Annotated in this window: 214 protein-coding genes and 1 pseudogene (2 of these 215 running past the window's edge); 94 read left to right on the top strand and 121 right to left on the bottom strand. The window is 60.7% G+C overall.

Annotated elements, in window-relative coordinates; genetic code table 11:
• Positions 1–203, bottom strand: partial view of a serine hydrolase domain-containing protein gene (locus C4J83_RS07205; RefSeq protein WP_124416658.1) — the 5' portion only. Its footprint begins 880 nt before the window's first position; only the first 203 of its 1083 coding nucleotides appear in the window; it begins with the start codon at positions 201–203; its stop codon lies off the left edge, out of view.
• 185 nt (positions 204–388) lie between these two features.
• On the opposite strand from C4J83_RS07205, the gene olsB reads away from it, so the two are divergent.
• The gene (olsB, locus tag C4J83_RS07200) at positions 389–1144 is read left to right on the top strand and encodes an L-ornithine N(alpha)-acyltransferase (protein ID WP_119738887.1); all 756 of its coding nucleotides are present in this window, start codon (positions 389–391) and stop codon (positions 1142–1144) included.
• Positions 1144–1935, top strand: coding sequence for a lysophospholipid acyltransferase family protein (locus C4J83_RS07195; RefSeq protein ID WP_124416657.1), 792 nt, complete (start codon positions 1144–1146; stop codon positions 1933–1935). Before olsB ends, C4J83_RS07195 begins: the two co-directional genes overlap by 1 nt.
• Before the next feature lie 116 nt (positions 1936–2051).
• Here C4J83_RS07195 and C4J83_RS07190 read toward each other — a convergent pair whose 3' ends face one another.
• Positions 2052–2636: an acyl carrier protein phosphodiesterase gene (locus C4J83_RS07190; RefSeq protein WP_119738883.1), complete on the bottom strand. Its 585-nt coding sequence runs from the start codon at positions 2634–2636 to the stop codon at positions 2052–2054.
• A gap of 154 nt (positions 2637–2790) precedes the next feature.
• Between C4J83_RS07190 and C4J83_RS07185 the strand changes: the two genes are divergently transcribed.
• Genes C4J83_RS07185 through C4J83_RS07175 form a run of 3 tightly spaced genes read left to right on the top strand, consistent with a single transcriptional unit; the run spans position 2791 to position 5375 of the window.
• Entirely contained in the window at positions 2791–3108 is a 318-nt protein-coding gene (locus C4J83_RS07185; RefSeq protein WP_106577070.1) for an ArsR/SmtB family transcription factor, read from the top strand.
• A gap of 13 nt (positions 3109–3121) precedes the next feature.
• Positions 3122–4288 (top strand): MFS transporter, encoded by a 1167-nt coding sequence (locus C4J83_RS07180; protein WP_124416656.1) that lies wholly within the window; start codon positions 3122–3124, stop codon positions 4286–4288.
• Between the two features lie 31 nt (positions 4289–4319).
• Complete coding sequence (locus C4J83_RS07175) at positions 4320–5375, top strand: alkene reductase (RefSeq protein WP_106577072.1); 1056 nt, start codon at positions 4320–4322, stop codon at positions 5373–5375.
• A 388-nt stretch (positions 5376–5763) separates the two neighbouring features.
• Here the strand turns inward: C4J83_RS07175 and C4J83_RS07165 are convergent, their stop codons facing one another.
• Positions 5764–6396, bottom strand: a complete 633-nt coding sequence (locus C4J83_RS07165) for a TetR family transcriptional regulator (protein ID WP_106577073.1) — start codon at positions 6394–6396, stop codon at positions 5764–5766.
• Positions 6397–6682: 286 nt separating this feature from the next.
• Between C4J83_RS07165 and C4J83_RS07160 the strand changes: the two genes are divergently transcribed.
• The 7 genes from C4J83_RS07160 to C4J83_RS07125 all read left to right on the top strand — a co-directional run bounded on the left by C4J83_RS07160 (position 6683) and on the right by C4J83_RS07125 (position 18929).
• On the top strand, positions 6683–7831 hold the full coding sequence (locus C4J83_RS07160; RefSeq protein ID WP_119738874.1) for an efflux RND transporter periplasmic adaptor subunit: 1149 nt from the start codon (positions 6683–6685) through the stop codon (positions 7829–7831).
• A 3-nt stretch (positions 7832–7834) separates the two neighbouring features.
• On the top strand, positions 7835–10999 hold the full coding sequence (locus C4J83_RS07155) for an efflux RND transporter permease subunit (RefSeq protein ID WP_119738872.1): 3165 nt from the start codon (positions 7835–7837) through the stop codon (positions 10997–10999).
• Positions 10996–12453 carry an AdeC/AdeK/OprM family multidrug efflux complex outer membrane factor gene (adeC, locus tag C4J83_RS07150; RefSeq protein ID WP_119738870.1) on the top strand — a complete coding sequence of 486 codons (1458 nt, stop codon included), beginning with the start codon at positions 10996–10998 and terminating at the stop codon, positions 12451–12453. Before C4J83_RS07155 ends, adeC begins: the two co-directional genes overlap by 4 nt.
• A 546-nt stretch (positions 12454–12999) precedes the next feature.
• Positions 13000–14697 carry a molecular chaperone HscC gene (locus C4J83_RS07145; RefSeq protein WP_124416654.1) on the top strand — a complete coding sequence of 566 codons (1698 nt, stop codon included), beginning with the start codon at positions 13000–13002 and terminating at the stop codon, positions 14695–14697.
• Between the two features lie 11 nt (positions 14698–14708).
• Positions 14709–16328: a J domain-containing protein gene (locus C4J83_RS07140; protein ID WP_124416653.1), complete on the top strand. Its 1620-nt coding sequence runs from the start codon at positions 14709–14711 to the stop codon at positions 16326–16328.
• 152 nt (positions 16329–16480) lie between these two features.
• Positions 16481–17731 (top strand): OprD family porin, encoded by a 1251-nt coding sequence (locus C4J83_RS07130; RefSeq protein ID WP_124416651.1) that lies wholly within the window; start codon positions 16481–16483, stop codon positions 17729–17731.
• Between the two features lie 313 nt (positions 17732–18044).
• Positions 18045–18929: a polysaccharide deacetylase family protein gene (locus C4J83_RS07125; RefSeq protein ID WP_124416650.1), complete on the top strand. Its 885-nt coding sequence runs from the start codon at positions 18045–18047 to the stop codon at positions 18927–18929.
• 114 nt (positions 18930–19043) lie between these two features.
• Here C4J83_RS07125 and pcaC read toward each other — a convergent pair whose 3' ends face one another.
• From pcaC to pcaR, 11 genes are all read right to left on the bottom strand, one after another.
• Positions 19044–19439, bottom strand: coding sequence for a 4-carboxymuconolactone decarboxylase (pcaC, locus tag C4J83_RS07120; RefSeq protein WP_106577081.1), 396 nt, complete (start codon positions 19437–19439; stop codon positions 19044–19046).
• A gap of 70 nt (positions 19440–19509) precedes the next feature.
• Positions 19510–20301 (bottom strand): 3-oxoadipate enol-lactonase, encoded by a 792-nt coding sequence (pcaD, locus tag C4J83_RS07115; RefSeq protein ID WP_124416649.1) that lies wholly within the window; start codon positions 20299–20301, stop codon positions 19510–19512.
• 10 nt (positions 20302–20311) lie between these two features.
• On the bottom strand, positions 20312–21676 hold the full coding sequence (locus C4J83_RS07110) for a 3-carboxy-cis,cis-muconate cycloisomerase (protein ID WP_124416648.1): 1365 nt from the start codon (positions 21674–21676) through the stop codon (positions 20312–20314).
• 9 nt (positions 21677–21685) lie between these two features.
• Positions 21686–22981 (bottom strand): MFS family transporter, encoded by a 1296-nt coding sequence (locus C4J83_RS07105; RefSeq protein ID WP_119738854.1) that lies wholly within the window; start codon positions 22979–22981, stop codon positions 21686–21688.
• Between the two features lie 185 nt (positions 22982–23166).
• Positions 23167–23733, bottom strand: coding sequence for a protocatechuate 3,4-dioxygenase subunit alpha (gene pcaG / locus C4J83_RS07100; protein WP_124416647.1), 567 nt, complete (start codon positions 23731–23733; stop codon positions 23167–23169).
• Between the two features lies 1 nt (position 23734).
• A complete protein-coding gene (gene pcaH, locus C4J83_RS07095; RefSeq protein ID WP_119738850.1) occupies positions 23735–24439 on the bottom strand; it encodes a protocatechuate 3,4-dioxygenase subunit beta in 705 nt (234 codons plus the stop codon).
• 17 nt (positions 24440–24456) lie between these two features.
• A complete protein-coding gene (gene pcaF / locus C4J83_RS07090; protein WP_177416169.1) occupies positions 24457–25659 on the bottom strand; it encodes a 3-oxoadipyl-CoA thiolase in 1203 nt (400 codons plus the stop codon).
• Positions 25656–26438, bottom strand: a complete 783-nt coding sequence (locus C4J83_RS07085; RefSeq protein ID WP_177410079.1) for a CoA-transferase subunit beta — start codon at positions 26436–26438, stop codon at positions 25656–25658. The genes pcaF and C4J83_RS07085 overlap by 4 nt, the downstream gene beginning before the upstream one ends.
• Complete coding sequence (locus C4J83_RS07080) at positions 26435–27292, bottom strand: CoA transferase subunit A (protein WP_106577089.1); 858 nt, start codon at positions 27290–27292, stop codon at positions 26435–26437. The genes C4J83_RS07085 and C4J83_RS07080 overlap by 4 nt, the downstream gene beginning before the upstream one ends.
• 300 nt (positions 27293–27592) lie before the next feature.
• Entirely contained in the window at positions 27593–28933 is a 1341-nt protein-coding gene (gene pcaK / locus C4J83_RS07075) for a 4-hydroxybenzoate transporter PcaK (protein ID WP_119738845.1), read from the bottom strand.
• A 146-nt stretch (positions 28934–29079) separates the two neighbouring features.
• Complete coding sequence (gene pcaR / locus C4J83_RS07070) at positions 29080–29922, bottom strand: pca regulon transcriptional regulator PcaR (protein ID WP_106577091.1); 843 nt, start codon at positions 29920–29922, stop codon at positions 29080–29082.
• On the opposite strand from pcaR, the gene C4J83_RS07065 reads away from it, so the two are divergent.
• Complete coding sequence (locus C4J83_RS07065) at positions 29911–30186, top strand: hypothetical protein (protein WP_124416645.1); 276 nt, start codon at positions 29911–29913, stop codon at positions 30184–30186. The two genes, pcaR and C4J83_RS07065, sit on opposite strands and share 12 nt — an antisense overlap.
• Positions 30187–30207: 21 nt before the next feature.
• Here the strand turns inward: C4J83_RS07065 and C4J83_RS07060 are convergent, their stop codons facing one another.
• Entirely contained in the window at positions 30208–30447 is a 240-nt protein-coding gene (locus C4J83_RS07060) for a hypothetical protein (RefSeq protein ID WP_124416644.1), read from the bottom strand.
• Positions 30448–30493: 46 nt separating this feature from the next.
• Between C4J83_RS07060 and C4J83_RS07055 the strand changes: the two genes are divergently transcribed.
• Both C4J83_RS07055 and C4J83_RS07050 read left to right on the top strand, forming a co-directional pair.
• Entirely contained in the window at positions 30494–30694 is a 201-nt protein-coding gene (locus tag C4J83_RS07055) for a hypothetical protein (protein WP_057701255.1), read from the top strand.
• A gap of 322 nt (positions 30695–31016) precedes the next feature.
• A complete protein-coding gene (locus tag C4J83_RS07050; RefSeq protein ID WP_124416643.1) occupies positions 31017–32492 on the top strand; it encodes an inorganic phosphate transporter in 1476 nt (491 codons plus the stop codon).
• 1162 nt (positions 32493–33654) lie between these two features.
• On the opposite strand, the gene ccoM is transcribed toward C4J83_RS07050, so the two are convergent.
• Together ccoM and C4J83_RS30425 are read right to left on the bottom strand one after the other, a co-directional pair.
• On the bottom strand, positions 33655–33771 hold the full coding sequence (gene ccoM / locus C4J83_RS30915) for a cytochrome c oxidase subunit CcoM (protein WP_017137226.1): 117 nt from the start codon (positions 33769–33771) through the stop codon (positions 33655–33657).
• Between the two features lie 143 nt (positions 33772–33914).
• On the bottom strand, positions 33915–34076 hold the full coding sequence (locus C4J83_RS30425) for a hypothetical protein (RefSeq protein ID WP_017844811.1): 162 nt from the start codon (positions 34074–34076) through the stop codon (positions 33915–33917).
• 133 nt (positions 34077–34209) lie between these two features.
• Here C4J83_RS30425 and C4J83_RS07040 point away from each other — a divergent pair, with 133 nt between their 5' ends.
• From C4J83_RS07040 to C4J83_RS07030, 3 genes are all read left to right on the top strand, one after another.
• Positions 34210–35082, top strand: coding sequence for a LysR substrate-binding domain-containing protein (locus tag C4J83_RS07040; protein ID WP_124416641.1), 873 nt, complete (start codon positions 34210–34212; stop codon positions 35080–35082).
• Positions 35083–35173: 91 nt separating this feature from the next.
• On the top strand, positions 35174–35644 hold the full coding sequence (locus C4J83_RS07035; RefSeq protein ID WP_119738841.1) for a RidA family protein: 471 nt from the start codon (positions 35174–35176) through the stop codon (positions 35642–35644).
• A complete protein-coding gene (locus tag C4J83_RS07030; protein WP_124416640.1) occupies positions 35641–36822 on the top strand; it encodes an aminotransferase class V-fold PLP-dependent enzyme in 1182 nt (393 codons plus the stop codon). Before C4J83_RS07035 ends, C4J83_RS07030 begins: the two co-directional genes overlap by 4 nt.
• Here the strand turns inward: C4J83_RS07030 and C4J83_RS07025 are convergent.
• Positions 36819–37160 carry an aspartate-semialdehyde dehydrogenase gene (locus C4J83_RS07025; RefSeq protein WP_106577096.1) on the bottom strand — a complete coding sequence of 114 codons (342 nt, stop codon included), beginning with the start codon at positions 37158–37160 and terminating at the stop codon, positions 36819–36821. The two genes, C4J83_RS07030 and C4J83_RS07025, sit on opposite strands and share 4 nt — an antisense overlap.
• 219 nt (positions 37161–37379) lie before the next feature.
• Here C4J83_RS07025 and rapA point away from each other — a divergent pair, with 219 nt between their 5' ends.
• Positions 37380–40226, top strand: a complete 2847-nt coding sequence (gene rapA, locus C4J83_RS07020; RefSeq protein ID WP_106577097.1) for an RNA polymerase-associated protein RapA — start codon at positions 37380–37382, stop codon at positions 40224–40226.
• Between the two features lie 157 nt (positions 40227–40383).
• Here rapA and C4J83_RS07015 read toward each other — a convergent pair whose 3' ends face one another.
• A complete protein-coding gene (locus C4J83_RS07015) occupies positions 40384–41730 on the bottom strand; it encodes a spinster family MFS transporter (RefSeq protein WP_124416639.1) in 1347 nt (448 codons plus the stop codon).
• A gap of 251 nt (positions 41731–41981) precedes the next feature.
• Here C4J83_RS07015 and C4J83_RS07005 point away from each other — a divergent pair, with 251 nt between their 5' ends.
• From C4J83_RS07005 to C4J83_RS06995, 3 genes are all read left to right on the top strand, one after another.
• Entirely contained in the window at positions 41982–42347 is a 366-nt protein-coding gene (locus C4J83_RS07005) for a YkgJ family cysteine cluster protein (RefSeq protein WP_106577100.1), read from the top strand.
• 139 nt (positions 42348–42486) lie between these two features.
• Complete coding sequence (locus C4J83_RS07000) at positions 42487–44751, top strand: putative bifunctional diguanylate cyclase/phosphodiesterase (RefSeq protein WP_124416638.1); 2265 nt, start codon at positions 42487–42489, stop codon at positions 44749–44751.
• A 190-nt stretch (positions 44752–44941) separates the two neighbouring features.
• Positions 44942–47119 carry a hypothetical protein gene (locus tag C4J83_RS06995; protein WP_119738835.1) on the top strand — a complete coding sequence of 726 codons (2178 nt, stop codon included), beginning with the start codon at positions 44942–44944 and terminating at the stop codon, positions 47117–47119.
• 292 nt (positions 47120–47411) lie between these two features.
• Here C4J83_RS06995 and C4J83_RS06990 read toward each other — a convergent pair whose 3' ends face one another.
• A complete protein-coding gene (locus C4J83_RS06990) occupies positions 47412–47714 on the bottom strand; it encodes a DUF2288 domain-containing protein (RefSeq protein WP_017530446.1) in 303 nt (100 codons plus the stop codon).
• A 341-nt stretch (positions 47715–48055) separates the two neighbouring features.
• Here C4J83_RS06990 and C4J83_RS06985 point away from each other — a divergent pair, with 341 nt between their 5' ends.
• The 5 genes from C4J83_RS06985 (at position 48056) to C4J83_RS06965 (ending at position 53052) form a co-directional block, all read left to right on the top strand.
• Positions 48056–49183 carry a branched-chain amino acid ABC transporter substrate-binding protein gene (locus C4J83_RS06985; protein ID WP_106577103.1) on the top strand — a complete coding sequence of 376 codons (1128 nt, stop codon included), beginning with the start codon at positions 48056–48058 and terminating at the stop codon, positions 49181–49183.
• Positions 49184–49411: 228 nt separating this feature from the next.
• Complete coding sequence (livH, locus tag C4J83_RS06980) at positions 49412–50335, top strand: high-affinity branched-chain amino acid ABC transporter permease LivH (protein ID WP_106577104.1); 924 nt, start codon at positions 49412–49414, stop codon at positions 50333–50335.
• Entirely contained in the window at positions 50332–51585 is a 1254-nt protein-coding gene (locus C4J83_RS06975; RefSeq protein ID WP_064451210.1) for a high-affinity branched-chain amino acid ABC transporter permease LivM, read from the top strand. The genes livH and C4J83_RS06975 overlap by 4 nt, the downstream gene beginning before the upstream one ends.
• The gene (gene livG, locus C4J83_RS06970) at positions 51582–52349 is read left to right on the top strand and encodes a high-affinity branched-chain amino acid ABC transporter ATP-binding protein LivG (protein ID WP_016975067.1); all 768 of its coding nucleotides are present in this window, start codon (positions 51582–51584) and stop codon (positions 52347–52349) included. Before C4J83_RS06975 ends, livG begins: the two co-directional genes overlap by 4 nt.
• Position 52350: 1 nt before the next feature.
• Positions 52351–53052: an ABC transporter ATP-binding protein gene (locus C4J83_RS06965; protein WP_010212366.1), complete on the top strand. Its 702-nt coding sequence runs from the start codon at positions 52351–52353 to the stop codon at positions 53050–53052.
• On the opposite strand, the gene C4J83_RS30575 is transcribed toward C4J83_RS06965, so the two are convergent.
• A complete protein-coding gene (locus C4J83_RS30575; protein WP_177416147.1) occupies positions 53012–53512 on the bottom strand; it encodes a hypothetical protein in 501 nt (166 codons plus the stop codon). The genes C4J83_RS06965 and C4J83_RS30575 overlap by 41 nt on opposite strands.
• 220 nt (positions 53513–53732) lie before the next feature.
• On the opposite strand from C4J83_RS30575, the gene C4J83_RS06955 reads away from it, so the two are divergent.
• Genes C4J83_RS06955 through C4J83_RS06940 form a run of 4 tightly spaced genes read left to right on the top strand, consistent with a single transcriptional unit; the run spans position 53733 to position 56189 of the window.
• Complete coding sequence (locus tag C4J83_RS06955; RefSeq protein ID WP_119738828.1) at positions 53733–54032, top strand: BufA1 family periplasmic bufferin-type metallophore; 300 nt, start codon at positions 53733–53735, stop codon at positions 54030–54032.
• A 23-nt stretch (positions 54033–54055) separates the two neighbouring features.
• Complete coding sequence (gene bufB, locus C4J83_RS06950; RefSeq protein ID WP_124416637.1) at positions 54056–54934, top strand: MNIO family bufferin maturase; 879 nt, start codon at positions 54056–54058, stop codon at positions 54932–54934.
• Positions 54931–55707 (top strand): HvfC/BufC N-terminal domain-containing protein, encoded by a 777-nt coding sequence (locus C4J83_RS06945; protein WP_124416636.1) that lies wholly within the window; start codon positions 54931–54933, stop codon positions 55705–55707. Before bufB ends, C4J83_RS06945 begins: the two co-directional genes overlap by 4 nt.
• A complete protein-coding gene (locus tag C4J83_RS06940; protein WP_124416635.1) occupies positions 55704–56189 on the top strand; it encodes a DoxX family protein in 486 nt (161 codons plus the stop codon). The genes C4J83_RS06945 and C4J83_RS06940 overlap by 4 nt, the downstream gene beginning before the upstream one ends.
• Here C4J83_RS06940 and C4J83_RS06935 read toward each other — a convergent pair.
• Positions 56180–57094 (bottom strand): LysR family transcriptional regulator, encoded by a 915-nt coding sequence (locus tag C4J83_RS06935; protein WP_124416634.1) that lies wholly within the window; start codon positions 57092–57094, stop codon positions 56180–56182. The genes C4J83_RS06940 and C4J83_RS06935 overlap by 10 nt on opposite strands.
• A gap of 103 nt (positions 57095–57197) precedes the next feature.
• Here C4J83_RS06935 and C4J83_RS06930 point away from each other — a divergent pair, with 103 nt between their 5' ends.
• From C4J83_RS06930 to C4J83_RS06920, 3 genes are all read left to right on the top strand, one after another.
• Entirely contained in the window at positions 57198–57797 is a 600-nt protein-coding gene (locus C4J83_RS06930) for a short chain dehydrogenase (RefSeq protein WP_124416633.1), read from the top strand.
• A 97-nt stretch (positions 57798–57894) separates the two neighbouring features.
• A complete protein-coding gene (locus C4J83_RS06925) occupies positions 57895–58566 on the top strand; it encodes a COG3650 family protein (protein ID WP_106577112.1) in 672 nt (223 codons plus the stop codon).
• A gap of 106 nt (positions 58567–58672) precedes the next feature.
• Positions 58673–60286 (top strand): NAD(P)/FAD-dependent oxidoreductase, encoded by a 1614-nt coding sequence (locus C4J83_RS06920; RefSeq protein WP_124416632.1) that lies wholly within the window; start codon positions 58673–58675, stop codon positions 60284–60286.
• 135 nt (positions 60287–60421) lie between these two features.
• On the opposite strand, the gene C4J83_RS06915 is transcribed toward C4J83_RS06920, so the two are convergent.
• Positions 60422–61516: a PLP-dependent cysteine synthase family protein gene (locus tag C4J83_RS06915; RefSeq protein WP_119738816.1), complete on the bottom strand. Its 1095-nt coding sequence runs from the start codon at positions 61514–61516 to the stop codon at positions 60422–60424.
• A 216-nt stretch (positions 61517–61732) separates the two neighbouring features.
• Here C4J83_RS06915 and nhaA point away from each other — a divergent pair, with 216 nt between their 5' ends.
• Entirely contained in the window at positions 61733–62908 is a 1176-nt protein-coding gene (gene nhaA / locus C4J83_RS06910) for a Na+/H+ antiporter NhaA (RefSeq protein ID WP_119738813.1), read from the top strand.
• A 196-nt stretch (positions 62909–63104) separates the two neighbouring features.
• A complete protein-coding gene (locus C4J83_RS06905) occupies positions 63105–64727 on the top strand; it encodes a methyl-accepting chemotaxis protein (protein ID WP_124416631.1) in 1623 nt (540 codons plus the stop codon).
• Positions 64728–64816: 89 nt separating this feature from the next.
• On the opposite strand, the gene C4J83_RS06900 is transcribed toward C4J83_RS06905, so the two are convergent.
• From C4J83_RS06900 to dinG, 6 genes are all read right to left on the bottom strand, one after another.
• The gene (locus tag C4J83_RS06900; RefSeq protein ID WP_003189251.1) at positions 64817–65281 is read right to left on the bottom strand and encodes an outer membrane lipoprotein; all 465 of its coding nucleotides are present in this window, start codon (positions 65279–65281) and stop codon (positions 64817–64819) included.
• A gap of 266 nt (positions 65282–65547) precedes the next feature.
• A complete protein-coding gene (pdxH, locus tag C4J83_RS06895) occupies positions 65548–66195 on the bottom strand; it encodes a pyridoxamine 5'-phosphate oxidase (RefSeq protein WP_106577117.1) in 648 nt (215 codons plus the stop codon).
• 27 nt (positions 66196–66222) lie between these two features.
• Positions 66223–67383 carry an OmpA family protein gene (locus C4J83_RS06890; protein WP_106577118.1) on the bottom strand — a complete coding sequence of 387 codons (1161 nt, stop codon included), beginning with the start codon at positions 67381–67383 and terminating at the stop codon, positions 66223–66225.
• Between the two features lie 143 nt (positions 67384–67526).
• On the bottom strand, positions 67527–68672 hold the full coding sequence (locus C4J83_RS06885; RefSeq protein WP_124416630.1) for a serine hydrolase domain-containing protein: 1146 nt from the start codon (positions 68670–68672) through the stop codon (positions 67527–67529).
• Positions 68673–68754: 82 nt separating this feature from the next.
• Positions 68755–71052, bottom strand: a complete 2298-nt coding sequence (locus C4J83_RS06880; protein ID WP_106577120.1) for a beta-galactosidase — start codon at positions 71050–71052, stop codon at positions 68755–68757.
• 98 nt (positions 71053–71150) lie between these two features.
• On the bottom strand, positions 71151–73295 hold the full coding sequence (dinG, locus tag C4J83_RS06875) for an ATP-dependent DNA helicase DinG (RefSeq protein ID WP_124416629.1): 2145 nt from the start codon (positions 73293–73295) through the stop codon (positions 71151–71153).
• Between the two features lie 99 nt (positions 73296–73394).
• Between dinG and C4J83_RS06870 the strand changes: the two genes are divergently transcribed.
• Entirely contained in the window at positions 73395–73859 is a 465-nt protein-coding gene (locus C4J83_RS06870) for a CopD family protein (protein ID WP_119738805.1), read from the top strand.
• 102 nt (positions 73860–73961) lie between these two features.
• On the opposite strand, the gene C4J83_RS06865 is transcribed toward C4J83_RS06870, so the two are convergent.
• The 3 genes from C4J83_RS06865 to C4J83_RS06855 form a co-directional block, all read right to left on the bottom strand.
• Entirely contained in the window at positions 73962–74720 is a 759-nt protein-coding gene (locus C4J83_RS06865) for a hypothetical protein (protein WP_106577123.1), read from the bottom strand.
• Positions 74713–75003 carry a DUF1145 domain-containing protein gene (locus tag C4J83_RS06860; protein WP_106577124.1) on the bottom strand — a complete coding sequence of 97 codons (291 nt, stop codon included), beginning with the start codon at positions 75001–75003 and terminating at the stop codon, positions 74713–74715. Before C4J83_RS06860 ends, C4J83_RS06865 begins: the two co-directional genes overlap by 8 nt.
• A 160-nt stretch (positions 75004–75163) precedes the next feature.
• Positions 75164–75859: a PA1041 family peptidoglycan-binding anchor lipoprotein gene (locus C4J83_RS06855; protein WP_119738803.1), complete on the bottom strand. Its 696-nt coding sequence runs from the start codon at positions 75857–75859 to the stop codon at positions 75164–75166.
• A 190-nt stretch (positions 75860–76049) separates the two neighbouring features.
• Here C4J83_RS06855 and C4J83_RS06850 point away from each other — a divergent pair, with 190 nt between their 5' ends.
• Genes C4J83_RS06850 through C4J83_RS06835 form a run of 4 tightly spaced genes read left to right on the top strand, consistent with a single transcriptional unit; the run spans position 76050 to position 77730 of the window.
• Positions 76050–76547: a DUF6231 family protein gene (locus C4J83_RS06850; RefSeq protein ID WP_106577126.1), complete on the top strand. Its 498-nt coding sequence runs from the start codon at positions 76050–76052 to the stop codon at positions 76545–76547.
• Between the two features lie 2 nt (positions 76548–76549).
• The gene (locus C4J83_RS06845) at positions 76550–77020 is read left to right on the top strand and encodes a YchJ family protein (protein ID WP_106577127.1); all 471 of its coding nucleotides are present in this window, start codon (positions 76550–76552) and stop codon (positions 77018–77020) included.
• A gap of 21 nt (positions 77021–77041) precedes the next feature.
• Entirely contained in the window at positions 77042–77524 is a 483-nt protein-coding gene (locus C4J83_RS06840) for an LEA/WHy family protein (RefSeq protein ID WP_106577128.1), read from the top strand.
• Positions 77521–77730, top strand: a complete 210-nt coding sequence (locus tag C4J83_RS06835) for an SEC-C metal-binding domain-containing protein (RefSeq protein ID WP_065890089.1) — start codon at positions 77521–77523, stop codon at positions 77728–77730. Before C4J83_RS06840 ends, C4J83_RS06835 begins: the two co-directional genes overlap by 4 nt.
• 127 nt (positions 77731–77857) lie before the next feature.
• Here the strand turns inward: C4J83_RS06835 and C4J83_RS06825 are convergent, their stop codons facing one another.
• Together C4J83_RS06825 and C4J83_RS06820 are read right to left on the bottom strand one after the other, a co-directional pair.
• Positions 77858–79279: an ATP-binding protein gene (locus C4J83_RS06825; RefSeq protein WP_124416628.1), complete on the bottom strand. Its 1422-nt coding sequence runs from the start codon at positions 79277–79279 to the stop codon at positions 77858–77860.
• Positions 79276–79986: a response regulator gene (locus C4J83_RS06820; RefSeq protein WP_124416627.1), complete on the bottom strand. Its 711-nt coding sequence runs from the start codon at positions 79984–79986 to the stop codon at positions 79276–79278. Before C4J83_RS06820 ends, C4J83_RS06825 begins: the two co-directional genes overlap by 4 nt.
• A gap of 197 nt (positions 79987–80183) precedes the next feature.
• Here C4J83_RS06820 and C4J83_RS06815 point away from each other — a divergent pair, with 197 nt between their 5' ends.
• From C4J83_RS06815 to pdeM, 15 genes are all read left to right on the top strand, one after another.
• Positions 80184–82568, top strand: a complete 2385-nt coding sequence (locus C4J83_RS06815) for a TonB-dependent receptor (protein WP_124416626.1) — start codon at positions 80184–80186, stop codon at positions 82566–82568.
• 25 nt (positions 82569–82593) lie between these two features.
• Positions 82594–83709 (top strand): ABC transporter substrate-binding protein, encoded by a 1116-nt coding sequence (locus C4J83_RS06810; RefSeq protein WP_119738793.1) that lies wholly within the window; start codon positions 82594–82596, stop codon positions 83707–83709.
• 157 nt (positions 83710–83866) lie between these two features.
• The gene (locus tag C4J83_RS06805; RefSeq protein ID WP_124416625.1) at positions 83867–84925 is read left to right on the top strand and encodes a FecCD family ABC transporter permease; all 1059 of its coding nucleotides are present in this window, start codon (positions 83867–83869) and stop codon (positions 84923–84925) included.
• Complete coding sequence (locus C4J83_RS06800) at positions 84922–85707, top strand: ABC transporter ATP-binding protein (RefSeq protein ID WP_124416624.1); 786 nt, start codon at positions 84922–84924, stop codon at positions 85705–85707. The genes C4J83_RS06805 and C4J83_RS06800 overlap by 4 nt, the downstream gene beginning before the upstream one ends.
• 93 nt (positions 85708–85800) lie before the next feature.
• The gene (locus C4J83_RS06795) at positions 85801–86445 is read left to right on the top strand and encodes a glutathione S-transferase N-terminal domain-containing protein (RefSeq protein ID WP_106577135.1); all 645 of its coding nucleotides are present in this window, start codon (positions 85801–85803) and stop codon (positions 86443–86445) included.
• Between the two features lie 207 nt (positions 86446–86652).
• Complete coding sequence (locus C4J83_RS06790) at positions 86653–89094, top strand: penicillin acylase family protein (protein ID WP_124416623.1); 2442 nt, start codon at positions 86653–86655, stop codon at positions 89092–89094.
• Positions 89095–89295: 201 nt separating this feature from the next.
• Positions 89296–90300, top strand: a complete 1005-nt coding sequence (locus C4J83_RS06785) for a ligase-associated DNA damage response exonuclease (RefSeq protein WP_106577137.1) — start codon at positions 89296–89298, stop codon at positions 90298–90300.
• Positions 90297–91931, top strand: coding sequence for an ATP-dependent DNA ligase (locus tag C4J83_RS06780; RefSeq protein WP_119738785.1), 1635 nt, complete (start codon positions 90297–90299; stop codon positions 91929–91931). The genes C4J83_RS06785 and C4J83_RS06780 overlap by 4 nt, the downstream gene beginning before the upstream one ends.
• Positions 91932–92243: 312 nt before the next feature.
• Positions 92244–93023 (top strand): transporter substrate-binding domain-containing protein, encoded by a 780-nt coding sequence (locus C4J83_RS06775; protein ID WP_106577139.1) that lies wholly within the window; start codon positions 92244–92246, stop codon positions 93021–93023.
• A 59-nt stretch (positions 93024–93082) separates the two neighbouring features.
• Complete coding sequence (locus tag C4J83_RS06770; RefSeq protein ID WP_106577140.1) at positions 93083–93811, top strand: ABC transporter permease; 729 nt, start codon at positions 93083–93085, stop codon at positions 93809–93811.
• Positions 93808–94518, top strand: coding sequence for an ABC transporter permease (locus tag C4J83_RS06765; protein WP_106577141.1), 711 nt, complete (start codon positions 93808–93810; stop codon positions 94516–94518). Before C4J83_RS06770 ends, C4J83_RS06765 begins: the two co-directional genes overlap by 4 nt.
• A 9-nt stretch (positions 94519–94527) precedes the next feature.
• Positions 94528–95646 carry a succinylglutamate desuccinylase/aspartoacylase family protein gene (locus C4J83_RS06760; RefSeq protein ID WP_106577142.1) on the top strand — a complete coding sequence of 373 codons (1119 nt, stop codon included), beginning with the start codon at positions 94528–94530 and terminating at the stop codon, positions 95644–95646.
• Positions 95647–95659: 13 nt separating this feature from the next.
• On the top strand, positions 95660–96424 hold the full coding sequence (locus C4J83_RS06755) for an ABC transporter ATP-binding protein (protein ID WP_106577143.1): 765 nt from the start codon (positions 95660–95662) through the stop codon (positions 96422–96424).
• 57 nt (positions 96425–96481) lie between these two features.
• Entirely contained in the window at positions 96482–98962 is a 2481-nt protein-coding gene (locus C4J83_RS06750; protein WP_124416622.1) for a ligase-associated DNA damage response DEXH box helicase, read from the top strand.
• Positions 98962–99612, top strand: coding sequence for a ligase-associated DNA damage response endonuclease PdeM (gene pdeM, locus C4J83_RS06745; protein WP_124416621.1), 651 nt, complete (start codon positions 98962–98964; stop codon positions 99610–99612). Before C4J83_RS06750 ends, pdeM begins: the two co-directional genes overlap by 1 nt.
• A 30-nt stretch (positions 99613–99642) precedes the next feature.
• Here pdeM and C4J83_RS06740 read toward each other — a convergent pair whose 3' ends face one another.
• Entirely contained in the window at positions 99643–99843 is a 201-nt protein-coding gene (locus C4J83_RS06740; protein ID WP_106577146.1) for a hypothetical protein, read from the bottom strand.
• A gap of 107 nt (positions 99844–99950) precedes the next feature.
• Positions 99951–100517, bottom strand: coding sequence for a dCTP deaminase (gene dcd, locus C4J83_RS06735; protein ID WP_106577147.1), 567 nt, complete (start codon positions 100515–100517; stop codon positions 99951–99953).
• A gap of 389 nt (positions 100518–100906) precedes the next feature.
• On the opposite strand from dcd, the gene C4J83_RS06730 reads away from it, so the two are divergent.
• Complete coding sequence (locus tag C4J83_RS06730; protein ID WP_002554837.1) at positions 100907–101116, top strand: cold-shock protein; 210 nt, start codon at positions 100907–100909, stop codon at positions 101114–101116.
• Between the two features lie 233 nt (positions 101117–101349).
• On the opposite strand, the gene rpoS is transcribed toward C4J83_RS06730, so the two are convergent.
• The 8 genes from rpoS to C4J83_RS06685 all read right to left on the bottom strand — a co-directional run bounded on the left by rpoS (position 101350) and on the right by C4J83_RS06685 (position 108557).
• Positions 101350–102360, bottom strand: coding sequence for an RNA polymerase sigma factor RpoS (gene rpoS / locus C4J83_RS06720; RefSeq protein ID WP_016974430.1), 1011 nt, complete (start codon positions 102358–102360; stop codon positions 101350–101352).
• A 106-nt stretch (positions 102361–102466) separates the two neighbouring features.
• Complete coding sequence (locus C4J83_RS06715; RefSeq protein WP_106577148.1) at positions 102467–103303, bottom strand: peptidoglycan DD-metalloendopeptidase family protein; 837 nt, start codon at positions 103301–103303, stop codon at positions 102467–102469.
• A gap of 209 nt (positions 103304–103512) precedes the next feature.
• Positions 103513–104148, bottom strand: a complete 636-nt coding sequence (locus tag C4J83_RS06710; RefSeq protein WP_169850588.1) for a protein-L-isoaspartate(D-aspartate) O-methyltransferase — start codon at positions 104146–104148, stop codon at positions 103513–103515.
• Positions 104149–104189: 41 nt separating this feature from the next.
• Positions 104190–104939: a 5'/3'-nucleotidase SurE gene (gene surE, locus C4J83_RS06705; protein ID WP_119738771.1), complete on the bottom strand. Its 750-nt coding sequence runs from the start codon at positions 104937–104939 to the stop codon at positions 104190–104192.
• Complete coding sequence (gene truD, locus C4J83_RS06700; RefSeq protein WP_106577150.1) at positions 104927–105985, bottom strand: tRNA pseudouridine(13) synthase TruD; 1059 nt, start codon at positions 105983–105985, stop codon at positions 104927–104929. The genes surE and truD overlap by 13 nt, the downstream gene beginning before the upstream one ends.
• Complete coding sequence (ispF, locus tag C4J83_RS06695; RefSeq protein ID WP_012722614.1) at positions 105982–106455, bottom strand: 2-C-methyl-D-erythritol 2,4-cyclodiphosphate synthase; 474 nt, start codon at positions 106453–106455, stop codon at positions 105982–105984. The genes truD and ispF overlap by 4 nt, the downstream gene beginning before the upstream one ends.
• Positions 106456–106509: 54 nt before the next feature.
• Positions 106510–107355, bottom strand: coding sequence for an S-formylglutathione hydrolase (gene fghA / locus C4J83_RS06690; protein WP_124416619.1), 846 nt, complete (start codon positions 107353–107355; stop codon positions 106510–106512).
• 89 nt (positions 107356–107444) lie between these two features.
• Positions 107445–108557 carry an S-(hydroxymethyl)glutathione dehydrogenase/class III alcohol dehydrogenase gene (locus tag C4J83_RS06685; RefSeq protein WP_119738769.1) on the bottom strand — a complete coding sequence of 371 codons (1113 nt, stop codon included), beginning with the start codon at positions 108555–108557 and terminating at the stop codon, positions 107445–107447.
• A 109-nt stretch (positions 108558–108666) separates the two neighbouring features.
• Between C4J83_RS06685 and C4J83_RS06680 the strand changes: the two genes are divergently transcribed.
• The gene (locus C4J83_RS06680; protein WP_106577154.1) at positions 108667–109563 is read left to right on the top strand and encodes a LysR substrate-binding domain-containing protein; all 897 of its coding nucleotides are present in this window, start codon (positions 108667–108669) and stop codon (positions 109561–109563) included.
• A 111-nt stretch (positions 109564–109674) separates the two neighbouring features.
• Here the strand turns inward: C4J83_RS06680 and ispD are convergent, their stop codons facing one another.
• The 23 genes from ispD to rpsB all read right to left on the bottom strand — a co-directional run bounded on the left by ispD (position 109675) and on the right by rpsB (position 135876).
• On the bottom strand, positions 109675–110382 hold the full coding sequence (ispD, locus tag C4J83_RS06675; RefSeq protein WP_106577155.1) for a 2-C-methyl-D-erythritol 4-phosphate cytidylyltransferase: 708 nt from the start codon (positions 110380–110382) through the stop codon (positions 109675–109677).
• Positions 110379–110657, bottom strand: coding sequence for a cell division protein FtsB (gene ftsB / locus C4J83_RS06670; protein ID WP_017137157.1), 279 nt, complete (start codon positions 110655–110657; stop codon positions 110379–110381). The genes ispD and ftsB overlap by 4 nt, the downstream gene beginning before the upstream one ends.
• Before the next feature lie 171 nt (positions 110658–110828).
• Positions 110829–112118, bottom strand: a complete 1290-nt coding sequence (gene eno / locus C4J83_RS06665; protein ID WP_106577156.1) for a phosphopyruvate hydratase — start codon at positions 112116–112118, stop codon at positions 110829–110831.
• Between the two features lie 157 nt (positions 112119–112275).
• Positions 112276–113121: a 3-deoxy-8-phosphooctulonate synthase gene (gene kdsA / locus C4J83_RS06660; protein ID WP_010212442.1), complete on the bottom strand. Its 846-nt coding sequence runs from the start codon at positions 113119–113121 to the stop codon at positions 112276–112278.
• Positions 113122–113126: 5 nt separating this feature from the next.
• Complete coding sequence (gene pyrG / locus C4J83_RS06655) at positions 113127–114758, bottom strand: CTP synthase (RefSeq protein WP_106577157.1); 1632 nt, start codon at positions 114756–114758, stop codon at positions 113127–113129.
• 273 nt (positions 114759–115031) lie between these two features.
• Complete coding sequence (gene tilS / locus C4J83_RS06650; protein WP_124416618.1) at positions 115032–116351, bottom strand: tRNA lysidine(34) synthetase TilS; 1320 nt, start codon at positions 116349–116351, stop codon at positions 115032–115034.
• 202 nt (positions 116352–116553) lie between these two features.
• A complete protein-coding gene (locus C4J83_RS06645; RefSeq protein WP_106577159.1) occupies positions 116554–117501 on the bottom strand; it encodes an acetyl-CoA carboxylase carboxyltransferase subunit alpha in 948 nt (315 codons plus the stop codon).
• Positions 117502–117630: 129 nt separating this feature from the next.
• A complete protein-coding gene (dnaE, locus tag C4J83_RS06640) occupies positions 117631–121152 on the bottom strand; it encodes a DNA polymerase III subunit alpha (RefSeq protein WP_124416617.1) in 3522 nt (1173 codons plus the stop codon).
• A gap of 76 nt (positions 121153–121228) precedes the next feature.
• On the bottom strand, positions 121229–121861 hold the full coding sequence (gene rnhB / locus C4J83_RS06635; RefSeq protein WP_124416616.1) for a ribonuclease HII: 633 nt from the start codon (positions 121859–121861) through the stop codon (positions 121229–121231).
• A complete protein-coding gene (gene lpxB / locus C4J83_RS06630) occupies positions 121858–122997 on the bottom strand; it encodes a lipid-A-disaccharide synthase (protein ID WP_106577162.1) in 1140 nt (379 codons plus the stop codon). The genes rnhB and lpxB overlap by 4 nt, the downstream gene beginning before the upstream one ends.
• A gap of 2 nt (positions 122998–122999) precedes the next feature.
• Entirely contained in the window at positions 123000–123776 is a 777-nt protein-coding gene (gene lpxA, locus C4J83_RS06625) for an acyl-ACP--UDP-N-acetylglucosamine O-acyltransferase (RefSeq protein WP_106577163.1), read from the bottom strand.
• Positions 123773–124213 (bottom strand): 3-hydroxyacyl-ACP dehydratase FabZ, encoded by a 441-nt coding sequence (fabZ, locus tag C4J83_RS06620; RefSeq protein ID WP_016976866.1) that lies wholly within the window; start codon positions 124211–124213, stop codon positions 123773–123775. Before fabZ ends, lpxA begins: the two co-directional genes overlap by 4 nt.
• A gap of 111 nt (positions 124214–124324) precedes the next feature.
• Positions 124325–125380 carry a UDP-3-O-(3-hydroxymyristoyl)glucosamine N-acyltransferase gene (gene lpxD, locus C4J83_RS06615; RefSeq protein ID WP_119738758.1) on the bottom strand — a complete coding sequence of 352 codons (1056 nt, stop codon included), beginning with the start codon at positions 125378–125380 and terminating at the stop codon, positions 124325–124327.
• Between the two features lie 3 nt (positions 125381–125383).
• Positions 125384–125887, bottom strand: coding sequence for an OmpH/Skp family outer membrane protein (locus C4J83_RS06610; RefSeq protein WP_003189173.1), 504 nt, complete (start codon positions 125885–125887; stop codon positions 125384–125386).
• A gap of 45 nt (positions 125888–125932) precedes the next feature.
• Entirely contained in the window at positions 125933–128323 is a 2391-nt protein-coding gene (gene bamA / locus C4J83_RS06605) for an outer membrane protein assembly factor BamA (protein WP_124416615.1), read from the bottom strand.
• A gap of 74 nt (positions 128324–128397) precedes the next feature.
• A complete protein-coding gene (rseP, locus tag C4J83_RS06600) occupies positions 128398–129750 on the bottom strand; it encodes a sigma E protease regulator RseP (RefSeq protein WP_119738754.1) in 1353 nt (450 codons plus the stop codon).
• 53 nt (positions 129751–129803) lie between these two features.
• On the bottom strand, positions 129804–130994 hold the full coding sequence (gene ispC / locus C4J83_RS06595; RefSeq protein WP_124416614.1) for a 1-deoxy-D-xylulose-5-phosphate reductoisomerase: 1191 nt from the start codon (positions 130992–130994) through the stop codon (positions 129804–129806).
• The gene (locus tag C4J83_RS06590; protein WP_124416613.1) at positions 130991–131800 is read right to left on the bottom strand and encodes a phosphatidate cytidylyltransferase; all 810 of its coding nucleotides are present in this window, start codon (positions 131798–131800) and stop codon (positions 130991–130993) included. Before C4J83_RS06590 ends, ispC begins: the two co-directional genes overlap by 4 nt.
• Positions 131801–132556 carry a polyprenyl diphosphate synthase gene (gene uppS, locus C4J83_RS06585; RefSeq protein ID WP_017137143.1) on the bottom strand — a complete coding sequence of 252 codons (756 nt, stop codon included), beginning with the start codon at positions 132554–132556 and terminating at the stop codon, positions 131801–131803.
• Positions 132557–132573: 17 nt separating this feature from the next.
• Complete coding sequence (frr, locus tag C4J83_RS06580) at positions 132574–133131, bottom strand: ribosome recycling factor (protein ID WP_106577169.1); 558 nt, start codon at positions 133129–133131, stop codon at positions 132574–132576.
• Complete coding sequence (pyrH, locus tag C4J83_RS06575; RefSeq protein WP_003172271.1) at positions 133128–133871, bottom strand: UMP kinase; 744 nt, start codon at positions 133869–133871, stop codon at positions 133128–133130. The genes frr and pyrH overlap by 4 nt, the downstream gene beginning before the upstream one ends.
• 212 nt (positions 133872–134083) lie before the next feature.
• Positions 134084–134947 (bottom strand): translation elongation factor Ts, encoded by an 864-nt coding sequence (gene tsf / locus C4J83_RS06570; RefSeq protein ID WP_083359812.1) that lies wholly within the window; start codon positions 134945–134947, stop codon positions 134084–134086.
• 191 nt (positions 134948–135138) lie between these two features.
• Positions 135139–135876 carry a 30S ribosomal protein S2 gene (gene rpsB, locus C4J83_RS06565; protein WP_003219330.1) on the bottom strand — a complete coding sequence of 246 codons (738 nt, stop codon included), beginning with the start codon at positions 135874–135876 and terminating at the stop codon, positions 135139–135141.
• A 385-nt stretch (positions 135877–136261) separates the two neighbouring features.
• Between rpsB and map the strand changes: the two genes are divergently transcribed.
• From map to dapC, 3 genes are all read left to right on the top strand, one after another.
• Positions 136262–137044 carry a type I methionyl aminopeptidase gene (gene map, locus C4J83_RS06560; RefSeq protein ID WP_073522657.1) on the top strand — a complete coding sequence of 261 codons (783 nt, stop codon included), beginning with the start codon at positions 136262–136264 and terminating at the stop codon, positions 137042–137044.
• Between the two features lie 65 nt (positions 137045–137109).
• Positions 137110–139812 carry a [protein-PII] uridylyltransferase gene (locus C4J83_RS06555; protein WP_106577171.1) on the top strand — a complete coding sequence of 901 codons (2703 nt, stop codon included), beginning with the start codon at positions 137110–137112 and terminating at the stop codon, positions 139810–139812.
• Between the two features lie 177 nt (positions 139813–139989).
• On the top strand, positions 139990–141189 hold the full coding sequence (gene dapC / locus C4J83_RS06550; protein WP_124416612.1) for a succinyldiaminopimelate transaminase: 1200 nt from the start codon (positions 139990–139992) through the stop codon (positions 141187–141189).
• A gap of 10 nt (positions 141190–141199) precedes the next feature.
• Here the strand turns inward: dapC and C4J83_RS06545 are convergent, their stop codons facing one another.
• Entirely contained in the window at positions 141200–142843 is a 1644-nt protein-coding gene (locus tag C4J83_RS06545) for a Na+/H+ antiporter (protein ID WP_106577173.1), read from the bottom strand.
• Positions 142844–143136: 293 nt separating this feature from the next.
• Here C4J83_RS06545 and C4J83_RS06540 point away from each other — a divergent pair, with 293 nt between their 5' ends.
• From C4J83_RS06540 to C4J83_RS06525, 4 genes are all read left to right on the top strand, one after another.
• Positions 143137–143445, top strand: coding sequence for an arsenate reductase (locus C4J83_RS06540; protein ID WP_241089020.1), 309 nt, complete (start codon positions 143137–143139; stop codon positions 143443–143445).
• A 31-nt stretch (positions 143446–143476) separates the two neighbouring features.
• Entirely contained in the window at positions 143477–144511 is a 1035-nt protein-coding gene (gene dapD / locus C4J83_RS06535; protein WP_106577174.1) for a 2,3,4,5-tetrahydropyridine-2,6-dicarboxylate N-succinyltransferase, read from the top strand.
• Between the two features lie 67 nt (positions 144512–144578).
• A complete protein-coding gene (locus C4J83_RS06530) occupies positions 144579–145784 on the top strand; it encodes an aminotransferase class V-fold PLP-dependent enzyme (RefSeq protein ID WP_124416611.1) in 1206 nt (401 codons plus the stop codon).
• Positions 145781–146194 carry a SufE family protein gene (locus C4J83_RS06525; RefSeq protein ID WP_124416610.1) on the top strand — a complete coding sequence of 138 codons (414 nt, stop codon included), beginning with the start codon at positions 145781–145783 and terminating at the stop codon, positions 146192–146194. The genes C4J83_RS06530 and C4J83_RS06525 overlap by 4 nt, the downstream gene beginning before the upstream one ends.
• Before the next feature lie 116 nt (positions 146195–146310).
• On the opposite strand, the gene tcdA is transcribed toward C4J83_RS06525, so the two are convergent.
• Positions 146311–147120 (bottom strand): tRNA cyclic N6-threonylcarbamoyladenosine(37) synthase TcdA, encoded by an 810-nt coding sequence (tcdA, locus tag C4J83_RS06520; RefSeq protein ID WP_372239289.1) that lies wholly within the window; start codon positions 147118–147120, stop codon positions 146311–146313.
• 217 nt (positions 147121–147337) lie between these two features.
• Between tcdA and C4J83_RS06515 the strand changes: the two genes are divergently transcribed.
• The 4 genes from C4J83_RS06515 to C4J83_RS06500 all read left to right on the top strand — a co-directional run bounded on the left by C4J83_RS06515 (position 147338) and on the right by C4J83_RS06500 (position 152574).
• A complete protein-coding gene (locus C4J83_RS06515) occupies positions 147338–149929 on the top strand; it encodes a glycosyltransferase (protein WP_119738737.1) in 2592 nt (863 codons plus the stop codon).
• Positions 149930–150181: 252 nt separating this feature from the next.
• Positions 150182–151333 carry a succinyl-diaminopimelate desuccinylase gene (gene dapE / locus C4J83_RS06510; protein WP_106577179.1) on the top strand — a complete coding sequence of 384 codons (1152 nt, stop codon included), beginning with the start codon at positions 150182–150184 and terminating at the stop codon, positions 151331–151333.
• Positions 151333–152142, top strand: coding sequence for a putative RNA methyltransferase (locus tag C4J83_RS06505; protein ID WP_124416609.1), 810 nt, complete (start codon positions 151333–151335; stop codon positions 152140–152142). Before dapE ends, C4J83_RS06505 begins: the two co-directional genes overlap by 1 nt.
• Positions 152143–152196: 54 nt before the next feature.
• Complete coding sequence (locus C4J83_RS06500; RefSeq protein ID WP_106577181.1) at positions 152197–152574, top strand: hypothetical protein; 378 nt, start codon at positions 152197–152199, stop codon at positions 152572–152574.
• A gap of 145 nt (positions 152575–152719) precedes the next feature.
• Here the strand turns inward: C4J83_RS06500 and C4J83_RS06495 are convergent, their stop codons facing one another.
• Positions 152720–152929 (bottom strand): cold-shock protein, encoded by a 210-nt coding sequence (locus C4J83_RS06495; RefSeq protein WP_032891681.1) that lies wholly within the window; start codon positions 152927–152929, stop codon positions 152720–152722.
• A gap of 181 nt (positions 152930–153110) precedes the next feature.
• Here C4J83_RS06495 and plsB point away from each other — a divergent pair, with 181 nt between their 5' ends.
• Genes plsB through C4J83_RS06480 form a run of 3 tightly spaced genes read left to right on the top strand, consistent with a single transcriptional unit; the run spans position 153111 to position 156796 of the window.
• Complete coding sequence (gene plsB / locus C4J83_RS06490) at positions 153111–155630, top strand: glycerol-3-phosphate 1-O-acyltransferase PlsB (protein WP_106577182.1); 2520 nt, start codon at positions 153111–153113, stop codon at positions 155628–155630.
• A 51-nt stretch (positions 155631–155681) separates the two neighbouring features.
• Positions 155682–156077 (top strand): YbaY family lipoprotein, encoded by a 396-nt coding sequence (locus tag C4J83_RS06485; protein WP_124416608.1) that lies wholly within the window; start codon positions 155682–155684, stop codon positions 156075–156077.
• Between the two features lie 29 nt (positions 156078–156106).
• Positions 156107–156796, top strand: coding sequence for a DUF4197 domain-containing protein (locus C4J83_RS06480; RefSeq protein WP_124416607.1), 690 nt, complete (start codon positions 156107–156109; stop codon positions 156794–156796).
• 65 nt (positions 156797–156861) lie between these two features.
• On the opposite strand, the gene C4J83_RS06475 is transcribed toward C4J83_RS06480, so the two are convergent.
• From C4J83_RS06475 to C4J83_RS06465, 3 genes are read right to left on the bottom strand one after another with little or no spacing between them, the layout of a single operon-like run.
• The gene (locus C4J83_RS06475; RefSeq protein WP_124416606.1) at positions 156862–157458 is read right to left on the bottom strand and encodes a LysE family translocator; all 597 of its coding nucleotides are present in this window, start codon (positions 157456–157458) and stop codon (positions 156862–156864) included.
• Positions 157459–157460: 2 nt separating this feature from the next.
• Entirely contained in the window at positions 157461–160526 is a 3066-nt protein-coding gene (locus C4J83_RS06470; RefSeq protein WP_124416605.1) for an efflux RND transporter permease subunit, read from the bottom strand.
• A gap of 6 nt (positions 160527–160532) precedes the next feature.
• Positions 160533–161636: an efflux RND transporter periplasmic adaptor subunit gene (locus C4J83_RS06465; RefSeq protein ID WP_124416604.1), complete on the bottom strand. Its 1104-nt coding sequence runs from the start codon at positions 161634–161636 to the stop codon at positions 160533–160535.
• Between the two features lie 93 nt (positions 161637–161729).
• Here C4J83_RS06465 and C4J83_RS06460 point away from each other — a divergent pair, with 93 nt between their 5' ends.
• Complete coding sequence (locus C4J83_RS06460) at positions 161730–162365, top strand: TetR/AcrR family transcriptional regulator (protein ID WP_124416603.1); 636 nt, start codon at positions 161730–161732, stop codon at positions 162363–162365.
• 114 nt (positions 162366–162479) lie between these two features.
• On the opposite strand, the gene C4J83_RS06455 is transcribed toward C4J83_RS06460, so the two are convergent.
• Complete coding sequence (locus C4J83_RS06455) at positions 162480–163262, bottom strand: class I SAM-dependent methyltransferase (protein ID WP_119738720.1); 783 nt, start codon at positions 163260–163262, stop codon at positions 162480–162482.
• 96 nt (positions 163263–163358) lie between these two features.
• Between C4J83_RS06455 and C4J83_RS06450 the strand changes: the two genes are divergently transcribed.
• Positions 163359–163979: an energy transducer TonB gene (locus tag C4J83_RS06450; protein WP_124416602.1), complete on the top strand. Its 621-nt coding sequence runs from the start codon at positions 163359–163361 to the stop codon at positions 163977–163979.
• Between the two features lie 3 nt (positions 163980–163982).
• Here C4J83_RS06450 and C4J83_RS06445 read toward each other — a convergent pair whose 3' ends face one another.
• From C4J83_RS06445 to ppc, 7 genes are all read right to left on the bottom strand, one after another.
• Complete coding sequence (locus C4J83_RS06445) at positions 163983–164681, bottom strand: extensin-like domain-containing protein (RefSeq protein ID WP_124416601.1); 699 nt, start codon at positions 164679–164681, stop codon at positions 163983–163985.
• Positions 164682–164684: 3 nt separating this feature from the next.
• Complete coding sequence (locus C4J83_RS06440) at positions 164685–165512, bottom strand: isocitrate lyase/PEP mutase family protein (protein ID WP_106577192.1); 828 nt, start codon at positions 165510–165512, stop codon at positions 164685–164687.
• A gap of 27 nt (positions 165513–165539) precedes the next feature.
• Positions 165540–166400, bottom strand: coding sequence for a DUF72 domain-containing protein (locus tag C4J83_RS06435; protein ID WP_124416600.1), 861 nt, complete (start codon positions 166398–166400; stop codon positions 165540–165542).
• Positions 166400–166714, bottom strand: coding sequence for a hypothetical protein (locus C4J83_RS06430; RefSeq protein WP_106577194.1), 315 nt, complete (start codon positions 166712–166714; stop codon positions 166400–166402). Before C4J83_RS06430 ends, C4J83_RS06435 begins: the two co-directional genes overlap by 1 nt.
• Positions 166715–166874: 160 nt before the next feature.
• Positions 166875–167561, bottom strand: coding sequence for a tRNA (adenosine(37)-N6)-threonylcarbamoyltransferase complex dimerization subunit type 1 TsaB (gene tsaB, locus C4J83_RS06425; protein ID WP_124416599.1), 687 nt, complete (start codon positions 167559–167561; stop codon positions 166875–166877).
• Between the two features lie 90 nt (positions 167562–167651).
• Positions 167652–168299 (bottom strand): adenylate kinase, encoded by a 648-nt coding sequence (gene adk / locus C4J83_RS06420; RefSeq protein WP_106577196.1) that lies wholly within the window; start codon positions 168297–168299, stop codon positions 167652–167654.
• A 280-nt stretch (positions 168300–168579) separates the two neighbouring features.
• Positions 168580–171225: a phosphoenolpyruvate carboxylase gene (ppc, locus tag C4J83_RS06415; RefSeq protein ID WP_119738706.1), complete on the bottom strand. Its 2646-nt coding sequence runs from the start codon at positions 171223–171225 to the stop codon at positions 168580–168582.
• A gap of 184 nt (positions 171226–171409) precedes the next feature.
• Here ppc and C4J83_RS06410 point away from each other — a divergent pair, with 184 nt between their 5' ends.
• From C4J83_RS06410 to lptF, 3 genes are all read left to right on the top strand, one after another.
• Entirely contained in the window at positions 171410–171754 is a 345-nt protein-coding gene (locus C4J83_RS06410) for a pilin assembly protein (RefSeq protein WP_124416598.1), read from the top strand.
• A gap of 283 nt (positions 171755–172037) precedes the next feature.
• Entirely contained in the window at positions 172038–172463 is a 426-nt protein-coding gene (locus tag C4J83_RS06405) for a DUF4398 domain-containing protein (protein WP_106577199.1), read from the top strand.
• 54 nt (positions 172464–172517) lie between these two features.
• A complete protein-coding gene (gene lptF / locus C4J83_RS06400) occupies positions 172518–173303 on the top strand; it encodes a lipotoxin F family OmpA-related lipoprotein LptF (protein ID WP_106577200.1) in 786 nt (261 codons plus the stop codon).
• A 50-nt stretch (positions 173304–173353) separates the two neighbouring features.
• On the opposite strand, the gene C4J83_RS06395 is transcribed toward lptF, so the two are convergent.
• The 16 genes from C4J83_RS06395 to C4J83_RS06320 form a co-directional block, all read right to left on the bottom strand.
• Entirely contained in the window at positions 173354–173647 is a 294-nt protein-coding gene (locus tag C4J83_RS06395; protein ID WP_106577201.1) for a hypothetical protein, read from the bottom strand.
• A 125-nt stretch (positions 173648–173772) separates the two neighbouring features.
• Positions 173773–174099, bottom strand: a complete 327-nt coding sequence (locus tag C4J83_RS06390) for a PA3694 family proteiin (RefSeq protein WP_106577202.1) — start codon at positions 174097–174099, stop codon at positions 173773–173775.
• A complete protein-coding gene (locus C4J83_RS06385; RefSeq protein ID WP_124416597.1) occupies positions 174096–175001 on the bottom strand; it encodes an alpha/beta hydrolase in 906 nt (301 codons plus the stop codon). Before C4J83_RS06385 ends, C4J83_RS06390 begins: the two co-directional genes overlap by 4 nt.
• 112 nt (positions 175002–175113) lie before the next feature.
• The gene (locus tag C4J83_RS06380) at positions 175114–176391 is read right to left on the bottom strand and encodes a flavohemoglobin expression-modulating QEGLA motif protein (protein WP_124416596.1); all 1278 of its coding nucleotides are present in this window, start codon (positions 176389–176391) and stop codon (positions 175114–175116) included.
• A 21-nt stretch (positions 176392–176412) separates the two neighbouring features.
• Positions 176413–176973, bottom strand: a complete 561-nt coding sequence (locus C4J83_RS06375) for a hypothetical protein (RefSeq protein ID WP_106577205.1) — start codon at positions 176971–176973, stop codon at positions 176413–176415.
• Between the two features lie 128 nt (positions 176974–177101).
• On the bottom strand, positions 177102–177818 hold the full coding sequence (locus C4J83_RS06370) for a TetR/AcrR family transcriptional regulator (RefSeq protein WP_106577206.1): 717 nt from the start codon (positions 177816–177818) through the stop codon (positions 177102–177104).
• A gap of 152 nt (positions 177819–177970) precedes the next feature.
• Positions 177971–179473: a lysine--tRNA ligase gene (lysS, locus tag C4J83_RS06365; RefSeq protein ID WP_124416595.1), complete on the bottom strand. Its 1503-nt coding sequence runs from the start codon at positions 179471–179473 to the stop codon at positions 177971–177973.
• Between the two features lie 95 nt (positions 179474–179568).
• Positions 179569–180664 (bottom strand): peptide chain release factor 2 gene (gene prfB / locus C4J83_RS06360; RefSeq protein WP_096236834.1). Its coding sequence is split into 2 segments (ribosomal slippage): positions 179569–180591 and positions 180593–180664, totalling 1095 coding nucleotides; the frame shifts between segments, so codons are not numbered across the junction.
• A gap of 236 nt (positions 180665–180900) precedes the next feature.
• Positions 180901–181902: a response regulator gene (locus C4J83_RS06355; protein WP_106577208.1), complete on the bottom strand. Its 1002-nt coding sequence runs from the start codon at positions 181900–181902 to the stop codon at positions 180901–180903.
• A gap of 51 nt (positions 181903–181953) precedes the next feature.
• Positions 181954–182964: a chemotaxis response regulator protein-glutamate methylesterase gene (locus C4J83_RS06350; RefSeq protein ID WP_106577209.1), complete on the bottom strand. Its 1011-nt coding sequence runs from the start codon at positions 182962–182964 to the stop codon at positions 181954–181956.
• Positions 182961–185240, bottom strand: a complete 2280-nt coding sequence (locus C4J83_RS06345) for a hybrid sensor histidine kinase/response regulator (protein WP_124416594.1) — start codon at positions 185238–185240, stop codon at positions 182961–182963. The genes C4J83_RS06350 and C4J83_RS06345 overlap by 4 nt, the downstream gene beginning before the upstream one ends.
• Entirely contained in the window at positions 185237–185938 is a 702-nt protein-coding gene (locus C4J83_RS06340; RefSeq protein WP_124416593.1) for a chemotaxis protein CheW, read from the bottom strand. The genes C4J83_RS06345 and C4J83_RS06340 overlap by 4 nt, the downstream gene beginning before the upstream one ends.
• On the bottom strand, positions 185935–187194 hold the full coding sequence (locus C4J83_RS06335) for a CheR family methyltransferase (protein ID WP_124416592.1): 1260 nt from the start codon (positions 187192–187194) through the stop codon (positions 185935–185937). Before C4J83_RS06335 ends, C4J83_RS06340 begins: the two co-directional genes overlap by 4 nt.
• Complete coding sequence (locus C4J83_RS06330; protein WP_106577213.1) at positions 187191–187703, bottom strand: chemotaxis protein CheW; 513 nt, start codon at positions 187701–187703, stop codon at positions 187191–187193. The genes C4J83_RS06335 and C4J83_RS06330 overlap by 4 nt, the downstream gene beginning before the upstream one ends.
• Positions 187703–189325, bottom strand: coding sequence for a methyl-accepting chemotaxis protein (locus C4J83_RS06325; RefSeq protein WP_119738691.1), 1623 nt, complete (start codon positions 189323–189325; stop codon positions 187703–187705). Before C4J83_RS06325 ends, C4J83_RS06330 begins: the two co-directional genes overlap by 1 nt.
• Before the next feature lie 217 nt (positions 189326–189542).
• Positions 189543–190250, bottom strand: a complete 708-nt coding sequence (locus C4J83_RS06320) for a tellurite resistance TerB family protein (protein ID WP_119738689.1) — start codon at positions 190248–190250, stop codon at positions 189543–189545.
• Between the two features lie 168 nt (positions 190251–190418).
• Here C4J83_RS06320 and C4J83_RS06315 point away from each other — a divergent pair, with 168 nt between their 5' ends.
• From C4J83_RS06315 to C4J83_RS06275, 9 genes are all read left to right on the top strand, one after another.
• Entirely contained in the window at positions 190419–191330 is a 912-nt protein-coding gene (locus tag C4J83_RS06315) for a LysR family transcriptional regulator (protein ID WP_003209548.1), read from the top strand.
• Between the two features lie 133 nt (positions 191331–191463).
• Positions 191464–192921 carry a gamma-aminobutyraldehyde dehydrogenase gene (locus tag C4J83_RS06310; protein ID WP_177416146.1) on the top strand — a complete coding sequence of 486 codons (1458 nt, stop codon included), beginning with the start codon at positions 191464–191466 and terminating at the stop codon, positions 192919–192921.
• Positions 192922–192993: 72 nt separating this feature from the next.
• Entirely contained in the window at positions 192994–194145 is a 1152-nt protein-coding gene (gene ydcS / locus C4J83_RS06305) for a putative ABC transporter substrate-binding protein YdcS (protein ID WP_124416590.1), read from the top strand.
• Positions 194146–194344: 199 nt separating this feature from the next.
• Positions 194345–195379, top strand: a complete 1035-nt coding sequence (locus tag C4J83_RS06300) for an ABC transporter ATP-binding protein (protein ID WP_124416589.1) — start codon at positions 194345–194347, stop codon at positions 195377–195379.
• Between the two features lies 1 nt (position 195380).
• A complete protein-coding gene (locus C4J83_RS06295) occupies positions 195381–196310 on the top strand; it encodes an ABC transporter permease (RefSeq protein ID WP_124416588.1) in 930 nt (309 codons plus the stop codon).
• Positions 196300–197109, top strand: coding sequence for an ABC transporter permease (locus tag C4J83_RS06290; protein WP_106577220.1), 810 nt, complete (start codon positions 196300–196302; stop codon positions 197107–197109). The genes C4J83_RS06295 and C4J83_RS06290 overlap by 11 nt, the downstream gene beginning before the upstream one ends.
• A 169-nt stretch (positions 197110–197278) precedes the next feature.
• Positions 197279–198703 (top strand): gamma-aminobutyraldehyde dehydrogenase, encoded by a 1425-nt coding sequence (locus tag C4J83_RS06285; protein WP_124416587.1) that lies wholly within the window; start codon positions 197279–197281, stop codon positions 198701–198703.
• A 140-nt stretch (positions 198704–198843) separates the two neighbouring features.
• Positions 198844–200706: an NAD(P)-binding protein gene (locus tag C4J83_RS06280; protein ID WP_124416586.1), complete on the top strand. Its 1863-nt coding sequence runs from the start codon at positions 198844–198846 to the stop codon at positions 200704–200706.
• Positions 200707–201062: 356 nt separating this feature from the next.
• Positions 201063–202688, top strand: a complete 1626-nt coding sequence (locus tag C4J83_RS06275) for a glucan biosynthesis protein D (RefSeq protein ID WP_124416585.1) — start codon at positions 201063–201065, stop codon at positions 202686–202688.
• A gap of 50 nt (positions 202689–202738) precedes the next feature.
• Here C4J83_RS06275 and C4J83_RS06270 read toward each other — a convergent pair whose 3' ends face one another.
• The 3 genes from C4J83_RS06270 to C4J83_RS06260 form a co-directional block, all read right to left on the bottom strand.
• Positions 202739–202924, bottom strand: coding sequence for a hypothetical protein (locus tag C4J83_RS06270; RefSeq protein ID WP_106577224.1), 186 nt, complete (start codon positions 202922–202924; stop codon positions 202739–202741).
• Between the two features lie 302 nt (positions 202925–203226).
• The gene (locus C4J83_RS06265; RefSeq protein ID WP_106577225.1) at positions 203227–204333 is read right to left on the bottom strand and encodes an NADH:flavin oxidoreductase/NADH oxidase; all 1107 of its coding nucleotides are present in this window, start codon (positions 204331–204333) and stop codon (positions 203227–203229) included.
• Positions 204334–204459: 126 nt separating this feature from the next.
• Complete coding sequence (locus C4J83_RS06260; RefSeq protein WP_106577226.1) at positions 204460–206361, bottom strand: potassium transporter Kup; 1902 nt, start codon at positions 206359–206361, stop codon at positions 204460–204462.
• A gap of 289 nt (positions 206362–206650) precedes the next feature.
• On the opposite strand from C4J83_RS06260, the gene rimO reads away from it, so the two are divergent.
• The 5 genes from rimO (at position 206651) to tsaA (ending at position 210774) form a co-directional block, all read left to right on the top strand.
• Positions 206651–207991, top strand: coding sequence for a 30S ribosomal protein S12 methylthiotransferase RimO (gene rimO / locus C4J83_RS06255; RefSeq protein ID WP_124416584.1), 1341 nt, complete (start codon positions 206651–206653; stop codon positions 207989–207991).
• 96 nt (positions 207992–208087) lie between these two features.
• Positions 208088–208555 (top strand): GNAT family N-acetyltransferase, encoded by a 468-nt coding sequence (locus tag C4J83_RS06250; protein ID WP_106577228.1) that lies wholly within the window; start codon positions 208088–208090, stop codon positions 208553–208555.
• A 212-nt stretch (positions 208556–208767) separates the two neighbouring features.
• Entirely contained in the window at positions 208768–209478 is a 711-nt protein-coding gene (locus C4J83_RS06245; RefSeq protein ID WP_106577229.1) for an rRNA pseudouridine synthase, read from the top strand.
• 69 nt (positions 209479–209547) lie between these two features.
• Entirely contained in the window at positions 209548–210009 is a 462-nt protein-coding gene (locus tag C4J83_RS06240) for a YehS family protein (protein WP_124416583.1), read from the top strand.
• Positions 210010–210078: 69 nt separating this feature from the next.
• Positions 210079–210774, top strand: coding sequence for a tRNA (N6-threonylcarbamoyladenosine(37)-N6)-methyltransferase TrmO (gene tsaA, locus C4J83_RS06235; RefSeq protein ID WP_119738670.1), 696 nt, complete (start codon positions 210079–210081; stop codon positions 210772–210774).
• Positions 210775–210905: 131 nt separating this feature from the next.
• Here the strand turns inward: tsaA and fpr are convergent, their stop codons facing one another.
• Positions 210906–211685 (bottom strand): ferredoxin-NADP reductase, encoded by a 780-nt coding sequence (fpr, locus tag C4J83_RS06230; protein WP_003189055.1) that lies wholly within the window; start codon positions 211683–211685, stop codon positions 210906–210908.
• A gap of 124 nt (positions 211686–211809) precedes the next feature.
• Here fpr and C4J83_RS06225 point away from each other — a divergent pair, with 124 nt between their 5' ends.
• On the top strand, positions 211810–212736 hold the full coding sequence (locus C4J83_RS06225; RefSeq protein WP_057012105.1) for a LysR family transcriptional regulator: 927 nt from the start codon (positions 211810–211812) through the stop codon (positions 212734–212736).
• Between the two features lie 4 nt (positions 212737–212740).
• Here C4J83_RS06225 and C4J83_RS06220 read toward each other — a convergent pair whose 3' ends face one another.
• The 3 genes from C4J83_RS06220 to C4J83_RS06210 all read right to left on the bottom strand — a co-directional run bounded on the left by C4J83_RS06220 (position 212741) and on the right by C4J83_RS06210 (position 214801).
• Complete coding sequence (locus C4J83_RS06220; protein ID WP_094949927.1) at positions 212741–213103, bottom strand: diacylglycerol kinase; 363 nt, start codon at positions 213101–213103, stop codon at positions 212741–212743.
• Between the two features lie 75 nt (positions 213104–213178).
• On the bottom strand, positions 213179–213829 hold the full coding sequence (gene erdR, locus C4J83_RS06215; RefSeq protein WP_106577231.1) for a response regulator transcription factor ErdR: 651 nt from the start codon (positions 213827–213829) through the stop codon (positions 213179–213181).
• 252 nt (positions 213830–214081) lie between these two features.
• Positions 214082–214801 (bottom strand): tRNA-uridine aminocarboxypropyltransferase, encoded by a 720-nt coding sequence (locus tag C4J83_RS06210; protein WP_124416582.1) that lies wholly within the window; start codon positions 214799–214801, stop codon positions 214082–214084.
• A gap of 198 nt (positions 214802–214999) precedes the next feature.
• Here C4J83_RS06210 and C4J83_RS06205 point away from each other — a divergent pair, with 198 nt between their 5' ends.
• Both C4J83_RS06205 and C4J83_RS06200 read left to right on the top strand, forming a co-directional pair.
• Entirely contained in the window at positions 215000–215440 is a 441-nt protein-coding gene (locus C4J83_RS06205) for a PA3611 family quorum-sensing-regulated virulence factor (protein WP_106577233.1), read from the top strand.
• 378 nt (positions 215441–215818) lie between these two features.
• The gene (locus tag C4J83_RS06200) at positions 215819–216931 is read left to right on the top strand and encodes an LOG family protein (protein ID WP_124416581.1); all 1113 of its coding nucleotides are present in this window, start codon (positions 215819–215821) and stop codon (positions 216929–216931) included.
• A 197-nt stretch (positions 216932–217128) separates the two neighbouring features.
• Here the strand turns inward: C4J83_RS06200 and recX are convergent, their stop codons facing one another.
• The 17 genes and pseudogenes from recX to C4J83_RS06115 all read right to left on the bottom strand — a co-directional run.
• Positions 217129–217596, bottom strand: coding sequence for a recombination regulator RecX (gene recX, locus C4J83_RS06195; protein WP_124416580.1), 468 nt, complete (start codon positions 217594–217596; stop codon positions 217129–217131).
• Between the two features lie 8 nt (positions 217597–217604).
• Positions 217605–218663, bottom strand: a complete 1059-nt coding sequence (recA, locus tag C4J83_RS06190) for a recombinase RecA (RefSeq protein WP_003189042.1) — start codon at positions 218661–218663, stop codon at positions 217605–217607.
• Positions 218664–218746: 83 nt separating this feature from the next.
• Positions 218747–219247: a CinA family protein gene (locus C4J83_RS06185; RefSeq protein ID WP_106577235.1), complete on the bottom strand. Its 501-nt coding sequence runs from the start codon at positions 219245–219247 to the stop codon at positions 218747–218749.
• An 81-nt stretch (positions 219248–219328) separates the two neighbouring features.
• A pseudogene (locus C4J83_RS06180) lies at positions 219329–219809 on the bottom strand (lysis system i-spanin subunit Rz).
• 32 nt (positions 219810–219841) lie between these two features.
• Complete coding sequence (locus C4J83_RS06175; protein ID WP_124416579.1) at positions 219842–220267, bottom strand: structural protein; 426 nt, start codon at positions 220265–220267, stop codon at positions 219842–219844.
• Between the two features lie 56 nt (positions 220268–220323).
• The gene (locus tag C4J83_RS06170; RefSeq protein WP_124416578.1) at positions 220324–220533 is read right to left on the bottom strand and encodes a hypothetical protein; all 210 of its coding nucleotides are present in this window, start codon (positions 220531–220533) and stop codon (positions 220324–220326) included.
• Positions 220520–220849, bottom strand: a complete 330-nt coding sequence (locus C4J83_RS06165) for a hypothetical protein (protein WP_124416577.1) — start codon at positions 220847–220849, stop codon at positions 220520–220522. The genes C4J83_RS06170 and C4J83_RS06165 overlap by 14 nt, the downstream gene beginning before the upstream one ends.
• Positions 220849–221934 (bottom strand): pyocin knob domain-containing protein, encoded by a 1086-nt coding sequence (locus C4J83_RS06160; protein WP_124416576.1) that lies wholly within the window; start codon positions 221932–221934, stop codon positions 220849–220851. Before C4J83_RS06160 ends, C4J83_RS06165 begins: the two co-directional genes overlap by 1 nt.
• Positions 221935–222003: 69 nt before the next feature.
• A complete protein-coding gene (locus tag C4J83_RS06155) occupies positions 222004–222276 on the bottom strand; it encodes a hypothetical protein (protein WP_124416575.1) in 273 nt (90 codons plus the stop codon).
• Positions 222266–222571 (bottom strand): hypothetical protein, encoded by a 306-nt coding sequence (locus C4J83_RS06150; protein ID WP_124416574.1) that lies wholly within the window; start codon positions 222569–222571, stop codon positions 222266–222268. The genes C4J83_RS06155 and C4J83_RS06150 overlap by 11 nt, the downstream gene beginning before the upstream one ends.
• Positions 222572–222585: 14 nt before the next feature.
• The gene (locus C4J83_RS06145) at positions 222586–223689 is read right to left on the bottom strand and encodes a pyocin knob domain-containing protein (RefSeq protein ID WP_124416573.1); all 1104 of its coding nucleotides are present in this window, start codon (positions 223687–223689) and stop codon (positions 222586–222588) included.
• 66 nt (positions 223690–223755) lie between these two features.
• Positions 223756–224034, bottom strand: coding sequence for a hypothetical protein (locus C4J83_RS06140; RefSeq protein WP_124416572.1), 279 nt, complete (start codon positions 224032–224034; stop codon positions 223756–223758).
• Between the two features lie 50 nt (positions 224035–224084).
• Complete coding sequence (locus C4J83_RS06135; RefSeq protein WP_124416571.1) at positions 224085–225113, bottom strand: pyocin knob domain-containing protein; 1029 nt, start codon at positions 225111–225113, stop codon at positions 224085–224087.
• A 106-nt stretch (positions 225114–225219) separates the two neighbouring features.
• Positions 225220–225903 carry a hypothetical protein gene (locus C4J83_RS06130; RefSeq protein WP_124416570.1) on the bottom strand — a complete coding sequence of 228 codons (684 nt, stop codon included), beginning with the start codon at positions 225901–225903 and terminating at the stop codon, positions 225220–225222.
• A complete protein-coding gene (locus C4J83_RS06125; protein ID WP_124416569.1) occupies positions 225900–226229 on the bottom strand; it encodes a hypothetical protein in 330 nt (109 codons plus the stop codon). The genes C4J83_RS06130 and C4J83_RS06125 overlap by 4 nt, the downstream gene beginning before the upstream one ends.
• Positions 226226–230185 carry a TipJ family phage tail tip protein gene (locus C4J83_RS06120; RefSeq protein ID WP_177416145.1) on the bottom strand — a complete coding sequence of 1320 codons (3960 nt, stop codon included), beginning with the start codon at positions 230183–230185 and terminating at the stop codon, positions 226226–226228. Before C4J83_RS06120 ends, C4J83_RS06125 begins: the two co-directional genes overlap by 4 nt.
• Before the next feature lie 59 nt (positions 230186–230244).
• Positions 230245–230686 carry the 3' portion of a tail assembly protein gene (locus tag C4J83_RS06115; RefSeq protein WP_124416568.1) on the bottom strand. 167 nt of this gene lie beyond the right edge of the window, so 442 of the gene's 609 nt are visible here — the last part of the coding sequence; the start codon falls outside the window, past its right edge; the stop codon is at positions 230245–230247.

The following is a 230686-nucleotide window of genomic DNA, read 5'->3' as shown; positions in this document are numbered from 1 at the left end:
CCGTCACGGATCACCAGCAGCGCGTCGGTGCGAATGCCTTGGCGGGTGGCGTCGTCACGGGTTGGGAACGCATAGGCAGTCAGCGCATCGACAGCGGGGCCGGTGAGTGCTGTGCCCTGGGCCCAGTCCTTGTCAGGCCAGGTGTCGGCGTGGGCGGCAACGGTGACGAACAGCAGGGCAACGCACAACAAGCCTCGGACCATGGACGCGAACTCAAGGGGGCATTCAAGCCCGCGAGCCTAGCCCAGGCGCATGACAGATTGGCGACATCAACGGCTGTCATCTAAGCGTCACCGTAACTTCATGGCGCTGACACCGAGCCTACATAGCCTGAGTTTGGACAAACAAGTCGACCGGCCGGAACGTGGCTGGCACTCGGAGATTCGCCATGACTCAGATCGCCCGCATCAGCGACACCGGCAATGAACGCCGCCTGCAAGCCGAACGCCTGATTGGCGCCAAGGCGTTGCAGGAAGCCCAGGCCCTGCGGTTCAACGTGTTCAGCGGCGAGTTCAACGCCAAGCTGAAAGGCGCGGAACTGGGTCTGGACATGGATGACTATGATGTTCACTGCAGCCACATCGGCGTGCGGGATTTGAACAGCGGTCGATTGGTCGCCACCACCCGTTTGCTCGACCACCAGGCCGCCAGCACCCTGGGTCGGTTCTACAGCGAAGAAGAATTCAGCCTGCACGGCTTGCTGCACCTGCAAGGCCCGATCCTGGAAATCGGTCGCACCTGCGTCGATCCGGCCTACCGCAACGGCGGCACCATTGCCGTGTTGTGGGGCGAGTTGGCGGAAGTCTTGAACCAGGGCGGCTACAGCTACTTGATGGGCTGCGCGAGCATCCCGATGCACGACGGCGGCATCCAGGCCCACGCGATCATGCAGCGCCTGCGCGAACGCTACCTGTGCAACGAACACCTGCGCGCCGAGCCGAAAAAGCCACTGCCGGCACTGGACCTGCCGTCCAACGTGATCGCCGAAATGCCGCCACTGCTCAAGGCCTACATGCGCCTGGGTGCGAAGATCTGCGGGGAGCCGTGCTGGGATGAAGATTTCCAGGTGGCCGACGTGTTCATCCTGCTCAAGCGTGACGAGCTGTGCCCACGTTACGCCCGCCACTTCAAGGCGGCCATGTAATGGCCCGCCTGCGCGTGTACGGGCGCATCGCCCGGGTGCTGCTGGTGGTCGCACTGGGGCTGAGCATGGCCAGTGTGTTTGGCGTGTTCGAGCGTTTGGGCGTGGCCAACTCGATGGTGCGCCGCCAGCGCTGGTCGCGATTCTTTATGGCGCGGCTGACCCATGCCCTGCCCTTTCGCGTGACGGTGCACGGTGAGTTGCCCAAAACGCCGATGCTGTGGGTGAGCAATCACGTGTCCTGGACCGATATCCCACTGCTGGGCGCTGTGGCGCCGATGTCCTTTCTGTCCAAGGCCGAAGTGCGCACCTGGCCGGTGGCCGGCTGGTTGGCGGCCAAAGCCGGCAGCTTGTTTATCCGCCGGGGTTCGGGCGACAGCCAATTGATCCGCAAGCAGATGACCCGTCACCTGGCGCAACAGCACCCGCTGCTGATGTTCCCCGAAGGCACTACGACCGACGGGCGCAGCCTGCGCACTTTCCACGGGCGGTTGCTGGCCAGTGCGATTGAAGCCGATGTGTCGCTGCAACCGGTGGCCATTCGTTATCTGCGTGATGGGCAAGTGGACCCGCTGGCACCGTTTATTGGTGACGACGATTTGCTCTCGCACCTGATGCGCCTGTTTTCCAACGACCAGGGCGATGTCGAGATTCATGTGCTGCAGCCGATTGCGTGTGCTGGGCAGGAACGCGCGGCGCTGGCGTTCCAGGCGCAGCAGGCGGTGCAGAAGGCGTTGTTTGGGCCGTTGCCGGAGGCTGAGCAAGTGGATGCTCGACCGGCGTTCGCAGCTTGAGATGAACTGAACACAGTTCAAAATGTGGGAGCTGGCTTGCCTGCGATTGCGATCTACCTGTGAATGCATCTGTTGCTGACACACCGCTATCGCAGGCAAGCCAGCTCCCACATGTTTTAGAGCTCAGTGGTCAGATGGGCTCGTGCAAATTCCTGCAACTCGGGATAGAACACCCGGAAGTCCTCACTCAACGGCTCATACAACACCCGCAACTCCTGCATGGCATGCCTCAATTCCTCGGGCTGGGTCAGACGCCGCGAGATCCCGCGCAACACCTGTTCCATCACCGCGAACTCGCGGTACGAACCCAGCCAATCATCCGCCGCCATATAGGGTGCGATCTGCGCCAGCCGTCCCGGCAACTGCGGCTCGGCCGCCAGCACGCGGTACACCTGCGCCGTGAAGCGCTCCAGCGGCTGGTCGGCATACCGCGCCCAGTCCCGCGCCAGGCAGTGATCGAAAAACACATCCAGGACAATCCCGGCGTAGCGCTTGCGGGTCAGGCTGAAGCGTGACAACGCCTCGCCTACCAAGGGGTGGCTGTCGGTGAAGCGATCGATGGAGCGATGCAACTGGATCGCCGCCTCGATTTGCGGGCTGAACTGGCCCTGCAGGCGGCCTTTGACGAAGTCGCCATAGAGGCTGCCCAGCAATTGCGCAGGAAGTTGGCCGCCCAGGTGCAGATGTGCGAGATAATTCATGGCGCGCAGTCTACCACTGCCCTCCATGTATCGTTATAACCCGATATACCGAAATAGCCGGTCTTAAGACCAAAAGCATATTGGTGTATCGGGATGTAACGATTTAAAGTTCGCCTCATCGCGATATAACGTTTTACGAAAACGAGCATCTGCCATGTCCATCGACCTCGACGAAATAATAAAAGCCCTGGCGCACCCAGTACGACGAGACATCCTCACCTGGCTGAAAGACCCGAAAGTGCAGTTCCCCGAGCAATTGCACAACCACGAATACGGCATCTGCGCCGGGCAGATCGACCAGCGCTGCGGCTTGTCCCAGTCGACCGTGTCGGCCCACCTGGCAACCTTGCAACGGGCGGGTTTGATCAGCAGCCAGAAGGCCGGGCAGTGGCACTTTTTCAGACGCAATGAGGAAGTGATCCAAGCCTTTCTCACGGCGCTTATTACAGAACTCAGCGCACCGGCGCTGTAACAAGGAAACGCAAATGCCCCTCTCGCTACTCATACTGGCCCTGAGCGCCTTCGCCATCGGCACCACCGAGTTCGTCATCATGGGCTTGCTGCCCGATGTGGCGGCGGACCTTGGCGTGTCGATTCCCGGCGCCGGCTGGCTGGTCACCGGCTACGCCTTAGGCGTGGCCATCGGCGCACCCTTCATGGCACTGGCCACCGCCAAGCTGCCGCGCAAGGCTGCCCTGGTCGCGTTGATGGGCATTTTTATCATTGGCAACCTGCTCTGCGCCCTGGCCAGTGACTACAACGTGCTGATGTTTGCCCGTGTGGTCACCGCGCTGTGCCACGGTGCGTTCTTTGGTATCGGTTCAGTGGTCGCCGCCAACCTGGTGCCGGCCAACAAGCGCGCTTCGGCAGTGGCCTTGATGTTCACCGGCTTGACCCTGGCCAATGTGCTCGGCGTGCCGCTGGGTACCGCTCTGGGCCAGGAAGCCGGCTGGCGCTCGACCTTCTGGGCCGTGACGGTGATCGGCGTTGTGGCGCTGATCGGCCTGATCCGCTTTCTGCCGGCCAAGCGTGACGAAGAAAAACTCGACATGCGCGCCGAGCTGGCCGCGCTCAAAGGCGCCGGCATCTGGTTGTCGCTGACCATGACCGCGCTGTTCGCCGCCTCCATGTTCACCCTCTTCACCTACGTCGCGCCGCTGCTGGGCGACGTCACCGGCGTGTCGCCCAAAGGCGTGACCTGGACCCTGCTGCTGATCGGCCTGGGCCTCACCGTGGGCAACATCATCGGCGGCAAGCTGGCGGACAAACGCCTGGCGGCCACCTTGATCGGTGTGTTCATCAGCATGGCGGTGGTGTCCACGGTACTGACCTGGACCAGCGTCGCGGTGATCCCGACCGAGATCACCCTGTTCCTGTGGGCCACCGCCTCGTTCGCCGCCGTACCGGCGCTGCAGATCAACGTGGTGACTTTCGGCAAGGCCGCACCGAACCTGGTGTCCACCCTGAATATCGGCGCCTTCAACATCGGCAACGCCCTCGGCGCCTGGGTCGGCGGCAGTGTGATTGCCCACGGTTTCGGCCTGACCATTGTGCCGTTGGCGGCTGCGGCCCTGGCGATCCTGGCCCTGCTGGTGACCTTGATTACTTTCCGTCAGAGCGGCGATGCCGACCTGGCCCCTGCGACCAACTGATCAATCCACTTAAAGAGAAGGGTGTTATCCCATGACGACTATTTTCGATCCGATCAAACTGGGCGACCTGCAATTGTCCAACCGTATCATCATGGCGCCGCTGACCCGCTGCCGTGCCGATGAAGGCCGCGTACCCAACGCGCTGATGGCCGAGTACTACGTGCAACGCGCGTCTGCCGGGCTGATCCTCAGCGAAGCCACCTCCGTGACGCCGCTGGGCGTGGGCTACCCGGACACCCCGGGCATCTGGTCCAACGACCAGGTACGCGGCTGGGCCAATGTGACCAAGGCCGTGCACGGCGCGGGCGGCAAGATCTTCCTGCAACTGTGGCACGTCGGCCGTATTTCCCACGAGTCGTACCTGAACGGCGAAACCCCGGTGGCACCGAGCGCGATCCAGCCCAAGGGCCACGTTAGCCTGGTGCGTCCGCTGGCCGACTACCCGACGCCACGCGCGCTGGAAACCGCTGAAATCGCCGATATCGTCGACGCTTACCGCGTCGGCGCCGAAAACGCCAAGGCCGCAGGCTTTGACGGCGTGGAAATCCACGGCGCCAACGGTTACCTGCTCGACCAATTCCTGCAGAGCAGCACCAACCAGCGCACCGACAACTACGGCGGCTCCCTGGAAAACCGTGCGCGCCTGCTGCTGGAAGTGACCGACGCCGCCATCGACGTCTGGGGCGCCGGCCGCGTAGGTGTGCACCTGGCACCGCGTGCCGACTCCCATGACATGGGCGACGACAACCTGGCCGAAACCTTCACCTACGTCGCCAGTGAACTGGGCAAGCGTGGCATCGCGTTCATCTGCTCGCGCGAAAAAGAAGCCGGCGACAGCCTCGGTCCACAACTGAAAAAAGCCTTCGGTGGCCCGTACATCGCCAACGAACGCTTCACCAAGGACAGCGCCAACGCCTGGCTGGCCTCTGGCAAGGCAGACGCGGTGGCCTTCGGCGTACCGTTTATTGCCAACCCGGACCTGCCGGCCCGCCTGAAGGCCGACGCGCCGCTGAACGAAGCGCACCCGGAAACCTTCTACGCCAAAGGCCCGGTCGGCTACATCGACTACCCAACCCTGGCGCTCTGATCGTCTGAAACGCAAAAAGCCCCGGTTCGCAGGAACCGGGGCTTTTTACTGCGCGCTGGAATACTCATCGATCTGAATGTGGGAGCAGGCTTGCGTGGGAGCTGGCTTGCCTGCGATAGCAGCGTTGTGATGCCTCTGGCGGACCGAGGTGTCTGCATTGCGGGCAAGCCCGGCTCCCACACAAGCCGCTACACCATCTTGATTTGCGCCAGCTTTGGAAACACTCCTTCACAGGCTTGCAACAATATTGCTACAAAATACTTAGGCGGCTACCTATCAACCGGCCGCCAGCCCGTATATAAAGTCACCCCACCCTTCAGGCGCAAGGACGATTGACTGTCTCTCGTCTTTACTGTTGACACAACTGGACGCAATTACGCATTTTGTCTTAATTGCGCAGGCTGGGGCTCAGGCGCAGCATGTCCAGCCCTGCATCAACCCAGCGCTCAGCCTCTTGATGCAATTGAAAGCTGTCGGGCACCAGAAGCCATTGGCCGATCAGCCCATTGATGTAGGCATGCATGCACACCGCACCACGGGTGGTGTCGAGATTTTCCGGAAGCTGCCCGCGATGGACCGCGTTACGCAATGTCAGGCCGATACGCAGGTTGCATTCCAGGCTATGGGTCTGGCGCTGGCGACGCATGTCACACATTTCATCGGTGAACTCGCACTTATGAAACAAAATCTCATTGATGCGCCGGGTTTTCGGGTCCAGGGCCACCTGATGAAACAAATGAATCAGCAGCTTGCGCATACAGCCAAGCGGGTCGACTTCATCCTCGCTTTCGCTCGCCCGGGCCAGTTCGTCCAGGGGTTCGTGCAGCGTGTCCAGCAATGCCTGGAGCAAATCGGACTTGTTGCTGAAATGCCAGTAGATGGCACCGCGCGTCACACCGGCCAGCGCCGCGATGTCCGCCAGCGTCGTGCGCGCAACGCCGCGCTCATAAAAGGCCTGTTCAGCGGCTTCGAGAATCTGGCTGCGCGTTTCCTGAGCTTCCTCTTTGGTGCGACGAACCATGGCAGTAAAACCTCAATCAGAACACTTGGGACTATCGGTAACGCAGCTTTAATAGGCGGTAACGATCATCTGAATAATTGTGGGACGACACCGTCATGGGTGCCGAACGTACTAAAATCGAGGCTTTTGGACATGCTTTGTCAACATTCCGCGAAGCCTGTCAAGAGTTTACAAACAACCATGAACGTAAGTATATTGCGTAGCAAGCTACTTATCTACTCACAGCTTGTTTTTTACCCTTCCACACTTCTTGTGCGCATTCTGCGCGCCTGACCCGAGGATCTTCATGCAACTTAAGCCAGCTGTTACCGCTCTGGTCACTGCCGTCGCCCTGGCATCGCTGCTCAGCGGATGTAAAAAGGAAGAAGCGGCTCCGCCCGCTCAAACCCCTCAGGTCGGCGTGGTCACCATTCAACCGCAAGCCTTTACCCTGACCTCCGAATTGCCGGGGCGTACCACCGCCTTCCGCATTGCGGAAGTTCGGCCTCAGGTCAACGGCATCATTCTCAAGCGCCTGTTCAAGGAAGGCGCCGACGTGAAGGAAGGGCAACAGCTCTACCAGATCGACCCGTCGGTGTATGACGCGACCCTGAAAAGCGCACAAGCCAGCCTGACCCAGACCAAGTCCATCACCGACCGCTACAAGCAGTTGGTCGATGAGCAAGCCGTCAGCCGCCAGGAATACGACACGGCCGTCGCCAACCGCATGACTGCCGAAGCAAACGTTCAAACCGCCCAGATCAACGTGCGCTACACCAAAGTGTTCGCGCCGATCTCCGGGCGAATTGGCCGTTCTTCGGTCACCGAAGGCGCACTGGTCAGCAATGGCCAGGCCGATGCCATGGCCGTCATCCAGCAACTGGACCCGATCTACGTCGACGTCACGCAGTCTTCGGCTGAAATGCTGAAACTGCGCCGTGACCTGGAAAGCGGCCAGCTGGAAAAAGCCGGCGAAAATGCCGCCAAGGTCAAGCTGACCCTGGAAGATGGCAGCGCCTATGGCCAGGACGGCAAGCTGGAATTCTCTGAAGTGTCGGTCGACCAGACTACCGGTTCCGTGACCCTGCGCGCCGTGTTCCCGAACCCTGATCACACCCTGCTGCCGGGCATGTTCGTCCACGCCCAGCTGCAAGCCGGTGTGAACAGCAAGGCCATTCTGGCCCCGCAGCAAGGCGTGACCCGTGACCTCAAGGGCATCCCGACTGCGCTGATCGTGAACAAGGACAACAAGGTCGAGCAACGTCAGCTGGTCGCCAACCGTACTGCCGGCGCCTACTGGCTGGTGGAAAAAGGCCTGGACGCCGGTGACCGCGTGATCACCGAAGGCCTGCAATTCATCAAGCCGGGCATCGAAGTCAAGGTCAAGGACGCAGACAACGCCAAACCCGCCGGCACTGCCGCAGCGCCTGCTGCCGATGCTGGTAAAGGGGAGTAATCCATGTCGAAATTTTTTATCGACCGTCCCATTTTCGCCTGGGTAATTGCCCTGGTGATCATGCTGGTCGGGGCACTGTCGATCCTGAAGTTGCCCATCAACCAATACCCGGCCATTGCGCCGACCGCCATCGACATCCAGGTGACCTACCCAGGCGCGTCCGCACAAACCGTGCAGGACACCGTGGTGCAGGTCATCGAGCAACAGCTCAACGGTATCGACAACCTGCGTTATGTCGCCTCGGACAGTAACTCCGACGGCAGCATGACCATCACCGCGACGTTCAACCAGGGTACCAACCCGGACATCGCCCAGGTTCAGGTGCAGAACAAGCTGAACCTGGCGACCCCACTGCTGCCGCAAGAAGTGCAGCAGCAGGGTATCCGCGTGACCAAGTCGGTGAAGAACTTCCTGATGGTGATCGGTCTGGTGTCCGAAGACGGCAGCATGACCAAGGACGACTTGTCCAACTACATCGTGTCGAACATCCAGGACCCGATCTCCCGTACCGCCGGTGTGGGTGACTTCCAGGTGTTCGGTTCGCAGTACGCCATGCGTATCTGGCTCGACCCGGCCAAGTTGAACAACTACCAGCTGACGCCGGTGGATGTCAGCAACGCCATTCAGGCGCAGAACGTCCAGGTGGCCACCGGTCAATTGGGCGGCCTGCCTGCCCTGCCCGGCACTCAGCTGAACGCCACCATCATCGGCAAGACACGTCTGCAATCGGCCGAAGAGTTCGGCAAGATCCTGATGAAGGTCAATGCCGACGGCTCGCAAGTTCGCCTGGGTGATGTTGCCCGTATCGAACTGGGCGGCCAGAACTACAGCATCAGCGCGCAGTTCAACGGCAAGCCGGCCTCGGGTATGGCGCTCAAACTGGCCGCCGGTGCCAACGCACTGGACACCGCCAAGGCGATCCGTGCCACGGTTGCGTCCCTGGAACCGTTCTTCCCGCCTGGCATGAAGGCGGTGGTGCCGTATGACACCACGCCGGTTGTGACCGAATCGATTTCCGGTGTGGTTCACACCCTGGTCGAAGCGATCGTGCTGGTGTTCCTGGTGATGTTCCTGTTCCTGCAGAATTTCCGCGCCACCATCATCACCACCATGACCGTACCGGTGGTATTGCTGGGCACCTTCGGGATCCTCGCGGCGTTCGGTTTTACCATCAACACCCTGACCATGTTCGGCATGATCCTGGCCATCGGCTTGCTGGTGGACGACGCCATCGTTGTGGTGGAAAACGTCGAGCGGGTAATGGCCGAGGAACACCTGTCGCCCAAGGAGGCGACGATCAAGTCCATGGGCCAGATCCAGGGCGCCCTGGTCGGTATCGCGCTGGTACTGTCGGCGGTACTGCTGCCAATGGCGTTCTTCGGGGGCTCCACCGGTGTGATCTACCGGCAGTTCTCCATCACGATTGTTTCGGCGATGGCGTTGTCGGTACTGGTTGCGCTGATCTTCACCCCGGCCTTGTGCGCCACCATGCTCAAGCCGATCGATCCGGAAAAGCACGGCCAACCCAAGCGTGGTTTCTTCGGCTGGTTCAACCGCACCTTCGACCGTGGCGTACTGAGCTACGAGCGCGGCGTGGGCAACATGATCAAGCACAAGCTCCCGGCATTCCTGGTGTATGCGCTGATCCTGGCCGGCATGATCTGGATGTTCACCCGCATTCCAAGCGCGTTCCTGCCCGACGAAGACCAGGGTGTGATCTTTGCCCAGGTGCAGACGCCGGTTGGCTCTTCGGCCGAACGCACGCAAAAAGTCATCGACGATATGCGCGCCTACTTGCTCAACAACAAGGAAGGCGAGCCAGGCGAAGGCAAAGGCGTTCAATCGGTGTTCACCGTGAACGGCTTCAACTTTGCCGGTCGTGGCCAGAGCTCTGGCCTGGCGTTCGTCATGCTCAAGTCGTGGGACGAGCGTGACTCATCCACCTCGGTGTTCGAGATTGCCAAGCGCGCCCAAGGCTACTTCTCGCAGACGTTCAAGGACGCCATGGTGTATGCCGTCGTTCCACCGTCTGTACTGGAGCTGGGTAACGCCACCGGTTTCGACGTGTTCCTGCAAGACCAGGGCGGCGTTGGCCACCAGAAGCTGATGGATGCGCGCAACCAGTTCCTGGGTGCGGCGGCACAAAGCAAGATCCTGGCGGGCGTGCGCCCCAACGGCGTGAACGACGAGCCGCAGTACGAGCTGTCGGTCGACGACGAAAAAGCCAGCGCCCAAGGCATCAGCCTGTCGGACATCCAGCAGACCCTGGCCATTGCCCTGGGGGGTAGCTACATCAACGACTTCATCGACCGTGGTCGTGTGAAGAAGGTGTATGTGCAGGGTGACGCGGCCAGCCGCATGTCTCCGGAAGACCTGGATAAGTGGTACGTGCGCAGCACCTCCGGGAAGATGGTGCCACTGTCGGCCATCTCGTCGGGCAAGTGGATCTACGGTTCGCCGAAGCTCTCGCGCTACAACGGTGTAGCGGCAATGGAAATCCTCGGGACTCCAGCGCCTGGCTACAGTACCGGTGACGCGATGGCGGAAGTCGAGCGCATCGCCAAGGATCTGCCGTCCGGTATTGGTTACTCGTGGACCGGCCTGTCGTATGAAGAACGTCTGTCCGGCTCCCAGGCACCTGCGCTGTACGCCCTGTCGCTGCTGGTGGTGTTCCTCTGCCTGGCAGCGCTGTACGAAAGCTGGTCGATTCCAATCGCGGTGATCCTGGTGGTGCCACTGGGTGTGATCGGTGCATTGATCGCCACCAGTCTGCGCGGCCTGTCCAACGACGTGTTCTTCCAGGTGGGCTTGCTGGTGACGGTGGGTCTGGCAGCGAAAAACGCCATCCTGATCGTGGAATTCGCCAAAGAGCTTCACGAGCAGGGCAAAGGTATTGTCGAGTCGGCCATCGAAGCCTCTCGTATGCGTCTGCGCCCGATCATCATGACGTCCATGGCGTTCATGCTCGGCGTATTGCCGCTGGCCATCTCCTCGGGCGCAGGCTCAGGCAGTCAGCACGCGATCGGTACCGGCGTAATTGGCGGTATGATCACCGCCACCGTCCTGGCGATCTTCTGGGTGCCACTGTTCTTTGCAACCGTGTCGTCTGCTGGCGAGCGCAACAAAAAGACGGACACTACTGAAACTCCTAAAGAGGCTGGCCAATGAGCAAGTCGCTACTTTCCCTAGCCGTCACGGCATTCGTGCTCAGTGGCTGCTCGCTGATACCTGACTACCAGCGCCCTGAAGCGCCGGTCGCAGCGCAGTACCCGCAGGGGCCGGCGTATTCGTCGGCCCAGGCGCCGGGCCAGGCCGCTGCCGAGCAGGGCTGGAAGCAGTTTTTCCATGACCCGGCCCTGCAGCAGCTGATCCAGACCGCGCTGGTCAACAACCGTGACCTGCGTGTCGCGGCCCTGAACATCGATGCCTATGCGGCGCAGTACCAGATCCAGCGCGCCGACCTGTTCCCGGCCATCTCGGCCACTGGCAGCGGCAGCCGCACACGCACCCCGGCCAAGTTGTCGCAGACTGGCGAAGCGGGCATCACCAGCCAGTACTCGGCCGGCCTCGGCATCAGCTCGTATGAACTGGACCTGTTCGGCCGCGTGCGCAGCCTCAGCGAAGAAGCACTGCAGAAGTACTTCGCCACTGAAGAAGCGCGGCGCAGCACCCAGATCAGCCTGGTGGCCAGTGTGGCCAACGCCTACCTGACCTGGCAGGCCGACAAGGAACTGCTCAAGCTGACCCAGGACACCCTCGGTGCCTTCGAGCAGAGCTACAAGCTGACCTCGCGCAGCAACGAAGTCGGCGTGGCCTCGGCCCTCGACCTCAGCCAGGCCCGCACCTCGGTGGAAAACGCGCGGGTGCAACTGGCGCGCTATACACGCCAGGTGGCCCAGGACGAAAACAGCCTGACCCTGCTGCTCGGCACCGGTCTGCCGGCCAATATCGCCAGCAAGCCGCTGTCGGATGACCTGCTCAGCGAAGTGCCAGCCGGGTTGCCATCGGACCTGCTGCAACGTCGTCCCGACATTGTGCAGGCCGAGTACAACCTCAAGGCCGCCAACGCCAACATCGGCGCGGCGCGTGCAGCGTTCTTCCCGAGCATCAGCCTCACCGCCAGTGCCGGTACTGCCAGCCCAACTTTGGGCGGCCTGTTCAAAGGCGGTTCGGGCACCTGGTCGTTTGCGCCGCAGATCAACATCCCGATCTTCAACGCCGGTAGCCTGCGCGCAAGCCTGGACTACTCGAAGATCCAGAAAGAGATCAACGTGGCCAACTACGAGAAGGCCATCCAGACCGGCTTCCAGGAAGTCTCCGACGGCCTCGCCGCGCGCGCGACTTACAAGCAGCAACTGGACGCCCAGCGTGGCTTCGTCGCGGCCAACCAGGATTACTACCGCCTGGCCGAGCGTCGCTACCGCATTGGTGTCGACAGCAACCTGACGTTCCTCGACGCCCAGCGCCAACTGTTCAGTGCCCAGCAATCGCTGATCACCGACCGTCTGGCGCAGCTCAACAGCGAGGTCAACCTGTACAAGGCCCTTGGTGGTGGCTGGAACGAGCAGACCGCGAAGAACGAGCCTGTGAAAGAAGAAGCACCGGCACTGAAGTTGTTCTGATCGTGCTGCTGTAAATAAAACCGCTTCCCTTACCGGAAGCGGTTTTTTTTGCCGCTTCATTAAGCACCGTGAATCAAAGGTGGGAGCTGGCTTGCCTGCGATAGCGGTGTGTCAGCCACACCTGTACTGACTGACCCGCCGCTATCGCAGGCAAGCCAGCTCCCACAGAAAAGCAAAACAGAAGCGGTGTGCCAGTCGACCTAAAGGGGGAGCTGAACTCGGTTAAATTGTGGGAGCGGGCTTGCTCGCGAAGGCGGTGGGTCAGTTAAAAATGAGCTGACTGACACACCGCATTCGCGAGCAAGCCCGCTCCCACATTTGGACCTCATCACCTCAGGAGGTCCTCTACTGCTTTGTTTTTGCTGTGCTTTTACCTCTGCCAACTCAAGCCCACTGTACTGTGCTTTTTATTTTGATCTGGCAGGCCCCGCGCATTCCCGACCCCACACGGCGACCCGTATCAAGTCTCGCACCTTGCTTTCTGCGGAACCTTTCAGGGTAAAATTGGTTACAGATTCTTACAGACCACAAAGGGAGCTTGTCGTAATGATCGTAGGAATCGACCTGGGCACAACCAACAGCCTGGCCGCTGTGTGGCGCGGTGACGCTGCCGAAATGGTGCCCAATGCCCTTGGCCAGTTGCTGACCCCGAGTGTGGTCGGCCTGGATGACCAAGGCCGTATCCTGGTGGGCCAAGCCGCCAAGGAACGCCTGCACACCCACCCGCACCTGACCACCTCGCTGTTCAAGCGCTACATGGGCAGTGCCACCGAAGTGCGCCTGGGCGACCGCTCGTTCCGCCCCGAAGAACTCTCGGCGCTGGTGCTCAAAAGCCTGAAAGAAGACATCGAGCGCACCTACGGCCAAAGCGTCACTGAAGCCGTGATCAGCGTGCCCGCCTACTTCAGCGACGGCCAGCGCAAGGCCACGCGCATCGCCGGTGAACTGGCCGGGCTCAACGTTGAAAAACTCATCAACGAACCCACCGCCGCGGCCCTGGCTTACGGCCTGCACCAGCGTGACAAGGAAACCTCGTTCCTGGTGTTCGACCTCGGCGGCGGCACCTTCGACGTGTCGATCATCGAGCTGTTCGACGGCGTGATGGAAGTGCGCGCCAGCGCCGGCGACAACTTCCTGGGCGGCGAAGATTTCGACACCTTATTGCTCGAACACTTTGTCGACAGCCAGCGCAACGCCCAGGGCTTCCCGCCCACCAGCACCGTGCTGCAAGCCCTGCGCCGCGAAGCCGAGCGCGTGCGCAAAGCCTTGGGCCAGGACGACAGCGCCGAGTTCGCCCTGCGCGTTGACGGCCAGCAATGGGTCACAACCATCACCCAGGCTGAACTCGCCAAGCTCTACACGCCCTTGCTGGAGCGCCTGCGCGCGCCGATTGAGCGCGCCCTGCGTGACGCACGGATTCGGGTCGGCGATCTGGATGAAATCCTGCTGGTCGGCGGCACCACGCGCATGCCGCTGGTGCGCAAACTGGCCGCCGGCTTGTTCGGACGCTTCCCGTCCATCAGCCTCGATCCGGACCAGGTGGTCGCTCACGGCGCGGCGATTCAGGCAGCGCTCAAGGCCCGTTCGGCAGCGCTGGAAGAGATCGTGCTGACCGACGTCTGCCCCTACACCCTGGGCATCGAAACCTCGAACCAATATGGCGGCCATATCGAAAGCGGGCATTACCTGCCGCTGATCGAGCGCAACAGCAGCGTGCCGGTCAGCCGGGTCAAGAGTGTGGTCACCCTCCACGACGACCAGAGCCGCGTGCTGTTGAAAATCTATCAGGGCGAAAGCCGTCTGGTGAAAGACAACATCGAACTGGGCCAGCTGGAAATTCCCGTGCCCAAGCGCAAGGCCGGCGAAGTCTCGCTGGATGTGCGCTTTACCTACGACAACAACGGCTTGCTTGAAGCCCAGGTGAACATCCCGCTGACCGGCGAGCAGCACTCACTGGTGATCGAGAACAACCCGGGCGTGCTCAGCCCGCAGGAAATCCAGCAACGCCTGCAAGCCCTGGCGCTGTTGAAGATTCACCCGCGCGACCAGCAGGTCAACACCGTGCTGACCGCCCGCCTCGAACGGCTCTACCAGGAAAACCTCGGCGAGTTGCGCGAACAGCTCGGGCACTGGGCCGCGCAGTTCCAGCAAGTGCTCGACACCCAGGACGAACGCCGCATCCGTGAGGCCCGCAGCGAACTCACCCGTCAACTAGAGCAACTCGACAACGGGTTCTGGCGCTGAGGGAGAACGACATGGACTGTTGGGCAGTGTTGCAACTGGCGGACGACGCCGACGAGCGCACCATCAAGCGCACTTACGCGCGGCTGCTCAAAAGCTGCCGCCCGGACGATGACGCCGAGGGTTTCCAGCGCCTGCGCGAAGCCTATGAACAAGCGCTGCATATCGCGCGCTGGCGGGCCGAGCATGAGGACGAAGAGGTCGAAGTCATCGACGCACCCGTGGCCGAACTGGCCGACGGCAACCCGCATGAATACGCGGAGTTTGACGATACTCGCCCCGTCAGCCCTGCCCTGTTCGACCTGCCGCCCGAGCAGACGCGCGCGCAAGCGCTGATCAACGGGCTGGGCGCTCACACCCTCGATGAGCGCTGGGAACAGGCACAGCATCAACTCTGCGCCGATGCGTTCCAGGCAGCTCTGCTGCGCCACTGTTTCGATGCCCCCGGTGAGCGTGCGGCAATTGCCGCCTGGGCGGTGCAGCACTTGGAATGGCTGACGCCCTGGCAGCGTGTGGCGATGAGCCCCTGGCAACATGAGGCGCTAAGCGGCGAACTGCTGCAGGCTTATCGCCAGGCGCTGCAGGAACAGCTGGAGCAAAAGGCCGAGCGCGAGTTCATCAACCAGCTCAAAACCTACAACCAGCAACCCTGGCTGCGCGTGTTCGACCTGCAACAACAATGGCAGCGCATCGTCCTGCAACTGCTCCACGACACCACGTGGAGCGTGCCGTTGTTTGAGCGCGTCTGCCAGGTCTTTGGCTGGGATGACCAGAAAGGCATACACCCCGAGCCCGAATGGATGTGGCGGGGCCTGGTTGAACGCTGCGAGCAGGAGAGTTTCTACGACACCCTGCTGGAAAAAGCCCAAAACGGCCCGCGCAACGCACCGGACACCTTGCCCGCACGCGTGCTGCTGACGCAGATGCCGACCGCCGAACAGCACCGTTTGATGTCCCAGTTTGGGGATGACCAGTGGAACGCGTGCCAGCAACTGTCGCAAAAGTTTGCCTGGCGCTACCCGTCGTTACTGGAACGCCTGCCGCAACCCGATGTATTTTTTTGGCGAAAATTTTTGCCGCGCCCGGTCTCCGAACAAACCTGGGGCAGAGTGTGGGGCGGGCTGGCCATTGCTACGTGCGTGGCCTCCATTCACCTGAAAAAAGGGCCGGTGCCGCTCGAACTCTTCATGTTCATGTTGATGACCTTCCTGCCGACCGTCGTCGCCATGCGCCTCACTCAAGGCTGGGCCGCCATCACCTCGCGTTTGCTCGTTGCCGACTTATGGCTGAGCGAGAGGCTGTTGCCCCAACGCTTCAACCCCCGCCAATACTGGTTGGTACTGCGCCACGGTATTCCGCAAGTGGGGATGCTGTTGATGTTCGGCTTTTTGCTCGGGCTGATGGGCATAGTGACGTACCTGGGCATGGTCCTGATCCACTTGTTCAGCCACCGGCGCATGGGCTCGGTCGACGAATCCTTCAATGCCAAATGGCCGTGGATCAGCGGCCTGCATTGGAGTTACTGGAGCCCCTGGCAACTGGTGTTCCTGGTGGTCATGGTGGTACTGACGCTCGCGTGCCAGCTATACCTGCCAGCCTTCCCTTTGACCCGCCTGGTTGAATCTCGACTGTAACCGTCACAAGGGCGGGCAGCCCATGCAGGGATGCCCGTCAACTTGCGTTCGATCATCGCCCACAACCCGCCCTGCCCCACTTTCATCGCGCCCACACCGCCCCGCACCATGGCCGGCACCTGCATAACCCCAATAACAACAGGTCCAACACCATGAGCACTTTGCACCCGCGCCAGCTGTGGCTGGCGACCGCTGTCGCCAGTCTTGCCCTCCCCGTCGTCGCTGAAGAACACGGCTTTCTCGAAGACGCCAGCGCCAACCTCAACCTGCGCAATTTCTTCTTCAACCGCAATTACACCAACCCGACCAAAGCCCAGGGCGGCGCGCAGGAATGGACGCAAAGTTTCATTCTCGACGCCCGCTCCGGCTTCACCCAGGGCACGTTGGGTTTCGGCGTGGATGTGCTGGGCCTGTACTCACAAAAGCTCGATGGCGGGCGCGGCACCGGTGGCACCCAGCTGTTGCCGCTGGACCACGACGGCCGCCCGGCCGATAACTTCGGGCGCCTGGGAGTGGCGTTCAAGGCGCGGCTTTCCAAGACCGAATTGAAGGTCGGCGAGTGGATGCCGGTGCTGCCGATCCTGCGCTCCGACGATGGCCGTTCACTGCCGCAAACCCTGCGCGGCGGTCAGATCACCTCCAGGGAAATCGACGGCCTCACGCTTTACGGCGGTCAGTTCCGCGCCAACAGCCCACGCGATGACAGCAGCATGACGGACATGTCGATGTTCGGTAAAACCGCCTTCACCTCCGACCGCTTCAACTTCCAGGGCGGCGAATATGCGTTCAACGACAAACGCACCCAGATCGGTGTGTGGAATGCCCAGCTCAAGGACATCTACCGCCAGCAGTACGTCAACCTGATCCACAGCCAGCCCGTGGGTGACTGGACCCTGGGCGCCAACCTCGGGTTCTTCTACGGCAAGGATGACGGCAGCGCCCGCGCCGGTAACCTGGACAACAAGACCTGGTCCGGCCTGTTTTCCGCGCGTTACGGCGGCAACACCTTCTACGTCGGCCTGCAAAAACTCACCGGCAACAGCGCGTGGATGCGCGTCAACGGTACCAGCGGCGGCACCCTGGCCAACGACAGCTATAACGCCAGCTACGACAACGCCCAGGAAAAGTCCTGGCAGGTGCGCCACGATTTCAACTTTGTCGTGCTCGGCCTTCCGGGCCTGACCCTGATGAACCGCTATATCAGCGGCAGCAACGTGCACACAGGCGCCATCACCGACGGCAAGGAGTGGGGCCGCGAGAGCGAACTGGGCTACACCGTGCAAAGCGGCGCCCTCAAGGATTTGAACGTGCGTTGGCGCAACTCCAGCATGCGCCGCGACTACAGCAACAATGAGTTCGACGAGAACCGCTTGATCGTCAGTTACCCGATCAGCCTGCTGTAAGCGTCTGTCAGGGCGAATGGCAGCCGCGCCTTGATTGATCGCGGCTGCTTTTCAGCAAGTTGCCTCAATGGGAGCGGGAACGTTCACCGCCACTGCCTCGACTGACGGCCACCGGCGCCTGCGCAACTCACGCGGGCGCGGCAATGGCGGCGAAAACCCGGCCCCCCTTACGCGTGAAGACAGCCCGCCCCTTCAAGACAAGCGGCACGATTTACCGCTGCTGGCAGCCGCGCTCATGCTGTATCGTGCACGCGCCCATCACCCGGCACAGGGACTCAACGACACGGATGACCAGCTCTGAACCCAGGCCGCCATGAAATACCTGATTGTCATTCTGTCGATTCTGCTCAGCGGCTGCATCGGCGCGCCTATCGCGCTGACGCCGCAGACCGAGCAGCGCCTGCAAGCCCAGGCGCCGATCCGTTTCCTGCTGACCTTTGATGACGGCCCCAGCGCCTCGGGCTACAACAACCCCAGCCGCTCGGTGGTGGCTGACCTGGCGAATAACCCGGTATTGCCGGGCATCAAGGCGGTGTTCTTCCTGCAGACCGAAGCCTCCCGCTCAGGCGGCAGCCCGCGGGGCCGCAAGACCATGGTGCGTGAGTACGCGGCGGGCCACGTGCTGGCCTTCCACACTGCCACCGGGTTTCACACCAACCACCGCTGGTTGAGTGACGCCGAGCTTGAAAGCACCCTCAGCCAGGGCGCGGCCGATATCGCCGCCATCACCGGCGCCTCACCCGCGCTGGTACGTCCGCCCTTCTGGAACTACGACAAGCGCACCTTCGCCGCCTACCAGCGCCACGGCATGCACGTATTGCTGACCGACCTGAGTGCCAATGACGGCAAGATCTGGGGCTTCAACGGCAGCCCACGGCGCCGAGCGAATTTGTATCGGCAGCTGTCGGTAGTGCGCGAGCGTATCGCGCTGGGCGAGTTACCGACAGTGGACGGCGTGATACCGGTGGTCGTGACCTTCCATGACATCAACCGCTACACCGCGCGGCACCTGCAGGAGTACTTGCAGATCCTGATGGACAGCGCTCGAATCAACGGCATCAAGACCGCGGCCGAGCCGTTCTACACCGACCGTGCCACGCTGGAACGCGCGGCACTGGCACGCACGGTCAAGGATGTGAATGAAGGGGTGCACCTGCCGGGAGTGTGGAACTGGATATGGGATGCGGATTCCCACTGAAACCAATGTGGGAGCGGGCTTGCTCGCGAAGGCGGTGGGTCAGTCAATTTATCTTTAACTGATCCAGCGCATTCGCGAGCAAGCCCGCTCCCACCTTTTTGACCGTGTTGCAAATCAGTCCTGGCGCGATTCCACGCCGAGTTCATCCCATACCGACTCGGCGAGATGGAAGGTCGCATTCGCCGCCGGAATCCCACAATAGATCGCGCTCTGCATCAGCACTTCCTTGATCTCGGCGCGGGTCACGCCGTTGCTGGCAGCGGCGCGCAGGTGCAGTTTCAATTCTTCACTGCGGTTCATGCCGATCAGCATGGCGATGGTGATCAGGCTGCGGGTGTGCCGCGGCAGGCCGGGGCGGGTCCAGATATCACCCCAGGCGTGGCGGGTGATCATTTCCTGGAACTCGCTGTTGAATTCGGTCAGGGCATTCAGGCTGCGGTCGACATGTGCGTCGCCCAACACTTCGCGGCGCACCTGCAGGCCGTCGGCGTAACGGTGTTTCTCGTCCACAAAAAAGCTCCTGGTTCAATTGGATCTCGGCTCGATCACCGGTGGCGGTGGCAAGCGCTCGTCACCCGGTTTATTCAGCCAGCAAGAACGTCAGCACCCGGTGACTGAAATCAGCCCCGGCCTGGACGTTGGACAGGTGGGCCGCATAGAACTCGGCGTACTCGGCGCCCTTCACGTGATGCTGGATAAAGTGGCCACCGGCAGGCGGTGTCACCGCATCCTCGGTCCCGGCAATCACCAGGGTCGGCACTTTGATCGATGCCAACTGTTCGCGAAAATCCGCATCGCGCACGGCGGCGCAATTGGCGGCGTAACCCTCGGGCGACGTGGCCGCGAGCATGTCGGTAATCTGCCTGGCCTGGTGCGGGTTGGCGGCGGCGAAATCGGCGGTGAACCAGCGGGCGATAGACGCGTCACGCAGCGCCACCATGGCGGCCGGGCCATCGCGCAGAACCATCTCGATACGTGGGTTCCACACATCCGGCGTGCCGATCTTGGCCGCGGTGTTACACACCACCAGCCGCTGCAAACGGTCCCCGGCATGGATGCCCAGCCATTGACCGATCAGGCCGCCCATGGACAGCCCGCAAAAATGCGCACGCTGGATCTGCAGCGCATCCAACAGCGCGATCACGTCGTGGCCCAGTTGCTCAATGGTGTACGGCCCCTCGGTGACCAAGGACTTGCCGTGGCCACGGGTGTCGAAACGCACCACGCGAAAATGCTCGGTGAAGGCCGGAATCTGGATGTCCCACATATGCAGGTCGGTGCCCAGGGAGTTGGACAGCACCAGCACCGGCGCGTCGAGCGGGCCGTCCAGTTGGTAATGCAGTTCGCCCTCGGCGAGTTGTACAAATGGCACAGCGGTCTCCTTACACGGTCAAGGCAAAATGATCGGTCACCGCGCGGGTGACCCACGTGTGCGCCTGGCCAAGGTAGTGGGCCGGGTCGAGCAGGCGGTCCAGTTCAGCGGCTGACAACTCGGCGGTAACCTGCGGTTCGTCCGCCAGCACTGCACGCAGATGGCGCCCGTCGGCAACGGCGCGTTTGCAGCATTGCTCCAACAGATGGTGCGCGGTTTCCCGGCCCAGGCGTTGGGCAAGCACGCTGCTGACGGCTTCGGCCAGCACCAGGCCCTGGGTCAACTCAAGATTGCGCGCCATGCGCTCAGGGTCGACCTCCAGCCCGTCGGCCACCAGCAGCGCCTGCTTCAGTGCGCCGGACACCAACCGGCAAATGTCCGGCAGGGTTTCCCATTCGGCATGCCACAGGCCAAGGCTGCGCTCGTGTTCCTGAGGCATGGCGCTCAACATCGTCGCCACCAGGCCCGGCACGCGGGTCGCGGTGCTGATGAGTACGGCGGCGCCCACCGGGTTGCGCTTGTGCGGCATGGTCGATGAACCACCTTTGCCGGGCGCCGAGGGCTCGAACACTTCCGCCGCTTCGGTCTGCATCAAGAGGCTGATATCACGCCCCATTTTGCCCAGGCTGCCGGCGATCAGGCCAAGCACACTGGCGAACTCCACCAGCCGGTCACGGTGGGTGTGCCAGGGTTGCTCGGGTAAATTCAATTGCAACTGCGCAGCCAAGGCTTCGGCCACCGGCATTGCCTGCTCACCCAGCGCCGCCAGCGTGCCGGACGCGCCGCCAAACTGCAGCACCAGCAGGCGCGGTTTGAGCTCGGCAAGACGCTGACGACTGCGCGTCACCGCCCCCAGCCAACCGGCGATTTTCATGCCCAGGGTCACCGGTGTCGCATGCTGCAACCAGGTGCGCCCGGCCAATGGCACGCGCGCATAACGCTGGGCCTGCACGGCAAGGGTCTCGCCCAATTGCGCCAGGTCAGTGTCGATCAACGCCAACGCGCGCCGCAGTTGCAGGACCAGGCCGGTGTCCATCACATCCTGGCTGGTCGCGCCCAGATGCACATAACGTTCGGCGCCGGCGTCTTCACTGGCGACCAATTTGCCCAGCGCTTTCACCAACGGAATCGCCGAATTGCCCGCCGTGGCAATCGCCACGCCGAGTGCATCCACATCGTACAAAGACGCCAGGCACGCCTGGGCAATCGGCGCGACGGCGGCCTGGGGAATCAACCCGACCTGGGCCTCGGCGCGCGCCAGCGCGGCTTCGAAGTCCAGCATGCCCTGCAAACGCCCCTGGTCGCAGAACACGTCGGCCATGCTGTCAGCGCTGAAGTAGGCGTCGAACAGTTGATTGCTCGTGCGCAGTGTCATAACTCTTCCTTACAGATCGTGGTGCAGATACGCCGCCTGCTTGGGCAGGCGCAGGCTGAACAGGAAAGCAATCGCCATCATCACGGTGACGTACCAATAGAAGCCGTTCTCCATGCCCATGGATTTCAGGCCCAGCGCGACCACTTCAGCCGAGCCGCCGAAAATCGCGTTGGCCACCGCGTACGCCAGACCCACACCCAATGCACGTACCTGGGGCGGGAACATTTCGGCTTTGACCAGGCCGCTGATGGAGGTATAGAAGCTGACAATCGCCAGGGCCAGGGTGATCAGCACAAAGGCCAGGAACGGGCTGCTGACGGTTTTCAGGGTCAGCAGGATCGGCACGGTACACAGCGTGCCCAGGGCGCCGAACCACAGCATGGAATTGCGTCGGCCGATCTTGTCCGCCAGCATCCCGAACAGCGGCTGCATGCACATGTAGAGGAACAGCGCGCCGGTCATGATGTAACTGGCGGTCTTGGCATGCATCCCGGCCGTGTTCACCAGGTACTTCTGCATGTACGTGGTGAACGTGTAGAAAATCAGCGAGCCGCCGGCGGTGTAGCCCAGCACCGTGATAAAGGCCGCGGTGTGATTGCGCAGCAGCGCGGTGATGCTGCCGGCGTCCTTGTGTTCGCGCATTTCCTTGGTGGTGGTCTCTTTCAAGGTACGGCGCAGCAGCAAAGAGATGAGCGCCGCGACGGCACCGACCACAAACGGAATCCGCCAGCCCCAGGCGCGCAGTTCGTCTTCACTGAGAAATTGCTGCAGGATCACCACCACCAGTACCGCGAGCAATTGCCCGCCGATCAAGGTCACGTACTGAAACGAGGCAAAGAACCCGCGCTGGCCCTTGAGGGCGACCTCACTCATGTAGGTGGCGGTGGTGCCGTACTCGCCGCCCACCGATAAGCCTTGAAACAGGCGGGCCACCAACAACAGGATCGGCGCCCAGATGCCGATGTCTTTGTAGGTCGGCAAAAACGCAATAACCAGCGAGCCGGCGCACATCATCAGCACCGCGATCATCATCGAATTCTTGCGGCCGTGCTTGTCGGCCAGACTGCCGAACACCCAGCTGCCAATAGGGCGCATCAAGAAGCCGGCAGCGAACACACCGGCGGTGCTGAGCAGTTGTACGGTGGGGCTCTCCGACGGAAAAAATGCCGGGGCGAAATAGATGGCGCAGAAGGCATAAACGTAGAAGTCGAACCATTCGACAAGGTTGCCGGACGAGGCCCCGACAATTGCAAAAATCCGTTTGCTGCGTTCTTCTCCGGTGTAGTGAATCGTTTTTGTTGTCATGTTTTTTTCACTCAGTGGGAACGGTTATAGCCTAGACATACTTTGCAACAACCATGTTCCGCAAGCAGACTTTTGGATACTTGTCGCCAGCAGGGCCTCATCGCGGGCAGGCCCGCTCCCACATTTTGATTGGGGACACCTTCAAATGTGGGGGCAGGCTTGCCTGCGACAGCTTTCAGGCCACCTCAGTAATCGAAGAACACCGTTTCCTTGTCTGTGCCCTGCAAAATCACATTCCACTGATACACACCGCCCGCATCCGCCTTGGCAATCAGGGTGCCGCGACGCTCAGCCGGCACGCACGCCAGCAACGGGTCATCGCCATTCAACGCTTCACCGTCAAAATAAATCCGTGTCAGCAAGTGCTTCACCAGCCCACGCGCAAATACCAGCACCACCAGGTGCGGCGCCTGGGTCGTACCCGCAAGCCCCGGCACGCTGCCCGGCTTGATCGTGGTAAAGCGAAAGCGCCCTTGGGCATCCACCGGCACTCGGCCAAAGCCTTCGAAGTTGGGATCGACGGCTTTGGCCTGTTCATCTTCCGGATGATCGTATTTGCCCGCAGCATTGGCCTGCCAGACTTCAAGCATGGCGTCGTTGACGACATCACCGTTGCCGTCCACCACTTGCCCACTGATCGCCACGCGTTCGCCAAGGGTGGCCGGCACGGTCAGGTCTTCGCGGTTCAGCCAGGTCAGGCCAATGTGGTAATACGGCCCGACGGTGTGGGACGTGGTCGCGTAAAGGCTCATCTCATTTCTCCATCGGCGTGGCGTCGCGGCCGCGCAGGACGATGTCCCAGCGGTAGCCGAGGGCATAGGAAGGAATGGTTTTTTCCAGGTCGAAGCTGGCGATCAAGCGCTGCTTGGCCGAGGTGTCCGGCACGCAGTTGTAGATCGGGTCGTATTCCAGCAGCGGGTCACCGGGGAAGTACATCTGCGTGACCAAGCGCGTCAGCACGCTGGGGCCAAACAGCGAAAAATGGATATGCGCCGGGCGCCACGCGTTGTGGTGGTTGCCCCACGGGTAGGCGCCGGGCTTGATGGTCTGGAACTGGTACCAGCCCTGCGCGTCAGTGACGGTGCGGCCGGTGCCGGTGAAGTTCGGGTCCAGTGGCGCGTCATGCAGGTCACGCTTGTGGTTGTAGCGACCGGCAGCGTTGGCTTGCCAGATCTCCACCAGAATGCCCGGCACCGGCAGGCCGTTTTCATCCAGCACGCGGCCATGAATGATGATGCGCTCGCCCTGAGGCTCGCCCTCGTGCTGGGCAGTCAGGTCGTTGTCCTTCTCATTGACGCGTTCGGCGCCGATGCTCGGGCCGGTGATCTCCGACAAGGAATGCGGCAGAAACACCAACGGCTGAGACGGCGAACGCAAGTTCGTCGACTGGTAGGCCGGGTGCAGATAATCGGGTTGAGTGCCCGCTTGCGGGCGCCGGTATCCGGGCTTGTCACTCATGGAGCCATCCTCTTTTATTAGACGCGTTCAATCGCCAGGGCCAAACCTTGGCCGACGCCCACACACATAGTGGCCAGGCCTTTGCGGCCGCCGGTTTTTTCCAATTGGTGCAACGCCGTCAACACCAACCGCGCGCCGCTCATGCCCAGCGGGTGGCCGAGGGCGATGGCGCCACCGTTCGGGTTCACTTGCGGGGCGTCGTCGGCGATGCCCAACTCACGCAGCACTGCCAGGCCCTGGCTGGCGAAGGCTTCGTTGAGCTCGATGACATCAAAGTCGGTAACCGCCAGACCAAGGCGCTCCACCAGTCTGCGCACCGCCGGCACCGGGCCGATGCCCATCACACGCGGTGCAACACCGGCACTGGCCATGCCCAACACACGGGCGCGGGCGGTGAGGCCATGTTTTTTCACGGCCTCGGCCGAGGCCAGAATCAGCGCCGCCGCACCGTCATTCACGCCCGAGGCGTTGCCGGCGGTGACGGTCTTGTCCGGGCCATTCACCGGTTTGAGTTTGGCCAGGGCTTCCAGGGTTGTGTCCCGTGGATGCTCATCCTGCTCGACCACGGTCTCGCCTTTTTTATGCGCGACGCGCACCGGCACGATTTCTTCGGCGAAAAACCCGGCGGCTTGCGCAGCGGCGGTACGTTGCTGGCTGCGCAGGGCAAAAGCGTCCTGGTCGGCGCGGGACACGTTGTAGTCGTCGGCGACGTTATCGGCGGTCTGCGGCATCGCGTCCACACCGTATTGGGCCTTCATCAACGGGTTGATAAAACGCCAGCCGATGGTGGTGTCTTCAAGCTTCATGTTGCGTGAAAACGCCGCATCAGCCTTGCCCATCACGAACGGTGCGCGGGACATCGACTCAACGCCGCCGGCAATCGCCAGCTCCATTTCGCCGCTGGCGATGGCACGGAATGCCGTGCCAATCGCGTCCATGCCCGAGGCGCACAAACGGTTGAGGGTCACGCCGGGAATGCTCTGCGGCAGGCCCGCCAACAGCAGGGCCATGCGCGCGACGTTGCGGTTGTCCTCGCCGGCTTGGTTGGCACAACCGAGGAACACTTCATCCACCGCCGCCCACTCCACCTGGGGGTTGCGTTCGATCAGGGCCTTGATCGGCAAGGCCGCCAGGTCATCGGCACGCACCGTGGACAAACCACCGCCAAAGCGGCCGATGGGCGTGCGAATGGCATCACAGATAAACACGTCACGCATCAGGCTTCTCCTGGCGCTTGGCCATGGGCGGCGGCAGTGCGGGCTTCGAGATCACGCAGAGCCTTGAGTTCGATGTCCGTCGGTGCGTCGGTGGTGCTCACCTGATCGGCAAACCGAATCGCCCAACCGGTGGCCGCGATCACTTGTTCGCGGGTGACGCCGGGGTGCAGCGCGGTGACCACAAATTCATGGCTGCCCTCTTCCGGCTCCATGATGCACAGGTCGGTAATAATCCCTACAGGGCCGGCGCCTGGCAGACCCAGGCGCTTGCGTGAGTCGCCGCCTTCGCCATGGCCGACGGAGGTGATGAAGTCCAGCTTGTCGACAAACGAACGCGCCGACTGCTTGAGGATGATCAGCACGCTCTTGGCCGAGCCGGCAATCTCCGGCGCGCCACCGGCACCCGGCAGGCGCACTTTGGGCTGGTGGTAGTCACCGACCACGGTGGTGTTGATATTGCCGAATCGGTCGACCTGGGCCGCGCCGAGAAAACCGACGTCGATGCGCCCGCCTTGCAGCCAGTAGCGGAAAATCTCGCCGGTCGGCACCACGGTGTCAGCGGTTTCTGCCAGTTCGCCGTCGCCGATGGACAGCGGCAAGACGCTGGGCTTGGCGCCAATCGGGCCCGATTCGTAGATCAGCACCACGTCGGGCGATGAGGTCAGGCGCGCCAGGTTGGCGGCCTTGGAAGGCAAGCCGATGCCGACGAAGCACACCGAGCCGTTCTTGAGGCGACGCGCAGCGGCGACGGTCATCATTTCATTGGTGGAGTAAGCCATCACTTGGCCTCCTGCGCGGTGGCCAGCTTGGCCTGGAATTCACGGAAGTCGGCAGTGCCGTGGATGTATTCGTCGATCCAGGCGGTAAAGGTCCCACGATCACGAGCGATCGGGTCCCACGCCTGATAGAAGCGGTTATCACGCTCGTTGTAGCCGTGGGCGTAGGACGGATGCGCGCCACCGGGTACATGACACACCGCCGTCAACGCCCAGGTCGGCAGCACGCAGCTGTTCATCGGCGCATTCAGGTCGTCAACGATCTCTTCGACGGTGACGATGCAGCGCTTGGCCGCCAGGGCCGCTTCTTTCTGCACACCGAGAATGCCCCAGAGCAACACGTTGCCCTTGCGGTCAGCCTTCTGTGCATGGATCACGGTGACGTCCGGGCGAACCGACGGCACCGCCGCCAGCACTTCGCCGGTGAACGGGCAGGTCACGGTTTTGATCAGCGGGTTGACCTTGGGCAAGTCAGAACCGGCGTAGGCGCGCAGCACCGCAAACGGCAGGCCGGATGCACCGGCAACGTAGGCATTGGCCAGGTCGGCGTGGCTGTGCTCTTCGATCTCCAGCGGTTGCGGCCATTGCTTCTCGACCGCGTCGCGCAGGCGATGCAGGGAGCCTACACCGGGGTTGCCGCCCCAGGAGAAAATCAACTTGCGGGCGCAGCCGGCCCCGATCAACTGGTCGTAGATCAAGTCAGGCGTCATACGCACCAGCGTCAGGTCTTTCTTGCCCTGACGAATGATTTCATGACCCGCCGCCGTAGGGATCAGGTGGGTGAAGCCTTCCAGCGCGACGGTGTCGCCGTCATTCACGAAGTGCTTCACCGCGTCGCGCAGCGCAAGGATTTCAGCCATGGGGTTCGGGCTCCCGGTGTTGATCGAAAAAGGCGCTGAGGTGGCGCCCAAGTGCCTGAAGATTAAGCCGGGGAAAGGGGTCGAACAATCCGATAATCGACTCAGTGTTCGATTATCGAACGGATTGTTGTCTAGCTAATCTTTTGTACGAAACACTGAAACTCAACTGGGCTTAGTCCATGTGGGAGCTGGCTTTCCTGCGATGCAAACGACTCGGTTCGGCAGGTGAACTGAGTTGATGCAATCGCAGGCAAGCCAGCTCCCACAGAGGCGCCGGCAGCCACAAGATCGGGTAAAGCCTCAGGTCGCATCCGCATGGCTGACCATGCCTTTGATCAGAACAGCTGCCGTGGCCAGCGCCGCCGGAATCACCAGCGCCGTCAGCACCTGCTCGAAGTTCCAGCCCAACCCCAGTAATGTTGCGCCCATCCACGCACCGAGGATCGCGCCAAAGCGGCCGATGCCGAGCATCCACGACACGCCGGTAGCGCGACCTTGGGTCGGGTAGAAGCGTGCGGCCAGTGACGGCATCGCCGACTGCGCACCGTTGACGCACATCCCGGCGACCAGCACCAAGGTGGCCAGCAGCGTGATATTGCCCAGGCTCTGACCTACCGCGTAGGCGAACACCCCGGCCAGCAGATAGAAAGTGCCGATGACCTTGTGCGGATTGAACCGGTCCATCGCCCAGCCCACGCCGACCGCACTCAACACACCACCAAACTGGAAGAGCGCGCCGATGAACGCAGCCTGCTCCATGCTGGCACCGCTGTCGCGCATCAGGGTCGGCAACCAACTGGTCAGCAGGTACACGATCACCAGGCCCATAAAGTAGGTGAGCCACAGCAACAAGGTGCCGGCGCTGTAAGTGCCGGAGAAAATCACCGCGAACACGTTGCGCGCCTTGACGGTTTTTTGCTCGGGCACGCTGAAGCTGGTGGCGCGGGCGACGAGGTTGGGCTCGATGGGTGACAAGGTTTTGCGCACCTTGTCGGTGCCACGATTGCGCACCACGAGGTAGCGCGCCGATTCCGGCAACCACACCAACAGCACCACCGCCAGGATCAACGGCAGGATGCCGCCAATCATCAGCAAGCTGTGCCAGCCGAACGCTGGAATCAGCTTGGCCGAGATAAATCCGCCACCGGCCATGCCCAGGTTGAACCCACAGAACATGCTGGTGACCAGCAACGACTTGTGACGCTCGGGCGTGTACTCGGAGAGCAGCGTGGTGGCATTCGGCATCCCCGCGCCCAGGCCCAGCCCGGTGAGGAAACGCAACACCAGCAACTGGTCGACGTGAGTGCTGTAGGCCGAGGCCAGGCTGAACGCGCCAAATACCAGCACCGCGCTCACCAGCACCACTTTGCGCCCGAAGCGGTCGGCCAACGGGCCGGAGCCCAGCGCGCCGAACACCATGCCGATCAATGCGGCGCTCATCACCGGGCCGAGGCTGGCGCGGTCGATGCCCCAGTCCTGCGAAAGTGCGGGCGCGATAAAGCCCATGGCGGCGGTGTCGAGCCCGTCGAGGAAGACAATCAGGAAACACAGGATCACCACGCGCCATTGGTAGCGTGACAACGGCTGGGCATTGATAAAGGACTGCACGTCCAGGTTAGTACCGACAGAGGGCTGATTCATTATTGTTATTTCCACACCGATGGGCGGGCGAACGACCTGAGGTCGTCATTATTATTGGGGCGGCGCTGATAGCGCTGCCGCACATTAATAAGCCAGGGGAAACACCGTCAATTGATCAAGCCGGGATCTGTGCGGTCATCGAACACTTAGGCAAACAATTGCGCACTCAGCTCACGGCTCGCGCTGAGCATGCTCGGCAGGAAACGCTGCTCCAGCTCGCTGCGGCTGACCCGACCGGCGTGAGTACTCACGTTGAGCGCGGCCAACACTTGGCCGGACGCGTCGTACACCGGCACGGCGATGGAACGCAGGCCCTGCTCTAACTCCTGATCGACAATGCACCAGCCCTGCTGGCGTACTTGCTGCAGGCATTCGAACAACGCGTCGGCGGTGGTCAGGGTGCGGCTGGTCTTGGTTTGCAGGTCGGCGTGGTCGAGGTAGTCCTGCAGCGAGGCATCGTCGAGTGCCGCGAGCAGAATGCGGCCCATGGACGTGCAGTACGCCGGCAAGCGCCCGCCCACCGACAAATCCACGGAAATCAGGCGCTGGGTGGTGGCGGACCGGGCGATATAGAGAATGTCGTCGCCCTCCAGCGTCGCCATGTTGCAGGCTTCATGCAGTTGCTCGCTCATGCGATCAAGATAAGGCTGGGCCGACACCGCCAGTGGCGTAGAAGATAAATAGGCGTGCCCCAGGGTCAGGACTTTGGGCAACAGTGAATAGGTACGCCCGTCGGTGGTGGCGTAGCCGAGCTTGATCAACGTGTGCAGGCAACGACGCACCGCGGCGCGGGGGATTTCAGTGCGGTGGCTGATCTGGGCGATGGTCAGGTGGCGCTTGCGCTCCTGAAAGGCCTGCACCACGGCCAGGCCACGGGCCAGGGAAGTCATGAAGTCCGGATCACCGGTAAACGCCTGGATGCGCTTGGCCGGGGACGCCACGATCGGCGGCGCCACTGACGCGAAGGAGTTGCGCAATTGATCGTTCATTTCAGGGTCCTTTCTCTTATTTTCAACCGCTGGGAGGGTTGGCCGCTATTACAAGCCGCGCTGGCCAGAATGCACAAGGCGGGGCCAGCAACTTTGGGCGATTATCGGACGATCATGCGATTATCGCAATTTGCTGGTCCCGCAATGGCGTTCAACGAACGAGCACACTTAACGGATGCGCCGAAGGGATCGCTCACGTTTGAGCAGCCATCCGACATTTATAAAAGTGCAGAACGTCAACACGGTTTTTTTCGAAAAGACTGACACCTGTATGTAACAAAACCCTCACGCAACGTTGACGCTTTTTAACTTCACGCCGATAGTGTTATTCAAATACGCCGCTATAATGCAACCTGTGCAGAGGTCGGCCCGGTAACAATAATCGGGATTGGAGCTCGCCAGGCTTTGCAGCGTTCCAGCATCGCCGGTCACACGTATCCGCTTAAACGTTTTGCCCCTGGTGCCTTCTTTCAAACTTGAACAGTTCGCCTGTTCAACTTGAAACAGCCCGAGGACGACTTTCAAGCGTGGCGCTGCACATTCAATACACTCAACTCATTTAGGTAACACTGTGACGAAAGACGAACTGCGCGCGGAACTTGAGCGCCAGGAGCAACGTTACAAGGACGTTTACGGCGGGGAAATCACCACCTACGCCGCCCAGCCTGAGCCCGAGCGCAAGCCCTGGCGCAAACGAGCCAGTTTGCTCGATCAGGCATTTGCCCAGGAAATCCAAAAGATTGAACAGGAACTCAAAACCGAAGAGCCATAAGCGCTTCGATTTGAGCTTCAAGGTTTTGCCACCGCCGCTGGCGCATTGCCAGCGGCGGGCAACCTGATTTAATCAGGCTCCTACAGCCTTGAACGAAATTTCGTACAAATGTTTCAAATGTGACAATCCGGTCAAAAAAACCCGCTTTTTCGACCCCGCGCTTTATAAATCAAAGACTTGCCAAAGCCCCGAAAACCCTGGGATGCGCACCCCTGCCCGGTTTTTTTTCAATGAAGATTGTTACCGATGAGCAGCTAGTGCATCGATTACTGAGGTTTTCTGGCATAATCGCGCCCCCTTACGACCGGGTCAGAAAACCTTCATGATCGATTTATTCAGCGGACTGGATGCGTGGGTTCTAGTGAGCCTGTTGCTCGCCCTGGCCTTTGTCCTCGCCTTCGAGTTCATCAATGGCTTTCATGACACCGCTAACGCGGTGGCCACAGTCATCTATACCAAAGCCATGCCGCCGCACCTGGCCGTGTTCTTCTCCGGGGTGTTCAACTTCCTCGGCGTGTTGCTCGGTGGTGTCGGTGTCGCGTACGCCATCGTGCATTTGCTGCCGGTGGAGTTGCTGATCAATGTGAACACTGGCCATGGTCTGGCTATGGTCTTCTCTTTGCTCGCAGCGGCGATCACCTGGAACCTGGGCACCTGGTACTTCGGTATTCCGGCCTCCAGTTCCCACACCCTGATCGGTTCGATCCTGGGTGTCGGCCTGGCCAATGCCCTGATCAACGATATTCCGCTGGCTGACGGTGTGAACTGGCAGAAAGCGATCGATATCGGTGCATCGCTGGTGTTCTCGCCGATGGCCGGTTTCCTGGTCGCAGCCCTGGTGCTGCTTGGCCTGAAATGGTGGCGCCCGCTGTCGAAGATGCACAAGACCCCGGACCAGCGCCGCAAGCTCGACGACAAGAAACACCCGCCGTTCTGGAACCGCCTGGTGCTGGTGATTTCCGCGATGGCCGTGAGCTTTGTGCACGGCTCCAACGATGGTCAGAAAGGTATCGGCCTGATCATGCTGGTGCTGATCGGTATCGTGCCGGCGCAGTTCGTACTCGACCTGGGCAGCACCACCTACCAGATCGAGCGCACCCGTGACGCCACCGTGCACTTGAGCCAGTTCTACCAGCGTAACAACGCCACCCTCGGCGAGTTCCTGGCACTGGGCAAAAGCGTGAAGGATGACCTGCCGGGCAAGTTCCAGTGCAACCCCCAGCAGACCGAGCCCACCATCAGCGCGCTGATGGAGACTTTGAAAGGTGTCTCGGACTACCACTCGCTGACCTCCGAGCACCGTATCGAAGTGCGCCGCTACCTGCTGTGCCTGGACGACACCGCGAAGAAAGTCGGCAAGCTGCCGGGCCTGGATGCGCGTGAGAAGTCCGACCTGGACAAGCTGCGTAAAGACCTGACTGCCACGACCGAGTACGCGCCGTTCTGGGTGATCCTGGCGGTGGCACTGGCGTTGGGCCTGGGCACGATGGTGGGTTGGAAGCGTGTGGTGCTGACCATCGGCGAGAAGATCGGCAAGCAGGGCATGACGTATGCCCAGGGCATGTCGGCGCAGATCACCACGGCGAGCATGATTGGCCTGGCGAACATCTTTAGCCTGCCAGTTTCGACTACCCATGTGTTGTCGTCCGGTGTTGCCGGGACCATGGTTGCCAATAAAAGCGGCCTGCAGGGTGGTACGGTGAAGACCATTCTGATGGCTTGGGTGTTGACCTTGCCGGCGACGGTGGGCTTGTCGGCCGGGTTGTTCTGGTTGGCGTCCAAGGCGTTGGGTAGTTGATAGGCTACTAGGCTGCGGCTGATAAAGAAGGCGCGATCTCTGATGGGGGTCGCGCCTTTTTTTTGGGCTGCGGGTTAGTGTGAATATCCGTTGTTTGGGTGATGGCTGCTTTGGGTTCCGCCCTTACGGCGGGTCACTTTGGAAAAGCCCCAAAGTAACCAAAGGGCTCTTGCCCCACCACTCGGCCCCTCGCTTAGGCTCGATGTGCCCTCACTCCGGTACTACAGAGCGAGCCGCCGCGACGGGGCGTCCCTGCCCCGTCGCGGCTAAACCGGCGTCCTGCCGGTTTAGCCGCTCCGTACTACCTGCGTTCGGCCAGCGTGGTTTAACGGGGCGCCTAAGATCAAGATCAAAAGCAGATCAAGATCAACAGCAGAGCACGGCGGCCTGGTAGCCGACCTGAGTGGTTAGATCAAAAGCGCAAGCGAGGCGGCCTGACAGCCGACCTGATCTTGGAGGCTGAACTCAATCAAATGTGGGAGCTGGCTTGCCTGCGATGGCATCGACTGGGTGTGCCTGATAGACCGAGGTGCCTGCATCGCAGGCAAGCCAGCTCCCACAGAAAAGCCAAGCAGTGCGGTGCTGGCGGTCTGTACTCGGTCAAACTGTGGGAGCGGGCTTGCTCGCGAAGGCGGTGTGTCAGTGACACATGAGCTAACTGACACACCGCCTTCGCGAGCAAGCCCGCTCCCACATTTGGATCTCTGTGTATCAGGTTGATGTGGTGTTGATCTGCTGTTGCTGTGCTTTTGCTTCAACCACTCAGGTCGGCTACCAGGCCGCCGTGCTCTGCTGTTGATCTTGATCTGCTTTTGACTTTGATCTTAGGCGCCCCGTTAAACCACGCTGGCCGAACGCAGGCTTGAATTCGTGGGTAACCCGGCAGGACGCCGGGTTAGCCGTGTTGGGCCATGGATGGCCCGTCACGGCGGCCCACGGATTCAAGCCGGAGTGAGGGCACACCGAGCCCAGGCGAGGTGCCGAGTGGTGGGGCAAGAGCCCTTTGGTTACTTTGGGGCTTTTCCAAAGTGACCCGCTGTAAGAGCGGAACCCCAAGCCGCCGTTACCGCAGCAACGGATATACCCCCAAAAACCGCGGCCAAAAAAAAGGGCGACCGAAGTCGCCCAAAATGCCTTGCGTGCCCATATAACCCAGAAGAACTTACGGTTCTTTACGCTTATTAGCGTCCTTCCAGATAAAAATTCCAAACCCTACAAAAAACAACACCATGAGGCTGACAGTCAACACTCCGGCAAACACTACATTATCGAAAAACATGACCGGCCTCCTGCTCGTGCCCTGTTGCGATAGGGCTAAGTTAAGGGAGAACGCGGATTGGAAAATTGACGAGGATCAATGTCGCCCGCAACGGGGCGTAAAGAAGGGCAATAACTGACCTGCATCAACAGATGCAGGTTGTTTCAACGCTTTTTCGGCTTGTTCTTCGGCTTTTTCTTAACTTTGCCCAGTGGCATCGCTTGCTCAAACGCCTGGCGCACTTCATTCAGGCGCTTGTCATTAAGGTCATGCACGCGTTTGGCGCGTTCGGCATTCAGGTCAATCAGCTTGTCGTCATCACTCATGGCTTGGCTTACGTTGTGGCGGGAATGGCCCAATAATGCGGCCTCCCCCGCCCAACGGCAAATCAGCGGGCGACAAAATGCAGGGCATCGCCCAAAATCGACCCTTCCCACTCGACTCAGGAGGCGCACTCAGGTGGCACTGCACAAGGACCTTCCGCCGCTGCTGGCCCTGCGCGCCTTCGAGGCCGTCGCACGGCACTTGAGTTTTATCAAGGCGGCGAACGAGCTGTCGGTCACCCAAAGTGCGCTGAGCCACCAGGTGCACAAACTCGAACAGCATCTGGGCAAACCGCTGTTTATCCGCCGCACCCGCGCGATAGACCTGACCGCCGACGGCCAACGTTACTACGCCGACATCCGCCCCGCCCTCGACACCCTCGCCGCCGCCACGCGCGCCCAAAAAACCGCGCCCGCTACCACCGTGCTGCGCGTCGGCCTGCTGGCATCCTTCGCCACCCTGTGGCTGGCCCCACGCCTGGCCGGCTTTCTCAACCGTCACCCGCATATCCAGGTCGAGTTGCTGCCGGCGATTCAATTGGCCAACGTCGCCGCGGCCGAGGTGGATCTGGCCATCCGCTATGGCAAAGGCGATTGGCCGGACGTCCACGCCACCCGCCTGATGCCCGAAGTGATTTCGCCGGTGTGCAGCCCGGCCTTCAAGGCCGGCCAACTGCACAATGGCGCGTTATTGATGGCCACCTCGCACCGTCCCTTCGAATGGACGGACTGGTGCGCGCATTATCACATCGACCTCGAGCACCACCCCCGCGTGATGCTGCACGACTACAACATCGTGGTCGAAGCCGCCGTGGCCGGCCAGGGCATCGCCATGGGCCGGCACCGTCTGATCGAGCGCAAGCTGCAGGAGGGCAGCCTGGTGGAAGCCTTCGACCGGCCGCCCTATCACAGCGAAATCGGCTACTGGCTGATCGCGCCCCAAGGCCCCACCAGCGACGCGGCCGAATGCTTCAGCCAGTGGTTGAAGGACGCCTGCCGCAACGCGTGAGTTTTTTCGATACGTCAGGTGAGTTCTATCCGTTTGTCGCCCGACGGCTCAGCCCACATGCTGAAACCTTACTCCCCCTAGAGGATTCAACATGCGCGACTCCCTTCGCCAACGCGTGCAAGCCCTTGGCCTGACGCTGCCAACGCCCAGCCAGCCGGCGGCCAACTACATCAACCATGTGATCAGCCAGAACCAGCTGTTTATCTCTGGGCAAATTCCCATGATCGATGGCAAACCGGCCTACATCGGCCGGTTAGGCGAAACCCTCAGCGATGAAGAAGGCGCCCAGGCGGCAGAGTTGGCGGCGCTGGGCCTGTTGGGGCAATTGAGCGATGCCGTCGGTGATGACCTGTCGCGCGTGGTGCGCATTCTGCGCCTGGGTGTGTTCATTGCCAGCAGCGGCGACTTCCAGCGCCAAAGCGTGGTCGCCAATGGCGCATCGAACCTGGTGGTCAACGCCCTGGGTGACAAAGGCCGGCATGTGCGGACTGCCGTCGGTGTGTCCAGCCTGCCGGCCGGCGTGGCGGTGGAGGTTGATGCGATTTTCGAGTTGCAGCCGTGAGCCCGCTCGAAGTCCAGCAGCTGCGCGACGCAACGCCCGGCTGCCAGTCGGGCATCGTGCACTTTAACCACGCGGGTGCCTCACTGCCCAGCCAGGCCACACTGGACGCAATCATCGACCAGTTGCAACGCGAAGCCCGCAACGGCCCGATGGAGGCCGGCGAGCAGGGTGCCGTGCTGGTAGAAAAGGCCCGGCGCGCAGCCGCGCAACTGCTCAATGCGCCGACCTCGTCGATCGCATTCGCCAGCAGCGGCTCAAGCGCCTGGAGCATGGCCTTCCAGGCCTTGGGCCCATGGCAACCTGGCGAGCGCATTCTGGTCGGTCGCCACGAATGGGGCGGCAACCTGGCGAGCATGCAACAGGCGGTGCAAGCCGGCGCACGGATAGAAGTCATTCCCTGCGATGAAACCGGCGCAGTCTGCCCGGTGGCGCTGGAGTCGATGATTGATGCCAGGGTCAAGCTGATCGACTTGACCTGGCTGCCGGCCAACGGCGGCGTGATCAACCCTGCCCAGGCGATCGGCGCAGTGGCCAGGCGCCACGCCATTGCCTATTTCATCGACGCCGGCCAAGCGGTCGGCCAACTGCCGGTGGATGTGCAGGCGCTGCACTGCGATGTGCTCAAGTCGGCCGGCCGCAAACACCTGCGTGGGCCACGCGGCACGGCGTTACTGTATGTGCGACCGGATTTTCTCTCGCAGCTCAATCCCGCCCAGCGCGATGTGTTTTCCGCACCCTGGACCGCCGAAGGCTTCGACCTGCGCGATGACGCCCGGCGCTTTGAAACCAGCGAGGTGTCTTTTGCCTTGTTGGCTGGCTTGGGCAATGCGTTGCAGGAGGCGAATCGACTGGGCGTGGAGCACACGTGGGAAAGGGTCTTACAACTCAGTGAGCGAATCCGTGAAGCATTGCGTCAGCTGCCGGGGGTTTCCCTTCACGACCTGGGCACGGCGCATTCAGGACTGATCGCCTTCAACCTCGCAGGCTGGGACGCCTTCGAACTCAAACGACGCCTTGGGCTGAAGCGAATCAACATCGGCGCAAATGGCGTAGGCTACACGCCGCTGGACATGCAGGCGCGAGGGCTGACGAGCGTTGCGCGGGTGTCGGTCAGCCCGCTCAACACCGAACACGACATTGAACTGCTGATCAGCGCGCTACGCGAATTGCGTGACTAAACCTCGACGTCCACCCACAGGCCCTGGCGCGGCGCATCTTCGATCAGCGGCACCACCGGCACGGTGTTGTCGGCGTTGAGCACATCGCCGGGGATCGCCAGGTGTACTTCGGGGTCTTCGTCGGCTTCGCGCCGGCGCTTCTGCTGTTCCTGCTGGCGGCGTTGTTCCTCGCGCAGCAACAAGGTTGACTGCTCGGCATCGCCCTTTTTCAGGTCGATCGTGCTTTCGTTGGAGCCCGCTTGCACTGGCACCACGGGCGGGATATCCGGCTTCTGACGCACCGGGTCAAGTTGTGACGTGACCGGCACAACGCTGACGGGCAGCATGGGTGGCAGCATAATAATTATTCTCCTGATCAACAGGCTGTCGGCGGGTTGCAGGGCGACTTGAGCTCAAGCTCGCCAAGCTGTGACCCAGTCGACACTCGCAAGTGCCCGCCACCCGTCGATCCAGCTTTCGAACCCGCGCGTTAACGGAGTAGTTTTTGTCAGAGTCCTTTGGCTGAGGGCCTTGTTCCGTTAAGATAGTCGGCTTTTTCACGGCGGGAGTCAGGCAGCATGGCGCAGCAGTATCAACCGGGGCAACGCTGGATTAGTGACAGCGAAGCAGAGCTGGGGTTAGGCACCGTTCTGGCACAGGACGGCCGCTTGTTGACCGTGCTCTATCCGGCCACTGGCGACACTCGTCAGTATGCGCTACGGAATGCGCCCCTCACTCGCGTGAGGTTTTCGCCGGGTGATTCGATCACCCATTTCGAAGGCTGGAAAATGACCGTACAGGAAGTCGACGACGTCGATGGCCTGCTGGTTTACCACGGCCTCAATGGGCAGAACGAGCAGGTCACCCTGCCGGAAACCCAACTGTCCAACTTCATCCAGTTCCGCCTGGCCAGCGACCGTCTGTTCGCCGGCCAGATCGACCCGCTGGCCTGGTTCTCGCTGCGTTACCACACCCTGGAACACACCAGCCGCCAACTGCAGTCCTCGCTGTGGGGCTTGGGTGGCGTGCGTGCGCAACCTATTGCTCACCAACTGCACATCGCCCGTGAAGTCGCTGACCGTATCGCGCCGCGGGTGTTGCTGGCTGACGAAGTGGGCCTGGGCAAGACCATCGAAGCTGGCCTGGTGATCCATCGCCAGCTGCTTTCCGGTCGCGCCAGCCGCGTGCTGATTCTGGTGCCGGAAAACCTGCAACACCAGTGGCTGGTGGAAATGCGCCGCCGCTTCAACCTGCAGGTTGCGCTCTTTGACGAAGAACGCTTCATCGAAAGCGATGCCACCAACCCGTTCGAAGACACCCAGTTGGCCCTTGTGGCCCTGGAATGGCTGGTGGACGACGAGAAGGCCCAGGACGCGCTGTTCGCGGCCGGCTGGGACTTGCTGGTGGTCGACGAAGCCCACCACCTGGTTTGGCATGAAGACAAGGCCAGCCCGGAGTATTCGCTGGTCGAGCAACTCGCCGAGGTGATTCCTGGCGTGCTGCTGCTGACCGCCACGCCGGAGCAACTGGGCCAGGACAGCCACTTTGCGCGCCTGCGCCTGCTGGACCCGAACCGCTTCCACGACCTGCACGCCTTCCGCGCCGAAAGCGAGAACTATCGCCCGGTGGCCGAAGCCGTGCAGGAGCTGCTGGACAAGGGCCGCCTGTCGCCGACCGCGCACAAGACCATCCAGGGTTTCCTCGGCGACGAAGGCGAAGCGCTGCTCACCGCCGTCAACGATGGCGACACCGAAGCCAGTGCGCGCCTGGTGCGTGAGCTGCTTGACCGCCACGGCACCGGCCGCGTGCTGTTCCGTAACACCCGGGCTGCCGTGCAAGGTTTTCCGGAGCGCAAACTGCACGCCTACCCGCTGCCGAACCCGGACGAATACCTCGAGTTGCCGCTGGGCGAACACGCCGAGCTGTACCCGGAAGTCAGCTTCCAGTCGCAGCCGGACGTGGATGAAGAAAACCGCTGGTGGCGCTTCGACCCACGCGTGGAATGGCTGATCGATCAGCTGAAAATGCTCAAGCGCACCAAAGTGCTGGTGATCTGCGCCCACGCCGAAACCGCAATGGACCTGGAAGACGCCCTGCGCGTGCGTTCCGGCATTCCGGCCACGGTGTTCCACGAGGGCATGAACATCCTCGAGCGTGACCGCGCCGCCGCTTACTTCGCCGACGAAGAGTTCGGCGCCCAGGTGCTGATCTGCTCGGAAATCGGCAGTGAAGGCCGCAACTTCCAGTTCTCTCACCACTTGGTGCTGTTCGACCTGCCGTCCCACCCTGACCTGCTGGAACAGCGGATCGGGCGTCTGGACCGGATCGGTCAGAAGCACGTGATTGAATTGCACGTGCCGTACCTGGAAACCAGCCCGCAAGAGCGCCTGTTCCAGTGGTACCACGAAGCGCTGAACGCGTTCCTCAACACCTGCCCGACCGGCAACGCCCTGCAACATCAGTTCGGCCCGCGCCTGCTGCCGTTGCTGGAAAACGCCGACGATGGCGAGTGGCAAGCCCTGATCGACGAGGCCCGCGCCGAGCGCGAGCGCCTGGAGCAAGAGCTGCACACCGGCCGCGACCGCTTGCTGGAGCTCAACTCCGGCGGCGCGGGTGAAGGCGATGCGCTGGTAGAGGCCATCCTGGAGCAAGACGACCAGTTTGCCCTGCCGATCTACATGGAAACCCTGTTCGACGCCTTTGGCATCGACAGCGAAGACCATTCGGAAAACGCGCTGATCCTCAAGCCCAGCGAAAAAATGCTCGACGCCAGCTTCCCGCTGGGCGACGACGAAGGTGTGACCATCACCTACGACCGTAACCAGGCGCTGTCGCGCGAAGACATGCAGTTCATCACCTGGGAACACCCGATGGTGCAGGGCGGCATGGACCTGGTGCTGTCCGGTTCGATGGGCAACACCGCCGTGGCGCTGATCAAGAACAAGGCGCTCAAGCCGGGCACCGTGTTGCTCGAATTGCTGTACGTGAGTGAAGTGGTTGCGCCGCGCTCCTTGCAACTGGGCCGCTACTTGCCACCGGCAGCCTTGCGCTGCCTGCTGGATGCCAATGGCAATGACCTGTCCGGCCGCGTGTCGTTTGAAACCCTGAACGACCAGCTCGAAAGCGTGCCACGCGCCAGCGCCAACAAGTTCGTGCAGGCTCAGCGTGACCAACTCACGCCGCGCATCAACGCCGGTGAAGAGAAGATCACCCCGCGCCACGCCGAGCGTGTGGCCGAGGCCAAGCGCCGCCTGGCGGCGGACACCGACGAAGAGCTGGCGCGCCTGACCGCGTTGCAAGCGGTCAACCCGACCGTGCGTGACAGCGAGCTGGTTGCCCTGCGTCAGCAACGCGAGCAAGGTTTGGCCATGCTCGACAAAGCGGCGCTGCGACTGGAAGCGATTCGGGTGCTGGTGGCGGGTTGATCACTGCCCTGCCCTGCTAAAAAGAAGGCCCGCGCAATGCGGGCCTTTTTGTGTTTGGCTTGAGAGCCTCATCGCGGGCAAGCCCGCTCCCACATTTTGATGTGTGAATGCCTTCAAATGTGGAAGCGGGCTTGCCTGCGACAGGGTCAACTCGGTATCAAGCGGTAGCCGCCGCAGCCGGCACCTCTACCGCTTCCAACCCATCCTTCATCCGCTTGGCATCGCGCACAAAACTGCGCGACGCCTGGAACAGAAACAGCAGGGTCAAAAACAGCGCCACCGGAATCAGGTACATGGCGTCGTGCAGCCCCACCGCTTTATAAGCTTCGGTCATCTGCGCCGCGCCATCGGCATACATCGCCGAATGGGCAAAGTGATCAGACAGCCCACCCACCACAATCGGCCCCATGCCGCCGCCCAACAGGTACAACCCGGCGAAGAACAGCGCCATCGCCGTGGCCCGCAGGCGCGGCTCAACCACATCCTGAATCGCCGTGTACACGCAGGTATAGAAGTTGTAGGCGAACAGCCAGCCCACACTGAACAGCGCCACAAATACACCAATCTCGATGCGTCCGGCGTGCAACGCCCACGCGGTGGTGGCGGTGGAGATGATCAAGCTGCAGGCCGCGAACAGCAGTCGGCCGTTGGCGATGCGCTGATGGATCTTGTCGGCAATCCAGCCACCCAACGTCAGCCCCACCAGGCCGGTGACGCCAACGATTACGCCAGTGGCAACCGCCGCCTCCTGCAACGGCATCAGGAAGTAGCGCTGCAACATCGGCACCAGAAACGAGTTGCACGCATAGGTGGCGAAGTTGAAGCACAGCCCGGCCAGCACCAGCCACAGGAAGGTCGGCACCGCCAGCACGCGGCGGATCGGGCGATCGACGCGTTCCTGCGAGACCTGCACGGTTTCGGCCGCGCCGCGCCTGGGTTCCTTGATATAGAACATGAACACCGCCAGGATCAGCCCCGGCACGGCGGCGATAAAGAACGGCGCGCGCCAGCTGTCGAACGCCTTGACCATCGCGCCGATGGTGAAGAACGCCAGCAGCAGGCCCAACGGCAGGCCCAGCATGAAAATGCCCATGGCGCGGGCGCGGCGGTGAGCGGGAAACAGGTCGCCGATCAGTGAGTTGGCCGCCGGCGCGTAGCTGGCTTCGCCAATGCCGATGCCCATGCGTACCAGCAGGAAGGTCCAGAAACTGCCGACCATGCCATTAATAGCCGTGAGACCGCTCCAGGCAAACAAGCCCCAGCCCATTAGCTTGCTGCGCGAACCGGTGTCGGCCAGGCGGCCCAGCGGCAAACCGGCGATGGCATAGACAATGGTGAAGGCGGTGCCGATGATGCCGAGCTGAAAGTCGCTCAGGTGCCATTCCATACGGATGGGTTCGATGATGATCGCGGGGATGGTGCGGTCGAAGAAATTGAACAGGTTGGCCAGGAACAGCAGGAACAGAATGCGCCAGGCATTCGCCGCTTGGGTCGAGTTCTGCATGGGTCCGTCTCTTTTATTGTTATGAGAGCTGCGATGCCCGATGCATCCTGCCCGGTACCTGCAACATAGTCAGGCAGGTGCCGGTTGTCTGTAATGATTCGTAAAGCTGATAGGGCATAATTTCACCCGGTATCACGGGACTTCGCCTACAAAAATATAAGTTCACACCCCCCTTCCCAACGGCAACGCCAAGGATAGAATGGCGAGCCTTCCGTAACACCCACATCCTACTTTTCTTATCGATGACGCCCATGTCCGAAGCCAGTCCGTGTCTGAGTTGCGGTGCCTGCTGTTCACACTTTCGTGTGTCTTTCTTCTGGGGTGAGTGCGCCTCATCGGGGGGCACTGTGCCCGATGACCTGGTGGTGCAGATCAATCCCACGCGCGTGGCGATGATCGGCACCGACCAGAAACCCGCGCGTTGCTGCAGCCTTGAGGGTGAAGTCGGCAAAGGCACCCGTTGCACGATTTATGAGCAGCGTTCGAGCCCGTGTCGCGAGTTCGACGCGTCGTGGAGCCAGGGTGAACAGAACGTCGATTGCGACACGGCACGCGCCGCCTTTGGCTTGCCGCCCCTCGAGGCGCCCTTCGAGTTCGAGCTGCCGATCAGCGCTTAGCATCAAACGCTATGGTGGGCATGCCAAAATCATTCAGAGCAAAGTGCCATTATTCCTGGCAAATCCCGCGAGGCTTCTATACTCGAGGTCATAGGCCATTGCTGTAGGCAATGACGTACTGACTTTGACGGGACATGCTATGGAATGGCGAGGTATGTATTTTTTTACCGAGCTTCCAGATAACGGGCATTTATTACTCAATTGCAGTCATAACCCCTTTCTGGTGCTGCTGGCGTACCTGGTCGCTTGTGCAGCAGGGTTCGGAACCTTGGACATGGCCGAGCGCGTCGGCCACGTGGAAGACCCTACTGCCCGCCGCCACTGGCGCTGGCTGGGGGCCGGATGCCTGGCAGGCGGCATCTGGTCGACTCACTTCATCAGCATGCTGGCCTTCCAGGCACCTATCGCCATTCATTACGAATTGCTCATGACGTTCGCCTCACTGGTGATCGCCCTGATTGCCTCGTTGTTTGCCATGCAAACCCTCAGTCACGCTCATTTGCGCTTTCATCAATACCTGCTGGCATCGGTATGGATGGGGCTGGGTATTGCCTTGATGCACTACGTCGGCATGTCGGCCATGCGCTCCCAGGCAAAGGTGTACTTCGACTCGGGGCTGTTCCTGGCGTCGGTGGGCATCGCCATTGGCGCCAGCCTGGCCGCGCTGCTGTTGTCGTGCTACCTGCGCAACGGCGCCGGGGTGTTCCATCAATTGCTCAAATACGCCGCCAGCCTGGTGCTGGGCGCCGGGATCCTGAGCATGCACTTCACCGGCATGGCGGCCATGCAAATGCTGGTGCCCAATGGCGCGGACCTCGCCTTGCCACTGGACAACAACCCCATCCAGCTTGGTCTGTCCGTGGCCGTGATCACCCTGTTGGTGATTGGCAGCAGCGTCAGTGCAGCACTGGCCGACAAGAAACTGCAGCACAAGGAACGCGACCTGCGCCGGGTCAACGCGCTGCTCAGCGAACTGGACCAGGCCCGCGCCTCGCTGCAACAGGTAGCGCACTTTGACGCGCTGACCAGCCTGCTCAACCGCCGCGGTTTCAATCAGATTTTTGCGGAAAAAGTCGCCGAAAAAACTGCAAGCCACGGCATGATGGCGGTGATTTTCCTCGATATCGATCACTTCAAGCGCATCAACGACAGCCTTGGGCATGATGCCGGTGACCAGTTACTTACCGTGTTGGCCGGGCATATCAAGGGCTCTGTACGCAGCCATGACGATGTGGTCGCGCGCTTTGGCGGCGATGAGTTCTGCATCCTGATCAGCATTCACCATCGTGACGAAGCGCGGCATATGGCGCAGCGCATCATGCAGAAGATGAAAGAGCCGGTCGAACTGGCCGGCCGGCGCATGGTGATGACCACCAGCATTGGCATCAGCCTGTTTCCCGATGACGGCGTGACCTGTGAGGAGCTGCTGAAAACCGCCGACCTGGCGCTTTACCAGTCCAAAGACACCGGGCGAAACAGCCTGAACTTTTTCAGTTCCAACCTCAAAACCCGCGCGTTTCTCGAACTGCAACTGGAAGAAGAGCTGCGCGCCGCCCTGCGCACGCGCAACCAGTTGGTCCTGTTTTATCAGCCGATCTTCGACATGAAACTCGGCAAGGTTACCCGCCTGGAAGCCCTGGTGCGCTGGCAACACCCGCAACACGGGCTGCTGGCGCCGGACCGGTTTATCGCCATTGCCGAAAGCAACGGGCTGATTGCCGAGTTGGACCACTGGGTATTACGCCAGGCGTGCCACGATTTGAGCCTGCTGTCTGACCGCGGCTATACCGAGCTGACCATGGCCGTGAACTGTTCGGCCCTCAACCTGGCGCGTGACGAACTGGCGGATGAAATCGAAGACGCCCTGCGCTTCGCCGGCATCGCCGCCGGGCGCCTGGAACTGGAAGTCACCGAAAACGCCCTGATGGGCAACATCAGCAGCACGCTCGCGCTGTTGCGGCAAATCCGGGCACTGGGCGTGTCGCTGGCGATTGACGACTTCGGCACTGGCTACTCGTCACTGGCCTACCTCAAGCGTCTGCCGCTCAATACGTTGAAGATCGACCGCTCCTTTATTCAGGACATTCCCAAATCGACTGCCGATATCGAAATCGTCCAGGCGATTATCGGCATGGCCCACACGCTGCACCTGCACGTTGTCACCGAAGGCGTGGAAACCCAGGCGCAATTCGAACTGCTGCTCAACCATGGCTGTGACTTCATTCAGGGCTACTTGCTGAGCCCAGCGGTGCCTTTGAGCGATGTGGTTGGCGTGATCCAGGGCATTCAGATGCGTAACCCGCTCTACCCTTTCAGCGTGGAAGGCAGCAAAGACGCCACACCGCCCAAAGACCCTGTCACCGGCCGTATCGGCCCACCTTCCATCGTCAGGCCAATTCGCTGACGCCGAATATTTGGCATTTAGCCATCATTTGCCTAAAGAACGCCGACGAACGGCCGATTCATCAGAGTCCACGTGGCGTTGCCCTGGTTCAGTAGGCGCGCTTGCGCCGATGGCACGGCGAAGTCGCGAACTCTCATTCAGTGATGGCTCCGTGATTTTTTTGGCCATCCGTCCAGGTACATGGCGCCCAATGACTTCCAACAATAATTCTGTCTCCGAGATATGCGACGCAGTGCCGACAGCACCAGCGGAAAAATTCCCAGCCGCGAAATCATTGAGCAGCGCCCGCCCGTTGGCTACCCAGCAGTACTTGTACTTCACCGAAACCAATACCGACCGCATCCTCGACAACCTCGACGGCCTGCGTGACATGGTGTTCCCGCGCCTGCCCCAGCAGGAAGGTGATGGCGATGCGCGCAATGAGCAGGAATTTCCGTCGGTGTGCCTGATCGGCCTGGGCCGCTGCGGCTCCAACATTGCCCTGGACGTGGCAGAGCTGGTGTACAACGCGCGCAAGTTCTACCTCAACGAATTCAGTACCGAAGACAAGTCGGCCGATAAAGGCTACAGCCCGGCCCAGTGGATTCGAAACAACCTGCGTCTGGGTGGCGGCAAGGCCACCAAACCGGTGTTCCTGGTGGAGCCGCTGGTCATGCTGGGCGACCTGGACAAAGACATCGCCGGGCGCATCCGTTTCTCGCGCAAGGGCGAAAAAAGCGGCTTCCTGCGCGACTACAGCAAAATGAAAATCATGGACCTGTCGGAAGTGCACGCCGGCGGCGCCGGTAACGCGCCGATCCTGGGCCAGTACCTGGCCAAGATCATCCTCAACAAAGACACCCAGCGTTTTTCCAGCCCCGACTGGAAGATGATCCACTCCTACCTGATCGACTCCTGTGGCATCAAGGCCAACCAGTCGCGCCTGTATTTCTCGATCTTCAGCGCCGGCGGCGGTACGGGTTCGGGCATGGCCTCGGAGTTCGGCCTGGCCCAGCAGCACTCGTACATGAACAAGACGTTCGACACCAAGCCGGCCGACGAGCATGACAGCAAGAGCGGCCACGCCTTCGTGTTCGAGCCGATCTTCACCAGTGGCATTTGCGTGCTGCCGAATATCTCCGACCACCGCAGCGAAATGTCCGAGGCACTGCACATCAACGCCGGGCGGCTATTGTGCAAATACCTGTCGGAAGAATGGGATTTCTCATACAACTTCGACAATGAAGACAGCAGCGAAGCCAGCGTGAAAGGCCGCATCCGGCCGTGGAACGCGATGATGCTGATCTCCAACGACATCATGCGTTACGCCGAAGAGAGCGATGACGGCAACATCCAGAACATTGACGTCAATGCCATGGAAAAACACGCCAACCAATACATCTCGCAGCAGATCTTCAACATCCTCACGGCTCAGGCGGTGACCACCGACTACGACCAGAACTACTTCCGGCGGGCCGGCATCGACATTGGCGAAACCATCCGCCTGGATGCCAACGACTTGTTCATGAGCCTGGCCGGGCCGGTGGCGATTGCCTACGCCGAATCGGTGGTGCCGGAGACGCCGGTGCCCTCGGGCGACAAGTTCAAGGTGTTCGATAAAGAGCCGCAGCGGCTGAACATCGATGACCTGTTTTTCCGCTCGATTGATTTGCCGCACTTCAACAAAGTGACGCAGGCGATCGAGGGCATCAGCCTGTTGCCGATCGAGTCCAAGCGCTACAAAGCGTCGTTGGAACAGTACAAGAACTCCGGGTATGACGCGGCGGCGCTGCATGACCTGCACTTCTTCAAGAACTGCTCGTCGGTGGTGTCGATTGTGTCCTTGCCCAAGGATTACAAGCTGTCCTACATGGACTTGAACCGGCTCAAAACTCATTTGAACAGCTTGTTCCCCAACACCACGCTCAAGCGTTACGCCCTGGTGATCGGCGCGTCGGCCAACCTGTCGCTGACCACGCTGATCGCCAAGAGCCCGTGCCTGTCGGATGATTTCCTCACGCTGATCGTGGCGTTCATCAAGCGTTGCTTTGCGCGTAACCCGTACCGGTTTGATGACACGCTCGATAACTCGATCCTGGACTTCATCATCCATGATGACTTTGATGAGGACCGGATTGACGAGTTGCTCAATGAGTTCGAGAACCCGGCGAAGATTCTCGACACCAATTGGTACGCGATCAAGCCGATGTACGAGAAGAAGTACCGCGAGTTGATTAACGACAAGGAGAAGTTCGTGTCGATTAACGATATTCGCCTGTCACGGGATTGCGTGAAGAAGGCGATCAAGTATTTGCGTGAGATTTATCGTCATCGGATTGGGAAGACCAAGGTTATTTCGTTGAATAACCATACTGGCAAGACGGCTTAGACTGAGTCGCGACCATCGCGGGCAAGCCAGCTCCCACACTTGGAATGTATTTCAAATGTGGGCGCTGGCTTGCCTGCGATAGCGGTCTGCCAGGCAAGCAAAATCCTGATCCCTGCCACACCCAGAAACAATTCTCCGAGCCTTCGGCCCTGCGCAAAACTGTTCCCGTGACGCGCACGTCACCTTTACCTGTGACCTTTCTCTACGGCAAGGTGCCATCACGGTGTCGGCGGTTACTCCGCTACACACTTGCAAGGGTCCGAGCAGCGCACCTTTTTAGTGCGCAGGTTTCTTACGCCGCCCTTTCCTGGATCAGAATCCACGGCGAAACCACGACCGCCCACAGGCTTGGATCCCTCTCGACCAGGTCCAATGCCCGCGTCGCAGACACCTCGCCCAGGCTCCCTGCAGCCAGCCACGCAGCGACTTTGTCACGGTTATCCTCCGCCATTCCCTCGGCCGCTTCGATCAAATCCAGGCCGGCGTCGACCCACAATAGGGCACCCTTGGCAAAGAACGGTTCAAGCTCCTTCCAGGAAATTTCGGCGGTTTCACCGAGCAGCTTGGCATAGAGGGTGCTAGGTTCTTGCGTCATGGGAATTCACCTGAATAAAAAATCGGCGCAATCATAGCGTCAGGCGTCAGGCAGAAAAACCCAGTTGCAAATGAGGCATCGAACGAAAGTGTCAGGAAAGCCAAGGATTGCCCGAAACTCTGGCATCACCCCGCCGCAATTCTGTCTTTTTCTTTCATTAAAGCGACATCCCCGGCGTTTGCCCCCAGCAGCCAGCTTTTCAAGCGATCAACCGGCGCTCTACACTGTACCGGTACAGTTGCCAGGGCAATGCCGGGGGGATATCCGAGATATCTGATCCGGTTCTGCAGCTCACAAGGCCGCTAGAACTATAAAAAATACAACAGTAAGAGTGGAGCACTATGAATAAGGCTACTAAGCAGATTTCCAAACTGTTTGCCGCTATGGTCCTGGCTGGGGTTGCCGGCCATTCGTTCGCAGCCGACACCATCAAGATCGGCATCGCAGGTCCAAAGACCGGTCCTGTGACGCAATACGGCGACATGCAATTCATGGGTGCCAAGCAGGCGATCGCCGACATCAACGCCAAGGGCGGCGTCGACGGCAAAATGCTTGAAGCCAAAGAATACGACGACGCTTGCGATCCGAAACAAGCCGTTGCCGTAGCCAACAAAGTGGTCAACGACGGCGTCAAGTTCGTGGTGGGTCACCTTTGCTCCAGCTCCACTCAGCCAGCAACCGACATCTACGAAGACGAAGGCGTGATCATGATCACTCCGGCGGCTACCAGCCCGGAAATCACCGCCCGTGGTTATAAACTGGTATTCCGCACCATCGGCCTGGACAGCGCCCAGGGCCCGGCCGCCGGCAACTACATCGCCGACTTCGTGAAGCCCAAGGTGGTTGCCGTACTGCACGACAAACAGCAATACGGTGAAGGCATCGCTACTGCCGTTAAACAGACCCTTGAGAAGAAAGGCGTGAAAGTCGCTGTCTTCGAAGGCCTGAACGCCGGCGATAAAGACTTCTCCTCGATCATCCAGAAGCTCAAGCAAGCCAACGTCGACTTCGTCTACTACGGCGGCTACCACCCAGAGCTGGGCCTGATCCTGCGCCAAGCCAAGGAAAAAGGCCTGAGCGCCAAGTTCATGGGCCCGGAAGGCGTTGGCAACGACTCCATCTCGCAAATTGCCCAGGACGCTTCCGAAGGCCTGCTGGTAACCTTGCCTAAATCCTTCGACACCGACCCTGCCAACAAAGCCATTGTTGAAGAGTTCGCCAAGAACAAGCAGGACCCAACCGGTCCGTTCGTGTTCCCGGCTTACTCTGCGGTTGAAGTCATCGCCGGCGGTATCGCTGCCGCGAAGAGCGAAGACACCGCCAAAGTGGCAGCTGCCATCCACGCAGGTACTTTCAAGACCCCGACGGGCGATCTGAGCTTCGACGCCAAGGGCGACCTGAAGGACTTCAAGTTCGTGGTCTACGAATGGCACTTCGGTAAGCCAAAAACCGAAGTTTCCCCTCAGTAAGCCAGGCGTTACTGGTTAACAAGCCCACTGTGAAAGCAGTGGGCTTTGTTTTACGAGGTTTATGGGCCTGTCACCCGCGATCCGGGCGCTGGCTCACCTGAAAATCTTAAAACCGTCACCAGCGGTTCGCTGGCAAACGCTTTGTGCAAATGTGCTCATAGAACACAGCGCAGGGCCGGAACATGACTCCACCAGTGAAATGCGTATCGGGTTTTTAGGAGCGCTGTAATGCCTGAGATCTATCATTTTTTCCAACAGCTGGTTAATGGCCTGACCATTGGCAGCACCTATGCCTTGATAGCCATTGGCTACACAATGGTTTACGGCATCATTGGAATGATCAACTTCGCCCATGGCGAGGTGTACATGATTGGTTCCTACGTGGCCTTCATCGCCCTTGCCGGGCTGGCCATGATGGGTATCCACTCTCTGCCGCTGTTGATGACCGCCGCGTTTATCGCGTCGATTGTTGTAACCAGTGCCTACGGCTACAGCATCGAGCGGGTTGCCTATCGTCCCTTGCGTGGCAGCAACCGTTTGATCCCGCTGATTTCCGCCATCGGCATGTCGATATTCCTGCAGAACACTGTATTGCTGTCCCAGGACTCCAAGGACAAGTCCATTCCCAACCTGATTCCGGGGAGCATCTCCTTCGGCCCAGGTGGCGCACAAGAAGTGCTGATTTCCTACATGCAGATCCTGGTGTTCGTCGTCACGCTGGTGGCGATGCTGGGCCTGACGCTGTTCATTTCCCGCTCCCGTCTGGGGCGCGCCTGCCGGGCCTGCGCCGAAGACATCAAGATGGCCAACCTGCTGGGCATCAACACCAACAACATCATTGCCCTGACCTTCGTCATCGGTGCTGCGCTGGCGGCCGTCGCGGCGGTACTGCTGAGCATGCAGTACGGCGTGATCAACCCCAACGCCGGTTTCCTGGTAGGCCTCAAGGCCTTTACCGCAGCGGTATTGGGCGGCATCGGCAGTATTCCGGGCGCCATGCTCGGCGGGCTGGTGCTGGGCGTGGCTGAAGCCTTTGGTGCCGATATCTTCGGCGACCAATACAAGGACGTGGTGGCGTTCGGCCTGTTGGTTCTGGTGCTGTTGTTCCGTCCGACCGGCATTCTGGGCCGTCCGGAGGTTGAGAAAGTATGAGCAGATATCTTAAATCGGCGTTTTTCAGCGCCTTGCTGGTGTGGGCCGTGGCCTTTCCGGTACTGGGCCTCAAACTGAGCATTGTGGGCATCAACCTGGAAGTGCATGGCACCGGTCCCGTGACCCTGACCATCATCGCCCTGTGCTCGGTGCTGATGTTCCTGCGCGTGCTGTTCACCCAGCAGGTCGGCGCCTTGTTCAAGGGCAACCGTGGGCCGTTGGTATCGCCCAAGGTCAGCCAGTTCCTGACCCTGCCGCGCACCCAACGCTACATCATCATCGGCCTGATCGTTGCCGCGCTGATCTGGCCGTTCTTCGGCTCACGCGGCGCGGTGGATATCGCGACGCTGATCCTGATCTACGTGTTGCTGGGCCTGGGCCTGAACATCGTGGTGGGCCTGGCCGGCCTGCTCGACCTGGGTTATGTGGGCTTCTACGCCGTGGGTGCCTACACCTACGCGTTGCTCTCGCATTACCTGGGCTGGGGCTTCTGGATCTGCCTGCCGCTGGCGGGTATGGCGGCGGCCACGTTCGGCTTCCTGCTGGGCTTCCCGGTGCTGCGCCTGCGCGGTGACTATTTGGCGATCGTGACCCTGGGCTTCGGTGAAATCATCCGGCTGTTCCTGCGTAACCTCACCGATATCACCGGCGGCCCCAACGGCATCAGCAGCATCCCCAAGCCGACGTTCTTCGGGCTGTCGTTCGACCGCACCGCCGCCGAGGGCATGCAGACGTTCCACGAGTACTTCGGGATCGACTACAACCCGGTGAGCAAAGTGGTGTTCCTGTACCTGGTGGCCCTCTTGCTGGCACTGGCGGCACTGTTCGTGATCAACCGCCTGCTGCGCATGCCGATCGGACGGGCGTGGGAAGCGTTGCGCGAAGATGAGATCGCCTGCCGAGCGCTAGGCATGAACCCGACCGTCATCAAACTTTCGGCCTTCACCCTCGGGGCAACGTTCGCCGGTTTCGCCGGCAGCTTCTTCGCGGCGCGCCAAGGCTTGGTGACCCCGGAGTCGTTCACCTTTATCGAGTCGGCGATCATCCTCGCCATCGTCGTACTGGGTGGCATGGGCTCGCAGCTGGGCGTGATCCTGGCGGCCATCGTAATGATCCTGCTGCCGGAGATGATGCGAGAGTTCAGCGAATACCGCATGTTGATGTTCGGCGCCATGATGGTGCTGATGATGATTTGGCGTCCTCAAGGTCTGCTGCCGATGCAACGCCCACACATGGAGCTGCGCAAATGAGCCGCGAGATCCTGAAAGTCGAAAACTTGAGCATGCGCTTCGGCGGTTTGCTGGCGGTCAACGGCGTGGCCCTGACCGTGAAAGAAAAACAGGTGGTGGCACTGATCGGCCCGAACGGCGCCGGCAAAACCACGGTGTTCAACTGCCTCACCGGCTTTTACAAGCCGAGCGGTGGCAGCATCCTGCTGGACGGCCAGCCGATCCAGGGCCTGGCCGGCCACGAAATCGCCCGCAAGGGCGTGGTGCGCACCTTCCAGAACGTGCGGTTGTTCAAGGACATGACGGCGGTCGAGAACCTGCTGATTGCCCAGCACCGTCACTTGAACACCAACTTTTTTGCTGGCCTGTTCAAGACCCCGGCGTTCCGCAAGAGCGAACGCGAGGCGATGGAATACGCCGAGTACTGGCTGGACAAGGTCAACCTCACCGAGTTTGCCAACCGCCCTGCCGGCACCCTGGCTTACGGGCAGCAACGTCGCCTGGAAATCGCCCGCTGCATGATGACCCGCCCGCGGATCCTCATGCTCGACGAACCGGCCGCCGGCCTGAACCCCAAGGAAACCGAAGACCTCAAGGCGCTGATCAGCGTGTTGCGTGAAGAAAACAACGCCACGGTGCTGTTGATCGAACACGACATGAAACTGGTCATGAGCATTTCCGACCACATCGTGGTGATCAACCAGGGCACACCGCTGGCCGACGGGACACCGGAACAGATCCGCGACAATCCTGAAGTGATCAAAGCCTATTTGGGGGAAGCGTAAAATGCTGCAATTCGAAAACGTTTCCACTTTCTACGGCAAGATCCAGGCCCTGCACAGCGTCAACGTGGAAGTGCGCCAAGGTGAAATCGTCACGCTGATCGGCGCCAACGGTGCCGGCAAATCGACCTTGCTGATGACACTGTGCGGTTCGCCGCAGGCGCACAGCGGCAGCATCCGCTACATGGGTGAAGAACTGGTGGGGCAACAGTCCTCGCAGATCATGCGCAAGAGCATTGCGGTGGTGCCCGAAGGCCGTCGCGTGTTCTCGCGCCTGACCGTGGAGGAGAACCTGGCCATGGGCGGGTTCTTCACCGACAAGGGCGACTACCAGGAGCAGATGGACAAGGTGTTGCACTTGTTCCCCAGGCTCAAGGAACGCTTCAGCCAGCGCGGCGGCACCATGTCCGGCGGCGAGCAGCAAATGCTCGCCATCGGCCGTGCGCTGATGAGCAAGCCCAAGCTGTTGTTGCTCGACGAACCTTCGCTGGGCCTGGCACCGATCATCATCCAGCAGATCTTCGACATCATCGAACAACTGCGCAAGGACGGTGTGACGGTGTTCCTGGTCGAGCAAAACGCCAACCAGGCGCTGAAAATCGCCGACCGCGCCTACGTGCTGGAAAACGGCCGGGTGGTGATGCAGGGCACCGGGGAGCAGTTGCTCACGGATCCGAAAGTGCGTGAAGCCTACCTCGGTGGCTGAGCCATTGGCGTAAACAAAAACGGCCCTCGGGCCGTTTTTTTATGTGGTTTTTAGCGCGTCGTGCCCAGTGACCTTTGCTGGCCCGTTGGCCGACGAGCATCAAGCCAGCGCCCGTGACCAGCAAGCCCGCAGCGAGAAAGATATACACGCCATACACGTCCAACGGCATGTCGAAATACCCGATAACGTGCTGCGCCAGGTTTAAGGTCTGGGAACACACCAGCGTGCCGGCAAGCGAGGCGATGGCCAGTGGTGCCACCAGCACACGAGGTATCGCCGAGGCAGCCACTGCCAGACCTACGGCCGTCGGCAGAAAGGCGCTGTTGTGAAACTGGTCCGTCACCCACCAGACGATGACAGTGCTCTCGAAAACGAACTCACCAAACGACGAAAGCGCTTGCCCCAGCCAAAGAAATGAAAAATTCCTGCTGATGAAAAAATCTGTAAAGCGCTTGTTCAACACCAAAGCTCCCTATTGGTCGTAACGTCGCCGGGCATTGCGCGATCCTACAGCAAGGTGGTGCAGCACCACCGATACCAGAACCCTCAGGCTCAGGGGCTATTGGCTGTGAATCGAAAATTTATTTGCAACCTGCTGTAACGCAACCTGAAGCCTTGACTCTAGAGGGGTAAGCAAGCACAAACGCTTCCTTACCCACCCTCATTGCTGGAGATACACCATGACCACTAAATTGTCCGCCGCAACCCTGATCCTGGCTCTCGGTTCGGCCCTGAGCCTGTCTGCCCTGTCGAACATGGCCCACGCCGACGACGCCAAGATGGACAAATGCTTCGGCGTCGCTGAAGCCGGCAAGAACGATTGCGCTGCAGGCGCCGGCACTTCCTGCGCCGGCACCTCGAAAGTCAAAGACCAGGCCAACGCCTGGAAGCTGGTCCCGGCCGGCACTTGCGCCAAGACCCCAAGCTCCACCTCGCCGACCGGTTTCGGCCAGGCAGCCGCCTTCACCGCCAAGTCCTGAAACAGCCCACAGCCTGAGTACTGATGATGACGCTTTTACCCCGACACACCGTCTCACCTGCTCAGGTGCCCGGCCTTCCCCTCAGGGCCGGGCTGGGGCTGAAGAACGAGCACTTCATCGAAGTGCTCGAGACCTCGCCCGATATCGGTTTTTTTGAAGTGCACGCCGAAAACTACATGGTCGCCGGCGGGCCGTTCCATCATTACCTGGGGTTGATCCGCGAGCAGTACCCGCTGTCACTGCACGGCGTGGGCCTGTCCATCGGCGGCGAAGGCCCGCTCAACCGTGAGCACCTGGCACGGTTGGCCTTGCTGATCGAACGCTATCAACCCCACTCGTTTTCCGAACACCTGGCCTGGTCGAGCCACGGCCCGGTGTTTCTCAATGACTTGCTGCCCCTGGCCTACGACGCCGCCACACTGAACCGGGTGTGCGAGCACATCGACCAGGTGCAAAGCACGCTCAAGCGGCCGATGCTGCTGGAAAATCCGTCGACCTATCTGCAATTCGAGCGCTCCACCCTGAACGAAACGGACTTCATCAGCGAGGTCATCCGCCGCACGGGCTGCGGCCTGCTGCTGGACGTCAACAACGTCTATGTGTCGTGCATCAATCACCAGCGCGAGGCGCTTTCCTACATCGACGCGCTGCCATTAAACGCCGTCCGGGAGATACATCTGGCGGGGTTTGCCGAAGACACTGACAGCCTGGGCGATCGTCTGCTGATCGACGACCATGGCGCGCCCATCGATAACGCGGTGTGGCAGTTATACGAACAGGTACTCACGCGCACGGGCCCGGTGGCCACACTGATCGAGCGGGATAACCAGTTGCCTGCGTTCAGTGTGCTGCATGCCGAAGCTCAACACGCCGACTGGCATCTATTGCAGGTGAACGTATGAGCCATCACGCTGCGTTTGCCGACGCGCTGATCGATCCCGACCTGGCGTGCCCCGACGGCCTGTTCAGCCGCAACGGCGCCGACCCGGCCAGCCGTTTCGCGGTGTATCGCAACAATGTTCACAGCGCGTTGATCAACGCGTTGGCAACCGCTTACCCCGTAACCTTGCAGTTGGTCGGCGATGAGTTTTTTCGCGCCATGGCTGGTCTTTTTGTTCAGGCGAGCCCACCTGACAGCCCGCTGATGAGCGAGTACGGCAGCGCGTTCGCAGGGTTTATTCAGGCCTTTGAGCCGGCGGCCAGCGTGCCCTACCTGGCTGACGTCGCCAGGCTCGAGCGCTTGCGGGTTTGTGCCTATCACGCGGCAGACACCCAGCCGCTGGACCAGCAAACCATTCTCCAAACACTGCAAGGCCAGACAGACCTGGGCAAGCTGCGCCTGCACCTGCATCCATCCCTGGCCACCCTGAATAGCGCTTACGCAGTGGTGGCCGTTTGGGCTGCGCACCAGACCGAAGGTGGCCTGGCCACCCTGAATCCCTGGCACGCCCAAAGCGCGCTGGTGTTACGCCAAGGCTTGGCGGTCAAGGTATTCGCCATCGACAGCGGCTCGGTCGCGTTCATCGACAGCCTGAATCACGGCACGGCACTGGAGACAGCGGTGCAGCACGCGCTTGAAGCATCGGCGCAGTTCGACCTGAACCAATGCCTGGCCCTGTTGATCAGCCACGACGCCATCACTCATTTGCACCTCGAACAAAAGGTATTGCCATGAACACATCCCCTTCGAGTCTGGTCAATCGGGTCATTGCTCTGTTCGAGAAAATCCCCTACAGCCTGATCGCCTTTCTCGCACGATTTTCCATTGCCGCGGTGTTTTGGAAATCGGGGCAGACCAAGGTCGAGGGCTTTGCCATCGACTTGATCAGCGGCACGTTCCAATTCGGCGAGCCGCGTCTTGCGGCGTCCACACTGCCGCTGTTTCGCAGCGAATACCACGTGCCCTTGCTGTCACCGGAAGTCGCCGCGCACATGGCGGCGTTTGCCGAGCATTTCTTCCCGGTGCTGATCCTGGTGGGTTTTGCCACGCGGTTCTCGGCCCTGGCCCTGATCGGCATGACCTTGACCATTCAACTCTTCGTTTACCCGGACGCCTACCCGACCCACGGCACCTGGATCACCGTGCTGCTGCTGTTGGTCGCCAAGGGCCCGGGCTGCCTGTCCATCGACCATTTGATTGCACGCCGCTACCGCTGAAGACGGTCCAGGGCCTCGCCGCTGCGCTTGAACCAATCCACCAGGTAGTCGGCCAGCACTTGGGTGCGACGCGGCAAGCCACCCTGATACGGGTGAACCAGGTACATCGGCATGCTACGCGTCTGATAATCGCGCAGGAGCCAGCGCAATCTCCCGTCAGCCAGTTCCGCGGGTAACACGTAGGACGGCAGGCGGGCGATTCCGGCGCCCACCAGGGCGGCCTTTTTCAACAGGTTGTAATGGTTGGAGGCAAAGGTGCCACTGACCCGCACTCGAAGCAGTTCGTGCTGCTGGTGGTACAGCCATTCTTCACGCCCGCTGTAGTGGCTGTTGAGCAGGCAGGTGTGCGTCGCCAGGTCTGCCGGGTTCAGCGGCTCGCCGTGTTGCTCCAGGTAGGCCGGGCTGGCGCAGGTCATTTCATGCCAGGCCAGCAGCGGTTTGGCCACCAGACGCTCATTTTCGATGGCGCCGGAACGCACACCCAAGTCAAACCCATCCCGCGCCAGGTCTCGATAACGGTTGTTCAATTCCAGTTCGATCTGCACTTGGGGGTACTGTTTGGAGAACTCCAGCAGCAAGCCATCGAAGAAGGTTTCTCCCAACGACACCGGAACCGTCATACGCACTGGCCCGGCCAAATCGTCCTTGAGCCGCGCCAATGCCTGACGGGCGCGTTCCACTTGAACCACCAGCGCTTGAGCCTGGGGCAACAGCGCTGCACCGGCTGCGGTCAGGCTGAGCTTGCGGGTGGTGCGGTGCAGCAACACCACGCAAAACTGCGCCTCCAACTGGCTGATACGCTTGGACAACTGGCCCTTGCTGCACCCCAGTTGCTCGGCCGCCAGGGTGAAACTGCCGGCTTCGATCAGAACGGCAAAGGCCGCCAAGTCATCCATCTCGCTCATGGATTGTTTCCATTTGAAAACCAAAGGTTGCCTATTAGCACGTTTATCCACCTGAAAAGCCACACTAGACTGAACCTTCACTTACCCCAGGAGGAACAGCACGATGAAAATCCTATTGATTGGTGCCAGCGGCACGGTCGGCTCGGCAGTCAAGGCAGAACTGGCTCAGCGTCACGAGGTGATCAGCATCGGTCGCACAAGCGGCGACTTTCAGGTGGATATCAGCGACAGCGCGTCGATCCGCAAGCTGTTCGAACAGACCGGCAAGTTCGATGCCCTGATCTGCGCGGCCGGTAGCGTGAATTTCGTAGCACTGGGTGAAATGAGCGAAAGCGATTTTGACCTGGGCCTGCGCGACAAGCTGATGGGCCAGGTCAACCTGCTGCTGATCGGCCGCGAATATGCCAACGACGGCGCCTCGTTCACCTTCACCAGCGGCATCCTCAACCGTGACCCCATCCGTACCGGCGCCTCGGCCGCATTGGTCAATGGCGCCATTGACGCCTTCGTCAAAGCCGCGGCGATCGAATTGCCACGCGGCCTGCGCGTCAACGCCGTGAGCCCGACCGTCCTGCTGGAAGCGATGGGCAGCTACGCCCCGTATTTCCGCGGTTACAAACCGGCTCCGGGTGCCGACGTAGCACTGGCCTACGCCAAAAGCGTAGAAGGCCTGCAGACCGGCCAGACGTTTATCGTCGGCTGAATCCGGCGTCTGTCAGAATTGCCTGAAGCCGGGCGCTGGGGTTGTGGTGCGGCGTCAGCCTGCGTAACGTGGCGGCACTTGTTTGGAGACCCGATAAATGCGCGCCGCCCGTACCCTAGTTCTGTTTGCCCTGCTGCCTCTGTTCACCGCTTGCCAGATGTTCGAGAGCGAGCCGGCAAAGCCGTCTACCGCCGGGTTGACCCGCATGCAGGGTGAATTGACGGCCGTTGACGGCAAGCTGTTGTTCCAGCCTTGCGGTGACAAACGCAACTACGTGGTCAACGACGCCGGCGGCACCAGCATCCTGCAGGAAGCCGCCTCACTGGCTGGGCAACAGGGCGCACTGTTTGCCGACTTGCGCGGCAAGTTCTCCGGGGTTGCCACTGGCACCCAGGGCTCGGTAGAGCTGCAACAGCTCTATCGCATGGAACGTTCGACTTCGGCCTGCAACGACCCGGACTTCAAGCGCATGGTGCTGCGCGCCAATGGCCATAAACCCGCCTGGGCGATGAATGTGACCGCCAAGGGCATGGTGCTGGAGCGCGAAGGCCAGCCACCCTTGGCGGTGCCTTTTGTGGAAGAGCAACTGGGCGACGGCCGTTTCAACCTGATGACCGAAGCCAATAACCAGCACATCGAACTCTGGGTCGCGCCGCAGCGGTGCATCGACAGCGTCAGCGGCAGCCTGCAACACATGACCGCCGAGTTGCGCGTCAACGGCCAAGTGCAGCGTGGTTGCGCGGCATTCGGCGGTTCTCGCGACGACTGATTCGGCCCAACGCTGTTTTAACGTGTCGGAAAACCGCCTTTGGGGCTTATAATCGCCGGTTTGCAAAACAGCCGGCCTTTTTGTCCGCCGCCTACCGGATCCCGTCATGTTACGAATCACCGAACTCAAGCTGCCCATCGACCATCCCGAAGAAGACCTGCGGCCTGCCATCGTGCAGCGCCTGGGCATCGCCAGTGATGACCTGCTCGATTTCACCCTGTTCAAACGCAGCTATGACGCCCGCAAAAAGTCGTCGGAGCTGTGCTTCATCTACACCATCGACCTGAACGTGAAAGGCGAAGCCGCCCTGCTGCTCAAGTTCGCCGATGACCGCAACGTCAACCCGGCGCCGGATGTCAGTTACAAGGTGGTGGGTCAGGCGCCGGAAGGCCTGGTCGAACGGCCGATCGTGGTGGGGTTTGGTCCGTGCGGGATCTTCGCCGGGCTGCTGCTCGCGCAAATGGGCTTCAAGCCGATCATCCTCGAGCGCGGCAAAGAAGTGCGCCAGCGCACCAAGGACACCTGGGGCCTGTGGCGCAAAAACGTGCTCAATCCCGAGTCCAACGTGCAGTTTGGTGAAGGCGGCGCCGGGACCTTCTCCGACGGCAAGCTCTACAGCCAGATCAAGGACCCGAAATTCCACGGTCGCAAGGTCCTGCACGAGTTCGTCAAGGCCGGTGCGCCGGAAGAAATCCTCTACGTCAGCAAGCCGCACATCGGCACGTTCCGCCTCACCGGCGTGGTGGAAAACATGCGCCAGCAGATCATCGCCCTGGGCGGTGAAGTACGTTTCGAACAGCGCGTTACCGATGTGCTGATCGAAGACGGCCAGCTGAACGGCGTGGTCATCGACAGTGGCGAGCAACTGCTCTCCAAGCACGTGATCCTGGCCCTGGGCCACAGCGCCCGCGACACCTTCCGCATGCTGCACGGGCGTGGCGTGTACATGGAGGCCAAGCCGTTCTCGGTGGGCTTCAGGATTGAACACCCGCAATCGCTGATCGACGCGGCGCGCCTGGGCAAATACGCCGGGCATCCAAAACTCGGCGCGGCCGACTACAAGCTGGTGCACCACGCCAAGAACGGCCGCTCGGTCTACAGCTTCTGCATGTGCCCAGGCGGCACGGTAGTGGCGGCGACGTCCGAGCCAAACCGCGTGGTAACCAACGGCATGAGCCAGTACTCGCGCAACGAACGCAATGCCAACTCCGGCATCGTCGTCGGCATCACGCCGGAGGTGGACTACCCGGGTGGCCCGCTGGCGGGCATCGAGTTGCAGGAGCGCCTGGAGTCCCACGCCTACATCCTCGGCGGCAGCAACTACGAGGCTCCGGCGCAACTGGTGGGGGATTTCATCGCGGGCAAGCCATCCACGGCCATCGGCAGCGTGGAACCGTCCTACAAGCCCGGCGTGTCGCTGGGTGACTTGGCCCTGGCCTTGCCGGACTTTGCCATCGAAGCGATTCGTGAAGCGTTGCCGGCGTTCGAGAAGCAGATCAAAGGTTACTCGTTGCACGATGCGGTGCTGACCGGCATCGAGACGCGCACGTCCTCGCCGCTGCGGATTACCCGTAACGAGTCGATGCAGAGCTTGAACGTGAAAGGTTTATTCCCGGCCGGTGAAGGTGCGGGTTATGCCGGTGGGATTCTGTCGGCGGGCGTTGACGGGATTCGGATTGCCGAGGCGTTGGCGCGGGATATGCTCGGCATAGAGGCCTAAGCACTCTATTACAGCCAACCCGACCAAAGGTGGGAGCGGGCTTGCCCGCGATGGCAGAGTCTCAGTCGCCGAACTTATCGACTGAAACACCGGCATCGTAGGCAAGCCCGCCCCCACATTGGTTTTTGCCGGTTTTCAGATGTTTGCGCGCAGGATTGTCTCCGGCAACGGCTCACCCCGTTCAACACTGGCCGCAACGGCGGCAATCAGCCCGCTCAACTCATACCCTTGCCCGGCGAGCCACGCCTGATCGTAGTAAGTCGTGGCATACCGCTCGCCCCCGTCACACAAAATTGCCACGATCGACCCAGACTCCCCCGCCGCTTGCATCTGCTGCGCCGCCACCAAGGCACCGATCAGGTTGGTCCCGCTGGAACCACCGACCCGCCGCCCAAGACGCTCGGCCAAGTAATGCATGGCCGCCAGTGACAGCGCATCCGGTACCTTGACCATCGCATCAATTACCTTGGGCAAAAACGACGCCTCGACGCGTGGCCGGCCGATCCCTTCGATCCGCGAACCGCAATCCAGGCGCAAGCTGGCGTCGCCCGTCTGGTAATAGTCAAAGAACACCGAGCGTTCGGCGTCGGCACACAGCACGCGGGTGCAATGCTGGCGATAGCGCACGTAACGCCCCAGCGTCGCGGTGGTGCCGCCGGTGCCAGGGCTGGAAATCAACCAGCTCGGCTCGGGGTAATGCTCAAACCGCATCTGTTGGAAGATCGACTCGGCGATATTGTTGTTCGCCCGCCAGTCCGTCGCGCGCTCGGCATAGGTGAATTGGTCCATGAAGTGACCGCCACTTTCCTGCGCCAACCGCTCGGACTCGGCGTAAATCTGCGTCGGATCCTTCACCAGATGGCTCTTGCCGCCGTAGAAGGCGATCTGGGCGATTTTCTCCTGAGACGTGGTGGCTGGCATCACCGCAATGAACGGCAGGCCAAGCAGCCGCGCGAAATACGCTTCCGAAATTGCCGTCGACCCACTGGAGGCCTCAATCACCGGCGCGCCCGGCTTGAGCCAGCCATTACACAGCGCGTACAGAAACAGTGAACGGGCCAGCCGATGCTTCAGGCTGCCGGTGGGGTGGCTGGACTCGTCCTTGAAGTACAACTCGATACCCGGCAACCCCGGCAACGGCAAAGGGATCAGGTGCGTGTCGGCGCTACGCTGGAAGTCCGCTTCAATGATGCGAATGGCTTCGCGGGCCCAGGTACGGTGGTCACTCATAAGGTGCGTCTCTAAAGATTTCAGCGCCAATTTTAGGGAGTTTCCTACACTGCACACAGATACAGTGGCGACTCAAATAGACACACAATTGCTAGGCTCTGGCGCAACGCCGACTCTGCCCGTCCCTTATAACAAATAAGAATATAACTTTTGTTTTAACAACTAACGGTACGGGTTAGGGTACCCACCTATTGAACCTGGATTGGAGAGCATCCCTTGCCTCTGCGTAGCACTTTCACCCGTTTCTTCCAGCTGGAAGCCGCCAGCGGTCTGTTGTTGATCGCCGCTGCCGCCTTGGCGCTGATCATCAACAATTCACCGTTGTCACACCTCTACAACGCGTTTCTCGATGTACCGGTGGTGGCACAGATTGGCGCGCTGAAAATCGCCAAGCCTGCCCTGCTGTGGATCAACGATGGCCTGATGGCCTTGTTCTTCCTGCTGATCGGCCTGGAGGTGAAGCGCGAGCTGCTCGACGGCCACCTGTCCAAACCCTCGCAAGTGGTACTGCCGGGGGCCGCAGCCATTGGCGGCATGGTGGTGCCGGCGCTGATCTACTGGGCGATCAACAAGGACTACCCCGCTGCACTCTCCGGCTGGGCAATCCCCATGGCCACCGATATCGCTTTTGCACTGGGCGTGCTGGCCCTGTTGGGCAAGCGCGTGCCGGTATCGCTGAAACTGTTCCTGATGACCCTGGCGATCATTGATGACCTCGGCGCAATCATCGTCATCGCCGTGTTCTACTCCGCGGACCTGTCCGGTGCTGCTCTGGCCGGTGCAGGGGCGTGCCTGATTGCCTTGATCGCGATGAACCGCCTGGGCGTGATCAAACTCGGGCCCTACCTGATCATCGGTCTGATCCTGTGGGTGTGTGTGCTCAAGAGTGGCGTGCATGCCACGCTGGCCGGCGTGACCCTGGCCTTCTGCATCCCGCTGCGCACCAAAAATGCCGAGCCCTCGCCCCTGAGGACGTTGGAACACGCCCTGCATCCGTGGGTGGCCTACGCCATCCTGCCGCTGTTTGCCTTCGCCAACGCGGGCGTTTCCCTGGCCGGCGTGAGCCTGGAAAGCTTCACTCACCATGTGCCCATGGGCATCGCCGCCGGCCTGTTGATCGGCAAGACCATCGGCGTGTTCGGCCTCACCTGGCTCGCCATCAAGACCGGCCTTGCCGCGCTGCCCAGCGGCGCGAACTGGGGCCAGGTGTTCGGGGTGGCGATCCTGTGCGGTATCGGCTTTACAATGAGCCTGTTTGTCGGCTCACTGGCGTTTGTGCCGGGTGCCAGCGAATTCGCCGGGGAGGATCGAATGGGTATTCTGACCGGGTCGATCCTGGCCGCGTGTATGGGTTATGCCGTGACCGCGATGGCGAGTCGCAAGAAAGCCTGAGGGTTGCGAAAGCACCCAAAACCCCAATCGGTGAGCCCGATTGGGGTTTTTCTTTTTCTGAAGATGACACTTACCTCAAACGCCTAAAGACTTTGCGCGCGCCGCCGACTAGTGATTGTGGCGCTACCACTGTCCCTGCCAGGGACACCCGCCCGACACAGCTCTCCAACGCGTATTCAGCCCGAGCGAAAATCCCATGTTCCTGAGAAATATAAGAATCGCTGCCAGAGCCTTCATCGGCTTCGCGGCCATTGCGTCGCTGAGTGTGTTTCTCGGTCTGTTCGCCCTCAAACAGATTGGCGAAGTCCAGTCCCAGGCGGCCGACATTCAGAACAACTGGATGCAGCGTGTCAGGATTCTGGCCCTGGCCAACGCGTCGCTCGACCGTTTTCGCTTGGGCGAAATGGCGCACATCCTGTCGTCAAGCGATGCGGACATGCAGACCTATGAAGACAAATCCGCCGGCCGCCTGAAAAGCGTCAAGGAACAGCTGGCCCAATATGCCGCGCTGCTACGCACACCCGAGGAAAAATCGCGCCTGGATGTGTTCAACCAGAGCCTGGATGCCTACGCGAAGAACCATACCGAAATGCTCAAGCGCTCGCGCTCGGGCGACAAAGCCGGCGCCCGCGACTTTCTCAACAGCATTCGAGAAAGCTACGAGCAGATGACCAAGAACTTCGACCAGTTGATCGACCTCGCCAACAAAGGCGCCGAACAGGCCGGCCAAACCTCCGCAGGCGCTTACCAGCATGCCGTGAGCGGCATCACAATCGTCATTTTGCTGGTCAGTGCCGGCACAGTGCTGGTGGCCTGGTTGCTGACCCGCAGCATTACCGGCCCCATCATTGAAGCGGTGCAGGTGGCCGAAACCATCGCCAAGGGCGACCTCACCCAGCCCATAAACCCTACAGGCAATGACGAAGCCACGCGCTTGCTCCGGGCACAGGAAACCATGCGTAACAACCTGGTGCAGACTCTGCGGCAAATCACCGGCTCATCCAGCCAGCTGGCCGCTGCGGCCGAAGAGTTGAATGCCGTCACCGCCGAGGGCAGCCGCGACCTGCAACAGCAACATGGCGAAATCGAGCAGGCAGCCACGGCCGTCACTCAGATGACCACCGCGATTGAGGAGGTCGCGCGAAACGCGGCATCAACCTCCGACCTGTCCCAGGAATCACGCAGCATTGCGCTGAAGGGCCAACAGCGCATGGTAGAGGCACTGAATTCGATCCAGGCGCTGACCCGTGGGGTCGAGGTCAGCTCAGGGCAAGTGGGCGGCCTCGCCGAGCAGGCCAAAGGCATCGGCAAAGTGCTCGATGTGATCCGCACCATTGCCGAGCAAACCAACCTGCTGGCGCTTAACGCGGCCATCGAAGCCGCGCGTGCCGGTGAGGCCGGACGTGGTTTCGCCGTGGTCGCCGACGAGGTTCGTGCACTGGCCCATCGCACCGCCCAATCGACCCAGGAAATCGAGCAGATGATCGGCAGCATTCAGGCCAACACGGCCAGCACCGTCAACACCATGCTCGACAGCAGCGCCATGACTCAGCAAACCTTGGGGCTGGCCGAGCTGGCGCAACAAGCGCTGGCAGACATTCTGGCCGCCAACGATGAAATCAATGACCGCAATCTGGTGATCACCACGGCGGCGGCGGAACAAGCCGACGTTGCTCGAGCAGTCGATCGCAATTTGCTGAACATTCAGCAGCTGTCGATTCAGTCGGCAGAGGGCTCGACCCAAACGACTGCAGCCTCGCAGTCCCTCGCCAGCCTGGCCCATGAGTTGAACACGACGGTCAAGCACTTCCAGGTTTGAGGTCACGCAGCGTGCGCGGCACACCGCGCCTGCAATAAAAAACCCCAACCGATCACTCGGTTGGGGTTTTTTATTGCAAGGACCGGCGTTTAACGAGTAACGCGGCTGGTACCGTCAACGGTCATGATGCGTACACGGTCGCCGATGCGGAAGATTTCATTTTCCTGCACGGCTTGTACGTAGGCACGCATGCTGCCGTCGTCTTCGCGAACGGTGATTTCCACGCCTTGGGTGCGGGTCAAGCCTTCTTCAGTGGCCGAGCCCAGCAGGCCGCCGGCTACGGCGCCGATCACGGCGGTCACAATGCTGCCACGGCCGCCGCCGATGGCGCTGCCGCCAACACCGCCGATGACTGCGCCAGCGGCGCCGCCAATTGGGGTCTTGGTGCCTTCGATTTTCACTGGACGCAGGGATTCAATGGTGCCCATGCGAACGGTCTGTACACGACGCGCCTCGTCACGAGAGTACGAGTCGCCGGTCAGACTCGAGGCGCAGCCACCCAACAGCAACGACAGGGTGGTAAAGCAGGCAACTAGTAAAACGGACTTACGCATAGCATCAACTCCAAAGGACAGGTATTCATTAGACGCTGCGGCTTGGCGCCTGTCACGGCGAGCACCGCAGAAAATTGCTTTCATTCAGCCTTAGTACAGACTGCTAGCACCAGAAAAATAGACGAACGGTTGCACTCAACTGTTCCGAAGAATGTCATGAACGCGTTCATCATTATTGTAGTCGCGCAGCAGCACACGCCGAAGACATATGGATAAAGACTTCGCCGTGGCGGGCAACATTCGAACGAGGTGACGAAAGGTGAAACTCAGGGCGCCAGGCGCTCACGAGTCCACTCGCCGGCTTGCAGGCGGTAGTTGAGGCGATCATGCAGGCGACTGGCGCGACCCTGCCAGAACTCGATGCGCTCGGGCAGCAGGCGATACCCGCCCCAATGCTCAGGGCAATCGGGTTGGATGTCGCTGAAACGCTGCTCGGTGGCCTTGAGCAAATCTTGCAGCTCTTCGCGATCACGGATAACCCGGCTCTGCGGCGACGCCCAGGCCCCAAGACGGCTTCCCAATGGGCGGACCTGAAAGTAAGCATCCGACTCTTCAGGCGTGACCTTGACCACCCGCCCTTCGATACGCACCTGGCGCTCCAGGGTGGGCCAGAAGAAGGTCATGGCTGCAAATGGCTGTGCCGCAAGCTGTTCGCCCTTGGCACTCTGATAATTGGTGAAGAAGGTAAAACCCTGTGTATCCAGGCCTTTGAGCAACAGGATACGACAGTGCGGACGACCGTCCTGGTCGACCGTGGCCAGAGTCATGGCATTGGCTTCCACCGGTGGCTGCTCGGTTTTCACCGCATCGGCAAACCACTGGTGGAACAATGCAAACGGCTCGCCCGGGGCCTGGGCCTCGCTCAAACCGTCCCGTGTGTAGTCACGGCGCATATCGGCCAATGCCTGGGTCATGCGGCTTTATCCTTCTGGTTCAACAGATCAGTTTTTCGCCTGGTCGTTTGTCGCTGGGGCGTCGGCCTTGGGTGCGGCTTTTTTCGCGGCCGGCTTGGCAGCAGCTTTTTTCGCAACAGGCTTGGCAGCGGCTTTCTTGACCGGAGCCTTTTTCGCCGGAGCGGCTTTTTTCGCAGCAGGCGCCGGTACGGGAGCGGGTGCAGTCTGCACGGCAACCATTTCCGCAACCGGTGGCTTGCCCGAGTTGTACTTGCTCAACAACGCCAACATCGTTGTACGCTGAGTGAACATGATTTCCATGCGACGGTTCAGCGCACGCCCCTGATTGCTATCGTTGGCAGCCCGCGGCATAAGGTCGCCCATGCCACGCATCATCAGGCGATCCTGCTTCAAGCCGCTGAGGCTGAAAATCGAAGCGATGGACTGCGCGCGCTCGCGAGTCAATGCCTGGCTCACTGGCTCGGCACCATTGGTGTCGACGTGGCCTAAGACCAACACAGCGGTCTTCGGATCGCCTTCAACCGCCTTGGCCACGCGAGTGAACGGGCCCAACGTAACCGGCAGCAGCATCGCCGGGCGTTTCGGGTTGTAAGAGCCATCAACCGGGGCGATCACGACCAATACGTTCTCGCGACGCTCCAATTGCAGGTTGCTGTCCTTGATGGCCGCACGCAGGCGCGGCTCATAGTCGTCCAGCCAGGCTTGAGTGATTTTCGGGTCAGGCATCGGCACGTTGGTCACGTCGACCTTGGCCAATGGTTTTGGCTTGCTTTCGAAAGGCCACCACCATTTGGTATCGGTGTCGGTCTTGGCCACCGCCGGGGTCGTCGGGTCTGCCGCCTTGAGGTCGGCTTTCAGATCGGCTTTGGCATCGGCCGCTTTTTCATCGGCGCTTTTAGAGGCGAACGGCCACCAGCTGGAGCCGGTCTCAGCCTTGGCTACGGGCGCAGGGGCGGCAGCAGCGGCAGGCGCTGGAGCAGCGGCGGCGGCAACCGGGGCTGCGGGCTTGGCGCCAGCGGCTGGTTTTGCATCCGGCACGGCGTCGGTTTTGGTTACTGCGTCCTTGGTAGCAGCCTTGTCTGATCCAAATGACCACCAATGCCCACCCTCGGCATCATTTTGTGGAGTTTGTGCGCAACCCGTAATTGTGAGGCACAGCGCCAGTGCCAAGGACTTGTTCGATAACATGAGATATCCACAAAATGAGAAAAAACCGGAGGGTCTGGTTGACCCGTTAAACAGACGCTTACAGAACATTGAAGTTACAAAATTTCGTTCAGCGCCTTCTTATAGTTGCCTTTGTAACAAAAAAACGTGAAACAGCAAGCTCTTTACAGACAACCGGCCAATATTCCGACCAACTTCTGCGCACGCGGGTCCATAAGTACATAAGGCCCCAGTGTATTAGTCACGAAACCAAATGCTACATCATGTTCCGGATCGGCAAAACCAACCGAACCACCCGCCCCCGGATGCCCAAACGCACGTGGGCCAAGGCCGAACGTCGCATTGGGCAAGTGCGGTTGATCCAACATGCAGCCCAAGCCGAAACGCGTTTGGGTCAATAAAGTTTTATCCGGTCCGATACTGTGTTCGCGGGTCAATTGTTCGAGCATGTCCGCCTCGAGCAAACTACCGTCCAACAATCCGCTATAAAAGCCCGCCAGGCTACGCGCGTTACCGTGACCATTTGCCGCTGGCTGCTGCATGCGCCGCCATTGAGGCTTATTAGTGCTTGTCAGAATAGACGGTGGGTTGGCAAATGCACGCGTAGTCATGGCCGCAGGTTCGCGCATCATAACTTGCAGTAATCGTTGAGCGGCTTCATCGCCCATATTGCCTTTGCTGCGCGCTATATGCGCAACACGGTAAAACTCTTCGTCCGCCAGGCCAACATGAAAGTCCAGCCCCAATGGCCGCGCAACCCGCGCCACAATTGATTCACCGGGCCCACGCCCGTCGGCGCGACGCAACAATTCACCGACCAGCCACCCATAGGTGATGGCCTCGTAGCCGTGGCCTTGGCCGGGCGTCCACCATGGGGCTTCGGCCGCCAGGGTGTCGACCATCAGTTGCCAGTCATAGAGGGCTTCGGCGGGGAGCATTTCGCGAATCGCCGGCAACCCGGCCTGGTGGCAGAGCAGCTGGCGCAGGGTGATGGCTTCCTTACCGGCCGCGGCAAACTCGGGCCAGTAATTGGCGACAGGGGCGTCGAGTTGCAACTTGCCCTCGGCCACCAATTGCAGGGCCGTCACGGCGGTGAAGGTCTTGGTGCAGGAAAACAGGTTGACGAGGGTGTCGCTGTGCCAGGCCTCGGCACCGTCCTTGTCGGCGGTGCCTGCCCACAGGTCGACGACGGTTTCGCCGCCGATCTGGATACACAGCCCGGCACCACGCTCCTGCGGGTCATCAAACAACGCGGCGAATGCCTCACGTACCGCTTCGAACTGGAGCTCGTAATGACCCTGAATCTGCACCTAAGCCGCCTCGGAAAACACCGTAATAAGTGGCCGACATTGTTCCAGTCATTGGCGGTTTTGTGAACCCGTCAAATATGAATCAATGGCCATTTCCAGAGTGACCGCCAGCATGCCCGGCGCCCTGCCCCGCGCCTCTGCCGTCGTGCCCCGACTTGCCGGCTTCACTCTCACGCACCCCGCTGGCAGCCTTGGCTTTTTCGGCTTCCTTGCCCAGTTGGTCGACGGCCGCCAGGTTGCTTTTGCGCACGCTGTCGACAAAGCCCTGGAACGGCACATCCGTGATGCCCACAAGGCCAAAGTGGCCGTTTTCGCCGTCCAGCAGACGCCCCGTCACCGGTTGATCCAGGTACTGGAACCAGTGCACGCCGACGATCGACGGCTCAGCCATGGCCTGCTTGAGGAAGTTGCTGTACGCCACGCCGCGGTCTTCCTCCTTGGCCAGCTGAGTCACGCCGCCCCAGAACGGACCGCGATCCGCCGAGCCGAAGTTGAACTCGGTGATCAGCACCGGCTTATCCAACGCGCGCAGGGCGGCGAAGTCGTAGCCGTCCTGAGGCTTGAGGGTGTACATGTTGAAGCTCAGCACATCGCAATACTGGGCGCAGGACGCCACGGCTTCCGGGGTGCTGACGGCGTAGCGGCCACCCAGCAGCAGCTGGTTGGGCGCGTGCCACTTCAACGAATCGGAGATGGTCTTGAAATAGGCATCGGCGAAAGTCTTCTGGAAGTATTTGAAATCGGCTTCGATTTCCGGGTGCTCAGGGCTTGGCATCGGCGGCTCGAAGCCCGGGTCTTCCATCAGCTCCCAGCCTGACAGGTGAATGCCCCAGGCTTTGGAGAGGCCTTCTTCGTTACGGTATTTGTCACGCAGTTGCTTGAGGAACGCACGTTTGGCCGGCACATCGGTGGTCATGCGCAAGGTCCCGTACGCCAGGGCGTAACGCGACTTTGGATCATCGCCAGGGCCGGCCCAGGCCAGCTCGTTGTCGGCAAAAAAGCCGATCAGCCACGGGTCGTCGCGGTGATCGCGGGCCGCGATCGCCACGGCGCGCTCGGTGGCCATGGCGAAACGCGGGTCGAACGGGTCGGGCATGCCGCCCCACCAGTCCGTGCCGGTGCTGATGCTGGCGTAGTCACCGACAATCGACAGTGGCAAGGTGTAGGGCACGCGGTCGGCGCTGGCCAAATCCTCGTCGCTCCAGTTGCCCACGGTGTTGAAACCCCAGGCTTGCAGGCGGTCCAGCGTGTGGGTGACCCAGCGCTTGTGGTCGAAACCTTGCGTGTCATAGGTGCGCTGCAGGTTGGCACCATAGAAGTCGTACCAGCGCCCCACATTGAAGCCCCGGCCCTGGTCAGCGCCGTTGCCGCCGCGGTTATCCGCACGTCCGTAATACTTGTCGAACGGCTCGCCGGACTTGGGCAGCGCGGCAAACATCCATTCGCGGCCGGCCACGTAGGTTTGATTATCGTCCGGCGCAACCGTATTGACGCCCAGGGAGTAGAACGGATGGCCTTCCGGGGTCACCAGGTACCAGCGCCCGTCGCGCTTCTCGGTGCGGAAAAAGCCGCTTGCTTCAAACGCCGGGCCTTTGTTCCAGCCGCCATATTGGTCCAGGGCAGACTTGTCGCGCTCAGCCAGCCAGCCCTTGAGCTGTTGCTGCTCCTTGGCCGCTGCGGCTTTGAGTTGTTCGTCGCTGCTGACTTTTTCCGGCCAACGCGCACGCGTGGACTGACCATACGCATCCACCAGCGCGCTGTAGGCGGCCTTCAGCACCGGCTCGCTGTCCTGCACGCCAAAGCGTTCCAGCAGGATGCTTTGGGCTGCGTTGGGCTTGATCATCGACAGAGTGACCGACGCCACCTGGCTACGATCGATTGCCCCGGCGCTGCTGGCCAACAGCACACGCTGGCCTTCCACGGTAATCGGCATCGGCGGGCCGGCCTTCATGCCCTGGCTCAGCGGCGAGTTGGCCTGCAGCGGAATCAGCAGGGTTTGAGCGGGGCCGGCCGGCAGGTCGATGCGGCTGACCAGCGTCTGGCCGTCGGTGCTCTGCACCTTGACGTAGAGGGTCAGAGCCCAGTCCATGGCGCTTTGGATACGCAGGCTCATGGCGCCGGACTGCGACCAGTCCCACACGCCGGTCTGCGGGCTGAGCACCAGGCTCGGTTCGGCCGCCGGGTTGAAGGTGATGCGGCGCAGCACCTCGCCCTCAGCGGTTTGTTCGGCGTTGTATTGCGGCAGGCTCGCGTCCTGGGTCGCGACCTTGACCACATCGGCAGGCCGGACGAAATTGAACAGCGTTTGTTGCCCGGCAGGCGCGGCCATCAAGGGCGCGGCAAACAACAAGGCAAACAGAGCGGGCAGCGTGCGAATCATACGAACAAGGTTCTCCCAAACGGCCGGTGAATGGCCTGATGACATAAAGCGTTGGCAGTGAGATAGACCACGAAGTGGGCGAATTCGCCCACAGTGGCTTAAGAAATTTCGCGCCTGAAGGGCGGCAAAGCATTGAGGATAGCCTTGCCATAGCGCTGCGTGACCAAACGGCGGTCGAGCAAGGTGATGGTGCCTCGGTCTTCCTCGGTACGCAGCAAGCGCCCGCAGGCCTGGACCAGCTTCAAGGAAGCATCCGGCACCGAGATTTCCATGAACGGGTTACCGCCACGGGCCTCGATCCATTCGGCCAAGGCCGCCTCGACCGGGTCATCCGGTACCGAGAACGGGATCTTGGCGATCACCACGTGTTCACAGTAGGCGCCGGGCAAGTCCACGCCTTCGGCGAAACTGGCCAGGCCGAACAACACGCTGGAATCACCGCCATCAACACGCGCTTTGTGCTTGTTCAGGGTTTCCTGTTTGGACAGGTTGCCCTGGATGAACACCTGCTTGCGCCAGTCGCGGTCGAGGCCGTCGAACACGTCCTGCATCTGTTTACGCGAGGAAAACAGCACCAGGGTGCCGCGTGAACCTTCCACCAGTTCCGGCAAGTCGCGGATGATCGCGGCCGTGTGCGCGGCCGCGTCGCGAGGGTCGGCCTTGAGGTCCGGCACTCGCAGCACACCGGCATCGGCATGGTGAAACGGGCTCGGCACCACGGCGGTGACCGCCTTTTTCGGCAGGCCGGCACGCATGCGGAAGCGGTCGAAAGTGCCCAGCGCGGTCAGCGTGGCCGAGGTCACCAGGCAGCCGTAGGCCACATTCCACAGGTTGCGGCGCAGCATTTCGGCGGCCAGGATCGGGCTGGCGTTGACCTCGATATCAAACAGCGCACCGCTTTCGGACAAGGTCAGCCAGCGCGCCATGGGCGGGTTGTCTTCCGGGTCTTCGACGGTAAAGGCGGTCCACAGCTCCCAGTTGCCCTGGGCGCGCGACAGCAGGCTGCCGAACAGGGGGTACCATTCCTCGGCCTGGTTGCTGGCGATACCGATGTTGACCTCGCCATCCATGCCTTCCTTGAGCAGGTCGGTCAGGCGGGTGAACAGGTCGGTCAGCCGTGAGAAGCCTTTTTTCAGCTCGATACCCATTTCACGCATGTGCTCGGGGATCAATCCGCCGACAAACCGGTGACGCGGCCGTTCGCGGCCTTCGACGTCTTCGCCGGGTTTGAAGTCGGCGACCTGCTCGCAGGCGCTGAACATGAATTGCTGCTGGGTCTTGATCTCGCGCGCCAGCTCCGGCACTTGCTCGATCAGTTTGCCCAGATCGCCGGGCAACGGGTGCTGGGCGAGCAATTTGGTCAGGTTCTTGGCGGTGGTTTCGAGCCAGTCGGCGGTGGAACGCAAACGGGTGTAGTGGGCGAAATGGCCGATGGCCTTATCGGGCAAGTGGTGCCCTTCGTCGAATACGTAAAGAGTGTCGCGCGGGTCCGGCAACACAGCGCCGCCGCCCAGGGCCAGGTCAGCCAGGACCATGTCGTGGTTGGTGACAATCACGTCGACCTTGCCCATGCCCTCGCGGGCCTTATAGAAGGCGCACTGGCCGAAGTTGGGGCAATGCCGGTTGGTGCACTGGCTGTGGTCGGTGGTCAGGCGCGCCCAGTCGGCGTCTTCCAGGGCGGTGGGCCAGCTGTCACGGTCGCCGTCCCATTTGTTGCCGGCAAGTTTCTCGATCATGCTGGTAAACAGCTTCTGGCTGACTTCATCAACCTCGATCTTGAAGCCTTCCTCTTCGAACAGCGAAGCCGTGGCGGTCTGGGCGTGACCTTCCTGCAGCAATACGTCGAGCTTGGACAGGCACATGTAGCGGCCACGGCCCTTGGCCAGGGCGAAGGTGAAATTCAGGCCGCTGTTGCGCATCAAGTCGGGCAGGTCTTTGTAGACGATCTGCTCTTGCAGGGCGACGGTGGCGGTGGCAATCACCAGGCGCTTGCCGGCGGCCTTGGCGGTAGGGATTGCGGCCAGGCTATAGGCCACGGTCTTGCCGGTACCGGTGCCGGCCTCGACGGCCACGACCGCGGGGTCGCCACTGCGCCGACCTTCGTCGTCGGTGTCGATATCCCCGAGGACTTTGGCCACTTCGGCGATCATCAGGCGTTGGCCGTACCGCGGTTTCAAGCTCTTGGCTTCGAGAAAACGCGAATAGGCGCCCTGGATCGTGGTTTTGAGTTCAGTGCTGATCATGGATAGTCGGGCGCAAAAAACGCTGGATAAATTTTCAGTGGTTCGGATCGGCCGCTATCATACCCCGCTAATTAATCCCGCGCAGAACGGAGTACCACAATGACCGCGTTTAGCCTCGCTTACACCCTGCATGTATTGGCCGCCCTGGTGTGGGTCGGCGGTATGTTTTTCGCCTGGATGATCCTGCGCCCCGCCGCCATGGCGGCACTTGAGGGCCCTGCCCGGCTCAAGCTGTGGGCGAATGTGTTTCAACGTTTTTTCGTGTGGGTCTGGGTGGCGGTGCTGGTTTTGCCGATCAGCGGCATCGGCCTGTTGCAACTGCGCTTCAGCGGGTTTGAGACCGCACCGCGCTATGTGCAGGTGATGATGGGCTTGTATCTAGTGATGACCGCGCTGTTCATCCGTATCCAGGCATTGAAGTTCCCGGAACTGCGCACGGCGGTGGCGGCTGAGGATTGGCCTGCAGGTGCGGCTGCGCTGGGGCAGATTCGCAAGCTGGTGGGGATTAACCTGATTATCGGGTTGGTGGTGGTGGCGATTGCTTCGGCGCGGCCGATGTTCTGAGGCTGGCCTTCATGGCCCCTTCGCGAGCAAGCCCGCTCTCACATTGACATGCATTCCAAATGTGAGAGCGGGCTTGCTCGCGAAGGCGTCAGAACAATCGACTCAAAGCCGCTGAATAGTCACAGCGCCCGCAGGCCCAGCCGGCCCCGGTTGCCCTTCCAGCCCTGGCCGGCCCTTCTGGCCACCATCGGCGCGGTACACCAGACAGCCCTTGGATTGCCCGCCTTTGCCCGGCTTACCGGCCGTGCCGGCCAAACCGCCCGCACCGCCATCCACCCAGACCTTGATCTGCTCGGCCGGGAAGCTCTGCGGCAGCTCCACGCGTACGGTCGCGCCCGCTGCGCCTGGCAGGCCATCGCCGCCATTGTCGCCATTGGCGCCGCGCCCGGCTGAACCCCAGGTGCAGCCCGGGTCCACGCCATTGGCGCCATCCAGGCCGGCATACCCTTGGGCGCCGGCGCCGCCACGGGCGTCCACCGACAGTTCATCGGCGGTCAGCGCGTTGATGCGCAGGACCAAGTCACGCCCCGACTTGGCAGCTCGTTCGTGGGTACCGGGAGCACCGCGCGAGGTGATCTGGCTGCCATGTTCCAGTTGCGCGTTACGCACCTGCAACTGCAGCGCGGTATTGCCGGGGGCGATAGCGATACGGGCTTCTCGGCCCAAATGCAGCTCATCCACCGTCACTTGGCTGATGGTCGCCGGAATCAACAACGTGCCGTAATCCGCCACATCCAGGCGTTCGAGCTGCAAAACGTTGGTGCTGCTGGGCAGGCGCATCAGCGAGTTGGTTTCAACACTGACGCTCTGCGCCAGGGCAATGGGGCTGACCAACAGGGCCAACAGAAAAACCTTACGCATGATTGGCCTCCTTGTTTGTTTCAATAACGGCAGGCGCCGACAGGCCCCGCACATGGAACATCCCCACCAGCAGAATCTGCAGGCGGTCACGCCAGGGGTGGGCACGGTGTTTCAGGCTGCTGTTGAACAACAGCAATTCCAATAGATGAGTCAGCAACAACAGACTGCCGGCCAGACTGACCAACAGGTGAAACGGATTGGCGAGCGGCCGGAATAAATTGACCACCACCACAACCCAGAACAGTAACGTCAGAAACTTTCCCAGCCCCCAAAACACCTTCATCCTGCATGCCCCTGCCTATTATTCTTTGGGCGCACAGTACCGACTTCTGCAGGCGATTTGCCAGTGAAGGATGAAAAAACTTGATAAAGGCACGGTTTGCCTGCGGTTTCGGCGAGGATCGCCAGCAATGCCCCTGGGGTTCCCACAGGGGCAAGGGCCGTCAGCGGTTGATTTTGATTTCCACACGACGGTTCAAGGCTCGACCGTCAGCGGTTTTGTTATCGGCCACCGGCTGACTTTCGCCCGCGCCCACCACCGATACAAAGTTGCTGCGCGGCACGCCCGCACTCACCAGGTAATCGGTTACCGAGTGCGCGCGTTTTTCCGAGAGTTTCTGGTTGTAGGCGTCTTTGCCGACGCTGTCGGTATGCCCGCTGACCCGTAGCTGGGCGCTCGGGGCTTCGCGTTTGAGGCGCGTGGCGATGGTGTCGAGCTTGGTTTTGTCCGCCGCCGTCAGCCTGGCCGAGTCGAACTCAAAGTGCACATCGCGGATCACGATGGTTTCTTCCTTGACCACGACCACCTCTTCCACCACGGCCGCCACCGCTACAGGTGGGCAGCCATTGACATCAACCTGCACGCCCTTAGGCGTGCCCGGGCACTTGTCGCGGCTGTCCGGCACGCCATCGCCATCTTCGTCGCCATCACCGTGCACCCAGCAATAGGCGCCAGCCATGCCGCCGATCAGCAGCGCGCCATAACCTGCGTACGCCGAACTTTCAGTGGCGCCAATCGCTGCGCCGGTCACACCACCGACGGCTGCACAGGTGGGCCAATCGGTTTTTTGCAAACCTGCGCAACCTGTCAATACTCCGGTTAGCAGAACCAAGGGTAGAGCTGTCCGCATGATGCTCATCTGATTTCTCCTGAGGGGATCGGCGGGGGCCGACGGGTGGAGTAAAGACCGCTCTTTTCATCTGCGCCACTGCGCCGCACCCCCGTATTTATTGGAGATCGCCCTCTATGCAGGACTTTTGCACGCCGCCCGCTCTAGGCCCGCACGCTCAGCCGCGCTAGTCTCTAGGGTCCTGATGTGAGGATCTCTGATGATCGCTGGTATTTCTTCCCGTACGCCACAGCAAGCCCTGGCCGCCTTGCTGGATTTGCACCAGCCCAAACGCCTGTTGTTGTTGGGTGCCAGCCAGTTCCCGGCGCTGGATGCCTTTCAGGCCGAGCACCCGGACACCCAAGTGGCGATCGCGGCGCCCGGGCCGTTACCGGCAGAACTTGCGGCGCAGCGTTTTGACCTGGCGCTGGTGGTCGATTGCCTGGAGCACCTGTCAAAACCGCAAGGCCTGACGCTGCTCGGCGGCATTCGCAACCTCAATGCCAGTCGCATTGCGGTGCTGGCAGACCTGAACGCCTGCGGCTGGAAGGAAACCGATTTCTTCTCCCTGGCGCTGCAGGCCGGCGAGCGTTTCCAGCGTGATGATCAGGTTTTGACGCTGTTTACCTATGATCTGCTTGACTATAAACAGGTGCCGGACTGGCTCAACGCCCGCTTCTGGGCCAACCCGGAAAACTTCGGAAAGTATTGGTGGTAACCATGAGTACATCCATTTGCCCATGCGGCAGCGGCAATCTGCTGGATGCGTGCTGCGGCCATTATCACGCCGGTCACCCGGCGCCCTGTGCCAGCGCATTGATGCGTTCGCGCTATAGCGCCTACGTGCTGGGGTTGGTGGACTACCTGGTAGCCACTACTTTGCCTGCGCAACAAGCCGGACTGGACCGCGCCGCCATCGGCGCCTGGAGTGCCCAGAGCACCTGGCTGGGCCTGGAAGTGGAAAGCTCCGAAGTGTTTGGCGGCCAGCCGGAGCATGCGTTCGTGACGTTCACTGCTCGCTGGCACGACAGCACCGGAGAACACAGCCACCGTGAACAGTCCTCTTTCGTACAGAATGAGGGGCGCTGGTACTTCATCGACCCGACAGTGGAGGTGAAGGCCGGGCGCAATGATGTATGTTTGTGCGGCAGTGGGCAGAAATTCAAGAAGTGCTGCTCCAGCTACCTCTAATCAACTGACAGGGAAAACGCCATGCTTCGGATGTACAGCTTGATGCTGGCGTTGACCCTGGGCCTCACCGGGTGCGCGTCCTGGTTCGAGGACAGCTCGCCCCCGCCTCATGTCTCCCTGGTGAAGGTTGAAGTGGTGCGCGCCAAATTGCTCGAGCAGCGCTTCAAGCTGTACTTTCGCGTGGATAACCGCGACGACGCCGACCTCACGGTGCGCGGCCTGATCTACAAAGTCAGCCTGGGCGATTTCGTGCTGACCGAAGGCGAGTCCAACGAATGGCTGACCGTACCACCGCGCGGCCATGCTTTTTTCCGGGTGAAGGTGCGGACCAACCTCTGGCCGCAGATACGCGATGTGGTACAGATGCTTAAAAACCCGAGCAAACCCGTGCCCTATCGCCTGGAAGGCGAGCTGAAAACCGGATTATTCATCGGTAATGACGTGCAGGTGAACCACAATGGCGAGATAATCCCCGGCGATTTTATTCCGGAGCGACATCGATGACTCAGCAACCCCATGTCCATGGTCCTGACTGCAACCACGATCACGACCACCATGATCATCATGATCACGACCACGGCCATGTCCACGGCCCGAACTGCGGCCACGCTCACCAGGAGCCGGTGCGCAACGCCCTGAAAGACGTCGGCCGCAACGATCCTTGCCCATGCGGCAGCGAGAAGAAATTCAAGAAGTGCCACGGGGCCTGATGCCCTGACCCCGCAGGAGCCGGCTCGCCGTGGCAAGCTGGCTTGCTGTGGCGAGCCGGCTTGCCCCGCGTTGGGCTGCGCAGCAGCCCCAATAAGATCAACGCGTTTCCTCAGACAAAACGCAATGTCAGGTTTTGGGGCTGCTTCGCACCCCAGCGCGGGGCAAGCCCGCTCGCCACAACAGCAGCACCACCTCCAGGCCCCCGCCCTCCCGGTTACTCAAACTCAACCGCCCCTCATGCGCCCGCGCAATCGTATGCGCAATACTCAACCCCAACCCATACCCGCCGGTTTCGGCATTGCGTGAACCTTCCACCCGGTAAAACGGCTCCATCACCTGCTCCAGCTGTTCCTGGGGAATCCCCGGTCCGCGGTCACTGATGACAATCTGCAAGCTGTCCGCCTGATCCTCGACCCGCACCACCACCTCGCTGCCATAACGCACCGCGTTTTCCAGCAAGTTCTGCACACAGCGTTTGAGACTGCGCGCATACCCCGGCAACGGTTGCTTGGCGCGGCCCACGATGGTCACGCTTTCGCCCACGTCTTCCAGGTCCGCCTGCAGGCTTTGCAGCAAGGCATTGATGTCGATGTTCTGTCGCGTCTCGTTGATCTCACCGCTGCTGACAAAGTCCAGGGTGCTGGCCACCATGTGTTCCATTTCTTCCAGGTCGCTGCGAAAGCGCTCCTGGGTGCGCGTGTCTTCGAGCATTTCCGTGCGCAGGCGCAGGCGTGTGATCGGCGAGCGCAGGTCGTGGGAAATTGCCGCGAGAAAGCGCGTGCGCTCGGCGATATTGGCGATCAGCCGTTGCTGCATCGCATTAAACGCCTGGGCGGCGCGGCGCACTTCAGTCGGGCCATCCACCGGTAACGGTGGGCGCTGGATGTCCCGACCCAGCGCCTCGGCGGCCTTGGCCAGGGCATTCAGCGGGCGGATGGCCAGGCGCACCGCCACCAGAGCGATGACCACCAGCACCAGCACTCGCAGCAAATAGATGCGCATCACGTAATCGAACAACAGGTCCAGCGGCGAGGTACTGGTCCAGCCCTGCTCTTCACTGGCGTCCACGCGCAACCAGCGCCCATCGGGCAGGCGCAGGTCGATCAGAAACTGCCCGACCACCGGCCTTGAGCTGAGCAAGGTTGAAAGCCCGGCGGTCTGCCCTTCGCCATCGACCAGCGACAGGCGTAAAAGGCTCAGGGTTTGCGCGTAGCCGGTTTTTTGCGCCAACACCTGCTTGATCAGGCGCTCGGTGGGCCGGTCGCTGTCGGTGAGCGTGCTGGGCGTGCTGCTGGCCTGGTCGCTCAAGGTCAGCCGAAAGTGCGGCGTATCAAGCAGCTGGATCAACTGGTGGGCCTGCTGCGGGTCGCTGTGCATCAGGCGCACCACGTCCGCCAAACGCGTGGCGATCAGCCGTGCGGGGATTTCCAGCACCTGGCCATGACGCCGGTCGTACCAGATGCTGCTGGTCAGTGCCTGGGCCGCGAGCATGCCGCTGACCAGAATCAGCACCAGGCGCCCGAACAGCGAACGCGGCAGCAGTCTCACGACCCCAGCACCACGTCATCGGCGGTGAGCATGTAACCCTCGTTGCGCACGGTCTTGATCAGCCCCGCCGGCAGCTGCGAGCGCAAGCGACTGACGCACACGTCAATGGAGCGGTCGAACGGCGTGCTGTCCTTGTCGAACACATGGTTGAGCAGAAAGTCGCGGCTCAACGGGCGATTGGGGTGCTGCAACAACAGGCGCAACACGCGGTAATCCGAATTGCCGAGGCTGACCACCACGCCTTCGGGGCTGAGCAGCTGCCGCGCCCGTGTGTCGAGTTGCCAGTCGGCGAACCGAATGCTGGGCGCCTCATCCAGGCGCGCACGGTCCGGAAAACTTTGTACCCGGCGTAACACCACCTTGATGCGCACCAGCAATTCACGCGGGTCGAAGGGTTTGGGCAAGTAGTCGTCGGCACCGATTTCCAGGCCGACGATGCGGTCGATCAACGAGCCCTTGGCCGTGAGCATCACCACCGGCGTGTTGGAGCTGACCCGCAGCTCGCGGCACAGGCTAAGGCCGTCTTCGCCGGGCAGCATCAGGTCGAGCACGATCAGGTCGATCACATTCAGCGCCAGGCGGCGGCGCATTTCCTTGCCGTCGGCGGCGGTAGACACCTGAAAGCCCGCGTCACTCAAGTAGTCGCAGAGCAGTTGGCGGATTTGCGGGTCGTCATCAACGATCAACAGGTGGTCAAGCTTTGCCATGGGCAGTTAATCCGAAAACTCAAAACGCAGGAGATAGCCGAAAGCTCAGCCAGTGGTACGCGCAAATGTAATGGAATGTTGTGGGAAACCATAATCACGCATCAGCGATACAAAGCCGGGGTATGGCAGGCGGAATCGCTCTTTAGACTACCGAACCTAAATGAGAGTAATTGTAATTTAGACTCGGATCACTGCCCATGTCACTGCCCACCCCGCACCGTCACACGCTGCATACCACTCTGGCACCGATGTTCGGCTTTCTTGCTGCCGGCAGCGTCGCGCCAACGGCCTGGGCCGATGCGCCCACCGCCGCGCCTGACGATTCGGTGGTGAGCCTGCCGCAAATCAAGGTCGACGGCGAAGAAACCACGTCCGCCTTCAAAGTCGACCGGGTGACCTCGGCAAAAATCAGCCAGCCGCTGCTCGACGCGCCACAAAGCGTGACCATCGTGCCGCAGCAAGTGCTTAAAGAGCAGAACGCGCAAACCCTGCAGGAAGTGTTGCGCAACGTGCCGGGCATCACCTTCATGTCCGGCGAGGGCAACCTGGGCTGGGGCGATCTGTTTTCGATTCGCGGCTTTTCGTCCGAGCAAAGCCTGACCGTCGACGGCGTGCGCGACGCCGGCATGTCCACGCGCACCGACACCTTCAACCTGCAACAGGCCGAAGTGTTCAAGGGCACCGGTTCCATTGAGTCCGGGGTTTCGGCGGTGGGCGGCAGCGTCAATCTGGTGAGTAAAGAAGCGCACTTGGGTGATGCCAACAAAGTCTCCGCAGGGATAGGCACCGACAGCTACCGGCGCCTCACTGCCGACATCAACAAGCAGTTGACCGACACCAGCGCCGTACGCATCAACCTGATGAAGCACTACAACCAGGTGGCCGACCGCGACGACGTGGACTACGACCGCTGGGGCATTGCCACCTCGTTCGGCTTCGGCCTGGGCACCGACACGCGGTTCTTCGTCGACACCTTCTATCAGAAGGACACCAACACCCCGGACGGCGGCGTGCCGATCCAGCGTGGCACCGACGGCCATCGCATGCCGGGTGTGAAACGTTCCAACGGGTACGGCGATTCGAGCCTGTATACGCAGCAAAACGAAACCACCGCGCTGACCGCACGCTTCGAACATGACTTTGACTGGAACGAAGCCAACCTGCGCAACCAGACGCGTTGGGAGCGCAGCGATAACTTCGCGGTGCTGTCCCCGGCGCGTTTTTTCGCCGCCGACGCCGATGGCAAAAAAACCTGTACCGGCACGCGCTGTGCGACGTTGGGCTACACGGGTGTAGGCCCGCTCAGCCAAGTGCCGGGCAGCACGGTAAATGCCTACACCGACTACGTGAACAACAGCAACACCGGCTACGGCATTCTGCGTGGCAGCGATTTCGGGCTGTCCAAGCGCTACACCATCCTGGATAACCAGACCGACTTCAGCTTCACGTTCAACACTGCCAGCCTGCAACACGCGGTGGTCAGCGGCCTGGAGTTCTATCACGAGACCTACGGCGGCCTGAAACGTAACGCTGAAGTGCCGGCCGGCGACATGTTCTTCAACATGAACGACCCCAGCCACAGCTTCGCCAGCACTTACGTGACCAAAGGCGAAGGCGACCCGCGCTCGGTGATCGACAACGCCGGCATTTACCTGGGCGACACCGTCACCCTCAACGAACACTGGCAAGTGCTCGGCTCGCTGCGCTACGACAACTGGCGCGCGCAAACCAGCCAGCGCGGCCAGGCCACCATCAGCAGCACCGACGGTGCGGTCAGCGGGCGCGTCGGCGCGGTGTACAAGCCGTTGCCAAACGGCAGCATCTACGTGTCCTACAGCGAGGCGGCGCAACCGTCGGCGCTGGGCGCGTCCACCAACAACCAGATCTACGGCGCGGCCAGCACCCGCAATTACAGCCCGGCCAAATCGAAAACCTATGAGATAGGCACCAAGTGGGACATTGCCCACGACCGGCTCAATGTCACGGCGGCGATCTTCCGCACCGAACTGGACAACGCCTGGGAATACCAGGACGGCGAATCCGCACCGGTGCGCGCCCTGCCCGCCAAACGCGTGGACGGCGTCGAACTCGGCCTGCAAGGCAACATCACCCCGCGCTGGACCGCCTACACCGGCTTTTCGGCGCTCAAAAGCACCCAGACCAAAGGCATCAACAAAGGCGCGCAAGCCAAGAACGTCCCCGACCTGACCGCCAACCTGTGGACCACCTACGCCGTCACCGACGCCCTGAGCCTGAGCTACGGCGAGCAATACGTGGGCCGTCGTCGCTACAGCGACAACAAGTATGTCGGCGGTTTGAACAACAACAGCAGCTACGCCAATGGCCCGTCCGGCGTCGATGCGATCTACACCCGCGACCACGAAAAAGCCCCCGGTTACTGGCTGAGTAACGTGGCGGCGCAATACAAGGTCAACAAGGACACCACGGTCAACCTCAACCTCAACAACGTGTTCAACACGTTTTATTACAGCCAGGTCGGCGCATCCCTCGACGGCTTCCAGCTCTACGGCATCCCAGGTGCAGGCCGCACCCTCACCGCCAGTGTCGATTATGAATTCTGATTTTCCCTCACCAGGAGTCCTGTCCATGTTCAAACCCCGCAACGTGCTCAAGCTCGGCGTGCTGTTCGCCGCGCTGGTACTCGGCCATGCCGAAACCGCCGCCGCCCATGAAGTTACCGACGTGCTGGGCCGCAAGGTCGAGGTAAAGGACGACGTTAAACGTGTGGTGCTCGGAGAAGGCCGCTTGATTTCGGCATTTGCCCTGCTCGACAAGGACGCGCCGTTCCAGCGCATCGTTGGCTGGCAGAACGACTTGAAGCTGCTGGACCCGCACACCTACAACGCTTATGTGGCGAAGTTTCCCTCGGTGAAAGACATCCCGTTGATCGGGCAGGCGTCGGAGCAAAGCGTCAGCGCCGAGGAAATTCTCTCGCTCAAACCCGACCTGGCGGTGTTCAGCATTTCGGGCCACGGCCCGACCGAACACAGCGCGGTGGCAGACGTGCTGGCCAAGGCCGGCATCCCGGTGGTGTTCGTCGACTTTCGCATCAACCCGGTCCAGGGCACTCACACCAGCATGAACGCGCTGGGCCAGGCCTTGGGTCGTGAACGCCAGGCCAACGCCTTCCTGGCGTTCTATGACCAGCACATCAAGGTCATCACCGATGCCGTCGCCACCTTGCCCGCTGGCCCACGCCCCAGCGTGTTCCTCGAATTGCTGGCCGGTGCCTGGCAGGCGCCAGGGCACACCACCGGCAAAAGCGGCATGGGTGAAGTGATCAAGCTGGTCGGCGGGCGCAATATCGCCGCCGACGTGGTGCCGGGTGCGCTGGGCGATATCAGCGTCGAGTACGCACTGAAAGCCGATCCGGACGTGTACGTGGCCACCGGCAACCACAAGCCGGGCTTGATCCTGGGCGCTGGCGTGAGCACTGACGAAGCACGTGAGGCGTTTGATCGCGTATTGGCGCGGCCGGAATTCGCCCATCTTCGGGCCATCCGCGAGGGCAATGCCCACGGCCTGTGGCATGACTTCTACAACTCGCCGTACAACCTGCTGGCGATCGAAGCGCTGGCCAAGTGGGTTCACCCGCAGCTGTTCGCCACGCTCGATCCGCAGACGACAATGGAGCAAATCAACCAACAGTTCCTGGGCATGCCGTTGCAGGGTGCTTATTGGGTTGACGCAAAAACCAAGTAACACCTATCGCCCTGTTGGAATGCAGTCAGTGTGGGAGCTGGCTTGCCTGCGATAGCAAAGTGTCAGTCACTGAATCAGTCGACTGATACACCGCTATTGCAGGCAAGCCAGCGCCCACATTTGGATTTTCATCGTTTGTTAACTGTGTGTGAGCCCAATGACCACTCAAACCCTTGACCTCGCCACTGCCACTCACGGCTACCGCCGCTTGCTGGCACGCCGCGCCTGGCTGCTCGCGCTGTTGGGCACGGCGCTGGTCTGCGCGATGCTGGTGGACCTGGCCAGTGGCCCCTCGGGCATGGGCCTGCTGGCGTTGCTCGATGGCATCCTGCACCCCTCGCACCTGAGCGCCACCGACCAGGTGATCATCTGGAACGTGCGCCTGCCCTATGCACTGATGGCGGTGCTGGTCGGTTGCGCGCTGTCGCTGGCCGGGGCCGAAATGCAGGCGATTTTGAACAACCCGCTGGCCAGTCCATTTACCTTGGGCGTGTCGTCGGCGGCGGCGTTGGGCGCATCACTGGTCATCGTATTTCCGGTGACCACGTTGTGGGTGTCAGCCAATACGGCGATTTCCATCTCGGCCTTTATCTTCGCGGCCGCCTCGGTATTTTTGCTGCAAGCCATGTCGCGCCTACGCGGCGCGGGCGTGGAAAGCCTGGTGTTGTTCGGCATCGCGCTGGTGTTCAGTTGCAATGCGGTCGTGGCCTTGCTGCAACTGGTCGCCACTGAAGATGTCTTGCAGCAACTGGTGTTCTGGACCTTGGGCAGCGTGACCCGGGCCAACTGGGACAAGCTCGGCATCCTCGCGCTGGTCGTGGCGGTGGTGATGCCGTTTTCCTTCGCCGCCGCACCGCGCCTGACCCTGCTGCGCATGGGCGAAGACCGCGCGCAAAGCTTTGGCGTGGACGTGAAGCGCCTGCGGTTTTTTTCATTGCTGCGTATCAGCCTGTTGTCAGCCACCGCCGTGGCGTTTGTAGGCACCATCGGTTTTATCGGCCTGGTCGGTCCGCATATCGCGCGGATTCTGGTGGGTGAAGACCAACGCTTCCTGCTGCCCGCCAGCGCCTTGACCGGCGCGTTATTGCTGGCGCTGTCGTCGATTGCCAGCAAGCTGATCATGCCGGGCGTGATCGTGCCGGTCGGCATCGTCACCGCGCTGGTGGGCGTGCCGATTTTCGTGGTGCTGGTGTTCAAGCGCGGGAGGCAGCTATGAACCTGGGCTTATCGGTGCACAACGCCAACGTCAGTTATGGCCGGCGGCACATCGTGCATGACCTGAGCTTGCCTACCCTGCCCCACGGCAGCCTGACCGCGCTGATCGGCCCGAATGGCGCGGGCAAATCCACCTTGCTGCGCGCTGTGGCCGGGTTGGAAAAGATGCAAGGCGTGGTAAGGCTCGGCGACCTGGCCCTGTCGGCCATGTCCGTGGCCGAGCGTGCGCGCCGCGTCACGTACATGCCGCAAAACCTGCCGCCGGGCCTGAGCCTCAGCGTGTTGGAAAGCGTGATCGCCGCATTGCGCGTGGCCCATGTGGAAGGCATTCCCTTGTCCAGCGAGGCCTGTTTGCGTGAAGCGTTTGAGGCGTTGCAGCGCATCGGTATCGCACACCTGGCCGATCAACTGCTAAGCACCTTGTCCGGTGGCCAACGCCAATTGGTCAGCCTCGCCCAACTCATCGCACGCCGCCCACAGGTGATGTTGCTCGACGAACCCACCAGCGCCCTCGACCTCAATTACCAGTTGAAGGTCATGGACTGCGTGCGAGGGCTGGTACGCGAACACAACCTGATCGCCGTGGTAGTGCTGCATGACATCAACCTCGCCGCGCGGTTTGCCGACCACATTGCCGTGCTGCGCCAGGGCCGCTTGTACGCCAGTGGCGTGGCGGACGAGGTGCTTGACCCGGCGCTGTTTGCCGACGTTTACGGCGTGCGGGTGCGCATTGAACGGTGCTCGCAGCAGTCGTTGCAGGTGCTGGTCGATGGGGCTGTGTAAAACGCTTCTAAGGTTAGACGCAAATGTTTGATTGAATTATTGCCCTTCGATCATCACCTATACCTGCAGGCATTCGCTCATTTGGAGAGCTTCATGATCGACCTGTATTACTGGACTACCCCTAACGGTCACAAAGTTTCACTGTTCCTGGAAGAAGCCGGTTTGCCCTACAAGGTGCACCCGATCAACATCGGCCAGGGCGACCAGTTCAAACCAGACTTCCTGAAGATTGCTCCCAACAACCGTATCCCGGCCATCGTCGACCAACGCCCGAGCGACGGCGGCGCGCCGATTTCATTGTTTGAATCCGGCGCCATCTTGCTGTACCTCGCAGAAAAAACCGGCCAGTTCCTGCCCAAAGACCTGCGCGGTCGCCAGGAGGCATTGCAGTGGCTGTTCTGGCAAATGGGCGGGCTGGGGCCAATGGCCGGGCAGAACCATCATTTCAGCCAGTTCGCACCGGAAAAAATCCCTTACGCGATCAAGCGCTACGTCGATGAAACCGCGCGCCTGTATGGCGTCCTGGACCGGCGCCTGGCGGATCGCCCGTTCGTGGCAGGCGATGACTACAGCATTGCCGATATGGCGATCTACCCGTGGATTGTTTCCCACAAGTGGCAGAGCCAGCGCCTGGAGGACTTCCCCCATGTGCAGCGATGGTTCAACAGCATCAAGGAACGGCCAGCGACGGTTCGGGCATATGAGCTGGTGCAGAAAGTGAACCCACCCAAAGCCTGATCTATGTGGGAGCTGGCTTGCCTGCGATAGCATCACCTCGGTACACATGAAAAACCGCGGTGCCTGCATCGCGGGCAAGCCCGACTCCCACATTGATCTCTATTCGTCTCAAGTTCTCGCGCTTAACCCAAACTCCTGCTTGCGTCGTTTCGCCGCGCTCACTAACGTAGCGCCTTTAATGACGCTACCCCCCGCAGGAGCTTTGCCATGGCCTCGCCAGCCCTCTCACATTTTCTTCCCCGGTTCGGCGTTGCCGCGGCAGTGGCCAGTGCATTAAGCCTGGCCGGTTGCCAGCTCCAGAGCACCCAGGACACCCTGCCACCCGTTGCCGGCGTGCAGCCGATCAAAGGCCTGGCCCAGAATGTGTCGGTACGCCGCAATGCCCAAGGCATGCCGCTGATCGAAAGCAACACCTTCCATGACGCGCTGTTCAGCCTCGGTTACGTGCACGCCAGCGACCGCATCACCCAGATGGTCACCTTGCGCCTGCTGGCCCAGGGCCGTCTGGCGGAAATGTCCGGGCCAGAAGTGCTGGATGTCGACCGCTTCATGCGCGCGGTCAACCTGAAAAAAAGCGCCGGCGAGCTGTACAACGCTTCGTCGCCGCGCCTCAAGCGCTTCTTTGAAGTGTATGCGCGGGGCGTCAACGCCTACCTGTTCCGCTACCGCGACAAGCTGCCGCCGGACCTCGCCCAGACCGGCTACAAACCCGAGTACTGGAAACCGGAGGATTCGGCGCTGTTGTTCTGCCTGTTGAATTTCAGCGAATCGAGCAACCTGCAAGAAGAGCTCTCCTCGTTGGTGCTGGCGCAGAAAGTCGGCGTCGACAAGCTCGCCTGGCTCACGCCAAGTGCGCCGGATGAGCCAATCCCGGCGGACGAGGCCGACAAGCTCAAGGGCGTGAACCTGGGCCAGATCACCGGCCTTGCGGGCCTGGAAAGTGTCGGCCAGCAGTTGAGCAGCCTCAACGCCCTGGCGGTCACCACCTCCAGCAACTGGGCCATCGGCCCACAACGCAGCCGCAGCGGCAAAAGCCTGCTGGCCAGCGACCTTGCCGCCCAGCCGCAAGCGCCGTCGCCGTGGAATTACGTGCAGATCCGTGCGCCCAAATACCAGGCAGTCGGCGCCTCGATTGCCGGTCTGCCGACCCTGTTGTCCGGCTTCAACGGCAAAGTCGCGTGGAGCATGAGCGCGGTCAAGGGCGACACCCAGGACCTGTTCCTGGAAAAGGTCAAACGCCAAGGCAACGCGTTGTACTACGAGAACAACGGCAAATGGCTGCCGGCCACCGTGCGCAACGAAACCTACTTCGCCAAAGGCCAGCGGCCACTGCGTGAAGTGGTCTACGAAACTCGCCACGGCGCCCTGCTCAACAGCAGCCAGGCGCTGACCAGCGGTTTCGGCCTGGCCCTGCAAACCGCCGACTTCAAGGACGACAAGAGCCTGGACGCGTTTTTCGACCTGTCCCGTGCGCAAAATGCCGGCAAGGCGTCGGACGCGACCCGGGAAATCCGCGCCATCGCCCTGAACATGATCTTCGCCGACGCCAGCAACATCGGCTGGCAAGTCACCGGCCGCTTCCCCAACCGCCGCGAAGGCCAGGGCTTGCTGCCGTCGCCGGGCTGGGACGCGCGCTTTGACTGGGACGGTTACGCCGACGCGATGCTGCACCCCTACGATCAGGACCCGGCCCAAGGCTGGATCGGCACCGCCAACCAGCGCACCGCGCCACGCGGCTATGGCATGCAGCTGTCCAACTCCTGGGATGCACCGGAGCGCAGCGAACGCCTGGCGCAGCTGGCCAACGCCGGCAAGCATGACAGCCGCAGCATGATCGCCATGCAGTACGACCAGACCACCCTCTTTGCCGCCAAACTCAAGACCATGTTCCAGGCGCCGGGCATGGCCCAACCGCTGAAACAGGCGATTGATGCATTACCGGCGGCTGACGCGGCCAAGGCACGCGAGGCGCTGAATCGCCTGATGGCGTTTGATGGCCGGCTGGCGCCAACGTCTGCCGACGCGGCGATCTACGAGCTGTTCCTGCAGGAAAGCACCAAGCAGATCTTCCTCGACGAACTCGGCCCGGAAAACAGCGCCAGCTGGAAAGCCTTTATCAGCAACGCCAACCTGTCCTACTCCGCCAGCGCCGACCACCTGCTGGGCCGCGAAGACAGCCCGTTCTGGGACGACGTGCGCACGGCGCAAAAAGAAGACAAACCGGCGATCCTGGCCCGCAGCCTGGCCGCCGCGATCACGGCCGGCGACAGCCAATTGGGCGGCGACCACAAGGCCTGGCAGTGGGGCAAGCTGCACACCACCACGTGGAAAAACACCAACGGCCAGGTGATTCGCGGGCCGTTCGCCAGCGGCGGCGACCACAACACCCTGAACCCGGCGCCCTACCGCTGGGGCCAGGACTTCACCACCACCCAGGTGCCGGCGCTGCGCATGATTGTCGACTTCGGCCAGATCGAACCGATGATGGGCCAGGGCGGCATTGGACAGTCCGGCAACCCGGCCAGCCCGAATTATGCGAACGGCATCGACCCGTCGCTCAAGGCGCAATACCTGAGCTTCCCGATGCAGCCGCAGAACTTTGACAAGGTGTACGGCAAGACCCGGTTGACCCTGACGCCTGGCAAGTAACCCGGTTTCTCACTGAAGAAACCGGATCAAAAATGTGGGAGCGGGCTTGCTCGCGAAGGCGGTCGATCAGTCACTCAATAGTTGGCTGAACCACCGCCTTCGCGAGCAAGCCCGCTCCCACATTGACCTTATGCATTCCGATAGAACTTCTCGCCCCACCGTCCCCTCATACCTGATAAGCCCATCGCCCCCGGCACGCCCATGGACCTTGTCATCGCCCGGCCCGAAGGCCTCTACTGCCCCGCCGGAGATTTTTATATCGACCCATGGCGGCCGGTGGAGCGCTCGGTCATCACCCACGCCCACGGCGACCACGCCCGCACCGGCAACCAGCACTACCTGGCCGCTGCGCCCGGTGAAGGCATCTTGCGCTCGCGCCTGGGCCAGGACATCAACCTGCAAACCCTGGCCTATGGCGAACAACTCGTGCACCACGGTGTGACCCTGAGTTTTCACCCTGCCGGGCACGTGCTGGGTTCAGCCCAGGTGCGGCTGGAATACCAGGGCGAAGTCTGGGTCGCCTCCGGCGACTACAAAGTCGAGCCCGACGGCACCTGCGCGCCCTTCGAACCGGTGCGTTGCCACACCTTTATTACCGAATCCACGTTCGGCCTGCCGATCTACCGCTGGCAGCCTCAGGCGCAGATCTTCGCCGGTATCAATGACTGGTGGCAGGCCAACATCGCCGCCGGCAAGGCCAGCGTGTTGTTCTGTTATTCGTTCGGCAAGGCCCAGCGCATCCTGCATGGCATCGACGCCAGCATTGGCCCGATCCTCAGCCATGGCGCGGTCGAGCCCTTGAACCGGGTGTACCGCGAAGCCGGCATCTACATCCCCGAAACCCTTTATGCCGGCGACTTCAAAAAGACCGACCCGTTGCTGCGCCAAGCGCTGATCATCGCCCCGCCGTCCGCAGGCGGAAGCAGTTGGATCAAGCGTTTCGGCGACTACAGCGACGCGTTCGCCAGCGGCTGGATGCGCCTGCGCGGTACGCGGCGGCGCCGCGGGGTGGACCGCGGCTTTGTGCTCTCGGACCACGCCGATTGGCCGGGGCTGTTGTGGGCCATCGAGCAAACCGGCGCCGAGCGGGTGATGGTCACCCACGGTTCCGTGGGCGTTCTGGTGCGTCACCTGCGGGAAAAAGGCCTGGATGCCCAGGGCTTCACCACCGAATACGGCGATGACGAAGAGGAGGCCAGCGCATGAAAGCCTTCGCCGAGTTGTACGCCAACCTCGACGCCACCACGTCCAGCAATGCCAAGCTCGCCGCGTTGCAGGCGTATTTTCGCCAAGCCCCGCCCGACGATGCAGCGTGGGCGGTGTACTTCCTGTCCGGCGGGCGACCTCGGCAACTGGTGCCCACCCGTTTACTGCGCGACATGGCCACTCAAGCCTCGGGCATCGAGCCATGGCTGTTCGAAGAGAGCTACCAATCGGTCGGCGATTTGGCCGAGACCATTTCCCTGCTGTTACCCGAATCCACCTACACCTCGCAAGATGGCCTGGCGGTGTGGCTCGAAGAAAAGCTGCTGCCCCTGCGTGGTTTGCCGCCTCTGGAACTCGCCGAACGCCTGCCCGCGCTGTGGGCCCAACTGGATCAGCCGAGCCTGATGGTCTGCATCAAGTTGATCACCGGCAGCTTTCGCGTCGGCGTGTCCAAACTGCTGGTCACCCGCGCCCTCGCCGCGATGGCCGACCTCGACAGCAAGCGCGTGGCGCAACGCCTGGTGGGCTACACCGACCTGTCCAATCGCCCTACGCCTGAAGGCTACCTCAAGCTGATCGCTGCCGAATCGTCCGACGAACACGCGCAACGCGGCGGGCAACCGTATCCGTTTTTTCTGGCCCATGGGTTGTCGCAGCCGGTGGAGCAGTTCGACGCCCTGCTCGGCTCCCCCGCCGACTGGCAGGTGGAATGGAAGTGGGACGGCATACGCGCGCAGCTGGTCAAGCGTGAAGGCCGGCTGTGGGTCTGGTCGCGGGGCGAGGAGCTGGTCACCGAGCGTTTTCCCGAACTGCACAGCCTGGTCAGCGGCTTGCCGGATGGCACGGTGATCGACGGCGAAATCGTGGTGTGGAAGGACGCGGTGCAACCTTTCGCCCTGCTGCAACAGCGGATCGGCCGCAAGACCCTGAGCAAGAAGGTGCTTGAGGATGCTCCGGTCGCCGTCCTCGCCTACGACCTGCTGGAGTTTGAGGGCGAAGATTGGCGCAATCACACCCAGGCCGAACGCCGCACCCAACTCGAGCAGGTGATTGCTCAGTGCAACCAGCCTGTGCTGCTGCCATCGCCTTCGCTGACGGGGACCTCTTGGGCAGACCTCGCGCACCAACGCGAGGCGTCGCGCCAGTTGGGCGTGGAAGGCATGATGCTCAAGGCCAAGGACGGCCTGTACGGCGTGGGCCGCACCAAGGACATGGGCGTGTGGTGGAAATGGAAAGTCGACCCGTTCAGCGTCGACGCGGTGTTGATCTACGCCCAACGTGGCCATGGTCGTCGCGCCAGCCTGTATAGCGACTACACCTTTGCAGTGTGGGATGGCCCGCCCGGCACCGAACGCACGCTGGTACCGTTTGCCAAAGCCTATTCCGGCCTGACCGACGAGGAAATGCGCAAGGTCGACGCGATTGTGCGCAAAACCACGGTGGAGAAATTCGGGCCGGTCAGCAGCGTGACGCCGAGCATGGTGTTTGAGCTGGGCTTTGAGGGCATTGCCCTGTCCAAGCGCCACAAGAGCGGGATTGCGGTGCGGTTTCCCAGAATGTTGCGGTGGCGCCAGGATAAGGCGGTGGACGAGGCAGACAACCTGGCCACGCTGCAGGACCTGCTGACCTGAAATAGGTCCTCTTGTGGGAGCGGGCTTGCTCGCGAATACGGTGGGCCAGTGACAGATGAATTGACTGACCCGCTGCATTCGCGAGCAAGCCCGCGCCAACGTTTTAATTCGCGTCAAGATCCAAAATGGTGCACTGAAAAATCAATGCCCATTTTCGGGCATCTCCTACACTCTCAACTCCCTTATCCCACCTTTTAAAACAGTCATTCGGAACTATGGTGCAGAAATTGCTACTTGTGATCCGTCTGACACCGTTCAGTAACAGTCCTAAACGCGCCACAAGCGCTTATCTTGGTTTCCAGGGATTACATAATGAAAAAAGCATTGCTGACCCTTTCTGCACTGGCTCTGTGCATGGCTGCTGGTGTTGCCACAGCCAAGGAATACAAGGAATTGCGTTTTGGTGTCGATCCTTCCTACGCGCCATTCGAATCCAAGGCCGCTGACGGCAGCCTGGTAGGCTTCGATATCGACCTGGGCAATGCGATCTGCGCCGAGCTGAAGGTCAAGTGCAAGTGGGTTGAAAGTGACTTCGACGGCATGATTCCGGGCCTCAACGCCAACAAGTTCGACGGCGTGATTTCCTCGATGACCGTGACCGAAGCCCGTGAAAAGGCGATCGACTTCTCTAACGAGCTGTTCTCCGGCCCGACGTCCCTGGTGTTCAAAAAGGGCGCGAACTTCTCCACGCCTGAGTCCCTCAAGGGCAAAACCGTGGGCTACGAGCAAGGCACCATCCAGGAAGCCTACGCCAAGGCGGTGCTGGACAAAGCCGGTGTGACCACCAAGGCCTACGCCAACCAGGACCAGGTGTATGCCGACCTGACGTCCGGTCGTCTCGACGCCTCGGTGCAAGACATGCTGCAAGCCGAACTGGGCTTTTTGAAGTCGCCGGCAGGCGCTGACTACGAAGTCAGCAAGGCCATCGACGACCCATTGCTGCCATCCAAAACGGCGGTCGGTATCAAAAAAGGTAACAAAGACCTCAAGGCCTTGCTCGATAAAGGTATCAAAGCGTTACACGATGATGGCACCTACGCCACCATCCAGAAGAAACACTTCGGCGATCTGAACCTGTACAGCGGTAAATAACACCCTGGCGCCCACCTGTTTCAGGTGGGCGCTTTTTTATCGCCATAGGTCCTGAATTCATGTTTGAAGATCTTTTACAAACCCTGGGGCTGAGTGCCTTCAGTTTGAAGGGGTTCGGCCCGCTGTTGCTGCAAGGTACGTGGATGACGGTGAAACTGTCGGTCGCCTCCCTGGCCGTCAGCGTCCTGCTCGGCTTGCTCGGCGCCAGCGCTAAACTGTCCAGCGTCAGCCTGATCCGCGTCCCCGCCCAGCTCTACACCACCTTGATTCGCGGCGTGCCCGACCTGGTGCTGATGTTGCTGATTTTCTACAGCTTGCAAATCTGGCTGACCGGTTTTACCGACTTCATGGAATGGGACTACATCGAGATCGACCCATTCAGCGCCGGGGTTATCACCCTGGGCTTCATCTACGGTGCCTACTTCACCGAGACCTTTCGCGGTGCGATCCTCGCCGTGCCGCGGGGCCAGCTGGAAGCGGCGACCGCGTACGGGCTCACGCGCGGGCAGCGGTTTCGCTTCGTGACCTTCCCGCAGATGATGCGCTTTGCCCTGCCAGGCATCGGCAACAACTGGATGGTGATGCTCAAGGCCACGGCGCTGGTGTCGATCATCGGCCTGGCGGATCTGGTCAAGGCCGCTCAAGACGCCGGCAAGAGCACCTACCAACTGTTTTACTTCCTGGTCATCGCCGCGTTGATCTACCTGCTGATCACCAGCGCGTCCAATGTCGTCCTGCGCTGGCTTGAGCGCCGCTACTCCGCTGGGTCCCGGGAGGCCGTGCGATGATCGAACTTCTGCAGCAATACTGGCGGCCCTTCCTTTATAGCGACGGCCAGCACATCACCGGGCTGGCAATGACCCTGTGGCTGCTCAGCGCGGCGCTGGTGATTGGCTTTGTGGTGTCGATCCCGCTGTCCATCGCCCGCGTGTCGCGCAAACGCTACATCCGCTGGCCGGTGCAGTTTTACACGTACCTGTTTCGTGGCACGCCGCTCTATATCCAGCTGCTGATCTGCTACACCGGGATCTACAGCATTGCGGCCGTACGGGCGCAACCGGTGCTGGATGCGTTCTTTCGGGATGCGATGAACTGCACCATCCTCGCCTTCGCCCTGAACACCTGCGCCTACACCACCGAGATTTTCGCCGGGGCAATCCGTAGCATGGCGCATGGTGAAGTCGAGGCGGCCAAGGCTTACGGCCTCACAGGCTGGAAGCTGTATGCCTACGTCATCATGCCGTCGGCCCTACGCCGCTCGCTGCCTTACTACAGCAACGAAGTGATCCTGATGCTGCACTCGACCACCGTGGCGTTCACCGCGACGGTGCCGGACATTCTCAAGGTGGCCCGGGACGCCAACTCGGCCACGTACATGACCTTTCAATCATTCGGCATCGCTGCGCTGATCTACCTGACCGTGACCTTTGCGCTGGTCGGGCTGTTTCGTCTGGCGGAGCGCCGCTGGCTGGCCTTTCTCGGGCCGAGCCATTAAGGAGTTGTCATGCGTCATCAGGTACATGATCTGATCGCGCCGGTGCCAGGCACGGCGCGGCAGATTCACAGTTTCCACTTCGGCCCGGAACAGGCTGAAGGCAAGGTCTACATCCAGTCATCGCTGCATGCCGACGAACTGCCGGGCATGCTGGTGGCCTGGCACCTCAAGGCCCGCCTGGCCGAGTTGGCGGCGGCCGGTAGGCTGCGCAGCGAAATCGTGTTGGTGCCGATTGCCAACCCGGTGGGCCTGGAGCAAGTGTTGATGGATATTCCGCTGGGCCGCTACGAGCTGGAAAGCGGACAGAATTTCAACCGCCGGTTTGTCGACCTCAGTGAAGAGGTCGGTAACCAGGTCGAGTATTTGCTGGGAGATGACGCGCAGCACAACGCCCGATTGATCCGTGCCGCACTGTCCACTGCCCTCGCCCGGCAAGCGGCCGACACCCAGTTGCAATCCCAACGCCTGGTGCTGCAACGCCTGGCCTGCGAGGCCGACATGGTGCTCGACCTGCATTGCGACTTCGAAGCCGTGGCGCACCTGTACACCACGCCCGAGGCCTGGCCGCAGGTGGAGCCGCTGGCACGCTACATCGGCTCGGAAGCCAATTTGCTTGCCACCGATTCCGGCGGGCAGTCCTTCGATGAGTGTTTCACCCTGGTGTGGTGGCAGTTGCAGCAACGCTTCGGCGAGCGCTTCCCGATTCCCATGGGCAGCTTTTCGGTGACCGTCGAGCTGCGCGGCCAGGGCGACGTCAACCATGGCCTGGCCCGCCTCGACTGCCAGGCGATCATCGATTATCTGATCCACTTCGGCGCGATTGAAGGCACCGCCGCGCCATTGCCTGCCTTGCCCTACCCGGCCACCCCACTGGCGGGCGTCGAGCCTGTGACCACGCCCGTTGGCGGTTTGCTGGTATTTTGCGCCCTGCCGGGTGAATACCTGGAAGCCGGGCAATTGATCGCCGAAATCATCGACCCGCTTACTGACCGCGTAACGCCCGTGCACTGTAAAAACGCCGGCCTGCTTTACGCCCGTTCGCTGCGGCGCATGGCCACTGCCGGCATGGTGATCAGCCATGTCGCAGGCCATGAAGCCTACCGCAGCGGCTACCTACTTTCGCCTTGAGGATGCACGCCCCATGTACAAATTGACCGTTGAAGGCCTGCATAAAAGCTATGGCGACAATGAAGTGCTCAAAGGTGTCTCGCTCAAGGCCAAGACCGGTGATGTGATCAGTTTGATCGGCGCCAGCGGTTCGGGCAAAAGCACCTTTTTGCGCTGCATCAACTTTCTGGAAACCCCCAACGACGGCGCGATGACCCTCGACGGCCAGCAAATCCGCATGGTCAGTGACCGCCACGGCATGCGCGTGGCCGACGACGCCGAGCTGCAACGCCTGCGCACGCGGCTGGCGATGGTGTTCCAGCATTTCAACCTGTGGAGCCACATGAGCGTGCTGGAAAACATCACCATGGCCCCGCGCCGGGTGCTGGGTTGCAGCAAGAAGGACGCCGAAGACCGCGCCCGTCGCTACCTGGACAAGGTGGGCTTGCCGGCGCGCGTGGCCGATCAATACCCGGCGTTCCTGTCGGGTGGCCAACAGCAACGCGTGGCCATCGCCCGCGCCCTGGCCATGGAGCCGGAGGTGATGCTGTTCGACGAGCCGACCTCGGCCCTCGACCCGGAGCTGGTCGGTGAAGTATTGAAGGTGATCCAGGGGCTGGCCGAGGAAGGCCGCACCATGATCATGGTCACCCACGAGATGAGCTTTGCGCGCAAGGTGTCGAGCCAGGTGTTGTTCCTGCACAAGGGCCTGGTGGAAGAGCAAGGTGCGCCTGCGGATGTGCTGGGCAATCCGAAGAGCGAGCGCCTGCAGCAGTTTTTGAGCGGCAATTTGAAGTAAACCTTTGCGGCGCCTGGAGGGTCTCTGAATGAGAGCCTCCAGAGCGTCAGCCCACCCATGGCAAAACCCCTCGACTTCGCAAAACACTGGTTTGCCGCCAAGGGCTGGAAACCGTTCGCCTTTCAGAAAGAGGTATGGGCGGCGGTCAAGCAGGGTCAGTCAGGCTTGCTGCATGCCAGCACCGGCGCGGGTAAAACCTATGCACTGTGGTTTGCCGCCCTTAATCGCTTCGCCATCACTCGCCCGCCCGCCACCGGCAAACGCAAACCGCCGGCTGAGCCGCTGACCGTGCTGTGGATTACACCCATGCGCGCATTGGCCGCCGACACTGCACGCGCCCTTGAAGCGCCACTGGAGGTCTTGCAGATTCCGTGGAGCATCGGCCTGCGCACCGGCGATACCAGCAGCAGCGAACGCGCCCGCCAAACCCGCCGCCAGCCCACCGCGCTGGTTACCACGCCGGAAAGTCTTACGTTGATGCTGGCGCGTGCCGACAGTGAATCGAGCCTGGCGCACCTGCGCATGGTCATCGTGGATGAATGGCATGAACTGATCGGCAACAAGCGTGGTGTGCAGCTGCAACTGGCGCTGGCGCGCTTGCGGCGGTGGCATCCGGAACTGATGGTGTGGGGAATTTCGGCGACGTTGGGTAATCAGGCTCACGCACTGGAGGTTTTGGTCCCACAAGGTGGCGGGATCAACGTGCAGGGGCAAACGGCCAAAACGCTGCAGGTCGATACCTTGTTGCCGCCCACCACTGAGCGCTTTCCCTGGGCCGGGCATATTGGTTTGAAGATGTTGCCGCAAGTCGTCGCCGAAGTTGATTCCAGCAGCAGTTGCCTGGTGTTTACCAACACACGGGCGCAGTCGGAGATCTGGTACCAGGCGTTGCTCGATGCGCGCCCGGATTGGGCGGGAGTGATCGCGCTGCACCATGGCTCACTCTCGCGCGAAACGCGCGACTGGGTGGAGCGAGCCTTGAAAGACGGCCAGCTCAAGGCGGTGGTGTGCACCTCCAGCCTGGACCTGGGGGTGGATTTTCTGCCGGTGGAGCGCGTGCTGCAAATCGGCTCGGCCAAAGGCGTGGCGCGCCTGATGCAGCGCGCCGGACGCTCCGGCCACGCGCCAGGGCGGCCGTCCCGGGTGACGCTGGTGCCGACCCACAGCCTGGAACTGGTGGAAGCGGCGGCCGCCCAAGACGCGATCGCCCAACGGCGCATCGAAGCCCGTGAATCGCCTTACAAGCCGCTGGACGTGCTCGTACAGCATTTGGTGAGCATGGCGCTGGGCGGAGGCTTTACGCCTGATGCGCTGCTGGCGGAAGTGCGCGGTGCCTGGGCTTACCGTGACCTCACGCAAGCCGACTGGGCCTGGGCGCTGGGGTTTGTGCGCCATGGCGGATTGTCGCTGACGGCTTACCCGGATTACCGCCGCGTGGAGCCCGACGAGCACGGCGTGTGGCGCGTGCCGGATGCACGCCTGGCGCGGCGCCATCGCATGAGTGTAGGCACCATCGTCAGTGACGCGAGTATCCAGCTGAAATTCTGGAGCAAGGGCGGCGGCGGCAAGAACCTGGGCAGTGTCGAGGAAGGCTTTATCGCACGGCTCAAACCCGGTGATGGTTTCCTGTTTGCCGGGCGTTTGCTGGAGCTGGTGCGCGTGGAAAACATGACGGCTTACGTGCGTCGCAGCACCGCGAAAAGAGCCGCCGTGCCGCGTTGGAATGGCGGGCGCATGCCGCTTTCCAACGAACTGGCGCAGGCGGTGGTCGAACGGTTTGATGCGGCGGCGCACGGGCATTTCGACGGCCCGGAAATGCAGGCGGTGCAACCCTTGCTGCAAACCCAGTTGCGCTGGTCGGGCCTGCCGACTCGCACGCATTTGCTGGCCGAAGCCCTGAAGTCGCGGGAAGGATGGCACGTGTTTCTTTACCCCTTCGCCGGACGCCAAGTGCATCTGGGCCTGGCCAGCCTGCTGGCGTGGCGGGTCAGCCAACAGCAGCCGGTGACCTTTTCAATCGCGGTGAATGATTACGGGCTGGAGCTGTTGAGTGCCACGCCGGTGGATTGGCCATTACTGCTGAACGAAGCGTTATTGAGTCCGCAAAATTTGCTGACCGACGTCATAGCCAGCTTGAATGCCGGGGAATTGGCCCTTAGACGTTTTCGCGAGATCGCGCGCATCGCCGGGCTGGTGTTCGCGGGTTACCCCGGGGCGCCAAAAAGCACGCGGCAGGTTCAGGCCTCCAGCGGGTTGTTTTTTGAAGTGTTCAAGCAATATGACCCGCAGAACCTGCTGCTGACCCAGGCCGGGGAAGAAGTCCTGCGTGACGAGTTGGATATTCGTCGGCTGGAACAGACATTGCGCCATCTGGCCGCGCTGAAACTGGACTTGCACCTGATCGAACGGGCTACACCGCTGGCCTTCCCACTGCTGGTTGAGCGGATGCGCGAGAGCATGAGTTCGGAGAAACTCTCGGAGCGCATTGCACGGATGGTCAAAGACCTGGAAAAAGTCGCTGATAACGGGAAACGCTGATGCATTGTTCGGTAATGCTTGAGGGAGAAGAGCTGTGGTTGCTGGCGGAAAAGGCCGTGTACTGGCCCTCGCGTCGGTGTTTGCTGATTGCCGACGTGCATTTTGGCAAGGCCTCCGCCTACCGCAGCCTTGGGCAACCCGTGCCCCAAGGCACCACGACTGAAAACCTGCAACGCCTGGACCGGCTGTTATCGGCCTTGCCGTGCGAGCAGGTGATCTTTCTCGGTGACTTCCTGCACGGCCCCGGCTCTCACGCCAGCGGCACCCTGAGCGCCTTGAGAGCGTGGCGTGAGCACAATCGCGACCTTGGCCTGACGCTGATTCGTGGCAATCACGACAAACGCGCAGGCGACCCACCGGCCGACTTGGGCATCGAGGTGGTGCCGGAGCCTTTGCTGATGGGGCCGTTCGCCCTGCAACACGAACCAGACGCGCATGCCAGCCACCATGTGCTGGCGGGGCATGTGCACCCGGTCTATCGACTGCGCGGCAGGGGCCGCCAGAGCTTGCGCCTGCCGTGCTTTCAGTTCGGGTCGCGGATCAGCCTGTTGCCGGCGTTCGGCGCCTTTACCGGGGGTTATTCAGTGGAGCAGCGCGACGATCAGCAGATCTTTGTGATCGGCGATGAGGACGTATGGCCGGTGCGCTGAACAACCGGCCATGTCTATTGCCCTGAACGATCAGGCGACAGGCGCGGGTGGCGGCTCATCCGGCAGCGTCGGTTCACCAGGCTCGGTGGGCGGTTGCGGCCAATCTTGATCAGGTTGACCAGGGATGCCGCCTGCATACGCAGGGTCGGCCATCAGGGACCAGGCCAGAACACCAATCTGGTTGGGTTCAAGCCGGGCGAGTTCGGCGCTGATTCGCGGGTCGATCTTCATAAAGTACTCCTCAAGCGTGGCTCGGCGCGTTTTGCACGCACCGAGGCAGTACACCCAATAGAGTCACTTCCCGCAGACTAATTCCCTTAACGTGTAAGACCTTTCGATCAAGCGCGTGGGAGTGTGACGCCACGCTGGCCCTGATACTTGCCGGCGCGGTCCTTGTAGGACACTTCACAGGCCTCATCGGACTGCAGGAACAGCATCTGTGCCACGCCTTCATTGGCGTAGATCTTCGCCGGCAACGTGGTGGTGTTAGAGAACTCCAGGGTCACGTGACCTTCCCACTCGGGCTCAAGCGGCGTCACGTTGACGATGATGCCGCAGCGCGCGTAGGTGCTTTTGCCCAAGCAAATGGTCAGCACGTCACGCGGGATACGGAAAAACTCCACGGTGCGCGCCAGGGCGAAGGAGTTTGGCGGGATGATGCACACGTCGCTCTTGACGTCGACGAAGCTCTTTTCGTCGAAATTCTTCGGGTCGACGATCGCCGAGTTGATATTGGTGAACACCTTGAATTCGTCGGCGCAACGCACGTCGTAGCCATAGCTGGAAACACCGTACGAAATCACCGGAGCGTCGCCTGCGCCACGGATCTGGCGTTCAACGAACGGTTCGATCATGCCGTGCTCTTGCGCCATGCGGCGAATCCACTTGTCCGATTTGATGCTCATGGCGGGTGTCCTGAATAGCGAGGTGGAAAAATTCTGTTGGGCATCTTACCGGGGCCGGCTTCGGGGTTCAAAGGGCGCGGGGCTTTTCTTGATGAATGCGCCGGCTGCTGCAAGCCGCAGCCAACGGGGCCGGGGCTCATAGTGCGGTCCGTTGTGACTGTAAATACCACCGCCAGTCACGAAAATAGAGAAACCTTCGGAAATACCATTGGCACGTTCCGGAAAAAGGGTTAAGGTGGCGCCACTGTGCTGCTTGTGTCACTGAGAATCTCTACACGATATGTTGAATTTCGATCCAACCATCTCCAAGAATTTTTCCTGCTCTTTGCACTCAGTCTCGGCCAGGGCTTTTCCTGAGTCGCAGTTAACTTTGTCCAAGGAGATACACCATGTCTAATCGCCAAACTGGTACCGTTAAGTGGTTCAACGATGAAAAAGGCTTCGGCTTCATCACTCCACAATCCGGTGACGACCTGTTCGTTCACTTCAAAGCTATCCAATCCGACGGCTTCAAAAGCCTGAAAGAAGGCCAACAGGTTTCTTTCATCGCTACCCGCGGTCAGAAAGGCATGCAAGCTGAAGAAGTTCAAGTTATCTAACTTGTACTGACTTAGTCGAAAAAACCCCGCCCTCAAAAGCGGGGTTTTTTTATGCCTGGGATTTGGCGCAACGCCACCGGAATCCCGGACACAAAAAAATGTGGGAGCCTACTTATGTGGGAGCTGGCTTGCCTGCGATGCTAACGCCTCGGTGTATCAGTTACACCGAGACGATGCTATCGCTGGCAAGCCGGCTCCCACACAAGCCTGCTCCCACAGTTCATACAGCGTTGTTACTGGAACAACGACTCACTCGACAAGCCATTCTTCTCAAGGATCTCACGCAAGCGCTTGAGGCCCTCTACCTGGATCTGCCGCACCCGCTCACGGGTCAAACCGATCTCCAGGCCTACGTCCTCCAGGGTACTGCTCTCATGGCCGCGCAGGCCGAAGCGGCGAATCACCACTTCACGCTGCTTGTCCGTGAGCTCAGACAGCCACTGGTCAATGCTTTGGGAAAGATCATCGTCCTGCAACAGTTCGCAAGGATCCGTCGGACGATCATCCGTCAGGGTGTCCAGCAGGGTTTTATCCGAATCCGGACCCAGCGAGACATCGACCGAAGACACGCGCTCGTTCAGGCCGAGCATGCGCTTAACCTCGCCAACCGGCTTTTCCAGCAGGTTGGCGATTTCTTCAGGCGAAGGTTCATGATCGAGTTTTTGTGTCAGCTCACGCGCCGCCCGCAGGTAGACGTTGAGCTCCTTGACCACATGGATCGGCAACCGGATCGTACGGGTTTGATTCATGATCGCCCGTTCGATGGTCTGACGAATCCACCAGGTGGCATAGGTCGAAAAGCGGAAGCCCCGCTCAGGGTCAAACTTCTCCACCGCCCGGATCAAGCCCAGGTTGCCCTCCTCGATCAGGTCCAGCAGCGACAGCCCACGATTGACGTAGCGTCGGGCGATTTTCACCACCAGGCGCAAGTTACTTTCAATCATGCGTTTGCGCCCAGCCGGATCGCCTTTTTGCGACAAGCGCGCAAAATGGACTTCTTCTTCGGGAGTGAGCAGAGGGGAAAAGCCGATTTCATTGAGGTACAGCTGCGTTGCGTCGAGCGCCCGCGTGTAGTCAATGTACTTGTGTTGCTTTAACGCGGTGGAGTTCTTGGATTTGGTGCGAACTGAAGGTGTAGCAGACCCTTCATCATTCGACATCGATTCCTTTTCGGTGAGTATCTCCATTTCAAGGAGAACCTCATCGTCGATGTCAAACTCCGGCGCTTCTTTACTGAGAGCCATTGTTATAGTCCTTTGGTGAGTTCGACCTCAAGCTCAAGCGACGCCTCTATCCTTGGCAACGCTGGAGCCTGTTCCTTCTACGTGAGGGAACAGGCTGTGCAACACATCAACGACGGGGTAGGAATTGCAGCGGATCTACAGGTTTCCCTTGGCGGCGAATCTCAAAGTGCAGTTTCACCCGGTCTGTACCAGTTGACCCCATTTCGGCAATTGTCTGTCCGACTTTGACTTGCTGCCCCTCCCGAACCAACAGCCTGCGGTTGTGACCGTAAGCACTGACGTAGGTATCGCTGTGTTTGATGATGACCAGTTCGCCGTAGCCCCGCAAACCACTCCCGGCGTACACCACTGTCCCATCAGACGCAGCTAAAACAGGCTGTCCCAAATCCCCGGCGATATCAATGCCTTTATTCAAACTACCGTTTGAAGAGAATTTTCCAATCAACACCCCGTTTGAAGGCCATCCCCAACCGGTCGGAGCAGGCCCTGCAGGCGGCAGAGGCGCAGGCGCTGGTTTGCTCGCAACCGTAGGCGCGGCGGTGCCTGCAGGCCGGGTGATGATCGTGGTTTTGCTCGAAGACGACGGCGAAGATCCGGAATTTGTCACAACTGTCGTAGGCGTTGAACCGGTGCGTCCATCGAAACGAATGGTCTGACCTGGATGTATCGTGTATGGCACAGGAATATTGTTACGAGCTGCGAGCGCCTTGTAATCCCAACCGTAACGGAAGGCGATCGAGAACATCGTGTCCCCCTTTCGCACTACATACTGACCGGTGGTGACCGTCGGTTTTTGCGGCACTGCATTATTGCGGTCAACCACCCGCGCACCGCTGGATGGCGTGCTCGAACAGGCCGCCAATAAGGAACTCAAGACAAGGCCAAGCACCAGTCGCTGAAAGCTTGTTTTACTCATACGCTGCGCAGGACCTGTGAGACTCACCCGCCGCTCCCTTTGTGGTGGCTGAACATGAACGCCTGTATCAGGCTTGAAATATGACGCAAGTATAACTGGGCATTGGATTTTTACCGGCACACGACTGAAACGAAAAATTCATCATGTTTAAACCCGGTTTCCCGTCATGTTGACTCTATGAGCCCCGCTGTAAGACACATCCCCACCCACAGAATTCACTGTTTGCGAATAAATGATCAGGCCAGCGGGCCATTGAGCAAGGGTACAAAGCGCACGGCGCCCAGTACATGCCGGGAAAAGCCTTCGTCTTCCCGGATAATGAGCATCAATTGTTGCACTTCGCCGGAACCCACCGGGATAACCAATCGCCCGCCAGGTGCCAGTTGATCCAGCAAGGCCTGCGGTACATCGGTTGCAACGGCGGTAACGATGATGCCGTTATACGGCGCCAGCGCCGGCCAGCCTTCCCAGCCATCGCCCCAGCGAAACACCACGTTACGCAGGTTGAGCTCCACCAGGCGCTCCTTGGCGCGGTCCTGCAGGACCTTGATGCGCTCCACCGAGAACACCCGCTCCACCAGTTGCGACAGCACGGCGGTCTGGTAACCCGAACCGGTGCCGATCTCCAGCACTTTGTCCAACGGCCCCGCCGCCAGCAACAGCTCACTCATGCGCGCGACCATATAAGGCTGCGAAATGGTCTGGTTGTGGCCGATGGGCAACGCGGTGTCTTCATAGGCCCGATGCGCCAGGGCTTCGTCGACAAACAGGTGGCGTGGTGTGCGCCGGATGACTTCCAGCACCTGGGCGTTCGACAGCCCTTCTTCGTACAGGCGCTGGATCAAACGCTCGCGCGTACGCTGCGAGGTCATCCCGATGCCACGGCGCAGCAGGTCGTCTTGTTCACGCGCCATCAACGCAGCCCCTCAAGCCAGCCATCGAGACTACTGAAGGCATCACTGAAGGTGCGATCAAGCTGCAACGGGGTAATCGATACATAACCTTGCATCACCGCATGAAAGTCTGTGCCCGGGCCACCGTCCTCGGCGTCGCCGGCCGCCGCAATCCAATAACCTTCCTTGCCGCGCGGATCGACCACTTTCAGAGGCGCCGCCGCACGGGCGCGATGGCCCAGACGCGTCAGTTGGATGCCGCGAATATGGTCGAGGGGCAAATTAGGGATGTTGACGTTAAGTACTGTGCGCGGCGGCAGGTCCAGTGATCCGTGGGCCTCCACCAGCTTGCGGGCGAAATACGCCGCCGTCGCCAGGTTGTCCAACTGCCGCGAGGCAAAGGAAAAGGCGAACGAGGTGCGGCCCAGGAAACGCCCTTCAAGCGCCGCCGCCACCGTACCCGAATACAGCACGTCATCGCCCAGGTTGGCGCCCAGGTTGATACCCGACACCACCAGGTCCGGCTCCTGCTCCAACAAGCTGTTGATCGCCAGGTGCACGCAATCGGTGGGGGTACCGTTCACGCTGATAAAGCCATTGGCCAGAACCTGCGGGTGCAACGGACGGTCGAGCGTCAGCGAACTGCTGGCGCCGCTCTTGTCCTGGTCCGGGGCAACCACCACACACTCGGCGTAGTCTTCCAGCGCAGCATAAAGCGCGGCAAGGCCGGGTGCGGTGGCACCGTCATCGTTTGATATCAGAATACGCATGGGCTGTCCGTCTGCCCCACCGGCACCAGATCAACAAGCTCGCGCACCAAGACAGTGGCGAAGCATCCGGCCGGCAGGACGAATTCCAGTTGCAGAATGTCCAGCGAGGGATAATGCCACGTCAACCCGCCAATGGGCAGTCGCAGAATGCGACGCTCCTGGCTCATGCCGGCATTGACCAGCCAATCGCGCAGGTCGGCTTCACCGTCGGCGATTGCCTGTTCCAGCGCGAAGGTCGCCCCCGACGCCGGCGAATTGCCTTCGCCCCACTGCGGCCCTGTCGGGTGCAGGTCCAGAATCGCCAGGCGCGGGTCGCTGCATTCAGCCTCCCCCGCCGGGAAAAAACTGCGGCTGTCAGTAAACGCCAACAAATCGCCGACCTGGGCGCGCTGCCAGGACCCGTCTGCCACACGTGCTGCCAGGACTTTATTGAAGAGAAAACTACGCGCGGTAGACAGCAGCCGCGAGCGCACATTGCGCTGCTCCGGCAGGGCCTTGCGGGCCGCCCATTCACGCGCGTCCGCCACGTTGCCGCCGTTGTGGCCGAAGCGCTGGGCACCGAAGTAATTGGGGATACCGTGCTGGGCAATCTGCTGCAAACGCGCGTCGATGGCGGCGGTGTCGCCAGCCAATTGGGTCAGGCGCAGGGTAAAGCCGTTGGCCGAATGCGCACCCCGCTGCAGCTTGCGTTTATGACGGACGATCTTGAGGATTTTAAGGGTGTCGTTCTGCGCACCGCTCATGTCCGGATCGGCCTTGCCCGGCAGTTGCACGCTGAACCACTGGCGCGTCAACGCCTGGCGATCCTTGAGCCCGGCATAGCTGACGGTGCGCAGCGGCACGCCGGCGGCCTTCGCAATGCGCCGCGCGGCTTCTTCGGTATTCAAACCGCGCTTTTCGACCCACAGCCACAGGTGCTCGCCGTCGCCGGTCAGCGGAATATCCAGCACTTCGTCTACCTGGAAATCTTCAGCCGTCGCTTTTAATACGGCGCTGCCCAAAGCCTCGCCGTAGGCCCGCGGGCCCAACAGTTGCAAGTCATTCATGCGCGCAGCAACAAGGCAACGGAGTGCACCGCGATGCCCTCTTCACGTCCGGTAAACCCGAGTTTTTCGGTGGTGGTGGCTTTCACGTTGACTTGATCCAATTCAATTTGCAGATCCGCGGCAATCAGTGCGCGCATCGATTCGATATGCGGGGCCATTTTCGGCGCCTGGGCGACGATGGTGTTGTCGACATTCCCGACCTTCCAGCCCTTGGCGTGGATCAGGCCAACCACATGGCGCAGCAAGACGCGGCTGTCCGCACCCTTGAAGGTTGGGTCGGTGTCTGGAAAGTGCTTGCCGATATCGCCCAACGCCGCTGCGCCGAGCAGGGCATCGCTCAAGGCGTGCAATACAACGTCGCCGTCGGAATGAGCGAGCAACCCATGGTGGTGTGCAATGCGCACGCCGCCCAAGGTGATGAAATCGCCTTCAGCGAAACGGTGCACATCGTAGCCGTGGCCAATACGCATAAAAAAACGCCCCGATTTAATTCAGGGCGTGATTCTACCTACTTTTGCCTCACATTAACCGAGCAAAGCACGCCCATGATGTCGCAAATGATCTTCGATGAAGCTGGCGATAAAGAAGTAGCTGTGGTCGTAGCCGGGTTGCAGGCGCAGTTCGAGCGGATGGTTGGCCGCCTTGGCCGCTTGCTGCAGGGCTTCGGGCTTGAGCTGCACGGCGAGGAAATCGTCGCGGTCGCCCTGATCCACCAGCAATGGCAGCTTTTGCGTGGCCTCGCTGATCAGCGCGCAGGCGTCCCATTCACGCCATTTAGAGCGTTCATCACCCAAATAACGCGAGAAGGCCTTCTGGCCCCATGGGCAATCCATCGGGTTATTGATCGGCGAAAATGCCGACACTGATTGGTAGCGCCCAGGGTTGCGCAAGGCACACACCAACGCACCGTGGCCGCCCATGGAGTGGCCGCTGATGCCGCGCTCTGCCGATGCAGGGAAATGCGCTTCAACCAACGCAGGCAATTCCTGCACCACGTAGTCATGCATCCGATAGTGCTTGGCCCAAGGTTCCTGCGTGGCATTCAGGTAGAAGCCGGCCCCCAGGCCAAAATCCCAGGCGTTGTCAGGGTCGCCCGGCACACCGGGCCCACGCGGGCTGGTGTCCGGAGCAACGATGATCAACCCCAGCTCGGCGGCCACACGCTGAGCACCAGCCTTTTGCATGAAGTTTTCGTCGGTGCAGGTCAAGCCGGACAGCCAGTACACCACCGGCAGTTTGCCGCCCTGCTCCGCCTGTGGCGGCAGGTAGACGGCAAAGGTCATGTCGCACCCGAGCACGTGGGAGCTGTGTTTGTAGCGTTTATGCCAGCCGCCAAAACTCTTTTGGCAGGAGATATTTTCCAGGGTCATGGGAATGCTCCCAGCGGCGAGCGGCAAACTTTAGGCTGCAGGCAGACATACACCTTTTTGCAGCCTAGAGCGTGCAACTTGCAGCTGCTTTAAAAGTGAATGACGGTACGAATGCTCTTACCTTCATGCATCAGGTCAAACGCTTTGTTGATGTCTTCCAGACCCATGGTGTGGGTGATAAAGGTGTCCAGCGGGATTTCGCCGGACTGGGCCATTTCCACGTAGCTTGGCAATTCGGAACGGCCACGCACGCCGCCAAATGCCGAACCGCGCCAGACGCGCCCGGTCACCAGCTGGAATGGGCGGGTGGCGATTTCCTGGCCAGCACCGGCTACACCAATGATCACCGACTCGCCCCAACCCTTGTGGCAGCACTCCAGGGCCGCGCGCATCAGTTGCACGTTGCCGATGCACTCGAAGGAAAAGTCCACGCCGCCATCGGTCAAGTCGACGATCACGTCCTGGATGGGGCGGTCGTAGTCTTTCGGGTTGATGCAGTCGGTGGCGCCCAATTGCTTGGCGATTTCAAACTTGGCCGGGTTGATGTCGATGGCAATGATGCGACCGGCCTTGGCTTTCACCGCGCCGATGATGGCCGACAGGCCAATGCCGCCGAGGCCGAAGATAGCCACGGTATCGCCCGGCTTGACCTTGGCAGTGTTGATCACCGCGCCGATGCCGGTGGTAACGCCGCAGCCGAGCAGGCAGACCTTTTCCAACGGCGCTTCTTTAGGGATTTTTGCCACGGAAATTTCCGGCAGCACGGTGTACTCGGAGAACGTCGAGGTACCCATGTAGTGGAAAATCGGCTGGCCCTTGTAGGAGAAACGTGTGGTGCCATCCGGCATCAGGCCTTTGCCCTGCGTGGACCGAATGGCCTGGCACAGGTTGGTCTTGCCCGACAGGCAGAATTTGCACTTGCCGCATTCCGGCGTGTACAGCGGGATCACGTGGTCGCCGACGGCCACCGAAGTCACGCCCTCGCCGATTGCTTCAACCACCGCGCCACCTTCATGGCCGAGGATCGACGGAAAGATCCCTTCCGGGTCGGCGCCCGACAAGGTGTACGCGTCGGTATGGCACACGCCGGACGCGACCACCCGCAGCAGCACCTCGCCGGCCTTGGGCATGGCGACATCGACTTCGACGATCTCTAGGGGCTTCTTCGCTTCGAAGGCTACAGCGGCGCGGGACTTGATCATCCGGGTTTCTCCAGGAAATTAAAAACTGAAGCGCTGAGTGTAAAACATGGCCCAGTGATTAATAATCCGAGCGAAAGCAAAACTTTATTGCTGTACAGGGATAATCAACATGCTGGAAAACCGCTGGGAAGGCATCGACGAGTTTGTTGCGGTGGCTGAGTGCAGCCAATTCACAGCGGCGGCCGAGCGACTTGGCGTGTCGTCATCGCACATCAGCCGGCAGGTGGCGCGCCTGGAAGAACGGCTGCAAACCCGGTTGCTCTATCGCAGCACGCGCAAGGTCACGCTGACCGAAGCCGGCCAGACCTTCCTGCAACACTGCCAACGCTTGCAGGACGGTCGCGAAGAAGCATTGCGCGCCGTCGGCGACCTCGCCAGCGAACCCAAGGGCATGTTGCGCATGACCTGCGCGGTGGCTTACGGCGAGCGTTTTATTGTGCCACTGGTCACACGATTCATGGGGCTCTACCCGCAATTGCGCGTGGATATCGAGTTGAGCAATCGCCAGCTGGACCTGGTGCATGAAGGCCTCGACCTGGCGATCCGCCTGGGCCGCCTGCAAGACTCGCGCATGGTCGCCAGTCGCCTGGCCCCGCGGCGCATGTACCTGTGCGCATCACCTTCCTACCTGGCGCGGTATGGTCGGCCACACAGTCTGTCGGAATTAAGTCGGCATAACTGCCTGATCGGCAGCTCGGATATTTGGCAACTGGCCCAGGATGGGCGCGAATTTTCCCAACGGGTGCAGGGAAACTGGCGCTGCAACAGTGGGCAGGCGGTGCTGGATGCGGCGTTGCAAGGGGTCGGGCTGTGCCAGTTGCCGGACTATTACGTGCTGGAGCATCTGCATACGGGCGCGCTGGTGTCGTTACTGGAGGCGCATCAGCCACCGAACACGGCGGTGTGGGCGTTGTATCCACAGCAGCGGCATTTATCGCCGAAGGTCAGAAAGCTGGTGGATTTCTTGAAGGAGGGGTTGGCCGAGCGGCCGGAGTACAGCGAGTGATTTGGGGCGCCTGCCTGGGTCTCATCGCGGGCTAGCCCGGCTCCCACTGGGAGTCGCATTTCAACCGTGGGAGCTGGCTTGCCTGCGATGAAGTCAACGCGGTTTAACTGACTACCTGCGGTTCGCCCACCGCAGCCGCAACCACTCCAGGTCTTCGGGCCGGGTCACCTTGATATTGTCCGAACGCCCTTCAATCAGGCGCGGCGCCTGGCCGGACCATTCCATCGCCGAGGCTTCGTCGGTGATGACGGCGTCAGCCACCAAGCTATCAGCCAACGCTCGATGCAATGCACCGAGGCGAAACATCTGCGGCGTGTAGGCTTGCCAGATCAGGCTGCGGTCGACGGTTTCAACCACACGTGCGTGCTTGTCGACGCGCTTGAGCGTGTCGCGAGCGGGCACGGCCAGCAGCCCGCCGACAGGATCATCCGACAGTTCCAACAACAGGTTATCGAGGTCATCACGGCTGAGGTTAGGCCGCGCGGCGTCATGCACCAGCACCCAATCATCATCGCTGGCACCCAGCGCATTGAGTTGCAGCAACGCATTGAGTACCGAACCCGAGCGCTCGTCACCGCCGTCCGCACGCACGATGCGTGGGTCATTGGCGCAAGGCAGGTTCGGCCAATAAGGATCATCGACAGCCAAACTGACTACCAGCCCCTTGAGCCCTGGATGGTCGAGAAAACAGCCGAGGCTGTGTTCGAGAATTGTGCGCCCGCCCAATTGCAAGTATTGCTTGGGGCGGTCCGCAGCCATACGGGCACCAACGCCCGCGGCAGGAATCACGGCCCAGAACGCCGGTAAAACGCTACTCATTGGGCCAGCTGATAGAGGGTTTCGCCCTCTTTCACCATGCCCAGCTCATGACGAGCCCGTTCTTCAACGGTCTCCGTACCTTTTTTCAGCTCAAGCACTTCAGCATCGAGGACACGATTGCGCTCCAGCAGACGTTCGTTCTCGGCGTGCTGGTCGGCAATTTGCTGGGTCAACTCTTTCACCTGCGCAAAGCTGCCATTACCCACCCATAGGCGGTACTGCAGGCCAGCCAGCAACAAGAGCAAGACGAGGAACAACCAATTGGGACTGCGCATCGAAATCCGGGTATCCAGTAAAAAAAGACAGCCATGCAAAACTTTTGAAGCAACTGATAGCACGAAGCCTGGATGAACCAGGCTTGTGCTTGTTAGCCATGAGATTAGCGTCGAAATTCACGCTGTCGTGATTTTTCCGACGTAATCCGCAGACCTTTTACCATTTAACAATCAGCCGCGAAACTCGCTGCGACCGTTGTACTTGGCTTTACCTGCCAATTGCTCTTCGATACGCAGCAATTGGTTGTACTTGGAAACGCGGTCGGAACGGCACAGGGAACCGGTCTTGATCTGCCCAGCCGAGGTGCCCACGGCCAGGTCGGCAATGGTCGAGTCTTCGGTTTCGCCGGAGCGGTGGGAGATCACGGCGGTGTAGCCCGCAGCCTTGGCCATCTGGATGGCTTCCAGGGTTTCGGTCAGGGTGCCGATCTGGTTGAACTTGATCAGGATCGAGTTGGCAATCTTCTTGTCGATGCCTTCTTTCAGGATCTTGGTGTTGGTCACGAACAGGTCGTCGCCGACCAGTTGGATTTTTTCGCCGATCTTGTCGGTGAGGACTTTCCAGCCAGCCCAGTCGGACTCGTCCAGGCCGTCTTCGATGGAGATGATCGGGTAGCGTTCGGTCAAGCCTTTGAGGTAGTCGGCAAAACCTTCGGAGGTGAACACGTGGCCTTCGCCGGACAGGTTGTATTTACCGTCCTCGTAGAACTCGCTGGCCGCGCAGTCCAGGGCCAGGGTCACGTCGGTGCCCAGTTTGTAGCCCGCATTGGCCACGGCTTCGGAGATCACTTTCAGTGCATCTTCGTTGGACGCCAGGTTCGGCGCGAAACCACCTTCGTCACCCACGGCAGTGCTCAGGCCACGGGCCTTCAGGACAGCTTTGAGGTGGTGGAAAATCTCGGTACCCATGCGCAGGCCTTCGGAGAAGGTCTTGGCGCCAACCGGCTGCACCATGAATTCCTGGATGTCGACGTTGTTATCAGCGTGCTCGCCACCGTTGATGATGTTCATCATCGGCACCGGCATCGAGTAAACACCCGGGGTGCCGTTCAGGTTGGCGATGTGTGCGTACAGCGGCAAGTCCTGGTCCTGTGCGGCAGCCTTGGCAGCGGCCAGGGACACGGCGAGGATGGCGTTGGCGCCCAGGCTGCCTTTGTTTTCGGTGCCGTCGAGCTTGATCATCGCGTGGTCCAGGGCTTTCTGGTCCAGCGGGTCCTTGCCCAGCAACAGGTCACGGATCGGGCCGTTGATGTTGGCTACAGCCTTGAGTACACCCTTGCCCAGGTAACGGCTCTTGTCGCCATCACGCAGTTCCAGTGCTTCGCGGGAACCTGTGGAAGCACCGGACGGCGCGCAGGCGCTGCCGATGATGCCGTTATCGAGGAGCACGTCGGCTTCGACGGTAGGGTTGCCACGGGAGTCGAGAACTTCACGACCTTTGATGTCGACGATTTTTGCCATTGTTGTAAACACTCCAAAGTTGACGAAAACGACGCAGCTGAAGGAAATCTTTTGACCGACCGCAAGGGTGGAACAACGGGGCAGGCTTGCAGGCGACAAGGCTCAGGCCCGCAGGCCTGAGCGTAAAGCGAGGGAAAGTCTACCGGAGAAATGGCGCTTACGCGGTCTCTACCGTCGGAAAACTCTTGACCAGTTCGTCCAACTGCTTGAGCTGGGCCAGGAATGGCTCCAGCTTGTCCAGGCGCAGGGCGCATGGGCCGTCGCATTTGGCGTTGTCCGGGTCCGGATGGGCTTCCAGGAACAGGCCCGCCAGCGACTGGCTGATGCCCGCCTTGGCCAGGTCTAGCACCTGGGCACGGCGCCCACCGGCGGAATCGGCGCGACCACCAGGCATTTGCAGCGCGTGGGTCACGTCGAAGAACACCGGGTATTCGAACTGTTTCATGATGCCGAAACCGAGCATGTCCACCACGAGGTTGTTGTAGCCGAAGCTCGAACCACGCTCGCAGAGGATCAACTGGTCGTTACCCGCTTCCACGCACTTGTTCAGGATGTGTTTCATTTCCTGGGGCGCGAGAAACTGGGCTTTCTTGATATTGATCACAGCGCCGGTCTTGGCCATGGCGACCACGAGGTCGGTCTGGCGCGACAGGAAGGCCGGCAACTGGATGATGTCGCACACCTCGGCGACCACGGCAGCCTGCTCAGGCTCGTGGACGTCGGTGATGATCGGCACGCCGAAGGCTTGCTTGATGTCCTGGAAGATCCGCATGCCTTCTTCAAGGCCCGGGCCGCGGTAGGAGGTCACGGACGAACGGTTGGCCTTGTCGAAGCTGGCCTTGAACACGTAAGGGATACCGAGTTTCTCGGTCACCTTCACGTACTCTTCACAGACCTGCATCGCCATGTCGCGGCTTTCCAGCACGTTCATGCCGCCGAACAGCACCATGGGCTTGTCGTTGGCAATCTCGATATCGCCTACGCGAATGATCTTCTGGGCCATCAGGTTCACGCCTTCTTCTGATGTTGCGTCAGTGCTGCTTTAACGAAACCGCTGAACAACGGGTGACCGTCGCGCGGGGTCGAGGTGAACTCAGGGTGGAACTGGCAGGCCACGAACCACGGATGATCCGGCGCCTCGACCACTTCAACCAACTTGCCATCGCCAGAGCGACCGGAGATTTTCAGGCCGGCTTCTTTGATCTGCGGCAGCAGGTTGTTGTTCACTTCGTAGCGGTGGCGGTGACGCTCGACGATCACGTCCTTGCCATAGCAATCGTGAACCAGCGAGCCCGGCTCCAGCAGGCAGTCTTGCGCGCCAAGGCGCATGGTGCCGCCCAGGTCGGAGCTTTCGGTACGGGTTTCAACGGCGCCGGTCGCATCTTCCCACTCGGTGATCAGGCCCACGACCGGGTGGCCGCTGGTGTGATCGAACTCGGTGGAGTTGGCGTCTTTCCAGCCCAGCACGTTACGGGCGAACTCGATAACGGCCACTTGCATGCCCAGGCAGATACCCAGGTACGGCACTTTGTTTTCACGAGCGTACTGAACCGCAGTGATTTTGCCTTCCACGCCACGCAGGCCGAAACCGCCCGGTACGAGAATCGCATCAACACCTTCGAGCAAGGCAGTGCCCTGGTTCTCGATGTCTTCGGAATCGATGTAGCGCAGGTTGACCTTGGTACGGTTGCTGATACCGGCGTGGCTCATCGCTTCGATCAGCGACTTGTACGCGTCCAGCAGCTCCATGTACTTGCCGACCATGGCGATGGTGACTTCATGCTCAGGGTTGAGCTTGGCATCCACCACAGCTTCCCACTCGGACAGGTCCGCGCCGTTGCACTGCAGGCCGAAACGCTCGACCACAAAATCATCCAGGCCTTGGGAGTGCAGGATGCCCGGGATCTTGTAGATGGTGTCGGCGTCTTCCAGGGCAATCACCGCACGCTCTTCAACGTTGGTGAACTGCGCAATCTTGCGACGCGAGGAAATGTCGATCGGGTGATCGGAGCGGCATACCAGCACGTCCGGCTGCAGGCCGATGGAACGCAGTTCCTTGACCGAGTGCTGGGTAGGCTTGGTTTTGGTTTCGCCGGCGGTGGCGATGTACGGCACCAGCGTCAGGTGCATCAGCATCGCGCGCTTGGCGCCGACTTCGAAACGCAGCTGGCGGATGGCTTCGAGGAACGGCTGGGATTCGATGTCACCCACGGTGCCACCGATCTCGACCATCGCCACGTCGGCATCGCCTGCACCCTTGATGATGCGACGCTTGATTTCGTCGGTGATGTGCGGGATCACCTGGATGGTTGCACCCAGGTAGTCACCACGGCGCTCCTTGCGCAGCACATGCTCGTAGACACGGCCAGTGGTGAAGTTGTTGTTCTGGGTCATGGTCGTGCGGATGAACCGCTCGTAGTGGCCCAGGTCCAGGTCGGTCTCGGCGCCGTCGTGCGTGACGAACACTTCACCGTGCTGGAACGGGCTCATGGTGCCCGGGTCAACGTTGATGTACGGGTCCAGCTTGAGCATGGTGACCTTAAGTCCCCGCGCCTCCAGGATGGCCGCCAATGAAGCGGAGGCAATGCCTTTCCCCAATGAAGAAACAACACCGCCCGTGACGAATATGTAGCGCGTCATGAAAAACCCTAGAAGTCTGCGTTAAAGCGGTCCGAGCCGCCGGGGAAAGCGAAGGAAGGCCGAAGCCCCCGATCACCTGCATTAATCACAGTGCACCTTTCAAAAAAACCGCCGCGTTGTGACAGACCAGCAATGAAACACCGGTACGTTGATCGCTACACATTTTTTGGAATCGCCCAGCAAAGACTGCTTGGTAATCGGCAACTGCTGCGATTCAGTCGAATCCACAGAAGTTGTATCAAGAAGGGAGCGTAGTCTACCGGAAAGGCTCTATCAGCTCAAACCTTGATCGCAAGTCTGTGGCATCCAATCCAATTGTCCATCACCCGGCAGCCTGGCCCACAGCCCTGCAAGGCTTGGGACAGCCAGCAATTGCTCACCCTGATAGACCAGCGGCAATCTGCCACGGACAAAGCCCGGCAGCCCGCATTCATTAAGCAAGCGCTTCAAGTCGCGCCGGCCTCGAGCGGGCACTTCGATGATTTCGCCGCCCTGACGGTAACGCACCTCAAGCGGACCTTGGGGAGCCTCACCGATAAAGTTCAGCTGGCCATTGCCGGGTAACGCGAGTGGGTTTTGCGGATGCGGCCAACTGACCACGGCGTCGGAAAACTCCAACCATGTTGCGGGCAGCCACCAGATGCGCTCGCCGCAACGATGCAACTGGCCGTCGGCCAGGCGCCACAGCGGTTGTGCGTCAGCCTTGGCGTCGCGCAGGGCCTGCCAGCTGGCCCAGTGGTCGCTGTCGGGTAAACGGGTCAGAGGCGCCAGCCAGTGGCGCAAGGCATTACGTTGGCGGGCGTCAGAAAGTTCGCGCAGTGGAGCCATAACCAACGAGGGCAGAGGCAACCAGGAAAATGGCGAAGGCTGATCGGCAGCTTGCAAGTCCATCCTCGCCAACTCGTCGAGCAGGCCCTGGGCTTCACTCAGGTGTTCGGCGGTGCGCGCCAGGCTGGAAACGGCTTGAGGCCATCGCTGCGTCAATACGGGAAGCACACGATGGCGCAAGTAATTGCGCGAGAAACGTGGGTCGGCGTTCGAAGGGTCTTCGATCCACGTCAACTGTTGCTCGTGGGCGTAGGCTTCCAATTCAGCACGCGAGGCCTCCAGCAACGGCCGCACCACGTGGCCCCTTGCCAGTGGGCGATGCACAGGCATAGCCGCCAGCCCGCGTACCCCTGCACCGCGCATCAGCCGAAACAACAGGGTTTCAGCCTGATCGTCGCGATGCTGCCCGGTGAGCAACACCTCCCCCGCGCCAGTGGCCTCGGTAAACGCCTGATAACGCGCGTCACGCGCCGCACGCTCAAGGCTGGCGCCCGGCTGCACTTGCACGCGCATTACCCGCAAGGGCACGCCCACGGCGTCACACACCGCCTGGCAATGGCTCGGCCAGGCGTCAGCAGCAGCTTGCAAGCCATGGTGGACGTGGACAGCACTGAGCGGCGGGAGGGTTTCGGTGGTTGCCAGAGTGGCCAACAGGTGCAGCAGGACGGTGGAGTCCAGACCACCCGAGAATGCGATGTGCCAGGCCGGGGCATTGCGCCAGGGCGCCAGATTTTGCAGAAGGTTGGCGGGTAGAGCCGGCTTCATAACACAGTACCGCCATCAATCTGGAATGCGATAACCCAGCATACACAAAGCAAATGTGGGAGCGGGCTTGTGTGGGAGCCGGGCTCGCCCACGATGCAGGCAACTCGGGTTATCTGTTACACCGAGTCGATGCTATCGCAGGCAAGCCAGATCCCACACAAGCCCGCTCCCACAGCGGTACTGCATTGTCTGCAGCGTTTGATCAGAGACCGTAGCTCATCAAACGCTCGTAACGACGGGCCAGCAACGCCTCATTATCGAACTTCTTGAGCATCGCCAATTGCGAACCCAGCTCGGCGCGCAGGGTAGCAGCAGCGGCAGCCGGGTCACGGTGGGCGCCGCCCAATGGCTCGGCGATCACTTTGTCCACGATGCCCAGGCCTTTCAGGCGATCAGCGGTGATACCCATGGCTTCAGCAGCGTCCGGTGCCTTTTCGGCGGTTTTCCACAGAATCGAAGCGCAACCTTCCGGCGAAATTACCGCGTAGGTCGAATATTGCAGCATGTTCAGCTGGTCGCACACGCCAATGGCCAGCGCCCCGCCGGAACCACCCTCACCAATCACGGTGGCGATGATCGGGGTTTTCAGGCGCGCCATGACACGCAGGTTCCAGGCGATTGCTTCGCTCTGGTTACGCTCTTCGGCGTCGATGCCCGGGTAAGCGCCCGGCGTGTCGATGAAGGTCAGGATCGGCATCTTGAAGCGCTCGGCCATTTCCATCAGGCGGCACGCCTTGCGGTAGCCTTCGGGGCGCGGCATGCCGAAGTTGCGGCGGACTTTTTCACGCACTTCGCGGCCTTTCTGGTGACCGATCACCATCACCGGCTGGTCGTCCAGGCGAGCGATACCGCCCACGATGGCCGCGTCGTCGGAGAAGTGGCGGTCGCCGTGCAGTTCGTCGAACTCGGTGAAGATGTGCTGAATGTAATCCAGGGTGTACGGACGGCGCGGGTGGCGTGCCAGGCGCGCGATCTGCCAGCTGGTCAGCTTGCCGAAGATGTCCTCGGTGAGCGTGCTGCTCTTGTCTTGCAGGCGAGCGATCTCATCGCCGATATTCAGCGAATTGTCATTGCCGACCAGGCGCAATTCTTCAATCTTGGCTTGCAGGTCAGCGATCGGCTGTTCGAAATCAAGAAAATTCGGGTTCATAAGCGTCCGTCTTGGGTCGACGGCCAAGGAGTGCCTGGCCAGCCGGTTGTCTATTCGCGCCCTACCTTAAGGGAGAGGCGCGTTTAGGTCGAGATTAAATGTTCAGTCGAGATCAGACATATCTGACCGTCAACGGTATTGGAGGAAGACGTTGTCTCGCCCGAACTGGTCACGCAAAGCTTGAATCAAGCCATCGGCGGGATCAATTCGCCACGTCTCACCAAACTGCAACATCGCCTTGGCGTCATTGCCGGTGTATTCCATGGTCACCGGACATGCGCCACGGTGGCGCTTGAGCAGGTCACCCAACCAGCGTAGCTGATCGCCTTTAAGGGCTTCGGTCTTGACCTTCAAGCGCAGGCTTTCGGCGAGGTTGGTGCGCGCATCTTCCATACTCATCACCCGCTTGATCCGCAGGCGCAGGCCGCCGGAGAAGTCGTCGTTGCTGACCTCACCTTCAACGACCACCATGGCATCGGTCTGCAGCAACGACTGCGCGGAGTGGAAAGCGTCGGCAAACAGCGACGCTTCGATCCGGCCCGAGCGGTCGTCGAGGGTGATAAAGCCCATCTTGTCGCCCTTCTTATTTTTCATCACTCGCAGAGCGATGATCATGCCGGCGACCGTCTGAGTGTCGCGCGCCGGTTTCAGGTCGATGATGCGCTGACGAGCGAAACGGCGGATTTCGCCTTCGTATTCGTCAATCGGGTGACCGGTGAGGTACAGGCCCAGGGTGTCTTTTTCGCCCTTGAGTCGTTCCTTGAGGGTCAACTCCTTGGCCTTGCGGTGGTTGGCGTAAACGTCCGCGTCCTCTTCGACGAACAAGCCGCCAAACAGGTCGGCGTGGCCGCTGTCGTGGGTGCGGGCGGTCTGTTCGGCCGCCTTGATCGCTTCTTCCATGGCGGTCAGCAGCACCGCACGGTTGCGGTCGATATTGGCCTGATAAGCCTTGGGCTCATCATGGAAATACGGGCCAAGGCGATCGAGCGCGCCGCTGCGGATCAAGCCGTCGAGGGTGCGTTTGTTGATGCGCTTGAGGTCAACCCGCGCGCAGAAGTCGAACAAGTCCTTGAACGGCCCGTCCTGGCGCGCTTCAGTGATGGCTTCGACCGGGCCTTCGCCCACGCCTTTGATCGCGCCCAGGCCATAGATGATGCGGCCTTCGTCGTTCACCGTGAACTTGAACTCGGAGGCGTTCACGTCCGGCGCGTCGAGGCGCAGCTTCATGGTGCGCACTTCCTCGATCAAGGTCACGACCTTGTCGGTGTTGTGCATATCCGCCGAAAGTACCGCGGCCATGAACGGCGCCGGGTAATGGGCTTTCAGCCAGGCAGTCTGGTACGACACCAGGCCGTAGGCGGCGGAGTGAGACTTGTTGAAGCCATAACCGGCGAACTTTTCTACCAGGTCGAAGATGTTACCGGCGAGGTCGGCGTCGATATTGTTGGTGGCACACCCCTCAATGAAACCGCCGCGCTGCTTGGCCATTTCTTCGGGCTTTTTCTTACCCATGGCGCGACGCAGCATGTCCGCGCCGCCGAGGGTGTAGCCGGCCATCACCTGGGCAATCTGCATCACCTGTTCTTGATACAGGATGATGCCGTAGGTTGGCGCCAGTACCGGCTTGAGGCCTTCGTACTGATAATCCGAATGCGGGTACGCCAGCTCGGCGCGGCCGTGCTTACGGTTGATGAAGTCATCCACCATGCCCGACTGCAGCGGGCCGGGACGGAACAGTGCCACCAGTGCGATCAAGTCTTCCAGGCAGTCGGGCTTGAGCTTTTTGATCAGCTCTTTCATGCCGCGCGACTCAAGCTGGAACACCGCCGTGGTTTCGGCTTTTTGCAGCAAGGTGTAAGTCGGTTTGTCGTCCAGCGGGATAAAGGCGATATCCAGCGGCGCTTCGTTGACCTTGGCGCGGTCACGGTTGATCGTCTTCAGCGCCCAGTCGATGATCGTCAGGGTCCGCAGACCCAGGAAGTCGAACTTCACCAGGCCGGCGGCTTCAACGTCGTCCTTGTCGAACTGGGTTACCAGGCCGTCGCCTTCTTCATCGCAATAGATCGGCGAAAAGTCGGTCAACTTGGTCGGCGCGATCACCACACCACCGGCGTGTTTACCGACGTTACGCACCACACCTTCGAGCTTGCGCGCCATGTCCCAGATTTCGGCGGCCTCTTCATCGACCTTGATGAAGTCGCGCAGGATTTCTTCCTGCTCGTAGGCTTTTTCCAGGGTCATGCCGACTTCGAACGGGATCATCTTCGACAGGCGGTCCGCCAGGCCGTAGGACTTGCCCTGCACCCGCGCCACGTCACGGATTACAGCCTTGGCCGCCATGGAACCGAAGGTGATGATCTGGCTTACCGCATTGCGGCCGTATTTCTCGGCCACGTACTCGATCACGCGGTCGCGGCCATCCATGCAGAAGTCGACGTCGAAGTCGGGCATGGAGACCCGTTCCGGGTTCAGGAACCGCTCGAACAGCAGGTCATATTCCAGCGGGTCAAGGTCGGTAATCTTCTGAACGTAAGCCACCAGCGAACCGGCACCTGATCCACGGCCAGGACCTACCGGTACGCCGTTGTTCTTGGCCCACTGGATAAAGTCCATCACGATCAGGAAGTAACCGGGGAATCCCATCTGGATGATGATATCCAGCTCGAAATTCAGTCGGTCAACGTAGACCTGGCGCTTGGCCTCGTAGTCCTCGGTGGTGTCCTTGGGCAGCAGCACGCTGAGGCGCTCTTCAAGGCCATCGAAGGACACTTTGCGGAAATACTCATCGATGGTCATGCCATCAGGAATCGGGAAGTTGGGCAGGAAGTGCTTGCCCAGCTTCACTTCGATATTGCAGCGCTTGGCGATCTCGACGGAGTTTTCCAGGGCCTCGGGCAGGTCGCTGAACAGCTCGGCCATCTCGTCGGCGCTTTTGAGGTACTGCTCTTCGCTGTAGTTCTTGGAACGACGCGGGTCGTCCAGAGCCCGGCCTTCGCCGATGCACACGCGGGTTTCGTGGGCTTCGAAATCTTCCTTCTTGATAAAGCGCACATCGTTGGTCGCGACCAGCGGCGCGCCCAGCTTGTCGGCCAGGGCCACGGCGGCGTGCAGATGCTCTTCATCATTGGGGCGATTGGTGCGCTGAACTTCCAGGTAGAAACGGTCGGGGAAGACCTGCATCCACTCGCGCGCCAGTACTTCGGCTTCCTGCGGGTTGCCGCCGAGCAACGCGATGCCGATCTCACCCTCTTTGGCAGCCGAGAGCATGATCACGCCCTCGCTCGCCTCGGCCACCCACTCGCGTTCGATGATGATCGAACCGTTGCGCTGGCCGTCGATAAAGCCACGGGAAATCAATTCGGTGAGGTTGCGATAACCGACGCCGTTCATCGCCAACAGGCTGATGCGGCTCAGGGGGTTATCCGGGTCTTTGTTGGACAGCCACAGGTCGGCGCCGCAAATCGGCTTGATTCCGGCGCCCATGGCGTTTTTGTAGAACTTGACCAGAGAACACATGTTGTTCTGATCGGTCACCGCTACCGCAGGCATGTTCATGCCCACCAGGGTTTTGACCAGCGGTTTGATCCGTACCAGGCCGTCGACCAGGGAGTATTCAGTGTGCAGGCGCAGGTGAACGAATGAAGCCGGCATAGTGATCCTGTTCTAATACGTGGAGACAACAAGGCCCGGATTGTACCGGGCCTTGAGCAAAACATCAGCCTCGCGACTAAACCTCGATGAGGCTCTCGCGCAGCTCGTAAGCCTGGCGGACCGGGGCGAACGAGCGGCGATGGATCGGCGTGGGGCCGAGGCGAGCGAGGGCTTCCAGATGAACGGGCGTCGGATAGCCTTTATGGCCAGCCATGCCGTAGCCGGGGTAGATCAACTCAAACGCGGCCATCTCACGGTCACGGCTGACTTTGGCCAGGATCGAGGCGGCAGCGATGGCCGGAACCTTGCTGTCACCCTTGACCACCGCTTCGGCAGGCATCGCCAGTTTCGGGCAACGGTTACCGTCGATCATCGCCATTTTGGGCGTGATATGCAGGCCTTCCACTGCGCGCTGCATGGCCAGCATGGTCGCGTGAAGGATGTTCAGCTCGTCGATTTCTTCGACTTCAGCCCGGGCAATATGCCAGCTCAGAGCTTTTTCACAGATCTCGTCGTAAAGCTTTTCGCGACGCGCTTCGGTGAGTTTTTTCGAGTCGTTGAGGCCCAGGATCGGGCGGTTCGGATCGAGAATCACCGCCGCCGTGACGACGGCGCCACACAGCGGGCCGCGCCCTACTTCGTCAACCCCGGCGACCAGCTCGTGCACTTGCGCGACCAGGCTGAAGTCCAGGCCCATTTGCGTCGTCATAGGGCTTCCTGTTTGTGGCCAATCAAGGTCAGCACGGCGTCTGCAGCCTGGTTCGACGCATCACGGCGCAAGGTCCGGTGGATGTCGTCGAAACCGCGGGTCTGTTCTTCGCCGCCGTCGATCAAGGGTAGCAGCGTTTGCGCCAGAGCCTGGGGCGTTGCATCGTCCTGCAACAACTCCGGGACCAGCAGACGCTGGGCCAACAGGTTGGGCAAGGAGATGTAAGGACTTTTGACCATGCGCTTGAGAATCCAGAACGTCAGCGGCGCGAGGCGATAGGCCACGACCATCGGACGCTTGTACAACAACGCTTCCAGGGTGGCGGTGCCTGAGGCGATCAGTACCGCATCACATGCCGCCAGGGCCAGGTGCGACTGACCGTCCAGCAAGGTCACCGGCAGCGTGCGCCCTTCCAGCAGCGTTTCAATTTGTGCACGACGTTGCGGGCTGGCACATGGCAACACAAAACGAATGCCGGGCTTCAACGCCTGCAGACGTTCGGCGGCGTCAAAAAACAGCGCCCCCAGGCGACCGACTTCACCGCCGCGACTGCCCGGCATCAACGCTACCAGCGGGCCGTCGGGCAGACCCAGCTCGGCACGCGCAGCCGCGCGATCAGCTTGCAACGGAATGGTATCGGCCAGGGTGTGCCCGACAAATCGCACCGGCACGCCCTTCTCTTCGTAGAACCTGGCTTCGAACGGCAGCAGTGTCAGCATCAAATCGCAGCCTTCACGGATCTTGAGCACGCGCTTCTGCCGCCACGCCCATACCGAAGGGCTGACGTAGTGCACGGTCTTAATCCCGGCCTGACGCAACTTGAGCTCGATATTGAGGGTGAAGTCCGGCGCATCGATTCCGATAAAGACGTCAGGCTTTTCTTCAATCAAGGTCTGAATCAGCAGCTTGCGGCGAGCCAGTAGCTCGCGCAGACGGCCCAGCACTTCCACCAGACCCATGACGGAAAGACGCTCCATGGGAAAGTAGGACGTCAGCCCTTCGGCCTGCATGAGCGGGCCGCCCACACCGATAAATTCCACCGCGGGATGCTGGGCCTTGAGGGCCCGCATCAAGCCTGCGCCGAGAATATCGCCGGAAGCTTCTCCGGCCACCAACGCGATACGCAGATTAGCCATGATCAGCGGGTGATGCCGCGAGTCGATGCCTGGATAGAGTCACGGAACACCGCGACTTCCGGGTACAACGCTGCCGGCTCGGTCAGTTCGGTCAAGGCTTGGTCAACCGTCAGACCCTGACGGTAAACCACTTTATAGGCGCGGCGCAGGGCGTGAATCGCATCTTCACTGAAACCGCGACGGCGCATGCCTTCGAAGTTCATGCTGCGCGCTTCAGCCGGGTTGCCGAATACCGTGACGAAGGCCGGAACGTCCTTGCCGATCGCAGTGCCCATGCCGGAAAAGCTGTGGGCGCCAATATGGCAATACTGATGCACCAGGGTAAAGCCAGACAGAATCGCCCAGTCATCAACATGCACATGGCCCGCCAACGCAGTGTTGTTGACCAGAATGCAATGGTTGCCGATGACGCTGTCGTGGCCGATGTGGGCATAGGCCATGATCAGGTTGTGATCCCCCAGAGTGGTCTCGGCACGATCCTGCACGGTACCGCGGTGAATCGTCACGCCTTCACGGATGATGTTGTGATCACCGATTACCAGGCGTGTTTCCTCACCCTTGTACTTCATGTCCGGGGTGTCTTCGCCTACCGAGGAAAACTGGTAGATACGATTGTGTTTGCCAATGCGGGTCGGCCCCTTAAGGATCACGTGTGGCCCGATGACAGTCCCCTCGCCGATTTCAACACCTGCGCCGACGATCGACCATGGGCCGACCTCAACGTCGGCGGCCAGAACGGCCGACGGATCGATGATTGCGCGAGGGTCAATCAAACTCATAGTTTGCGTTCCGCGCAGATGATCTCAGCAGAGCACACCGGCTTGCCGTCCACCGAAGCCTGGCATTCGAACTTCCAGATCTGGCGCTTGCAGCTGATGAACTTGGCTTCCAGGATCAACTGGTCACCCGGTGTGACCGGGTTGCGAAAACGCAGCTTGTCGGAGCCCACGAAATAATACAGCGTGCCATCGGCAGGCTTGAGGTCGAGCATTTTGAAACCAAGGATACCGGCAGCCTGGGCCATCGCTTCGATGATCAATACGCCCGGCATGATTGGATGCGCGGGGAAGTGGCCATTGAAGAACGGTTCGTTGATGCTGACATTCTTGTAGGCACGAATGCGCTTTTCCTCGATGTTGAGGTCCACTACACGGTCCACCAGCAGGAACGGGTAACGGTGAGGCAGGTATTCGCGAATCTCGTTGATGTCCATCATTTCGGGGGGAAGCCTGTAATAAAGATTGGGGGCGGGCGGACAAAACGCACGCCCCGCTAGCAAATCAAGGAGGCAGTCTAGCGGCTGTGCACACTTGATATGGAAATGGTATCAGCCTTCTGATGAAGCATTACCGCCAGGGGTCACGTCCCCAACACGCTTTTCCAGCTGTTTGAGGCGTCGAGCCATGTCGTCGATCTGCCGCAAACGTGCTGCACTCTTGCGCCATTCAGCCGCGGGCTGCATGGCGGTACCGGAAGAATAGGCACCAGGCTCGGTGATCGAGTGCGTCACCATGGTCATGCCGGTAATGTAGACGTTGTCGCAAATCTCGATGTGCCCCACCAACCCGACGCCACCAGCGAGCATGCAATGCTTGCCGATTTTGGTGCTGCCGGAAATCCCCACGCACGCGGCCATGGCGGTGTGATCGCCAATCTGTACGTTGTGGGCAATCTGGATCTGGTTGTCGAGCTTCACACCGTTACCGATGACGGTATCCGCCAAGGCGCCACGGTCCACTGCGGTATTGACGCCGATTTCCACGTCGTCGCCGATCAGCACACCGCCCACCTGGGCAATCTTGTGCCAGATGCCTTTGGATTCGGCAAAGCCGAAGCCTTCACCCCCGATCACGGCGCCCGACTGAATGACCACACGTTCACCGATACGCACGTCGTGGTACAGGGTGACACGCGGAGCCAGCCAGCCATCGGCACCGATCTCGCAGCGTGCGCCGATAAAGCAATGCGCACCCACTGTGACGCCGGCGGCAATGCGCGCGCCGCTCTCGATCACGGCAAACGCACCAATGCTTGCCGCAGGGTCAACCCAGGCATCATCAGCAATGACCGCAGACGGATGAATACCGCCAGCAGCCGTTGGCTTTGGATCGAACAGGTGCGAGGCCCGGGCATAAGCCAGGTAAGGATCGGCCACCACCAGCGCATCCCCGGCAAACCCTTCGGCATCAGCGGCCTTCAGCAACACGGCTGCGGCTTGGCTGTCGACCAGGTATTTACGGTATTTGGGACTTGAGAGGAAGCTCAACTGAGCTGGGCCAGCCCCCTGCAAGGTGGCTAGCCCAGTGATTTCTTTCTCCGGGGAGCCGCGCAAGGTGGCCCCCAGGAACTCGGCCAACTCGCCGAGTTTGATAGTCGCGGTCATGGCTTACTTCAGCTGGTTCATGCGCTCGATCACCTGGCGGGTGATGTCGTATTGAGGCTTGACGTCGATCACGGCGCCGCGTTCGAACACCAGGTCAAAGGCACCTTTCTTGATGACTTCTTCCACAGCGCTGTCGAGTTTCGGCTTGAGCTGCTTGAGCATTTCACGGTCGGCAACGGCTTTGGCTTCGTTCAGCTCCTTGGACTGGAACTGGTAGTCACGGGCCTTTTGCTTGAATTCAAGCTCCAGGCGCTCACGCTCGCCTTGCTGCATTTTGTCGCCACCGGCTACCAGACGATCCTGGATGCCTTTGGCACTGCTCTCCAGCGTTTTCAGCTTGGTCAGTTGCGGACCGAATTTTTTCTCGGCATCCACTGCGTAACGCTTGGCCGCGTCGGACTCCAGCAGAGCCATCTGATAGTTCAGGACGGCGATTTTCATTTCGGCGAAGGCCGGGGTGGTCACCAGCACGGTGGCCAGCAGAACCAATTGAGTCAACTTGCGCACGATGTACTCCTACAGAATCCGTTGTCGTTATCTTGGGTCAGACGCTTAGAACGTCTGGCCGAGGGAGAATTGGAAAATCTGGGTTTCAGCGTTATCCGGTTTCTTGATCGGCATGGCCAGAGCAAAGCTCAATGGGCCAAGCGCGGTCACCCATGTCACACCCACACCCACGGAGCTCGCCAGGTTGCTGAGGCTCACGTCGTTGCACTGGGTGTTGGACACGGAATTAGGTGCCGGGTTTTTAACCTGTTCGCACTTGGAGTCGAACACGTTACCCACATCCCAGAAGACCGAAGTACGCAGGGATCGCTGGTCCTTGACGAATGGCAGCGGGAACAGAATCTCCGCACCACCTTGAATCAGAACGTTACCACCGAATGGCAGGGGATCGTTGTCCGAGTCAGCCAGAGTGCCCTGGTTACCCGTTACGCCAACGCCACGGCTCGGCGTACCACGTGGACCCAAGGTGCTGTCCTTGAAGCCACGCACCGAGTTGAAACCACCAGCATAGTAGTTCTCGTAGAACGGCAAGCCATTGGTCGAACCATAACCGTCGCCATAACCCAGCTCAGTGTGCAGACGCATGGTGTAGTTATCGCTCAACGGCTGGAACAACTGACCACGGTAGTCGAGCTTGAAGAACGACAGGTCGCTGCCCGGCGTAGTCACTTCTGCCGTGAGGCTCTGGGAGTGACCACGGGTCGCCAGCACGCCTTTGTTCAGGGTCGATTCCGACCAACCGGCCGAAGCCTTGAAGTTCAGGAACTGGTCACCCTCTTTACGCACGAAGTCGAAGATTTCGTCCACGGTGTACACACCGGTCTTGATCTTGTCTTGTTGCGCGGTCAGGCCGAAGGTCAGACGCGACGTCTCGCTGATCGGGTAACCGATGTTCACACCGGCGCCGAGGCTGTCGATCGCATAGCTTGCAACGTCAACGTCGAGGTCTTTGTAGTCAGTGGTGCGGTAGAAGGCGTTGTAGCCCAAGCTCACACCATCAGCAGTCCAGTAGGGGTCGACATAACCGAAGTTATAGCGGCTCTGGTATTCGCTTCGGGTCAGGCCGATGGAAACCTTGTTACCGGTACCGAGGAAGTTGTTCTGGGTGATCGAGCCGCCGAGGATCAGACCGGCGCTCTGTGCGAAACCAACGCTGGCGGTGATCGAACCCGACGCTTGTTCTTCAACGGCGTAGTTCACATCAACCTGGTCATCAACGCCCGGTACGGCCGGGGTTTCGACGTTGACTTCTTTGAAGAAGCCCAGGCGCTCAAGACGAGTCTTGGACTGGTCGATCAGGTAAGTCGACGCCCAGCCACCTTCCATTTGACGCATCTCACGACGCAGCACTTCGTCCGCAGACTTGGTGTTGCCACGGAAGTTGATGCGGTTCACGTAGGCGCGCTTGCCCGGGTCAACGACGAAGGTGATGTCCACAGTGTGGTCATCATCGTGCGGAGTCGGTACGCCGTTGACGTTGGCAAAGGTATAGCCTTCGTTACCCAGACGACGGGTGATCAGCTCGGACGTGGTGGTCATCAGCTTGCGCGAGAACACCTGGTTTTTCTGTACCAGCAACAGCGCCTTGACCTGGTCTTCAGGTACTTTCAGGTCGCCGCTGAGTTTCACGTCACGAACGGTGTACTTCTCGCCTTCGTTGACGTTGACAGTAATGTAGACGTGCTTCTTGTCCGGGGTGATGGACACCTGGGTCGAAGCGATATCCATGTTGATATAGCCACGGTCCAGGTAGTAGGAGCGCAGACGTTCCAGGTCACCCGACAGTTTTTCACGGGCGTACTTGTCATCGTTCTTGAAGAACGACAACCAGTTGGTGGTCTTGAGTTCGAACAGGTCGATCAGGTCGTCATCAGCAAACTTGGTGTTACCCACCACGTTGATGTGCTGAATTGCCGCCACGGTGCCTTCGTTGATCTTGACCTTGAGGCCAACACGGTTACGAGGCTGCGGGATCACTTCTGTTTCCACGGTCGCGGAGTAGCGGCCCTGGGCAACGTACTGACGTTGCAATTCGTTACGCACACCTTCAAGGGTGGCGCGCTGGAAGATCTCGCCCTCGGCAAGGCCGGATTGCTTGAGACCCTTCATCAAGTCTTCAGTGGAGATCGCCTTGTTACCTTCGATCTCGATACTGGCGACAGAAGGTCGCTCGACGACAGTGATGACCAGGACGTTGCCTTCGCGACCCAGTTGGATATCTTGAAAGAACCCGGTTTTGAACAGCGCACGAGTGGATTCCACCAGGCGACGATCATCCGCCTGTTCCCCGACGTTCAACGGCAAGGCACCAAAGACGCTACCCGCGGAAACCCGCTGGAGGCCGTTGACGCGAATATCGGAGATAGTGAAGGACTCGGCGTGAACTTCGGCGATCATCAATACGGTGAGAACCGCAGTTAGCAGCAGACGTTTCATGAAGTCCTTTCTTATTCCAACTGGCAATAAACAAACTGCCGCAAAATGCGGCAGATTCGCAATTCAGCGAAGCGTTACAGTCGTCCCAGATCGTTGACCAGAGCTAACAACATCACTCCGACCACCAAACTGATACCGATCTGTATCCCCCAACCCTGCACCCGATCCGACAAGGGGCGACCACGCACCCACTCGACCAGATAAAACAACAGATGCCCCCCATCCAATACTGGAATGGGCAGCAAATTCAGAACTCCAAGGCTAATACTCAGATAAGCCAGGAAATTCAGGAAATCCGCGACACCCGACTGGGCAGAAGCGCCCGCCACTTTAGCAATGGTTATCGGTCCACTCAAGTTTTTTACCGAGAGCTCGCCGAACAACATTTTCTTGAGCGATTCGAGCGTCAGCACACTCATGGTCCAAGTGCGTTTTGCACCCTCGCCAATTGCCGCCAAAGGCCCGAAGCTCACCTCGCGCACCATCGATGGCGGCCACTCGACACCTTTTACCCCCGCACCGAGGTAACCCCCGGCCGCCTTGGCTTCCCCGCGAACAGCCAGGGTCACAGGGACGTCGATTTGAGCACCATCGCGCTCAACTTTCAGCACAATTTTGGTATCAGGCCGTACACGCACCAGATCCACCACTTGCTGCCAGTCGCCCAGCGCCTGACCATCCAGCGCCAACAGGCGATCGCCGGTTTTCAGACCTGCGGCCTGCGCCGGGCCTTTCGGGTCCAGCTCGGCGAGCACCGGCGGCAGGGCCGGACGCCACGGACGAATGCCCAGAGACTTGATCGGATCAGGCTCTTCTGCGCCTTTGAGCCAATGGTCCAGGGACAATTCACGCGGCGTCTCGGCGGTGGAATCCTGCTCGCGCACCACCACATTAATAGTGCCGCTTTCGCCCATACGGCGAACCAACTGCAAATTGACAGCGCCCCAGCCGGTGGTGGGCTCGCCATCAATGGAAACAATTTCCTGCCCAGCGATCAGCCCGGCCTTGGCCGCCATGCTGTCTGCTTCAACTGCGCCGATGACCGGGCGCACCTGCTGGCTGCCCATCATGGCCAGGACCCAGAAGAACACGATTGCCAAGAGGAAATTGGCGATCGGGCCGGCTGCGACAATGGCGATACGCTGACGAACGGTCTTACGGTTGAAGGATTGGTCCAACTGATCGACAGGTACCTCGCCTTCACGCTCGTCGAGCATCTTGACGTAGCCGCCCAGCGGAATGGCCGCAATCACGAATTCAGTGCCCCGACGGTCGTGCCAACGCAACAGCGGCATGCCGAAACCGACGGAAAAGCGCAGCACCTTGACGCCGCAACGACGCGCGACCCAAAAGTGGCCGAATTCGTGAAAGGTTACCAGCACACCCAGAGCAACCAGGGTGCCGACAATCATGTAGAGCGCACTCATCTAATTTCTCCGCATTCCAATCCAGTGCCTGAAGACTCAAACCTGCCCACAGACTAACGCGCGTTGCGGTTCAACCACTGCTGGGCCAGGGCCCGGGCCTTCGTATCGGCCTCGAACACTGCACCCAAATCATCCACTGCCACAACGGGCTCAAGACTCAAAACGTCCTCGATGATACTCGCGATCTGCGGAAAGCGAATACGCCCGTCAAGAAACGCCGCCACCGCCACCTCGTTGGCCGCATTGAGCACGGCCGGCGCACTGTTGCCCGCCTCTGCCGCTTGCCGGGCCAGACGCAGGCACGGGAAGCGCTGCTCGTCGGGCGCTTCGAAGTCCAGGCGGGCAATGGCAAACAGGTCCAACGGCGCAACGCCGGAATCAATCCGCTCCGGCCAGGCCAGCGCATTGGCAATTGGCGTACGCATATCGGGGTTGCCCAGCTGGGCCAGAACCGAACCATCGACATAGTCGACCAGGGAATGAATCACACTTTGCGGGTGAATCACCACCTCGACCTGATCAGGCCGCGCATCGAACAACCAGCACGCCTCGATCAACTCAAGGCCTTTGTTCATCATGCTCGCCGAATCCACGGAGATTTTTCGCCCCATCGACCAGTTTGGGTGTGCACACGCCTGATCAGGCGAGACATGCTCAAGATCAGCCAGCGGAGTTTGTCGGAAAGGGCCACCGGAAGCCGTCAGGAGAATCCGCCGCACGCCAACCTGGCTCAGGCCTCGGGCAAAATCACCGGGCATGCACTGGAAGATCGCATTGTGTTCGCTGTCCAGAGGCAGCAGCACGGCGCCACTCTTGCGCACAGCCTGCATAAAGAGCGTGCCGGACATCACCAGCGCCTCTTTATTGGCCAGCAGGATCTTTTTGCCGGCATCGACCGCGGCCAGTGTCGGGCGCAACCCTGCCGCGCCAACAATGGCGGCCACCACAGTGTCGACTTCGGCATCAGCCGAGACCTGGCACAAGCCCTCCTCGCCCACCAATACGTGGGTCGCAAGGCCTGCAGACCTCAATTGGTCCTGCAAGCCGCGCGCTACCGACGCCTCTGGCACAACGGCGAATCTAGGCGTATGACGCACGCACAAGGCCAGCAACTCATTCAAGCGAGAGAAGCCGGTCAGCGCAAATACCCGATAACGATCTGGATGGCGAGCGATCACATCCAGCGTACTGAGCCCGACCGAGCCGGTCGCGCCCAGCACGGTCACCTGTTGCAGGCGGCTCACGAAGCCGCCATCCACAACAGCACGGCGAAGATGGGAATGGCAGCGGTAAGGCTGTCGATTCGATCCAGCACGCCGCCATGACCCGGCAGCAGGTTGCTGCTGTCCTTGATTCCGGCCTGGCGCTTGAACATGCTTTCGGTGAGATCACCCACCACGGAGATGAACACCACAACGGCAGTGCCCAGCAAAGCCAGAAGAATTTCCTTGACCGACCAGTCGCGCACCACGCCGACAACCAGCGTGATCACCAACGTCAATGCCAAGCCACCGTAAACACCTTCCCAGCTCTTGCCCGGGCTGACGGCTGGCGCCAACTTGCGCTTGCCGAACGCCCGGCCGGAGAAGTAGGCACCAATGTCAGCCCCCCACACCAGCACCATCACCGCCATGATCAGCCAGTTGCCCATCGGCGAATTCTTGATTTCCACCAGCCCTTGCCAGGCCGGCAGCAAAATCAGAAGACCAATCACCAACTTGCTGGCCACGCTGGACCATTGGCCGCTGGTGCGCGGGTAGGTCAGCACCAGGAAGGTCGCGAGCGCCCACCACAGCACCGCTGCCCCCAACACCCAAGGCACGACAATGCTCGAAAGCGTATGCATGAGAAACAGCAACAGCGCCACCACAGCGGCGTAAACCACGCGCGGCAACCGCTCGTTGAAGCCAGCCAGGCGTGCCCATTCCCAAGCACCCAGGGTAACGACCAGGCCGATAAACAGCGCAAAGCCGGAACCGTCGAGCAGAAAAAAACCACACAAGGCAATCGGCAGCAGGATCAGTGCTGTGATGATTCGTTGTTTAAGCATTTAAACCCGGGCTCCAGCTTCGATCTGCTCGCTCGTTTTACCGAAGCGACGCTGACGGGAAGCGAAATCGGCCAGCGCATTGCGCATGGCATCGTGTTTGAAGTCCGGCCAGAACAGGTCGGAGAAGTACAGCTCGGTGTAGGCCAGCTGCCACAGCAGGAAATTGCTGATGCGGTGCTCACCACCGGTACGAATGCACAAGTCCGGCAACGGCAGATCACCGGTTACCAGGCAGGTTTGCAACAATTCGGGCGTAATGTCGTCGGGCCGCAGATGCCCGGCCTGCACTTCGCGGGCAAGCCGCTGTGCAGCCTGGGCGATATCCCACTGACCACCGTAGTTGGCTGCAATCTGCAGCACAAAACGGTTGGAGCCGGCGGTGATAGCCTCGGCTTCGCGCATGGCCGCTTGCAGTTCCGGATGGAACCGCGAGCGATCACCAATGATGCGCAGGCTGATGTTGTTGTCGTTGAGGCGCTTGGCCTCACGACGCAACGCCTTGAAGAACAGGTCCATCAAGGCGCTGACTTCTTCGGCGGGCCGTTGCCAGTTCTCGCTGGAGAAGGCAAACAGAGTCAACACCTCGACCTTGGCCTCGGCACACACTTCAATAACAGCGCGCACCGCATCGACACCCGCCTTATGCCCGGCGACACCCGGCATAAAGCGTTTTTTCGCCCAGCGATTATTCCCATCCATGATGATCGCGACATGGCGCGGCACCACGGAGGGCACAGTCTGCTTGGTCTTTTCCATGAAGGCGTCCTGACCCCTTATACGGCCATCAGGTCCTTTTCTTTCTCTTCCGTGGCCTTGGTGATCTGGGCCTCGGCGTCTTTGGTCAGTTTGTCGATATCAGCAACGGCGCGACGCTCTTCGTCCTCGCTGATTTCTTTGTCCTTGACCAGTTTCTTGAGGTCGCCCAACGCATCACGACGAATGTTGCGCACGGCAACACGCGCATCTTCAGCAGCGCTGCGCGCCTGCTTGGTGAAGCCCTTGCGGGTTTCTTCAGTCAGGGCAGGCATGGAGATCAGCAACAACTCGCCCAGGTTGGTCGGGTTGAGGTTCAGGCCGGCGCTCTGGATGGCTTTGTCGACGGCTGCGAGCATGTTGCGCTCGAAGGCCACGACTTGCAGGGTGCGCGAGTCTTTTACAGTGATGTTGGCGACCTGGGTAATGGAGGTGTCAGTGCCGTAGTACGGCACCATCACGCTGCCCAGGATGCTTGGGTGTGCCTTACCGGTACGAATCTGGCCAAAAGCATGGGCCAGAGACTCCAGGGATTTGTGCATACGCTCTTGAGCGTCTTTCTTGATTTCGTTGATCATTGTTGGCCTTCCTCGATCAGAGTCCCTTCCGCGCCGCCGTGTACGATGTTCAGCAGGGCGCCGGGCTTGTTCATGTTAAATACGCGCAGTGGCATCTTGTGGTCACGGCACAGGCAAATAGCCGTCAGGTCCATCACGCCCAGCTTGCGATCCAGTACTTCATCGTAGGTCAGATGATCGAACTTCTCGGCATGCGGGTCCTTGAATGGGTCCGCGGTGTAGACACCATCCACCTTGGTGGCCTTGAGCACTACGTCGGCATCGATTTCGATGGCGCGCAGGCAGGCAGCCGAATCCGTGGTGAAGAACGGGTTGCCGGTACCGGCAGCAAAGATCACTACTTCTTTGGCGTTCAGGTGACGCATGGCTTTGCGACGATCATAGTGATCGGTCACGCCAACCATGGAAATAGCCGACATCACGATCGCCGAGATATTGGCACGCTCCAGGGCGTCACGCATTGCCAGGGCGTTCATCACAGTGGCCAGCATGCCCATGTGGTCGCCAGTCACCCGGTCCATGCCGGCCGCACTCAGCGCCGCACCACGGAACAGGTTACCACCGCCAATCACCAGGCCGACCTGAACACCGATACCGACCAACTGGCCGACTTCCAGCGCCATGCGGTCGAGCACCTTGGGATCGATCCCGAACTCTTCCGAGCCCATCAGGGCCTCGCCGCTAAGCTTGAGTAGAATGCGTTTATAGCGAGCCTGATAACCACTGCCCTGCTGAGCCATTGCGAATCTCTCCTGCGGCGTATTTTTTAAAAATTCTTGGCGAGCCGTTTACGGCTTGCGTTCACTCTAGCTGGACGCTGTCTCAGCGCCATCGGAACACGGCTTTGTAAGCCAGTTCCGAGAGGAAACCAAATAAAAATTGGCCTTCCCATTTGAAAAGAGGCTGCGCGCGTGAGCGGGCAGCCTCTTTCGGGCGACAGTTGAAAACCGTCTTATTGCTTGGCGGCAGCCAGCTGGGCAGCAACTTCTTCAGCGAAGTTGTCGACCGGCTTCTCGATGCCTTCGCCTACTTTGTAGTAAGTGAAGGAAACGATTTCAGCACCGGCTTTCTTGGCCAGTTCGCCAACCTTGATTTCAGGGTTCTTGACGAAAGCCTGCTCAACCAGGCTCGCTTCAGCCAGGAACTTGCTGATACGGCCTTTGATCATGTTTTCAACGATGTTTTCTGGCTTGCCGGCGATCTTGTCAGCGTTCAGGCTCAGGAACACAGCTTTTTCGCGCTCGATTGCGTCAGCAGACACTTCCGATGGCAGCAGGAACTCTGGGTTGCTGGCCGCTACGTGCATAGCGATGTCTTTGGCCAGCTCAACGTCGCCGCCTTTAAGGGCAACCACAACGCCGATTTTGTTACCGTGCAGGTAACCGCCAACCACATCACCTTCGATACGCGCCAGACGACGGATGTTGACGTTTTCGCCAACCTTGCCGACCAGTACCAGGCGAGCAGCTTCTTGAGCTTCGATCAACGGCTCAACAGTGGTCAGTTTGTCGGCGAACGCTTTTTCAACGCTAGCAGCAACAAATGCCTTGAAGTCGTCTTGCAGAGCCAGGAAGTCGGTCTGCGAGTTCACTTCCAGCAGAACAGCGGACTTACCGTCTTCTTTCAGAGCGATAGCGCCTTCAGCAGCTACGTTGCCTGCTTTCTTGGCAGCCTTGATGGCGCCGGAAGCACGCATGTCATCAATGGCTTTTTCGATGTCGCCGCCGGCCTTGGTCAAGGCCTTTTTGCAATCCATCATGCCTTCGCCGGTGCGCTCACGCAGTTCTTTAACCAACGCTGCAGTAATCTCTGCCATTTCAAAATCCTCTTGGATAGGTTTTCAACCATTCCACCCGATCAAACGGGCGATCAATTCTTCCCGAATCACCCTTGTAGGCCGCTGCACGTTACAGAAGATGTAGCTGCGCTGCCGACAAATGGTTTTCGAGGTGGCAAAAAGGGGGCCAAGCCCCCTTTTTGCTTACTGAGTCAACGCCAGGGCGTCAGTTACTCAGCGGCAGCTACCGGAGCTTCTTCAACGAACTGCTCGGTACCGCCAGCAACGTGGTTGCGACCACGGATTACAGCGTCAGCCATCGAACCCATGTACAGCTGGATAGCGCGGATTGCGTCATCGTTGCCTGGGATGATGTAGTCAACGCCTTCCGGGCTGCTGTTGGTATCGACTACGCCGATAACAGGGATGCCCAGCTTGTTGGCTTCGGTGATCGCGATGCGCTCGTGATCAACGTCGATAACGAACAGTGCGTCAGGCAGACCGCCCATGTCCTTGATACCACCCAGGGAACGATCGAGCTTTTCCAGGTCGCGAGTGCGCATCAGCGCCTCTTTCTTGGTCAGCTTGGCGAAAGTACCGTCTTCGGCTTGCACTTCAAGGTCACGCAGACGCTTGATGGAAGCACGGATGGTTTTGAAGTTGGTCAGCATGCCGCCCAACCAGCGATGATCGACGTACGGCGAACCGCAACGTGCTGCTTCTTCAGCAACGATCTTGCCAGCGGAACGCTTGGTGCCGACGAACAGAATCTTGTTTTTGCCCTGGGCCAGACGCTCTACGAAAGTCAGCGCTTCGTTGAACATTGGCAGGGTTTTTTCAAGGTTGATAATGTGGATCTTGTTACGCGCGCCGAAAATGTATTTACCCATTTTCGGGTTCCAGTAACGGGTCTGGTGACCGAAGTGCACACCGGCCTTCAGCATATCGCGCATGTTGACTTGGGACATGATAGTTCCTTAATAAGTCGGGTTTGGCCTCCACGTATCCCAATGACCAACCAGCGGCATTCGCCTCCGGCACCCAGGTCATCGTGTCGACACGTGTGTGGATTTAAGCTTTGCGGGGTATCCCCGGAAAGCGGCGCATTTTATACCACACGAAGGACAAAAACGAAACCCGCAATCACATTTGCCGTGATCGGCTTTTGCGTAAGCCTTTGAATAGAGCCAACATGCCCCTACCTTATAGAGAGAAGCGATCGTCAGACGCTCATGGTTTGCCGCCCGCGTCTGGTAGAATCGTGTTTTTTGGGGCTTGTGCGAATTCTGCAACCTTTTGTCGCACGCCCGTAAACCGTATTGATTTCAGCGCGTCGCGCTAGAGAGAGCCTGTATGACCGTTACCTTGAAAACCGCCGAAGACATCGCAGGCATGCGCGTTGCCGGCAAACTGGCTGCCGACGTGCTGGAAATGATTGCCGAACACGTCAAGCCAGGCGTAACCACCGAAGCCCTGGACCGCATCTGCCACGACTATATTGTCGACGTGCAAAAAGCCATCCCTGCGCCGCTCAACTACAAGGGCTTCCCCAAGTCCATCTGCACCTCGATCAACCACGTGGTCTGCCATGGGATTCCAGGCGACAAGCCGTTGAAAGACGGCGACACCCTGAACATCGACGTGACCGTGATCAAAGACGGCTACCACGGCGACACCAGCCGCATGTTCCACGTCGGCACCGTGCCGGTCTGGGCCGAGCGCCTGTCGCAGGTCACCCAGGAATGCATGTACAAGGCCATCGAAATCGTTAAACCCGGCTGCCGCCTGGGCGATATCGGTGAAGTGATCCAGAAGCACGCTGAAAAGAACGGCTTCTCGGTGGTCCGCGAATTCTGTGGCCATGGCATCGGCAAAGTATTCCACGAAGAACCGCAGATCCTGCATTACGGTCGCGCCGGCACCGGCATGGAACTCAAGGCGGGCATGACCTTCACCATCGAGCCGATGATCAACCAGGGCAAGGCCGACACCAAGGTGCTGGGCGACGGCTGGACCGCCATCACCAAGGACCGCAAGCTCTCGGCACAGTGGGAACACACCCTGCTGGTCACCGAAACCGGCTACGAGATCTTCACCTTGCGCGCAGACGACACGATTCCACGCGTTTCGGCGTAAAGGTTGCTTTGGTTTTCCCCCAACGGTGTTGTGACTGACTGATAGATAGAAAGGAAAGCCGATCGATGCCCCAGGTGGATCCCGAACTCTTCGACCGTGGCCAGTTCCAGGCTGAACTGGCCTTGAAGGCAAGCCCCATCTTCGCCTTCAAGAAGGCTATTCGCCAGGCCCGCGAAGTGCTCGATGCGCGCTTTCGCAGTGGCCGGGACATTCGTCGACTGATCGAGGACCGCGCCTGGTTCGTCGACAACATCCTGCAAAAGGCCTGGGAACAGTTCAACTGGAGTGAAGACGCCGATATCGCCCTGGTGGCCGTCGGCGGCTACGGTCGCGGTGAGCTGCACCCCTACTCCGACATCGACCTGCTGATCCTGCTGGACAGCGCCGATCATGAGATCTTTCGCGATTCCATCGAGCGCTTTCTGACACTGTTGTGGGACATCGGCCTGGAAGTCGGCCAGAGCGTTCGTTCTGTAGACGAATGCGCCGAAGAGGCGCGCGCCGACCTCACCGTCATTACCAACTTGATGGAAAGCCGCACCATTGCCGGCCCCGAGCGCCTGCGCAAGCGCATGCTGGAAGTCACCAGCACCGCGCATATGTGGCCGAGCAAGGAATTCTTCCTGGCCAAGCGCGCCGAGCAGAAGGCCCGGCACCACAAGTACAACGACACCGAATACAACCTGGAACCCAACGTCAAAGGCTCACCGGGCGGACTGCGCGATATCCAGACCATTTTGTGGGTCGCGCGTCGCCAATACGGCACCCTGAACCTGCGCGCCCTGGCCGGCGAAGGCTTTCTGGTAGAGAGCGAAAACGCCCTGCTGGCCTCGTCCCAGGAGTTCCTGTGGAAAGTGCGCTACGCCCTGCACATGCTCGCCGGCCGCTCCGAAGACCGCCTGCTGTTCGACCACCAGCGCTCCATCGCCACCCTCCTGGGGTTCGAGGGCGAGGACGCGAAGACCAGCATCGAAAGCTTCATGCAGCAGTACTACCGGGTGGTCATGAGCATCGCCCAGCTCAGCGACCTGATCATCCAGCACTTCGAAGAAGTGATCCTGGCGCCCGAAGACGAAGCACCGCCGCAGCCGATCAACTCGCGCTTCCAACTGCACGACGGCTACATCGAGGCGCGCAACGACAACGTGTTCCGCCGCACCCCGTTCGCCATGCTGGAAATCTTCGTGCTGATGGCCCAGCAGCCGGAAATCAAAGGCGTGCGCGCCGACACCATCCGCCTGCTACGCGAAAACCGTCATCTGATCGATGATGACTTTCGCAATGACATCCGCAACACCAGCCTGTTTATCGAGCTGTTCAAGTGCAAAATCGGCATCCACCGCAACCTGCGGCGCATGAACCGGTACGGCATCCTCGGGCGTTACCTGCCGGAGTTCGGCTTTATCGTCGGGCAGATGCAGCACGACCTGTTCCACATCTACACCGTAGACGCCCACACCCTGAACCTGATCAAGCACCTGCGTAAGTTGCAGTACACCCAGGTGTCAGAGAAATTCCCGCTGGCCAGCAAGCTCATGGCCAAGCTGCCCAAGCCGGAACTGATCTACCTGGCCGGCCTGTACCACGACATCGGCAAGGGCCGGCATGGCGACCACTCGGAGATCGGCGCAGTCGATGCCGAGGCGTTCTGCCAGCGCCATCAACTGCCGCTGTGGGACAGCCGCCTGATCGTCTGGCTGGTACAGAACCACCTGGTGATGTCGACCACCGCCCAGCGCAAGGATTTGTCCGACCCGCAGGTGATCCACGACTTCGCCGGCATCGTCGGTGATGAAACCCGTCTCGACTATCTCTATGTGCTGACCGTCTCCGACATCAATGCCACCAACCCGACATTGTGGAACTCCTGGCGTGCCAGCCTGCTGCGCCAGCTCTACACCGAGACCAAGCGCGCGCTGCGCCGCGGCCTGGAAAACCCGGTAGACCGCGAAGAGCAGATCCGCCGCACCCAAAGCGCGGCCCTGGATATCCTGGTGCGCGGCGGCAATGACCCGGACGACGTCGAACAGCTGTGGTCGCAACTGGGTGACGATTACTTCCTGCGCCACACCGCCGGCGACGTGGCCTGGCACAGTGACGCGATCCTGCAGCAGCCCGCCGATGGTGGCCCGCTGGTACTGATCAAAGAAACCACCCAGCGCGAATTCGAAGGCGGCACGCAGATCTTCATCTATGCGCCCGACCAGCACGACTTCTTCGCCGTGACCGTGGCGGCCATGGACCAGTTGAACCTGAACATCCATGACGCGCGGGTCATCACCTCAAGCAGTCAGTTCACCCTCGACACCTACATCGTGCTCGACACCGACGGCGACTCCATCGGCGATAACCCGGTGCGCGTGAAAAAGATCCGCGAAGGCCTGACCGAAGCACTGCGTAACCCGGACGATTACCCGACGATCATCCAGCGTCGGGTACCGCGTCAGCTCAAGCACTTTGCCTTTGCGCCTCAGGTGACCATTTCCAACGACGCCCAGCGCCCGGTGACCGTACTGGAACTCAGCGCGCCGGACCGTCCCGGCTTGCTGGCGCGCATCGGCGGGATTTTCCTGGAGTTCGACCTGTCGTTGCAGAACGCCAAGATTGCGACCCTCGGCGAGCGCGTGGAGGACGTGTTCTTCATTACCGACGCCGACAACCAGCCGCTGTCCGACCCTGAACTGTGCCGACGCTTGCAGGCTGCGATCGTGCAGCAACTGAGCGTGACCCAGGAGCCCGGTGTCGAGCTGACGCGCCTGACTATTTGAACACCTGTTATCACTGTGTGGGCGCACTGGTGTGGGAGCGGGGTTGCTCGCGAATTCAGTGGGTCAGGTACACATGGATTGACTGATGCACCGCATTCGCGAGCAAGCCCGCTCCCACATTTGAATGGCTTTGCCCGGCAGAACGCACGCTTACAACCGAATTGAATGAGACTTGCGATGAACAACGCCCTGAACCAGCTGCAGCCCTACCCGTTCGAGAAACTGCGCGCCCTGCTCGGCAGCGTCACGCCGAACCCGGACAAACGCCCGATTGCGCTGTCCATCGGTGAGCCCAAGCACACATCGCCGGAGTTCGTTGCCAAGGCGCTGGCTGACAACCTCGACCAGATGGCCGTGTACCCGACGACGCTGGGCATCCCGGCATTGCGCGAGGCCATCGGCGCCTGGTGCGAACGCCGCTTCAACGTGCCCAAGGGTTGGCTGGACCCGGCGCGCAATATCCTGCCGGTCAACGGCACCCGTGAAGCGCTGTTTGCCTTCACCCAGACCGTGGTCAACCGCGCTGACGACGCATTGGTAGTAAGCCCGAACCCGTTCTACCAGATCTACGAAGGCGCCGCGTTCCTGGCCGGCGCTAAGCCGCATTACTTGCCGTGCCTGGACGCCAACGGTTTCAACCCGGATTTTGACGCCGTGTCGCCGGACATCTGGAAACGCTGCCAGATCCTGTTCCTGTGCTCGCCGGGCAACCCCACCGGAGCGCTGATTCCGGTCGACACCCTGAAAAAGCTCATCGCCCTGGCCGACGAGTACGACTTCGTCATCGCCGCCGACGAGTGCTACAGCGAGTTGTACTTCGACGAACACACCCCGCCGCCCGGCCTGCTCAGTGCCTGCGTCGAGCTCGGCCGTCAGGACTTCAAACGCTGCGTGGTCTTCCACAGCCTGTCCAAGCGCTCCAACCTGCCGGGCCTGCGCTCGGGCTTTGTGGCCGGCGATGCCGACATCCTCAAGGCCTTCCTGCTGTACCGCACCTACCATGGCTGCGCGATGCCGGTGCAAACCCAACGGGCGAGCATCGCGGCCTGGCAGGATGAAGCCCACGTGCTGGCCAACCGTGACCTGTACCGCGAGAAGTTTGACGCCGTGCTGGCCATTCTCAAGCCGGTGCTGGACGTACAAAGCCCGGACGGCGGGTTTTACCTGTGGCCGAACGTGAATGGCGACGACGCTGCGTTCTGCCGTGACCTGTTCGTGGAAGAACACGTGACCGTGGTGCCAGGTTCGTACCTGTCCCGGGACGTGGACGGCGCCAACCCAGGCGCCGGGCGCGTGCGCATGGCGCTGGTTGCACCGTTGGCGGAGTGTGTTGAAGCGGCGGAGCGCATTCGCGACTTCATTCAGCGCCGCCGCTGACACTCATGGGTCATTTCACATGACCCAGGTTCGCCTCACTCATGTCCAGATCCGCCAGCACTTCGCGCAAAACGTCATCACCAATCTGGTGATGACGGCTCAAGCTGTACAACTCCAATCGCTGCGCTCGCAGGGCCTTGAGGCGTAATTTACGCTCCAGCTGGTCCATCTGCAGCGCCAGCGCCTGGGCGTCGGCGGAGTCATTGAACACTTCCAGCTGATGGCGATATTCCGACATCAGCCGCGCCTTGAGCTCAGCCGCCAGTGCGGCCTGAGCGGCGTCCGAGGTTTCGGTTTCGGCGGGTTCTTCCGCTTCAAGGGCATGGATCGCCGCCACGGCGGTCTTTTTCCACGCCTCGCGCACTTCGTTATGACGCTTTTCATCGGGACTTTGCTCGATGCCGCGCAACAGCAACGGCAGCGCGATGCAAGCGGCGATCAGCGATAGCAAAATCACCCCGGCAGCGATGAAAATCAGCAGGTCGCGCTCGGGGAAGGCCGCGCCCGGCGCCAGCAGCAGGGGCACCGACATCACACCGGCCAGGGTCACCGCACCGCGTACGCCGCCGACCGTCAATAGCCAGCAGGAGCGCGCGGTCGGCACCATGGTCAGTTCGCTTTTGCCCCGCAGGCGCCGCAGTAAACCCGACAGGCGCCAGATGCTCTGCACCCAGATAAAGCGCAACACCACCAGCACCACAAAGATCGCAATCACGTCCAGGCAGCGATACAGCAGGGTGGGCCACAACGTTGTCTCATGGCTGACCACCGCCTTGATGATGTCCGGCAGTTGCAGGCCCAACAGCAGGAAGATCAGGCCATTGAAGGCAAACTCCAGCAGCGACCAGACACTGCGGTTAAGCAAGCGCGTGCTGGTCTGGCGCGGCAACAGGTCGAGCCAGCTTTGCATCATGCCCGCGGCCACCGCCGAGAGAATGCCCGATGCGCCCAGGCGCTCCGCCAATACATAGGCCGCAAACGGCAACAGCAACATGAACACCACATGCGTGGCCGGGTCATCCCAACCGCGCGCGATCATCCAGGCGCGCAAACGGCCCACCAGCCAGCTCAGCGCCACGCCAACCGCCAAGCCTCCCACGGCGACCAGCACAAAAGTCAGGCTGGCATCCGCCAGGGAAAACACGCCGGTCAGCGCCGCCGCCAGGGCGAACTTGAAGGTCACCAGACCCGAGGCATCATTCATCAACGCTTCGCCCTGAAGCATGTGCATCAACGGCTTGGGCAGACGATTCTGGGCAATGGCCGACACCGCCACGGCATCCGTCGGCGATAAAACCGCCGCCAGGGCGAAGGCCACCGGCAATGGGATCGTAGGCAATATCCAATGAATGAAATACCCGGCGCCCACCACGGTGAACAGCACCAGCCCCACCGCCAACGTCAGAATCGGGCCACGCAATCGCCAGAACTCGCGCTTGGGCATGCGCCAGCCATCCGAGAACAACAGCGGTGGCAGGAACAGAAACAGAAACAACTCAGGGTCCAGCGCCACATGCAGCCCGAGGGTCGGCCAGGCCAGCAAGGCGCCGGCGGCGATCTGCACCAGGGGCAACGGCAGAGGAATGATGCGCCCGACCAGGCGCGAAACGCTGACCAGCATCAGCAGAATAAGAACGGTGTAGGCGGTTTGCATAAAGCGGGTTTCCCGGACAATCGACTTGCAACGACACCCATCAGGCAACAACTGGCCGTTGAAGTGCCATATTACTCGGCTATGTTAACCAGCCATGTTACGCGGCCATGGCGCGCCATGGCTTTTGCACAAAAGTCGCACGGCGCCATCAGCAAGCATGACGAGCGGCACCCAAACCTGCTGGTCATGGCATAATCCGTGACCTTTCGTTTCTACTTGGTCCAAAGGGGGGCAATTCCTTGACCGCTTCAAGCAAAACGTTGCACCTTTTCGGCATCAAAGCCTGCGACACCATGAAAAAAGCGCGCACCTGGCTCGATGAGCACGCTGTGAACTATGAGTTTCACGACTACAAAACGGCCGGTATCGACCGCGAACACTTGACCCAATGGTGCAACGAGCACGGTTGGCAGGTGGTTTTGAACCGTGCGGGCACCACCTTTCGCAAACTCGAAGACGAACGCAAAGCCGATCTCGATCAGTCGAAAGCCATTGAATTGATGCTCGCACAACCCTCGATGATCAAGCGCCCGGTGCTCGATCTCGGTGACAGAACCCTGATTGGCTTCAAGCCAGATAGTTATTCGGCGGCCCTCAAGTAGGCCAGCCTTCCATTTTTGTAGAGGTAACAGCATGTCCAATTCCCTGTTCAGCCTGGGCTTCGGCGTCGGCACTCAGAACCGCCAAGGTGCTTGGCTGGAAGTGTTTTACGCACAACCGTTGCTCAATCCATCGGCCGAGATCGTCGCAGCCATTGCGCCGATCCTGGGCTACACCGAAGGCAACCAGGCCATCACCTTCACCGTCTCCCAGGCGTTGCAACTGGCTGACGCGCTCAAAGGCGTCGACGCTGCTCAAGCCGCCCTGCTGAGCCGTCTGGCTGAAAGCCACACTCCGCTGGTCGCGACCCTGCTGGCCGAAGACGCTGCACTGACCTCCACGCCTGAGGCTTACCTCAAGCTGCACCTGCTGTCGCACCGCCTGGTCAAGCCGCACGGCCTGAGCCTGGCCGGCGTATTCCCGCAACTGCCGAACGTGGCATGGACCAGCCAGGGCGCCATCGACATCAGCGAGCTGGCCGAACGCCAACTGGAAGCACGCCTGCGTGGCGACCTGCTGGAAGTGTTCTCGGTGGACAAGTTCCCGAAAATGACCGACTACGTGGTCCCGGCCGGCGTGCGTATCGCTGACGCCGCGCGTATCCGCCTGGGCGCCTATGTGGGCGAAGGCACTACCGTGATGCACGAAGGTTTCGTCAACTTCAACGCCGGCACCGAAGGCCCGGGCATGATCGAAGGCCGCGTCTCCGCTGGCGTGTTCGTCGGCAAGGGCTCGGACCTGGGCGGCGGTTGCTCCACCATGGGCACCCTGTCGGGCGGCGGCAACATCGTGATCAAGGTTGGCGAAGGCTGCCTGATCGGCGCCAACGCCGGTATCGGTATCCCGTTGGGCGACCGCAATACCGTGGAGTCGGGCCTGTACGTCACCGCCGGCACCAAAGTCGCGCTGCTGGACGAGCAGAACCAACTGGTCAAAGTGGTCAAGGCGCGCGAGCTGGCCGGCCAACCGGACCTGCTGTTCCGCCGTAACTCCGAGACCGGTGCCGTGGAGTGCAAAACCCACAAATCGGCCATCGAACTGAACGAAGCGCTGCACGCTCACAACTAAGCAGCCACTCGATGCCACTAGCGGGTCGCGCCTCCGGGTCGGCCCGCTTATACGAGTCTTGAACACCATGCTTGTGCCCTCTCCCTGGCGCGCCGACTTTCCGGCCATCGCCACCCTGCAACGGCAAGACCAGACCTACCTGGACAACGCCGCCACCACGCAAAAACCCCAGGCCCTGTTGGATGCCATCAGCCATTACTATGCCAATGGCGCAGCCAATGTGCACCGAGCCCAACATTTGCCGGGCGCCCATGCGACCCAGGCGTTTGAAGACAGTCGCAGCAAGGTCGCGCAGTGGCTTAACGCAGGTGACAGCGGGCAAATCATCTTTACCCACGGCGCAACCTCTGCGCTGAACCTCCTGGCCTATGGCCTTGAGCACTTATTCAATGCGGGCGATGAAATTGTTATCAGCGCCCTCGAACACCACGCCAACCTGCTGCCCTGGCAGCAACTGGCCAAACGTCGCGCGCTCACGCTGGTGGTGTTGCCACTGGGTGACGACGGCGTGATTGACCTGCACGCTGCCGCCGGATTGATCGGCCCGCGCACGCGCGTGTTGGCGGTGAGCCAGCTTTCCAATGTACTTGGCACCTGGCAGCCCTTGGACGCCTTGCTGGCGATGGGGCGGGCACACGGCGCGCTGACCGTGGTCGATGGTGCCCAGGGCATCGTGCATGGCCGCCATGAAGTGCAGGCGCTGGGGTGCGACTTCTACGTGTTTTCCAGCCACAAACTGTATGGCCCGGACGGCGTCGGCGTGCTGTTTGGCCGCCACGAAGCCCTGCATCACTTGCGCCACTGGCAGTTCGGCGGCGAGATGGTGCAACAGGCGGACTACCACAGCGCCAGTTTCCGCCCTGCCCCGCTGGGTTTTGAAGCCGGTACGCCACCGATCGCCAGCGTGATCGGCCTGGGTGCCAGCCTGGATTACCTGAGCTCGCTGGACCCGCACGCCGTGGTCTCGCATGAAGCGGCGCTGCACGACTACCTGCTGCGCGGCCTCCAGGCACGCAATGGCATCCGCGTGTTGGGATCGCCTCACGTAGCTTTGGCCTGCTTTGTGGTGGAAGGCATACACAACGCCGACCTCGCCCACCTGCTGACCGAACAGGGCATCGCCGTGCGCGCCGGCCACCATTGCGCGATGCCGTTGCTCAAGGCAATGCACTTGTCGGGGGCGATCCGCGTGTCCCTGGCGCTGTACAACGACTCCGATGACCTGGAGCGCTTCTTTGAAGCGCTCGACCAGGCGCTGGATATGTTGCGATGAGCTTGCCGGCCGAAGCCGCCGCAGCCCTGCACGCCTTTCAGGCGGTCGGCAGTTGGGAGCAGCGCGCGCGGATGCTGATGCAATGGGGCGAGCGCCTGCCAGTCTTGGCGGATGCGGACAAAGTCGACGCCAACCTGGTGCAGGGCTGCGAAAGCCTGGTGTGGTTGGTGGGGCGCATTGAGAATGGCCATTGGCAGTTCGCCGCCAGCAGCGATGCGCGCATGATTCGTGGGTTGGTGGCGTTGCTGCTGGCGCGGGTCAATGGCTTATCTGCGGCGCAGTTGCAGGCCGTTGACCTGCCCGACTGGTTTGCCCAGCTTGGCCTGTCACGGCAGTTGTCGCCGTCGCGCAGTAACGGCCTCAACGCAGTCCTGCTACGCATGCGAGACCTGAGCCTTACACAAAACTGAATGTGGGAGCGGGCTTGCTCGCGAAGGCGGTGGTTCAGTCATTGATGGATTGACTGACACTCTGCCTTCGCGAGCAAGCCCGCTCCCATATTTCGGTCTATGTTCGGCTGTAGGATTTAGCTGGCTTTAACCCGCTCCGAAGGCCTGCGCACCCCTGCCACAATTTTGTCCACCGCCTTGGTGGCCGCGACCATGCCAAAGGTCGCCGTCACCATCATCACCGCGCCAAACCCGCCCGCGCAGTCCAGCTTCACCCCATCCCCAACAAAACTTTTTTGCAGACAAATGCTGCCGTCCGGCTTGGGATAGCGCAGCTGCTCGGTAGAAAACACGCACGGCACGCTGTAATGGCGGGTCACGGTGCGGGAGAAACCGTAATCGCGGCGCAACGTGGAGCGCACCTTCGAGGCCAGTGGGTCATTAAAGGTGCGGTTCAGGTCGCACACCTGGATCAGCGTCGGGTCGATCTGCCCGCCGGCGCCGCCGGTGGTGATGATCTGGATCTTGCGGCGCTTGCACCAGGCAATCAGCGCTGCCTTGGCGTTGACGGCGTCGATGCAGTCGATCACGCAATCGATAGTCGGCGTGATGTACTCGGCCATGGTGTCGCGGGTCACGAAGTCCGCCACCGCATGCACGGTGCAATCGGGGTTGATAGCGCGCAGGCGCTCGGCCATGACTTCGACCTTGGGCTTGCCCACGGTGCTGTCCAGCGCGTGCAACTGGCGGTTGCTGTTGCTGACGCAGACGTCGTCCAGGTCAAACAGCGAAATCTCGCCCACCCCGCAACGGGCCATGGCTTCCGCCGCCCACGAGCCTACGCCGCCGACGCCGACGATCGCCACATGGGCCGCTTTCAAGCGTTCCAGGCCTTCAATGCCATACAAGCGGGCGACGCCTGCAAACCGCGGATCTTCTGTGCTCATGACCATTACCCCAAAAACCGGCGCGCATTATGGACTACGCAGCGACAAGTTCGAAGCTTCCAGCTACAAGTAAAGAACTTAGGTGAACATTCGCGGACTAACGTCCGGCTTTTCTCTGTCTGCTGTACGCTCGGGGAAAGGCCAGTGTAGGATGCGCGCCGTTCGGCGTAAGCCGACACCTCTTTTCGTTCCACACCCTTTGGAACCCGAGATAGCCATGTCATCGCGTAAATTTGGACTCAACCTAGTGGTGGTGCTGGCAATTGCCGCGCTGTTCACCGGTTTCTGGGCGCTGATCAACCGCCCGGTCACCACACCCAACTGGCCTGAACAGATCTCCGGGTTCTCCTACTCGCCGTTCCAGCAAGGCCAGTTCCCGCAGAAAGACCAGTACCCAAGCGACGAAGAAATGCGTCGTGACCTCGAGATCATGAGCAAGCTGACGGACAACATCCGTACCTACTCGGTCGACGGCACCCTGGGCGACATCCCCAAGCTGGCAGAAGAGTTCGGCCTGCGCGTGACGCTGGGCATCTGGATCAGCCCGGACCTTGCGCGTAACGAACGCGAGATCCAGCGGGCCATCGAACTGGCCAACAGCTCACGCAGCGTCGTGCGCGTGGTGGTCGGTAACGAAGCGTTGTTCCGTGAAGAAATCACCCCGGAGGCGCTGATTGCGCTGCTCGACCGCGTGCGCGCCGCCGTGAAAGTGCCGGTAACGACGTCCGAGCAATGGCACATTTGGGAAAAGAACCCGCAACTGGCCAAGCACGTCGACCTGATCGCCGCGCACATCCTGCCGTTCTGGGAATTTATTCCGATGGACAAGGCCGGCCAATACGTACTCGACCGCGCCCGGGATCTGAAGAAACTGTTCCCGAAAAAGCCGCTGCTGCTGTCGGAGGTTGGCTGGCCGAGTAACGGCCGTATGCGTGGGGGCAATGAAACCTCGCCCGCCGACCAGGCGATTTACCTGCGTACGCTGGTCAACAAGCTCAACCGCCAGGGCTACAACTACTTCGTGATCGAGGCGTTCGATCAGCCGTGGAAAGTCAGCGACGAAGGCTCGGCCGGCGCCTATTGGGGCGTGTACAACGCCGCGCGCCAGCAGAAATTCAACTTTGAAGGCCCGGTGGTCGCGATCCCGCAATGGCGCGTGCTGGCCATCGGCTCGGTAGTGCTTGCGCTGCTGTCGCTGACCTTGCTGATGATCGACGGCTCGGCCCTGCGCCAGCGTGGCCGTACGTTCCTGACCTTTATCGCGTTCCTGTGCGGCTCGGTCCTGGTGTGGATCGGCTACGACTACAGCCAGCAATACAGCACCTGGTTCAGCGTGACCGTGGGGATCTTGTTGGCACTGGGCGCCCTCGGGGTGTTTATCGTGTTGCTGACCGAAGCCCACGAACTGGCGGAAGCGGTGTGGACGCACAAGCGCCGGCGTGAATTCCTGCCGGTGGAAGGCGATTCGGACTACCGCCCGAAAGTGTCGATTCATGTGCCGTGCTACAACGAGCCGCCGGAGATGGTCAAACAGACCCTCGACGCCCTCGCCGCCCTCGATTACCCGGACTATGAAGTCCTGATCATCGACAACAACACCAAGGACCCGGCTGTATGGGAACCGGTGCGCGACTACTGCGAAACCCTCGGGCCGCGCTTCAAGTTCTTCCACGTCTCGCCCCTGGCCGGTTTCAAGGGCGGCGCGCTGAACTACCTGATCCCGCACACCGCCAAGGACGCCGAAGTGATCGCGGTGATCGACTCGGACTACTGCGTGTCGCCGAACTGGCTCAAGCACATGGTGCCGCACTTCGCCGACCCGAAAATCGCCGTGGTGCAGTCGCCGCAGGATTACCGCGACCAGAACGAAAGCACCTTCAAGAAGCTTTGCTACGCGGAATACAAAGGCTTCTTCCATATCGGCATGGTCACCCGTAACGACCGCGACGCGATCATCCAGCACGGCACCATGACCATGACCCGTCGCTCGGTGCTCGAAGAACTCGGCTGGGCTGACTGGTGCATCTGCGAAGACGCCGAACTGGGCCTGCGCGTATTCGAGAAAGGCCTGTCGGCGGCGTATTACCACGACAGCTACGGCAAAGGCTTGATGCCCGATACCTTTATCGACTTCAAGAAGCAGCGTTTCCGCTGGGCCTACGGCGCGATCCAGATCATCAAGCGCCACACCGCCAGCCTGCTGCGCGGCAAGGGCACCGAGCTGACCCGTGGCCAGCGCTACCACTTCCTCGCAGGCTGGTTGCCGTGGGTGGCGGACGGCATGAACATCTTCTTCACCGTGGGCGCCTTGTTGTGGTCGGCGGCGATGATCATCGTGCCAACGCGGGTTGATCCGCCGCTGCTGATTTTCGCGATTCCGCCGTTGGCGCTGTTCGTGTTCAAAGTGGGCAAGATCATTTTCCTCTACCGCCGTGCGGTGGGTGTGAACTTGAAAGATGCGTTCTGCGCGGCGCTGGCCGGCCTGGCGTTGTCGCACACCATCGCCAAGGCGGTGTTGTACGGCTTCTTCACCACCAGTATTCCGTTCTTTCGTACCCCGAAAAACGCGGATAACCACGGCTTCTGGGTAGCGATTTCCGAAGCTCGCGAAGAAATGTTCATCATGTTGCTGTTGTGGGGCGCGGCGCTGGGGATCTACCTGGTGCAGGGCCTGCCGAGCAATGACATACGCTTCTGGGTGGTGATGCTGCTGGTACAGTCGCTGCCGTATGTGGCGGCGCTGATCATGGCGTTCCTCTCGTCGCTGCCAAAACCTGCGCCGAAGGTTGAGCCGGCAACGGCTGAGTAAAAACTTGCGCAATGCACTAAACGGCGGCCCTTGGCCGCCGTTTTGCTATAAGATAACGGCCGTTTTGTGAGACTTGGCCACGCCCTGCTTTCTGTGGGAGCTGGCTTGCCTGCTATGCACACGCCGCGGTCTGTCAGGTACACCGCGGCGAAGCTATCGCAGGCAAGCCAGCTCCCACATTAGATTTGCGCCGATTCAGGTTGTGTATTCCACATTCGTCCTGCGCCCATAACACGCTTTCGGAGTTCCCCCATGACGGCCCATGCCGACCTTTCGCCGACCCTTCAACTCGCTATCGACCTGATCCGTCGCCCCTCCGTGACGCCGATCGACGCCGATTGCCAGAAGCTGATGATGCAGCGCCTGGGCGACGCCGGCTTTGCGCTGGAGCCGATGCGTATCGAAGATGTGGACAACTTCTGGGCCACCCACGGCAAGCACGACGGCCCGGTGCTGTGCTTTGCCGGCCACACCGACGTGGTACCGACCGGCCCGGTGGGCGCCTGGCAGAATGACCCGTTCGACGCGCTGATCGACGAAAACGGCATGCTCTGCGGCCGTGGCGCGGCAGACATGAAAGGCAGCCTGGCCGCCATGCTGGTGGCCTCCGAGCGTTTCGTCAGCGACTACCCGGACCACAAAGGCTCGGTCGCCTTCCTGATCACCAGCGATGAAGAAGGCCCGGCGCACCACGGCACCAAAGCCGTGATCGAACGCCTGGCAGCACGCAAGGAGCGCTTGGACTGGTGCATCGTCGGCGAACCGTCGAGCACCACGCTGGTGGGCGATGTGGTCAAAAACGGCCGTCGTGGCTCCCTCGGCGCCACCCTGACCGTGCGCGGCGTGCAAGGCCACGTGGCGTACCCTCACCTGGCGAAGAACCCGATCCACCTCGCCGCCCCAGCCTTGGCCGAATTGGCCGCCGAGCACTGGGACGACGGCAACGCCTTCTTCCCGCCGACCAGCTTCCAGATTTCCAACCTCAACTCCGGCACCGGCGCCACCAACGTGATCCCCGGTGACCTGACGGCGGTGTTCAACTTCCGCTTCTCCACCGAGTCCACCGTCGAGGGCCTGCAACAGCGCGTTGCGGCGATTCTCGACAAGCATGGCCTGGACTGGCACGTGGAGTGGGCGCTGTCGGGCCTGCCGTTCCTCACCGAGCCCGGCGCGTTGCTGGATGCGGTGTCGGCCAGCATCAAGGCGATCACCGGTCGCGAAACCAAAGCCTCCACCAGCGGCGGCACCTCCGATGGGCGTTTCATTGCCACCCTTGGCACTCAGGTCGTGGAACTGGGCCCGGTCAACGCGACAATCCACCAGGTCAACGAGCGTATTCTGGCCAGCGACCTCGATGTGCTGACCGAAATCTATTACCAGACCCTGATCAAGTTGCTCGCCTGATGCTCGCCTGCCCCATTTGCAGCGCACCGCTCAACGCGGTGGACAATGGCGTGGCGTGCCCGGCCGGGCACCGTTTCGACCGCGCGCGCCAGGGTTACCTGAACCTGTTGCCGGTGCAGCACAAAAACAGCCGCGACCCGGGCGATAACCTCGCCATGGTCGAGGCACGCCGCGACTTCCTCAACGCCGGGCATTACGCGCCGGTGGCCAAGCGCCTGGCTGAACTGGCCGCGGAACGTGCGCCGCAGCGTTGGGTGGACATCGGTTGTGGCGAGGGTTACTACACCGCGCAAATCGCCGAGGCCCTGCCCCATGCTGACGGCTACGCGCTGGACATTTCCAAGGAAGCGGTCAAACGTGCGTGCAAGCGCAACCCGGCGCTGACCTGGTTGATTGCCAGCATGGCGCGCGTGCCGCTGGCCTCGGGCAGTTGCCAATTTCTCGCCAGCGTTTTCAGCCCATTGGATTGGCAGGAGGCCAAGCGTCTGCTCAGCCCTGGCGGCGGTCTGATGAAAGTCGGCCCGACGGCCGGCCACCTGATGGAACTGCGCGAACGCCTGTACGACGAAGTGCGCGAGTACACCGACGACAAACATCTGGCCCTGGTGCCGGATGGCATGAGCCTGGCGCACAGCGAAACCCTGGAATTCACCTTGAGCCTGGCCGAGCCAAACGACCGCGCCCACCTGCTGGCGATGACGCCGCACGGCTGGCGCGCGAGTGCCGAGCGCCGCGCCGAGGTGATCGAGGCCGCCGAGCCGCTGCAGGTCACGGTGTCGATGCGCTACGATTATTTCGTGCTTCAATAACCGACTTTTAAGCATCCGCGAATGGATTTTCGAATCCCGCAACGAGGAACATCCATGCGCCAACCTGATATCGAGATTTACCTGAAGGACGCCGACGTCGACCACAAAGCCATCGCCGCCTGGCTGGGCGCCGCGCTGGGCCCGTGCACCGACTGGGTTCAGAAGGGCCAGACCTACAAGTGCAAGGCCGGCAATGTGCCAGTCACCTGGCTGCCAAAAGCGGTAGGCAAATGGAACAGTCTGTACCTGGAAAGTGACCAGACCCCGTGGGAAGACGACATCGCCTGCGCCCGCGCTGCGTTTGCTGCGCTGAACGTCGAAGTACGTTGCGCACCGGGCACGTGGGTTGAGGAAGAAGGTGAGGAAAGTGCCGACACCTGGATTCGTATCAGCGCAGACGGTGAAGAGCAGATCACCTGGAAAACGGCCTGAACTGAAGCTGCAAACCCAATCAATGTGGGAGCTGGCTTGCCTGCGATGGCATCACGGTGGTCTGTCTGATAGACCGAGGTGTCCGCATCGCAGGCAAGCCAGCTCCCACAGTTGATTGGGTTATCAAGGCAGGAGGTGGTCTGCCTTACAACCCCACCACATCCTCCGCCTGCAACCCCTTCTCGCCGGTCACCACGGCGTATTCCACCTGCTGGCCCTCGGCCAGTGAGCGGTGGCCGTCACCGCGAATGGCGCGGTAGTGCACAAACACATCCTTGCCGTCCTCGCGTTGAATAAAGCCATAGCCCTTTGCATCGTTGAACCACTTCACATTGCCGGTTTCGCGCGTTGCCATCAGTTTTGCTCCCACATGCTTTTTATTGTTGAGTCAGTCGCATTGAACTGCCGAGTATAAGACAGGCTCAAAAACGTTCAACTCAAGTTTACATCGCTGCTTTTTTGCCGATTTTCGGCGAATACGGCACACTACCCGCCCGAGCGCCTGCTCGGTTTTTTCCACTTGAAGCAGCACGCCTATGACCCGCTCTCCGTTCCGCCGTCTGGTGTTTGGCACCTTGCGCCGACTGTTGTACCTCTGGGTTCGCTCGGAGACGATCAACCAGTCGTCCCTAACCCTTAACCTCGACCGCAGCCGGCCGGTGTTTTACGTCCTGCAATCGCCCTCCCTCACCGAATTGGCCGTGGTCGATACCGAGTGCACCAAGGCCGGCTTGCCGCGCCCGGTGCTGCCGGTCTCGGTAGGCCCGCAGATCGAACCCGCCGCGTTCTTCTACCTCACGCCCGAACCGGATTGGCTCGGCCGTCAGGACAAGCGCGGCGCACCGCCGACCCTGACCCGGCTGGTCAACACCCTGACCGAACACGCCGAAGAGAATGCACAAATCATTCCGGTCAGCGTGTTCTGGGGCCAATCGCCCGAGAGCGAGTCCAGCCCGTGGAAACTGCTGTTTGCCGACAGCTGGGCCGTCACCGGGCGCCTGCGCCGTTTGCTGAGCATCCTGATCCTGGGTCGCAAGACCCGCGTGCAATTCTCCGCGCCTATCAACCTGCGTGAATTGATCGAGCACAATAAAGGTCACGAACGCACCGTGCGCATGGCCCAGCGCATCCTGCGGGTGCACTTCCGTAACCTGAAGACCGCCGTGATCGGCCCCGACCTGTCGCACCGGCGCAACCTGGTCAAAGGCCTGGTGAACATGCCGTTGGTGCGCCAAGCCATCAGCGAAGAGGCCGAACGCGAGAAAATCTCCCCGGAAAAAGCCAAGGCCCAAGCCTTGCGCTACGGCAACGAGATCGCTTCGGACTACACCTACACCGCGATTCGCTTCCTGGAAGTGGTGCTCAGCTGGTTCTGGAACAAGATCTACGACGGCATCAAGGTCAACAACATCGAAGGTGTGCAAAAGGTTGCCCAGGGTTACGAGGTGATCTACGTACCGTGTCACCGCAGCCATATCGACTACTTGCTGCTGTCCTACCTGCTGTTCAAAAACGGCCTGACCCCGCCGCACATCGCCGCCGGTATCAACCTGAACATGCCGGTGATCGGCAGCCTGCTGCGCCGTGGCGGTGCGTTTTTCATGCGCCGCACCTTCAAGGGCAACCCGCTGTACACCTCGGTGTTCAACGAATACCTGCACACCTTGTTCACCAAGGGCTTTCCGGTGGAGTACTTCGTCGAAGGCGGACGCTCGCGCACCGGGCGCATGCTGCAACCGAAGACCGGGATGCTGGCGATTACCCTGCGCAGCTTTTTGCGCTCCTCACGCATGCCGATCGTCTTCGTGCCGGTGTACATCGGCTATGAACGCGTGCTGGAAGGCCGCACCTACCTCGGCGAGCTGCGCGGCGCGAGCAAGAAAAAAGAGTCGATCTTCGATATTTTCAAGGTGGTCGGCGCGCTCAAGCAGCGCTTTGGCCAAGTCGCGGTCAACTTTGGCGAGCCGATCAAGCTGGCCGAGTTCCTCGACGCCGAGCAACCCGACTGGCGCGCCCAGGAGCTGGGCCCGAACTACAAGCCGGCGTGGCTCAACGAAACCACCAACCGCCTTGGCGAGCAGGTGGCCCGCCACTTGAACGAGGCCGCCGCGGTCAACCCGGTGAACCTGGTGGCCTTGGCGTTGCTTTCCACCACCCGCCTGGCCCTGGATGAACAGGCCATGGCGCGCCAATTGGACCTGTACCTGGCGCTGCTGCGCCGCGTGCCCTACTCACCGCACACCACCTTGCCGGAAGGCGATGGCCTGGCGCTGATCAAGCACGTCAAGGACATGGACCTGCTGTCGGAGCAAAGCGACGCCCTGGGTAAGATTTTGTACCTGGACGAGCAAAATGCCGTCCTGATGACCTACTACCGCAACAACGTGCTGCACATCTTCGCCCTGCCGGCGTTGCTGGCGAGTTTCTTCCAGAGCAGCTCGCGCATGAGCCGCGAACAAATCCTGCGCTACACCCGTGCGCTGTACCCGTACCTGCAATCGGAGCTGTTTATCCGCTGGTCGCTGGATGAGCTGGACGCGGTGGTCGACCACTGGCTGGAGGCGTTTGTCGAACAAGGCCTACTGCGCTTCGAGAATGAGGTGTACCTGCGCCCGGCACCGAGCTCGCGGCATTTTGTGCTGCTGACGCTGCTGTCCAAGAGCATTGCCCAGACCTTGCAACGCTTCTACATGGCGATCTCGCTGCTGCTCAACAGCGGCCAGAACACCATCAGCGCCGAAGAACTGGAAGACCTGTGCACGATCATGGCTCAGCGCCTGTCGATCCTGCATGGCCTAAATGCCCCGGAGTTCTTCGACAAGAGCCTTTTCCGACATTTTATCCAGACGTTGCTGGAGCAAGATGTGCTGCGTCGCGATGAGGCCGGCAAGTTGAGTTATCACGACCTGCTCGGTGAGTTGGCCGAAGGTGCAGCCAAACGCGTGCTGCCCGCCGATATTCGTTTGTCGATCCGCCAAGTGGCGTTGCACCGCGTCGATGGCGCAGCCGAAACGCCGACCGAACCCGAGCCGGTAAACGCTGAAGAAAGCCGCTAGAGTGAACGAGGCGTCGGGCGGTTTCCGGCGCCGTTGAAAAGGAGCTGTACCATGAAAAAGATCATCCTCCTGGGGCTGACTGCCCTGCTCGGAGCCTGCCAATCCATGACCCCCAAGGCCAGCCTCGACGGCGAAGTGTTCTACCTGCAACGTATCGCGCTGCCGCCCGCCGCCACCTTGAGCGTCAGCCTGCAGGACGTGTCCTTGATGGACGCTCCGGCCGTGACCCTCGCCGAGCAGAAAGGCCCGGTCAAAGGCCAGGTGCCGCTGCCGTTTCACCTGAGCTACGACCCGGCCCAGATCAAGCCGGGGAACACGTACTCGGTCAGCGCTCGCATCGAGCTGGATGGCAAGCTACTGTTTATCACCACCGAGCGGCACGCCGTGCAACTCAACGGCCAAGACCCACAGCCCCTGCGTCTGCGGGTTGATGCGGTCGCACACTGATTATTCCCAGCTTAAAAAAGGAAGCGCCCATGCTCCGTAATTCTCTTCGCCTCACTGCCCTGTGCGCCGGCCTGCTGCTTGGCGCCAACGCCATGGCGGTGTCACTTGGCAGCCTGTCCCAGGGCGACGCCAGCGGCGGCCTCAAGGATGCACTGACCCAAGGTGCACAGATCGCCGTGAAACAACTGGGCGCACCCGGTGGCTTCAGCAACAACCCGCAAGTGAAAATCGGCCTGCCCGGCAAACTCGGTAAAGTCGCCGACAAGCTGAAAATGTTCGGCATGGGTGATCAGGTCACGCAGCTCGAAACCAGCATGAACCAAGCGGCAGAAACCGCCGTGACCCAGGCTCAGCCGATCCTGGTCAATGCGGTGAAGAACATGAGCGTGACCGACGCCAAGGGCATCCTCACCGGTGGCCAGGACTCGGCCACTCAATACCTGAACAAAAGCAGCCGCGAAGAGATTCGTGCCAAGTTCCTGCCGATCGTCAAGGCCGCCACCGACAAGGTCGGCGTCGCCCAGCAATACAACGCCCTGGCCGGCAAGGCCGCAGCATTCGGCGCGGTTGATGCCAAAAGTGCCAACGTCGAAAGCTACGTGACCGAACAGGCGCTGGACGGCCTGTTCAAGATGATCGCGCAGCAGGAAGAAACCATCCGCAAGAACCCCGCCGCGGCTGCCACCAGCCTGGCGAAGAAGGTATTCGGCGCGCTGTAACCGCTCGCAGTAAACCTTCGACACCTGCGCCAAGGCCGCTGTTCACGGGCCTTGGCGCCGTTGTTTCAGCCCTGGATAACCGCCTGCGCCAACCGCCCAAGCATGAGCGTGGCAAAACAACAAATCGCCACGGATGCCGCGCGGTTGATCTTCAGTGGCGTGAGCCACGTCTTCTGAACCCCTTCAAAGCGGCTGCCCAGCACGATCCAGGCAGACCCCACCGGCACCACCACCAATGCCAGCGTGGCCATGAACCCGGCATAGCCTTGCAACGATGCAAATGCGCTGATCGGGGCGATGAACGAAACGATCAACAGGCCTTTGGGATTCATCACAGTGAGCCAGAAAAAATACAGGCCAGAGAAGCGGTCACGGATCGAATCGATGGCGCTGTGTTTGCGTTGCCACAGCTTGAATGAGACATACAGCAGGTAGCAGCCCGCCGCCAGTTGCGTGGTTTTCAACGCCCACGGCGAATGCGCCGCCAGATACAGCCACGCCACGCCCCACACCGAGACCTGCAACAGGTACGCCATGCACTCGACCAGCGCCAGCGTCCACGACGCCCGGTACCCGAACAACACCCCGGCACGAAACAACAGGGTGTTGGTCGGGCCAGGGGCAAGCAGCAACAACATTAAGGCTGAAACAGTGGCCAGCATGATTACGCGACGTCCTTCCTCACTCGGAACCACGCAGCATACAGGGCCGGCAGGAACAACAGGGTCAACGCCGTCGCCACAATCAACCCGCCCATGATCGCCACGGCCATCGGCCCGAAGAACACGCTGCGTGACAGTGGAATCATGGCCAACACCGCCGCGAGCGCCGTCAGCACAATCGGGCGGAAGCGTCGCACGGTCGCTTCAATGATCGCTTGCCAGGGTATCAGGCCAGCCTTGATGTCTTGCTCGATCTGATCAACCAGGATCACCGAGTTGCGCATGATCATGCCCGACAAGGCGATGGTCCCGAGCATGGCGACAAACCCGAACGGCTGGCGGAACACCAGCAGAAACAAGGTCACGCCGATAAGGCCCAGCGGTGCCGTCAGAAACACCATCGCAGTGCGTGAGAAGCTGCGCAGTTGCAGCATCAGCAAGGTCAGGACCACCACGATAAACAGCGGTACCCCGGCCTTGACCGAATTCTGGCCACGCGCGGAGTCTTCAACCGTGCCGCCAACCTCCAGCAAGTAACCTTCCGGCAGTTCGGCGCGCACACCTTCAAGGGTCGGCAGGATCTGCTGGACCAGGGTCGCCGGTTGTTCCTTGCCATAGATGTCGGCGCGCACAGTCACCGTCGGCAGGCGGTTACGGTGCCAGATAATGCCCTCTTCGAAGCCATATTCGAGGGTGGCTATCTGCGACAGCGCAACGCTTTTGCCGTTGTCGGTCGGCACGGCCAGGCTTGGCAACAACGCCAACTCGGTGCGCTCGTGCACGGTGCCGCGCAGGAGGATTTCGATCAACTCGTTGTCCTCGCGGTACTGGCTGACGCTTGCACCGGTCAGCGAACTCTGCAGGAATTTCGACACGTTGGCGGTGCTCACACCAAGGGCGCGGGCGCGGTCCTGATCGATATTGAGGTAGACGATTTTGCTCGGCTCTTCCCAGTCCAGGTGCACATTGACCACGTGGGTATTTTCACGAACCTTGGCCGCTACTTTGCGGGCCAGGGCACGGACCTCTTCGATGTGTTCGCCAGTCACGCGAAACTGCACCGGGTAACCCACCGGCGGACCGTTCTCCAGGCGTGTGACCCGCGAACGCAGTTCGGGGAATTGCTCGTCGAGGGTTTCGATCAGCCAGGTGCGCAGGCTTTCACGCTCTTCGATGGTCTTGGCCAGCACCACAAATTGCGCGAAGCTCGCGGCCGGCAATTGCTGGTCCAGCGGCAGGTAGAAGCGCGGCGAACCGGTGCCGACATAGGCCACATAGTTGTCGATGCCAGCGTGTTCCTTGAGCAGCGCCTCCAGGCGTTTGACCTGCTCGGCGGTGTTGCTCAGGGAAGCCCCTTCAGCCAGCTTGAGATCGACCATCAGCTCCAGGCGGCCGGAGGCCGGGAAGAACTGTTGCGGCACAAAGCGGAACAGCGCGACCGAGCCGATAAACAACAGCAACGTCAGCACGATCACGGTTTTACGCCGACGCACACACCATTCAACCAAACGTCGTACACGCTGATAGAACGGTGTGCCGTAGGGATCGGGCCCATCGGTGCCGTGCTTGGCAGCATGAATTTTCGCCAGATCCGGCAGGAGTTTTTCCCCCAGGTACGGCACAAACACCACGGCGGCCACCCATGAGGCCAGCAGTGCGATGGTCACGACCTGGAAAATCGAGCGGGTGTATTCACCGGTGCTCGATTGCGCGGTGGCAATCGGCAGAAACCCTGCAGCGGTGATCAACGTACCGGTGAGCATCGGGAACGCAGTGCTGGTCCAGGCGAAGCTCGCGGCCTTGAGCCGGTCGTAGCCCTGCTCCATTTTGATCGCCATCATTTCCACGGCGATGATCGCGTCGTCGACCAGCAGGCCCAGGGCCAGGACCAATGCGCCGAGGGAAATCTTGTGCAAGCCGATGCCCAGGTAATACATGGTGGCGAATGTCATAGCCAACACCAGCGGAATCGCCAGGGCCACCACCATGCCGGTGCGCACACCGAGGGAGAAGAAGCTCACCAGCAACACGATCGCCAGTGCTTCGGCGAGTACCTGGACGAATTCGCCGACGCTGGTTTTCACCGCGGCCGGTTGGTCCGACACCTTGCGCAGCTCCATGCCTGCCGGAAGGTTCTTCTGCAGGCGTGCGAATTCACCTTCGAGGGCCTTGCCCAATACCAGAATGTCGCCGCCGTCACGCATGGCCACGGCCAGCCCGATGGCGTCCGCGCCCATGTAGCGCATGCGCGGTGCCGGTGGGTCGTTGAAACCCCGGTGGATACCGGCCACGTCGCCAATGCGAAAGGTACGGTCACCGACGCGAATCGGGAAATTGCGGATTTCCTCCACCGTCTTGAAGTTGCCGGACACACGCAACTGCACACGCTCGGTCGGGGTTTCGAAGAAGCCGGCGGTAGAGACGGCGTTCTGCTCCTGCAACGCCTGCTGCACGGCGGCCAATGGCAGGCCGAGGGTGGCGAGCTTGAGGTTGGATAATTCAATCCAGATTTTTTCGTCCTGCAGGCCGAGCAGTTCGACCTTGCCCACATCCGGCACACGTTGCAGTTGAATCTGGATGCGGTCGGCGTAGTCCTTGAGCACGGCGTAGTCGAAACCGTCACCGGTCAACGCGTAGATATTGCCGAAGGTGGTGCCGAATTCATCGTTGAAAAACGGCCCCTGAATATCCGGCGGCAAGGTCTGGCGAATGTCGCTGATCTTTTTGCGCACCTGGTACCACAAGTCCGGAATCTGCGCCGAGTGCATTGCGTCGCGCGCTATAAAAGTGACTTGGGATTCACCGGGGCGCGAGAAAGAAACGATGCGCTCATAGTCGCCGGTCTCCATGAGCTTTTTCTCGATACGCTCGGTGACTTGGCGCGAGACTTCCTGGGCCGTGGCTCCAGGCCAGTTGGTCTTGATCACCATGGCCTTGAAGGTAAACGGCGGGTCCTCGCTTTGCCCCAGCTTGGTGTAGGACAGCGTACCGACGACCGCCAGCAGGATCATCAGGAACAGTACGATCTGGCGATTACGCAACGCCCATTCGGAAAGATTGAAACCCATCGGGGACTACTCCTTGTTGGCCGCCAGATTCACCGCGCGGTTGGAGCGATCCACCGGGCGCACCTGCTGGCCCTCATGGAGCACATGCACGCCGGCCGCAATCACCCAGTCGGTGGGGGCCAGGCCTTCCAGTACCGGCACGGTTTTTTCACCAAAGGCGCCGATCCGCACCGGCGTGCGCTTGACCGTGTTGTCTGGTTGCACCAACCAGACGTAGGACGCGCCATTCTCTGCACTCAGCGCTGACAGCGGCACCGCCAGCGCAATCACGCCGTCAGCCTGTATGAATACGCGGGCGCTCTGGCCCAGTTCGGCCGGGACTTTGCCGCCGGTGAAGGCAACGCGGGCGGCAAAGGTGCGCGATTTTGGATCGGCAGCGGGCGACAGTTCACGGATACGCCCGGCAAAACGTTGGTCGGGCTGGCTCCACAACTCAACCGACACCGGCTGGCCGATCTTGAACCGGCCGAAACCTTGCTCCGGCAGGCTGATCAGCACTTCGCGCTCGCCATCGGCGGCCAGCGTGAAGACGGTTTGGCCGGCAGACACCACTTGGCCAACTTCCACCGCGCGCTTGGCGACCACACCGTCCTGGGGGGCGCGCAGCACGGCGTAACCGGCCTGATTGCTGGACACGTCGAACTCGGCCTTGATCTGCTTGAGGCGTGCTTCACCGGATCTGTAGAGGTTTTCGGAATTGTCGTACTGAGAACGGCTGACCATCTGACGGTCCATCAGGGTCTTGTAGCGATCTCGCTCGGCGCGCACCAGGCTCAGGTTGGCTTCGGCGGCGGCCACTTGGGCGCGCGTGGCTTCCAGTTGCAGGCGTACGTCCTGCGGATCGAGTTCGGCCAGCGGTTGGTTGGCCTTGACCCGCTCGCCCTCCTCCACCAGGCGCTTACTGACTTTGCCGCCAATGCGAAAGGCCAGGTCCGGTTCATAACGGGCACGTACCTCGCCTGGAAAGCTGTCCATCGCCTGCGCCGAGGGCTGCGGTTGCACCACCATGGCTGGACGGGGGGCGGTTTGGGCCGCTTCTTCATGGCCGCAGGCGGCCAACAGGAAGATCAGGCTGACAGGCAACGCAAGGGGCAGGAAAGTGCTGCGCATGCTGAAGGACCTTTCGCAAATGGAGCTTGGAATAATTATACTGGCCGGTATGTTATTAATACCAAACTCACCAGTCCAGTATTAAAGGTGAAAATGTCCGACAATCCTGTAAACACCAATAGCCCCGGGCGTCCCAAGGACATGGCAAAACGCCAGGCAATCCTCGACGCGGCGAAAAATCTGTTTTTGAGCAATGGCTACGCCAGCACCAGCATGGATGCCGTGGCAATGGAGGCCGGCGTGTCGAAACTGACGGTCTACAGCCACTTCACCGACAAAGAGACGCTGTTCACCGCCGCCGTCGTGGCCAAATGCGAAGAGCAGCTGCCGGTGATGTATTTCGAGCTGCCCGCCGGCATGCCGGTGGACACCGTGCTGCTGAACATCGCACGGGGCTTTCATCGGCTGATCAACAGCGAGGAGTCGGTGAACCTGCATCGCCTGATGATGACCACCGGCAATCAGGACGTGAAACTGTCACAGATCTTCTTTGAAGCCGGGCCCATGCGCATGCTGCAGGGCATGGAGCGCCTGCTCAGCCGCATCCACCAGAGCGGCGCCCTGAGCATCGACAAACCGTTTACGGCGGCCGAGCACTTCTTTTGCCTGCTCAAGGGCACGGCGAATTTCTGCTTGCTGTATGGCTGCGGCGAGCAACTGAGCGAAGAAGCCGCCGAGGCGCATGTGCAGGAGGTAGTGGGGTTGTTTATGCGGGCTTATCGGCCCTGAGCCTTGCAGCGCCTTGAAAGACCTTTTCGCGAGCAAGCCCGCTCCCACCTTGGAATGCATGCCAAATGTGGGAGCGGGCTGGCTCGCGAAGAGGCCCGGCAAACCAATGAAAATTTAGGGCTTGAGCGCTTTCTTGGGATAAATGTCATACCGGCTCGACTTGCCATCCAGCGCATGGCTAGGCTTTGGCCCTTCAATACACGGCGCCTTGCGGGGACGCTTGACCACCACGCGGTGACTGGCCAATGCCAACGCCGCGGCGAGTAAAGCCGGCGCGTCCGGATCATCGCCCACCAACGGCCGGAACAGGCGCATTTCCTTCTTTACCAGCGCGGTTTTCTCACGGTGAGGGAACATCGGGTCCAAGTAGATCACCTGCGGCGGCTCACCTTCCCAATTGCGCATCACGTCGATGGAGTTGCCCTTGAGCAACTTCATGCGCGCCATAATCGGCGCCACTTCAAAGTCATCCGCGCCACGGGCCAGGCCGTCTTCGAGCAAGGCGCCGATCAGCGGCTGGCGCTCGATCAGGCTCATCTCGCAACCCAGGCTGGCCAGCACGAACGCGTCCTTGCCCAGCCCCGCCGTGGCATCCAGCACGCGTGGGCGCACGCCTTGAGCGATGCCCACAGCCTTGGCGATCATCTGCCCGCTGCCACCGCCGTAGAGACGCCGGTGCGCCGCGCCACCTTCGACAAAATCCACGCGCACCGGCCCCGGCGCATCAGGCCCGAGCTGTTGCAGTTGCAAGCCGTGCTCGCCCACTTGCAGGGCAAAATCCGCCTCCTCCAGCTGCACAGGCAGGCCGAGCTGCGACGCCCACTGCTCGGCACGCGCCTGAAAACCTTCGGCCAAAGCCTCGACCCGAATGCGGCTGGCCGCTGGTTGTTCGCTCATCAATCGCTACGCTCAAAAATATTAAGGATCGGCAAACAGCGGCCGATAAAAACAACAGTCAGGTATTTTGCCAGAGCTGAGCGTCGACCGAGAAAAATGTCAGACATTCTTCCCCTAACCATCGGTGTACTGCCGACCCACAACCACTACGGCCTGCGCAATACTCAAGCGCTGGCCGGGGTGAGTCATGTGTGGCAGGACTTCTTCGCCCGGGCGCTGGCCGAGCAGCTCGGCGACACGCCGGACGCGCGCGCCGCCAAGGCATCGGCTCCCAGAGACCCGGCGGTAGAACCCAGCGAAGGCGCCGACCTGCTGTCGCAGATCCTCACCCAGCGTGAATGCGAGGTGAAAGACACCGAGATCGCCCCGCCAGAACCGCTGTTCCTGCCGATCGCCGAATTCGAAACCGAGTTGCTGCCGCCACCCGCTACGCCGTTCCCGGCGCAAGAAATCGTTGCCCAACAGCGCCAGCAGAACTTCGAAAGTGGTTGGGTACGCCCGCTCGTGCTGAGTGCCGGCCAGCCGCTGCCTGAGCCTGGCCCGGCGCCGGAACCTCAACCGCTGCACCTGCCCATCGCCGAGCTCGAACTAGACTTGCTGCCGCCGCCCGCCGCGCCTTATCCAATGGAAGAGCTGGTGGCGCAACAGAAAGCGCTCGACTTTGACTCCCACTGGGCACGCCCATTGATCCTCAACAACCTGCGCCTGGCCGCCTGACGCTCAGCGACACACTCCCCAACGCCCCATGTCCAGATGGAAATGGTTGCGATGAGCAGCGTTGTAGTCCGGGCTCAACACCCCATTGAAATCATCGCAGGCGCCATCGCGCACCTGGCGCAAAAACCGCGCGCTGTCGCCCGTCCCCGGCCAATCCTTGAGCACATTGATGCTGCGCCCATCTGCCAGGCGAAAGCCGGCGATATCCAGTGCATTGGCCGAGGCGTGCTGACTGAGCCGCCCCTCTGCGCGGTTATACAGGTTGCGACAGGCGAAGCTGCCCAAGTGATCGACCCGCGTCACCGCCTGGCCAAACACCGCCTGCGCCGCAGGTTGCAGGCTGTGGCGTTCGAACAGGGCAAAGGCCACCGCCAGTGGGCAACTGGCCAGAAAGCTGCTGCTCAGGGCCACGTCAGCGCCTTGTACGCGCAAGACATTGCGCAACGGGCACGCGGCATCAGCCGGGCTGTCAGCCTGATGGCTGACGCGCAAGCCCGAGGTTTTCAGCACCTGATCGCACAGCGCTGGATCATCCTGCAGGCGGCCGAGCTTGAAGCGCGTGAGCAGGTTCGGCTTGGCACGCACGTCCAGCGGCGCCCAGGGGTTCCACTCGGCAGGCAACGGCACCCAGCCACGCCACACGCCCGCTGCAAACACACCCGCCAGCAACAGCAGCGCACCGCACACGTTGAGAAAACGCACGGCTCAGCCCTTGAAGAATTGGTTGGCCTGGCTGAATGGCATCTTGCGCTCGGTGAAGGTAAAGGTGCCCAACTGGTAGACCTCCTGCGCGGCGCGGTAGAACTCGCCATACGCCGCCAGCGCCATGGCCGAGCCGACACTGATGCGGCGCACGCCCATCTCGCTCAACTGCGCAACGCTGAGGTTCAAGCCCCCGGACATCAACACATTCACCGGTTTGGGCGCGACCGCCCTGACCACCGCCAACACGTCCTCGGCACTGCGCAGCGCCGGCGCATAGAGCACATCCGCACCCGCCTCGGCGTAGGCCTGCAGGCGGCGAATGGTGTCAGGCAAATCCAGGCGACCATGCAGGAGGTTTTCGGCGCGGGCCGTCAGGGTGAACGCAAATGGCAGGCTTCGGGCAGCCGCAACCGCCGCTTCGACGCGCTCAACAGACAAATCAAAAGGATAGATCGGGTCGACGGCAATGCCTGTGGCGTCTTCGATGGAGCCACCGACGATGCCCGTGGCGGCCGCGCGCAGGATGGTCTGGGCGCAGCCTTCGGGGGTATCGCTGAAACCGTTTTCCAGATCGGCCGCCACCGGCAGTGCCGTCGCCCGAACGATGGCTGACGCATTGCCCAGCGTGTCCTCCAGCGACAACGCACCTTCCGCATCCGGCCGACCCAGGCTGAATGCGTAACCCGCGCTGGTGGTGGCCAGGGCTTCAAAACCCAGGCTGGCGAGCATGATGGCCGAGCCGGCATCCCACGGGTTGGGCATCACGAACGCGCGGTCACGCTCGTGCAAGGCTTTGAAGGTTTCGGCGCGAAGGGTTTGGGCATCCATGTCTGACTCCTGGCGGAAAAAGGAGCCTTAGAGTAACCCCAGTTGTTCCGCTGCGGGTTCTCGATGCAAAGTCGGCAGCGGCGGCAGGCCCGGCAAACGCGCCATCATCTGCTGATGAAAACGCAGCGCCAGTTGCGCGGCGAGGCGGTTATCCGAGGTGTGCAGAAATACATACGGCGTGCGCCCTTCCTCGATCCAAGTGGCGACTTTTTCCACCCACGGCACCAGGAACGGGTCGTTGGCTTCCAGCTCCGGATGACCAATGAAGCGTACTTGGGGAAACAGCGTCAGCGCCGCCGGGCGCGGCGGCACCTTGGGTTTCTTCGACTGGGCGTGCAGCACGGCGGCTGAGGTAGAGGTGCAACTGAACAAAGCACGCGGGTCGAGGCAGATCCGCTCGACGCCACGGTCACGCAGCAGACGGTTGAGGCTGCGCTCGTCATCGCCCTTGGCGAAGAACGCCTGATGGCGCACTTCCACCGCCAGCGGGCGTTCCAGTCCATCAATAAAACCGGCCAGTTCACCGAGGCGTTGTGGCGAAAAGCTCGCCGGCAGTTGTAACCACAGCGGCGCAACACGCTCACCCAATGGGCTCATCAAGCCGACAAAACCTTGCGCTGCCGGCAACTGTTCAAGCAGGTCGCCACTGTGGCTGATGTCGCCGGGGAATTTGGCGGTGAAGCGAAAATCCGCGGGCATGATTTCAGCCCAGCGCTGCACGGTGGCGGCCGAGGGTCGGGCATAAAACGTGGTGTTGCCTTCAACGGCGTTGAAGACTTGGGTATACAGCGAAAGGTAATCGCTGGCGCGGGCGTCGGCTGGGTACAGGTACTCGCGCCAGGCGTTTTCACTCCAGGACGGGCAACCGATAAAGTAAGGCAGACGCATCAGATATGGATGTCGAGACCCAGCACTTCCATATCCCATTCGACAAAGCCGGCAGTGGTCAGGTAGCTGGCCAGGGCGGTAGCAACGCTTTTGCTCATGGAGCGAGGGAAGACCATGTCTTGCTGACGCGCGGGAAGACCGCTGATACGCGCGCCGGCTGAACCTTGGGCGCTGGAATGAGAACTGGCATGCGACTCGGATTGGACCTCGATGAAGTCCGGCGAATCCTCGACGGAATCGTCTACCGTCACGTTCGCCTTGCGCGGCTTACGTTTGAGGGGGTAGGACTGTGAGGAGAAGCCGTCTATACGCATACATGCAGACTCGGTATCAATGATGGCAATTTAGCGGCACTTTCCGTGGTGCGCAAATGCTCTGGTGATAACTAGAACACATAATTTGTAAAAGGTTTAAAAACGCGGGCAAATTCTGACGATTGGCGAAATTTGCCCCACATCTCCATCATTTTTGACGTCAAATAATCCCGCGTTCAGCCTTGGTCTGCGCGACCTTATCGCGCAGGTAGACCGGCGCCGCCTGATCAGCCGGAATCGCTTCGCCACGCTCGAAAGCGAAGCGTGCCAGCGTCAGCAAGTCCTGGGCATGAGGCAACATCCCAGCGTCCTGGCCCGCCAGTTTCACGCCAATGCGCTCGCCATAACCCCAGCCAGTGCCGGCACCGAACCAGTCACCGCTGGCATCGGCCGGCAACACAGAGGACTGCGGCGATTGCACCGCTTCCACGCCCACCAGGCGCATTTCACCAGCGCTTTCGCGGTAGCACCCCCAATACACTTCGTCCATGCGCGCATCGATGGCGGCCGCCACTTGCGAAGCGCCGTGTTCACGCAAGGCGCGCTGGGCCAGCACTGCCAGGTTGGAGACCGGCAATACCGGACGCTCCAACGCAAAGGCCAGGCCCTGGACCACGCCGATGGCAATCCGCACACCGGTGAACGCACCCGGGCCACGGCCAAAGGCAATGGCGTCGACGGCAGAGAGCGTGGTGCCCGCGTCCTCAAGCAGCTGCTTGATCATCGGCAACAGCTTCTGCGCATGCAGGCGCGGGATCACCTCGTAGTGGCTCGTTACCTTGCCATCGTGCAGCAAGGCAACGGAGCAAGCTTCAGTCGCGGTGTCCAGGGCCAGCAGGGTGCTCATGGGTGTAGGTGTCCAAGTCGAAAAAAAGTGCGCCAGTATAAACAACAACGGCCCGCAAGCGGGCCGTTGTCAGTGAAGCCGATCGATGGATCAGCTCAACGCTTGCAGCACCTTGGCGGTGATGGCTTCTACGGAGCCGACGCCAGGGATATGGCTGTACTTCGGCTTGCCGTGGGCGGCAGACAACTTCTGGTAGAAATCCACCAGCGGCTTGGTCTGCGAATGGTAGACCGACAGGCGATGACGCACGGTTTCTTCAGTGTCGTCTTTACGCTGCACCAGGTCATCGCCGGTGACATCGTCCTTGCCAGCCACTTTAGGCGGGTTGTAGACGATGTGGTAAACGCGGCCCGAGGCCTCGTGAACACGACGGCCAGCGATACGCTGGACGATTTCTTCGTCTTCAACTGCGATTTCAACCACGGCATCCAGCTCTACGCCGGCTTTCACCAAGGCTTCGGCCTGAGGAATGGTGCGTGGGAAACCGTCGAACAGGAAGCCGTTCTTGCAGTCTTCCTGGCTGATGCGTTCCTTGACCAGGTTGATGATCAGGTCATCGGAAACCAGGCCGCCGCTGTCCATCACGCTTTTTGCGATCAGGCCCAGCTCGGTGCCGGCCTTGACGGCCGCGCGCAGCATGTCGCCGGTGGAGATTTGTGGAATGCCGAATTTTTCAGTGATGAACTTTGCCTGAGTACCTTTACCGGCCCCGGGAGCTCCCAGCAGAATGACGCGCATCGATGTGCTCCTCAATTTTTTATAGAGATGACGCTCGGATTCGCCGCGTGGGGCCAATCTCGTAAAAATATGGGTCTAGGCCGATGAAACGGCCAAAGGCTGATCAAGATACACAGCGGGCTCTATCCATACAAGCCGCCGAAAGTCGCAGGAACCCACGCCCGGCATGCGTCACAGGTCGGGTGTGCCTGAGTGCAACCTTGCCCCGCAAACGCCGACCGCCCTTTTCGGGGCGGTCGTCATGGTTTATCTGCAAGCCGTTGAGAACACGCAGAAAACCTTAACCGGTGTTGCGCAAACCGGCGGCAATACCGGCCACAGACACCAGCAGCGCCTGTTCCAGAGGGCTGTCCTGTGCGGCCTCCTGCTCACGTGAGCGCGCCAGCAACTCGGCCTGCAACAAGTGCAACGGGTCGAGGTAGGTGTTGCGCAGACGGATGAACTCAAGTGTGTCCGGGCTATGGGCCAGCAGTTGCGACTGGCCAGTCAGGCCAAGCACCACGCTGCACGCCTGCGACAATAGGTCGCGTAAGTGCGCACCCAACGGCAGCAGGTCCGGTTGCACCAGACGCTCGTCATACAGGCGGGCAATATCGGCATCGGCCTTGGCCAGCACCATCTCCAGCATGTCGATGCGCGTGCGGAAGAACGGCCATTGCTCGCGCATCTGCCCCAGCAACTCGCCTTCACCACGCTCCAGGGCCTTGCTCAGTGCTGCCTCCCAACCGAGCCACGCAGGCAGCATCAGGCGGGTTTGGGTCCAGCCGAAGATCCATGGAATGGCCCGCAGGCTTTCGATCCCGCCCGCGCGGCGCTTGGCCGGGCGACTGCCGAGCGGCAAGCGGCCAAGCTCCTGCTCTGGCGTGGACTGGCGGAAGTACTCGACGAACTGCGGATTTTCCCGCACCACGGCGCGGTAGGCGCTGACACCGTCTGCTGCCAATTCATCCATCAAATGGCGCCAGGCAGGCTCCGGTGGTGGCGGTGGCAACAGCGTGGCTTCCAATACGGCGGCCAGGTAGAGGTTGAGGTTCTGCTCAGCGATGTCCGGCAAGCCGAACTTGAAGCGGATCATTTCGCCTTGCTCGGTGGTACGGAAACGCCCCGCCACCGAGCCCGGCGGCTGCGACAGGATCGCCGCATGCGCCGGGCCGCCGCCACGGCCGACGGTGCCGCCGCGACCGTGGAACAACAGCAACTCCACCTGTTGTTCGCGGCAGATATCCACCAAACGTTCCTGTGCCCGGTACTGTGCCCAGGCGGCGGCAGTGGTGCCGGCATCCTTGGCGGAGTCCGAGTAGCCAATCATGACTTCCTGCGGGCCTTGCAACCGCGCGCGATAGCCCGGCAATTGCAGCAGGGTTTCCATCACCGGCCCGGCGTTATCCAGGTCGGCCAGGGTTTCGAACAGCGGCACCACTCGCATCGGCCGCTGCACGCCCGACTCTTTAAGCAGCAGCTGCACCGCCAGCACATCGGAGGCGGCGCCTGCCATCGAGATGACATACGAGCCCAGCGACGCAGCCGGCGCGGCGGCGATTTCCTTGCAGGTGTTCAACACCTCGGCCGTGTCCGCCGACGGTTTGAAGTAGCCCGGCAGCAGCGGTCGGCGATTGGTCAGCTCCTGGGTCAGGAAACTGATGCGCGCCTCTTCGTCCCAGTCTTCATAACGACCCAGGCCCAGGTAATCGGTGATTTCGGTCATGGCCGACGAATGCCGGCTGGAATCCTGGCGCACGTCCAGGCGTACCAAAAACAGGCCAAAGGTCACCGCACGGCGCAGGCAGTCGAGCAACGGGCCATCGGCGATCACGCCCATGCCGCACTCGTGCAGCGACTGATAACACAACTCCAGCGGGTCCAGCAGGTCACGGTTGTTCTGCAACACTTCGGCCGGCGCCGGGGTGTTGGCGGTCAGCGAGGTGTGCGCCCATTGGCGCGTGGCGCGCAGACGTTCGCGCAGTTGCTTGAGCAAGGCGCGATAAGGCTCGACGCTGTCACCCACCTTGGCCTGCAGCGCCGGGCTGGCCTGTTGCATCGACAGCTCGGACGCCAGGTGATCAATGTCGCGCAGGTACAAGTCCGCCGCCATCCAGCGCGCCAGCAACAGCACTTCACGGGTCACCGGCGCGGTGACATTCGGGTTGCCGTCACGGTCGCCGCCCATCCACGAAGCAAAGCGAATCGGCGCCGCCTCCAGCGGCAGGTGCAGGCCGGTGGCGGCGTGCAAGGCATGGTCGGCTTTGCGCAAGTAGTTGGGGATGGCGTGCCACAGCGAATGCTCGATCACCGCAAAGCCCCATTTTGCTTCGTCCACCGGGGTGGGCCGTACGCGACGGATTTCTTCGGTGTGCCAGGCTTCGGCGATCAGTCGTTGCAGGCGTTCACGGATCTGTTCGCGCTCGGCACTGGTGAGGTCTCGGTGGTCCTGCAGCGCCAGTTGCGCGGCAATCGCATCGTATTTCTGAATAAGGGTGCGCCGCGCCACTTCGGTCGGGTGGGCAGTGAGGACCAGTTCAATCTCCAGCCGCGCCAACTGGCGGGCCAGCGACTCGTTGCTGTGACCTTCGCTTTGCAGGCGGGCCAGCAGCTCGGGCAACACACGGGATTCGAACGGTGCCGGTTGCGACTCATCGCGCCGGTGGATCAGTTGGTATTGCTCGGCAATGTTGGCCAGGTTGAGGAACTGGTTGAAAGCCCGCGCCACGGGCAGCAGTTCGTTTTCCTGCAATTGGTTCAAGCTGGCGCTCAGTTCCTCGCCCGCGGCTTGTTCGGCGACGGCTCCACGGCGGTCGGCCTTGGCGCCTTTGCGAATCTGCTCGATCTTGTCGAGAAAGTCGTCGCCGTACTGCTCTCGAATGGTGTTGCCCAACAGCTCACCCAGCAGGTGAACATCCTCACGCAAGCGTGCATCGATATCACTCATCAGCCAATCTCCAGCCAGAAATCCGGGACGCGCAGGTGTTCCAGAGTGCCGCCCGCGTCGGTTTCTGACAAGACACTTTAAACCTTGTGCGTTGCAGCTAGTCTCAACAGTGAGTCGCCGCGTTATCCGCGCTGGCGGCCGGACACTCATCACCGCCTGCTGCTGCGGGCTCATTGAGGTTGCCATGAAGATTCGAGAACTGGCCCAGCATTGGGAAGAGAATGCCACGGGTCGCTTGACCAAGACCGAATACGCGATTCATCTGGATGTGGAGTCTGCTGCACGGCTGGCCGCCATTGCCGAGATGTACCCCAAGCGCCACACCGAAGAACTGCTCGGCGAGCTAATCGGTGCCGCCCTTGAAGAGCTGGAAGCGAGCTTTCCCTACGTCAAGGGCCAGCACGTGATTGCCACCGACGAAGAGGGTGACCCTCTGTACGAAGACGTTGGCCCGACGCCACGCTTTCTCACGTTGTCCCGGCGCTATCTGCATGATTTGTCAGACAGTGCTGAAGAAAAAAAGCACTGATACACGCCCGCAAAACCTCATCTAACCCAAGTATTCCGGGCCTTTCACGGGCTCGGAGTACCTCTGCGCGTTGCAAAAGTTCCAACTTTTAAACGCTGACCATTCAGTCAGATATTTTTTTAGGCAATTCGCCATCTTCTCTGAACTTTTGAAAAAAGCCTCCGGTCACAGCCAGTAAGCCATCACTTGGAACGGCCGTTTGAAAGCGTGTTTCGAGCTTAACCGCCGAGACCCGAACCGCTGACCAGTGCCATGGATTTTGATGTTTTTCAGGAGTTACCCAATGGAGTTGAAGACGATGAAGACCAGCACTGCCAAAACCTCGTTTAACCACCTGCGCGGGCTTAAATTGGCCGCGCTGGCAATCGGCACCAGCTTCCTTCTGGCGGGCTGCGCCGGCAACCCACCGACTGAGCAATATGCCGTGACCCAATCTGCGGTCAACAGCGCTGTGAGCGCCGGCGGCACCGAGTACGCAGCCGTGGAAATGAAGTCGGCTCAGGACAAGCTCAAAGAAGCCGAAATCGCCATGCATGACAAGAACTACGACAAGGCTCGTCAGCTGGCCGAACAAGCCGAGTGGGACGCTCGCGTTGCAGAGCGCAAAGCCCAGGCCGCCAAAGCCCAACAGGCTGTGAAGGACTCCCAGAAGGCTGTTCAGGAGCTGCGTCAGGAAGGCATGCGCCCAGCTGTTATCCAACAGCAATAAGCCAACGCCCTGATTGCATTGCACCCGAAATCGAATTGAAAGGACGACACGACTATGCGTAAACAATTGATGATCCCTGCCCTGCTGGCGATGAGCGTTGCCCTGGCGGCCTGCTCCACCCCGCCGAACGCGAACCTGGAAAACGCACGGACCAATTTCTCGGCCCTGCAGACCAACCCACAAGCCACCAAGCTTGCGGCGCTGGAAACCAAGGACGCCAGCGACTGGCTGGACAAGGCTGACAAGGCCTACCGCGACAAGGAAGACGAGAAGAAGGTCGACCAACTGGCCTACCTGACCAACCAGCGCGTTGAAGTGGCCAAAGACACCATCGTGCTGCGTGAATCCGAAGCCAAGCTGAAAAACGCTGGTGACGAACGTGCTCGCGCCCTGCTGCAAGCCCGTGATGCCCAGATCAAGCAACTGCAAGACAGCTTGAACGCCAAGCAAACTGATCGCGGCACCCTGGTGACCTTCGGTGACGTGCTGTTCGCCACCAACAAGTCCGACCTCAAGTCCAGCGGCCTGGTCAACATCACCAAGCTGGCGCAGTTCCTGCGCGACAACCCGGACCGTAAAGTGATCGTCGAAGGCTACACCGACAGCACCGGCTCCGACTCGTACAACCAGAGCCTGTCCGAGCGTCGTGCCGCTTCCGTGCAGCGCGCACTGGCTCAACAAGGCGTGGATATCTCGCGCATCGTGACCCAGGGTTACGGCAAGGAATACCCGGTTGCCGACAACGGCAGCGCCTCGGGCCGTGCCATGAACCGTCGCGTTGAAGTGACCATCTCCAACGATAACCAACCGGTCAAGCCACGTTCGTCCGTCGCTAATTGATCGATTGAAGCAGTAAAAAAAACCCACCTTTCGGTGGGTTTTTTTATGCCTCAGACTTCGATTTTACGGCTGCTGTCATCGGCGGGCATCATGGCCTCCATGCCTTGTCGACCCGCCATCAGTTTCTCCAGCTCCTGCGGACCTTTCTGGTCTTCGGCGCCACTGCCCTGAGCCCCACCCGCTGCCTTCGACAGCATGTCCATGAGCATCTTCATCGGGTCTTGTTTCTCTTGCTTCTGGGCGTCCTGTCCGCCCTGGGCGCCGTCTTCACCGCCCTGCCCCAGCTTTGCTGCGCCCTGGGCCATTTCCAACATCTTACTGATCGCGCCAATTCCACCAACCATGATCACTCTCCCGGATTCGATATACGCAAATTAACTATCAGCAACACTGACACGTCATTCAGTGGCTTCTTACGCGATACGGTTCCAGATATTTCCGTGATCATGTGGCGGGGATGAAGCGCAGGTCACTCCTGCAGTTGCGGCGTCTCCTGGCCCATGCAGCGCACGGCCTGCTTCTTGTTGTTCACCAGCACGCCGCTCAAGCCTTTTTGTTCGGTATCAAACATCACCAACACACCGTCGACGCACTGCGCCACTTGCGCAGCCGGCGTGAGGGAGATTTTGTAATCCTCGCCCGGCACGGTCTTGAGCAAAGTGAAGTCGCTGAGCAGCAACGCATCTTCCGGCTTGGCGAAGTGCAGGTAGCCGTAGTACCACAGGCAACCGACGGTGCCGATGATGGTGCCGACGCCGGTGAGGATCAGCGGGATCATGTTGCGTTCTTCGCTCATTGCGGGCTCTCTGACCTATCAACGTTAGGGTTCGGGTAATTGGGGATTTCCCCCAGGCGGCGCAGGCCGTTGAAGTGCTGCGGGTCGTCCAGATAACGCAGCATCACGGTTTGCCAGGTCTTGTCGGCAAATGTCTGCACATGGCCGCCACGCGTCAACTGCAACACCCTGGGCGGCGGCGCGGCCTGATACAGGCGAATGCCATTGGCCATCGGCACGATCGGATCATCCAGGCTATGGAACAGCAGCTTGGGCACGCCGGTCAGTTGCGGCATGGCGTTGATCGCACTGTCAGCGTCGGGCACCAGCCACGACAGGGGCACTTGAAACGGCCATGTTATCCAGGACGTACTCAGGGCGAATTGTCCTACGTCACGATAACTGGCAGGCACACCGTCCAATACCAGCGCCTTGAGCTGCGGCTGGCGCTCCGGGTGCGCCGCCAGGTAATGCACGGCGAGTGCGCCACCCAGGCTTTGGCCCAACACAATCAACGGCCGTCCCTGGGTTTCAGGCGCCTTGTCGATCCAGTTGAACGCCGCATCAATGTCCTGGTAGATCGCCGGCAACGACGGCTTGCCTTCCGACAAACCATACCCGCGGTAGTCCAGCAGCAGCACTTGATAGCCCTGCTCCGGCAGCCACCAACTGCCCCCGAGGTGCCACGCCAGGTTGCCGCCGTTGCCGTGCAAGTGCAGCACCGTGCCTTTGACTGGCACGCCGGATTTGGCTGGCAGCCACCAGCCGTGAAGTTTTACCCCGTCGGCAGTGGTCAGGGTGACATCGCGGTACTGCAGATGGGCTTTTTCCGGCGTGAACGGCAGACCGGGTTCGGGGTAGAACAGCAGCGAGCTGCAGCCGTTCAATGTGAGTAGCAGGCAAAGAATGCCGAGGATTCTCATCCGTTGAAGCCTCGCAAGTGGGTTGGAAATCAATCTTGAGATCAATAGGGATCAAAGGTGGGAGCTGGCCTGCCTGCTCCCACCTTTTGATCCGGTTTTTCAGGACTATCGCCTACAGGATATTCGAGTAATCGGCCTCGATCCGGTCCAGGCTCAAATGATTGAGGAAGTTGGAGAAGCACATCCACGCCGCCAGCGCGTTCATGTCGCGAAACTGCTCGGGCAGGTACTTGGGCGGCACCACCAGGCCTTCATCGACCAACTGGCGCAGGGTGCGCATGTCTTCCAGCGTGGTCTTGCCGCAGAACAGCAGCGGCACTTGTTCCAGCTTGCCTTTGCGCACGGCCAGCTGGATGTAGTTGTAGACCATGATAAAGCCCTTGAGGTAGGACAAATCCTTGGTAAACGGCAGACCGGTCGGCGTCGAGCCGCGGAAAACCCGACTGGCATTGCCGTAGCTTTCGGCCATCTCAAAGCCTTGCTCACGGAAGAATTCGAACACCTGCAGGAAGTCGGCGCCCTCCTCGACCATATGGATGGCACGGGTGCGGTTGGTCAACTTGCGCAAGCGGCTCGGGTATGAGGCGAAGGTAATGATCTCCATCAGAATCGCCAGGCCTTCCTGGGTCACCGTGGACGACGGCGGCCCCTTGGACAGGAAGGTGCAGATCGGCTGGTTCTGGCCGTTGAGCGTGGTGCCGACGTGCACCAGCCCTTCATGCACTTCCAGGGCGCGCACGTCGCGGTCGTTGAACATCGCATCGGCGCGGATCTTGATGTAGTCGGCGCCAGCCGCCGCGTCCGCGACAATCCCGTCGGACTCAAACACGCGGATGGTTTCCTCCGCTTCGCCAAACACCTTGTTCAGGCGGGTTTGCAGCAACGCCACTGCATCCTTGGCGGTAAGGGTCTTGGCTTCGTCCTTGAGGTCGCCACGGCCGTCGATGTTGTTCAGATAGTCAGACAGCATCAAGCCCAGGTCCGCCAGGGTCGGGTCGCCGGCGTGGAACGCATCGGAGGCGGCGCCATACAGCTCCTGGGAGATCAGACCGAAATCCTCGGTGCCGCGCGCCTCGAGCATGCGCACCACCATGCGGTATTCACGGCACATGCGCCGCATGATCTGCCCCACCGGGCTGAATTGGCCGAGGCGACGGGTGATGTCGCGCTCGATGTTCTGGAACTCCAGCTTGACTGCGCTGGAATCGAACGCCAGTGGCCGGTTCAGGTAGTAATCGCGGTCCACGGCCGGCATCGCCTTGCCCTTGGCCTTGAGGAAACCCTGGCGAATGTTCTCGTCCCACTTCACGGCGTCGAGGACGCGAATCGGTGTTTGCGCCAGCACAATGCGATCAGACAAGGTGCGTATCGTCTGCTGGTAATCGTCCACCCGGTGCTTCCTCTTTAAACGTTATTTGCCCGCGCGCTGGTAGCGCACGGCTTCAACGAACACATCGGCATTGGCCGGGTCATCCAGGTAGGCAAACACCTGGTCCATGGAGCTGTCCACCAGCACGCCGGCGCCTTCGACCGTGTCGACGGTGCTGCCGTGCAACACGTTTTGGCCGATGGCTTGGTGGATCTGCTCAAGGTCGAGGTTGTAGACCACCAACTCAGGCTTTTTGTCGCCCTCACTTTCAAAGTCGAAGCCGGCGAGGATGAAATGCCCACCCAGTTTGCCCGGCAACGGCGCCGACAAATACCAGCGGTTGCCATGGCGCGCCACGGTAAACAGGTACTCATCGCGCTGGGCCGGCTTGGCTTTAGGGTAGCTCACGGCTTTGTAGCGGTGCTCACCAACCCGAGTGATCTGCAGGTTAAGCGGCTCGCCCCAGGCATTTTTGCTCGACCAATGGCCGAGCAAGGCAGCCGGCGCGGCTTCACGGGCTGGCAGCGGGTCCTTGAAGGTCACCAGGCAACCGCTGAGCAACAGGAATGACAAAGCGATTAGCGCGACATGCCAGGCTTTCATTGCGTACTCCATCAAGTGTGGGCGCTGGCTTGCCTGCGATACAGGCGCCTCGGTGCATCCGGTAATCCAAGGCGACGCTGTCGCAGGCAAGCCGGCGCCCACATAAAGCGGATAGCGCACAGGGTGTGCTAGACCGAGGCCAACACCAAATGCATGTAACGCTTGAGGATTTCAAGCATCTCGTCAGCGGTGAGAGGCTCTGGCCCGCCAAGCAGGCCCTGATATTCCATCCGACCGATTATCGCCGTCAACACTTTGGCATCCTGTTGCGGCTCGCGGGAACCCAATACCTGGAAAAACTGCCCGGTGCCCTGCAACAGAATCTGCTGATGAGACCGCACCAGTTGCGCCAGCCGCGGGTTGAGCAAGGCTTCCTGGCGAAAGGCCTGCTCGGCCATCAGGTGTTCGCGGCGGTTGGTCAGTTGGCGCATCACGTAGTCGGCGGTGAGCCGCGCAATGTCATCGGCCAATTGCGAGCGCGACTGCGGGCTGCCATCGCCATAGGCGACCATCTCGCGCAGCAGGCCTTCGTTGCGCACCCACAGCTTGCCCATGAAAGCGGCGCTGCGTTCCACGTATTGGGCGAAGGTATCGGTGAGCAGGTCATCGATGTCCTTGAAATAGTAGGTGGTGGCCGACAACGGCACACCGGCCTCTGCCGCCACGGCGCGATGGCGCACGCCTCGTACACCATCGCGCACAACGATGCGCATGGCCGCATCGAGAATATCCTGCCTGCGCTGCTCGCTGCCCCGCCGGCTGGCCTTGCGGCCCTGATACTGAACGCTTTCAGCCACGGCAGCAGCAATGCCGGCGGCACCTTCTTGAGCCATTACGCGGTTCACGACAGATCTTCCTTTAAAAGGTGACGCGCTGCGTCACGGGCTGCATTCCCACGCAGAGCATGGGAACGATCACCTGGCGCCGTTCTCTTGACGGCTGAATGTGCCACACAAAAAAGCCGCCTTATAAAAGGCGGCTTCGGATTTCGCTACGGTTACGCTTGTGGCCGCATGTGCGGGAACAAGATCACATCGCGGATCGACGGCGAGTTGGTCAACAACATCACCAACCGGTCGATGCCGATACCTTCACCGGCGGTTGGCGGCATGCCGTATTCCAGGGCGCGGACGAAGTCGGCGTCGTAGTGCATCGCCTCGTCGTCGCCAGCGTCCTTGTCGGCCACCTGGGCCATGAAGCGCTCGGCCTGGTCTTCAGCGTCGTTAAGCTCGGAGTAGGCGTTGGCGATTTCGCGCCCGCCAATGAACAGCTCGAAACGGTCGGTGACGTTCGGGTTGTCGTCGTTGCGACGGGCCAGCGGCGACACTTCGAACGGGTACTGGGTAATGAAGTGCGGCTGTTCCAGCTTGTGCTCCACCAGTTCTTCGAAAATCATCACCTGCAGTTTGCCCAGGCCTTCAAAACCCAGCACCTTGGCGCCGGCTTTCTTGGCGATGGCGCGGGCCTTGTCGATGTCGTTCAGGTCGTCAGCGGTCAACTCAGGGTTGTACTTGAGAATCGAATCGAACACCGACAGGCGCACGAATGGCTCACCGAAGTGGAACACCTTGTCGCCGTACGGCACGTCGGTGCTGCCCAGAACCAGCTGCGCCAGCTCGCGGAACAACTCTTCGGTCAGGTCCATGTTGTCTTCGTAGTCGGCGTACGCCTGGTAGAACTCCAACATGGTGAATTCAGGGTTGTGACGGGTCGAGACACCTTCGTTACGGAAGTTGCGGTTGATCTCGAAGACTTTTTCGAAGCCGCCAACAACAAGCCGCTTGAGGTACAGCTCAGGCGCAATGCGCAGGAACATTTCCATGTCCAGCGCGTTGTGGTGGGTTTCGAACGGTTTGGCTGCGGCACCACCGGGGATGGTTTGCAACATCGGCGTTTCCACTTCCAGGAAGTCGCGCTTCATCAGGAAGCTGCGGATGTGCGCAATCACCTGCGAACGCACGCGGAAAGTCTGGCGCACGTCTTCGTTGACGATAAGGTCAACGTAGCGCTGGCGGTAGCGCTGTTCGGTGTCGGTCAGGCCGTGGTGCTTGTCCGGCAGCGGGCGCAGGGATTTGGTCAGCAGGCGTACGCTGGTCATTTCAACGTACAGGTCGCCCTTGCCGGAACGGGCCAGGGTGCCTTCGGCTGCAATGATGTCGCCCATGTCCCAGGTTTTCACCGAGGCCAGGGTTTCTTCCGGCAGGGTTTTACGGTTGACGTAGACCTGGATGCGCCCGGTCATGTCCTGGATCACCATGAACGAGCCACGGTTGAGCATGATGCGACCTGCCACCTTGACCGGGATTGCAGCCTCTGCCAGCTCTTCCTTGGTCTTGTCCGCGTATTGCTTCTGCAAGGCATCGCAGTAGTTGTCGCGGCGGAAGTCGTTCGGGAAGGCATTGCCCTTGGCGCGCTCGGCAGCAAGCTTTTCCTTGCGCAGGGCGATCAGGGAGTTTTCTTCCTGTTGCAGGGCTTGCGGGTCGAGTTGTTGGTCGCTCATGTCTTTTGAAATTCCATCACAGGTACGTTTTCCCCAACCTTCGGCTGGGGATCGCCGGGCAAGGACTGGGCGTCCCGCCGGCTCCTACAGTCTTTTTACAGGCCCGATTTCAGGCTGGCTTCCAGGTATTCGTCAATGTCGCCGTCGAGCACCTTGTCGCAGTCACTGCGTTCGATGTTAGTGCGCAGATCCTTGATCCGCGAAGCATCGAGCACATACGAACGGATCTGGTGACCCCAGCCGATATCCGACTTGGTGTCTTCCAGCGCCTGGGAAGCGGCGTTGCGCTTCTGCATTTCCTGCTCGTACAACTTGGCCCGCAGCATTTTCATGGCGGTGTCCTTGTTCGCGTGCTGGGAACGTTCGTTCTGGCAGCTGACCACGGTATTGGTCGGTACGTGGGTAATACGTACGGCCGAGTCGGTGGTGTTTACGTGCTGACCACCGGCACCGGAGGAGCGATAGGTGTCGATCCGCAGGTCGGCCGGGTTGATCTCGATTTCGACCTTGTCGTCGATCTCTGGCGAGACAAACACCGCAGAGAACGAGGTGTGGCGACGGTTGCCGGAGTCGAACGGGCTCTTGCGCACCAGGCGGTGCACGCCGATCTCGGTGCGCAGCCAGCCAAAGGCGTATTCACCCTTGATGTGCACGGTCGCACCTTTGATGCCAGCAACTTCACCGGCCGACAGCTCCATGATGGTCGCGTCGAAACCGCGTTTGTCAGCCCAGCGCAGGTACATGCGCAACAGGATGTTGGCCCAGTCCTGGGCTTCGGTGCCGCCGGAACCGGCCTGGATGTCCAGGTAGGCGTTGTTCGGGTCCATTTCGTGGCTGAACATGCGGCGGAATTCAAGCTTGGCGAGGTTTTCCTCGAGACGGGCCAGCTCGGCGACGACATCGCCCACTGCGCCTTCGTCGTTTTCTTCGACGGCCATGTCCAGCAGGTCGCGGCAATCGCCCAGACCGGTGTTCAGTTCGTCGAGCGTGTCGACGATCTGTGCCAGCGCAGCGCGCTCGCGGCCCAGTTCCTGGGCGTATTCAGGTTTGTTCCAGACAGCCGGATCTTCAAGCTCGCGATTGACTTCGGTCAGACGCTCATGCTTTTGATCGTAGTCAAAGATACCCCCGAATAGTTTCGGAGCGCTCGGACAGGTCCTTGATGGTGTTAAGGATCGGGTTGATTTCCATGGCGGGCAGCACTCGTTGGCGAACTTTTGAAAGCCGACGAGTATAACGACAAACCAGCGGAAACGGCAGCCCGCTTGGCGAAAAGGCCGGATTTGTACACAATCCAAGCCCCATGAAGTTCCAAATATGGAAGGGAGCTTGCCCCCGATGGCAGCCTGTCACTCAATGATGTTGTGACTGACCCGCCGCTATCAGGGGCAAGCCCCCTCTCAAATTGAATGGGGCACGACCTCAGGTCACTCGATACCCACCTGATTGCGCCCATTATGCTTGGCCGTATACAGGCCTTTATCCGCCGCCATGATCAGCTGCCGGCAATCCGTGCCCTGCACCGGCGTCAGGGTCGACAGGCCGATGCTGATGGTCAGGCTCGCGCCTTCGGCCGGAGCAATGTGCGGGATTTTCAGCGCCGCCACGGCCATGCGCAGCTTTTCTGCCACCAGACGTGCGCCGCCCGGCGAGGTGTTCGGCAACACCAGCGCAAACTCCTCACCGCCATAACGTGCCGGCAGATCGGAAGGACGACTGCTGGCTTCGCGGATCGTCGCAGCGACTTTGCGCAACGCTTCGTCACCTTCGACATGGCCAAAGCTGTCGTTGTAGGTCTTGAAGAAATCCACATCGATCATCAACAACGATAACTGAGTCTGATCACGCATGGCGCGACGCCATTCCAGCTCAAGGTACTCATCGAAGTGCCGGCGATTGGACAGCCCGGTAAGGCCGTCGGAGTTCATCAAGCGTTGCAGCACCAGGTTGGTGTCCAGCAACTGCTGCTGGCTCACCCGCAGCGCCCGATACGCCGCATCCCGCTGCAGCAGCGTCATGTACGAGCGCGAGTGATAGCGAATGCGCGCCACCAGTTCGATGTTGTCCGGCAGCTTGACCAAATAGTCGTTGGCCCCGGCCGAGAAGGCCGCGCTCTTGATCAGCGGATCTTCCTTGGTCGACAGCACGATGATCGGGATATTCGCGGTGGCCGGGTGGTTGCGGTATTCACGCACCAGCGTCAGGCCGTCGAGACCGGGCATGACCAGATCCTGCAGGATCACCGTGGGCTTGATGCGAATCGCCTGGGCAATCGCCTGATGCGGGTCGGCGCAAAAGTGGAAGTCGATGTTTTCCTCATGGGCCAGGCCACGCCGCACCGCTTCGCCGATCATGGCCTGGTCGTCGACCAGCAACACCATGGCGGCATTTTCGTCGGTCTTGATGTCGTCGATCTGTAAATCATTCATGTGCAGTCACCTGAATTACTTTCCTGCAAGCCGGCACCGCGGAGGGTTTGATCATTTTGCAAAGACCTCCAGCAATCGGGGCGCAATTCTGTCCAGTGGGCGAATTTCAACAGCGGCATCAATGGCCGCCGCCGCTTTGGGCATGCCATACACCGCCGAACTCTGTTGATCCTGGGCGATGGTCAAATATCCTTGTTCACGCAGCAATTTGAGCCCCTGGGCGCCGTCGCGCCCCATGCCGGTCAGCAACACGCCGACGGCGTCGCCGTTCCAATGGCTGGCGACGCTTTCAAAAAACACGTCGATGGAAGGCCGGTAAATCTCGTTAACCGGCTCTGCGGTATAGGCTAGCGTGCCGTTTTTCAACAGGCGAATGTGGTGGTTGGTGCCGGCCAGCAGGACCACACCGCTTTGTGGCGGCTCGCCCTCACGCGCCAGGCGCACCGGCAGGCCGGACGCGCTGCTCAGCCACTCGGCCATGCCGGCGGCAAACACCTGGTCCACATGCTGCACCAGCACGATGGCCGCAGAAAAGTCGCGTGGCAAACCCTTGAGCAGGATTTCCAGGGCAGCCGGCCCGCCTGCCGACGAACCAATCGCCACCAGGCTTTGACGTTTGCCGGTGCCGCGCTGGGGCGCCGTTTCGGTGCGCACCCGGCTGCCGCGCTGGCCGACCAGCCAGCCAATGTTGAGGATTTTGCGCAGCAACGGCGCCGCCGCATCCTTGGCGTTGCCAACGCCCAGCGCCGGCGTATCCACCACATCCAGGGCGCCATGGCCCATGGCTTCGAACACGCGGCTGACATTGGCCTGGCGGTCCACGGTGACGATCACGATCGGGCACGGGGTCTCGGCCATGATCCGCCGAGTGGCCTCCACGCCATCCATCACCGGCATGATCAGGTCCATCAGGATCAGGTCCGGGATCACCTCGGCGCAGTGCTGCACGGCTTCCAGCCCGTTGCTGGCGACCCACACCACCTGGTGCGCGGGTTCGAAACTCAAGGCGCGGCGCAAGGCCTCTACTGCCATGGGCATGTCATTGACGATCGCAATCCTCATGCCCGGGCGCCTCCGATCAGTTCCATCACGGCGTCCAGCAAGGCATCGTCATGGAAACTGGCTTTAGCTAGATAATAGTCGGCGCCGGCATCCAGTCCACGACGCCGGTCTTCTTCGCGATCCTTGTACGACACCACCATCACCGGCAACGATTGCAGGCGACTGTCACGGCGCAAGAGTGTGACCAATTCAATACCGTCCATGCGAGGCATATCAATGTCAGTGATGAGCAGGTCGAAGTCTTCGGAACGCAACGCGTTCCAGCCATCCATGCCATCGACCGCGACAGCCACTTCATAACCGCGATTAAGTAACAATTTGCGTTGCAGTTCACGCACGGTGAGCGAGTCGTCCACCACCAGCACGCGTTTACGCGGCGCCTCGGTAGCCTGCTGGCTACGCCGGGCGATGCGTTCCAGCCGGCCGGTATTGAGCAACTTGTCCACCGAACGCAGCATGTCTTCAACGTCAACGATCAACACCACCGAGCCGTCGTCCAGCAAGGCACCGGCTGAAATATCCTGAACCTTGCCGAGGCGATCATCCAGCGGCAACACCACCAGCGTGCGCTCGCCGATAAAGCGCTCCACCGCGATGCCATACACCGCATCGCGCTCGCGGATCACCACGACTTTGAGCGTCTCCTCGTTGCTCTGCCCCGGCGGGCGCTGCAGCAACTGGCTGGCGGCGACCAGGCCGACGTGGCGGCCCTCGTGCCAGAAATGCTGGCGGCCTTCCAGTTGCACGATGTCATCGGGGGCCAGGTCGCACATGCGTTCGATGTGCGCCAGCGGGAACGCATAGGCTTCCTCGCCGACTTCCACCACCAGGCTGCGCACCACCGACAGGGTCAGCGGCACCTCAAGGTGGAAGCGGCTGCCGCGCCCCGCCGTCTGCTCCAGCACCACCGCGCCGCGCAGTTGGCGCACCATATGCTGCACCGCATCCAGGCCGACGCCGCGCCCGGACACTTCGGTGACCTTGTCACGCAGGCTGAACCCGGGCAGGAACAGAAACGTCAGCAGTTCTTCTTCACTCAGGCGCTGAGCGGTTTCCAGTGGCGACAGGTGCCGGTCGACGATGGTGCCGCGCAGGCGCTCAAGGTCGACGCCGTTGCCGTCGTCGCTCAACTCCAGCACCAGCAAACCTGCCTGGTGCGAGGCGCGCAGGCGGATCAGGCCCTCGGCCGGTTTACCGGCCAGCATGCGCTGCTCGGGCATTTCGATACCGTGATCGACGGCATTGCGTAACAGGTGCGTGAGCGGTGCTTCGAGCTTTTCCAGCACGTCGCGGTCAACCTGGGTTTTTTCGCCTTCGATTTCCAGGCGCACTTGCTTGCCAAGGCTGCGGCCCAGGTCGCGGACCATACGCACCTGCCCGGCCAGTACATCGGCAAACGGGCGCATGCGGCAGGCCAGTGCGGTGTCGTAAAGCACTTGGGCACGCTGCCCGGCCTGCCAGCCGAACTCGTCCAGCTCGGCGGTTTTTTCCGCCAGCAAGGCTTGGGCTTCGCTCAACAGGCGCCGGGTGTCGGCCAGCGCTTCCTGGGCTTCGAGGTTCAAATCCAGGGCCTTGAGCTGGCCGTCCAACGTGTCCAGGGCGCGGGCGCTGTTGCTTTGAATGCGTTTGAGGCGCTGCATGCTCGCCAGGTAAGGCTTGAGCCGCTGGGTTTCCACCAGGGATTTACTCGACAGGTCGAGCAGGCTGTTCAAGCGCTCGGCGGTGACCCGCAGCACACGCTCGCCGCCTTCGGTCATGCGTTTGTTCTGGCGTGGCGGCTCGCTGGTTACGGGCGGCGCAGGCTCGGGTTCTGGCGGCAGCTCTTCGACAATCGGCGCCGGTGCAGATTGCGCAGGCGGCGGTGGCGCGATGCTGGCGGTCGGCTGCGACGGATCGAGCAAGCGCTCCATCAACGCCACGTAAGCCTCGATGTCCGCCGGGCCAACGTCGTTGCCGGGCGTGGCGATGCGCATCAGCAGGTCGGTGCCTTGCAGCAGCGCGTCGATATGTTCGGGTTGCAAGTACAGGCGGCTTTCCTGGGCGCTGACCAGGCAATCCTCCATGACGTGGGCCACGCTAACCCCAGCGTCCACGCCGACAATTCGCGCCGCGCCCTTGAGCGAATGCGCGGCGCGCATGCACGCCTCCAGCTGGTCGGCCTGGGTCGGGTTGCGCTCAAGCGCCAGCAGACCGGCGCTCAGCACCTGGGTTTGCGCATCGGCTTCCAGGCTGAACAGCTCCAGCAGCGAGGCATCGCGCATCTGGTCGGGGGTCATGTGAGGCTCCGGGTCACGGCGGACAACAATTGCGCCTCGTCCAGCCAACGCAGGCTGCGGCCTTTCCACTGCAACACGCCCTGGGTGAAGCGCGCACTGGCCTGGGAGCCAGAGGCCGATGCGGCCTTCAAGGTGCGCTCATCAATGGCGTGGATGCCGTCGACTTCATCGACCGGCACCACGACCGGGCCGTCCTGCGCGGCGATGATCAACATGCGCGGCATGATGCGCCCGCCGCTGGCACCGTTGCTGGTCGCATCCAACCCCAGCAGCTCCACCAACGACAGGCACGCCACCAAGGCGCCACGCACATTGGCTACGCCGAGCAGCGCCCGGGAACGCTGGTGCGGCAGCGAATGAATCGGTTGCAGCGGCGCCACTTCGACCAGGCACCGGGTGGCGATGCCCAGCCATTCCTCGCCAAGACGGAACATCAACAGGGAACGGGTAACGATGTCTTCGTCGAGTTCGGCCACGGCATAGGCGCGCTCATCGCCCTGCTGCAAGGCATAACGGTCGAGCAAACGGGTGGCGGCGGCTGAATACACCGAGCAGTTGCGGCAGTGAATATGCTCCGCCAGCAGCGGGCAGGACTTGTCGCCATGGATGCCGATGCGGTTCCAGCAGTCGTCAATGGCTTGGGTGTCGGCCAGGGTCAGGTCCAGGCCCGCGGTGTTGAGCGCGTCGGTGCTACTCATCGTTTGGACTCACTGTCAGCTCGCTCGCTACGCGCGGCCCGCGCCTGCAAACGGCGCGCCCCCGCACTGTCGCCCTGAGACTCGAGCAACGCCGCCAGGTGCATCAAGGCCTGCGGGTGCTGCGGCTCCAGGTACAACGCTTTTCGATAATAGCCCTGGGCTTCCAGGGCGCTGCCGGCCACATCGCTGAGCAACCCCAGCCAATAAAACACCTGGGCGGCCGGCGGATGGTTACTCAAATACTGCTCGCAGGCGGCGCGGGCTTCGGCGCTTTTGCCTTCATTGGCCAGCGTGGCGATACGGCTGAGCAAGTCGCCGGCATCCGTGTGCGGCGCCTTGACCGGCAGCCCCTGCGCGCTGACCGTGCTGAACGGCCGTGGCTTGACCGGAATCGGTGCGGCACTGCGTTGTGGAACCGGCGCAGGCACGGGCACAAATACCGGCTCAGGCTTGACCGGCTCGACGTGCCGACTGAAGGCAAAAGATTGCGGTACGCCAATCGAGCGCATGCCATGGCGGCCCAACAGGCTGCCTTCGGCCGGGCCGATAAACAGCACGCCGTCCAGGTGGGTCAGGCCCTTGAGCACATCAAAGACTTGCTTTTGGGTCGGCTGGTCAAAGTAGATCAGCAAGTTGCGGCAAAACACGAAGTCGTAGCTCGGCTCATTGGCCAGCAGGCCCGGATCGAGCAGGTTGCCGACTTGCAGGCGCACTTGTTCGCGCACCCGGTCGGCGATGTGGAAGCCGTCGGCCTCTTCGGTGAAATGGCGCTCGCGAAAGTCGATATCGCTGCCGCGAAATGAATTCTTGCCATACACGCCACGCTTGGCGCGCTCCACCGACAGCGGGCTGACATCCAGGCCCAACACCTTGAACTGATGCGGCGCCAGGCCCGCATCGAGCAGGGCCATGGCAATCGAATACGGCTCCTCGCCGGTGGAACACGGCAAGCTCAGAATACGCAGCGCGCGCATCTGCTTGATCTCGGCCAGACGTGCCTTGGCCAGCCGCGCCAGGGTGGCAAAGGACTCGGGGTAACGGAAAAACCAGGTCTCGGGCACGATCACGGCTTCGATCAGCGCCTGCTGCTCATCATGCGAGCTCTGCAGATGCCTCCAGTAAGCCTCTGGCGTCTGCGCCTGCACAGCCTGGCTGCGCTGGCGCACCGCGCGCTCGATGATTGCCTCGCCCACTGACGCGACGTCCAGGCCGATGCGTTCCTTCAAGAAGGCAAAGAAGCGCGGGTCGTTGCTCATAGACTCAGCTCGGCAGAAAACAGCAAAGTGCGCACGGGCTCGGTGAGCAGTTCGTTGACACCAATCCATTGCATCAAGCCCAAGGCGTCCTCACGCACCAGCCCCAGGTAGGGTGCCTCGCGATTGTCCAGGCCATAGGGCTTGAACTCCCCGAGGCCGCAGCGCAGGGTGTCGGTGGCCTGTTCCAGGATCAGCCCCAGCCAGCGCGCTTCAATCCACGGTTGCGGCTGGTAGTTGACCAGCACCAACCGCGTACTGGTGCGGGCTTGGGCCGGCGTGCCGAAGGTCAGCGCACACAGGTCGATCACCGGCACCAGCGCGCCACGGTGGGCAAAAATCCCCGCCACCCAGACCGGCGCATGCGCGATGGGTTTGAGCGGCAGGCGCGGCAGCACCTCGGCCACTTCCGTGGCTTTGAGGGCATAACGTTCGCCGCCGATGTGAAACACCAGAAACAACGCCTTTTTCGCTGCCGGGACGGCGCCGCGTTTAGCCGCGAGGTCGCTCATCAGACTTTGAAACGCGACACGCCGCTGCGCAGACCGACCGCAACCTGGCTCAATTCATCGATGGCAAAGCTGGCCTGGCGCAGGGATTCGACGGTCTGGCTGCTGGCATCGCCCAATTGCACCAGCGCGTGGTTGATCTGCTCGGCTCCGGTGGCCTGGGCCTGCATGCCCTCGTTGACCATCAACACGCGTGGCGCCAACGCCTGCACCTGATGAATGATCTGCGACAGTTGCTCGCCCACTTGCTGCACCTCGAACATGCCGCGGCGCACTTCCTCGGAGAACTTGTCCATGCCCATCACACCGGCCGATACCGCCGACTGAATCTCGCGCACCATCTGCTCGATGTCGTAGGTGGCCACGGCGGTCTGGTCGGCCAGGCGCCGCACTTCGGTGGCGACCACGGCGAAACCGCGGCCATATTCACCGGCCTTCTCGGCCTCGATGGCGGCGTTGAGCGACAACAGGTTGGTCTGGTCGGCGACCTTGACGATGGTCACCACCACTTGGTTGATGTTGCCGGCTTTCTCATTGAGGATCGCCAATTTGGCATTGACCAGGTCGGCGGCGCCCATCACCGAGTGCATGGTTTCTTCCATGCGCGCCAGGCCCTGCTGGCCGGAACCGGCAGCGACCGAGGCCTGGTCGGCGGCGGTGGACACTTCGGTCATGGTACGCACCAGGTCTTTGGACGTGGCGGCGATCTCCCGCGACGTTGCGCCGATCTCGGTGGTCGTTGCCGCGGTTTCGGTGGCGGTGGCCTGTTGCTGCTTGGAGGTGGCGGCAATCTCGGTGACCGAGGTGGTCACCTGCACCGATGAGCGCTGGGCCTGGGACACCAGGGCCGTCAGCTCGGTCATCATGTCGTTGAAGCCGGTTTCGACGGCGCCGAATTCGTCTTTGCGCTCCAGGTTCAGGCGCTTGCTCAAATCGCCATCGCGCATGGTGCCGAGGATCGAGACGATGCGCTGCATCGGCGCCATGATCGCGCGCATCAGCAGCAAACCGCACAGGCCGGCGGCGAGGATGGCCAGGGCCAGCGACACGAACATGCTGACCTTGGCGGCGGATACCGCCTCATCGATGGCGGTGGTCGCACGGTCGGCGACGGTTTTGTTTTCGGTGATGATGTCGTTGAGCTTCATGCGCCCTGCCGTCCAGGCGGGCGTCAGGTTGGCGTTGAATTCCTTGCGTGCAGCAACCAGGTCATTGCGCTGCAGGGCGTCGAGCACTGTGGCCAGGCTCTTGTTATAGGCCTGGTGCAAGGCTTCGAATTTGTCGAACTCGGCCTGGTCATCGCGACCGTTGATGGTTTGCTGGTAGTTGGCCATCTGCGCCTGGATGCGCCCTTCAAATGACTTGAAGTCAGCCCTGTCGGCGTCGGTCATGCCCTTGTCGTCACGCAGACCGAGCAATTCCAGGGTTTGCAGGTAGCTGTCGACCCAGGCACTGCGGATCATCGAGCTGAGATAAACCCCCGGCACCGCGTCATCGCGGACAGCCGTCTCGCTGACCTCAATCTTCAGCAACCGTGAATAAGAGACCACAACCATCAACAGCATGATCGCGATAATGACCGCAAAGCTCGCCAAAATCCGTTGGCGCAAGGTCCAGTTCTTCACAGTAATTCCTCGAAGGGCCATTCAAATGGAGGGGAGTATAGCTGAGCCTTTGCCCTCATTTATCAATGGGTTTTGATGGAGCGTGCACAGAATGCGAATAAATGTGGGAAGGGGCTTGCCCCCGATGACAGTCGCTCAGTTGAAATATCTGCAACTGATGGACCGCCATCGGGCGCAAGCCCCCTCTCACCTTTTTTGATGTGTGAACAGCCTGGGTTTATGGGGTGAGCCGCACCTGTTTTTCCAGCTCGGCCTTTAAGCCGGGTTCCAGTTTCAGCTGGCGCGCCAATTCATCCAGATAGGCCTTTTCCATAAAATTCTCTTCGTCTACCAGCATCACACTGGCGATGTACATCTCGGCGGCCATTTCCGGGGTGCTTGCCGCGCGCGCCACATCGGCCGGGTCCAGGGGTTTGTTCAACTCCGCGTGCAGCCAGCTTTGCAGCTCACGGTCGTCGTCCAGCTTGGTGAACTCGCCTTCGATCAGTGCGCGCTCACGCTCATCCACATGCCCGTCGGCCTTGGCCGCTGCAACCAGCGCTTTAAGAATGCCCTGGCTGTGCTGCTCGACCTGGGCCGGAGGCAGGCGGTCGATGGTCTGCGGCTCACCCTGGGGCGCATTGGCCTGTTGCGCCTGCCAATTACCGTAGGCCTTATAGGCAATCACGCCCAAGGCCGCCAAGCCGCCATAGGTCAGGGCCTTGCCGCCGAAATTGCGCGCTTTCTTGTTACCCAGCAGCAAGCCCATGGCACCCGCCGCCAGAGCCCCGCCACCTGCGCCACCGAGCAGGCTGCCCAGGCCACCACTGCCGAGCAGCCCGCCGAGGGCGCCCTTGTCGTCGGACTTGGGCTGGCCGCCTGCTTTTTTCTGCAACATGTCCTGGCCAGATTTGAGCAACTGATCGAGCAATCCACGGGTATTCATTCGCAGCCTCCAGGCACTTGGGTTTGTAGGAGTAATAGGTCGCCAGCGTAAAACTAAGTGCCAAAAAGCCGTGATCTAGAGTGCTTCCAGATGTAACGCCACTGCCCTTCGATTAAAACGATATACACTCGGGCAAATCTATAAAAATACCCCACTGGTAATTCCAGCATGATGACCTTGCGTCAAATCCGGCACTTCATCGCCGTGGCCGAGACCGGCTCGATCTCTGCCGCCGCGCAAACGGCGTTTATTTCCCAGTCGACCCTGACCCTGGCGATCCAGCAACTGGAACAGGAAATCGGCGTCAACCTGTTCAACCGCCACGCCAAGGGCATGACCCTGACCCATCAGGGCCATCAGTTTCTGCGCCAGGCGCACCTGATCCTCGCCACCGTCGACAACGCCAAGCGCAGCCTGCAACAGAGCACCGACCAGGTGGCCGGCCAGTTGATCATCGGCGTGACCAGCCTGGTGGCCGGCTATTACCTCGCCGACCTGCTCACGCGCTTTCAACGCGCTTACCCGAATGTGGAAATCCGCGTGATGGAGGATGAACGGCCGTACATCGAGCACCTGCTGGTCAGCGGCGAAATCGATGTCGGCGTGTTGATCCTCTCCAACCTTGAAGACCGCCACGCCCTGCAGACCGAAGTGCTCACCCATTCGCCCCACCGTTTATGGCTGCCGGCCCAGCACCCGCTGCTGGAACACGACAGCATCAACCTCGCCGATGTGGCGCGCGAACCGCTGATTCAGCTGAACGTGGATGAAATGGGCCACAACGCCCAACGGATGTGGACCGGCGCCGGCCTGCAACCGCGCGTGACCTTGCGCACCGCCTCCACTGAGGCCGTGCGAAGCCTGGTGGCCGCCGGCCTCGGCGTGTCGATCCAGCCGGACATGACGTACCGCCCCTGGTCGCTCGAGGGCGACATTATTGAAGCGCGGCCGATTGCCGACCTCAGCCAGACCCTCGACGTGGGCCTGGCCTGGCGCCGCGGCACCGCGCGGCCGGCGCTGGTTGATCCATTCCTGACGGTGGCCCGCGAACAGCCACATCCGCGCAAGCCATCTATTTAATCGAATGCTGCTTTCAGTATTTAGTATTTGTTGACCTCGCGCCTGACCTCTAGTCTCTGCCTATCCCATAAGAGAAGGTCAGGCGCCTTGTAAGAGAACGCCCATGGCCACACAAGAAAAGAGATCGCGAAAAATGTCCGGCGCGCCCACCCCGCTGCTCACTGCGTTGCTGATCGACGGCGAACTGGTCCAGGGCCAGGGGCTTGGCGAGCCGATCATCAACCCGGCCAGCGGTGAAGTTCTCACCCAGATCGCCGAAGCCAGCAGCGAGCAGGTCGAAAGCGCCATCCTCGCCGCTCATCGCGCCTTTGCCGGTTGGTCGCGGACCACGCCGCAGCAACGCTCGAACATCCTGCTGGGGATTGCCGACGCCATTGAAAAACAAGCCGACTACCTCGCCCGCCTGGAATCGCTGAACTGCGGCAAGCCGTTGCACCTGGCGCGCCAGGATGATTTGAGCGCCACCGTGGATGTATTCCGCTTTTTCGCCGGTGCCGTGCGTTGCCAGACCGGCCAACTCAGCGGCGAATACCTGCCCGGCTACACCAGCATGGTGCGCCGCGACCCGATTGGCGTCGTCGCCTCGATTGCGCCGTGGAACTACCCGCTGATGATGGCCGCCTGGAAAATCGCCCCGGCACTGGCCGCCGGTAACACGCTGGTGTTCAAACCGTCAGAACATACGCCGCTGTCGATCCTGGCCCTGGCCCCCGTCCTCAAGGACCTGCTGCCGCGCGGGGTGATCAACATCCTGTGTGGCGGCGGTGAAGGCGTTGGCAGTCACTTGGTCAGCCATCCCAAAGTGCGCATGGTTTCGCTGACCGGCGATATCGTCACCGGGCAGAAGATTCTGCAGGCCGCCTCCAAAACCCTCAAACGCACGCACCTGGAACTGGGCGGCAAGGCGCCGGTGATCGTGTGCAACGACGCCGACCTGCAGGCCGTGGTCGAGGGCGTGCGCGCCTACGGTTACTACAATGCCGGCCAGGATTGCACCGCCGCCTGCCGCATCTACGCCCAGGCCGGCATTCACGACAAATTGGTCGCCGACCTCGGCGCTGCCGTCAGCAGCCTGCGCTTTGCCGGCAAGCGCGATGCCGACAACGAACTCGGCCCGCTGATCAGTACGCGCCAGCGCGACCGCGTCGCCAGTTTTGTCGAGCGCGCCCTTGGCCAGCCGCATATCGAGCGCGTCACCGGTGCGGCCGTGCACTCCGGCGCCGGCTTCTATTACCAGCCAACGCTGCTGGCCGGTTGCAAACAGAACGATGAAATCGTGCAGCGCGAAGTGTTTGGCCCGGTGGTTACCGTGACCCGCTTCGACGAACTGGAACAGGCGGTGGATTGGGCCAACGACTCCGAATACGGCCTGGCCTCTTCCGTCTGGACCCAGAACCTGGACAAGGCCATGCAAGTGGCGTCGCGCCTGCAATACGGCTGCACCTGGATCAACAGTCATTTCATGCTGGTCAGCGAAATGCCCCACGGCGGCTTGAAGCGCTCGGGGTATGGCAAAGACCTGTCCAGCGATTCGCTGCAGGACTACAGCGTGGTGCGCCACATCATGGCTCGCCACGGCCAGCATCTTTAAAACAACAACGACGCTCACGCATTACCTGCTGCACAAACTGCCCCGACCATAATTAAAGAAGAGGGAACCCCCATGTCTGCGCACAAGACCGCACTGCTCAGTGCCCTGACCACCGCGCTGCTGGCCAGCGCCAGCCTCCAGGCCGCCGAACCGCTCAAGGCGGTGGGCGCCGGTGAAGGCCAGTTGGATATCGTCGCCTGGCCCGGCTACATCGAACGTGGCGAAAGCGACAAGGCCTACGACTGGGTCACCCGTTTCGAGAAGGAAACCGGCTGCAAGGTCAATGTGAAAACCGCCGCCACCTCCGACGAAATGGTCAGTCTGATGGCCAAGGGCGGTTATGACCTGGTCACCGCTTCCGGCGACGCGTCGCTGCGCTTGATCGGCGGCAAGCGCGTGCAGCCGATCAATACGGCGCTGATCCCGAACTGGAAAAACATCGACCCGCGTCTCAAGGATGCCCCGTGGTACGTGGTCGGCCAGCAAACGTACGGCACGCCGTACCAGTGGGGCCCGAACGTGTTGATGTACAACACCAACGTGTTCAAGACCGCGCCCACCAGTTGGAATGTGGTGTTCCAGGCGCAGGACCTGCCGGACGGCAAGCCGAACAAGGGCCGCGTGCAAGCCTATGACGGCCCGATCTACATTGCCGACGCGGCGCTGTACCTCAAGAGCACCCAGCCGGAACTGGGCATCCAGAACCCGTACGAGCTGACCGAAACCCAGTACAAGGCCGTGCTCGAATTGCTGCGCGCCCAGCAACCGTTGATCCACCGCTACTGGCACGACACCACCGTGCAGATGAGCGACTTCAAAAACGAAGGCGTGGTGGCCTCCAGCGCCTGGCCGTATCAGGTCAACGGCCTGGTCAACGAGAAGCAGCCGATTGCCTCGACCATCCCCAAAGAAGGCGCCACCGGCTGGGCGGACACCACCATGCTGCATGCCGAGGCCAAGCACCCGAACTGCGCCTACAAGTGGATGGATTGGTCGCTGCAGCCCAAAGTCCAGGGCGATGTTGCTGCCTGGTTCGGCTCACTGCCGGCGGTGCCTGCGGCCTGTAAGGAAAGTGAACTGCTGGGCGCCGAAGGGTGCAAGACCAACGGCTTCGACCAGTTCGACAAGATCGCCTTCTGGAAAACCCCGCAGGCTGAAGGCGGCAAGTTCGTGCCGTACAGCCGCTGGACCCAGGATTACATCGCGATCATGGGCGGCAGGTAAGACCTTGCAGACGGCATAGATCCCCTGTGGAAGAGGGCTTGCCCCCGATCGCGATGTGTCAGCCAACCTATCGGTCACTGACCAACTGCCATCGGGGGCAAGCCCCCTCCCACATTGACCGCATTCACAGATGTTTTGATTTTTCAGAAGTCCAGGCTGGGCCGCTGCGACGACCCGCGCCTTTTTGGAGCACCGCACCATGACGCTTGCAGTCCAATTCACCCACGTTTCCCGTCAGTTCGGCGAAGTGAAAGCCGTTGACCGGGTTTGCATCGATATCCAGGACGGCGAGTTCTTTTCCATGCTCGGCCCTTCCGGCTCCGGCAAGACCACGTGCCTGCGCCTGATTGCCGGGTTCGAGCAGCCGAGCGCAGGCTCGATCCGTATTCATGGCGAGGAAGCCGCCGGCTTGCCGCCGTATCAGCGCGACGTGAACACCGTGTTCCAGGATTACGCACTGTTCCCACACATGAATGTGCGCGACAACGTGGCCTACGGCCTCAAGGTCAAAGGCATCGGCAAGACCGAACGCCTCAACCGCGCCGAAGAAGCCTTGGGCATGGTCGCCCTCGGCGGCTATGGCGAGCGCAAGCCGGTGCAGCTCTCCGGTGGCCAGCGCCAACGGGTGGCCCTGGCCCGCGCGCTGGTCAACCGCCCCCGCGTGTTGCTGCTCGACGAACCGCTGGGCGCCCTCGACTTGAAGCTGCGCGAACAAATGCAAAGCGAGCTGAAAAAGCTGCAGCGCCAGCTCGGCATCACCTTCATCTTCGTCACCCATGACCAGACCGAAGCGCTGTCGATGTCTGACCGCGTGGCCGTGTTCAACAAGGGCCGCATTGAACAGGTCGATACCCCGCGCAACCTGTACATGAAACCAGCGACCACTTTCGTCGCCGAGTTTGTCGGCACCTCCAACGTGATTCGCGATGAACTGGCCCAGCGCCTCAGCGGCAGTGCGCAGCCATTCTCGATTCGCCCGGAACACGTGCGTTTTGCCGAAGGCCCGCTGGGCGTCGGCGACGTCGAAATCAGCGGTGTGCTGCACGACATTCAGTACCAGGGCAGCGCCACCCGCTATGAGTTGAAACTGGAAAACGGCCAGGCGCTGAACATCAGCCAGGCCAACACCCAATGGCTGGACATCAGCAGCGGCCATCAGGTCGGCCAGTCGATCACCGCGCGCTGGGCGCGGGAAGCCATGACCCCGCTGACCGATACCGCAGGCGAGGTGTGACATGAGCCTGGCCCTTTCCCAACCGCCGATGCGCAGGTTTTCGAACCTGCTGTACAAGAAGCCCAACCTGTACCTGGCGATGCTGTTGATACCGCCGCTGATCTGGTTCGGCGCGATCTACCTGGGCTCGCTGCTGACCCTGCTGTGGCAAGGTTTCTACACGTTTGACGACTTCACCATGGCGGTCACGCCAGACCTGACCCTGGCCAACTTCGCCGCGCTGTTCCAGCCGTCGAACTTCGACATCATCGTGCGCACCTTGACCATGGCGATTGTGGTGTCGATCGCCAGTGCCGTGGTGGCCTTCCCCATCGCCTACTACATGGCGCGCTACACCACCGGCAAGACCAAGGCGTTTTTCTACATCGCGGTGATGATGCCGATGTGGGCCAGCTACATCGTCAAGGCGTATGCCTGGACCTTGCTGCTGGCCAAGGGCGGCGTGGCGCAGTGGTTCGTGCAGCATTTGGGCTTGGAACCCCTGTTGCAGTTCGTGCTGGGCATTCCCGGCGTGGGCGGCAGCACCTTGAGCACCTCGCACCTGGGGCGATTCATGGTGTTCGTCTATATCTGGCTGCCGTTCATGATCCTGCCGATCCAGGCTTCGCTGGAGCGTTTGCCGCCGTCGCTGCTGCAAGCCTCGGCCGATTTGGGCGCCAAGCCGCGCCAGACCTTCATGCAGGTGATTTTGCCGCTGTCGGTGCCGGGCATTGCTGCCGGCTCGATCTTCACGTTTTCGCTGACCCTGGGCGACTTCATCGTGCCGCAACTGGTGGGCCCGCCGGGCTACTTCGTCGGCGGCATGGTCTACGCGCAGCAAGGCGCCATCGGCAACATGCCCATGGCCGCTGCATTCACCCTGGTGCCGATCGTGCTGATCGCGGTTTACCTGTCCATCGTCAAACGTCTGGGGGCCTTCGATGCACTCTGAAAAAGCCTCACTGGGTTTAAAAATCGCGGCCTGGGGCGGGTTGGTTTTCCTGCATTTCCCGATCCTGATCATCTTCCTCTACGCCTTCAACACCGAAGAAGCCGCGTTCAGCTTTCCGCCCCAGGGCTTTACCCTGAAGTGGTTCAGCGTGGCCTTCGCCCGACCGGACGTGCTGGAAGCGATCAAGCTGTCGCTGCAGATCGCTGCCATCGCTACCCTGATCGCCATGGTGCTTGGCACATTGGCTTCGGCCGCGTTGTATCGCCGTGAGTTCTTCGGCAAGCAAGGCGTGTCGCTGATGCTGATCCTGCCGATTGCGCTGCCGGGGATCATCACCGGTATCGCGCTGCTGGCGACGTTTAAAACGCTTGGGATCGAGCCGGGGATGTTCACCATCATCGTCGGCCACGCGACCTTCTGTGTGGTGATTGTCTACAACAACGTCATCGCGCGCTTGCGCCGTACGTCCCACAGCCTGATCGAAGCCTCGATGGACCTGGGCGCCGACGGCTGGCAGACCTTCCGCTACATCATCATGCCCAACCTGGGCTCGGCGCTGCTGGCCGGCGGCATGCTCGCGTTTGCGCTGTCGTTCGACGAAATCATCGTCACAACCTTCACCGCCGGCCACGAGCGCACCTTGCCGCTGTGGCTGCTCAACCAGCTGAGTCGCCCTCGCGATGTGCCGGTGACCAACGTGGTGGCGATGCTGGTGATGCTGGTCACGATGTTCCCGATTCTCGGTGCCTATTACCTGACACGCGGCGGTGAAAGCGTGGCCGGGAGTGGCGGTAAATAACGGTGCCATTGAAGGAACACGGTTCAAATGTGGGAGGGGGCTTGCCCCCGATGGCAGTGGGTCAGTTGTAGAGGGTATGACTGGAAGATTGCTATCGGGGGTAAGCCCCCTCCCACATTTAGAGCCAGTTTATTCAAGGAAATAACGATAGTTGGTGGAGAGCTGAACCATGCAAACCAAATTACTGATCAATGGCCATCTGGTCGAAGGCGAAGGTCCGGCCCAAGCGGTATTCAACCCGGCACTCGGCCGCGTGCTGGTGGAAATCAAGGAAGCCAGCGAAGCCCAGGTCGACGCCGCCGTGCGCGCGGCCGATGCAGCCTTCGACGGCTGGTCGCAAACCGCGCCGAAAGATCGCTCGCTGTTGCTGCTCAAACTCGCGGACGCGATCGAGGCCCATGGCGAAGAACTGGCCAAGCTTGAATCGGACAACTGCGGCAAACCCTACAGCGCCGCGCTGAACGACGAGATCCCGGCAGTTGCCGACGTGTTCCGTTTCTTCGCCGGCGCCAGCCGGTGCATGAGCGGTTCGGCCGGCGGTGAATACCTGCCGGGCCACACCTCGATGATCCGCCGCGACCCGGTGGGCGTGATCGCGTCCATCGCGCCGTGGAACTACCCGCTGATGATGGTCGCCTGGAAAATCGCCCCCGCACTCGCCGCCGGTAATACCGTGGTGCTCAAGCCGTCGGAACAAACCCCGCTGACAGCGCTGCGCCTGGTCGAACTGGCGTCGGAAATCTTCCCGGCCGGTGTACTCAACCTGGTGTTTGGCCGTGGGCCGACCGTGGGCGGCCCGCTGGTCAATCACCCAAAAGTGCGCATGGTCTCGCTGACCGGCTCCATCGCCACCGGTGCGAACATTATCTCCAGCACCGCTGACAGCGTGAAGCGCATGCACATGGAGCTGGGTGGCAAAGCGCCGGTGATCATCTTCAACGACGCGGACATCGACGCGGCCGTCGAAGGCATTCGCACCTTCGGCTTCTATAACGCTGGCCAGGACTGCACCGCCGCCTGCCGCATCTATGCCCAGGCAGACATCTACGAGGCGTTTGTCGAGAAACTCGGCGCGGCAGTCGCCAGCATCAAATACGGCTTGCAGGATGACCCGGCCACCGAGCTGGGCCCGCTGATCACCGCACAACACCGCGACCGCGTGGCCGGGTTTGTTGAACGCGCCGTGGCTCAGTCGCACATCCGCCTGGTCACGGGTGGCAAGGCGGTGGAAGGCAATGGGTTCTTCTTTGAGCCTACGGTGTTGGCGGATGCGCAACAGGACGATGAAATCGTGCGCCGCGAGGTATTTGGCCCGGTGGTGTCGGTGACCAGGTTCACCGATGAAGCGCAGGTATTGGGTTGGGCCAATGATTCGGACTACGGGCTGGCGTCGTCCGTATGGACCGCCGATGTAGGCCGTGCCCATCGCCTGGCCGCACGCCTGCAGTACGGCTGCACCTGGGTGAACACCCACTTCATGCTCGTCAGCGAAATGCCGCACGGCGGTCAGAAACTGTCGGGGTATGGCAAGGACATGTCCATGTACGGGTTGGAGGACTACACCACCGTTCGGCATGTGATGTTCAAGCACTGACACCCTGCCCTGTGGGAGCGGGCTTGCCCGCGAATGCGGTCCATCAGGCACACCTGGGTGGATTGACACACCGTATTCGCGAGCAAGCCCGTTCCCGCAAGGGATCTTCTTATAACAATAAAAATTCGCAGGTTCTTCCCATGGACATCACCCGCCGCGACTTCCTCAACGGCGTCGCTATTACCCTTGCCGCCAGCATGACCCCGCTGCAATTGCTCCAGGCCGCGCCCGATGGCCGTTACTACCCACCCGCCCTCACCGGCTTGCGCGGCAGCCATGTCGGCTCGTTCGAGGTGGCACACCAGATGGGCTGGGAAAAGAAGGTGTTCGCCACCGAGCAACTGCCGATCACCGAGGACTATGACCTGGTGGTGGTCGGCGGCGGCCTGAGTGGCTTGTCGGCCGCCTGGTTCTATCGCGAGAAGCACCCGAAGGCGAAAATCCTGATCCTGGAGAACCACGACGACTTCGGCGGCCACGCCAAGCGCAATGAATTCCAGGCCGGTGGCCGCATGATCATCGGCTACGGCGGCAGTGAGGCCTTCCAGTCGCCGAAACACCTCTACAGTCAACACGTGAATGGCTTGCTGAAAAAGCTCGGGGTGAATATCCAGCGTTTCGAAACCGCCTTCGACCGCCAGTTCTACCCTGGCCTGGGGCTGTCGCGCGGGGTGTTTTTCGACAAGGAAAACTTCGGCGAAGACAAGCTGGTGACCGGCGACCCGACGCCGATGGTGGCCGACGACATTGCCCCGGACCAATTGAACGCGCGCGCCATCAGTGACTTCATCAATGACTTTCCCTTGCCGCCGGCAGACCGTCAGGCATTGATCGAGCTGCACACGGCGCCCAAGGATTACCTGGCGGGTAAATCCGCAGAGGAAAAAGCCGCCTACCTTGCCGCCACCAGCTACCGCGATTTTCTGCTCAAGAACGTCGGGTTGTCGGAAGGCGCGGTGAAGTACTTCCAAAGCCGCACCAATGACTTCATGGCGTTGAGCATTGATGCGGTGGCGTCGGCCGATGCTTACAGCGTAGGTTTCCCAGGCTTCGGCGGGATGAACCTGGCGCCGATCAGCGAAGAAGCGGCGGCGGAAATGGAAGAGCCCTACATCTACCACTTCCCGGATGGCAACGCGTCGGTGGCACGCCTGCTGGTGCGCAGCCTGATCCCGGGCGTGGCGCCGGGGCACACCATGGACGATATCGTGTTGGCGGCGTTCGACTACGCCAAGCTCGACCAGCCCAAGGCCGCGGTACGGCTGCGACTCAACAGCACGGCGGTGAGTGTGCGCAACGTCGGCGATGGCGTGCACATCGGCTACAGCCGTGGCGGCCAACTCGCACAGGTGCGCGGTAAACGCTGCATCCTGGCCTGCTACAACATGATGATTCCGTACCTGCTCAAAGACCTGCCGGCAGCGCAGGCGCATGCGCTGAGCCAAAACGTGAAATACCCGCTGGTGTACACCAAAGTGGTGATCCGTAATTGGCAGTCGTTCCAGAAACTGGGCGTGCATGAGATTTATGCGGCGACCCAGCCTTACAGCCGTATCAAACTGGACTACCCGGTGAGCATGGGTGGCTACGATCACCCGCGCGACCCGACACAGCCGATTGGCTTGCACATGGTCTACGTACCGACCAGCCCCAACAGTGGCATGAACGCCCGCGACCAGGCCCGCGCCGGGCGAGGCAAGCTGTACGGACAGACGTTCGAGCAGTTGGAAGCGCAATTGCGGGATCAGTTGCAACGCATGCTCGGCCCGGGTGGGTTCAACCACGAGACCGACATTCTGGCGATCACTGTCAACCGCTGGTCACACGGTTATGCGACGTTCTCCAACAGCTTGTTCGATGACGCCAATGACAGTGACGCGTGGATGAAGCTGGCGAAAAAGCCGGTGGGGCGTGTGAGCATCGCCAACTCGGATGCGGCGTGGAGCGCGTATGCGCATGCGGCGATTGATGAGGCGTATCGGGCGGTGGGTGAAGTAGCCTGAAATAAGGCCTATAGGCCAATACAGGTCCCATTGTGGGAGCGGGCGTGCTCGCGAATGCGCTGTGTCAGTCTCGGGATTTAATGACTGATTCAAACCTTTCGCGAGCAAGCCCGCTCCCACATTGGCTCTTCATCATTTTTGAGTGAGGTGTTGGACCGAGCCCCCGGAAATAACTTGTTTCACATGCAAGGCCATCACGCCGCCATCAATCAATTTTCCTACGTCACCGAACCGCTTAAGCTATCCGGCGTCTGTTTATAGTCCGTTGCGTTTGGCCGAAGGCATGTCCGAACCGTTATTTCTGATCCAGCACGTGCCAGGAACGGCGCGGGATTTGCTCACGACAGGTTGTCTCTATGCATCGCAGGAATTTGCTTAAAGCGTCCATGGCCATTGCGGCTTACACCGGTTTGTCGGCCAGTGGCCTGCTGGCCGCGCAGGCCTGGGCCGGTAACCGTGCCGCCGATGGCAAGGCCGTGGCGTTTGACTTTGAAACACTCAAAGCCCAGGCCAAACAGCTCGCCGGCACCGCGTATAAAGACACCAGACAGGTGCTGCCGCCGACCCTGGCAAACATGACGCCGCAGAATTTCAATGCCATCGGCTACGACGGCAACCATTCGCTGTGGAAGGAATTGAACGGCCAGCTCGACGTGCAGTTTTTCCACGTCGGCATGGGTTTCAAGACGCCGGTGCGCATGCACAGCGTCGACCCCAAGACCCGTGAAGCCCGCGAGGTGCATTTCCGCCCGTCGTTGTTCAACTATGAAAAAACCACGGTGGACACCAAGCAACTGACCGGCGACTTGGGTTTCGCAGGTTTCAAGCTGTTCAAGGCGCCGGAGCTGGATCGCCATGACGTGCTGTCGTTCCTTGGCGCCAGCTACTTCCGTGCGGTGGATTCCACCGGCCAGTACGGCCTTTCCGCACGTGGCCTGGCGATTGATACCTACGCGAAAAAACGCGAAGAATTCCCCGACTTTACGCAGTTCTGGTTCGAAACCCCGGCCAAGGACGCCACGCATTTTGTGGTCTATGCCCTGCTCGACTCGCCGAGCGCCACCGGTGCCTACCGCTTCGACATCGATTGCCAGGCCAATCAGGTAGTGATGGCCATCGACGCGAACATCAATGCGCGCACCGCCATCGAACAACTGGGCATCGCGGCGATGACCAGCATGTTCAGCTGCGGCACCGTTGAGCGCCGTATGTGCGACACCATCCACCCGCAGATCCACGATTCTGACCGCCTGGCGATGTGGCGCGGCAATGGCGAGTGGATCTGCCGCCCGCTGAACAACCCGGCCACACTGCAATTCAACGCGTTCGCCGACACCGACCCTAAAGGCTTCGGCCTGGTGCAGACCGACCATGAGTTCGCCAGCTACCAGGACACCGTCGATTGGTACAGCAAGCGCCCAAGCCTGTGGGTTGAACCGACGACCGCATGGGGCGAAGGCTCCATCGACCTGTTGGAAATCCCCACCACCGGCGAAACCCTGGACAACATCGTGGCCTTCTGGACCCCGAAAAAGCCCGTGGCCGCCGGCGATTCACTCAACTATGGCTACAAGCTGTACTGGAGCGCATTGCCACCAGTGAGCACGCCGCTGGCGCAAGTCGATGCCACCCGTTCAGGCATGGGCGGCTTCACCGAAGGTTGGGCACCGGGCGAGCACTACCCCGAAGTGTGGGCGCGCCGCTTTGCCGTGGACTTCAAGGGCGGCGGCCTGGACCGGCTGCCGGCCGGCACCGGCATCGAGCCCGTGGTGACTTGCTCGCACGGTGAAGTGAAAGACTTCAGCGTGCTGGTGCTCGACAACATCAAGGGCTATCGCATTCTGTTCGATTGGTACCCGACCAGCGACAGCGTCGAGCCGGTGGAATTGCGGCTGTTTATCCGCACCCAGGACCGCACCTTGAGTGAAACCTGGTTGTACCAGTACTTCCCGCCTGCACCGGACAAGCGCAAGTACACCTGACTCACAAAGTGGGGGCTGGCTAGCCAGCGCCCACGCGATTAAAGGGTTGTCTAAAACCGCGACACACTCTTCATCGCCCCTATCAGATACCGCATCGCGACCTGATCGTTTTCGGTCAGGGCGCGATATTGCGCCAGCAATTCGGCTTCATCCGAACTCAACCTGCGGCCACGCAAGAACATCCTGCGGGTCAGAAAAGACGCCACCACACCCGCTACACCATAGGACTTGGCCATGGACTGTTTCTCCTGATATCGATCTAAGACTCCTGTCGCCCATCACCCACCTTCCCTGAGGCGCAATGCCTTCGCGGACACACCGACTGACTCCCTGGGCCAGAAATCAGACTTACCTTAAGCGTAGAAACAATCTCGTCACGTGTGGGATTTTTTTAGAGTATTAACTTAAATAATTCGCTTAGGTAACAAAGACCTACAGCCCTTTCGCACGCAGCAACCGCCATCGCTGGAAGTTGTAAGAAACGCGCGCAAGAAAAAACCCACCGGGTCAGGGTGGGTTTCGGTGAACCAGGCGCTGATCAGTCGCGCAGATCAGACTCATGAATCGGCTGATCACGATGGGTCGCCCGTTGGTACTGCGCCGGCCACGTCGCCTGGCGCCCGCCCAAGTCATCGTCGGCATGCAGCGGCCAGTACGGGTCACGCAACAGCTCGCGGGCCAGGAAGATGATATCGGCCTGACACGTGCGCAGAATGTGCTCGGCCTGGGCCGGCTCGGTAATCATGCCGACCGTGCCGGTGGCGATGCCCGACTCTTTGCGCACCCGCTCGGCAAAGCGCGTCTGGTAGCCGGGGCCAGTGGGGATCTCGGCGTTGGCGGCGGTGCCGCCGGACGACACGTCGATCAGGTCTACGCCCAGGTCTTTGAGGCGGCGCGCCAGTTCCACGGTTTCATCCGGGTTCCAGCCGTCTTCCACCCAGTCGGTGGCCGACACGCGCACAAACAGCGGCAATTCCTGTGGCCAGACCTCACGCACAGCCTGGGTTACTTCCAGCACCAGCCGTATGCGGTTTTCAAACGAGCCACCGTAGTGGTCCTGGCGCTGATTGCTGATGGGCGACAGGAATTGATGCAGCAGGTAACCGTGGGCCGCATGGATTTCCACCACCTCGAAACCCGCCGTAAGCGCGCGTTTGGCAGCGGCGACAAAATCGGCGATCACTTGCTGGATTTGCGCGTCATCCAATGGTTTGGGCTGGGTGTGGTTGGGATCAAAGGCAATCGGCGAAGGCCCAACCGGCACCCAGCCGCCCTCTTCCGGCTTGACGCTGCCGTGCTTGCCGATCCACGGCCGGTGCGTGCTGGCCTTGCGCCCAGCGTGCGCCAGTTGAATGCCTGCCACTGCGCCTTGGGCAGCAATGAAACGCGTGATGCGTTGCAACGGTTCGATTTGTGCGTCGTTCCACAGGCCCAGGTCCTGGGCAGTGATGCGGCCATCGGCGGTCACGGCGGTGGCTTCGGTGAAAATCAGCCCGGCGCCGCCCACGGCGCGGCTGCCAAGGTGCACCAGGTGCCAGTCATTGGCCAGGCCATCGTCGGATGAGTACTGGCACATCGGCGAGACGGCAATCCGGTTGAGCAGGGTCAATTGGCGGAGGGTGTAGGGTTCGAGCAGCTGACTCATGGCGCACCTCTTCTGGGTTCTGTGGGCACTATTCAAACAGTGCCTAGAGCCTAGTCGACAACGGTGGCTTGCATAGGGTTCAGATGGAAAACGGGAGCCGATCGCCGGCTCCCGTGCAGCAGCGGCTTACATTTCGACCTGGGTGCCCAGCTCGATCACCCGGTTGACCGGGAGTTTGAAGAAGCGCAGGTTGCCGTTGGCGTTCTTCAACATGAAGGCAAACAGGCTTTCACGCCAACGGGCCATGCCCTTGATGCGCGAGGCAATCACCGTCTCGCGGCTGAGGAAGTAGGTGGTGCGCATCGGGCTGAAATCCAGGTCGTCCAGATGGCACAGCTTGAGTGCTTCGGGCACGTCCGGCTCATCGGTAAACCCGAAGTGCAGGATCACCCGGAAGAAGCCTTCCCCATAGGCGTCCACCTCAAAGCGCCGCGAGGCCGGCACACGCGGAATGTCTTCGTAGACCACCGTCAGCATCACCACTTGCTCATGCAGCACCTGGTTATGCAGCAGGTTGTGCAACAGCGCGTGGGGCACGGCGTCCGGGCGCGCGGTGAGGAACACCGCGGTGCCCTGCACGCGATGCGGCGGCTGCACGCGAATACTGCTGATGAAGATCGGCAACGGCAGGCCGCCCTCGTCGAGGCGGTCCATCAGCAGTTCCTTGCCGCGTTTCCACGTGGTCATCAGGATAAACAGCACAATCCCCGCCAATACCGGGAAGGCACCGCCCTGCACGATCTTCGGCACGTTGGCGGCGAAGAACAGGCCATCGACCAACAGGAAGCCGATCAACACCGGAATCGCCAGCACGGGCGGCCATTTCCACAGCAGCAGCATTACCGCCGACACCAGGATGCTGGTGATCAGCATGGTGCCCGTCACTGCCACGCCGTACGCCGAGGCCAAGGCGTTCGAAGATTCGAAGCCCAGCACCAGCAGGATCACGCCGACCATCAGCGACCAGTTCACCGCGCCGATATAGATCTGGCCCTGCTCGGCACTGGAGGTGTGCTGGATATGCATGCGCGGGATGTAACCCAACTGGATGGCCTGGCGGGTCAGCGAGAACGCGCCGGAAATCACCGCCTGGGAGGCAATTACCGTGGCCAGGGTCGACAGTGCCACGAGCGGGATCAACGCCCAGTCCGGGGCCAGCAGGTAGAACGGGTTGCGCGCAGCTTCCGGGTTTTCCAGCAGCAAGGCGCCCTGGCCGAAGTAGTTGAGCACCAGCGCCGGCAGCACCAGCGCGAACCATGCGCGCGCAATCGGCTTGCGGCCGAAGTGGCCCATGTCGGCGTACAGCGCTTCGGCACCGGTCAACGCCAGCACCACCGCGCCGAGAATCGCCACGCCCATGCCGGGGTGGACGACAAAGAAGCGCACGCCCCACACCGGGTTCAGTGCATTAAGAACTTCCGGATGTTGCGCAATGCCATGGATGCCGAGCCCGGCCAGTACCAGGAACCACACCACCATCACCGGCCCGAACAGTTTGCCGATGCGGTCGGTGCCGTGTTTCTGGATCAGGAACAGGCCCACCAGCACCACCAAAGACAGCGGCACCACCCAACGCTCCAGGCCATCAAAAGCCAGTTCCAGGCCCTCGACCGCCGACAACACCGAGATCGCCGGGGTGATCATGCTGTCGCCGTAAAACAGCGCCGCGCCGATCAGACCAAGGATCACCAGCACCGAACGCAATTTGGGGTACGGCGACGCCGCACGCCGCGCCAGCGCCGTCAGGGCCATGATGCCGCCCTCGCCCTGGTTGTCCGCGCGCAGGATAAACAGCACGTACTTGATCGAGACGACCCACACCAGCGACCAGAAAATCAGCGCCAGAATGCCGAAGACCCCGTCATGGTTGACTTGAACTCCGTAACCACCAGTAAACACTTCTTTAAGGGTATAGAGCGGGCTGGTACCGATATCGCCGTAAACCACCCCGACTGCCGCCACCAGCATGCCAATCGGCTTTGCATTGGAATGCTCGGCACCTGCCGCCTGACTATTTGCCTGACCCATCAACCACTCCTGCCCTTTGACCCAAGGTCTTTTATAAACAACGCGTCTAAGCTGACCGTAGCATGCGCTGTTTTACTTCTCGTAACAGACGTTTTATTGACCCAAGGGTTTTACCCATGCGCAACGGCGCGAAGCATAGCGCAGCACTCGTCGCATTTCCCCGTATAAAGCTGGTCAAGTGCGTTGCCCGTCGCTAGAATTGCGCACTTTTTGATCAGAGGCGCACCAAGCGCCCGTCTACCGCCGTGTCGTGCCCGACTGGCGGCGCCATTCAATACCGAGGTTAGACATGTCCACCACCATCGCAAAAGCCAACCCCAAGGTCGGCTTTGTATCCCTGGGTTGCCCGAAGGCTCTGGTCGACTCCGAGCGCATCCTTACGCAACTGCGCATGGAAGGCTATGACGTCGTGTCCACGTACCAGGACGCTGACGTGGTGGTGGTCAACACCTGCGGCTTCATCGACTCGGCCAAGGCTGAGTCGCTGGAAGTGATTGGCGAAGCCATCAAGGAAAACGGCAAGGTCATCGTCACCGGCTGCATGGGCGTGGAAGAAGGCGCTATCCGCAACGTGCACCCAAGCGTGCTGGCCGTGACCGGCCCGCAGCAGTACGAGCAGGTGGTCAACGCCGTGCACGACGTAGTGCCGCCGCGTCAGGACCACAACCCGCTGATCGACCTGGTGCCGCCGCAAGGCATCAAGCTGACCCCGCGCCACTACGCGTACCTGAAAATTTCCGAAGGCTGCAACCACAGCTGCAGCTTCTGCATCATCCCGTCGATGCGCGGCAAGCTGGTCAGCCGCCCGGTGGGTGATGTGCTGGACGAGGCCCAGCGCCTGGTCAAATCCGGCGTCAAAGAGCTGTTGGTGATTTCCCAGGACACCAGCGCCTACGGCGTCGACGTGAAATACCGCACCGGCTTCTGGAACGGCGCGCCGGTGAAAACCCGCATGACCGAACTCTGCGAAGCCTTGAGCAGCCTCGGCGTATGGGTGCGCCTGCACTACGTTTACCCGTACCCGCACGTGGACGAGCTGATCCCGTTGATGGCTGCGGGCAAGATCCTGCCGTACCTGGACATCCCGTTCCAGCACGCCAGCCCGAAAATCCTCAAGGCCATGAAACGCCCGGCCTTTGAAGACAAGACCCTGGCGCGCATCAAGAACTGGCGCGAGATCTGCCCGGAATTGATCATCCGCTCCACCTTCATCGTCGGCTTCCCCGGCGAAACCGAAGAAGACTTCCAGTACCTGCTGGACTGGCTGACCGACGCGCAGCTGGACCGCGTCGGTTGCTTCCAGTACTCGCCGGTGGAAGGCGCTCCGGCCAATTTGCTCGACGCAGCCATCGTGCCGGATGAGGTCAAGCAAGACCGTTGGGAGCGCTTCATGGCGCACCAGCAGGCTATCAGCTCGGCACGCCTGCAACTGCGCATCGGCCGGGAGATCGAAGTGCTGATCGACGAAGTCGACGAGCAAGGCGCCGTAGGCCGTTGCTTCTTCGATGCCCCGGAAATCGACGGTAACGTGTTTATCGACGATGCCAGCGGTTTGAAGCCGGGCGACAAGGTCTGGTGCACCGTGACCGACGCCGACGAATACGACCTGTGGGCCGTCAAGCGCGACTAAAAAAAACCTTAAAAGCCCCGCCTCTGAACAAGATGCGGGGCTTTTTTAGGTCTATCGTTTGCCCATTGGCGTAGAAACAGGCAAGAGGCAGCGGGCATGCGTCAGCTTTCGGCAATTCATACACCCAAACTCAGCGACTTCGCGCACCTGGCGCAGCTCTGGGAAGATTCGGTGCGGGCGACCCACGACTTTTTGCCGGACAGCTACATCGTGTTGCTCAAGGAGCTGGTGCTGACGCGCTACCTCGACTCGGTGATGCTGATCTGCACCAAGGACGCGCGCCAACGCATCACCGGGTTCGCCGGGGTGGCGTCAGGCAAGGTCGAGATGCTGTTTATCGACCCGCAGCACCGTGGACAGGGCCTTGGCCGACAACTGCTGCGTTACGCGATCGAGCACATGAACGCCGACACACTGGACGTCAACGAACAGAACCCCCAGGCCCTGGGCTTTTACTTCAAGCAGGGCTTTGAGGTGATCGGCCGAGCAGAGCATGACGGCCTGGGCCAGCCATATCCGTTGCTGCACATGCGTTTACGCCAGCAGCAACTGCGCAGAGGCTGACGCAACACAGAATAAAATGTGGGAGCGGGCTTGCCTGCGAAAGCGGCGGCCCCATCAGCACACCCTGGGCTGATACACCGCCTTCGCGAGCAAGCCCGCTCCCACAGTGTGAACCGTGTATTGACCAATAAAGCCCCTGCGCTGAAATGGAGCCGGGATTAACCCGCGCCAGGCAGGTACAATAGCCGCCCCCTTTTGCTACGGCCCTTGTCATGACTGACCCCATACGCCTCTCCAAACGCCTTATCGAACTGGTCGGTTGCTCCCGTCGGGAGGCTGAGCTGTTTATCGAAGGCGGCTGGGTCTCGGTGGACGGCGAAGTGATCGACGAACCGCAGTTCAAGATCACCACCCAGAAGGTCGAGCTGGACCCAGAGGCCAAAGCCACTGCACCGGAGCCGGTGACCATTCTGCTGCACGCGCCGGTCGGCGTGGACGCGGAAACGGCGATGGCCTCGATCAGCGCCGAAACCCTGTCCGAAGAGCATCGCTTCAGCAAACGCCCGCTCAAGGGCCACTTCCTGCGTCTGACCGCCAGTGCCGACCTGCAAGCCAAGGCCAGCGGCCTGCTGGTGTTCACCCAGGACTGGAAGATTCTGCGCAAGTTGACCGCCGATGCCGCCAAGATCGAGCAGGAATACGTGGTAGAGGTTGAAGGCGACATGGTCGCCCACGGCCTCAATCGCCTGAACCACGGCCTGACTTACAAGGGCAAAGAGCTGCCCCCCGTGAAAGCCAGCTGGCAAAACGAAAACCGCCTGCGCTTTGCGATGAAAAACCCGCAACCGGGCGTGATCGCCCTGTTCTGCGAAGCCGTTGGCTTGAAAGTCATCGCCATCCGCCGCATCCGCATTGGCGGCGTGTCCATCGGCAAAGTGCCGGTCGGCCAATGGCGTTACCTGTCCGGCAAAGAGAAGTTCTAAGCCGCTGCCCCCTTTCTCGACGCCGCCTGACCGGGCGGTGTCCTCAGTTGAATACCAGGATTGCCCACCATGATTCACAACGACGTACTGCGCAGCGTGCGCTACATGCTCGACATCAGCGACAACAAGATGGTCGAGATCATCAAGCTCGGCGGCACGGACGTGACCAAGGAAGACCTGCTGACCTACCTCAAAAAAGATGAGGAAGAAGGTTTTGTGTTCTGCCCGGACGACGTCATGGCGCACTTCCTTGACGGCCTGGTGATTTTCAAGCGCGGCAAGGACGAAAGCCGTCCGCCGCAGCCGATCGAAACTCCAGTGACCAACAACATCATCCTGAAGAAGCTGCGCGTGGCCTTCGAATTGAAGGAAGACGATATGCACGCGATCCTCAAGGCCGCCGAGTTCCCGGTGTCCAAGCCAGAGCTGAGCGCGCTGTTCCGCAAGTTCGGCCACACCAACTACCGCCCGTGTGGCGACCAGTTGCTGCGTAACTTCCTCAAGGGCCTGACGCTGCGCGTCAGAGCTTAAGGGCAGCGACGAGCCTCAAGCTGCACGTTAACGCTTGCGGCTTGCAGCTTGTAACTTGAGGCTTCAGAAATGACCTACCACGTTTCGCCCGTCGGTTTTGTGCGCTCCTGCTTCAAGGAGAAGTTCGCCATCCCGCGCCAGCCACAATTGGCGCCGGCCGCACGTGGCGTGCTGGAGCTGGTGGCGCCGTTCGACAGCGGCGACGCGGTACAGGGCCTGGAGCAGGTCAGCCATGTGTGGCTGATGTTTCTTTTTCATCGGGCCCTGGAAGACACGCCGCGCCTCAAAGTGCGGCCGCCACGCCTGGGCGGCAACACGTCCATGGGCGTGTTCGCCACCCGTGCAACGCACCGCCCGAACGGCATTGGCCAGTCGGTGGTGAAGCTGGACAAGGTCGAGCCCGGCCGGCTGTGGATTTCCGGGATTGATCTGCTTGATGGCACGCCCGTGTTGGATATCAAGCCGTATGTGCCGTATGCCGACATTATCGAGGGCGCCACCAACAGCATCGCCAGCAGCGCACCGCCGCTGATTCCCGTGCAGTGGCTGAAGACTGCCCTGTTCCAGGCACAAGGCCATGCTGAGCGCCTTGACGAGCCCTTGGTGGCGTTGATCGAGCAGTGTTTGGCGCAGGATCCACGGCCGGCGTATCAGACGCCTGGGCCGGAGCGCGAGTATGGAGCGCAGTTCTGGGATGTGGATGTGCGCTGGCACTATCCCGAGGCGGGCCTTATCTGTGTACTGGAAGTGGTTCCAGCTGAATAAACCGGAGACAAAATGTGGGAGGGGGCTTGCCCCCGATAGCGCTGGTACATTCAACATCTCTGTTGACTGAGTTGGCGCCATCGGGGGCAAGCCCCCTCCCACATTTAGATCTTCTTTGTTGCCCTGACTGTTTACTTTTCTACGAACGCACGCTCGATCAGATAATCACCCGGCTCACGCATACGCGGCGAAACCTTCAGGCCGAAGCTGTTCAGCACTTCGCTGGTTTCATCCAACATGCTTGGGCTGCCGCACAGCATGGCGCGGTCGTCTTCAGGGTTGATCGGTGGCAGGCCGATGTCGCTGAACAGCTTGCCGCTGCGCATCAGGTCGGTCAGGCGGCCTTCGTTTTCGAATGGCTCGCGGGTCACGGTCGGGTAGTAGATCAACTTGTCACGCAGGGCCTCGCCGAAGAATTCGTTCTGCGGCAGGTGCTCGGTGATGAATTCGCGGTAGGCGACTTCGTTGACGTAACGCACGCCGTGGCACAGGATCACTTTTTCGAAACGCTCGTAGGTTTCCGGGTCCTGGATCACGCTCATAAACGGCGCAAGGCCAGTACCGGTGCTGAGCAGGTACAGGTGTTTGCCCGGCTTCAAATCGTCAAGCACCAGGGTGCCTGTCGGTTTTTTGCTGATGATGATCTCGTCGCCTTCCTTCAAGTGCTGCAATTGGGAAGTCAGCGGGCCATCGGGCACCTTGATGCTGAAGAACTCCAGATGCTCTTCCCAGTTCGGGCTGGCAATGGAGTAAGCGCGCATGAGCGGGCGGCCATTTGGCTGTTGCAGGCCGATCATCACGAACTGACCGTTCTCAAAGCGCAGGCCCGGATCGCGGGTGCACTTGAAGCTGAACAGAGTGTCGTTCCAGTGATGAACACTGAGGACACGCTCGTGGTTCATGTTGCTCATGTACGGGGGACTCCTGGAAATGGGTCTGCGCCAAAGTTGGGATGCGCAATTGCACAGCATTCTAATGGCGGCGACAATATCTGTTAACTGGATTATTAAGATAAGGGTTATCGGTTATATCGATATGCGATTTACTCTCCGTCAACTGCAAGTCTTCGTCGCCGTCGCCCAGCAGGAAAGCGTCTCACGCGCTGCTGGCCTTCTGGCCTTATCTCAATCCGCCGCCAGCACCTCGATCACCGAGCTGGAGCGCCAATCCAGCTGCCAATTATTCGACCGCGCCGGCAAACGCCTGAGCCTGAACGCCCTCGGCCATCAGCTGTTGCCCCAGGCAGTGGCGCTGCTGGACCAGGCCAAGGAGATCGAGGACCTGCTCAACGGCAAGTCCGGCTTCGGCTCCCTGGCGGTCGGCGCCACCCTGACCATCGGCAATTACCTGGCGACGCTGTTGATCGGCAGCTTCATGCAGCAGCACCCCGAGAGTCAGGTGAAGCTGCATGTGCAGAACACTGCGCATATCGTGCATCAGGTAGCGCACTACGAAATTGACCTGGGTCTAATCGAAGGCGACTGCAGCCACCCGGACATCGAAGTGCAAACCTGGGTGGAAGATGAGCTGGTGGTGTTTTGCGCACCGCAGCATCACTTGGCCAAACGCGGCGTGGCGAGCATGGAAGAGTTGACCCATGAAGCGTGGATCCTGCGCGAACAAGGCTCCGGCACGCGCCTGACCTTTGACCAGGCCATGCGTCACCACCGCAGCGCGCTGAATATCCGCCTGGAGCTGGAGCACACCGAGGCGATCAAACGTGCAGTGGAATCGGGCTTGGGGATTGGCTGCATTTCCCGGCTGGCGCTGCGCGATGCGTTCCGCCGCGGCAGCCTGGTGCCGGTGGAAACCCCGGACCTGGACCTGGCCCGGCAGTTTTACTTCATCTGGCATAAACAGAAGTACCAGACCTCGGCAATGCGCGAGTTTCTGGAACTGTGCCGCGCCTTCACCGCCGGGGTTCAGCGCAGCGACGAAATCGTACTGCCAAGCATCGCCTGATGCCTTAGATCAGAATCACGGCCCACACCAGGGTGATCATGGTCAGCGCCACGAATTGCGCGGCGCTGCCCATGTCCTTGGCGTTTTTCGACAGCGGGTGCAGGTCGAGGGAAATCCGGTCGATGGCCGCTTCCACCGCGGAGTTGAGCAACTCGACGATCAGGGCCAGCAGGCACACCGCGATGAGCAAGGCTCGCTCGACCCGGCTGACGTGCAGGAAAAAGCTCAGCGGAATCAGGATCACGTTGAGCAACACCAACTGACGGAATGCCGCCTCGCCAGTGAAGGCCGCACGCAAGCCATCCAGGGAATAGCCCCCTGCGTTGAAGATACGTTTGATACCGGTTTGACCCTTGAAAGGCGACATAGATGTAGGCAACTGAACCAAAGAAGTGGGGAAACTAGATCACGCAAAGTCAAAAAAGCGTGAATCGGCAATGTCTTAGTGCTGCGAAATTGACTCAAGTTGTTGCAAGAGCAGCGCCGCCTGAGTGCGCGTGCGCACGCCCAGCTTGCGGAAAATCGCCGTCACGTGGGCCTTGATGGTCGCTTCGGACACGCTCAATTCGTAAGCAATCTGCTTGTTCAGCAGACCTTCGCAGACCATGGTCAACACCCGAAATTGCTGGGGCGTCAGGCTGGCGAGGCCATCACGGGCAGCCTTGGCTTCGTCGGACACGTTGATTTCTTCAAACGCTTGCGGCGGCCAGGACACATCGCCGTCAAGCACGGTGCGCACGGCTTTCTGGATCGCTTCCATTGAACTGGACTTGGGAATGAAACCGCTGGCGCCAAACTCCTTGGAGCGCACCACCACGTCAGCTTCTTCCTGGGCCGAGACCATCACCACCGGGATCTGCGGGTATTGCCCGCGTAACAGCACAAGCCCGGAAAAACCGTAGGCACCGGGCATGTTCAGGTCGAGCAGCACCAGGTCCCAGTCGGATTTTTCGGTGAGTCGTGCTTCCAGCTCGGCAATGCTGGCCACTTCAACCAACCGCACGTCCGGGCCAAGCCCCAGGGTTACCGCCTGATGCAGCGCACTGCGAAACAGCGGGTGGTCATCGGCTATCAGGATTTCGTATGTGGCCATTGATTAAATGATCCTGTTTTTTATGGCAGCCCTGACGGGTTCAGGGTTCGCCAGTACACAAGGCAACGGCCAGGCAGCCATCGCCACGGGGCAGGCTCAGCGTCAAAAACACCTGCAACGACGCTGAAAATTCACGGTTACGCCCCAATCGGCGCCCAGCATGCCCAGCGTAGCCTGGGGGGTCAAGCACTACGCCCGTGGGCATTTTAGCGAGTTGCAGGTTTGCAGTGCCATCATGCAAACGTCGTCTGGTCATACTGCCGGGACGTGGGGCGAGAGGCGCGCATGAACGCTGTCCGCCGGGTCCAGCGGCAACAGGAACTTGGCCGCCAGGTAATGGGTGCTGAATACGTCGAGGTAAGCATCCAGCACTTCACTGGCCGCTTGATCGCTTGCCAGCTCCAGGCACAGCGCGGCGACTTCGGCAGTGCAAAAATGATCATCCCGCTTGGAGCGACGCAGCTTGTAGCGCGACAGCTGTTCAGGCGCCAGGCTCAACACGGGCAAGTGTTCCAGGTAGGGGCTCTTGCGGAACATCTTGCGCGCTTCGCTCCAGGTACCGTCCAGCAGGATGAACAACGGGCGCTTGCCCTCCTCCACGTTCACCTCACTGACCACCCGCTCTGGCGCGACGAATTCGCCGGGAAACACGATATAGGGTTGCCACTGCGGGTCGGCCAGCAAGGTCAGCAACGCGGGATCGACCTCGGTGCGCGACCAGGCAAACGCGGTGGTGTCGTCAATCACATCAGCGATCAGCCAGCCGGTGTTGCTCGGCTTCATCGGTTCAACATCGTGCATCAGCAGGCACATTGCCGAGCGCGCTTCTACCTGCGGCCGCCAGGCACACAGGCAATATTCGGGAATCACCCGGCAGCCGGGGCAACGCTCGGCGCGCGAACCACGGTTGAGGAACGGGCGCACGGCCCGCGCCAGCCGTTGGGTACGCAAACGGGAAACGGCATGGCTCATCGGGCGTAACCCGTAGAAGGGAAAATCGACACTGGGGGAACTCGAGACAGGCTTAAGTGGCGGCAGTTTAGCAGAGCCGCCGGCACTTCTGAGCGATACGCCTGGCTGTAGTGGCAGGCGCTCACCTATAATTGCGCGCCACTGAACGCACAGCGCAGTGGCTGGTCTATGCACCAGTAACCGAATCAGGAGATTTTCATGCTGCGTTCCATGCTGCGTCTTGTTGCCCCATCCGTCGCCCTTGCGCTGGTATTGCCCATGGGCGCCCACGCGGCCTCGCTGCTGGAGGCCCAAATGAACAGGAAGCTGCAAAGCGTCGCGGCCGAAAGCAACAAGGACCTGCCCCGGGAAATCGATGAAAAAACCCTGGAAGTGGCCTACACCGTTGAAGGCATGCAACTGATCGATCACCTCAGCGTGCAACCTGACCGGGCCGAACAGATGCGCGCCAACCCCAAGGCCGTGTATTTCCAGCTGGGTCAAAGCGTGTGCCTGAACAAGGGTTACCGCGAGTTGATGGCCAAGGGCGCTGTGATGCGCTATGACATCTCCGAGAACAAGACCAACCGCCCGGTGGCGTCGGTCAAGTTTGTCGAAGCCGATTGCCCGGCACCTGCTGCAGCGAAGAAGAAAAAGTAACGATTGCTCCACCGTCGCGCGCTGCTGTCCTGTGGCGCGCACATCCCTCGCTGTCTTTGCTTGCCAACAACTAAACTGCTTGATGTGCGGCCAATAACCGGTTGCCAGCCAAGGGTTTTTCGGCTCATGATCAAGTCATCCCGACAGCCTGCTCCGCGCATTTTCCACGCCGTTCTGTAACATTTTCAGGGCAAAAGAGGGTTGCCCTCCTGCGACTTGCAGTGCAAAGGTTTCCAAATCACAAGGAACATACAGAGCCCGCTTTGCCGCTCGGTGCACACCGTGCAATGCCCCTGGCGTGCAGCGACACATGCAGTGTCGTGGCCGCGGACGAATACCTCGCCGAGGGCCCAGGTTCTGTGAAGAAGGAGAAGTTGAATGCCTTACGAATCGAATGACCGCCTGCTCCGTCATTTTGAAGAACACGGGACCGACCTCACTCAGCAGGTCGACGCGCAACTCCAGCTGGTCGCGCCCAGCAGCCCGAACATTCCCCTTTATCGCGACATGATCCTCACCGTTCTGCGCATGGCCCAGGACGACCGCAACCGTTGGAACGCCAAAATCACCTTGCAGGCGATCCGCGAGCTGGACAATGCCTTCCGCGTGCTCGAACAGTTCAAGGACCGCCGCAAGGTGACCGTGTTCGGCTCGGCGCGCACACCGGTTGAAAGCCCTTTGTATGCCTTGGCCCGGGAAGTCGGCGCCCAGCTGGCGCAATCGGACCTTATGGTGATCACCGGCGGTGGCGGCGGCATCATGGCGGCAGCCCACGAAGGCGCCGGCCTGGAGCACAGCCTGGGGTTCAACATTACCCTGCCGTTTGAGCAGCACGCCAACCCGACCATCGATGGCACCGAGAACCTGCTGTCCTTCCACTTCTTCTTCACCCGCAAGCTGTTTTTCGTCAAGGAAGCCGATGCGCTGGTGTTGTGCCCTGGCGGGTTCGGCACCCTGGATGAAGCGCTTGAAGTGCTCACCCTGATCCAGACCGGCAAAAGCCCACTGGTGCCAGTGGTACTGCTGGATGCTCCAGGCGGCGGCTTTTGGCAAGGGGCTCTGGACTTTATCCGCAGCCAACTGGAAGCCAATCGCTATATCCTGCCCACTGACCTCAAGCTGGTCCGACTGGTACACAATGCTGAAGCAGCAGTGGACGAAATTAACCAGTTCTATGCCAACTTCCACTCCACGCGCTGGTTGAAACGTGAATTTGTGGTGCGCATGAACCATCCGCTCAGTGAACGGGCGCTGGCCCATTTGCAAAGCGAGTTTGCCAGCCTGCGGCTGAGTGGTGAATTCCAGCAGCTTGCCTATACCGGCGAGGAACACGATGAGCCGAGGTTCAGCCATTTAACGCGCTTGGTGTTCAACTTCAATGGCCGCGATCAAGGCCGACTGCGAGAGTTGGTGGATTACATCAACTTGCCGGAAAACTGGGCACAGGCTCAGGGGAAAGCGCAGCAGCGGGTAACGCCCGAGCCAGCATGATTTTTTGAAGGCAAAAAAAAAGGCCCACTATTTTCATAGTGGGCCTTTTTAATTTACCGAGTTCGATGAGGTACAGCAGATCCGATGTGGGAGCTGGCTTGCCTGCGATGGCATCATCGCGATCCTACTGGGAAACCGAAGTGTCCGCGTCGCAGTCAAGCCAGCGCCTACATTCTAAATTTCAGCAGCTCGAAAGCTCAGTCTTCCATGTCTCGGCCGCTTAGCAGGCGGCTGATCATGTCCATCGAAAACCCGCGATAACTCAGGAAGCGACCTTGCTTAGCACGCTCCCTGGCATCAATCGGAAGATGGCCGGCAAACTTGCGGCGCCAAGTATCTTCCAAGTGCGACTGCCAACTGATACCGCACTCACGCAGGGCGAGGTCGATATCAGCGCGTTGCAGGCCGCGCTGGCTCAGCTCTTCGCGAATTCGCGTCGGGCCGTAGCCGGAGCGTGCGCGGTAGGAGACAAAGCTTTCCAGGTAACGCGCTTCCGACAGAAGCCCTTCTTCCGTTAAGCGGTCGAGGGCAGTTTCGATCATCTCGGGCTCTGCGCCGCGCTGACGCAGTTTACGCGTCAACTCGACTCGACCATGCTCGCGTCGAGCGAGCAGGTCCATCGCAGTGCGCCGAACGGCGACGAGTGTATCCAGTACAACAGTCATCGTTTGCTTCAGATGTCAGTATCAGCTTCTTCGACTTCTTCCACCGGCTCGCGATTGGCAGCAGCTTTCACGTCTGGCGCTGCGGTCAGCAACTTGTCGCGAATCTGCTTCTCGAGCGTGGCGGCGATATCCGGGTTGTCTGCCAGGAACTTGGCCGAGTTGGCCTTGCCCTGACCAATCTTGCTGCCGTTGTAGGCATACCAGGCGCCGGACTTCTCGACGAAACCGTGCAACACGCCCAGGTCGATCATCTCGCCGTTCAGGTAGATACCCTTGCCGTAGAGAATCTGGAACTCAGCCTGACGGAAAGGCGGAGCCACTTTGTTCTTCACGACTTTAACGCGGGTTTCACTGCCGACAACCTCGTCACCTTCCTTCACCGCGCCAGTACGACGGATGTCCAGACGGACCGAAGCGTAGAACTTCAACGCGTTACCACCAGTGGTGGTTTCCGGGCTGCCGAACATCACGCCGATCTTCATACGGATCTGGTTGATGAAGATCACCAAGCAGTTGGCGTTCTTGATGTTACCGGTGATTTTACGCAGCGCCTGGGACATCAGGCGGGCTTGCAGGCCCACGTGCATGTCGCCCATTTCGCCTTCGATTTCAGCTTTCGGTACCAGGGCTGCCACGGAGTCGACCACGATCACGTCGATGGCGTTGGAGCGCACCAGCATGTCGGTGATTTCCAGGGCTTGCTCACCGGTGTCCGGCTGGGAAACGAGCAGGTCGTCTACGTTGACGCCCAGTTTGCCGGCGTATTCAGGATCCAGGGCGTGCTCGGCGTCGACGAACGCACAGGTGGCGCCCATTTTTTGCGCCTGGGCAATCACCGACAGGGTCAGGGTGGTTTTACCGGAAGATTCAGGGCCGTAGATTTCAACGATACGGCCTTTTGGCAGGCCGCCAATGCCGAGTGCGATATCCAGACCCAGAGAGCCAGTGGAAATAGCCGGGATCGCCTGACGGTCGTGATCGCCCATACGCATTACGGCACCCTTGCCGAATTGACGTTCGATCTGACCCAGGGCCGCAGCCAAGGCTTTCTTCTTGTTGTCGTCCATTAAAGTCCTCACGTAATCAATAAGGCCTGACGGCCAACACCTGTATAAGTAGACAGTATTGTTCCACAAAGATCGAAGAGCGCCTACCCCTGTTTTTCTATTTCTAGTGCAGCTCGTCGCAACAAGCCCTCAAGCGCGGCCTTTACCGTTTGTCGGCGGACCTCGTCGCGGTTGCCGGGGAAGTGCGCAAGCTCGGCCGTCACCTCCTCGCCAACGCCAAAAGCCAGCCAAACGGTGCCGACCGGTTTGTCCGGCGAACCACCGTCAGGCCCGGCAACACCGCTGACCGCCACGGCAAAGCGCGACAGGCTTTTTTCCTGTGCACCACGGACCATCGCCTCTACCACTTCCTGGCTGACAGCGCCGACTTTGCCGAACAGCTTCTCCGGTACGCCCAGCTGCCGGGTCTTCTGCCGGTTGGAATAGGTGACATAGCCCGCCTCGAACCAGGCCGAACTGCCCGGAATCCGCGTGATGGCTTCGGCGATACCGCCGCCGGTGCACGACTCGGCAGTGGTGACGTGGGCGTTAAGCACCTGCAAACGGCGACCCAGTTCAGCGGCCAGTTGAGTGATTTCCTTCACGGTCGACTCCAGAAGTAGGCGGGGATTTGCCTACCCTACAGGAGCAAATCGCACACGCAAGCGACAGACTGGATCAAGATGCTAACGCCCGACGGCGCGCACGTACGCTTGGCAGGCACGTAAGGCGATCAGGGCGTTATCGCCGTCGTCGGTGATGGCGATAATTCGCTGAGCATGCGCCGGGTCAAGTCCGGCTGGCGCGGTTGCATGAACCATACTGCCGGGGGTGGGAGGGGCAGGCATTGGGCAGCCATTGGACGGATCGATGGTGTCGAGGATGACTGACAACCGTAGATCAGCAGTGGCAAGACGGTGCCGCAGGCGAGCTGATCACGTTGGGCATCGCTTAACTCATGGCTGTGTTGTTGGTCGCTGGCGCTGAGTTGTTGCTCCAGAGTCAGGCGTTTGGTTTGTTCGAGTCGATGTTGGTGCAGCGCCGTTTTTGAAGTTGCTGGCTGAGTGCGTCGGCCTGGGATGCTGATTGGCGTTCGAGTCGCAATCCGTAGCGCCAGGCTTGAAGTTGCCAGGCAATCGCTGCAGCGCCTGCCATGGCCAGCACCATTAGCAGCAGGCCGATCAATCTCTGCAGCCGCGTCAAAGCAAAGCCCTGCGCACACCTTCGGCCAACACTGCATCGGTATAGGAATACCCTCCATTCTCATGGTAGATGATTGCCTTGACGATCCCGCGCATCACCGATGGCCTGGTCAGGTCGATCTCTGCACCGGGCGGGGTTCCGCTGCTGACCTCCACCGCATGGACGTATGCTGCCGTCTCATTTTCAACATCAGGTGCCCACCGGCCGATGATCGCTTTCACTGTTCTGAGCCCATGCTTTTGCTGGTAGGCCAACAGTAACTTACCCATGGCGCGGATACCGTTCTCAGGCGTGTTGAATCGGGCAAACCGCTTCTCGATGGCAGGGTCAGGTTTGAGCTGGCCTTGCCATCGATTGGCTGGGTTGTAGTCGATATTTCCGGGATTGCGATTACGCACACCGCGGGGTTCTGTCACTGGCATTGCGTTCTCCAGGCAATAAAAATCCGCTCAGGGGGGCATTGGTGGACAGGTTGCAATCAGGTTTTGGGAATAGTCTCGGCAGTCACAATGTCGAGAGCGGCCTCGCGCTTTGCCTGGACATCGGCAGGGACAGACCGATTGCGCTCGTACTTGGCTATCACTTGCCAGTCGGTCGACTGGATATAAGCCACTGAGTCGGCATATGCCTCGTCACGCGTTATGTCATCGGTGGTCCTTTTCTGCTCCAGCTTATCAAGGTTGATCATTTTTGACCGGCTCCACGTTGGGAAAAAGAACCTTTCCGCTCTTCACGTCAAGGGTGATTGGTGTCTCTGGCGCTCGCAGTACGTCCGGGCTATCCCACTTAACAGGAAACCTCAGAAACAACTCAAAGTGGCCGTTAACTCTCTCTACGTAAGTTCCGGGGACAAACCAATCATTGTCCACGGCGCCACCTGGAAGTCTAAAGCCATCAGGGATGACCGACAGATCGATAGCCTCGCCATTGATGGTGATCACATCATCCTTCACGGACGCCTCGATCTTTTCGTCAGAAAGCACTTGGTACAGTGTGATTTTCATTACTTCCAATACCCGGTTACGGTGACTCGCCCAGATGAGAATGTTTGCGCGGTGGTGTTGCCGTTCCTGATGGTTGCATAGCCAACCGTGGGGCTCAGCATGTTAGCCACGACGATTCCGTAATGGTCTACGCTCGCTTGGGGTACATAGCTAACACGAACACTCGTCTTGCCCCAATCTGGGAATGCGATAGGAAGTGTGAAGTCAATGTTTTGCGATTCGCCAATAGCAAGATTTTTATCAGGAGCAACAGGAGCGCCGGACGATGAAGACATGCTCATAAATCCATTTGCAAAACGGCTAACGCGCCAATTCCCAATAACTTGATCATCCAGAAGTCCAGTCCTGCCATTCTGTGCATCCACCCTATTTTGGGCGTTGCCGTTATTCATTATTAACTGCCAGTTGGTAAATGAGCCGGCAGTAATAGTTCTAATGAAGTATCCTCCAAGGGAACCGCCTGTTCCGCCCGTGCCGCCCAAAAGTTTCTGCATCATCCAGTTGCTATCCCACTTCGTCACCTCAAGCAGAGAAGCATTAAATGCATCCGCCCCTACAAACCCAGGAGGCAGAACACCGGTTGTTTTGTCGGTAAGCTGGTATACAGAAAGGCCCATAGGGGCAGTCCCGGCCATGGTGTCAACATTCCCGTCGAACCTGTTTGGCCCGGCAATTCCGTTCCCCAAATCGGAGCCGACTTGCGCCCCCCTTGCCCATGTAGACCAAGAGGCGCCCTGCTGCCCGGCTCGCTCCCAGGTTACGTTGGACGCCATCTGCCGGAAGGTTTGGCGAACGAAGATATCGGCGCACTGCACAATGATGTGGCCGTTCTGCACCGCTTCCGGAGTGTTGACGTTACTCGTTCCGGTTAGCGTGTAGATGCCGTTAATGTACGGCAAGTTGTTCATGTTGGTGCCGTCAGGCAGCCTAATGGCATCCGCCTTGCCCCAGCCACCTTTGTTTGTGGCGTCAAGTCCCTGGTAAATCTCCTGCGTCATCGTATTGATCTTGATGCTGGCACTGCGCGGGGTGTCACCGCCCAGGCCGGTGGGTGCTATACCCGTGTTGATTTCCAAGCGTGCCATTTGGACTCTCCATAGTCAGGGCAATAAAAAACCCGCTCAAAGGCGGGGTTCGCGTATTAACGACATTGCTCAGACAGGACGCCGTGGTCGAGACTCGACGGCAGGATAACCGTCAGCACCTTCGCCCCATCTGCGCACTTGAGTGCGGTAGTCGCGCCATTGCCGCTCGGTGCCTGGCTGGGCATTCGGGTCCTGGTCTTCAAGCGCGATCAGTTGATCGGCAATAAACGCCATCTCCGCAGTTTGCCAACTGGCTTCAAGCTCTTTGAGTGGTTTCAACAGCCTGTCCGCCCTGTCGCGTGCGGTCGTCAGCTGTGACCAATCGATATTCTCAGTTGCCATGCTCCACCTCCTTGAACTCAGGCAGCTCAATAACGCTATTGTGTTCAACGGTCACATTAACAGGCTGTACACCGCTGAAATTAAATCCCGACGCAACAGGCACAAATAACGACAGGCACAGGTGTTCGCCTTCGACGCTGACACGGTGCGCAAACCAGGTGCTTTTCACCGCTACAGGTGCAATCAGTTCATCGCCCTCCTGCAGGCGGGAGAAATCAAACAGCTCCCCATTCACTTCAATCTGGTACGGCCCGACCCGTTGGTACTTCACACTGTCCAAACGCTGTTGCGGCATAAAATGAATTTTCATTATCCCCACATCCCTATCATGCTCACCATGAATGGCTGCGGCAGTGTTTGGTCTGGATAAATCACACAACTGGAGGCCGCCGCGTACCCTCTCAACGTTGTCCAGGCATGACTGGGAATCTGATTGGGCATGCAACTGGCGTATCCCACAAAGGCCGAATACATCGCGATAGTGATGGGTACACCCGCCGTCGTGCCGCCGTAATACTGGACGGTATAGAGCATCAAGCCCGTGGCGAACTTGTGCCATTGATGGACATTGCCGTTGCTATCGGCGGCTTGTCCGGATTCCATCAAAGCGCCTGCCGGCATGCGCCCTTCCGCCGTAGCGCCGAACCCGACAACGCCCACAGCGGTGGACTGGTCATACACCATGCGCCAAGGTGACCAGTTGCCGTCGCCATAGACACAGCGGGTCCAGGTAGGTTTGCTGACCGCCGCCGTGCTGCCGGTGATGACGGTCCAGATTTGGTGGACCGAGTCGCCGGAATATCCAAATGTTTCGAGAACCCCATAGGTGTAACCCGGCGGCCGAGTACCAGGGGCTACGCCATTGACGTAATAACGGCCGCGCTGGGTTCGGTCATCAATGTTCTTGGCATACAGCACCACATTGCCACCGAGCCCGAAGTCACCCGCTTGCAGAACTTGCCGCCATGGGCTCCAAACACCGCCCCAAAGAAAGCGCGTGGCACGCTTTTCGCCATTGAGCGCTACGGCTTCCTGGGCACAGAAGCTCGCATCGGCAGAGCCTACAACGATGACATAACAGTAAGTCATGCCTTCGATGCTGGCGCCCGGTCCATTCAGCCCGCTGTTACCAAAAATGTAATTACCAGTTCGCGTGCAGTCGTTGAAGCTGGCGGTAGAGGCCATGTCTACCGGGTGGCCCGTCAGCCCCCAGTCACCAAACTTCAGTACCTGTTGATTAACCGGCCTGACGTCGCCGTCTACCGTCGTGTTGCGGTTAGCCGCTGTGCCCAATGCGGCGTCGCGCGCATACAGCTCAGCCGTCATTGCATTGATTTTTACGTTGGCGGTACGGGGTGTGTCGCCGCCCACTCCAGTAGGAAGCACACCTAACAGTATTTCTTGTCGTGACATTTGCGTCTCCAATGCCGCACATCGCGGCCGGGTTATCAGCGATGGGGCCGGGACAGCGCCGTTCAGTTAAATCACAGGCTGCGCAGCGGGTTCAGGCTCCATCAATTCGGCATGCAAGGACATGGCATCCACCAGGTCACAGGACTGCCCGTCCTTGTACAACTTCACGGTCAGGACCTTGCGTGAATAGGTCACCACCGCCGAAGTCGCCGTCTCGACAATGCCCAGGGTGTAGCCCCAACCATTGCCTGCGGGAGGCAAAGGAATCAGCCCCAAGGTGCCGCGTACTTCGTAGACCCCGATGGCCTTGCGCTTGGAAGAAACCTTCGCATGAGCAAAAGGCATTACGCTGCAAGCAGCCTCAGCCCCGCGTAGTTCAATAACTGCTCTCATGTTCAAATCGCCTTTATCAAGCCATCCGCCTGCCTGGCGCAGTTGGCCGTGTTCAGGGTGGTGATGACCGTCAGCGCGCCCATGTTCATGGCCGCGGTTGGCGGTGCGATGTCGGCCACGGTGGTCCAGTTCGAGGTATAGGCTGCGGGCACCTCAAGGGCGCCGGTCTGGATCGAGTACATGGCAAATCGGGGCAGATAAACCGCACCCGGAAAGCCGATGTAAATGGACATCAAGCCCGTCTCCGGACGCCGATACACACTGACCTTCAATCCCGGCACGCCTTGCACACTGCTGATGCCCGGCGAAGCCGAATTCAGCAGCGCAACACCCGAGTTGAACGAGCCCTGGTAGTAGTACCAGGAGAGGTCGAGGGTAAACGGCGACGTGTAGCCGTTGATGCATCCCAAGCAGCGGATCAGCGGCGATTCGCTTTCGGTGTAGGGCATGCTGGTATGGACAGTCAGGGAAGAAACCAACCCGCCACTGGCTTTGCCCGCCTCGGTGATGTTTTGCCCGAGCAGGCGCTCTCCATCGGCCTGGAAGGCGCGTGACTTGAGCCCCAGCCGTTGCTGCGTAGAGGCAAGGCCTGGACCGTCGGTGAGGACTTTCTGCCAGGGTTGCCACACGCCGGCGGCCTCGATTCGCACCCATTTGGCACTGTCGACACCGACGTACTCCTGCAGGGTGTAACCCCAGCCCGCCTCGTTGACGGTGACCCAGCCATTGGTTGCGTTGGGTGCATTGATGCCCGACATTGAGTAATAGGTGCCGACGGCGCGAAGGCCATCCAAATCTGCTTCTACAATTGATTTGACGGCACCTACACCAAAGTCCCCGACGCGAACCACTCGGCCCGGGGTGTGATCGTCGGTGCTGGTAGTGAGCGTGCCCAAAGCGGCTGTGCCCAGGGCATCAACGCGGCTGTACAACTCCTGGGTCATTGCGTTGATTTTTACGTTGGCGCTGCGAGGAGTATCACCGCCCACCCCGGCAGGTCGTGTGCCCAAGTCAATTTCTTGTCGTGCCATATTTAGTCCTAGCGCAATTATGTCAAAAAATGCTGGATACGTTGTCGCCCCATAATGCAGCGCTATTGGGACTCGACGATTCACAAACCTTCAATCGGCCTAACTATTAAGGTACGCCAATCAGTAGTGGCCAATTCAACTTCGGCGCACTCTGTTTACCTGTAACAATGGACAATTCAATTGTTTCTCTAGAGGCTGTTGGAAAACCAACAGACACTGAAGACAAACTCATACCCGAAAGAAATCCTTGCTGGTACATATTCATCAAAAAATAGGAGTCTCTCCCGAATTTCCAAGGAAGGCTGTACACCCATACACGGAAGAAGAAACTCATGTCCAAATAATACTTAGAGGTCCAGCTTTGCTCGCCGCCTACAAACCTCATCACTTTATAATTGCTGTCAAATACCACCTGACCCGCTTTATCAAAAACTTGCATTCCATAACCACCCGATGCAGGGGGGTTAGCGACACAAGCACAATACTTTCCAGAATACGCGAGGCCTTCGGTAGGATAATCACCTGCGAAGTAGACTGAGAATCCCGTCCAAGCTCCAGCCGCACCCGAATGCACAACCGGATAATACACACCCGCACCGTCCGGAGAAATAAAGATAAGCGGTGGTCTAGGAGAATTTATCGATGACGTATAGGTCACATAGATCCAACAGCCCTTGATATTGGGTGCGGCGGCTGCGTAAGACCCTGACGACATGACATGAAACAATGAATGCTCATCGTCGATTATCGTTTGACCTTTATGACCCTCACACAATATTCCGTAGCTCATTTATAGTGCACCGCCATAATAGAATATTGTTGATTAGCATATTGGCCGGCAAAGGCTGCTGCCCAAGCTGCATCCAGTGCCTCGAATTTAAGGGCCGCATCGGGATACACCCCGCTGATGGAATAACCGGGCATAATTGTTTGCTCGATCCCATACGCCTCTACCATGACGATTCCTTTAAGTGGATCAAACTTAGGGAGGGGCACAGTCGGCCCGTCACTGGGTAGGCCCTTTCCCTGTATGAGAGTAACAGCCCTCATCGTTTCCGAATCAAGGTTTAAATATTCAGATCCGCCAGCATCGTAAAATCGAATCCCGTGGGTCATGCGTTCAGATCTCCAATTTTTATTCTTAGGTTCCCGGAAGCATCGTAAATCTTGTCTACGTTCGGCCGGACTTCTCGACGGCCACCTGGCCCATAACTATTGAGTTCAAACAGCCCGGACTTGTCTAAAATCCACACTGGCTTTCCATTAGCGCCTAGTGCATTGGACTGGATAGTATTACCTATCTGAGCATTACTAATTGTTCCATTCTTAATAAAAGCAGAATCGATATAGGTAGCACCATTTTCGATAGCGAAAGGAACAACACGCCCACCTATTACATGCTCATTATAAATAGCGAACTTATCTGCCGAGATTAGAAACTGGCTCTCAACCACTCCGCCGGCATTCGTCTCAATGCCCAAGCCAATACCTGCATATTTATACGCACCGCCCGCAACCACCTGCATTCGCACCGACCAATTCGCCGCCAACTTCCCATTGGTATCCGCAATCGCGGTAGCGTTGGTTTGAATACTCGCCGACTGCTGATTCACTTTGGTCTGAACCGTGTCGATGCTTTGCGCGAGCGTTTTGTCTGCGGTGGCCAACGTGGTCAACTTCGTTTCAATCGAAGCGGAGTTGTCCTTGACCTGCGCATCCAACAGCGTCACCCGCTGGGCAAGCGCCTCATCCCGAGAAGCCGAAGCCGTATCCACATTGGTAATGCTGGCCTGGTTCTGATTGACCCGCGCATCCAACCGCGTCACCCGCTGGGCAAGCGCCTCATCCCGCGAAGCCGAGGCCGTATCCACATTGGTAATGCTGGCCTGGTTCTGATTGACCCTCACCTCCAACGCATCAGTCTTCATCGCCTGGGCAAGATCACCCTCGGCAATCGCCGACATCACCGACCAAGCGCCTGCGAGGGAAACGTCATCCCCGGCGTAAGAGGTTTTTTCGTCACCGGCCATCTTCGGATTGACCTGGGCATACACCCCATCGGTTTTTTCCGAGGTGCTGGTGACTTTGCCGTCCAAGGTGGTGACCTGGCTTTTCAAGCCATTCAACGCGGTCGACGTCGCCGCCAAACCGCTGACCGGGTCATCCACTTTGGCTCGCACGCTGTTGAGCTGCGAAGCTTGGGCGGTAACCTTGCCGTCCACCGTTTCAATCGCGGTTTTGTTCTGCTGGATTTGCAGTGCCAAGGCGTTGGTGGTTTGCACCAGGGAGCCGATGTCCAGCCAATAGGCCGCATTGGGTGGCGGGCTGCTAGTCGGCACGGCTTGGATTGCCTGGTAAAGGTGGCTGCCCTGACGCACAAACTCGCCATTGGCATAGGTTTTGGTCGCGTCATACAGCAACGCATCTGTCACTTGATCAACCAGCGCTTCCAGCTCTTTGCGGGCTGAGTCCAGGCGCGCGTTGACCGAACCGGCCCCCGTGCCATCGATCAACTCGATGCGATCCAACAGGTGTTTGCCCAGTTCGGTCTCGCTGATTTGCCCGGCAATCAAATCCAGAATCGGCGACGCATCTGAACTGGCCTGCCCGTTGACGCCGGCACCGGTCGGGAACCACGGCCCGATATTGCCGGTACGGTCCACCAGGCGTGCCCAGAAAAACAACGACGTACCCGCGCCCAAGCCCATCAGCGTCACGTCAGTTTGCGGATACGCGTAATCCCCCAACTTGGTCGCCAGCGCCAGCTCGGCCGTCTTGCCATACCAGATCTCGGTACGCTGCAAATCCGCGGTACTCACACCCTGCGGAATCTGCCATTTCACCTTGATCGCGAACACCAACGACTCGGTCGTCAACGCCGCCACAGTCGGAGGCAAGGTGGTTTTACCGTTGAGCACGGTTTCGATGGATTCGCTGTACAGCGAACCAATATCCAGCGCATTGATCGCGCGCACCTTGGCCACGTAGCGCCCGGCGTAGATCCCGGAAACCTCCATGGACGTGCCGCCGGTGCGTCCCGCGTATACCCACTCGCCATCGTTTTTGCGCCAGTAAGCTTCGAAGGCAATTGCATTCGCCGGGCGCTGCCAGTCGATGGTCATGACATTGACCGCGCTGCCCTGCTCGACAAAATGGTCATTGCTGACCGTCACGCCGGTCGGCGCGGCTTGCACACTCGGCGGGATCACGGTGATCGGCGGGCTGTCGATTTTTGCGCCGTTGTCGATCGCGGCGAATTTGCTCGGCACGTGCTTCACCGCGCTGAGGCTGTATTTGATTTCGTTATCGGCGAAGTCTTCGGAAATCGACAGCACGCGGAACTGTTGCAAGGCCAAGGTGGCCGAGTCGATGGCCCAGATCGACTGCGCCGGTGGCACTTCGTCGAGTTTGCTCTGCAGCACAACCTGCTGCTCGTCGGCGTTCCCCGCGCTGGCGGATTTCACCACGCGCGACACTGCTTTGCCGTTAGGCATCACCAGGGTGATGGTGTCGCCGGCAGCGGCTTTGACTTCGGCATCCAGGGTCAGGGTGTCGAGGGTCGCGGCACGCAGGCGCCCACCAATGCGGCGACCGGCGCGGTCGTTGTCGGCCACGCGGATAATCTGACCGGGACGCGCCAAGGTGCCGTCGAGGCCGACCGAGAAGGTCACGCTTTCGGTTTCCAGGCGGTTGGTCAGCAACGCCCATTTGCCGATGCGCTGGGCTTGCGCCTGGGAGGTGCAACCGGTGGCGCTGATCTCGGTTTGCTGGATGCCGTAGCGGGCGATGCCTTCGGCGTCGTCGACGTATTGCACCTTCTGGCGGTAGAAATCGGTCGGGTCATTCCAACTGACCAGGGCGACGGTGTAGCGGGTCTTTTTCGCCGAGCCGCCGTAGATGAACTGGCCGCTGATCACGTTGGCGTTGGAGTAGGTGTAGACCGGGTCTTCCGGCATGTCTGCCACGGCCATCACCGAACCCGCGCCCCAATAGGACATGCCACGGAAAGTGGTCGCCAGGTCTTGCAGTACTTTCAACGCATCGGCACGCACCGACAGGTACAGGTTGCAGGTGAAGCGTGGTTCGGTGCCGCCCTTGCCATCCGACACCGGCTGGTCGCAGTACTGGCCGATGCGGTACAGCTCCCACTTGTCCACTTGGCCGGCGTTGAGCAAGTGGCCGAGGCCATAGCGCTGGTGCAGCAGCAGGTCGTAGTAGATCCAGGCCGGGTTGTCGGTCCAGGCGGATTTGAAGGTGCCATCCCACACACCGCTGTACACGCGGGTTTGCGGGTCGTAGTTGCTCGGCACCTTGATGATGCGGCCGCGCATTTCGAAGGAGCGCGACGGGATTGATTGAAATTGCGCCGCATCGAATTGCAGGCCGATCAACGCCGAACCTGGGTAGCGCAGTTTGGCGTCAATCACTTCGGTAGAGGATTCTACGGTGGTGGTATCGGCAATCGCACCACTGGTGGAGTTCGGCGTGATCCGGCGCACGCGCAGGGTCCAGCCGCTTTTTGCCGGCGGCAGGTCCACACGGTGCGAGCGCTCGTATTTGGTGGTGGTTTTGCCGCTAAACGCGGCCGCCAGCACTTGCACGAAGGCGCCGCCGTCGGTGGACAGATCGATCGCGTATTGCACGGTGTAGCCGTTGGTGTCGCCGTTGCTGGTGTTGGTCTGCGACAGTCGCGTGACCGCCAGACGTACCCGCACCGCAGACAGTTGCAGGTTGGAGTAAGACTTGGTCCAGGGCTGATCGCTGCGCAGCTCGACGGACACGGGGCTTTCGTTTTCAACCGCCGGGAAGCCCGGGATGTGCGTCTGGTCCTGGCTGCCGTTGCGCGTGTCGAGTGTCACGCCGCTGAAGTTGAGGCTGCCATCGGCGTTGGCCAGGGGCGTCTCGTCGAGGAATACCGAGCGCTTATCGTTTTTCAAACCGACAATCTCGCCTTCGCTGACGAGATCGAGGATACGGGCATAGGCCGTACTTTGCAGGCTGTCTGGCGCCTCCACGGAGGGACGGGGCTTGGAGCCACCGCCTTTGCTGCCAGCGAGAGTGAGGTCAGTCATGGCTTTCCTTCAGGCGAAATAAAGCCCGCGCAGGGCGGGCTGAGTGAAGAGGAGGACGGTTAGAGTTGATCTTGAGCGTAGATGCCGGCGCTGATCACGGAACTGCCGACGATCAACTGGCCGTAGAGCAGGCCCACCGGGTTGCCCTGGGCGCTGGTATTGACCGGCCCGTTGAAGCTGTAGCTGGCGCGGTTGTTGGGGCTGTCCTGCGCGCCAAGCCCCTTGGGCGGCGGCGACAGCATCTGCATCACGCCCCCCATCACCATCGAGGCGCCTGCCATCATCATCATGCTGGCGGCGGGGCCGGTGAGGTAACCAAACGGGTTGAAATACGCCACGGCGATCAGCACCGCGCCAATAATCGTCTGCAGCCCACCGGCACGCTTGGAGCCGGTCAATACCGGCGCAATCCGGATCACATCTTTGCCGAGAGGCTTTTGGATATCGTCTTCGGCTATGTTGCGTTTGCCGTTGAAGACGGCGAAGCGCAGACCTTTATCC

The sequence above is a fragment of the Pseudomonas sp. LBUM920 genome (genome assembly GCF_003852315.1).
GTDB lineage: Bacteria > Pseudomonadota > Gammaproteobacteria > Pseudomonadales > Pseudomonadaceae > Aquipseudomonas.
The sequence above is the reverse complement of the archived record's forward strand: the minus strand, read 5'-3'. Positions and strand labels throughout refer to the sequence as shown.

Coding starts and splice junctions, on each gene's coding strand:
- C4J83_RS06455 (WP_119738720.1), bottom strand. CDS start 163,262: ATGAGCGAACAACCAGCGGCCAGCCGCATTCGGGTCGAGGCTTTGGCC.
- C4J83_RS06870 (WP_119738805.1), top strand. CDS start 73,395: ATGACCGCGTTTAGCCTCGCTTACACCCTGCATGTATTGGCCGCCCTG.
- adeC (WP_119738870.1), top strand. CDS start 10,996: ATGAGCAAGTCGCTACTTTCCCTAGCCGTCACGGCATTCGTGCTCAGT.
- dnaE (WP_124416617.1), bottom strand. CDS start 121,152: ATGCCGGCTTCATTCGTTCACCTGCGCCTGCACACTGAATACTCCCTG.
- C4J83_RS06200 (WP_124416581.1), top strand. CDS start 215,819: ATGCCTTACGAATCGAATGACCGCCTGCTCCGTCATTTTGAAGAACAC.
- C4J83_RS06475 (WP_124416606.1), bottom strand. CDS start 157,458: ATGCTGGCCACTGTTTCAGCCTTAATGTTGTTGCTGCTTGCCCCTGGC.
- C4J83_RS06805 (WP_124416625.1), top strand. CDS start 83,867: ATGACCACTCAAACCCTTGACCTCGCCACTGCCACTCACGGCTACCGC.
- bamA (WP_124416615.1), bottom strand. CDS start 128,323: ATGAAACGTCTGCTGCTAACTGCGGTTCTCACCGTATTGATGATCGCC.
- C4J83_RS06785 (WP_106577137.1), top strand. CDS start 89,296: ATGGACCTTGTCATCGCCCGGCCCGAAGGCCTCTACTGCCCCGCCGGA.
- dapE (WP_106577179.1), top strand. CDS start 150,182: ATGACGGCCCATGCCGACCTTTCGCCGACCCTTCAACTCGCTATCGAC.
- C4J83_RS06220 (WP_094949927.1), bottom strand. CDS start 213,103: ATGTCGCCTTTCAAGGGTCAAACCGGTATCAAACGTATCTTCAACGCA.
- C4J83_RS06295 (WP_124416588.1), top strand. CDS start 195,381: ATGAGCCTGGCCCTTTCCCAACCGCCGATGCGCAGGTTTTCGAACCTG.
- C4J83_RS06795 (WP_106577135.1), top strand. CDS start 85,801: ATGATCGACCTGTATTACTGGACTACCCCTAACGGTCACAAAGTTTCA.
- ftsB (WP_017137157.1), bottom strand. CDS start 110,657: ATGCGCAGTCCCAATTGGTTGTTCCTCGTCTTGCTCTTGTTGCTGGCT.
- C4J83_RS06990 (WP_017530446.1), bottom strand. CDS start 47,714: ATGACGCAAGAACCTAGCACCCTCTATGCCAAGCTGCTCGGTGAAACC.
- livH (WP_106577104.1), top strand. CDS start 49,412: ATGCCTGAGATCTATCATTTTTTCCAACAGCTGGTTAATGGCCTGACC.
- C4J83_RS06925 (WP_106577112.1), top strand. CDS start 57,895: ATGCGCGCCGCCCGTACCCTAGTTCTGTTTGCCCTGCTGCCTCTGTTC.
- C4J83_RS06540 (WP_241089020.1), top strand. CDS start 143,137: ATGAAAAAAGCGCGCACCTGGCTCGATGAGCACGCTGTGAACTATGAG.
- C4J83_RS06890 (WP_106577118.1), bottom strand. CDS start 67,383: ATGTTATCGAACAAGTCCTTGGCACTGGCGCTGTGCCTCACAATTACG.
- pcaK (WP_119738845.1), bottom strand. CDS start 28,933: ATGAATCAGCCCTCTGTCGGTACTAACCTGGACGTGCAGTCCTTTATC.
- C4J83_RS06160 (WP_124416576.1), bottom strand. CDS start 221,934: ATGGCACGCTTGGAAATCAACACGGGTATAGCACCCACCGGCCTGGGC.
- C4J83_RS06260 (WP_106577226.1), bottom strand. CDS start 206,361: ATGGGTCAGGCAAATAGTCAGGCGGCAGGTGCCGAGCATTCCAATGCA.
- erdR (WP_106577231.1), bottom strand. CDS start 213,829: ATGGCCACATACGAAATCCTGATAGCCGATGACCACCCGCTGTTTCGC.
- C4J83_RS06405 (WP_106577199.1), top strand. CDS start 172,038: ATGGAGTTGAAGACGATGAAGACCAGCACTGCCAAAACCTCGTTTAAC.
- C4J83_RS06155 (WP_124416575.1), bottom strand. CDS start 222,276: ATGGCAACTGAGAATATCGATTGGTCACAGCTGACGACCGCACGCGAC.
- C4J83_RS06915 (WP_119738816.1), bottom strand. CDS start 61,516: ATGAGTGACCACCGTACCTGGGCCCGCGAAGCCATTCGCATCATTGAA.
- C4J83_RS06965 (WP_010212366.1), top strand. CDS start 52,351: ATGCTGCAATTCGAAAACGTTTCCACTTTCTACGGCAAGATCCAGGCC.
- rpoS (WP_016974430.1), bottom strand. CDS start 102,360: ATGGCTCTCAGTAAAGAAGCGCCGGAGTTTGACATCGACGATGAGGTT.
- C4J83_RS06710 (WP_169850588.1), bottom strand. CDS start 104,148: ATGACCTCGCAGCGTACGCGCGAGCGTTTGATCCAGCGCCTGTACGAA.
- C4J83_RS06450 (WP_124416602.1), top strand. CDS start 163,359: ATGTCAGACATTCTTCCCCTAACCATCGGTGTACTGCCGACCCACAAC.
- C4J83_RS06940 (WP_124416635.1), top strand. CDS start 55,704: ATGAACACATCCCCTTCGAGTCTGGTCAATCGGGTCATTGCTCTGTTC.
- C4J83_RS07175 (WP_106577072.1), top strand. CDS start 4,320: ATGACGACTATTTTCGATCCGATCAAACTGGGCGACCTGCAATTGTCC.
- C4J83_RS06435 (WP_124416600.1), bottom strand. CDS start 166,400: ATGCGTCTGCCTTACTTTATCGGTTGCCCGTCCTGGAGTGAAAACGCC.
- C4J83_RS06905 (WP_124416631.1), top strand. CDS start 63,105: ATGTTCCTGAGAAATATAAGAATCGCTGCCAGAGCCTTCATCGGCTTC.
- C4J83_RS06140 (WP_124416572.1), bottom strand. CDS start 224,034: ATGCCTTTTGCTCATGCGAAGGTTTCTTCCAAGCGCAAGGCCATCGGG.
- C4J83_RS07185 (WP_106577070.1), top strand. CDS start 2,791: ATGTCCATCGACCTCGACGAAATAATAAAAGCCCTGGCGCACCCAGTA.
- fpr (WP_003189055.1), bottom strand. CDS start 211,685: ATGAGCAACATGAACCACGAGCGTGTCCTCAGTGTTCATCACTGGAAC.
- rimO (WP_124416584.1), top strand. CDS start 206,651: ATGTCCACCACCATCGCAAAAGCCAACCCCAAGGTCGGCTTTGTATCC.
- C4J83_RS07015 (WP_124416639.1), bottom strand. CDS start 41,730: ATGCAGAACTCGACCCAAGCGGCGAATGCCTGGCGCATTCTGTTCCTG.
- C4J83_RS06685 (WP_119738769.1), bottom strand. CDS start 108,557: ATGATCAAGTCCCGCGCCGCTGTAGCCTTCGAAGCGAAGAAGCCCCTA.
- bufB (WP_124416637.1), top strand. CDS start 54,056: ATGATGACGCTTTTACCCCGACACACCGTCTCACCTGCTCAGGTGCCC.
- C4J83_RS07105 (WP_119738854.1), bottom strand. CDS start 22,981: ATGACAACAAAAACGATTCACTACACCGGAGAAGAACGCAGCAAACGG.
- tsaB (WP_124416599.1), bottom strand. CDS start 167,561: ATGAGCACCCTGCTGGCCCTGGACACCGCGACTGAAGCTTGCTCCGTT.
- C4J83_RS07110 (WP_124416648.1), bottom strand. CDS start 21,676: ATGACACTGCGCACGAGCAATCAACTGTTCGACGCCTACTTCAGCGCT.
- C4J83_RS06470 (WP_124416605.1), bottom strand. CDS start 160,526: ATGGGTTTCAATCTTTCCGAATGGGCGTTGCGTAATCGCCAGATCGTA.
- recX (WP_124416580.1), bottom strand. CDS start 217,596: ATGACTGTTGTACTGGATACACTCGTCGCCGTTCGGCGCACTGCGATG.
- eno (WP_106577156.1), bottom strand. CDS start 112,118: ATGGCAAAAATCGTCGACATCAAAGGTCGTGAAGTTCTCGACTCCCGT.
- C4J83_RS06165 (WP_124416577.1), bottom strand. CDS start 220,849: ATGAAAATCACACTGTACCAAGTGCTTTCTGACGAAAAGATCGAGGCG.
- tsaA (WP_119738670.1), top strand. CDS start 210,079: ATGACCTACCACGTTTCGCCCGTCGGTTTTGTGCGCTCCTGCTTCAAG.
- C4J83_RS06900 (WP_003189251.1), bottom strand. CDS start 65,281: ATGCGTAAGTCCGTTTTACTAGTTGCCTGCTTTACCACCCTGTCGTTG.
- C4J83_RS07145 (WP_124416654.1), top strand. CDS start 13,000: ATGATCGTAGGAATCGACCTGGGCACAACCAACAGCCTGGCCGCTGTG.
- truD (WP_106577150.1), bottom strand. CDS start 105,985: ATGAATGACTTGCAACTGTTGGGCCCGCGGGCCTACGGCGAGGCTTTG.
- ccoM (WP_017137226.1), bottom strand. CDS start 33,771: ATGTTTTTCGATAATGTAGTGTTTGCCGGAGTGTTGACTGTCAGCCTC.
- C4J83_RS06465 (WP_124416604.1), bottom strand. CDS start 161,636: ATGCGCAGCACTTTCCTGCCCCTTGCGTTGCCTGTCAGCCTGATCTTC.
- dapC (WP_124416612.1), top strand. CDS start 139,990: ATGAACAACGCCCTGAACCAGCTGCAGCCCTACCCGTTCGAGAAACTG.
- C4J83_RS06310 (WP_177416146.1), top strand. CDS start 191,464: ATGTCCGGCGCGCCCACCCCGCTGCTCACTGCGTTGCTGATCGACGGC.
- C4J83_RS06175 (WP_124416579.1), bottom strand. CDS start 220,267: ATGCCAGTGACAGAACCCCGCGGTGTGCGTAATCGCAATCCCGGAAAT.
- C4J83_RS07000 (WP_124416638.1), top strand. CDS start 42,487: ATGGAATGGCGAGGTATGTATTTTTTTACCGAGCTTCCAGATAACGGG.
- C4J83_RS06125 (WP_124416569.1), bottom strand. CDS start 226,229: ATGACCCACGGGATTCGATTTTACGATGCTGGCGGATCTGAATATTTA.
- C4J83_RS06285 (WP_124416587.1), top strand. CDS start 197,279: ATGCAAACCAAATTACTGATCAATGGCCATCTGGTCGAAGGCGAAGGT.
- C4J83_RS06810 (WP_119738793.1), top strand. CDS start 82,594: ATGTTCAAACCCCGCAACGTGCTCAAGCTCGGCGTGCTGTTCGCCGCG.
- C4J83_RS06840 (WP_106577128.1), top strand. CDS start 77,042: ATGCTTCGGATGTACAGCTTGATGCTGGCGTTGACCCTGGGCCTCACC.
- C4J83_RS07160 (WP_119738874.1), top strand. CDS start 6,683: ATGCAACTTAAGCCAGCTGTTACCGCTCTGGTCACTGCCGTCGCCCTG.
- dinG (WP_124416629.1), bottom strand. CDS start 73,295: ATGATCAGCACTGAACTCAAAACCACGATCCAGGGCGCCTATTCGCGT.
- tcdA (WP_372239289.1), bottom strand. CDS start 147,120: ATGAGCACAGAAGATCCGCGGTTTGCAGGCGTCGCCCGCTTGTATGGC.
- C4J83_RS06515 (WP_119738737.1), top strand. CDS start 147,338: ATGTCATCGCGTAAATTTGGACTCAACCTAGTGGTGGTGCTGGCAATT.
- C4J83_RS06555 (WP_106577171.1), top strand. CDS start 137,110: ATGCCCCAGGTGGATCCCGAACTCTTCGACCGTGGCCAGTTCCAGGCT.
- C4J83_RS06170 (WP_124416578.1), bottom strand. CDS start 220,533: ATGATCAACCTTGATAAGCTGGAGCAGAAAAGGACCACCGATGACATA.
- pdeM (WP_124416621.1), top strand. CDS start 98,962: ATGCATTGTTCGGTAATGCTTGAGGGAGAAGAGCTGTGGTTGCTGGCG.
- C4J83_RS07080 (WP_106577089.1), bottom strand. CDS start 27,292: ATGGCTGAAATCCTTGCGCTGCGCGACGCGGTGAAGCACTTCGTGAAT.
- C4J83_RS07165 (WP_106577073.1), bottom strand. CDS start 6,396: ATGGTTCGTCGCACCAAAGAGGAAGCTCAGGAAACGCGCAGCCAGATT.
- C4J83_RS07125 (WP_124416650.1), top strand. CDS start 18,045: ATGAAATACCTGATTGTCATTCTGTCGATTCTGCTCAGCGGCTGCATC.
- C4J83_RS07180 (WP_124416656.1), top strand. CDS start 3,122: ATGCCCCTCTCGCTACTCATACTGGCCCTGAGCGCCTTCGCCATCGGC.
- C4J83_RS06860 (WP_106577124.1), bottom strand. CDS start 75,003: ATGAAGGTGTTTTGGGGGCTGGGAAAGTTTCTGACGTTACTGTTCTGG.
- C4J83_RS06480 (WP_124416607.1), top strand. CDS start 156,107: ATGCTCCGTAATTCTCTTCGCCTCACTGCCCTGTGCGCCGGCCTGCTG.
- ispF (WP_012722614.1), bottom strand. CDS start 106,455: ATGCGTATTGGCCACGGCTACGATGTGCACCGTTTCGCTGAAGGCGAT.
- olsB (WP_119738887.1), top strand. CDS start 389: ATGACTCAGATCGCCCGCATCAGCGACACCGGCAATGAACGCCGCCTG.
- C4J83_RS06815 (WP_124416626.1), top strand. CDS start 80,184: ATGTCACTGCCCACCCCGCACCGTCACACGCTGCATACCACTCTGGCA.
- ydcS (WP_124416590.1), top strand. CDS start 192,994: ATGTCTGCGCACAAGACCGCACTGCTCAGTGCCCTGACCACCGCGCTG.
- tilS (WP_124416618.1), bottom strand. CDS start 116,351: ATGAAGCCGGCTCTACCCGCCAACCTTCTGCAAAATCTGGCGCCCTGG.
- C4J83_RS07140 (WP_124416653.1), top strand. CDS start 14,709: ATGGACTGTTGGGCAGTGTTGCAACTGGCGGACGACGCCGACGAGCGC.
- C4J83_RS06240 (WP_124416583.1), top strand. CDS start 209,548: ATGATTCACAACGACGTACTGCGCAGCGTGCGCTACATGCTCGACATC.
- C4J83_RS06790 (WP_124416623.1), top strand. CDS start 86,653: ATGGCCTCGCCAGCCCTCTCACATTTTCTTCCCCGGTTCGGCGTTGCC.
- C4J83_RS06755 (WP_106577143.1), top strand. CDS start 95,660: ATGTACAAATTGACCGTTGAAGGCCTGCATAAAAGCTATGGCGACAAT.
- C4J83_RS06525 (WP_124416610.1), top strand. CDS start 145,781: ATGAGCTTGCCGGCCGAAGCCGCCGCAGCCCTGCACGCCTTTCAGGCG.
- C4J83_RS06500 (WP_106577181.1), top strand. CDS start 152,197: ATGCGCCAACCTGATATCGAGATTTACCTGAAGGACGCCGACGTCGAC.
- C4J83_RS06495 (WP_032891681.1), bottom strand. CDS start 152,929: ATGGCAACGCGCGAAACCGGCAATGTGAAGTGGTTCAACGATGCAAAG.
- C4J83_RS06130 (WP_124416570.1), bottom strand. CDS start 225,903: ATGAGCTACGGAATATTGTGTGAGGGTCATAAAGGTCAAACGATAATC.
- C4J83_RS06330 (WP_106577213.1), bottom strand. CDS start 187,703: ATGAGCGACCTCGCGGCTAAACGCGGCGCCGTCCCGGCAGCGAAAAAG.
- C4J83_RS06265 (WP_106577225.1), bottom strand. CDS start 204,333: ATGAGTCAGCTGCTCGAACCCTACACCCTCCGCCAATTGACCCTGCTC.
- C4J83_RS06530 (WP_124416611.1), top strand. CDS start 144,579: ATGCTTGTGCCCTCTCCCTGGCGCGCCGACTTTCCGGCCATCGCCACC.
- C4J83_RS06150 (WP_124416574.1), bottom strand. CDS start 222,571: ATGCCGCAACAGCGTTTGGACAGTGTGAAGTACCAACGGGTCGGGCCG.
- C4J83_RS06920 (WP_124416632.1), top strand. CDS start 58,673: ATGTTACGAATCACCGAACTCAAGCTGCCCATCGACCATCCCGAAGAA.
- C4J83_RS06740 (WP_106577146.1), bottom strand. CDS start 99,843: ATGAAGATCGACCCGCGAATCAGCGCCGAACTCGCCCGGCTTGAACCC.
- C4J83_RS06955 (WP_119738828.1), top strand. CDS start 53,733: ATGACCACTAAATTGTCCGCCGCAACCCTGATCCTGGCTCTCGGTTCG.
- C4J83_RS06765 (WP_106577141.1), top strand. CDS start 93,808: ATGATCGAACTTCTGCAGCAATACTGGCGGCCCTTCCTTTATAGCGAC.
- pyrH (WP_003172271.1), bottom strand. CDS start 133,871: ATGGCTCAGCAGGGCAGTGGTTATCAGGCTCGCTATAAACGCATTCTA.
- pcaH (WP_119738850.1), bottom strand. CDS start 24,439: ATGAGTGACAAGCCCGGATACCGGCGCCCGCAAGCGGGCACTCAACCC.
- pcaG (WP_124416647.1), bottom strand. CDS start 23,733: ATGAGCCTTTACGCGACCACGTCCCACACCGTCGGGCCGTATTACCAC.
- C4J83_RS07035 (WP_119738841.1), top strand. CDS start 35,174: ATGCGCGACTCCCTTCGCCAACGCGTGCAAGCCCTTGGCCTGACGCTG.
- C4J83_RS06505 (WP_124416609.1), top strand. CDS start 151,333: ATGCTCGCCTGCCCCATTTGCAGCGCACCGCTCAACGCGGTGGACAAT.
- dcd (WP_106577147.1), bottom strand. CDS start 100,517: ATGAGCATCAAATCGGACAAGTGGATTCGCCGCATGGCGCAAGAGCAC.
- C4J83_RS06845 (WP_106577127.1), top strand. CDS start 76,550: ATGAGTACATCCATTTGCCCATGCGGCAGCGGCAATCTGCTGGATGCG.
- rapA (WP_106577097.1), top strand. CDS start 37,380: ATGGCGCAGCAGTATCAACCGGGGCAACGCTGGATTAGTGACAGCGAA.
- C4J83_RS06730 (WP_002554837.1), top strand. CDS start 100,907: ATGTCTAATCGCCAAACTGGTACCGTTAAGTGGTTCAACGATGAAAAA.
- C4J83_RS06270 (WP_106577224.1), bottom strand. CDS start 202,924: ATGGCCAAGTCCTATGGTGTAGCGGGTGTGGTGGCGTCTTTTCTGACC.
- C4J83_RS06275 (WP_124416585.1), top strand. CDS start 201,063: ATGCATCGCAGGAATTTGCTTAAAGCGTCCATGGCCATTGCGGCTTAC.
- frr (WP_106577169.1), bottom strand. CDS start 133,131: ATGATCAACGAAATCAAGAAAGACGCTCAAGAGCGTATGCACAAATCC.
- lptF (WP_106577200.1), top strand. CDS start 172,518: ATGCGTAAACAATTGATGATCCCTGCCCTGCTGGCGATGAGCGTTGCC.
- recA (WP_003189042.1), bottom strand. CDS start 218,663: ATGGACGACAACAAGAAGAAAGCCTTGGCTGCGGCCCTGGGTCAGATC.
- C4J83_RS06335 (WP_124416592.1), bottom strand. CDS start 187,194: ATGAGCAACGACCCGCGCTTCTTTGCCTTCTTGAAGGAACGCATCGGC.
- C4J83_RS30425 (WP_017844811.1), bottom strand. CDS start 34,076: ATGAGTGATGACGACAAGCTGATTGACCTGAATGCCGAACGCGCCAAA.
- C4J83_RS06120 (WP_177416145.1), bottom strand. CDS start 230,185: ATGACTGACCTCACTCTCGCTGGCAGCAAAGGCGGTGGCTCCAAGCCC.
- C4J83_RS07190 (WP_119738883.1), bottom strand. CDS start 2,636: ATGAATTATCTCGCACATCTGCACCTGGGCGGCCAACTTCCTGCGCAA.
- C4J83_RS07155 (WP_119738872.1), top strand. CDS start 7,835: ATGTCGAAATTTTTTATCGACCGTCCCATTTTCGCCTGGGTAATTGCC.
- C4J83_RS06350 (WP_106577209.1), bottom strand. CDS start 182,964: ATGAGGATTGCGATCGTCAATGACATGCCCATGGCAGTAGAGGCCTTG.
- C4J83_RS06945 (WP_124416636.1), top strand. CDS start 54,931: ATGAGCCATCACGCTGCGTTTGCCGACGCGCTGATCGATCCCGACCTG.
- C4J83_RS06320 (WP_119738689.1), bottom strand. CDS start 190,250: ATGAATACCCGTGGATTGCTCGATCAGTTGCTCAAATCTGGCCAGGAC.
- C4J83_RS06315 (WP_003209548.1), top strand. CDS start 190,419: ATGATGACCTTGCGTCAAATCCGGCACTTCATCGCCGTGGCCGAGACC.
- C4J83_RS07195 (WP_124416657.1), top strand. CDS start 1,144: ATGGCCCGCCTGCGCGTGTACGGGCGCATCGCCCGGGTGCTGCTGGTG.
- adk (WP_106577196.1), bottom strand. CDS start 168,299: ATGCGCGTCATTCTGCTGGGAGCTCCCGGGGCCGGTAAAGGTACTCAG.
- C4J83_RS06880 (WP_106577120.1), bottom strand. CDS start 71,052: ATGATTCGCACGCTGCCCGCTCTGTTTGCCTTGTTGTTTGCCGCGCCC.
- C4J83_RS06865 (WP_106577123.1), bottom strand. CDS start 74,720: ATGCGTAAGGTTTTTCTGTTGGCCCTGTTGGTCAGCCCCATTGCCCTG.
- C4J83_RS06750 (WP_124416622.1), top strand. CDS start 96,482: ATGGCAAAACCCCTCGACTTCGCAAAACACTGGTTTGCCGCCAAGGGC.
- surE (WP_119738771.1), bottom strand. CDS start 104,939: ATGCGTATTCTGATATCAAACGATGACGGTGCCACCGCACCCGGCCTT.
- C4J83_RS06430 (WP_106577194.1), bottom strand. CDS start 166,714: ATGCGTATAGACGGCTTCTCCTCACAGTCCTACCCCCTCAAACGTAAG.
- ppc (WP_119738706.1), bottom strand. CDS start 171,225: ATGAGTGATATCGATGCACGCTTGCGTGAGGATGTTCACCTGCTGGGT.
- C4J83_RS06245 (WP_106577229.1), top strand. CDS start 208,768: ATGACTGACCCCATACGCCTCTCCAAACGCCTTATCGAACTGGTCGGT.
- lpxA (WP_106577163.1), bottom strand. CDS start 123,776: ATGAGTTTGATTGACCCTCGCGCAATCATCGATCCGTCGGCCGTTCTG.
- pyrG (WP_106577157.1), bottom strand. CDS start 114,758: ATGACGCGCTACATATTCGTCACGGGCGGTGTTGTTTCTTCATTGGGG.
- C4J83_RS06850 (WP_106577126.1), top strand. CDS start 76,050: ATGATCGCTGGTATTTCTTCCCGTACGCCACAGCAAGCCCTGGCCGCC.
- C4J83_RS06545 (WP_106577173.1), bottom strand. CDS start 142,843: ATGCAAACCGCCTACACCGTTCTTATTCTGCTGATGCTGGTCAGCGTT.
- C4J83_RS06355 (WP_106577208.1), bottom strand. CDS start 181,902: ATGAATGATTTACAGATCGACGACATCAAGACCGACGAAAATGCCGCC.
- C4J83_RS06135 (WP_124416571.1), bottom strand. CDS start 225,113: ATGGCACGACAAGAAATTGACTTGGGCACACGACCTGCCGGGGTGGGC.
- C4J83_RS06645 (WP_106577159.1), bottom strand. CDS start 117,501: ATGAACCCGAATTTTCTTGATTTCGAACAGCCGATCGCTGACCTGCAA.
- C4J83_RS07025 (WP_106577096.1), bottom strand. CDS start 37,160: ATGCTGCCACCCATGCTGCCCGTCAGCGTTGTGCCGGTCACGTCACAA.
- rseP (WP_119738754.1), bottom strand. CDS start 129,750: ATGAGTGCGCTCTACATGATTGTCGGCACCCTGGTTGCTCTGGGTGTG.
- C4J83_RS06760 (WP_106577142.1), top strand. CDS start 94,528: ATGCGTCATCAGGTACATGATCTGATCGCGCCGGTGCCAGGCACGGCG.
- tsf (WP_083359812.1), bottom strand. CDS start 134,947: ATGGCAGAGATTACTGCAGCGTTGGTTAAAGAACTGCGTGAGCGCACC.
- C4J83_RS07050 (WP_124416643.1), top strand. CDS start 31,017: ATGATCGATTTATTCAGCGGACTGGATGCGTGGGTTCTAGTGAGCCTG.
- C4J83_RS06210 (WP_124416582.1), bottom strand. CDS start 214,801: ATGAGCCATGCCGTTTCCCGTTTGCGTACCCAACGGCTGGCGCGGGCC.
- lpxD (WP_119738758.1), bottom strand. CDS start 125,380: ATGACCGCGACTATCAAACTCGGCGAGTTGGCCGAGTTCCTGGGGGCC.
- C4J83_RS06680 (WP_106577154.1), top strand. CDS start 108,667: ATGCTGGAAAACCGCTGGGAAGGCATCGACGAGTTTGTTGCGGTGGCT.
- pdxH (WP_106577117.1), bottom strand. CDS start 66,195: ATGACCCAGGCATTGGCCGATATGCGCCGTGACTACACACGGGACGGT.
- C4J83_RS06385 (WP_124416597.1), bottom strand. CDS start 175,001: ATGAGAATCCTCGGCATTCTTTGCCTGCTACTCACATTGAACGGCTGC.
- C4J83_RS06770 (WP_106577140.1), top strand. CDS start 93,083: ATGTTTGAAGATCTTTTACAAACCCTGGGGCTGAGTGCCTTCAGTTTG.
- C4J83_RS06440 (WP_106577192.1), bottom strand. CDS start 165,512: ATGGATGCCCAAACCCTTCGCGCCGAAACCTTCAAAGCCTTGCACGAG.
- C4J83_RS06460 (WP_124416603.1), top strand. CDS start 161,730: ATGTCCGACAATCCTGTAAACACCAATAGCCCCGGGCGTCCCAAGGAC.
- C4J83_RS06395 (WP_106577201.1), bottom strand. CDS start 173,647: ATGGTTGGTGGAATTGGCGCGATCAGTAAGATGTTGGAAATGGCCCAG.
- C4J83_RS06390 (WP_106577202.1), bottom strand. CDS start 174,099: ATGAGCGAAGAACGCAACATGATCCCGCTGATCCTCACCGGCGTCGGC.
- lpxB (WP_106577162.1), bottom strand. CDS start 122,997: ATGGCTAATCTGCGTATCGCGTTGGTGGCCGGAGAAGCTTCCGGCGAT.
- C4J83_RS06995 (WP_119738835.1), top strand. CDS start 44,942: ATGACTTCCAACAATAATTCTGTCTCCGAGATATGCGACGCAGTGCCG.
- ispD (WP_106577155.1), bottom strand. CDS start 110,382: ATGAGTAGCGTTTTACCGGCGTTCTGGGCCGTGATTCCTGCCGCGGGC.
- lysS (WP_124416595.1), bottom strand. CDS start 179,473: ATGAGCGACCAACAACTCGACCCGCAAGCCCTGCAACAGGAAGAAAAC.
- plsB (WP_106577182.1), top strand. CDS start 153,111: ATGACCCGCTCTCCGTTCCGCCGTCTGGTGTTTGGCACCTTGCGCCGA.
- C4J83_RS06930 (WP_124416633.1), top strand. CDS start 57,198: ATGAAAATCCTATTGATTGGTGCCAGCGGCACGGTCGGCTCGGCAGTC.
- rnhB (WP_124416616.1), bottom strand. CDS start 121,861: ATGACGACGCAAATGGGCCTGGACTTCAGCCTGGTCGCGCAAGTGCAC.
- C4J83_RS06375 (WP_106577205.1), bottom strand. CDS start 176,973: ATGAAAGCCTGGCATGTCGCGCTAATCGCTTTGTCATTCCTGTTGCTC.
- C4J83_RS06225 (WP_057012105.1), top strand. CDS start 211,810: ATGCGATTTACTCTCCGTCAACTGCAAGTCTTCGTCGCCGTCGCCCAG.
- pcaR (WP_106577091.1), bottom strand. CDS start 29,922: ATGAACGATCAATTGCGCAACTCCTTCGCGTCAGTGGCGCCGCCGATC.
- C4J83_RS06975 (WP_064451210.1), top strand. CDS start 50,332: ATGAGCAGATATCTTAAATCGGCGTTTTTCAGCGCCTTGCTGGTGTGG.
- C4J83_RS06855 (WP_119738803.1), bottom strand. CDS start 75,859: ATGAGCATCATGCGGACAGCTCTACCCTTGGTTCTGCTAACCGGAGTA.
- C4J83_RS06485 (WP_124416608.1), top strand. CDS start 155,682: ATGAAAAAGATCATCCTCCTGGGGCTGACTGCCCTGCTCGGAGCCTGC.
- livG (WP_016975067.1), top strand. CDS start 51,582: ATGAGCCGCGAGATCCTGAAAGTCGAAAACTTGAGCATGCGCTTCGGC.
- C4J83_RS06410 (WP_124416598.1), top strand. CDS start 171,410: ATGAAGATTCGAGAACTGGCCCAGCATTGGGAAGAGAATGCCACGGGT.
- dapD (WP_106577174.1), top strand. CDS start 143,477: ATGTCCAATTCCCTGTTCAGCCTGGGCTTCGGCGTCGGCACTCAGAAC.
- map (WP_073522657.1), top strand. CDS start 136,262: ATGACCGTTACCTTGAAAACCGCCGAAGACATCGCAGGCATGCGCGTT.
- kdsA (WP_010212442.1), bottom strand. CDS start 113,121: ATGGCCCAGAAGATCATTCGCGTAGGCGATATCGAGATTGCCAACGAC.
- C4J83_RS06345 (WP_124416594.1), bottom strand. CDS start 185,240: ATGACCCCCGACCAGATGCGCGATGCCTCGCTGCTGGAGCTGTTCAGC.
- C4J83_RS07005 (WP_106577100.1), top strand. CDS start 41,982: ATGTCCGAAGCCAGTCCGTGTCTGAGTTGCGGTGCCTGCTGTTCACAC.
- rpsB (WP_003219330.1), bottom strand. CDS start 135,876: ATGTCCCAAGTCAACATGCGCGATATGCTGAAGGCCGGTGTGCACTTC.
- fghA (WP_124416619.1), bottom strand. CDS start 107,355: ATGACCCTGGAAAATATCTCCTGCCAAAAGAGTTTTGGCGGCTGGCAT.
- C4J83_RS06935 (WP_124416634.1), bottom strand. CDS start 57,094: ATGAGCGAGATGGATGACTTGGCGGCCTTTGCCGTTCTGATCGAAGCC.
- C4J83_RS07130 (WP_124416651.1), top strand. CDS start 16,481: ATGAGCACTTTGCACCCGCGCCAGCTGTGGCTGGCGACCGCTGTCGCC.
- C4J83_RS06290 (WP_106577220.1), top strand. CDS start 196,300: ATGCACTCTGAAAAAGCCTCACTGGGTTTAAAAATCGCGGCCTGGGGC.
- C4J83_RS06205 (WP_106577233.1), top strand. CDS start 215,000: ATGCTGCGTTCCATGCTGCGTCTTGTTGCCCCATCCGTCGCCCTTGCG.
- C4J83_RS06835 (WP_065890089.1), top strand. CDS start 77,521: ATGACTCAGCAACCCCATGTCCATGGTCCTGACTGCAACCACGATCAC.
- C4J83_RS06775 (WP_106577139.1), top strand. CDS start 92,244: ATGAAAAAAGCATTGCTGACCCTTTCTGCACTGGCTCTGTGCATGGCT.
- C4J83_RS06985 (WP_106577103.1), top strand. CDS start 48,056: ATGAATAAGGCTACTAAGCAGATTTCCAAACTGTTTGCCGCTATGGTC.
- fabZ (WP_016976866.1), bottom strand. CDS start 124,213: ATGATGGACATCAACGAGATTCGCGAATACCTGCCTCACCGTTACCCG.
- C4J83_RS06780 (WP_119738785.1), top strand. CDS start 90,297: ATGAAAGCCTTCGCCGAGTTGTACGCCAACCTCGACGCCACCACGTCC.
- C4J83_RS06145 (WP_124416573.1), bottom strand. CDS start 223,689: ATGTCACGACAAGAAATACTGTTAGGTGTGCTTCCTACTGGAGTGGGC.
- C4J83_RS06800 (WP_124416624.1), top strand. CDS start 84,922: ATGAACCTGGGCTTATCGGTGCACAACGCCAACGTCAGTTATGGCCGG.
- C4J83_RS06340 (WP_124416593.1), bottom strand. CDS start 185,938: ATGAGTAGCACCGACGCGCTCAACACCGCGGGCCTGGACCTGACCCTG.
- uppS (WP_017137143.1), bottom strand. CDS start 132,556: ATGGAAAAGACCAAGCAGACTGTGCCCTCCGTGGTGCCGCGCCATGTC.
- C4J83_RS06280 (WP_124416586.1), top strand. CDS start 198,844: ATGGACATCACCCGCCGCGACTTCCTCAACGGCGTCGCTATTACCCTT.
- C4J83_RS06590 (WP_124416613.1), bottom strand. CDS start 131,800: ATGCTTAAACAACGAATCATCACAGCACTGATCCTGCTGCCGATTGCC.
- C4J83_RS06820 (WP_124416627.1), bottom strand. CDS start 79,986: ATGGCAAAGCTTGACCACCTGTTGATCGTTGATGACGACCCGCAAATC.
- C4J83_RS06300 (WP_124416589.1), top strand. CDS start 194,345: ATGACGCTTGCAGTCCAATTCACCCACGTTTCCCGTCAGTTCGGCGAA.
- C4J83_RS06250 (WP_106577228.1), top strand. CDS start 208,088: ATGCGTCAGCTTTCGGCAATTCATACACCCAAACTCAGCGACTTCGCG.